Source organism: Thalassovita mediterranea, assembly GCF_001458435.1.
In the GTDB taxonomy this organism is placed as follows: Bacteria; Pseudomonadota; Alphaproteobacteria; order Rhodobacterales; family Rhodobacteraceae; genus Thalassobius; species Thalassobius mediterraneus.
Genome location: NZ_CYSF01000007.1, coordinates 171,977 through 396,957, shown reverse-complemented (window position 1 = coordinate 396,957; position 224,981 = coordinate 171,977). Strand labels below are relative to the sequence as shown.

The following is a 224,981-nucleotide window of genomic DNA, read 5'->3' as shown; positions in this document are numbered from 1 at the left end:
GGTGGATGCCATCGGGCTGAAACAATCCGCGCAACTTGGCCGGATCGTCATCAGGCAACCCAATGAAAAACGACGGCACATAGGCGGTGCCATATTGTGCGGATAGCTCTGGCCAGATCGCGTTGAACGCCGCCTCATACTCTGGCCCATAGTTCCCAGGCGCTGGCATGCCGATCAGCAGCACCTTCAGCCCCGCGCCCTGCACCGCCTGCAAAATCCCATCCATATTGGCGCGCGTCACCTCTGGGGCTGTGCCGCGCAACAGATCGTTGCCGCCGAGCGTCAGGATCATCGCATCGAACGGCTCGGCCAATGTCCAATCAATCCGCGACAGCCCGCCCGCTGTTGTGTCACCGGAAACGCCCGCGTTGGTCACCGCCACATCCAAACCTTCGGCCCGCAGCCATGCCTCCATCTGTGGCACGAACCCATCGCCCTGTGGCAGGCCATAGCCGTGGGTCAGACTGTCGCCGAATGCCAAAAGTTTCAGCGGTTCAGCAGACACAGGCGCGGCCAAGAGCAGCAGCAACAGCGCCAGCACCTTGCCCCGCATCACACCAACCCCATATGACAGAGCAGAGCGTAGTTTCAGATAATTTGACGTCGGGCAGACAAACATGACTTCTCCGGTTCTTTCCCTAACAGATGTGACCTTAACGCTGGATGGCAATGCCGGCCGTGTTGAAATCCTCCACGGCATTTCACTGGATGTCCAGAGCGGGCAGAGCGTGGGCCTGATCGGGCCGTCGGGGTCCGGCAAATCTTCGCTGCTGATGTTGATGGGCGGGCTGGAACAGGCCACCACTGGTCGGGTGCAGGCACTGGGGAAGGATCTGACCGCGATGGATGAGGATCAGCTGGCCCGTTTTCGCCGTGACAGCATGGGGATTGTGTTTCAGTCCTTTCACCTGATCCCGACGATGACCGCACTGGAAAATGTCGCCACGCCACTGGAGCTGGCCGGTCACCGCGATGCCTTTGAGCGCGCGCGGGAGGAGTTGGAGGCGGTGGGTCTGGCGGCGCGTGCCGATCACTACCCCGCCCAGATGTCGGGCGGTGAACAACAGCGTGTTGCACTGGCGCGGGCCGCGGCGCCACGGCCCAAGATCCTGCTGGCGGATGAACCCACTGGCAATCTGGATGGCACCAATGGCGCGGCGATTATGGATCTGTTGTTTGGGCTGCGGGATCGGCACGGATCAACCCTGATCCTAGTGACCCACGCCGATGATCTGGCGGCGCGCTGTGATCGGGTGATCGGGTTGCGCGATGGGCGCATTGTCAATGAGCGCGGCCCCGCCGCCGCAGATGCCGGAGAGGTTGCATGACCCTCGCCCTATCTGGACGCATCGCGCGGCGTGAATTGCGCGGGGGCCTACGCGGGTTCCGCATCTTTCTGGCCTGTCTGGCCTTGGGCGTTGCGGCGATCGCAGGTGTTGGATCGGTTAGGTCGGGGATCGAGGCGGGATTGGCCGCCGAAGGGGCCGCCATCCTAGGCGGCGACGCGGAGATGGAGTTTACCTATCGCTTCGCTGATCCAGAGGAACGGGCGTGGATGGAGGACACCGCGCTGGCGGTGTCGGAAATCGCCGATTTCCGGTCTATGGCGGTGCGGGGTGACACCCGCGCGTTGACGCAGGTGAAGGCTGTTGATGACGCCTATCCGCTGGTGGGCAATGTGGTCCTGGCGCCCGATATGCCACTGGCAGAGGCACTGGCGGGTCGCGACGATCTACCGGGCGCAGTTATGGCGCCGATCCTGATTGCGCAGATGGAGCTGGCGATGGGCGACACCTTTCGCCTTGGCACGCAGGACTTTGTGCTGATGGCGGCGCTGGAAAATGAACCGGACAGCGCAGGCGACAGCTTCGCCCTTGGCCCGCGTACATTGGTGTTGCGCGAGGCATTGGAAACCTCGGGCCTGTTGGCGTCGGGGACGCTGTTTTCGTCGAAATACCGGCTGGCCTTGCCAGAGGGCACAGCCCTCGCCCCATTGGAAACAGAGGCGAAAGAGCGATTTGAGAACAGCGGTCTGCGTTGGCGCGATGCGCGTAATGGCGCGCCGGGGATTGCCAGCTTTGTCGAACGGCTGGGCGCCTTTTTGATCCTTGTCGGCCTGTCCGGTCTGGCGGTGGGCGGCGTTGGGGTGTCTGCTGCCGTGCGCGCTTATCTGGCGGGCAAGACCGGCGTGATCGCCACCCTGCGCAGTCTGGGCGCGGATCGGCGCACGGTGTTTCAGGTCTATTTCATCCAGATCGGGGTTTTATCCGTGATTGGCATTGCGCTGGGGCTGCTATTGGGTGGGTTGATCCCCGTCCTCCTTGGCCCGGTGATTGCCGCGCAGCTGCCGGTTCCGGCGCAGTTTTCGATCTACCCCGAACCGCTGATCGAGGCGGCGATTTACGGCGCACTGACGGCGCTGATCTTTACCCTCTGGCCGCTGGCCCGCACCGGAGAGGTCCGCGCCGCCACCCTGTTTCGCGATGCAATGGCGGGGGCAAAACTGCTGCCGCCGCTGCCCTTTGTGGCAATCACGCTGGCATTGGCGGCGGCACTGGTGGGCGTTGCGGTGGCCTTTTCCGGCACGGTCACCCTAACACTCTGGACCGCTGGCGGCGTGATCATCTCGCTCGCGATCCTTGCCATTGCCGCGCTGATCCTGCGCTGGCTGGCACGCCGTGCGGCACCGTTTAGCCGCGGCCGCCCTGCCCTACGCTGGGCGCTGTCGGCCATCGGCAGCGTGCGGGATGAGGCAACGCCTGTTGTGCTATCGCTGGGCCTTGGCCTGGCAGTGCTGGCCGCGGTCGGTCAGATCGACGGCAACCTGCGCAACGCGATCCAGCAGGACCTGCCGGATAAGGCGCCTTCATTCTTCTTCGTCGATATCCAACGGGGCCAGATCGACGGTTTTCTTAATCGCCTAGACACCGACACCCAAGTCAGCCGTCATGAACACGCGCCGATGCTGCGCGGGGTGATCACCCAGATCAACGGCCGTCCGGCGGCGGAAACCGCAGGCGATCACTGGGTGCTAAGCGGTGATCGCGGTGTCACCTACGCTGGTGCCCTGCCCGAAACCACCACGATCACCGCAGGCGAATGGTGGGGGACGGATTACGCAGGCACACCACAGATCAGCTTTGCCGATGAAGAAGCCGAAGAGATGGGGCTGAAGCTGGGCGATGAGATGACGGTCAACATTCTAGGCCGCGACATCACCGGCACCGTCACCTCCTTCCGCGCGGTGGATTTTTCCACCGCAGGCATGGGCTTTGTGCTGGCAATGAATGAGGCCGCGCTAAAGGGCGCACCGCATAGTTTTATCGCCACCGTCTATGCAGACGAGGCGGCAGAACCTGCGATCCTGCGTGACCAGACCACCACCTACCCCAACATCACCGCGATCCGCGTGCGCGATGCCATCGACCGCGTGACGGCATTGATGGAGGGCATCGCCAACGCCACCCGCTGGGGCGCGGCGGCGACATTGCTGACTGGCTTCCTTGTGCTGATCGGCGCGGCGGCGGCGGGCGCACCCGCGCGGGCCTATGAGGCGGCGGTGCTGAAAACGCTGGGCGCCACGCGGGGGCGTATCCTGCTGAGTTTCGCCCTACGCTCCGCCCTCTTGGGCGGCGGCGCGGCGCTGGTGGCCTTGGGCGCAGGTGTACTTGGCGGCTGGGCCGTCATGACCTTTGTGATGGAGAGCGACTTTGTGGTGATCTGGTCCTCTGCCCTTGCCATTGTGGCGGGCGGGGTGCTGGCCACCTTGTTGGCGGGGATCGGGTTTGCCTGGCGCGCGCTGGCGATAAAGCCGGTTGCGACCCTGCGGGCCAAGGAATAACGCCAGATGTCTTGCGCCTGACATATGCCCGTGGCACCTCTACAGGCAAAGGATAGGGAACCCGATATGACACTGACCCAAGCGCAGCAGGATCTGTTGATCGAAACCGTTCGCAGCGCCGCAAAGGCCGAAATTCTGCCGCGATTTCGCAACCTTGCCGCCAGTGACATTCGGTCCAAGACCAAGCCCGATGATCTGGTTACAGAGGCCGATCTGGCTGCTGAGGCACGGATCACCGCCGCCCTGCGCGACGCCTTTCCGGATGCGATGATTTTGGGGGAGGAAGCCGCCAGCGCCGACCCCACCCTGCGCGCGCAAGCGGCAGAGGCGGAGCTGGCGCTGATCATTGATCCCGTCGACGGCACATGGAATTTCGCCAACGGTCTGGCGACCTTCGGCGTTATTCTGGCGGCGACCCGTTTTGGTGTTCCGATATTCGGGATGTTGTACGATGTGGTGATGGATGACTGGGTTCTGGCCGCAGGCGATGGAACGGTGATGGCCACGCCGGATCAGCCTGCCCGTGCGCTGGCCACCGCGCCAGTGAAACCGCTGGAACATCTCACCGGTTTCATCCACCTCTATCTGATGGAAAAATCCGTGCAGGGGCAAATGGCGGCGGCGCTGCCGCGGTTCAACCGCACCTTCATGCTGCGCTGTTCGTGTCACGAATACCGCCTGCTGGCCCAAGGCGCAGTGGATTTCTGCCTGTCCGGCATGCTGAACCCGTGGGATCATGCGGCGGGGGTGCATGCGGTGACACAGGCCGGCGGTGTGGCGCGGATGATTGACGGGCGTGACTATCACACCGGCATCACCACCGGCTATCTGCTGACAGCCGCCAGCGAAGAGGTTTGGCAAACCGTGGCGGCAGAGCTGCCGTTCCTGCGCCGCGCGTGAGCGCCGAACAGCGTCGGCGGTGCTGATTTTCAGGACAGATGCGCGCTGCTTGCACTCAGCAGTTGACGGAATCGCGCGCCCGCGCTGACGGTGCATTCCGCGTGGTTTGGCACCGTAACCACCTTGGGATCCAATGCCCGTTTGGCATTTTTGCTCATGCGGGCGACCAACTGTTTCTGTTGCTGACCTGCGGGGATTTTACGGGCCACGGCACCGGGGGTGCTGCGGATTGCCAGATCAGGGAACAATGTCAGCAGTTCCTGACGCGCGGCGTCGGGCAGACGCGCCAGTGCTTCGGGACCAGTGTAAAGGGTTTCACTGGGGCAGCCTTCGGCGAAAATCACCTGATGACGATCCAGGGCGACGTTGACGTATGTAACACTGTCCACGCCTTGATCCACGTAGATGCCCGGCAGTTCCGTCAAGCGAATGGCGGCGATGAGCACCTCACCCTCCCCAAACATGCGCGCCGCGACGGGGGAGGCAACCAGCATACGGTGATGCGGTGACACCAGAAGATCGCGTTTCGGCAATCCCTGCCCAAGGGCACCTGCGGTAATCCGCACTGGGCGCAATTCGGGATGACGGTCCAGATCGTCACGGCTGAGATAGCGTTTCAGCACCACGCGGACCTGCGCAACCTCACCAGACCACAGGCGCAAACGATGCCCCTTTTGCAGCTGTTCGACCCGCTCGTCGCCAGTTTCGGTGCGGATCAAGGTGCCATCGGTAAAACAGGCAATCAGCCCATCCTCATAGGCCAGCATACCTGCGGTTTCATCAATTTCGATCTGTGGCTGTGTCAGCCCCTGCGTCCGTTCCGATTGCGTCACAACCAGCCTTTCCCCTTTAGTTCACCTAAACAGGTGTATGTCCCGACGCTTAATATCCCCCTTCTCCGCGGCGGGAATATGGATCAAATAAGACATAACTTAGAACGAGTTGTGAGCGAGCGAGGGACGTAACCATAACAGGCAGACACCCCACATAGAAAACGCCCCCGCATGACACAGGGGCGTTTCAGGTTTTCAGTTATCCGCGATGGATGATCTGGCTCTTACTCCGCCGCTTCGGCGTAATCCTCCATCGGGGGGCAGATGCAGACCAGATTGCGGTCGCCGTGGGCGTTGTCTACGCGGTTGACCGGTGGCCAGTATTTGTCGACGCGGAAGGCACCCGCAGGGTAGCAGCCCTGTTCGCGGCTATAGGGCCGGTTCCAGTCACCCACCAGATCCTCGACCGTGTGCGGCGCGCGTTTCAACGGGTTATTTTCCGCGTCCATCTCGCCCTTTTCCACGGCCTCAATCTCTGCCCGAATGGACAGCATGGCGTCGCAGAAACGGTCCAGCTCTGCCTTGGTTTCCGACTCTGTCGGCTCTACCATCAGGGTGCCTGCGACGGGGAAACTCATGGTTGGGGCGTGGAAGCCGTTGTCGATCAGACGCTTGGCGATATCATCAACGCTGATGCCAGCACTGTCGGCAAAGGGGCGGGTATCAAGGATACATTCATGCGCCACGCGGCCTGTCGGCCCTTTGTAAAGCACGTCAAAGGCACCCTCTAACCGTTTGGCGATGTAGTTCGCCGACAGGATCGCCACACGGGTTGCCTGTGTCAGACCCGTATCCCCCATCATCAAGCAGTAGGCCCAAGAGATCGCCAAGATCGACGCCGACCCATAGGGCGCGGCCGACACCGGCCCCTCTTCACCGCCCACCTCTGGGTGGCCAGGCAGATGTGGGATCAGGTGCGATTTCACCCCGATGGGGCCCATGCCGGGGCCGCCGCCACCGTGCGGGATGGCGAAGGTTTTGTGCAGGTTCAGGTGGCTAACGTCGCCCCCCAGATCACCGGGGCGGCTGAGGCCCACCATGGCGTTCATATTCGCGCCGTCGATATAGACCTGACCGCCGTGATCATGGGTGATCTGGCAAACCTCTTTCACCGTTTCCTCAAACACGCCGTGGGTCGAGGGATAGGTGATCATACAACCGGCAAGGTTTTCGCCGTGCTTCTCTGCCTTGGCGCGGAAATCGTCCAGATCAATATCCCCGTTTTCCAGCGAGGCGACAGGCACCACTTTCCAGCCCACCATCTGTGCAGACGCTGGGTTGGTACCATGGGCCGACATCGGGATCAGGCAGACATTGCGGTGCCCCTGCCCCTTGGCGCGGTGATAGGCGGCGATGGTCAACAGACCCGCATATTCCCCCTGCGCGCCCGAGTTCGGCTGCATGGAGAATCCGTCATAGCCACAAATCTCGCACAGTTTGTCGGTGAGGTCCGACATCATCTCTGCATAGCCCGCCGCCTGATCCAGCGGCACATAGGGGTGCAGGTCCGACAGTTCCGGCCAGCTGATCGGCATCATTTCTGCCGCCGCGTTCAGTTTCATCGTACAAGATCCCAGCGGGATCATCGCCCGGTCCAGCGCCAGATCACGATCCGCCAGACGACGCATGTAGCGCATCATTTCCGTTTCGGCGCGGTTCATGTGGAAAATGGGATGGGTCAGGATATCCGACCCACGCAGCGCGTGATCGGGCAGACGCCATTCACCGGGCTGATCATCCTTGCGTGCAATGCCAAAGGCACGCCAGACCGCTTCGATCGTTTCGGGGACCACGGCTTCGTCAATGGTAATGCCCACCTTGGTGGTGCCAACGGGGCGCAGGTTAATGCCCTCATCCACCGCCGATTTCAGCACCGCCTGTTGCAACGGACCGACCTCAACCGTCACGGTGTCGAAGAAGTTTTCAGGCTCAACCGCGAACCCTGCTTCTTCCAGACCTTTGACCAGACGCACTGTTTTGCGATGGATTTTCTGCGCGATGGCTTTCAGCCCGTTGGGACCGTGGAACACCGCATACATCGACGCCATCACCGCCAGAAGCGCCTGCGCGGTGCAGACGTTCGACGTCGCCTTTTCGCGGCGGATGTGCTGTTCGCGGGTTTGCAGCGCCAGACGGTAGGCACGGTTGCCACGCGCATCAATCGACACGCCCACCAGACGGCCGGGCATGGAGCGTTTGAAATTGTCGCGACACGCCATATAGGCCGCGTGCGGACCACCATAGCCCAGCGGCACGCCGAAGCGTTGGGTCGAACCAACGGCGATATCTGCCCCCATTGCGCCCGGTTCTTTCAGCAGCACCAGCGCCATCGGGTCAGCAATCACAATGCCCACGCCCTTGTTTTCATGCAACGCGGTCATTTCCGCGGTGAAGTCGCGCACATGGCCATAGGTGCCGGGGTATTGGAAAATCGCGCCAAAGACGGCGGTGGCATCCAGATCATCGGGCGCGCCAACGATCACCTCAATCCCCAGAGGCGCTGCGCGGGTCTTCATCACAGCGATGTTCTGCGGGTGGCAGTTTTCGTCAACGAAGAAGGCCTTGGATTTCGATTTCGACACCCGTTCGGCCATGGTCATCGCCTCTGCCGCCGCCGTCGCCTCATCCAAGAGGGAGGCGTTGGCGATCTCCAGCCCTGTCAGGTCCGAGATCATCGTTTGGTAGTTCAACAGCGCCTCGAGGCGGCCCTGCGAAATCTCTGGCTGATAGGGGGTGTAGGCGGTGTACCATGCGGGGTTTTCCAGAATGTTGCGCTGGATTGCGGGCGGGGTCACGGTGCCATGATAGCCCATGCCGATGAGGCTGGTCAGAACCTTGTTCTTGCCCGCCACTTCTTTCATCCGCGCCAGCATTTGACGTTCAGACAGCGCCTTGCCGAAGCCCAGCGGTTCCGCCTGACGGATCAGGGCAGGCACGGTGTCATCAATCAGCGCCTCTAGGCTGTCGGCGCCCACGGTTTGCAGCATGTCGGCCATTTCATCCGGCGACGGGCCGATGTGGCGGCGGTTGGCAAAATCGTAGGGCAAATAGTCGGTTGGCTGGAAGGGCATATCAACCTCTCTTGAGTTTTGGACCGCTTGGCCTCGACCAAAAAAGACAGCCAGCGATACCGTATTTCAGTTCCCAGAGGGCAGCGCCCGAGCCTGGGAGGGTGCAAAGCGCCCTCCCGTGGGGAGGGTCGGGCGCTGCCCGGCTGCGCCGGGCCAACGCATCATTTAAAGGTCTTGCTAGACTCTGGCCTTACTCAACCAGCGCCTTGTAGGCGGCTTCGTCCATGTAGTCGTCAATCACCGACGCATCAGCGACCTTCACCTTGAAGAACCACGCCGCGCCCAGCGGGTCTTCGTTCACCTTGCCCGGCTCATCCTCTAGGGCGCTGTTTACTTCGACAATCTCGCCATCCACCGGTGCTTCGATGTCGGACGCCGCCTTGACGGATTCGATCACCACGACCTCATCGCCTTTTTCCACTTCGGTGCCCACCTCGGGCAGTTCAACGAACACAACATCGCCCAGCGAGGTCGAGGCGTGTTCGGTGATGCCAACGGTGATGATGTTGCCATCTGCGATCAGCCATTCGTGGTCTTCGGTAAATTTCATCTCTGGATCCTTCCCTGCGTCGATCTGGATTTTGTTGGTTAACGTTTGAAATTCGCGGCCACGAAGGGCAGCGCGACAACTTCGACGGCCAGACGCTTGCCGCGCACATCGCCGTAAAGAACTGTTCCGGGGGCGGCATGGGCGGTCGGCACATAGCCCATCGCTACGGGTCCACCGACCGTGGGGCCAAACCCGCCAGAGGTGACATGGCCGATCTGATCGCCCCCATCCTCACCGGCATCATCGCTGGCAAACAGCGCCACGCCATCGCGCATCGGGGCGCGGGTTTGCGGTTTCAGGCCGACGCGCACGCGGTCGGTGCCGCTGTCCAGCTCGGTCAAGATACGGTCAGCACCGGGGAAACCACCGGCGCGGGCACCGCCAGTGCGGCGCACCTTTTGAATGCCCCAGGTCAGCGCAGCCTCGACCGGGCTGGTGCCTGCATCAATGTCATTGCCGTATAGGCACAGCCCCGCCTCCAACCGCAGGCTGTCACGGGCGCCAAGACCGATGGGCAGCACGCGCTCATCCGCCAGAAGCGCCCGCGCAAAAGCATCCGCCGCCTCATTCGGGACAGAGATTTCATAGCCGTCCTCACCGGTGTAGCCCGAGCGGGAGATCCAGCATTCCGCGCCGTTCAGATCCAGAACCGCCACATCCATGAATGTCATATCTGCTACCGCAGGGTTGAGTGTGGCCAGCACCGCCTCTGCCTCTGGCCCCTGAAGCGCCAGCAAAGCGCGATCTTCGATCACCTCAACCGCAACGCCATCGGGCAGACCGTTTTGCAGCAGTGCGATGTCCTGATCCTTGCAGGCCGCGTTGACCACCACAAAGATGTGGTCGCCGCGGTTGGCAAACATCAGATCATCCAGAATGCCGCCCTGATCATTGGTGAAAAATCCATAGCGCTGACGCCCCTCTGCCAGACCGGCGACATTCACGGGGATCAGCGTTTCCAACGCCAGCGCCGCCTCTTCGTACGACTCGCCGCGCAGGATCACCTGCCCCATATGCGACACATCAAACAGACCGGCGGCGGCGCGGGTGTGCTGGTGTTCCTTCATCACGCCGGCGGGGTATTGCACCGGCATGTCATAGCCGGCAAAGGGCACCATCTTGCCGCCCAGTTCACGATGCAGCGCGTCCAGCGTCAGGGATTTCAGATCAGACATTACGCCTCCCGGTTTTGTTCATTTCCGGCAGGTATTTTGAAAAGTCCCCGTCCGGCATCATGACGGCGCAGGTGTCTGCGCCACGATGCCCCCTCTGTCACGGTGCCTGAGATCGTTATCCCTTCGGCGGGCGCATTTGGCGCCACTCTCCAGAGTTGTCAGTTCTGATCGGTCCTTTTGGCCTGAGAGATTCCGGGGCGGTTGCTCCTTCGGCACTGGTAAAACCAGTTCTCCCGATCAGGTGACTGAATCAGTATCCGACTGCATGCAACAGAACAAGACACTTAATGCGACTCTTTTCGATTTAAGAGCGACACATTGCCGGACTTAGGATCTCCAGCAGGCGATCATTGCCGCAGACCAGCGCATCCAACGTCACTTCATCAAGGTGTGCAAAAAACGCCTCTGCCGCATCCGCGAGTGCAAGCCGCAGACGGCACGCCTCTGTCAGCGGGCAGGTGTTATCAACGTCAGCAAAACACTCTGCCAGCGGCACGGATGCCTCTAGCGAACGGAACACATCACCGATGCGAATATCCGGCGCGGGGCGTCCCAGTTCGATGCCCCCATTGCGGCCACGCTGCGTGCGCAGATAGCCCAGTTGACCCAATTTATTGATCACCTGCGCCAGATGGTTTTCCGAGGCGTTGCACCTGTCGGCGATTTCCGCTTTGGTCACCAGACGGTCATCATTGGCCGCGCAAAACATCAGAATGCGGATGGCGATGTTGGTTCGTTTGGTCACGCGCATGGGGTCTATCCTCACAAGAATGTGCGCTCTACCTTGCCTGTCCGGCCCGCATGAGGGATTGATGTGGATCAAGAGTAGAGGTTTTCCTGCATGAAAGATGCATTTTTCTTTGGCTATGGGTCGCTGGTGAACCGAGAGACCCATATTTACGACAACGCCCACCGCGCCCGGGTGACGGGGTGGCGACGCCTATGGCGGCATACGGCGCTGCGGCCCGTGGCATTTCTAACGGCCGTGCCAGATGCGAGATCTGCGATTGACGGGCTGATCGCAGGCGTGCCGGGCAATGACTGGGCGGCACTGGATGAACGGGAATATGCCTATGACCGTGTGGCGCTGCGCGATCAGCTGGATCACCCACTGCCAGAGACGCCACAAACCGCCATTTATACCATCCCCGCAGATAAACACGCCCAGCCTGACCGCCTGCATCCTGTCTTGCTGAGTTATCTGGACGTGGTTGTACAGGGATACCTGAACGAGTTTGGAGAAGAGGGTGCGCAAGCGTTCTTTGCTACAACGGATGGGTGGGATAGCCCGATTTTGGATGATCGCGCGGCGCCTTACTATCCACGTCACCAAACCCTCAGCCTTGCGGAGCGCAATCTGGTAGGCCGCCTGCTGGATGACGTACGCGCCGAGCGCGTGCAACATAGCGCCGCTGAAAAAGCCCAATTTGAAGCATTGATGAACCAGCCGCTGAAATCATCCTGATATACCGATAGTGCACGGCACGTTTTGAGAGATAATAATAGGTCAGGCCTAAACGGGCCCGACCGATGCAGATCCCACCATCCGGTATCTGCAGAACAGATTGCCCACCTACCTGAAGCCCCAACCAATCACCCCGCGCGGGTAGAACTGGTTACTGCACACCAGCAGCGTCGAGAAAAATCGTTAAAATAAGATTAATTTTGGCGGCATCTTAGGCCGACCAAGCGATTTTTCCCCGAAGAATCGTAAACAATCCGGCGTTTTCGCCCTGATTATAGGGCCATTTCAGGCCAAACCCCTCCTAAAGAGAGTGCCAACCATCCCTTTTAACGGGATTAAACAGCGCAACTCCCCGCCGTTCTACATACTGAGTAAAACGATCCAACGCTGCCGCTCAGGATTGTTTGAGTTTGTAACGTTTCACGAGGGCTTTTGAATAATGACACAGATCGGACACATCGAGAAAGCTCTTGAAGGGGGAACTATGAATACCAAGCTGAAGACCGTATCGCAGATTATCCGCAAACGCCGCCTGTTCTGCGTATCGCCCGACGACATGGCGCGTCAGGCCTGTAAGGTAATGACAAACCGCAAAGTTGGTGCGCTGCCCGTCATTGATGACAACGGCACGCTGGTTGGCGTGATTTCCGAGCGTGACATCGTGCGCCGTTGCATCGGTGGCAAGCGCCGCACCGTTCGTACCCCGATCCGTGATGTGATGACCCCGGACCCCATCGTCGCAAAATCCGACGACACCATCGTCGTCGCAATTGCCGTGATGATGCAGAACAACATTCGCCACCTGCCCGTTGTAGAAAACGGCGTGGTCACCGGCATGATTTCCATCCGCGAAGTCATCACCGAGCTGTCGACCATGGCGATCAAAAACTTCGGCATGGGTGGTCTGGCCACAGACACCGAACTGCGCATCGCAGAACGCGTCTCGATCTAACGCGCGCCACAAGCGACCCCGGGGGCGGCATGTACCTGTCCCCCCTTTCCCGCTCCTGAGGCCGCCCCACAGCCCGCATCGAAAAAACCCCGCGATGTCACCATCGCGGGGGTTTTGCGTTTTCCAGATCAGGCGGGATGTTAGCCGCGTGCCTTGACCACCTGCAACAGCGGCATCACATCGCCCATATCGGGGCCATGGCCCTGACCAGTCAGCGCCTTGCGCAGCGGCATGAACAGACCTTTGCCCTTGCGGCCGGTGGCCTCTTTAACGGCAGTGGTCCAGGTTTTCCAAGTGGTGGTGTCAAAGGGACCTTCGGGCAGCATGGCCATGGCTTCTTTGATGAACTCTGCATCTTCGTCCGCGATCTCAGGCTCTGCGCCTTCGCTGAACAGGGTCCACCAACCGGCCAGATCGCCGCGCACGGTGATGTTGTCGCGGGTCACGGTCCAGAACTGTTCGGCCAGATCCGCCGGAACGCCCAGCGCTGCAATCTCTTCCTTGACCGCGTCAAACGGCAGGGTTTGCAGGTAGTGGCCGGTCAGCGGGAACAGGTCCTGCACGTCAAACTTGGTTGGGGCCGAACCGAAACGGTTGATGTCGAACCCTTCTGCCAGCTCCTCCATCGAGGCGCGCAGTTCCACCGGATCGGACGAGCCAAGGCGCGCCATCTGGCTCAGCAGTGCCAGCGGCTCAACCCCCTGTTCGCGCAGATCCTTGATCGCCAAGGTGCCCAGACGTTTGGACAACGCTTCGCCCTGCGGACCGGTCAGCAGCGAATGGTGGGCAAAGGCCGGTGCCTCATGGCCCAGCGCGTTGATCATCTGGATCTGGGTCGCGGTATTGGTCACGTGGTCAGAACCACGCACAACGTTTGTCACGCCCATGTCGGTGTCATCCACAACCGACGCAATGGTGTAGAGAACCTGGCCATCGGCACGGATCAGCACCGGATCAGACACAGATGCCGCATCAATCGAGATGTCGCCCAGAACGCCATCGGTCCATTCAATGCGCTGGTGGTCCAGTTTGAACCGCCACACACCATCGCCACGTTCCGCACGCAGCGCGTCTTTCTCGGCATCCGACAGCGCCAGCGCGGCGCGGTCATAGACCGGCGGCTTGCCCATGTTCAGCTGTTTCTTGCGCTTCAGGTCCAGTTCGGTCGGGGTTTCAAACGCCTCGTAGAAACGACCCATTTCGCGCAGTTTATCCGCGGCATCGGCATAGCGGTCCAGACGCAGCGACTGACGTTCCATCACGTCCCATTCCAGACCCAGCCATTCCAGATCGCGTTGGATCTGGTCGACGTATTCTTCTTTCGACCGCTCTGGATCGGTGTCGTCGATCCGCAGGATAAACTTGCCGCCCGCCTTTTTGGCGATCAGGTAGTTCATCAGCGCGGTGCGCAGGTTGCCAACGTGAATATAGCCTGTCGGCGAAGGGGCAAAACGGGTGGTGGTCATCTCGATCTCCTGTTGCAGGGGCTGATGTCACAGCTTGGCCCGTTTGTCCAGTTTCGCCCCAAGCGGGCGCATATTTGGGGCAAATATAACGTATTTTTCACGACTGTGTGAGATGACAGGACAACGTCGCTGATCCAACTACGTGCATGTCGGATGTACAGAGGAGGAAGAACAATGCAACGCAAGTCACCCCATACCGCCCCAATGATCTCTCGCCGTCACATTTTGGCGACTGCTGCGGCCATGCCGTTGGCGGGCGCCCTTGGTGGGCTAGGTGCAGGCAGCGCGCAGGCCGCCGCCCCGATGCTGGGCACTGCAGTGCCCAAGTTCAATCGTTTCAAACTGGGCGAGATGGAGGTCACAACACTGCTGGCCGGCACCCGCACCGCAGCTGAACCGCAGAAGATCTTTGGCATGAACGTCAGCGCCGAAGAATTCGCCGCCGCCTCGGCAGAGGCGAACATTCCCGTCGATATGGCGCAGTTCTTCTTTACCCCCACGATCGTCAACACCGGATCGGAACTGGTGCTGTTTGACACCGGCCTGAACGCCGAAGGCATCACCGCGGCCGTCACCGCCGCAGGCTACACCCCCGAACAGGTCGACGTCGTGGTGATCACCCATATGCACGGCGACCACATCGGCGGTTTGATGAATGGCGGCAGCGCCACCTTCCCCAACGCGCGATATGTGACAGGCGCAACTGAATTTGACCATTGGGCAGGCACGGACAACGAACGCTTTGCGGGCAATGTAAAACCGCTGGCCGAACAGATGACCATGCTGAACGATGGCGACAGTCCGGTGTCTGGTGTCACCGCGATGGCCGCATTCGGGCACACGCCCGGGCATATGACCTATCTGCTGGACAGCGGTGGCAAACAGCTGCTGATCGCATCGGATTTTGCCAACCACTACGTTTGGTCGCTGGCCTATCCCGATTGGGAAGTGCGTTTTGACATGGATAAATCCGCCGCCGCCGCCACGCGCCGCCGTCTGCTGAATATGCTGGCGGGCGACCGCGTGCCGTTTATCGGCTATCACATGCCCTTCCCCGGTGTGGGCTATGTGGAAACGCGCGGCGACGGGTTCCACTACACCGCAGCCAGCTATCAACTGCTGCTGTGATCCTGCAACGCGCGCCGCATGGGCGCACGTTCCCAAAACAAAAAGGGCGTCCCGATCAGGGACGCCCTATTTCGTGCAGCGCTGATTGATCAGGCACCGCTAGGATCGCGCCAGCGGTTTACGATCGGGTAGCGGCGATCCAGCCAGAAGGCTTTGCGCGACAGGCGGGTGCCGGGGGCGGATTGGAAGCGTTTGTATTCGCTGATGAACAGCAAATGCTCCACCCGCTTCACCGTCTCGCGCTCATACCCCGCCGCGACGCAGTCCGCGACCGATGCCTCTTCGTCCACCAGCATGGTCAGGATGCCGTCGAGGATGTCATAGGGTGGCAGGCTGTCTTCGTCTTTTTGATCAGGACGCAGTTCCGCACTTGGCGGTTTGTCGATGATCGACACGGGGATCACCGTGCCCGCTGGCCCCTGCATCCAGTCGCGATGGTTGGCATTGCGCCAGCGGCAGACGTCAAAGACGCGGGTTTTATACATGTCCTTGATCGGGTTGTAGCCGCCGTTCATATCGCCATAGATGGTGGCGTATCCCACCGCGACCTCGGATTTGTTGCCGGTGGTCAGCAGCATTTCCCCAAACTTGTTCGACAGCGCCATCAGCAACAGGCCGCGCAGGCGGGACTGAATATTTTCCTCGGTCAGGTCTTCATCACGGCCCTGAAACAGCGGCGCCAGCGTGTTGGTCACAGCAGCGCGGCTTTCGGCAATCGGCACATAGTCGTAATGACACCCAAGATTTTTCGCCAATGCCTCTGCATCATCGAGCGACCCTTGTGAGGTGTATTCAGACGGCAGCATCACGCAGCGCACATTTTCTGCGCCCAGCGCATCCGCCGCGATGGTGGCGACAATCGCGCTGTCGATCCCGCCCGAAAGGCCCAGCAAAACCTTGCCAAAGCCCGATTTGCCGCAATAGTCGCGCAGGGACTGCACCATGCAGCGGTAGTCCTGTTCCATTTCATCGGGCAGCGTCGCTTTTTCGCCCTCATCCGCGCGCCAGCCGTCATCGGTGCGGCGCAGGGTGACATGGGCCAGCGCCTCATCAAACAGCGGCAGTTGCAGCGCCAGCGATCCACTGGGATTGAGGATGAAAGAACCACCGTCAAAGACCTGATCGTCCTGACCGCCCACCATATTGAGGTAGATCAGCGGCAGACCGGTTTCGACCACACGGGCGACCATGTGGTTCATCCGGCGTTCAAACTTGCCGCGGTAGTAAGGCGATCCGTTGGGGACCAGCAGAAACTCTGCCCCGGTTTCCTCCAGCGTCTCAGCCACATCCTCAAACCACGCATCTTCGCAGATCGGTGATCCGATGCGCACGCCAGCCACGTCATAGGGGCCAGCCAGCGGACCGTGATCAAACAGCCGTTCCTCATCAAAGACGGTGTAATTGGGCAGGTGATGTTTGCGGCGGATATGGGCAATCTTGCCCCCCGCCAGAATGTAGTAGGCGTTGAACAATTGGCCGTTTTCGCCCAGCGGCCCACCGATGGCCAGCGCAGGGCCGTCCGCGCAGTCAGCGGCTAGCGCTTCCATCACCTGATAGGCGCGGGATTGCAGCGCGGGCTTCATCACCAGATCCTGCGCGTTGTAGCCCAAAAGGAACATCTCTGGCAGGGCGACCAGATCACTGCCCGCCTCTTTGGCTGCCGCCCAAGCCTCTTTGGCCTTAGCGGCGTTCCCGTCCAGATCCCCCATCGCGGGGTTCAATTGTGCCATCGTCAGTCGGAAAATATCGGCCAATTCCTGCGCTCCTCTTCGGCATCTTGCAGATGATGTAACAGATCATCCGGCAAGGGAAAGCCGATTTGAACGAAAGCCGTTGCCTGATCTGCGCCCCTCGCTTACTTTTTGTCTGTTTCGAGGCGAAACGAGAGGCAGGCAGATCAACTGGCCGCCCTCGGCAGAACAGGACAACACATGGCAGATAAGCACATGAAGCAGGCAGCAATGATTTCGATGATGGCCGCCACGGCCAGCTTTGCCGCCAGTGCGGGCCAGGCACAGGACGGCGACGTTCTGACCAAGCAGTATGATAACGGCGGCGAATACGTCGGCAATTTCAAAAACGGATTGCAGCACGGCACCGGCACCTATCGCCTGCCGAACGGATATGAATACTCTGGCACCTGGGTCGAAGGAGAGATCAAGGGTCAGGGCGTTGCCCGCTTCCCCAATGGGTCGGTCTATGAAGGGGCCTTCGACAAGGGCAAGCCGCACGGGCTGGGCAAGATCGTGTTCAGTGATGGTGGCACCTATGAGGGCGACTGGGCCGAGGGCGCTATTACCGGACAGGGCGTGGCCGTCTACGCCAACGGCGTGCGCTACGAGGGCGGGTTTGACAACGCCAAACACCACGGGCGTGGCCGCATGCAAAGCCCAGGCGGCTATGTCTATGCCGGTGACTGGGTGCAGGGCATCAAAGAAGGGTTTGGCAAGATCACCTACCCCGATGGCGCGGTCTATGAAGGCGCCGTCCTACGCGGCACCCGCGAAGGACAAGGCACGCTGACCATGCCCGATGGTCTGGTCTACACCGGCCTGTGGAAAGACGGCCAGATCAACGGCAAGGGCAAGCTGACCCAACCCAATGGCGATGTTTATGAGGGCATGTTGGTTGGCGGCCGCCGCGAGGGTGCGGGCAAGGTCGTTTACGCCAACGGCGACACCTACGAGGGTGATTTTGTCGAAGATCAACGCAACGGTCAGGGCACCTTTACCGGTGCGGATGGCTACCGCTACGTCGGCTCTTGGGTGGCTGGCGTGATCGAGGGTGAAGGCACTGTGACGTATCCCGACGGGTCGATCTACAGGGGCCAATTCCGCGCAGGTCTGGCAGATGGTGTGGGCGAAATCACCTACCCCGATGGCGCCACATACGCAGGCGACTGGAAGGCAGGCGTGATTGATGGACAGGGCAAAGCCACCTACCCCAACGGCCTGACCTACGAGGGCGGTTTTGCCAATGCGCAAAACCACGGCTTCGGCATCATGACCTACCCCGACGGCTACCGCTATGAGGGCGAATGGCAACAGGGCCAGCGTCAGGGCAAGGGTCAGGCGACCTATGCCGATGGCACGATCTACAAGGGCGATTTCACCGCTGGTCTGCGTGATGGTGTGGGCGAATTGATCATGCCCGACGGGTTCCGTTACATAGGCCAGTGGGATGCGGGCGACATCACCGGAAACGGGATCGCAACCTATGCCAACGGCGATGTCTATGAAGGCGCCTTTATCAAAGGCAAACGATCCGGCAAGGGCACCCTGCGCTACACCACCGGCCAAGAGGCCAGCGGCGTCTGGGAAAACGGGGCGCTCACCAATGTGCCCGGCGTGCAGCCCGCAGAGGCGGCTCCCGCCACGGAAACCACGCCTGCAACTGAATAAGGCACTGAATACAACAAAGCCCCCAGCCGCTACGCTGGGGGCTTTGATTTTGGGGGTAGGCACAGAAGGTCGCAACCGATTGTGTGGGCGCGACCTGCGGCAGCCGCAAATACGCGCGCCTGACGTTAAACAAGCTGACAAAAGGCAAGGCGGCTTACCAAACCACCCGTTCCCCCTGCCAGTCAAAGAACCCACCGCTGTCCTCTGGGCGCAGCCCCTCAACCACACGCAATAGGTTCGACGCCGCCTCTGCCGCTGGAACCGTTTTGTGCCGTGCGGCGTAGTTTTCAGTGAACGATGTGGCGACCGTGCCCGGATGCAGGGCGGCGCAGATGACGCCCTTGTGGCTGCGCCCCATTTCTATCGCGCCCGTGTGGATCACTTGGTTCAATGCTGCCTTGGCACTGCGGTAGCTGATCCATCCGCCCAGTGCATTGTCGCCGATGGATCCCACCCGCGCTGACAGGGCGACAAACACCGCCCGTCCCTGTCGTGGTAGCAGCGGCAGCGCGTGTTTCATCACCAGCGCTGGACCAATGCAATTCACCGCAAACTGATCCGCCATCGCCGCCGCGCTCAGCGCCTTGATCGACTTCTCCGGCGGCTGTCCGGCGCCGTGCAGCGCGCCGGTGGCGACGAAAATCAAATCAAACGGCCCAGCTAGCGCGCCTAGATGTGCCGCGACCGATGCCTCATCCGTGATGTCCAGCCCATGCTCGCGCCGCGACAGGCCGGCAACCGTAACGCCCTGTTCCCGCAGGGTTTCAACAATCGCGGCCCCGATGCCGCCCGAAGATCCAATAACCAATGCTTTTTCCATGGGGGATGACCTAGCGGTGCTTTCTGACCTGCCAAGATCAGATTCCTACTTTTCATTTCGATCCAGCCCGGTATAACTTCGCCTCATGATGATGATGGCCCATATCCTTTCGACCCAAGCCCGTGCGACCAGCGCGTCGGCTTCGGCTGGCCTCATCCTACTGCTAAGCCGCCTCTGAGCGTGCCGTTATGGCGCGACCGCTCAGAGGATGTGCCTGTTTCGCGCCAATACACCCCAAAACTGGCCCAATACCCGGCTTACGCACGTAATTTACCAAGAGACCTGACATGACCGATTCCGCCAACACCGCCCCCGCGCAAGACCACGTCTTGATTTTCGACACCACGCTTCGTGACGGGGAACAAAGCCCCGGCGCCACCATGACCCATGATGAGAAGCTGGAAATCGCTGAAATGCTCGACGATATGGGCGTCGACATTATCGAAGCAGGCTTTCCCATCGCCTCTGAGGGCGACTTCAACGCGGTGAAGGAAATCGCCGAGCGTTCGAAAAACTCGGTGATCTGCGGGTTGTCGCGCGCCAACTTCAAGGACATTGATCGCTGCTTTGAGGCGGTAAAACACGCCGCACAGCCGCGCATTCACACCTTTATCGGCACCTCACCGCTGCACCGCGCCATTCCCAACCTGTCCAAGGATGAGATGGCCGAGAAGATCCATGAAACCGTGACCCACGCGCGCAACCTGTGTGACAACGTGCAGTGGTCGCCGATGGACGCGCTGCGCACCGAACATGACTACCTGTTCCGCGTGATCGAAATTGCGATCAAGGCTGGCGCCACAACCATCAACATTCCCGACACCGTGGGCTACACCATCCCGCGCGAGAGCGCCGATCTGATTGCCAAGATCCGTGAAAACGTGCCCGGCGCGGATGAGGTGATCTTTGCCACCCACTGCCACAACGACCTGGGCATGGCGACGGCCAACTCGCTCGCCGCGGTTGAGGCAGGTGCGCGTCAGATCGAATGCACCATCAACGGTCTGGGCGAACGCGCTGGTAACACCGCGCTGGAAGAGGTCGTCATGGCGCTGAAGGTGCGCAACGACACCATGCCCTACCGCACTGGCATCGACACCACCAAGATCATGGGCCTGTCGCGCCGCGTGGCGGCTGTGTCTGGCTTTAACGTGCAGTTCAACAAGGCGATTGTTGGCAAGAACGCTTTCGCCCACGAAAGCGGCATCCACCAAGACGGCATGCTGAAAAACGCCGAGACGTTTGAGATTATGCGCCCCGAGGACGTGGGTATCGCAGGCACCTCGCTGCCGCTGGGCAAACATTCGGGCCGTGCAGCGCTGCGGTCAAAAATGACCGAGCTGGGCTTTGATCTGGCCGACAACCAGTTGAACGACCTGTTCGTGCGTTTCAAAGAGCTGGCCGACCGCAAGAAAGAGGTGTTTGACGACGACATCATCGCACTGGTGCAGGTTGAGGCAGGTCAGGCCGACGCCGACACCCTGCAGCTGAAACGCCTGCGCGTGATCTGTGGCACCGACGGCCCGCAAGAGGCAGAGCTGACGTTGAGCGTTGATGGCGAAGAAAAGAGCATTGATGCCACCGGCGACGGTCCTGTTGATGCGGCGTTCAATGCGGTCAAAATGGTCTATCCCCACAATGCGCGCCTGCAACTGTATCAGGTACATGCCGTGACCGAAGGCACCGACGCGCAGGCAACCGTATCGGTTCGTCTGGAAGAAGACGGGCGCATCGCCACGGGTTCGTCGGCAGACACAGACACTGTGGTCGCCAGCGTCAAGGCCTACATCAGCGCGCTGAACCGTCTGATCGTGCGCCGCGAAAAGGTTGCGCCGGGTGGGGACACCAAGGAAATCAACTATAAGGATGTGCATTAAGCTGCTTAGCTCGCACAAACCTAGACCTTTGACAGGCCCGGACCCATCCTCTGGGCCTGTTTTGCTTTATTTGGTCGGGGGCATAAGTTTGCCTTCACTCAACCTGCTATACCTGTTTCACTGGTAAAAAGTATGAGTCGCATCCCGCAACTGGCGGCAGCGGCGTAGGTTTAAAGAGCATACGATCGTGGCACAGGACGACAAAATCGACCTAGACAGCCTGTCCGTACCGCCTAGCCAATACAGGCGTTTGGTGGTGCAGACCACGGATCGCATTTTGCTTATCGTGCTGGCGCTGAGCGTCTATGCCATCACCTCGAACCTCTACTACGGCGCGATGCGCATGGTTGTCACCGCGCTGGTGACGTTCAGCTGTCTGTTGCTGGCATTGATCCTGCATCGCAGCGGATACCACACGCCCGCGCGGTTTATTCTGCTAACATCGCTTAATGTGGCGATTTTCATCGGCAGTTTTTTCCTACCCACAAACAGCAACCTGTCGATGTTCCTGCTGAGCTTTATCGGGTTGCCCTTTATGGTGATGAGTTGGTGGGACAACCGACCGATGATGATCTACTTCTGCACCTTGCCTTTGGTGTTGTGGACGACGTTGATGTTGACGAACTATGGCAACGGTCAATATTTCGAACTGTCGCCAGAAATCACACAGCTGTTTGGCTATAGCCACTCGATCATGGTTTTTGCGTCAATCACCCTGCAATTTGTTCACTATGACCGCGTGACCCGCAATTATTCTGTCGCGCTGCGCAGTTCGCTGGAGGCACAGAAGCGCGCCAATTCTGCCAAGACCGCTTTCTTGCGATCGATGAGCCATGAAATGCGCACCCCGCTGGGCGCCATTTTGGGGGCGGCAGATTTGCTGCAGAATAGTCCTGACGCCAAAGCGGACATTAACGAGCTGACAAAAATCATCACCTCGTCGGGCAATGACATGTTGTCACTGACAGAGAAGAGCACCTCTTTTGCGCGCGTGACCGCCGGGGATCTGGAACCGCATCCAGAACCCGTTTCACTCACCGCGCTATTGGGCCGCGTGCTGTCACGTTTTCAGGACAAAATCGCCGATAAAGAAATCCAGTTGAACCTGACCAACGCATCCGAGGGCGCGGCAACCAACATCGAAAACCTGCATGCCTTGGCGGATCCAGCAATGCTGAGTGAAGCCCTGTCGCAGGTGTTTGAAAACGCACTGACCTACACGCCGCATGGCGGGGCGGTTACGCTGACACTGTCCAGCACGGCCAGCGCAGAAACCCTGCGCCTGATAGTCACAGACACTGGCCCCGGCATCGCAGAACACCAGCGCGAAGCGGTTTTTGAACCCTATGAACGTCTAGATCAGGCCTATGGCAGTCAATCAGGTGGCGGCGTAGGCCTGACAATCGCGCGGGCCTACCTGACCGCTATGGGCGGCCAGATCTTGCTGGAAGAAGCACAAGAAGGCGGCACACGGGTGTTGATCGACCTGCCAACCGCGCGGGTCTGATCAGAAACGATCCAGCAAACGGTCCAGATATTGGCGTTCGTCAATCGGACGATCGGTTTCACCGCTGCGACGATTGATCTGATCCTGCAATTCCTGCGCACGTTGGTTCAGCCGTTCGCCATGCAGCGCATCCGTATCGCGCCCCTGTCCGGCCCCACGGCCCAAAGGATCATTGCCTTCGCCCGCGCGGCCCTGCTGCTGCCCCTGCTCTTCGTTTTGTGCCAGCGCCTCGCCCAGATTTCGCAGACCTTCGCGCATTTGTTCCAGTGCTTCGGCCTGTTGATCAATCGCCCCTGCCAGATCATCGCGGCGCAGGCTTTCTTCGGCGCCGTCCATGGCACGTTCGGCCTGTCGCAATGCATCGCGTGCGGCCTCACCCTCGGTGGTGCCTTGGCCCGGCAGACCATTGAGCTGACGGTTCAACTCATCGCGCAGTGCGCGTTGACGTTCCGCCAACGATCCGCGACCGGGCTGCGATCCATCTGCGCCCCCTTCACCAGCGCCTTCGCGGCCTGACTGGCCTTCGCCACCTTGGCCTTCGTGGCTTTGCCCACGGCCCTGCCCACCATTGCGGCCTTCGTTTTGCTGTGACTGCCCCGCGTTAGCGCCCGGGTTGAACTGTTCCTGCAACTGGCGGAACGTCTGATCCGACAGCCCCTGTTGTTCGCGCAGAGTGTCCCCCAATTGTTCCAGTGCCTGCTGGCCCTCACCTGACTGAGGCTGACCTTCGGCGACTTGCAGATTGTCGATCAATTCTTGCAATTCTTGCAGCGCTTGAGCGGCTTCGGCCATACGGCCCTGCTGCATCAATTCCTGAATGCGGTCCATCATTGCCTGCAGGTCAGCCATTTCCAACTGCATGGCCTCAGACTCATCATCACCGCTATTGCGATCTTCATCCGCGTCCGCGTCTCGTGCTGCCTGCTGACTTAGCTGGCGCATGTAGTCACGGGTGGCATCGCGCAATTCCTGCATCAATTCTGCGATTTCAGTATCGCTGGCACCGTTGCGCATCGCCTCTGACAGGCGTTCCTGTGCCTGCAACATGCGATCACGCGCGCTGTCCAGATCGCCATCCTCCAACTCGATCGCCAGATCCCAAAGCGCCCCTGCCAGTTCATCGCGGCGGTCATCAGTCAGACGCCGATCCACATTGTCCAATCCCGCCTCTAGCTGGCGCAGGATCGTCCGCAGCTGTAGGTATTGTCCTTCTTGCGGGAACAGCTTCGGTTCGGGCTGCCAAGTGATCGCCCGAATGATTTGCGCCACGCGCGGTGCGTTGGCGCGGTTCCACAGCAGGTCGCGACGCATTTCAATAAGTGAGGCCGCCAAGGGGTCAAAGAAACGGCGTGCAGGCAGGGCAACATGCAAGGCGTCTGCCTGCGTCTGCTGTCCCTGCGCATCACTGACACTAAGGATGATCTTTACCGGTAGATGTGCCCACGGATGCTGGGAAAAATCCTCGACCCAATCCTGTTCGAAATCCTGCCAGCCATCGCGCAGCGGCATCGGCAGATCACCGCGCCAGACGGTGTCCTGTTCTGGCGGCAGGGCCAAACCGTATCGGCGTTCTGGCGGGATCTGATCTAACGCCGCATGATCCAGCTGCACCTCAGCCATACCCGTTGTAACGCCGTAGTCATCCGTTGCCGCAAACGAAAGCGTCATCTGGCCATCGAAATCAGTTTCAACCGCCGCGTTACGGGTCAATGTCGGCGGCTGATCGACCAGGGCGGTGATTTGCCAGCGCCGTCCGTTTGCTGAAGGGGCGGCAATGGCCAGTGTTCCGCTGCGCGTGACCACCAGACGCTCTTCGCGCAGACCATCAGGCAAGGCGACATCGGAATCGCCGCTTCCTGCCCCCGGTGTAGCCAGATCCTGTGCCACGCTGATGCTGCCGTCGTCGTTATACACCCGCAAGATCAATGTGCTGTCTACGGGCACGGCCAAATCGCCATCCGGCTGATCAGACAGGTAAAGCGTCGGCAGGCGCGTGTAGGCAGGGGGTTCGATCCATCCTTCCCAACTGGTGCTGGCAATCGCCGCTGTTGCGGTTCCGGCTGCTGGCCCACGCACATCAGATGGGGCCGCGATAACCGTCATGGCCAGAAACAACAAAACATGTAAACGCAGTGCGTAAGGATCACGTTCCGCCAAGGAAGGCTTGGCCGCGACAGCGCGCGCGTCGACGATTTGTGTGCGCATCCGATCCTGATGCGCCTGCCACAGCGCGGCAGACGCCGCATCCTGCCCGCCAACGACAGGTGAGTCGATCAACGCCAACAGCGGCTGGCCGGACAGTGTCGCATCGATCCGTGCCACCACATCCGCGCGGCGTGGCATCACAAAGGCGCGCACGCCCACGCCAAAGGCCACCAGCGCGACAGCGGCAACCAGAAGAGTCATAAAAATCAGCGGTTTTGACCAGACCCCGCCCACGAAGTGCCAAACCGATACCAGCATCAGAAGGGCAGTTCCCAGTAGCCAAAAAGCCTGCGCCAGTCGTTCCCACCAAAGTCCCAACCAGGTCAGCCAGACCACTTCGCGTCTAAGACCAGCGGCCGTCAAAACCGACAGATCCGCACGTCTGTAGGGCGCGGTCTGCATATCCCGCGCCGCACCTTTGGACAGGGCAGCGCGCGGTCTTTTTTGGGTCTGGGTCTGCTGAATTGGCATAGCCTCTCCCTGCGGTGCGACCGCAGGGGATGCGGTTACAGCCAGTCTGGGATGGTATCGCGTTTCAGCATTTCGTCAAACGTCGGGCGCTGACGGATGACAGCAAATTGATCACCATGCACCAGCACCTCTGGGATCAGAGGGCGGGTGTTGTATTCGCTGGCCATCACCGCGCCATAGGCCCCAGCCGAGCGGAAGGCGACCAGATCCCCTGCCGACAGCGGCGCCATCATGCGTTCCTTGGCAAAGGTGTCACCGGTTTCGCAGACGGGCCCAACGATATCGTAGGGCTGCTGTTCCACGCCCGGTGCAGGCTCGACGACTGACACGATATCATGGTGCGCATCATACATGGCAGGGCGCAGCAGATCGTTCATCGCGCCATCCAGAATCAGGAAATCGCGACCTTCGCCGGATTTCACATAGATCACCTTGGACACCATGATGCCTGCGTTGCCTGCAATCAGGCGCCCTGGTTCAATCTCGATCTCGCAGCCCAGATGGCCCAGTTCTTCCTTGATCATGGCGCCGTATTCCACCGGCAGCGGCGGTGCTTCGTTCGAGCGGGTGTAGGGAATGCCAAGGCCGCCGCCCAGATCAAGGCGGATGATGTCGTGGCCATCTGCGCGCAGCTCTTCGGTCAGGGCCGCAACCTTGCGGTAGGCCAGACGGAAAGGCTCCAAATCAGTCAACTGGCTGCCGATATGCACATCAATGCCCACCACCCTCAACCCGGGCAGTGCGGCCGCGCGGGCATACACTTCACGCGCGCGGGCGATGGGGATGCCGAACTTGTTTTCCGATTTACCGGTGGCGATTTTGGCGTGGGTTTTCGCGTCGACATCTGGGTTCACCCGCACAGTGATCGGCGCCACGGTGCCCAGCGACAGCGCCACCTCGTTGATCACCTCCATCTCTGGCTCGGACTCAACGTTGAACTGACGAATGCCACCGGTCAGGGCCGCGCGAATTTCCTCATGGGTTTTGCCGACGCCGGAAAAGACGATCTTGTCCCCCGGCACACCGGCGGCAATCGCACGGGCGTATTCCCCCCCCGACACCACATCCATGCCCGCGCCAGCCTGCGCCAGCGTTTTCAGGATCGCCTGGTTCGATGCCGCCTTCATCGCGTAGCAAACCAGATGGTCCATGCCCGCCAGCGCCTCATCAAACAGGGTGAAGTGGCGCAACAGCGTTGCGGTGGAATAGCAGTAAAACGGCGTGCCAACAGCCGCTGCGATATCTGCAATCGCCACGTCTTCGGCGTGCAATGCGCCATCTTTGTAAAGGAAGTGATCCATGCGTCCGCCCCTTGTCCAATCTTGACCACTGCGCACAGGCTGCGGCCTGCATGCAGTATAGTTTCAAGCGGTCATAACAGATCAAGTGTTTGGATCAACGCGGCAATCGTACCAACACAATTGCCGCGATACTGTGCGCGGGCCGCGATCAGCTGATACGCGCCACCACGTAGTCGGCGATTTCCACCAGCAGTTGCCGCACCGGATGATCCGGCAGGGCATTCAGCGCATCCTTGGCCTTGGCCGCCCAGGCCAGTGCATCATCGCGGGTTTCCTCCAGTGCCTTGTGCTTGTGCAGCAGCTCCAAGGCGTGTTCCAGATCGCCCTCTTCCTGACGGCCCTTTTCGATGGTGCGCACCCAGAAGGCACGTTCTTCGTCATCCGCCTTGGCCACCGCTTTGATCACCGGCAGGGTCAGTTTGCGTTCGCGGAAATCGTCGCCAATGTTTTTACCGGTGGCAGAGCTGTCACCCTGATAATCCAACAGATCGTCCACGATCTGGAAGGAAATGCCCAAAGCATCGCCATAATCAAACAGCGCCTTCACCTGATCCTCTGGCGCGTCGGCGATCACGCCGCCCACCTCGGTCGCGGCGGAAAAAAGCGCCGCCGTCTTGCCGCGCACAACCTTCAGGTAAACACCCTCATCCGTGGCCAGATCCTGCGCCGCGCTCAGCTGCAGAACCTCACCCTCGGCAATGGTGGCCGAGGCGTTGGAAAGGATAGACAGAACCCGCAGGCTGCCCGGTTCCACCATCATCTGGAAGGCGCGAGAAAACAGGTAGTCGCCAACCAAAACCGACGATTTGTTGTCCCACATCAGGTTTGCAGTCGGGCGACCGCGGCGCTGTGCGCTTTCGTCGACCACATCGTCATGCAGCAGGGTCGCGGTATGGATAAATTCCACCGTTGTCGCCAGATGCACGTCATATTCGCCGCGATAGCCACACATATCTGCCGCCGCCAGCGTCAACATCGGGCGCAGACGTTTGCCGCCTGCATCAATCAAATGCGCAGTCACCTGCGGGATACGCGGCGCATTTTCAGACATCATGCGGGTGTGAATCATATCATTCACCTCGCGCAGCTTGTCCTCCAGATGGGCTGCCAGTCGCTCATGCGGTTTTGTGCTTGCGTGATCCAGGTTCATCTTGTCCGTCCATGGGTCGACAAATGCTATGCCGTGCCCCTATTTTCCCCGATATGAAACAACTGCTTCGCACCACCGACCCGACGTCGATCGCCTTTGCCAAAGCTCTGCTTCAGGGGGAGGGTATAGACTGCTTTGAAATGGACGTAAATATGAGCGTCCTTGAGGGTAGTATCGGCATTTTGCCACGTCGGCTGATGGTTCATCCCGATGATCACGCCGAGGCAGAGAAGGTGCTGACCGACAACGGCATCGCGCTGGAAGGCTGAGGCCGTGCAATCGCTGACCCATACGGATTTTCTGAACGGCCGCGTGCGCGCGTGGCAACCGGCACAGGGCTACCGTGCGGGCGTCGATCCCGTTTTGTTGGCCGCATCCCTGCCAGCACAGGCCGGACAAAGCGCGCTGGAACTGGGCTGTGGCGTTGGGGTGGCCTCACTGTGCCTGATGGCGCGGGTGCCGGGGATGACGGTCACAGGGGTTGAGCTGCAGGCCGATTACGCAGCGCTCGCGCAGCGCAACGCGGCTGAGGCGGGCGTTGATTTCACCGTCGAAATCGCCGACCTCAGCGCCCTGCCCGCCGACCTGCGCCAGCGTCAGTTTGATCACGTTTTCGCGAACCCACCCTATTTTCAGCGCGACCGATCGACAGCGGCAACGGATCCGGGGCGTGACATCGCCTTTGCCGGAGACACGCCGCTGGCGAAATGGGTCGAGGTGGCCGCAAAACGCTGCGCGCCCAAGGGGTACGTGACCTTCATCCAGCGGATCGAACGCCTGCCGGAACTGATCATGGCGATGCAGCCTCTGCTCGGGTCGCTAGAGGTACAACCGCTAACCCCACGCGCGGGCCGCGAAGCGCAGCTGGTGCTGATCCGTGGCCGCAAAAACGGACGCGCCGATTTTCGCCTGCATAATGGGATCGTGATGCACGAAGGCCCCGAACACCTGCACGATGGCGAGGATTACGCGCCCAAAGTGCGCGCCGTTTTGCGCGATGGCGCAGCATTGCCTTTCGGCGGTTAAGCTATTTTTAGCCGTCCGCCGCACTGCGGCGTGACAGAGGGCATTTTATGTGATGCAGTGGACGTCTATCACAATAAAGAGAGGAGATTTACATGGGTCTGACTTCGCACATCGAAGAGTTGAAGAAGAAACACAGTGACCTCTCGCATCGGGTTGAGGCAGCACAGCGTGCGCCCGGCACCTCGGATGCGGAAATTGCCGAAATGAAGAAACAGAAACTGCGCCTGAAAGAAGAGATCACCCGTCTCAGCGCAGAACCCGCATAAGGGTTATCCTTTGAGGCTGGCGCGTGCTGCCAATGCCGCGCCGCCCGTGATCAAACAGGCCGCTAGCCCCAGTGTCCAGCTGGGCGCGGCAATCCCCACCCCCACCAGAACCAATGTCGACAACAAAGGCGCCGCGTAAGAACTGACGCCCAACAACTGAATGTCGCCCTGTTTCACCCCAATATCCCAGACATAGAAAGCCAACCCGACAGGCCCCAATCCCAGCGCCAGTGTGCTGCCCCAGCCAATCACGCCCTGTGGCCAAACGGTTTGTTCCACCACCAGATGCAACGCGGCCGACAGAACAGCGGTGGCCAGACAAAAGACCGCCACAGCCTCCGTCGGGACATCCCCCAAACGGCGGGATAGGACGGAATACCCCGACCAGAACAGCGCGCATCCTAGCGCCAGCAGATACCCGGGCAAGGCCACGGTGTCGAAACCGCTGCCGCCACCCTGAATGATCAAGGCAGCACCGCCAAACCCAATCAGCCCGCCGATGAAATGGCCCGCCCGCAGTCGTTCACCCGGCAGTAGACCGGAAAACAGGACAATCAGCAGCGGCCAAAGATACGCGATCAGCCCCGCCTGTGCCGGAGGGGCCAACCGCAACGCGCTGAAATAGAGCGCGTGATAGCCAAACAGCCCGATGGTGCCGAATACATACACCTTCAGCGGCACCCGCCGCAGCATCCCCAAACCGCCCGTGCGTAGCGTCCAGATGACCCCCAGCGTGCCGCCGATGGCGAAACACAGCGCGTTCAGCAACAGCGGCGGGGTCGGCGCACTGCCCACCGTGAACAGCGCCAACAACGACCACAACAAAACCGCAACAAACCCAATGCCAGTGGCACGACTGCGAGTGAACGTCATGGTCATGCGGATGCAACCTCTTCTACGGGGACGACAGTTAAAGCCTGATGAACAGAAATGGTTTTCGCAATCTCTGCAAGCATCCAATCGCGAAAGGCCACGATCTGCGGTCGCTGTTCGGTCCCCAATCGGCAAATAAACCGGAAATGGGCCTTGGTTCCCAATGCAACGCCATAAGGTGCCACCAACCGACCATCAAAGATGTCTTTGATCACCATTGCGCGGCGACCCAGAACCACCCCGACACCAGCGAGCGCCGCATCAACTGCGTGATCCGCGCCAGAAAAATGCAAACCGTGACTGGGGTTGTGATCAACCCCGACCGCACGAAACCACGTCTGCCAATCACACTGAGGGCGCAGAAAACTGGTCGATTCGTCAAAAATCAACGGAGCGTTGATCAGGCTCTCTGGTGTTGGGAACTGTTCCGCCAATTCAGGTGTCATCACAGGTGTGAACCATTCGCTGCTCAGCGGTTCTGACCACAGACCATGATCCGGGCCATAGCCGAACCGAATAGCGACATCGACCTCATCACGGTCAAAATCCATGATTCTCAGCGCTGCGGAAAACCGCAAATCAATGTCGGGATGGGCCCGAGCAAATTCATATAGCCGCGGCGCCATCCATTTTGCCGTGAACGCAGGGCCTGCAGTGACATTGAGCGTCGTGTTGTCCTGCAACCGCTTGGTACTGCGCCACGCATTCGACAGGGTTTGAAACGCCTCGGACGTGCCCGGGGCAAGGGCACGGCCTGCCTCTGTCAACTCCACCGCGCGGTTCAGACGGATGAACAGCGGCGCGCCCAGATGCTCTTCAAGGGATTTGATCTGATAAGACAGCGCGGCAGGCGTCACATGCAATTCCGCCGCTGCTTGGGCAAAGGACATATGGCGCGCCGCAGCCTCAAAGGCGCGCAGGGCGGTTAGTGGGGGCAGACGATCCGACATGTCAGTTAAATACACCTTAACTGACACCTTGGAAACACTCGTTTGTCGAACGCACTAGGGATGCGCATATTGAAGTCAGTTCAGAATTCTTCAAACCCAAGACAAAGGAGACGCCAAATGATCGAAGTTTCGCACAACCGCCAGACCCAAGACGCCTACGCCGCCGCCCATGCCGCCCGCGCGGCCGCATTTACCGGTCTCTTTCGCAGCCTGTTTCGTTCCGCTGCGCCTGCCAAACCAGTGGCAGACACTTACGGAACCGTCCCGCTGACCTGATCCTTTCAGGACTTACGCGACGAAAAGGCCGCCCCGGGGAAACCCGTGGGCGGCCTTTCTGGTATGCGCGTGGCGTCAGATCAGACGAAGAACTGACCGCCGTTTGCGGAAATGGTCGAGCCGTTCAGGAACGCCGCTTCGTCAGAGGCCAGGAAGGCCACGCAGTTTGCGATCTCTTCCGGTTCGCCCAGACGACCGGTGGGGATCTGTGCGATGATCGATTCGCGAACCTTTTCCGGCACTGCCATCACCATGTCGGTGGCGATGTAGCCCGGGCAGATCGCGTTGGCGGTGATGCCTGCGCGCGCGCCTTCTTGGGCCAGCGATTTCACGATACCCAGATCGCCCGCTTTGGTCGCGGCGTAGTTCACCTGTGCGAACTGCCCCTTTTGACCGTTGATCGAGCTGATGACGATCACGCGGCCAAACTTGCGCTCGCGCATGCCCGGCCAGATCGGGTGAACAGTGTTGAACACACCGGTCAGGTTGGTGTCGACCACCTGATGCCACTGTTCCGGGGTCATCTTGTGGAAAGGTGCGTCACGGGTGATGCCAGCGTTGGCAACAACGGTGTCGATCGGGCCCAGATCAGCCTCAACCTTGGCGATGCCCTCGGCGCTTTCTTCGTAAGAGGCGACGTTCCATTTGTAGGTCTTGATACCGGTTTCTTCGGTGAACTTCGCCGCCGCCTCATCGTTGCCGGCATAGGTTGCCGCCACTTCGAAGCCCTGCGATTTCAGTTTCTTGGAAATAGCCGCGCCGATGCCGCGCGAGCCACCAGTTACGAGTGCGATACGAGCCATGTTTGATCTCCGTCCCAAAATTCAGCTGGCAATACTGTTACCCATTAAAAGTCATTTACGCAACATTGTTACGTGGTGAATTTTCTGCGCTGTAGCGTTTTTTTTCGCAAACGCAGCATTTTGGCGCAGAAAATATTAAAAAAGGGCGCCACAGGGGCGCCCTTTGATATGTCATCAACCTGTCACCGGCGCCCTCAGGGGCGTTCCAGACACATGGCAACGCCCATGCCGCCACCGATGCAGAGCGTGGCGAGACCTTTTTTGGCATCGCGACGTTTCATTTCGAACAACAGGGTGTTGAGGATTCGCGCACCAGAGGCGCCAATCGGGTGACCAATAGCGATGGCCCCGCCGTTGACGTTCACCTTTTCAGGATCCCAGTCCATATCCTTGTTCACGGCACAGGCCTGTGCGGCGAAAGCTTCGTTTGCTTCGACCAGATCCAGATCAGCCGCAGCCCAACCGGCCTTGTCCAGCGCTTTGCGCGACGCATAGATCGGACCCACGCCCATGATTTTCGGATCAAGGCCTGCGGTAGCATGTGATGCGATGCGGGCCAGCGGTTCCAGACCGCGCTTTTCCGCTTCTTCCGCGCTCATCAGCAGGACGCCTGCAGCGCCGTCGTTGAGGCCAGATGCGTTGGCTGCGGTGACGGTGCCACCGTCGCGCAGGAACGCGGGGCGCATTTTCTGCATCGCCTCAATCGTGGCGCCGTGACGAATGTACTCATCCTTGTCGACCACGATGTCGCCCTTACGGGTTTTGATGGTGAAGGGGATGATTTCATCCTCAAAGCGGCCGGCCTTTTGCGCGGCTTCAGCTTTGTTCTGCGAAGCAAGGGCAAATTCGTCCTGCATGTCGCGGCTGATCTGCCATTTCTCAGCGACATTTTCAGCAGTCTGACCCATGTGGTAGCCGTTGAACGCATCCCACAGGCCATCACGGATCATCGAATCGATGTATTTGACATCGCCCATTTTGGTGCCCGCGCGCAGGTGCGACACGTGGGGGCTGAGGGACATGTTTTCCTGACCACCCGCGGCTACGATCGACGCATCACCCAACTGGATGTGCTGCGCGGCCAGCGCAACGGCCCGCAGACCCGAACCACACACTTGGTTGATGCCCCAAGCAGCGCTTTCGATGGGCAGACCCGCGTTGATATGCGCCTGACGTGCAGGGTTTTGACCCTGACCGGCGGTCAACACTTGACCCAGAATGGTTTCAGACACGTCCGCCTTTTCGATGCCTGCACGCGCGACCAGCGCTTCCAGAACGGCAGAGCCCATGTCATGCGCGGGCGTATTTGCAAAAGATCCGTTGAATGAACCAACAGCGGTACGTGCTGCCGATACGATGACGACATTCGTCATGTGTTTTCCTCCACCAAAAGCATGGCGGTTTGGCATCGGGACAGGCCCCAACACTTGCCGCCTTACGCTAAGTGATAGTGTATTTGCTGCAATGCGGCAAGATTCGCGTTTCTTTGATTTTCCAAGCGGCGACAAACAAGCAACATTATTACCCTTAGGCCGTTTTCAGGCCGGGCAGTTCCCAGCTGGGTTGCAGCTGTGGCAAGGCAAAATGGTAGCCCTGCATGCAATGCAGTCCGGCACGCCGCAGCCATGCAGCGTCTGCGCTATCCTCCACCCCTTCGGCGACGGTCATCATATCAAATTGTTGTGCAATCAATGCCATAGCCCGAACCAACACCTGATCATCGCGGTTGCAATGGACCCGATGACAGAACTGACGGTCGATTTTCACAATGTCGAAGCGGAAATCACGCAGGTAGCGAAACGATGTTGCCCCTGCCCCGAAGTCATCCAGCGCAAAGGCGATCCCGTGGCGGCGCCAACGCTGCATAAACGCGATTACCAGTTCCGGTACTGTCATGGCAGATGCTTCGGTGATTTCCAGAATAAGGCGCGCGCCAACTGTCGGATCATCCGCCAATCCCCGTTCCAGCACCTGCGACCATCTCCCATACCCGATAGAGCGTGCCGACATGTTGATTGACAGGCGCAGACCTTCGGTCTGAGACAGGGCCTGCAGGCCAATTTCCAATGCGCGGCAATCAATATCACGGCCAATGTCGCTATCTTCGGCATAGGGCATAAAATCCCGTGCCGGGATAATCCGTCCATCGGCGTCCAGCACCCGAAACAGCCCCTCATAAAACGCGATGCGATCAGGGCGCCGCGCCTCCACAATGGGTTGATACGCCAGCCGCACCTCCCCATGTTTCAGCGCGGCGCGCACCATGGCCAAAATATCGCGACCACGCTGATGCACCGCGTATTTCACCGGCGTGGACAGTTCATCAGGAATTTCTAGCGTCGTCTTTTGGGGCACTGCTGGTCCTTTCACGCGTCACCCGCAGGAGAGTGGACCAGTTTCCTTAAAAGAAGGTTAAACGCGATATGCGCCAACGCCTACCGACAAGAAAAACGCCGCTGCGCTGGCAGCGGCGTTTTCAAATTTAAAGGCTAAGGCCTACCGACAGGGGGCCCTTGCGGACCCCGACCCCGGCAGAGGTCGATATACCACCGGTCCCGATCGAAACCCCGGCGTTTGCCGTCGGCTTCAGCGGTGCGCCATCCACCCCGCAGGCGGCCAGCGCCAAGAGGCTAAGGGTCATCAGAAGAGGTTTCATTCCAGCTCCTTCTTCCAGCGTTTGATCTGCACCAGAACCTGTGCCGGTGCGGTGCCCCCATAAGACATGCGCGACGCGACAGAGTTATCAACCCCCAATACGCCAAACACCTCTTCGGTAATCTGATCGTTAACGGATTTCATGTCTTCCAGCGTCAGATCGGGCAGGTCGCAGCCCTTTTCTTCGGCCAGTGCCACCAGCGAACCGGTGACGTGGTGGGCATCGCGGAACGGCATGTTCAGCGCGCGCACGCACCAATCCGCCAGATCCGTCGCGGTCGAGAAGCCGGAGCCAGCCGCGGCTGCCAGCGAGTCTTTGTGTCCGGTCATATCGCTGACCATGCCAGTCATCGCAGCCAGCGACAGCAGGAAGTTGTCGGCGGCGTCGAACACCTGCTCCTTATCTTCCTGCATGTCCTTGGAATAGGTCAGCGGCAGCCCCTTCATCACCGTCATCAGCGCGACGTTGGCGCCAAAGATGCGGCCCAGTTTCGCACGCAGCAGTTCGGCCGCGTCAGGGTTACGTTTCTGCGGCATGATCGACGATCCAGTGGACCATTTGTCGGACATGGTGACAAAACGGAACTGGGCCGAGGACCAGATCACCAGCTCTTCGGCAAAGCGGCTGAGGTGCATCGCACAGATCGAAGCGTTTGACAGAAACTCCAGCGCGAAGTCGCGATCTGCCACCGCATCCAGTGAGTTTGCCGCCGGACGGTCAAACCCCAGCGCGGCGGCGGTCATGTGGCGATCAATCGGGAAGGATGTGCCTGCAAGCGCCGCAGCGCCAAGTGGCGATTCGTTCATCCGGGCGCGCGCATCCTTGAAGCGGCTAAGGTCACGGCCCAGCATTTCCACATAGGCCATCATGTGGTGCCCCCAAGTGACCGGCTGAGCGGTTTGCAGGTGGGTGAAACCGGGCATGACCCAGTCATAGCCAACCTCTGCCTGACCGATCAGCGCCTTCATCAGCGCCTCAATCCCCTCAATGGACGCATCGATCTGATCGCGCACCCACAGTTTGAAATCGGTTGCTACCTGATCGTTACGCGACCGCGCGGTGTGCAGACGGCCCGCAGGTTCGCCAACGATTTCCTTCAAACGGGCCTCTACATTCATGTGAATGTCTTCCAGCGCGGTGGAAAACTGGAACGTGCCGCTGTCGATCTCTGACAAGACCGTGAGCAGGCCTTCCCGGATCACCTCGGCATCGTTATCTGTGATGATGCCTGTGGCGGCCAACATGGCGGCATGGGCCCTTGAACCTTCGATGTCCTGCTTGGCCATTCGCTGATCGTACCCGATCGAGGCGTTGATCGCCTCCATGATCGCGTCCGGTCCTGCGGCAAAGCGGCCGCCCCACATCTGGTTCGAGGATTTGTCACTCATGGTCTGCCCCTTGGGAGGAAAAATGCGAAAGTTTGTTGCCACAGTCCTTTATACGGCCTTTGTGCTTGGTGCAAATGGCGCCGCCGCTGCCGATCTGGGCGCCCTACGGGATTTGCGTCAGGGGGACATGAAAAAGCTGATTGTTCACACTGAACCCAAGGACCTGCGCGGCCATGATTTCGTCACCGTGGATGGTGAAGCCGCGTCGCTGAAAGACTATGAGGGCAAGTATGTTCTGGTGAACTTCTGGGCGACATGGTGTGCGCCGTGCCGCGCGGAAATGCCTGCGCTGGACGCGCTGAACGCCGAATTTGGCGGTGAAGAGTTTGAAGTCGTCACCATCGCCACGGGCCGCAACCCCGTGCCCGCGATGAAGAAGTTCTTTGACGAAGTGCAGGTCGAAACCCTGCCGCTGCACCGTGACCCTAAACAGGAACTGGCGCGGAAATCTGCGGTGATCGGCCTGCCCCTATCCGTCCTGATCGACCCCGAAGGTCGTGAGATTGGCCGTCTGATCGGTGACGCGGAATGGCATGACGATAACGCGCGCGCCGTGGTTCAGCATCTGATCGGTAGTGAAAAACCAGCCGAGGCAGCGACCAGCGCCTACGATTACTGAAAACGCAGCGCAGGTCTGTAATGGGTCAGCGCAACACCGTTGCGGCGACCCACCAACCCGAGTGTTGTAAGGATTGGGCGGCATCAGCCGCCCTTTTTGCGTCTGGATACAGGCCGAAACAGGTCGCCCCGGATCCCGACATTCGCGTCAACTGTGCGCCAGTCTGGCGCAATGCCGCCAGCACATCGGAAATCACCGGTTGCGCGGTGATCGCAGGCGGTTCCAGATCATTACGCTGCGCCGCGATCCACTGGATCAGATCCGCCGCAGGCAAACCATCAGGCAGGGGCGGCATCGCTGGATTTACCTTGCTTGCCAGACCGGAAAACACCGCGCTCGTGGGCACCGCCACGCGCGGATTGACCAACACTGCGTGCAATGGGGGCAGATCAACCGCGGTCACATCCTCGCCAATGCCGCGCATGAAGGCGGCGCGAGCGATCATGCAAACGGGCACATCTGCCCCTAGGCCAAGCCCCTGATCCGGAACCTCTTTGCCGGTCAGCTCCCGCAACATGCGCAGCGCGCAGGCCGCATCAGACGATCCGCCGCCAATGCCTGCTGCCGCAGGTAGATGCTTTTCCAGATGAATAGCAGCCTCAACACCCATCAGTGCTGCTGCACGGCGAACCAAGTTGTCCGGCCCCAACGGCACCCCCTGCCCCATGGGCCCATCGACTGTCAGCCGATCCTCGCCCAGTTTGCAGGTCAGGCGGTCGCCCATGTCAGCGAAAACCACCAGCGAATCCAGCAGATGATACCCATCATCCCGCTGCCCTGTCACATGCAGGGTCAGGTTGATTTTGGCCGGGGCGAGCCCCTGAAGTGCAGTCATGCGATAAGGTCAGTCCTTAGCGGCGCGCAACACGTCGCTGTCTTCCTGTTCCAGCACAGCGTCCAGACCGATGGCCAATTTCTGCCGTACCCGTTCAGGGGAGATATCGGTCGGAATGTCGTCGGGGTCAATAAAGGACAGAGCGCGCTTCCACTGGAACTCTGCCTCGCGCTGACGGCCTACCGCCCACAGGACATCGCCCAAGTGATCGTTCACGACAGGATCGACAGGCATCAGTTCAGCGGCACGTTCCATGTAAGGCACCGCTTCTTCGTAGCGCCCCAAACGGTAAAGGACCCAGCCCAGCGAATCGACGATGTAACCGCTGTCAGGCTGCGCAGCGACGGCCCGCTCAATCATCGCCAAGGCCTCGTCCAGGTTGGTACGCTTTTCGACCAGCGAATATCCCAGATAGTTCAACACCTGCGGCTGATCAGGGTTCAGCTCCAGCGCTTTGCGGAAATCTGCTTCGGCCTGCGTCCAGCGATCTAGACGTTCAAAACAGATGGCGCGGGCATAGTAGATAAACCATTGATTTGGCTGATCCGCCTCATAGAGCGCCAGCGCCGCATCATAAGACCGGATCGCTTCGTCATAGGATTTGGTCTGACGTCGCAGATCGCCCAGCGTCACATATACCATCGGCAAATCGCCATGCGTGGAAATGAGGCTGGTCAGAACCTCGGCCGCCTCATCCAGATGGCCGCCACGACGCAATGCGTCTGCACGCCCAAGCCCTGCCGCATGATAAGAAGGATCGCCGGTTTCAACACGAGCGTATGTTTCTACGGCCAAATCGTAAAGCTGCAGGGAATCAAGCAACCCACCAGACAACAGCACAGCCTCTGTGTGATCTGGGCGCAGGTATTCTGCGACACGGGAATACAGCAGGGTGTAATCGCTTTCGGCCTCATAGCGCAGAGCTGATGCAATGGTGTAAAACACCTCTGCCAAACCATCGCGCGCCGTTTGAATAGATGTGAAGGGCAGCGTTTTGCCCGCGCTCAGGCGGTCATGCAGCGCACTCAGCTCAGGATCAAGATCGGTGCCGAACTGAATCGCGAGCAGCTTCAGCGCATCATCGGTGCGTTCCAGCTGACTGAGGATTTCCAAACGCGCAATCACCGAGCGGCGCATAGTGTTCAATCCGTTGAGGGAAGGGTCAGACAGGATTTTGTCCGCGGCCTCATAATCCCCAACCAACGCCAACGCATGCGCTTTGTGGAAATCCGCAAAGCCGGTCATGCCCCGCTCTTTCGAGATGGCATCGAATTTTTCCATCGCGGCGGTCACATTCCCCGCTCCCATATGGGCCCAAGCCAAAATCAGGCCATCCAACAACGGGCCAATGCGGTGATGGTCTTCGGTACGGGCCAACAGCGTGGTGTAATCTTCCTTGGCTGCAGCATCCGCCATCAGAACCATATTCGCGATCTGGCTGCTCAGACCTTCGGCATCCAAGCGACGGGCAATCGGAACGCCCCGTTCGAGATGGCCCAACGCCAGCTGCGCATGGGTCGCTGATTCCAGTAGCTCAACATTATGTGGGTCGCGGGCCAACGCACGGGTGTAATAATCAGCAGCGGCCTCAAAATCGGCGGACATCCCAGCGTGTCGCGCAGCCAGATAGGCCCCGGCCAGCCCCTGAGCCTGAGCAGCAGGTGCCAAAGGTGCCAACCCCATAACTGCGGCCAGTACCAATCCCGAAAGCGTTTTGCGCATAGTCTCCATCCCCTTGGCTGTCCTTATCTGTTCAACGTCTGTTCAACGCCCGATCAGGCGCGGCCCTCCACGCTGCTCGAACCAGATTAACGTGCGTCCCGTCAAAGGCAATCGCAACAGGCGGATTCTGGCGCGCGCTGACATCTTGGTGAGAACCGCGTGAGTAATCGACGCGCAACTCCCTCGCATAAGCCCACGAAAAAGGGCGCTGAAAACCAGCGCCCTTTGAATGAAATGCAACAGGATCGCGTAGCGATCACATGTTGGGATAGTTCGGACCTTCACCACCCTGCGGACAGGCCCAGGTGATGTTTTGCGCCGGGTCTTTGATGTCGCAGGTTTTGCAGTGAACACAGTTCTGGAAATTGACCACGAACTCTTTCTTGCCTTCCTTTTCAACCACTTCGTAGACACCTGCAGGGCAGTAGCGCTGCGCCGGCTCGTCATACATAGGCAGGTTGTTCCCAATCGGCACAGAAGCGTCGGCCAGCTGCAGGTGCGGCGGCTGGCTCTCTTCGTGGTTGGTGAAGGAGAAGCTGACGTTGGTCAGACGGTCAAAGCTCAGCACGCCATCGGGTTTCGGGTAATCGATGGGTTTGTGCACCGATGCCGGTTCGGTCGCGGCGGCGTCAGTTTTACCGTGCTTCAGCGTGCCGAACAGCGAAAAACCGCCGGTCAGGGTCTGGAACCACATGTCGAATCCGCCCAGCGTCAACGAAGCGGTGAGGCCAAACTTGGACCACAGCGGCTTCACGTTGCGGACCTTCTTCAGGTCTTTGCCGATCTCGCCCTTGCGGACCTCTTCCTCATAGTCGTGCAACTCATCGCTGGCGCGGCCTGCTTTGATCGCGCGCTCTGCGGCCTCAGCCGCCGCGATGCCCGACAACATGGCGTTGTGGTTACCCTTGATGCGCGGCACGTTCACCATGCCAACCGAACAGCCCAGCAGCGCCACGCCGGGTGCCACCATCTGCGGCATCGACTGATAGCCACCTTCGGAAATCGCACGCGCACCGTAGGCCACGCGCTTACCACCTTTCAGCAGTTCGGCGATCATCGGGTGATGCTTGAAGCGCTGGAATTCCATGTAGGGGAACAGGTGCGGGTTCTTGTAGTTCAGGTGAACAACAAAGCCGACGTAAACCTGATTGTTGTCGAGGTGGTAGACAAACGAACCACCGCCCGCGTTGGAGCCCAGCGGCCACCCCATGGTGTGGGTGACGGTGCCCTCTTTGTGCTTGGCGGGCTCAATTTCCCAGATCTCTTTCATGCCCACGCCGAATTTCTGCGGCTCTTTGCCGTCAGACAAACCGTAGCGTTCGATCACTTCTTTCGACAGCGAACCACGTACACCTTCCGACAGGAAGACGTATTTACCGTGCAGTTCCATGCCTGGCTCGGTGCCCGGACCGTAAGAACCGTCTGCTTCCAGGCCGAAGACACCGGCAACAACGCCTTTGATCTCGCCCTTGTCACCGTAGACCAGTTCGGAACACGCCATACCGGGGAAAATCTCAACGCCCAGCTCTTCGGCTTGTTCGGCCATCCAGCGGCAGACGTTGCCCATCGACACGATGTAGTTGCCGTGGTTGTTCATCAGCGGCGGCATCGGTGCGTTGGGGATGCGTACTTCGCCCGCTTCACCCAGCATGTAGAAGTTGTCTTCGCGCACAGGCACGTTCAGCGGCGCGCCTTTTTCTTTCCAGTCAGGGATCAGCTTGTCCAGACCACAAGGGTCCAGAACCGCGCCGGACAGGATGTGCGCCCCAACTTCCGATCCTTTTTCCAGAACAACAACGTTCAGATCGGCATCCAGCTGTTTCAGACGGATCGCAGCCGACAGACCAGCAGGGCCTGCACCTACGATGACAACGTCATATTCCATTGCTTCCCGTTCGATTTCCGACATGGGTGGCCCTCCTTGGGTGCGCGCGTAACATTATTTCGCCCGTGATTAGCGCGCCGCAGCATTGTTCGTCAATCGCGACGATGCGTTAAAAGAACGGGTCAGGGCACTAAACCCTGATAAACCAATGATGCCACGCTATTTCCGGCTGTTTCGCGACATTTTGCGCCTTGCTGCGCCGCGGCGTCGATTGCCGCTTATTTGGCGTCACCATCCGGTGGCGTATCGCCCAACAGATAACGGGGGCCGGCACCGTTTTTCTGCGCCACATCGCCGTCATTATATAGTGCGCAAGCCTTCATCGACAGGCACCCACAGCCGATACAGCCGTCCAACTTGTCCCGCATCTGTTCCAAAGCTGCGATCTGCTGATCAAGGTCCGCGCGAAATCCGGTGGAAATCTTACGCCAATCGGCTGCGGTCGGCGTGCGTTGATCGGGCAGCGCCTGCATGACCTCGCGGATCCGCGCAATCGAAAAGCCGAACCGCTGCGCCACCATGACGAAGGACAGCCGCCGGATGTCGGCCCGTTCAAACCGCCTCTGGCCGCCTGCGTTGCGCCATGGATGAACAAGACCTTCAGATTCGTAATACCGGATAGCCGAAACCGCCAACCCCGTTCGCGCCGCCAAATCACCGATCGTCAAACCTGATCGAATCGCTAACCTTCTGTTTTTGCTCATAGCTTCGACCTTTACCTAAAGTATACTTTAGAAATTAAGCTGCAAGCATCTGAAAATCAAACACCTCAGGAGAAACAAAGATGCAGGCCATTCTGGAACACGCCAACGTCACCGTCGCCAACCCCGCAGCCACCGCGCAATGGATGGAGCAAGTGTTCGGCTGGCATATCCGCTGGCAGGGCGATGCGATATCGGGCGGGCATTCCATACACATAGGCGGCGCGGACAGCTATCTGGCGCTTTATGCACCTCGCGATGGCGCCGGGACCTCAGCGGATGACAGCTACCAAACCATCGGTGGCCTCAACCATCTGGCCGTGGTGGTCACAGATCTGGACACAACAGAGGCTGAGGTGCGCCGCGCAGGCTTCACCCCGCATCACCATGCGGATTATGAACCCGGTCGCCGGTTCTATTTCAACGATGACAACGGCATCGAATTTGAGGTTGTCAGCTACACCAACTGACGCAAATCGCGCACAGGCGCCGCAGCTTTCAGCGGAAATTCTGCCGTGCAGCCCCCTGCCCCTTGCAATCCGCCCCCGCTTTGGGTCAGGTAAATGACAAATAACAACCACAGGGCGGCGGGTGCCCCGCGCATCCGCCGCCCCTTCTCATGGAAAAGGGCCCATGGAAAAAATACCGATGACCCCGACCGGTTTCACCGCATTGGAAACCGAGCTAAAGCACCTCAAAACTGTTGAGCGCCCTACAATCATTCAGGCGATCGCAGAGGCACGCGAACTGGGTGACCTGTCGGAAAACGCCGAATACCACTCCGCCCGCGAAAAGCAGAGCTTTATCGAAGGCCGCATCAAAGAGCTGGAAGGCGTGATTTCACTGGCCGATGTGATCAACGCTGCGGGTCTGTCCGGCTCGATCAAGTTTGGCGCCACTGTCACGCTGGTCGATGAAGACACCGACGAAGAGAAGGTCTGGCAGATCGTTGGCGAATATGAAGCCAACATCGAAAAGGGTCTGTTGAACATCAAATCGCCCCTCGCCCGCGCCCTGATCGGCAAGGAAGACGGCGACAGCGTCGAGGTCCGCACCCCCGGTGGTCTGCGGTCCTACGAAGTGCTGAAGATCGAATATATCTAAGGCGAAAGAACGGGTCGCGGCCATGGCAGACAAACGCAGCAGTACCGCCACCCCGATGGGACTTTATAACAAGCCCAGCCAATCCCGAATCACCGGTTTTGAACTGGTCGCGGCAGGGTTGAGTATTGTGTGGATGGCCGGTTCTGGCTGGTTTTTCCTGTCCTTGCCACGCCCTGATCCCAATGTAGCTGCAAACGCAGGCCCTGACGGCCTGCGTTTTTTGATGACACTCTTGGTGATTTTCCTGCCTGTGGCGATGATCTGGGTCGGCGCCACCGCCGCCCGATCCAGCCGTGTGATGCGCGAAGAGAGCGCGCGCCTGCAATCGGCCATTGATGCGATCCGGCAGGCCTATGTGGCGCAATCTGCGCAGGCCAGCGGCCATCCGCAGGGCGGCGAAACTGTGGCCCGCAAACTGGACGAAATCGCCGCCGCACAGCGCAAGACCGAAACCGCGCTGGCCACCTTTTCCTCGAGCCGCGACCGCGAAACCCTGCGCCCCGCCGATCCGCAACCGGAAGACAACGCAGATCAGGCCGACCTGCCCCTAGGCACCCCAGCCGAAGAACTGCACCCGCCATTGCCGCGAGCGGTTTTTGTGCGCGCCCTGAATTTTCCCGATACAGCCGAGGACGAAGAAGGTTTTGCCGCGCTGCGCCGCGCCCTTCAGGACCGCGAGGCCGCCCGCCTGATACAGGCCAGTCAGGATGTGCTGACCCTGCTTAGCCAGGACGGCATTTACATGGATGACCTGCGCCCTGACCTGTGCAAACCCGAAATCTGGCGTCGTTTCGCCGCCGGTGAACGCGGCCGTACGGTGGCCAAGATCGGCGGCATTCATGATCGCAGTTCGCTGGCCTTGACCGCGGGACGAATGAAACAAGATCCGGTGTTCCGCGATGCTGCACACCATTTCCTGCGCAGCTATGACCGGATGATCCAGTCATTTGAACAAACCGCAACGGACACGGAAATCACTGCCCTGTCCGAAACGCGCACCGCGCGCGCCTTTATGTTGCTGGGCCGGGTTGCCGGCATTTTCGACTAAATACACAGTTCCTGAACCTGTGGGTCGCGCCACACCTTTGCGCAAGCTTCGGATTGCATCCCCGGTGCTGGCACCGTAAGCAGAGAAAAATACTTCACACAGGTTAACTATGTCTGCAAATCAAGCCTCACTGGCGCAAAGCCCGCTGCGGCAGGGGCTGACCGATGGTCTGCCCTTTGTGCTGGTCATTATTCCCTTCGGCATGCTGTTCGGCGTTCTGGCGGCAGAGGCGGGCCTCAACATGTTTGAGGCGCTGAGCTTTTCCGTCGTCGTCATCGCTGGGGCAGCGCAATTCACCGCGCTACAGCTATTGAATGAACATGTCCCGACCCTGCTGGTGCTGACATCCGCACTGGCGGTGAACTTGCGCATGATGATGTATTCTGCTTCCCTCACCCCGCATCTGGGCGCTGCACCGATGTGGCAGCGGGTGTTCATCGCCTATTTCACACTGGATCAAAGCTACGCCTGCGCCATCGCCGCCTATGAGCGGAACCCGCAATGGACCAGCCAGCAGAAAGTGACCTATTTCTTTGCCACCGTGGTGATGATCTGCCCGCTTTGGTACGCGGCCACCGCCTTTGGCGCATGGTTGGGCAATGGTGTGCCGGACGGTCTGGCGCTGGATTTTGCCGTGCCGATTACCTTTATCGCGATGATCGGCCCCATGCTGCGCACCGGTGCCCACCGCGCGGCGGCGCTGGCGTCGGTTGTGCTGTCGTTGGTGTTCAGCTTTCTGCCCTTCAATCTGGGGCTGATGGTTGCCGGTGTCGGCGCAATGATCATTGGCGCACAGGTAGAACTGTGGCTGGAACAACGTCAGGTTCCCCAAACAGGAGGCGCAGATGACTGAGATTTCTGATACCGCGCTATGGACCGTTATCATCGGGCTGGGCCTGGGCAGTTTCTGCCTGCGATTCACCTTTCTGGGGCTGATCGGGGATCGCCCGATGCCAGAATGGCTGCTGCGGCACCTGCGTTACACTGCGGTAGCGATCCTGCCCGGCCTTGTGGCTCCGCTGGTCGTTTGGCCCTCTGCCACAGATGGGCAATTTGACATCCCTCGCGTTACCGCGGCAGTGGCAGCATTGGCTGTGGGATACAAAACGAAAAACGTACTGTTTGCGATGCTGGCTGGGGCGGTAACGCTGTTCAGCCTATTGTATCTGCTGGGATGATCGCCGCCCCTTAGGGGACGGCGTTGAAACAACGGCGCGCCAACGGTTTAATGGCCGTTGGCTGCCATGTTTTCTTTGACCCGTGTGGCATCGAAAGCTTCCAGCGCTTTGAACCGGTCACCATCGTCGTATTCATACAATTCCGAGCGCGTCGCCCCCGGAATTTCACTGAACTGTTCAGACAGGTTCTTGGGGTACCAAGTTCGCGAAATACCTTCGAAGCCGGGCAATTTGCTAAGGATTTCCGAGGTCGAATTGGCACACATCGCATCTGCCACCTCGCCCCGTGCCATCACCAACTGCAATGCAGCCTCTGCCACTTCTGGGGTGACATCCACCTCTTGGACGACCACGTGGTAGGTCTTGCGGGCATGAAAGCGGGTGTAAACATCCGCCAAGCCCGGGGTCACGTCATAAACAACGTCATCCCGCGTCACGATCCCACCCTTACGGAACGACCCCGCCGGATCAAAAATCACCCGCTGGGATCCGTTCACCATCAACGAACTATGCGCACCACGACCGGTGCGATTGTTGATCATCGTAAACAACGTCAGGCGCGGCGGCCCATCATGACGATACACCGACGCGGCCAGCACCTCATCCGATACCGGAGGATCCTGTTTCACAACACAGCCAGACAGGCCCACGGCAGCAATCGCCGCCAGAATCAAAATGCGCATGACACACCAATTGTTAAAAGTGCCGAAAAAAAATGAGGCCGCCCTATCGCGGACGGCCAACTCTATTCAAAACGCCCTGCGATTGCCGTGAACGGCAGGGGCGACAGGCCAAAGGACCTGGCTGTGGATCAGCTGTTGAACAGCGCCAAGAAGACCAGCAGCGCCAGAATGACGATGACCGACCACTTGGTATAGTTGATGAAACCTACGTAGGTTTTTTCCTGCACATCGATGTTCATTTCACCGTGCTTATGTTCAGCCATGTTCGCGTCCTTTGCTGAGTTTTAGACATTGTCCTGTTGCGACGTTGAGTAGCCGATTTTTTCCGACCTGTCACGACGTCAGTTTGCAGCAGGCATCAGGCAGAGGTTTCCCCCTCAGCCGTTTCCAGATCTGCGGCCAGACGGAACCCGATGCGCTTGGCCTCTGGGGCTTCCGGCTGTTTGGGCAGAGCGCGCAACATCACGTTCAATTGGCTGACGTGCTGCACCAGCTGAGTACGAGCGCCAGTTTCGTCACTGCCATAATAGGTGATCAGGTCAGGGTCAAAATACCCCAAGCCCTCGATCCGCATGGCGCCCGCGCTGCTGCCGGCAAAACCCATTGCAACTTCATGGTCCTGATCCAGCGTCTGTTCAAAGTTCTGGATATAGAGAACCAACCGTTCATAGGCCCATTGAGCAGGGCTTTTCTTTTGAACAGGTGTCGCGGTTACCGATGCCGGCACAGAGGTATCAACCTTGGCCGCTGGGGCATCAGGATCAGAATGCACTTCATGGCGGCGCGGCAATGCGCTGGCCTCGAACGCCTCTGCCGAGGTCATGATTTCATCTTCCATTGGTGTCTCCTCCCGATTGGTGTGCCGCGTCAACGATCCGCGCGTTGCCATAGCCAGGCACCATCGCTGCGTTTTGTGCGGCTCACCTGTCCTGTGTGCAGCAGATGGTTCAGATGCGCAACCGCCTCTACCATCGCCAGCCCGTAGGTTCCGCCATCAATCGTACGCTTGAACAGGGGCGGAAAACACTCCACCGCCGTGCGTGGTTCAGACAGGTGATCCAGCAGACGACGCAGGCCGCCGTGGTGGTTTTCGATCAGCTGGTGCATCCGCAGCGGCAATCCGGTGAAGGGTCGTTTGTGCCCACCCAGCACCAAATGCTCCTCTCGGGCAAGCAATTGAAAGCGTTCACAGCTTTCCATCCATTCGCCCAGCGGGTCCGCGTCGGGTTCGGTAGGATGCACGCCGATGTTGGGGCTGATCGAGGGCAGGATCTGATCGCCGGAGATCACCAAATTATCATCTCGCGACCACAGCGTCAGGTGTTCGGGCGCATGCCCATTGCCGATATGCACATCCCAATCACGGCCCCCTGCACGGATCTGATCCCCCTGTTGCACACGGGTGTAACCGACCGGCAGCGGGTGGCTGATATCAGCAAAGTTGAAGGGACGCTCCGACAGCCGTTTTTCCATCACCTCGGGCGCCATACCAGCACTTTGCCAATAGGTGACCGCCTGCGGACTTGGGGCGTCTTCGACGTCCAACATCAGCATGCGCGCCATTAGAAAAGCTGTACGGGTGGTGACCAACTCGGCATCAAAACGGTCACGAAACCAGCCAACAGCGCCAACATGGTCAGGATGGTGATGGGTCAGGATCACCTTGCCCACAGGTTTGCCACCCAGGGCACCGGCCAGCAGCGCCTCCCACATGGCGATGGTGCGTTTGCTGTAAACGCCCGCATCCACGATGGTCCAATGGTCCCCCTCATCCAGCGCGTAGATATTCACGTGATCCAGCGCCATCGGCAGCGGCATACGGATCCACAACACGCCTTCGGCCACTTCGACTGCCTGACCATTTTCCGGCGTCTCAAACGGATAACGCAGCCCGTTAAGGGCTGCGCGATCTGTTTTCACCGATGTGGCTGTAAGGCTCACGCCTCGAGGTCCTCAAGAGTGAAGGCATAAAGGTCGTCTGCACCAGCGCGCGCATGTTCCAGATAGGACGCGTGCTGCGGCAGCAGGCGGCGGATGTAGAACCGCGCCAGCTTCGAACGTGGGCCTTCGCCACCTTCGGCCAATGCGGCCTTCAAGTGGTAGTAGCCACCCAGAACACGGCCAAAGGCCATCAGGAACGGCACCGAACCAGCGAAACGGGTGTTCATGTCTGTCTGGCTGACCAACCATTCCACTGTTTCACGGAGGGTTTCAGTCGCCTGCCAAACAGGTTCCGCCAATTCCGGCATCGCTGCGCGGGCTGCTTCGACGTCTGCCTCGATCTCATCCAGCAGAACATTGGCTGCTTCGCCGCCATCCATCATCTTGCGGCCAACAAGGTCCATCGCCTGAATGCCGTTGGTGCCTTCGTAAATCGCGGTGATGCGCACATCACGGCTATACTGCGCGGCGCCGGTTTCCTCGATGAAGCCCATACCGCCGTGGATCTGAACACCTTGTTCAGCCACATCAATACCCACCTCAGTGGCAAAGGATTTGGCAATTGGGGTCAGCAGTGCTGCGCGGGCTTTCCATTCTGCGGCACCGGTTGCGGTGGCCATGTCGATTGCAACTGCGCAGGACATAACGACCGAGCGCGCTGCAAAAGTGTCCGCTTTCATGCCAACCAGCATGCGGCGCACATCGGCGTGGTTGACGATCGGGCCGAACTGTTCACGTTCTTTGGCGTAGTCCAGCGCCTTCTGATAGGCACCTTCGGCAACGCCAACACCCTGCGCGCCCACACCAAGACGGGCGTTGTTCATCATGGTGAACATCGCGGCCATGCCTTTGTGCTCTTCGCCCACAAGCCAGCCTTTGGCGCCATCAAACTGCATCACTGCAGTGGGAGAGCCGTGGATACCCAGTTTATGCTCCAGGCTGACAACCTTCAGGTCGTTTGCCACACCGGGGTTGCCATCAGCGTCGGGCAGGTATTTCGGCACCATAAACAGGCTGATACCTTTGGTGCCGGATGCACCGCCAGGCAGACGTGCCAGAACCAGGTGGCAAACGTTGCCACCAAAGTCATGGTCGCCCCAAGTGATAAAGATCTTCTGGCCGGTCACTGCGTAGGTTCCATCGTCCAGCGGCTCTGCCTTGGATTTCAGTGCGCCCACATCCGAACCCGCGCCCGGTTCGGTCAGGTTCATCGTACCGGTCCATTCACCGCTGATCAGTTTGTCCAGATACAGATTTTTCAGCTCTTCGGAACCATGATGCTCCAAGGCTTCGATCTGGCCCTGCGTCAGCAGCGGGCACAGGCCCAGCGCCATGTTGGACGACGCCATCATTTCGTTAAACGCGGTGGTGTAAGCGATAGGCAAGCCCATGCCGCCGTGGTCCTGAGCGCCGGAAACAGCAACCCAGCCGCCTTCGGAAATTGCTTCGAATGCTTCTTTGAAGCCGGGCGAGGTGCGCACAACACCGTTTTCCAGAAACGCGCCTTGCAGGTCACCATTGCGCAGGGTCGGATAGACCACTTCCTCGGTGAGTTTGCCCATACCTTCCAGCACAGCGTCTGACAGGTCGTCGCTCACCTCGGCGAAACGCTCGGTGGCGCTCAGTTGTTCAACTGGGGCGATGTTATTGAAGATGAAACGGATATCTTCAACCTGGGCGCGATAACTCATGGTTTTCCTCCTGGCAGCGGCTTGGAATCGGCTCTAGCCGCATGTATGCAATTGTCCTGCAGGGGAACCTAGGCGGTGCCCCATGTCCACTCAATCAAAACGCGGCGTCATTGACTATGTCCACTCCATATTCCGCAATTTCCACAGAAAACCTGCTAGCCAGCCGTGACGGCGTGGCACGGGCAGCGGCAATTTTAGCGGATGGCGGATTGGTCGCGATGCCGACGGAAACGGTCTATGGATTGGCAGCAGACGCACGCAATGATCATGCGGTTGCGCGCATTTTCGACGCCAAGGGACGCCCGCGTTTCAATCCCTTGATCGTGCATGTTGCGGATGTTGAGGTGGCGAAACGCTATGTGGAATGGTCCGACGTGGCCGATCGTGTCGCGCAGGCGTTCTGGCCGGGTGCGTTGACACTGGTTTTACCGCTGCGCGCAGATAGCGGGTTGTCCCCACTGGTCACTGCAGATCTATCGACACTGGCAGTACGGGTTCCTGCGCATCCGCTGGCGCAGGATCTGCTACGGCACTTTGATGGCCCTGTGGCCGCACCGTCTGCAAACCCATCAGGTAAGATCAGCCCAACCACTGCCGCCCATGTTACGGCAGGCCTATCTGGCAGGATTGAGGGAATATTGGACGGCGGTTCCTGCCCAGTTGGGGTGGAATCAACCATTCTGGGGCTTGCTGGCACCCCAACCCTGCTACGCCCCGGCGGCATCCCGCAAGAGGCGCTGGAACAGTGTCTGGGGCACCCGCTGGAGGTCTATAAAAATGGCGATGCCCTGACCGCGCCGGGACAGATGACATCGCATTACGCGCCCGGCGCGTCTGTGCGCCTCAACGCCGAAGGGGTTGTCGAAGGCGAGGTCATGCTGGGATTTGGGGCGATGGACTGCACCCTGAACCTGTCGCCCGCTGGCGATCTGGTCGAGGCAGCAGCGAATCTGTTTGGACACCTGCACGCACTAGACGCGATGGGACCAGAGGGCATAGCCGTTGCCCCGATCCCCGAAACCGGCCTTGGGCGCGCGATCAACGATCGGCTGCGCCGCGCCGCTGCGCCGCGTTAAAAACGGATAGCCCCGCTAGAAGATCAGGCGTGCCCTGCCTCTGCCGAAAGCAACAGGGCATCCACCCCCATGCTTTTTAATGCGGCTTCCCACTTGGCCTCATCCTCGGTGTCAAAAACCAGTTCACGGTCCGCACTACAGGTCAGCCAGCCGTTCAGCGAAATCTCTTCTTCCAGTTGGCCGGGGCCCCAACCGGAATACCCCAAAGCCACGATCGCATTCTGCGGCCCCTCGCCCCGCGCCAGATCCTCCAACACGTCGATGGTTGCAGTCAGGCCAAATTCCGCCTCAGGGGTGCCGCCTGAAACCTCAAGCGTATTCAATTCCGAGCGGTAGCTTTTGCCATGCAGGACAAAGCCACGGGCCGTTTCCACAGGCCCGCCAAAATGCACCCCCATCTGCGGTGAGTCAGGCGATTTGGGGATTTTGATATGTTCCAAGAGGTCTTCGAGCGCGACATCTTCGGTCGGTTTGTTGACAATCAGCCCCATCGCCCCCTCGTCAGAGTGGGCACAGACCAAGACAACAGAGTGTTCGAACCGGGGATCCCCCATGCCAGGCATTGCGATCAGTAATTGTCCGGTCAAATTCATGCGTGTGAACGCTCCTCTCTATCTGTCAAGATAGGCACGGATCATGCCACGGTCCAGCAGACGCGACGAAAAAACCGCAGTCACATCTCAATCGCCGGAATGTGAGTTGGCAAATGCGAATGGATCGCCCAGATAAATAGGTATGATGACACACCGTTTGACAGCGACTGCCAGCGCCCTTGGGGCCAGCCTGCTCTTGTGCTTTGGCGCAGGGGCCACTGCCGCACAAAGTAGCACAGCGGCAAATTACTCCAGCACAGATAGCTGGAGTGCGGACATGGCACACTTGACGGTGTTGCCAGGATGGCCGCGTAAGGACGGCAGCCGGATGGCTGCGCTACAGATCCAGTTGGCTGATGGCTGGAAAACATATTGGCGCGCCCCCGGCGATGCCGGTATTCCGCCGGTGTTCGAACTGGACAACAGTGACAATCTGGCCGCAATTGATCCGCAATGGCCTACCCCGGGCGTGTTCATGGAAAACGGTATGCGCTCTGTTGGGTATGATCAGTCGCTGACCATTCCTGTTGTTTTGACACCCAACGCCCAAGGCGAAGCCATCAAACTGCGCGGGCAATTGCGTCTTGGCGTCTGCAAGGACGTCTGCGTTCCCGTGTCTTTGCCAGTTTCATTGGATTTGCCTGCTGACGTAAACGATCAGGACAGCCGCATTCGTGACGCATTGGCCGATCAACCAATGCCCAGCCAAAAGGCCGGTGTGCGCAAGGCACAGTGCCAGCTATCCCCCACCTACGAAGGCATTGCGCTGACCGCGACGCTTCATATGCCCAGCGCGGGAGGATCGGAATTCACGATTGTTGAAACCGGCAACCCGCTGATCTGGGTGGCAGAGGCCAAGACAGACCGCAAGGGCAGCACCCTGACCGTTACCACCGAATTGATCCATGTCGAGGGTGACCCGATTGCGATTGACCGATCCAGCCTGCGGTTCACGGTTTTGGGCCAACGTCACGCAGTCGATATTCAGGGCTGCAGTGCCAGCTAATTTAGAAATCAGATAACATCAAAAGGCGCGCAGGGTTCCTGACGCGCCTTTTTTGATGCCAAAGCTCGCGGTTAAGCGCGCCGCAAGAACGCCAAACGTGCCAACATCGCCAGATATGACAACACCGCAACCACCGCTGAACCGCCCAAGAATAGAACAAACGACAGGCTTAGCCCTGCATCCGCCAACGCAGGCCAGATCGCAACAATCCACGGTGCCAACGATCCAGTCAGCGCAACCGCGCCCAGCGTCGTCGCCAACCAACCACCCAAGACCGACAGCGCAACGCCAAGGGGCCAGCGCAACTCGGCCGCTTTCAGCCCAAACCGCAACGCCCGCAGCTGGCGGCCAATGTCAGCCTGCGCCGCAATCAAGGCAGGCACCACCAGCAGAACCAGCACCATTCCGAACCCCAGCCCATAGACCAGCGTGATCACTGTCGGCCGCAGGAACTGCGCTTGACTGGAGCTTTCATAAAGCAGCGGCGCCAACCCCAGAACCGTGGTCAGCGTCGTTAGCACCACAGGCCGCAACCGATCCGCCGCCCCGTCAATGATCGACGGCACCAGCCCCCGCTCTTTGGCGTATTGATCAATCGTTGTGACCAGCACGATAGAGTCGTTGATGATGATGCCCGTCATACCCAAAAGGCCTACGACCGAAAACATCGACAGCGGCACATCCCAGACATAATGCCCCCAGATCGCCCCGACGAGGCCAAAGGGAATAACCGCCATCACCACCAAAGGCCGCGTCCAGCTGGCAAAGACCCAAGCCAAGACCAGATAGATCCCCGTCAAACACAGGATCAGACCGGTGCGGGCATCGCGCAGGAAACTGTCTTCTTGCTCGGACAGGCCAGACAGACGGTATTCCACCTGATGCTCACTGGCGATACGCGGCAGGATCTCGGTCTCCAACGCCTGCGCAATCTCTTCGGCGCGGGCGGGGTCATCTTCGGAAATGTCACCGGTGACGGAAATCAGCCGCACGCCGTTTTCGCGCAACACGGTGGAAAAGCCACTGCGGCTTTGCACGGTGACCAGATCTGACAGCGGCGCATAGCTGCCGCTGGGGCTGCGCATCTGGGTGCGTTCCAGAAAATCCGCCGTCAACTCATCAGCAGGCAGTTCTACGCGGATCGCGGCAGAGCGGGGACCATCCGGGAAAGTCGCCGCCTCGATCCCGTTCAAACGGTGGCGCAGCACCTGCCCCAACCCATCAATACTGAACCCCAGCGCCTGCCCCTGCGGGGTCAGCTCTAGGATCAGCTCTTCCTTGTCGTAAGCCAGATTGTCCTCTAGCGCCGACACCTCAGGGTATTGCGCCAGGGCCGCTTGCAACGCTTCACTCGCGCCTTTCAAAACCTCGGCGCTGGCACCGGACAGTTGCACGTCCAGCGAATCCCCACCTGGGCCAGACCGCCATCCGCGAAAACTAACCGTCTCGGCCAGTGGATGTTGTTCCACCTCTTGTTGCACCTCCCGCACGAAGGCAAAGCTGGAATAGGGGCTGCCGTCCTGTTTCAGGCGCAGGTCGGCATCAATCAATTCGATCGAAATCGCACCCAGCAGGTCGGCATCCTTATTTTCTGACCCGTTCAGCGGACGACCCGCGTTGCCGCCAATTTCGGTAATCACGTAATCCACCGGCTGCCAACCGTACTGCTCTGCCAATCGAGCATTCACCGCCTCGGTTGCGCGCTGCATTTCCTGCATCATCGCCAGCGAATCCTCACGCGTGGCGCCCTCCAGCATGGCAAAGTTGCCGGTCACCGAACTACGCTCCGGCGCGTTGAAGAAACGCCAGTTCACGTCGCCACGGGCAAACAGTGCGATTTGTGACGCAAGCAGCACAACCGCCATCGCCAGCACCGGATAACGCGCCCAGACCACCAAACGCATCAGGGGGCGGAAGGCGCGTTCACGCACTTGGCGGAAGCCACGGTTCACCATGCGGCTGGGCCAGTCGTACCAATGCTCCTTGTACTGATGTTTCAGCGCGTGGGCCATGTGGTTGGGCAGGATCAGAAAGCATTCGACCAAGGACGCCGCCAATACTGCTATCACGGTGAAAGGAATGTCGGCAATCAGATCGCCAAAACGACCGGAAATCGCTGTCAGGCCAAAAAAGGCAATCACCGTGGTCAGCGTGGCGGAAAACACCGGCATCGCCATGCGCCGCGCGGCGTTTTCGGCCGCCACAACGGGGCTTTCCCCATACTTGCGCAGACGCGCGTCCGCGTGTTCACCCACCACAATCGCATCATCCACCACGATGCCCAAGGTGATGATCAGCGCAAAGAGCGAGATCATGTTGATCGTCAGCCCACCCAGATACATCAGTGTCACCGCCGCCAGCATCGCCACCGGAATGCCCGCCGCCACCCAGAACGCGGTGCGCGCGTTGAGGAAGAGGAACAAAAGCAACACCACCAGCCCCAGCCCCATCAACCCGTTGTCGAGGAGCAGCGCCAAACGGCCTGAAATCGCCTCTGCCCGGGTGCGGATCAGATCGACGGTCACCCCATCCGGCAGGGTCGATTGCAGCGCCTCGGCCACCTCTTCCACCCGATGCTGCATGTCAATCGCATCACCAGAGGCGGATCGGTCCACGCGGATCGACACCGCGGGGTTGGTGCCAACGAAATAACTGCGGGTGCCATCTGCGCCCAGTTCCATCACCTTGGCCACATCACCGACAGTCAGGCTGGACCCGTCGCCATTGCGGCGCAACACGATCTGTTCGACCTCACTGGCGCTGCGCTTGGCCACGCCGGTGCGCACCCGCGCATTGGCGCCAGTCACGTCGCCTGCGGGGGCGGCGTCCACCTCTTCGGCAATGGCGGCGGCGATCTGGGATAGGGTTACATCATGTTCGATCAGCTTGATCGACGGCACCTCCACCAGCACCTCACGCGCGGCAACGCCGCGAATGGTGGTGCGGGTGACACCGGCGGTGAACAAGCGCGCGACAAATTCATCCGCGTATAGACCCAGCTGACGGGTTTCCACCGGACCAGTGATCACCACATCCGTCACCCGATCCCGCCACGCCCCACGGCGCACGGTCGGCTCCTCTGCCTCTTCGGGCAAGGTGGTCAGGGCATCAACCGCCGCCTGCACATCATCGGCGGCGCGGCCCATGTCCCAACCCGGCTCAAACTCCAGATTGACGGCGGCACGGCCTTCGCGACTGCGCGTTTCAGAACTTTCCACGCCCTCAACTGCCAGCAGCGCAGGTTCCAACACCTGCACGATACCGGCATCCACATCTTCGGCCCCTGCCCCGTCCCAAACCACGGTGACAGACACATCATCGACAATCACATCAGGGAAAAACTGCGCCCGCATCTGTGGCGTGACGGCCAGACCGAGGACAAGGAGGACCACCAACAACAGGTTCGCCACCGTCGGGTGGCGGGTGAAGTAAGAGAGGAGTCCCCCGGCCACTGGGCTGATATCACGCACCATGCCTTAGCCCCCCGTCCGCGCCAGCCGCGCCTCTAGGCGGGTGACAACATCGCTGGGCACCGCGTCCTTTTGCAGTGTTTCGCGCATACGCTCTTTCACGTCTGCAGGCATCCGCTTGTTTGCATCGACAAAGGCGAGGAGCCGCGCGCGCCGTTCCTCGCTGAGGGTGATCATCTCAGGCTCTGCCGGCTCGTTCGCGGCGCCAAGTGCCCGCACCTTGATCCCCGGCCCAAGCAACGGCGTGCGCTGTGTCACGATCTGGCGCCCGCGCAGGCCCTGCCCGCGCACCAACACATCATCGCCCTGACGGCGCAACAGCGTGACCGGCAGCGCTTCAATCCGGCCCTCATCCCCCAGCGCCAGCACCCGACCGTCGCTGCCCAAACTGCGCGCAGGCAGGCGCACCACACGCTCCAGCGCCGGTTCTTCGACCGACACGGTGACAAAATCGCCGGGTTTCATGCCGCGCGGTGCCGCGAGGCTGGCAAAGATCAACCGCCCGCTCTGCCCTTCGGCCACAGCAGCGCTGTCACGGCTGATCTGACCAGAGGTCGACAGGTCAATGCCGCTGGTATCCAGTGACACGGTGACAGTGGCAGGGATCAACTCCCCATCCTGATCCAAAAGCCGCGCGTGCTGCGCGGTGGACACACGAAAGGCCACCTCCAACATGCGGCCATCGACCAGACGGGCCAATTGTTCATTGCTGCCCACCAGACCGCCCGCCACAACGGAGACATCCGACAAGGTGCCATCAAATTCGGCCCGCACCACAGTGTCCGCCAAACGGCGCGCTGCCTCTTCGCGGGCGATCTCCGCCCGTGACAGGGCGGTTGCGGCGCGGTCTACGCGCGCTTCTGCCTGTGCCAGTGACTGACGGCGTGCCACAACCGCCTGACGGGCAGAGGCCGCGGCCAGTTCCGCCACCTCAACCGCCGCTTCGGTCGCGACTCCGCGCTCCTGCAATCCCTGCTGACGGGCAAAGGCCCGCTGGCGCAGATCCGCCTGTGCATCAGCCGCAGCCAAATCCGCGTGGGCCAGTTCCAGCGACCGCGCCGCATCACGGGTTTCCGCCTGACTGTCCAGCAGGTTCGCCTCTGCCCGATCCAACGCCGATTGCGCGTCTGCCGGATCAATACGCAGCAAGACGTCACCTGCGCGCACCTCACCGCCCTCTTTCATCGCGTCAGACAGCTCCACAACCGTGCCCGCAGCAGCAGCGCGCAACACCAGCGACCGGCGGCTTTCGATCTGACCGAAGGCTTCCAGCCGCGGGATCACGGTTTCAGGCTGCGCCTCAACCACCGCAACGGCAAAGACCCGTTCCTGCGCGGGGCGTGACCGCCCCTCATCCGCCAGCCGATCCTGCACCGCGCCGCGCACCAGTGCGACCGCGTAAAACAACAGCGCCACAGTCACCGCCAGTAGAAACAGCCCGGTCAGGCTTTGTCGCAAAAAACGCATCTCTCTTCCTTAAACAAAAGCATTTGGGGGCCACTTCCATAGGTAAGGCCCAAGGCCGCAAAGCCAAGTCTTCCCCCCTTATACGAAGCAGAAAGCGTTTCCGTCGCTTTTTCTATCGCCGAAGTGATGCGCGCGTGACATCCGCGCAGCATCTGCGCCAAATCAGCCCTTGCTGCGGCGCTTGTGTTCCTCAAGGCGAGGGAAAATCTCGACGAAGTTGCAGGGCATGTGGCGGTAATCCAGCTGGTATTTCAGTATCTCATCCCAGGCGTCCTTGCAGGCCCCCGTGCTGCCCGGCAGGGCAAACAGATAGGTGCCGCCTGCAACACCGCCCGTTGCACGGCTCTGCACCGCAGAGGTGCCGATTTTCTGCATCGACACGATGGTAAATACGGTCCCGAAGGCTTCGATTTCTTTTTCATAGACATCGCGGTGCGCCTCGACGGTCACATCGCGCCCCGTCAGGCCGGTGCCGCCAGTGGAAATGACAACATCCACCTCGGGATCGGCGATCCATGTGCGCAGCTGATCGGCAATCGCGTCACGCTCATCACGGATAATCTGACGATCCGCCACCGAATGCCCCGCCGCCTCAATCCGGCCCACCAGCGTGTCACCGGACCGATCCTGCGACAGATCACGGGTGTCTGAGACTGTCAGCACCGCGATGCGAACGGGAATGAACTCTCTGCTTTCGTCAATGCGCGACATATGTGAACTCTCTGCTTATCCGCGTTCCAAAAGGGCAAGGCGCAGCGCCAGCCCGGCAAAAATAGTGGCACTGATGCGGCCCAGCCAGCGGGCAAACAGCGGGTTTTGCATCATCACGCGCCCCGCACTGCCGGCAAATATGCCGATCCCGCCGTTGATCAAGGCCCCGCCCGTCGCCAGCACCGCGCCGAAAATCATGAACTGCGCCAGGACCGCACCGCGTGTTGGGTCCACGAACTGCGGCACAAAAGCCAGCACAAACAGAATGAATTTCGGGTTCGTTAGGTTCACCATCAGCCCCTCGCGAAACGCGCGCAACGTCGGCGCGGCAGCTGCGTCGGTGCTGAGGTCAGGGAGTTTCAACGACATCCACGCCACGTAGAGGAGGTAGCACACCCCCAGCCAACGGATCACGTCAAAGGCCACGGGAAACGCGGCAACCAGCGCCGACAGGCCCAACCCCGCCAGCGCCGTATGGATCAACCCGCCCGCTGAAATCCCCAGACTGGCCGCCACCGCAGGCCGCGCACCGGATCGTAACCCCTGCCCCAGGCAGAACAGCATATCCGGTCCAGGCGTCAGGTTCAGCGCCAGCGCCGCAGGGACAAAGGCCAGCAGGGTGACAGGATCAACGATCATCCCTGCGTCACCCGTTCAGGTGCGCACGCAGCGCCAAAAGGTCGGCCCAAGTATCGCGCTTCGCCGCCGGATTGCGCAGCAGCCGTTGTGGTTCCAGCATCGGCAGCGCGGGGATACCCAGCGCCTCACCCCATTGGCCGCGCAGACGGGAAATGCCGCGCTTGGCCAGCAGCGCCTGACAGGGCAGGTTGCCCATCAGCACCAGCACGTCGGGTTTCGCCAGTTGAATGTGGCGTTCCAAAAACGGCTTCATCATCGCAATTTCCGCAGGCGAGGCATCGCGGTTCGTCGGCCCGCGCCACGGCAGGACGGTGGTGATATAGACACCGCTGTCGCGGTCCTGACTGCCGCGGTCCAGATCAATCGCGGCCAGCATTTTGTCCAAGAGCGTGCCTTGAGGCCCAACATAAGGCTTGCCTGCGCGGTCCTCTTCGCGGTTCGGCGCCTCGCCCACGATCATCACGCGGGCACCGGCCAGACCGTCGCCAAACACAAGGCTACGTGCGCCCTGTTTCAATTCGCAATGCGGAAAGGTTTCCAAAGCGGCGCGCAGGCTGGGCAGGTCATTGGCGGTTGCGGCGGCGGCGCGCGCCTCTGCCGGTGGATCAACTTTGGGCTTCGCCACAGGGGCAGGCGCACGACGTTTGCCGTCAGGGCCAGCGGCGGCAGCGGGCTTGGGCTGTGCCTGTTGCAGGTCATTGCGATTGATCGGCGCCTCGCAGAGCGTTTCATCAACGCCCAGCTCCAGCTGCCAATCCAGCATCGCAAGCGCGACGTGATAATCTAGGGCCGATTCCACCTGTTCCATAGGCCGAAGTTACCGCGCAGGCGCGACAGGCGAAAGGGTGGTTGCAAAACGGCTCACTTCTGACCGATGCGCGGCTCTTCGCCCTTGCGCAGGCGGGCGATGTTGGCGCGATGCGTCCAGAAGATCAGAAGCGTCAGCGCCGCGCCCATCACGATAATCTGGCCATAGCCCAAGACCACCATCCAAAAGGTCGAGGTGGCCGCCGCCACCAATGCAGACAGCGACGAAATCCGCGCGATCACGGCCGTGGCCAACCAAGTCAGACAGGCGGCAATACCCACCGGCCACGCCAGCGCCAGCAGCAGACCAAGGAAGGTGGCAACGCCCTTGCCGCCCTTGAACTTCAACCACACAGGGAAGCAATGGCCGAAAAACGCCATCAACCCCGCCAGCTGCGCGGCATCTTCGCCAGCAAAGGCGCGGGCCAGCAGGACAGCAACCGCCGCCTTGCCACCATCTAGGATCAGCGTCAGCGCGGCGGCCAGTTTATTGCCGGTGCGCAAAACATTGGTGGCACCGATGTTGCCCGATCCGATGCTGCGCAGATTGCCCAGCCCCATAACCGCCGCCAGCACCATGCCAAAGGGGATCGAGCCCAGCAGATAGCCAATCAAGGCCCAAAGGCCGAGGGTCGTAGGATCAGACAACAACTCAGGCATCACAGATCTCCGAATACGGGGGTGCCGTTTACATAGGTTGCCAGCACTTTGCCCTGCAGGCGCTGACCGTCAAAGGGGGTGTTTTTCGATTTCGACCGTAGCTTGAACCGATCCAGCACGAAAGGTGCATCAGGATCAAACAGCACCAGATCCGCCGGGGCACCCGCCGCCAGACGGCCCGTCGCCAGCCCCAGCCGCGCGGCAGGGTTCAGCGACATGGCGCGCCATAGCTGCGCCAGCGTCAGATCGCCCGAATGATACAGCCGCAGCACCGCTGGCAAGAAGGTTTCAAGGCCCACGGCACCACTCGCTGCCTCTTCGAACGGCAGGCGCTTGCTTTCCTCATCCTGCGGGGTGTGGAAGGACGAGATCACGTCAATCAACCCATCGCGCAGCGCCGCAACCAGCGCCAGACGGTCATCCTCGGCCCGCAGGGGCGGTTTGACCTTGAAGAAGGTGCGGTAGTCCGCAACGTCAAATTCGTTCAGCGTCAGATGGTGGATTGAGGTGCCAGCAGTCACATCCAGCCCGTTCGACTTTGCCCGTTCCAACGCAGGCAGCGCACGCGCGGTGGTGATCTGGTCGAAGTGGTACTTCGCCCCTGTCATTTCCAGCAGCGCAATATCGCGATCAATCCCCATGCGTTCGGCCATCGCCGACACGGCAGGCAGGCCACGCAGGGATGCAAACTTGCCCGAGGTGACGGCAGCGCCCTTCGACAGGATCGGTTCCTGCGGATGCCCCATAACCAAGGCGCCCAGCGATTTGGCATAAGACAGTGCGCGGGTCAGAACCTTGGTGTCGCTCACCACATGATCGCAATCGGTGAAGGCGACCGCGCCTGCATCCTGCAAAAACCCAATCTCGGTCATTTCACGCCCCGCGCGGTCCTTGGTCAGCGCGGCCATTGGCACGACGTTCACCGGTGCAGCCTCTTGGGCACGGCGGGTGACAAATTCCAGCGTTTCGGGATTGTCGATGGTGGGCGCGGTGTCGGGACGGGTGACGATGGTGGTCACGCCACCTGCTGCCGCCGCCTGCCCTGCGGTGCGGAAACTTTCCTTGTGCCGTTCACCCGGCTCACACACCTTGACGCCAATATCGACGATGCCGGGGGCCAGATATTTGCCGGTGCCATCAACCACCTCTGCGCCCTCGGGCACCGCGACCTCAGCCCCCAGCGCAGTGATCACGCCATCCTCAACCAGCAGGCTGCCCAGATCAGCCGTTCCGGCCTCTGGGTTGACGAGGTGCACATTGGTGAACAAGAGCGTGGTCATGGGCGGTCCTTTGGTCTGTGTTCTTGTAGCTGCGGCCTTGCTGGCGCTGTGTAGGCGTGAAAGGCCTGTGTGGAAAGGGCGAAGTGCGCTAGCGGTTGCCCGCCATCGCCTGTGCCCGTTCGATACGGGCAATGGTGTCTTCGCGGTCGGCCTGAAATTTCAACAGGTGTTTGTCACCTGCATGGGTGATCACCTGCACGGCAGAGCCAAGCTTGCGAATCTTGGCAATCTCGACCAGTCGCATGTTGCGCCCCTGCGGGCCCAGCAGACGGGTTTCGGTCATGTCCCAGCGCGCTTTTAGTTCATCCGATGCCAGATAGAAGGCACGCACCGCAATCGCGGCCAAGCCACCGATCGCGCCGGTCCAGACATGCGGGTTGCCTAGGATCATCAGGATCGCCATCCCGCATCCCATAGCGCCCGCCGCCAGCCACGCATGATCACGCCAATAGGCGGCGCGGTCGGGGTGGAAGCTGTGCTGCACGCTCTCCCCCTCCTGCAACGGGGTGGTCGGGGTCATTTGCGGCATAAATTCGGGTGTCATCACGCACCTCCTGCAATAGCGGCGTAAATGCCCAGACCGGCCAGCGCGACCATCAACGCGGTTAGCCAATAGACCCAGCGTGGTGTCGGTTGCGGCGCGGCAGGGGCAGTGCCCTGCGGCAATTGCCCGACTGCAGATCGCGACCTCAGCGGGGTAAACTCCAGATCGGGAATGTCCTCACTCCAGGCACCAACGGGGGTCAGCGCGGGTGCGGGGGCCAGCGTCACCGCCTGCCCCTTGAAGGCCTGCGAATAGAGGATCAGCACAACCCCTTCTAATGCCTCAAGGCGGGCGCGATCAGGTTCCAGCGCTTCCTCAGGCAGGCCATTGGCCTTGATCAGGTAATTCATCAGGCCGAAATCCGACAAGTCCGCCAGATCAAATGCCTCTACCCGTGTGGCATCAATCGCCTCGACCCCAAACAGATCGGCCAAATGCCCCTTGGCCAATCCCGGTTCGGCATTGGCCAGAATGGCATCCAAACGGTCCAGCTCCGCCTGATCCGCCGTCAGTGAAAACAGCCGCACCCCGCGCGGTTCCTGCGAACGAACGGAGAGCATATCAAGCATGGTCAGCCCCGATATGGCACGATCGCGTCATTCAGGCGATCCAGATCATCAGCGCGACCAGCGCAAACATCGCCAGCAGTGCGTAGGTGGCAACCTTGCCGGACATGCGGGGATCTTTGGGATCTTCCATGGTCTTATACCTCTACCGATTGGGCCGCGCGTGCCTCGGCCCGTGCAGCGCGCAGGTTGCGCGCCAGCAGGTCCATCGCTGCCATACGTACCGCAACACCCATTTCCACCTGTTCCTGAATGACCGAGCGGTTGATGTCGTCGGCAATGGTGCCGTCAATTTCCACGCCGCGGTTCATCGGGCCGGGGTGCATGACGATGGCATCATCCTTGGCGTGGGCCAGTTTGGCCGCGTCCAGACCGTAGCGGTGGTAATATTCCCGTTCAGACGGGATAAAACCGCCGTCCATCCGTTCCTTCTGCAGACGTAGCATCATCACCACGTCCACATCTTTCAGGCCTTCTTCCATATCATGGTAGACCTCAACGCCGAACTGGTCGATCTGCGATGGCATCAGGGTCGGCGGGCCGACCAGCCGCACGCGGTTCTCCATCTTGCCCAGCAGGATCAGGTTCGACCGCGCCACGCGGCTGTGGGCAATATCGCCGCAAATCGCGATGTTCAGACGGTGCAGCCGCCCCTTCGCCCGCCGAATGGTCAGCGCATCCAGCAGCGCCTGCGTCGGGTGTTCATGTTTGCCATCCCCAGCGTTCAGTACGGCGCAGTTCACCTTCTGCGCCAGCAGATCCACCGCACCGGAATGCGGGTGGCGCACCACCAAGAGGTCAGGGTGCATCGCGTTCAGGGTCAGCGCGGTATCAATCAGCGTCTCGCCCTTTTTGATCGACGAAGCCTGCATCGCCATGTTCATCACATCCGCGCCCAGACGCTTGCCCGCCAATTCAAAACTGGCCTGCGTGCGGGTGGAGTTTTCAAAGAACATGTTGATCTGCGTCAGCCCAGCCAGCGCATCCGCGTGCTTCTGCTCCTGACGGTTCAGGTCCACATACTGATCAGCCCGATCCAGAACAGCGGTAATCTCCATCGGATGCAGGGGTTCGATCCCCAGAAGGTGCTTCTGCGTGAATGTCATGGGCCCTCTCCAATGCGCTGTTCGCCTGCTTATAGAAAGGGCGTTGCCACGGGGCAAGCGGGCGCTATGTCCCATTTAGAATTAAGCAGGCACCGCGAGGCATTCCAGCACATCGCGCCGCATCCCCTTTCGTTGCTCACGGCCACCAAACGAAAACGTGAATGCGCACTTGCGCACAACTCCCCCGCGCTCGCTCACACTCAATTCTTGTTGTTTTGAACGTGATCGCCCCTGTGCCCATCTTTGCTACACCACGACGCAATTACGTCGTTGGTAGAAATTCATCGGCAGGTTCTGGAAATTACGCCGCCCCAGCCAAACACCAAGATAAGGACTATCATCATGAACCCGATCAAAACGCTCGTCGGCGGCCTGGCCGTAACCGTTGCACTGACCTCCACCGCACTGGCAGCCGGTGTTGACGTAAACGCAACCTCCACCGGTCTGGCGCTGCGCGGCTACGACCCGGTTGCTTACTTCACCCTGGGTGAGCCGACCGCCGGCTCGCTGGAGCACACCTCCACCTACGAAGGCGCAACCTACCGCTTCGTTTCCGCTGAGCACAAAGCACAGTTCGACGCCAGCCCCGAAGCCTTCGCGCCTCAGTACGGCGGCTACTGCGCATTCGGCACCGCCATGGGCTTCAAGTTCGACGGCGACCCCGAAGTGTGGAAAATCGTTGACGGTGAACTGTTCTTGAACCTGTCGACCGCCGTTCAGGCCCGTTGGGAAGAAGACGTTCCCGGCTTCATCAACACTGCCGACGTTCAGTGGGAAACCATCGAAGACAAATCGCCCGAAGAGCTGCAGGCGCAGTAATCTGCCTGACATCTCTCTCCATGTGTGGAAAGGCGGCCTCTTCGGAGGTCGCCTTTTCTTTTGCCTGCTACCTACCCAGCCTAACGGCCTGCACGGATCGCCTGCGAATAGCTAAGCCCCGGGTGCAACGCCTCTGCCCCTGCGGGCAGTAGCGCGGCGTCATAGCGATCCTGCAATGATCCCTCACCGCCCAAAACGCCGAGGTTTTCCAAATACTGCGGCAGGCGACCTGACAGGATCAGGCTGCTGTCGATCGGCAGATCCGATTGCAGATTGCGCGCCAGACCGTAGACCACCGTGGTACAATTGGCAGAAATCGTGTTGTAAAACTGCGGCTCTGCCTCCAGATCCTGCGCCAGTGCGACATAGGACATGAACATCTGACGGCGGTGTTCGGGCGACAGGTCCACAGGGAACATCCGCACATCTTCGCCGCGATGATCGGCACGCAGCTTGACGATGTCACGTTCCTTCGCCCCGATCAGCACCAGTTCAAACTGACGGAAGAACCCGCCCAGCTCGCTGAACACTTCATCCGCCTCACGTCGAATTTCGACCGAAAAGGCGACCTGTTCCCCATCGGCGAAGCCAAAGCTGACCAACAGATGCGCAATGTCAGGGTTCCCCCAGACCGAAGTGAACATGTCCACGCTGTCCAGCTGCGTCAGATCATAGGTCTGCGACACCCAAGCCTGCGTCGCGGTAGTGCGGTCCTGCCATTCAAAATCGCGCAGGTTCGACAGGGTGACCTGATCACCCGACACCCGCGCCGTCACACCATGCGCCACATCCGGTGCCCAATGACGATCCGCACGCGGCGTGATGGTCTGATACCAACCCAGAACCGCCAATGCCGTGATGGCCAACAGTGCCCAACCCAAACGGCGTTTGTGAAACTGCACCCGCAACGCCCCAAGGGTGAGCGCGACCAGAAGCGCCAGCGCAAAGGTACGCATGGCCCCATCGGTGTTCAGCCACAGCGCCGTCGCCGACCAAGCGGCACCAGCAAGGGTGATGAATGAAAAAAGAACATGCGGGAGGATATGAAAAAAGCGGGACATAATCCCGCTTTCTTAGCTGTCTCTCACCTACGGGTAAATCCTTCCCCTTAAGCAAAGCTCAGTAACTGTAATCCGCATAGATACGGGTCAGATCGCCGTCCCAGTCGCCATGATACCGCGCCAGCAGTTCATCCGCAGGCACCTGACCGCTATCGACCGATTCCTTCAATGCGTTGAGGAAGTGGGTTTCGTTCGGCACCAGACCACCTGCCCCTTCACGGGCGCGGGCGATCAGGCCTGCTTCGGAAATATCCAGCACTTCGCGGGCCAGATCGTGCATCTTGATGCCGCCGACCTCTGCCTGCAGACCGTCGATCGACGCCTGAACGCGCAGACCCTCGCGGGTTTCCGCATCCCAGCCTTTGACCAAATCCCAAGCCGCATCCAACGCGCCCTGATCATACATCAGACCGACCCAGAAACCGGGCAGCGCACACAGACGACGCCATGGGCCACCGTCCGCACCGCGCATTTCCATGTATTTCTTGATCCGCGCTTCGGGGAAGGCGGTGGTCAGGTGATCGGCCCAATCGCTCAGCGTCGGCACTTCACCCGGCAGCGCAGGCAGTTGCCCCTTCAGAAAATCGCGGAAGGATTGGCCCAGCGCGTTGATATATTGGCCGTCGCGGTAGACAAAATACATCGGCACATCGAGCGCATATTGCACATAACGCTCAAAGCCCATGCCCTCTTCGAACACGAACGGCAGCATGCCGGTGCGCGCATCATCAAGGTGACGCCAGATTTTCGAACGCCAGCTTTTGTGGCCGTTGACCTGCCCCTCAAAGAAGGGCGAGTTGGCGAACAGCGCGGTCGCCACCGGCTGCAACGCCAGCGCTACGCGCAGCTTCTGCACCATGTCCGCCTCTGACGCGAAATCAAGGTTCACCTGCACGGTGCAGGTCCGGCGCATCATCGCGCGGCCCATTGTGCCAACCTTTTCCATGTAGTCGTTCATCAGCGTATAACGACCCTTGGGCATCAGCGGCATTTCTTCATGCGACCACAGGGGCGCTGCCCCCAAACCGATGAAGCCAACGCCGATTTCATCCGCGATATCCTTCACCTCACGCAGGTGAACGTTCACCTCATCACAGGTCTGGTGAATGGTTTCCAGCGGCGCGCCCGACAGTTCCAGCGCCCCACCCGGTTCCAGCGACACGTTCGCGCCATCCTTGGTCAACCCGATCAGGTTGCCACCTTCCTCAACCGGGGCCCAACCGTGACGGTCGCGCAGCGCGTCCAGCACCGCTTTGATCGACCGCGTGCCTTCGTATGGCAGCGGCTTCAGCGTGTCCTTGCAATAGCCGAACTTCTCATGCTCAGTGCCGATACGCCAGTCGTCCTTGGGCTTGCAGCCAGAGGCAAGGTATTCCGCCAGTTGATCGTGATGTTCGATCGGCCCGCCGCCGGATTGAGGGATGGACATGGGCTTGCTCCGTTTTTGCTGCTGCACAGGCGTCGCTGCTGCGTGGAATCTGAGGTTAGATCAGAATATCAGAAGGCAAAGATTTGTGGTCCGTACCGGCAATTGTCAATGCAGCTTTCGCATGTCGACATGCCACAGCAGGATCTCTTCGTTAAGGGGTTCGTCAAGGGCAGCCTGAACCACCTTCATATCAAGGCCCGGCAGGTTCGAGAACACGTCAAACAGCTGATCCGCGCCCTCTGCGTTCACGGGAATGTCAAGCGGGGTGGTGTCTTGGGCCAATATGTACCAACTCTTGCGCCCCTTCTCATCCACCAGCATGCGGATCGACACCAGCGCCTCAACCGCCAAGGTGCCGCCGGTTTCGGGCCCGAAATAGCCCAGCCGTCCTTCGTCCAGCGTCACCACGCCAGCCCCGCCACCACCGCGATCAAACCGCGCACGGCGCACCGCCAGAATGACCCAGACCCCACCCAGAATGACAATCAAAGCGCCCATTGCGCGGAACAGACCGAAAGAGGTCAGGAACCAATGCGCCCCAAGGGCCGTCATCAGCGCCGAGATTAACACCTCGCGCCAACGGCGCAGGCCTGCGGCGGCTTCGGGGCGCATAAAACTCATTGTGGCGCTCCTATCTCGGTGGCCTCATGCAATACGGCGACACGGTAGCTGCCGACGCGCTGAAACCCAATAGCTTCGTAAGCGCGCGACGCCGCATCGTTGTTGGAAAAGAGGATTGCAGTTTTCGTGCCTTTTGCCCGCGCCTCTGCCAGATGGGCGGCGACAACGCGGCGTGCATAGCCCTGCCCGCGCTGATCCGGCGGGGTATAAACGCCACCGATCTGCACCATATCGTCGAACTGCGCGTTGAAGGCGGTCATCGCGACCGGCTTGCCATTCATTATCAACAGACGCGTCACGTCCCCCTGAATGGCATTCACCGCCCGCTCAATCGAACGGCTGGCGGCATCGGGTCCGGTGGCAAGGCCCGTGTCCCGTTCATAGCCCAGATACCAGAAGGTTAGCGTATCAACGTCCAATGTCTGCGGCGCACGAATATCGGCTGGCCCGTCAGGCAGTATCAAATCCGCCAAATGCAGGCGATAGAGCGGTTCCACCGTATCAAAACTGAACGCCGCATCAGGCAAGCCCAGCGCGGTGATCGCATGGCCGACCTGTTCATCAGGCCCAGTGATCCCCTTGACCATACGGCCCCGTACAGCATCGGCACATTCCGCCCATACGCCTGCGTCTGCCCTTGGTGCCTGACATAGGGCAAAGCCTTCGTTCGTCAGGCCAAAGACACCTGCGATCCCCTCCCCCGCCATCTGCAACAGAAAAAGGGTGCCGTGCGGATGATCCACGTTACCGATCCCCGCCTCCGCAAGGTTGGATCGTAGAAACATCGAACTGTTTGCATGACACGCCAGAAACGCCTCCAGCGCGGGACGGTCAGCGTCGGTGGCAACTCGGATCATCGCGGCGTCCTTGGGTCAGATGGGTAAAAGGGAATCAGTTACCAATCACCCAAGTGTTGCTGCCAGATCGTCATTGCCGCAACCGCCGCGGTATCGGCGCGCAGAATGCGTGGTCCCAGACTGATCACATGAGCAAAGGGCAGCGCGTGCAGGCGTTTACGCTCCACCTCGGAAAATCCGCCCTCAGGCCCGATCAAAATCGCCCATTTGTCACCCTTGTCGCGTGCCGCCTCTGACAGTGCCTTGCCTGCGCCCACCTCTGCCTCGTCACAGAAGACCAGCTGGCGATCCTCTGGCCAGTCGGCCAACAGACGATCAAGGCGTTGTAGATCACAAACCTCTGGCACATAGGTGCCACCGCATTGTTCGGCCGCCTCAACCGCATGGGCTTGCAGGCGGTCCTGGCGAATGCGTTCGGAATTGGTAAACTCGGTCTGCACTGGCAGGATACGTGCCGCGCCCATTTCGGCCGCCTTTTCGACGATGAAATCGGTGCGCGCCTTCTTGATCGGGGCAAACAGCAGCCACAGATCGGGCGGCATCTGCAACGGCCGTGTCTGTTCAACGCAGGTCAACTCGCCCCCCCGCTTGCCAGCCTGATCAACGCGGGCGCGCCATTCGCCGTCCACTCCGTTAAACAGCGCCAGTTCCGCACCGACCTTCTGGCGCATCACACCAAAAAGGTAATGCGCCTGATCGCGGTCCAAGGGAACCGATTGCCCCTGCCCCAAAGGATGCTCTACATAAAGGCGGATCTTAATGCTCATGAGGCCTTTCTATGTCTGACCAGCCCCATACGCCAGCCCAGAATGGCCCTGAAACAGATAGCGGCGCTGTCAACGGCACTGTTGCCGATGCGGTGAAAGGCAACTGGGTCGATCATCTGGCGCCTGCATGGTCACGCCCCTACCTGCGCCTCAGCCGGGCGGACCGTCCGATTGGCACGTGGCTGCTACTGATCCCCTGCTGGTGGGGTCTGGCGCTGGCAATGCTGCATGATGGGCAGGCCAGCCTGCATGATCTGTGGATCGCGATTGGCTGCGCAGGCGGTGCCTTCCTGATGCGCGGCGCGGGCTGCACATGGAATGACATCACCGATCGCAAATTTGACGGCGCGGTCGAACGCACCAAATCCCGCCCGATCCCGTCAGGCCAGGTCACGGTGAAACAGGCGCTGGTGTGGATGGCGCTGCAATGCCTGATTTCCCTCGGGTTTCTGCTGACGCTGAACACCGCCGCGATCATCGCGGGGTTTGTCGCCATCGTGCCGGTGGCGATCTACCCCTTTGCCAAACGGTTCACATGGTGGCCACAGGTTTTCCTTGGGGTGGCGTTCAACTGGGGCGCACTTCTGGCATGGGTCGCACACACTGGCAGCCTACATTGGGCGGCGGTGGTTCTGTATCTGTCGGGCATCGCATGGACGCTGTTCTATGACACCATCTATGCCCACCAGGACAAGGAGGACGACGCGCTGATCGGGGTTAAATCCACCGCGCGCCTGTTTGCCGAGGAAACCCCGAAATGGCTGAAACGCTTCCTCACCCTCGCTGTGCTGCTGATGGCGCTGGCGGTGGGGCTGGCCATGACCGGTGGAAGCACTGCATCGCCCTTCGCGCTACTGATCGCGCTGCTTGGCCCATGGGCCTTTGGGGCGCATATGATGTGGCAGATGCTGCGCCTTGATACCGACGATACCGGCATTTGCCTGCGCCTTTTCCGCTCAAACCGTGACACAGGCCTGCTGCCTTTGCTGTTTTTCGCCGTTGCGCTGCTGATTTGATTGCGCTGCACGCAGCAGGGGCCTAAACATCCCGAGACTATAATATAAAGACCGGACGACATGCGACTGTCTTCGTACCTCATCATCGCGGCAACCTTCGGGGGGGCAGCGGCCCTCAGCATCGCGGCCGCAGGTGGCATTGCGAATGTCATCGAAGACACATCGGAATTGGCCGTGCGCAACGGCTTGGATACTGCCGACCTGCCTTGGGCAGAGGTTCACGCCAATGGTCTACAGGTTTACCTGACCGGCACCGCCCCATCCGAAGCAGACCGTTTCAAAGCCGTGAGCGTCGCCGGTCGTCTAGTGGATGCCTCTCGGGTGATTGACCAAATGACGGTGACAGACACCGACGGTTTGGCCGCCCCCCGTTTTTCCATCGAGATCTTGCGCAACGATAATGGCCTGTCCCTGATCGGGCTGATCCCAACCGACAGCGACCGCGATGCATTGCTGACCGCTGTACGTGCAATTGCCGACGGTGGGAACGTGTCCGACCTGCTGCAAACCGCGGATTACGACGTGCCACAAGGTTGGCAACGATCTGTAGATTATGCGCTGGATGCACTGAAAATGTTGCCGCGTTCCAAAATCTCGATCGCGGCAGATCGCGTGGCGATCACTGCCATGACCGCCAGTGCCGAAGAACTGCGCCGCCTTGAGAGCGAGCTATCGCGCAAAGCAGAGATGGAACTGGTGCTGGACCTGTCCGCGCCGCGCCCTGTGCTGACACCGTTTACCCTGCGATTTGTCATCGAAAATGGTATCGGCCGCTTTGACGCCTGTTCCGCCGAGAGCGATGCCAGCGCCGAACGCATCCTTACCGCGGCCAAAGACGCTGGCCTTGATGGTGCGCAGATGAGCTGCACGGTTGGTCTTGGCGTGCCCTCGCCCCGCTGGGCCGAAGCCGCAGAACAGTCCATCAAGGCACTCGCGGAAATGGGTGCGGGATCCGTCACGTTCAATGATGCAGACGTGTCGCTGGTTGCAGAACTGGGCACCGAGCAGGCACTGTTTGACCGTGTGGTTGGGGAATTAGAAAATGCGTTGCCGCCGGTTTTCTCGTTGCATTCCGATCTGCCCAAACCCGCAGTCGAAAATGACGAAGAGGCCAGCGAATTTGTTGCGACATTGTCGCCCGAAGGTCAGGTGCAGCTGCGCGGCCGCCTGAACGATGACCTAAGCCGCACCGCCGCCGAAAGCTATGCCGTTGCCCGTTTCGGCAATGCCAATGTACACAATGCAGCCCGCCTGGATGAGGCTCTGCCCAGCAACTGGTCGCTGCGGGTTCTGGCCAGCCTTGAGGCGCTGTCGCTTTTGTCGAACGGTGTTGTGAATGTCACGCCGGAATTGATCAGCGTCAGCGGCAACACTGGCCGCCCAGACGCATCGGCCCAAATTGCAGGTTTTTTGGCTGAAACACTGGATGAAACCCAGCGGTTCGACATCAACGTGACCTATCTGGAAAAACTGGACCCGATCGCATCACTGCCAACGCCAGAAGAATGCGAAGCGCAGGTCAACGACATCCTGAAAACCCGCAAGATCACCTTTGAACCGGGGTCCGACACGCCGGACGCGTCTGCACAATCAGTGCTGGATGACATCGCCGAGGTGCTGAAAGGCTGTAGCGAAGACCTGAAGTTCGAGATTGGCGGCCACACCGACAGTCAAGGGCGCGAAAGCATGAACCAGGCACTCAGCCAGGCGCGCGCAGCCGCCGTGTTGTCCGGTCTACGCGAACGCCGACTGTTGACAGCGGCCTACCGCGCCGTCGGTTATGGCGAAAGCCAGCCCATCGCCGACAACAAAACCGAAGAAGGCCGCGAGGCCAACCGACGCATTGAATTCAAACTGATCCGCCCGGCCGCCACAAACACCAGCGCCGAAGATGAGAACGCTCTCGACGCGATGGCCGCTGACGCTGAACCAGCAGGCGCAGATCAAGCAGACAAAGACACGGCCGCACCCGAGGCCGCACAGACGAACGAAGGAAACTGATCCTTATGGAGCGCACGCAATTCATTCTGGCCACCGCGATCATTCTGTTCGTAGCTTTCTGTATGGGCTGGTTCGCCTACTGGCTGATCCACCGTTTCACCCAGATTTCCAAATCCGATATCGGTGAGCTGGATCGCATGGCCCAGGAACTGCACGAAGCAGAAGAAACCCGTGATCAGGCCATCACCTATCTGCAGCAACGCGAAGCGGAATTGACCACGCAGCTTAGTCAAACCGAAGCCGAGCTGGCCGCCACGATGGAAGGTCTGCGCGAAGCACGCCACGAAGCAGAAGAACTGCGGTCCTATCTGGAACGCGGCTCACAGGGCTAAACGCAACGGGCCTTTGCGCTGGTGCGCCGCTTTACTCGGGGTTTGCCTGCTCCATAGCGGGCACGGCATCTAGCTCCAGCAACAGCTGAACCAGCGTTGATAGACGGTGCGGCCCCATCTGATCCGCCAAATGTTTATGCAGGCGCTGCACCTCGATCAAATGCGCATCGATGGTGTCATGGCCCGCCCGTGAAATGCTGATCCTTTGCTTGCGCCGATCACGTGGATCCGGTTCGCGTCTGATCAATTCCTTGCTTTCCAGCGTATTCAGGATTCGCGTTAGTGAAGGCAACATCAGGCAGGCGCGCTCTGCGATTTCGGTCGCATCTAGCACGGTATCCTCTTCTAGCACCCGCAGGACCCGCCATTGCTGTTCCGTCAACCCGGAGTGCGCCAGCATACTGCGCAACGGCCCGATCACACGATCGCGCGCCCTGAGAAGTGCCATTTGAAGCGCATTGTCACAACTCTCACTTGGTACAACACTTTGAACTGTTTGCATGCCCCACAGGTCAGACAGATCGGAATTACGTTCCATAAACTACAGCCCCCAACGGATCATACTCTTGCGAACATGTCCCCTATGACAGGGACATGCCGCCAAAATGGCGGTCATAGAAACGACCGTCTTTGAGCTAGAACAAAGCCACCCTACGTCACCGGATTGCGTTTTCTGCGGACTGGTTCCGCAGACATATAGCGGCTATCCCTTTCCACAAGGAGGCGCTGATCTGGCGCAACACAGAAGGGGGTACAGAATGATCACTCAATTGGCCGCACTGGTCGGTGACAAATACGTTCTACACGGCGCTGATTTGGACCCCTGGCGGAGTGACTGGACGGGGGCGTATCGTTTCGAACCCCTCGCCGTTGTGCGCCCCGCCTCCACCGCCGAAATTGCCGCTGTGGTCCGTTGGGCCAATGACACAGGCACCACCGTGGTCCCGGTTTCGGGCAACACCGGCCTGTCGGGCGGCACCTATGCAGACGGTGCCCTATTGTTGTCGCTGGATCGCCTGAACAGCATCCGCGATCTGCGCCCAGACGCCCGCGTCGCGGTGGTCGAGGCTGGGGTGATCCTGTCCAGCCTGCATGACGCGGCGGACGCGGTGGATATGATTTTCCCCCTCACCTTCGGCGCGCGCGGATCGGCGATGATCGGCGGCTGCCTCTCGACCAACGCGGGCGGATCGAACGTCCTGCGCTATGGCAACACCCGCGATCTGGTGCTGGGGATTGAGGCGGTCCTGCCCACCGGCGAGGTGGTCGATCTGCTAAGCGAGCTGCACAAAAACAATTCGGGCTATGACCTGCGCCACCTGTTGATCGGCGCCGAAGGCACGCTGGGCATCATCACCGCCGCTGTGCTGAAGCTGCACCCGAAACCCCGCGCCTATGCCACCGCGATGGTCGCCCCCCAGTCGCTGGAGGATGCACTGACCCTGCTCAACCGTCTGCAAGAGGCGACAGGCGGCGCGGTAGAGGCGTTTGAATACATGCCCCGCCATCATATTGAGATCCATAAACAGATCCACGCGGGCGCGCGGGAACCCTTTGACACCCCGCAAGCGATCAACATTCTGGTCGAGGTCGCCGCCACCGCCCCGCGCGATTGCACCCCCGGCCCCGATGGTCGCCCCGCCATCGCTGCCCATCTGGAGGATACGCTGGCATCCATGTTCGAAGAGGGTCTACTGCTGGATGCAGTCGTGGCCCAGAACGAAGCCCAGCGCGCTGAGATGTGGGCACGGCGCGAAGCTGCGGCAGAAATCGCAATGTCGCGCAAACCCTTCATCTCTAACGACATTGCGGTGCCGCTGGATAAGGTTGCCGCCTTCCTCAACACCATGGAACGCCGTCTGCCCGACTGCGACCCAGAGGCACAGGAAAACATCGTCGCCCACCTAGGCGACGGCAATGTGCATTACACAGTCTGGCCCTCCAGCGATGACGCTGGCTTGCGCGATCAGATCATGGAACTGGTCGAGGATGTGGCGCTGTCCTTCGGCGGATCATTCTCAGCCGAACACGGCATTGGCCTGTCCAAACTGCCGTCCATGCGCAGGCGCAAGGATCCGCAGGCCATTTCAACAATGAAGGCGATCAAGGCCGCGCTGGACCCCAAGGGCATCCTCAACCCCGGCAAACTGCTGCCCTAAGCACCCTAAACGACAAAGCCCCGAAGGATACCTTCGGGGCTTCTCAAATTCTAAACCTACGTCGGCTCAGCCACGCCAGCTAAAGAAGTCCGGCCCCGCCTGCGCCAGCATGTCCTTGGCCATCGCACGGCCCAGTTCTGCACCATCCGACACCGCGCAGGTGCGTTCATCGCGGATCACCTCTGACCCGTCAGGGCGCAGCACCTCACCGCGCAGACGCAACTGTCCGCCCTCCAGCGTTGCCAGACCAGCAATCGGGGTTTCACACGACCCGTCCAGCGCTGCCAGAAACGCCCGTTCCGCCGCCAACCGCTGACCGGTTTCCACGTCATGCAACGCCGCCAGCATTTCACCGGCGCGATCGTCATTTTCGCGCCGCTCGATCCCGATGGTGCCTTGGGCAATTGCGGGCAGCATATCCTCCGGCGCGATGGCCGAACGTGCGGCATCCGCCATACCCAGACGGTTCAGGCCCGCCTTGGCAAGGAATGTCGCCTCTGCCACGCCCTCTTCCAGCTTCTTCAGGCGGGTCTGCACGTTGCCGCGAAACTCCACCACTTGCAGATGCGGGAACTTGTTCAGCAACTGCGCCCGACGCCGCAGCGAGGATGAGCCGACGACCGCCCCTTCGGGCAGATCCTGCAGGCTGGCGTATTTCAGTGACACAAAAGCATCGCGCACATCCTCGCGCGGCAGGAAGGTGTCCAGAACCAGACCCTCGGGCTGTGCCACAGGCATATCCTTGGTGGAATGCACCGCGATGTCGATGCCACCGTCCAGCATGGACTGTTCGATCTCTTTGGTGAACAACCCCTTGCCGCCCAGCGTTTTCAGCGGGGTATCGGTTTTGATCAGCGACATGTCATCGCCGGTGGTCTTGATCACCACCACCTCAAACGCCGCCTCTGGCAGATCAAAGGCCGCCATCAGACGTTCGCGCGTTTCATAGGCCTGCGCCAGCGCCAGGGGCGATCCACGGGTGCCAATTTTCAGGGGCGAAGCGGGGGTGGGCAAAGTCAGTGTCATGCGCCTAGCTCTAATCGGCGGTTAAGAAACAGGCAAGAGGCGCGAAAGCCCCACGCCTGCGGCGATTGATCCCGTTACGGATGCAACCCTTGACATCAGCGCCCCAGAAGGGGACGAACCCCACAAGCGAAAGGAAACCCGATGTCCGAGCCACAAAAACAGCAAAAGAAAATCCTGCGCGCCCTTGCGGGTGAAACCCTGCCCACGCCGCCCATTTGGATGATGCGTCAGGCGGGCCGCTACCTGCCCGAATACCGCGCCACCCGTGCGCAGGCAGGCGATTTCCTGTCGCTGTGCTACAACAGCGAACTGGCCGCGGAGGTGACGCTGCAACCGATCCGCCGCTACGGTTTTGACGCGGCGATCCTCTTTGCCGACATCCTGCTGTTGCCGCAGGCGCTGGGGGCGGACCTGTGGTTTGTCACCGGTGAGGGTCCGCGCCTGTCGACCACCACCACCGCCGATCAACTGGCCGCGCTGAAAGGCAAGGATGACATTCACGAGGTGCTGAACCCCGTGTATGACACCGTGTCGATCCTCAGCCGTGAACTGCCGTCGGAAACCACGCTGATCGGTTTCGCCGGTGCGCCGTGGACCGTCGCCACCTATATGATCGCTGGTCGCGGCACCAAGGATCAGGGTCCGGCCCACGCGCTGAAAGACGAAAACCGCGCGGTGTTCGAAGGTCTGCTGGATCTGCTGACCGAGGGCACAATTGAATATCTGTCCAAACAGATCGAAGCCGGCGCCGAAGTGGTGAAGCTGTTTGATAGCTGGGCCGGTTCGCTGAAAGGCGCCGATTTCCAGAAATACGCGCTGGAACCCGCCAAGCGTATCATTGCCGAGATCAAGAAACGCCACCCCGGCATCCCTGTCATCGCCTTCCCGCGTGAGGCAGGCAATGGCTACATCGGCTTTGCCAAGGCAACGGGTGCCGACTGCGTCGCCGTGGACAATTCGGTCAGCGCCGAATGGGTGGCAGAGCATGTGCAGGTCGATGGCTGTGTGCAGGGCAATCTGGCCTCGCGCCATATGGTGACCGGCGGCCAAGACCTAATCGACGACACCCGCCGCATCGTGCAGGCCCTGGGCAAGGGACCGCATATCTTCAACCTCGGCCACGGGATCACACCGGATGCGGATCCCGAAAACGTCCAGCTGATGATCGACACCGTGCGTAACGGCTAGTTGCCAAACCACTCCAGAATAAAGCCCCCGTTCGCCTACCGCGCACGGGGGTTTTTCTTTGCCGTTTAACATCTTGCATCCCCACAGCCCGCGCGACACACACGCCCTATGGTTAATCACGTTCTCCCCCACGATCCCACATGGGCCGATGCCTTCACCGCAGAGGCTGCAGCGCTGAACGCCGCCCTGCCCGATGTGGCGCTAACCCTGCATCATATCGGCAGCACCGCGATTCCCGGCATTCTGGCCAAACCGATCATCGATCTGATGGGCGTTGTGCCAGATCTGGCCCAGATGGACCGTCATGACGCGGCCATGCAGGCACTGGGCTATGAGGTGATGGGCGCCTTTGGCATCGAAGGGCGGCGGTATTACCGCAAGTTTGACGCATCGGGCCAACGCAGCCACCACCTGCATGTCTTTGCCACAGGGGCACCGGATATCACCCGCCACCTTGCCTTTCGCGACTACCTGCGCGCCCATACAGATGTGGCCTCAGACTATTCCGCGCTCAAGGAACAACTCACCGCCAGCCAAGCCGACTGGGAACGCTATGTAGAGGGCAAGGATCCCTTCATCAAACGTGTCGAACAACACGCCCTGCGCTGGTATCAGGCACGCCGCTGAACCCTTAGCGGCTAGCGCCTCAACCTCTTGGCCCCCGCCGCAACACCGCGCCGATCCACATCGACATCGCCGCTGGCACGCGCGACCGGTTGCGCAGAACCGGCATGTTTTCCGAATGCCCACCCCGCGCCTCACGGAACAGGATGTATAGGCCCGAGGCGATGATCACCCCAACGCCCAGCACGGTCGCGCGGTCCAGATGCTCGTCAAAAAACACCAGCCCATAAACAGTGGCCCACAGGATCTGTGAATACTGCATTGGCGCGACCACCGCCGCCTCTGACGCGCGATAGGCAAACACCAGCAGCAGCCCAGCCACAAACCCCAACAGCGCAATCGCCCCCATCCCTGCCAGATCCGGCAGCGCCACAGGGCGATAGTCAAACACCATGATCCCCCCCATCACCACAAAGTTCGCAGCCAACGGATAGAGCATCATCACCACCGGACGCTCCTCCTGCCCCACTTTGCGGGAAATCACGAACACCAGCGATCCCAAACAAGCCGAAGACAGCGCCGCCGCATGGCCCAGCCCCAGTTCCGCCGATCCGGGGCGCAGCACAATGATCACCCCGCACAAGCCCACCAGAATCGCCGCCCCACGGTGCAGCCCCACCTTTTCCCCCAGCATCGGAATCGCCAACAGCGTGATCAAGAGCGGCATGGCAAACAGAATCGCATAGACCTGCGCCAAGGGCAGCGCGGTGAAGGCATAGAACACACACAACGCATTCCCCGTCGCCGCCAGCGTGCGGATCAGGTTCCAACCGGGATAGACCGGCAACAGCGTCCCCGCCGTTTTGTCCCGCATCAGCATCAGACTGACCAGCGGGAAGGAAAACAGCGTCGCAAAGAACAGCACCTGCGCGGGCGCATAAGCACTGCCCAGATATTTGATCACCACATCATGGGTGGCAAAAAGGCCAAAGGCGACCAGAGCATAAAACGCGCCGGAAAGGTTCATCGGTATCGTCCTGTACGAGGGTGTGACGTCTGACAGCGCCCAGTTGCCTGAGCAAGCGCAACAGATGTTTGCGCCAACAGACACGGAATCACCGTCTTTGCGCAAGGGTTAACGAAATTTCTGTTTCAACAGTGTGACAGCGCCGACAGAAGAGTAGCGCCGGCGGATCAAACACATTTCAGGGGCTGCAAAGCCTACCCCCAAGACGCAAAAAAGCCCGCCGTTTGAGGCGGGCTTTTTATGGCGGACCGAGGAGGATTCGAACCCCCGACCCCTTGATTCGTAGTCAAGTACTCTATCCAGCTGAGCTATCGGTCCGTCTGTGGCGGTGTTTAGGCTTTGGCGCGGGGAGCTGCAAGCGGAAAAAGACAGAAAAACGAAATTCTTCCAAACTTTGTTTGAAAATTGTTATTTTTCAGCAGCTTAACAATTCACCTTTTGCCTGAAATTTAGACCATCCCCAAATCCGCATCGCCGCGTGGCAGGCAAATTTCGAACACAGTCCCCGACTCGCCCGTCTCTTTCAGGCGCAATTGGCCACCGTGACCACGGATCAGCTCCTGCGAGATGGCAAGGCCAAGGCCAGTGCCCCCTTTGCTGACCCCGCCCTGGAAGGGTCGGAACAGGTTTTCCTGCGCTTTGGGCGGCAGACCGGGGCCGGTATCGCGGACATGAATCAGCCAGTGGTCCGGCGATTCTTCGGCGGTGACGGTGATTTGGCCGGATTTACCGGATTGGATCATCGCAATGCGCGCATTGCGGATCAGGTTGGAAATAACGCGGAACAACTGTTCGCCATCCGCACGCATTTGCAGAGACGCAGGAATATCGGACGAAAACTGTACATCGTGCCCCTCGACCGACAACTGTTCGCTATCGAACACGTCACTGACCAGATCGGCGAGGACGAATCGTTCCAGACGCGGCGCCGGCTCCTCTGCCTTGCCAAAGGCCAGCGTCGCCTCACACAGATGCACCGCACGGGTGATGGAGTTCACCAGTTTCGGCGCCATGCGTTTCACACCAGGATCTTGCGACATCTCGATCCGGTCGGTGAACAACTGGGCCGAGGTCAGCATGTTACGCAGATCATGACTGATCTTGGCCACCGCGCCACCCAACTGGGCCAGACGTTCCTTTTGCTTCAGCGCGCTGGTCAGTTCCGTTTGCATTGTCTCCAGCGCTTCCTCCGCCTGTCGCAATTCGCGCAGACTGGATTCGGGGGTGATGATGCGGCGCGCATCTTCTGGATCGCGGGCATAGGCCTTCATGTGATGAACCACGCCCTTGATCGGTTTCACCAGGAACGCCCGCACGGCGAGGAACAACAACAGCGCCGTAACGACAGAAATCACTGCCGACAGAATCAGCACACGCAGACCATAATCGACCATCGCTGCGCGCAATGCCTTGGTTTCCATAGTGATTTCGATCAGCAAACCCGCCTCACGGACTGGGTTCCCGATCACGCGGATCACCTTGGGTTCGGGGTCGATCAGCCGTGCCACGGCATCACCGATCAGTTCCACCGCACTTGCATCGCGCAAATCAAAGCTATCCGAAATGGGACGCGGCATCGGCGCAGCTAGAATCAGCTGCCGTGCTTCGTCACGGCGCAGTACGACGTTGAAAACCTCTGCATTTCGCAGCAGCTCTTCCTCAAGATCAGGAGAGATCATGTCATCCGCCAGCAAGGCCAATGACGCGATCTGCGCCCGTTCCAGACGAGACAGCAGGTAATCCTCACGGAACCGCGCGATCGAAGGTACAAAAATCATCACCTCTGCCAGCATCACAAAGATGATGGTCAAAATCAGAAAGCGACCGGAGAGCGTGTTCAGCATAGGGTCTCCATTGCTGTGTGCCCCCCGAAATCACGGGGGGCTTTGGGGTCATGGAAGGAAGCGCTGGACCAGCCGCACAACCTTTTTAACCCGTAGGTTATCAAACAGTTTCGGTGAGAAATAGGCACCTGCGGCGCGCTTGTTAAGTTCTGCGATGGTTGGATAGGGTGCGACCATTGCGCTGACCCCCGACATCTTGATCTTGTTCGCGATGGCCAGTGACCATGTGGCGATCAGTTCGCCCGCCTGATGACCAACGATGGAGGCCCCGACAGGACGCCCCTTCACCACCATCACCTTGATCAGCCCCTTGGTCTGGCGGATCGCGATGGCGCGGTCGTTGTGGGAATATTCAAACCGTGCCACTTCCAGCGCATCGCCGTGGATCTGACGCGCCTGTTCTTCGGTCAGACCAACCTGCGCCATTTCGGGATCGGTATAGGTCGCCCACGGGATATGCGCAGTCACTTCTTTCGCAGGCAGACCAAACAGCGCCTGACGAATAATCAGACCCGCGTGATAGCCCGCCACATGGGTGAATTGCAGCCCACCGGCCACATCGCCAATGGCAAACACCTTCTTGTCAGAGGTACGCATGCTGGCGTCCACAGTGACACCTTTACCGGTGTAGGCGATGCCTGCCTTGTCCAGATCCAGACTGTCAATATTTGCTTTGCGCCCAACCGCCACCAACAGGTGCGTGCCCTGCACACGGCCTTTGGGGGTTTCGACAACGATATTGCCTGCGGTTCCTGCGATTTCCTCTGCCGGTGCTTCCTCAAGGATTTCGATCCCTTCGGCGCGCAGATTATCCAGCGCGATGGCGGCCAGTTCGGGGTCATCCTTGCCCAGCGCACGCGCGCCTTCGATCACCGTCACCTTGCAGCCCAAACGCACATGCGCCTGCGCCATTTCCAGACCGATGGGGCCACCGCCAATGATGATCAGGTGATCCGGCTTTTCGCGCAGATCAAAAAGGGTTTCGTTGGTGTAAAACGGCACATCCGCCAGACCTTTGATCGGCGGCACCAGTGGCGACGAACCGGTCGAAATCACAATCCGACGCGCAGTGATCGTATGCTCACACGCCTGCACGGTGCGCGGTGCGATGAAGCGGCCGTATTCACGGATCACCCGCACGCCGAAGCTTTCGAACCGTTCCTGACTGTCCACCGGCGCGATCTGGTCGATCACCCCCATGACGTGATCCTTGGCGGCGGCATAATCCACCTGTGGAACCACCGGTGTGATGCCCATTGCGGCCCCTGCACTCATCGCGTGCGCGGCGTGACCGGCTGCCAGCAGCGCCTTGGACGGAACACAGCCAAAGTTCAGGCAGTCACCGCCCATTTTGTGCCCTTCCAGCAGGGTCACATCGGCGCCCATCTGCGATGCGCCCGCCGCAACGGACAACCCGCCAGAGCCTGCGCCAATAACCAGAAGATCGGTTTTAATATCAGCCATTGTTACAGCCCTTTCTGGCCACGAACGGCCTTGATTACGATGGGCAGCGCCGCCAGTGCGCAGAGCCCCAGGATCGGCAACAGAATGGCCGGTTCAAAGATAATGCCCAGATTGGGTGTTTCGCCGCGGGCAAACACCTCCCCCAGACCGGCACCAACAGAGGTGTAGACAACACCGCCCGGAATAATGCCAAGGAAGGTCGAGATCACGAAGCGGCTGAGCGGCACACCTACGAGGGCAGGCACAAGGTTCGCCACAAAGAACGGCACCGCAGGCACCAGACGGATCAGGAACAGCATCGACCATTGGTTTTCATCAATGCCTTCCTTGATCTTCTTCACCGCGCCCTCGCCCGCGTCCATCTTGGCCGCCAGACGTTCACCCAGACCCCAGCGCGCCGCCATAAAGATGGCTGCCGCGCCGATGGTGGCGGCGGTGATATTGAAAAGCGCACCGGGGAAGGTACCAAAGAGGAAACCGCCGGTCAGCGTCGCAATAGTAGCGCCGGGCAGCGAAAAGCCGACGATCGCCACATACACCCCAATAAACAGCAGCACGCTGATCAGGTAGTTGGCGTCGCGGAATTCGATCAGGTCCTGACGATTCTCCGCCAGCGCCTGAAAGCTGAACACATCCTTCAGGAACACCGCGCCCAGCACGGCGGCCACCCCGATCACCGCCAGCGGCAGGTAACGCGCAAGGCCGGACTTGGGCGCATCCTTACCTTTAGAATCGCTGTTCGGAGGCTGGGAATCATGTGTCATAGTGTTGGGTCCATGCTGGTTAGGCTCGTCTCATTCAGGGCCAAGATGCAGATAACGGGCCATTTTTGACAGGGCGCGCGCAGCATCCTCACGGTGGGTTGATATCTGGTTACGATCTGGTGCAGAAAACGCCCCTATAGGCGGGGTTTGTTACACAAACGCCGTCCACCGTCCGAAATTGCAGCATTTTTGTTGCAAAACCGGATTTGGGCATTTGACTATTGCCGAAATCCCCCCTAAGGACGGGCCTCGGATTATATATCGGGCCGTAGCGATTCCGCTTGTCTGGCCCTCTAGACAAATGGAGTCGGAGCGATGAAACGCACCTACCAGCCCTCGAACCTGGTTCGTAAACGCCGCCACGGTTTCCGTGCGCGCATGGCCACCAAAGCAGGTCGTAAGATCCTGAACGCACGCCGCGCACGTGGCCGCAAGTCGCTGAGCGCATAAGCTTAGCCACTTATCGGACAGATGACACCGCCGGAGGCCCCCATGACAGGCGACAGTGCCGACATGGGGAATGCCCCTCCGGCGGTTTCTGTTTGTTTGACGGTTCTAAAGAACCGCAGCGATTTCCTGCGTGCTGCCAAGGCGCGTCGGCAAGGCACGGGCGGCATGATGGTGCAGGCCCGCAAGCGCCAACCAGAGGAAACCGCAACCGGCGTGCGCGTCGGATTTACCTGTTCCAAAAAGGTCGGCAATGCCGTGGCCCGCAACCGTGCGAAACGCCGGTTGCGTGAGGTCGCGCGTCTGGTGCTGCCCACCCACGGCCTGCCCGGCTATGACTACGTACTGATCGGCCGCGCCGAGGCAACCGCCCAGCGCCCCTTTGAACAGCTGCAGGGTGACCTTATCTATGCGTTGAAACGCCTGCACCAACCGCCCCGCCCTCGTGGTGAGGGGGACAAGGGTAAACGTCCTCAGCATCGAGGGCCGAATCAACACAAAGGGAAACCTCAGACGTCATGAGCCCACTTGCCCATATCGCTGCCCTACCAGTACATTTCTATCGTCTGGTGATCAGCCCATGGCTTGGCTCTAACTGTCGCTATCAACCCACCTGTTCCGCCTACGCGCTGGAGGCGCTGGAAAAGCACGGCGCCCTAAAGGGGGGCTGGCTTGCTCTGTGCCGTATCGGGCGGTGCCACCCCTTTGGCAGTTCCGGCTATGATCCGGTACCAGCGGCCAAGGCGCGCGGGTGTGGTTGTAGCGCGCCTGAGGACACTCGGGACGCCCCGGACGATGATGCGCCGGCCGAAAAGCGCAGCTAATCACGCCTCCTGATCGCGATCCGCAAAGTGATCCAAAAACCACAACCCCGCGCCGCAAAGCGTGGGGTTTTGCCATACTGGCTTTGTGAAACGGGAAAACAGGTTTACCCACGCTGCAGGTCCACAAGCAAAAGCAAGGAGGGTGACCATGTTTATCATTGCATATCGCTCTTATCTGGCTGGGACCGTTTCTGGCGCAGGACGTGGCAGCGCGGGCGACCGCATGGCACGACGCGGCGGGGCTTGCGCACTGCGCTAAGCACCCCGACCCTTCGCCAACGGGCGCCATGATGGCCCCCATCTTTTCCGACATCATCTGCTGATCTGCGATCAACGCAGCAATCGTGCATCTGCGCCATAGCGGCCCAGTCCCCTGATGTCGGTTCCCCTATCATCAACACTGAAGGAACGGTCCAACAGGACCGCATCGACATATGACACGTATTGAAACCACCCCAAGCGGGCTGCATCCCAGCCTGATCCTAGAAGAGCTGATCACCAAACACGGGCTGTTTAGCGTCCTGCGCGCGCTGATCCATGCCCAAAGCCGTCAGCGGACCCGCAAGCGTGCGGCGGCACGGATGACTGACCATCTACGTCGTGATCTGGGCCTGCCCATCCAGACCGCACCGCCAAGGCGGCAGCGGTGAGGCGGGGGCGCGCGCTGGGAGGTAGGCCTCCCTGCGCGCGCCCCTCCCCCAAACGTCAGTTTGTGACCAAAGCCGTCTCCACCGCAGGCAATACCTGTTCATGCAGGATGGTTTGATCCGCAATCGAAAGGGTAAACAGCGTCACCGTCTTGTCGCGGGTGGCGGCGATGGTCAGCGTTTCCGCCGTCTCACCAACCCGCTGATAGCTGTCGTGATCGGTTAGAACAGGCGTGCAGGCGGAAAACGCCGCATCTAGCAGGCACAGGTCCTTGCGGTCGCGATCTGACAGACGCTGATCACGGTTGGTATCTTTGCGCACCACCTCCAGCGTATAAGCGACGATCTCCGTGTCCTTGCCACCCAAAGGGCGTTTTATGCTCCATCTGTTCATTGCCAGTTGCCCGCGCCCCTCAAACAGCCATGCTTCTTGCCCCTGTGGCGACAATTTGAGGTAGTTAATCGTATTACTATCGGTCGTTTTGCTGAATCCGCTGGCGTTAAATTGTTGCCGCAACAACAGCGGGACCAGATAATCGCCACCGCTCAGTCGTTCTGCCATGCCATAGGCATAGTCCTCGACAATACTCGGATCATCATCCTGCGTGACATTCACCACCTCAACCGCATAGCGATCACGGGTGCGAGTCTGCCAGTATTCATAGAGCAACAGCGCCGCGCCCAACGTGCAGAGCATTGCAGCAAAAGCGATGGCAAAGGCGTTAAACCGCCAGAGCCATTTGAAGATACCAGTTTCCATACCTATTCCTTAAGCAATCCGTAGGTGCATAACGTGACCCGCGGCACCCTTACTTATCTTGTTGGCAAATGACGCAGCGCCGTCAAACACCACAGCAGGAAACGGCACAAAACCGCCTTTTTCGCACGCAAAACAGAGCGTTGCGTTTACTGTTTCTCAAAGAAAATCAGAACTTCACCCAGGTCCACGCCGAAACGGGACATATACGCGCGGTTGAGCAGGCGACCATCTTCCAACAGCCACATCCAGTCGTCGAAATCGACGCGCAGCGTGTCCCTATCAGGCACCGGCAGGTCGATCTGATAGCGCCAGTTGAAGGTATCGCCACGTTCCTCCCCCACAGCGATGCCCTGCACGCCCTCTGCTGTCCCCTCCCACGTCTGGTCCGCGCCGATAGGGCCGGTTTTGCGCAGACGCCAAATGCGTTCCTCTGTGCTGCCGTCGGCGTAGGTGAAATCCTCCACCAAGGTCAGGGTTTCCCCGTCCCATGTGCCGTCAATCACCACCTCAAACCGGCGTCGCACGGTGCCGAAACGATCGTTGAATTGGCCGTAGGCGAAGGTGCGCCCGTCAAAGTATTCCTCTAGGTTCAACTGTTTGTCGCTGAGCTTAGCATCCTCAAGGCTGGGCTTGCCGCAGGCGGTGAGGGTGATCAGGGCGCCGAGGCTAAGGATCAGGATGATGAATGCGCGCATGGGAACCTCCTTTAGGAAGGTATACGCAGCCCTGCGCTGATTGGATGAAACCGCGTTGCTGCAAAGGGCGGCGCGACTACCTGCAGGGCAAGATTTTACTTGGCAAAGCAGTCCTCAGCGTTTAGGCGGCGGCGCATGCTTGATGATGATCTGGACGATATCCACCCGCTCTTTGCTGGCGCACCTTCGACGACCGAGTTCAAGAAGCTGCGCAAACGAATCGTGCGTCAAACGCGCGAGGCGATTGAGCAATATGGCATGATCGAACGCGGCACCCGCTGGCTGGTCTGCCTGTCGGGCGGCAAGGACAGCTACACCCTGCTGGCCGTCCTGCATGAGCTGAAATGGCGCGGCCTGCTGCCGGTGGAACTGATGGCCTGCAATCTGGATCAGGGGCAGCCGGGGTTTCCGGCCACAGTCCTGCCGGAGTTTCTGGAACGCATGGGCGTTGAACACCGGATTGAATATCAAGACACCTATAGCGTGGTGATGGACAAGGTTCCGCAGGGCCGCACCTATTGCGCGCTGTGTTCCCGTCTGCGGCGCGGCAACCTCTACCGGATTGCCCGTGAAGAGGGCTGTTCAGCCGTGGTGCTGGGCCATCACCGTGATGACATTTTGGAAACCTTTTTCATGAACCTGTTCCACGGTGGCCGTCTGGCGACCATGCCGCCCAAACTGGTGAATGAAGAGGGCGATCTGTTTGTTTATCGTCCGCTGGCCCATGTAGCCGAGGCGGATTGTGAAAAATTTGCCGTGTCGATGAACTATCCGATCATTCCCTGTGACCTGTGTGGATCGCAGGACGGATTGCAGCGCCAGCAGGTGAAACAGATCCTGGATCAGTGGGAAAAGAACAGCCCCGGCCGTCGTCAGGTGATGTTCCGTGCGCTGACCAATGTGCGGCCTTCGCATATGCTGGACCCGAAACTGTTCGATTTTATGGGCCTTTCGCTGGGGAAAGATAAAATTGATCAGATTTCCGAGGATATTCCCAAGCTGCGTTAATTTTACCTTGAGCATTTCGTGACCAAGTTGTCCTGCCAGACAACAAAAGGACACGACTATGCGGTCATATTCCCAAATGGCAGCCCAGCTGCGGGCGCTCGTGTATGCGGGAACCTCAGGGCCACAGGCGTTGGCCTTTCTGCCGGCGATCATGCTGGCCGCATTCTGGCTGGGTGGTGAGGGCTGGTTGTTGGTCTCAGCGCTGGGACTGCCGTTGCTGATGGTCCTTTCGGGGCACAACGGTGGGGCACAGCAGCCAACGGTCACCGCCGATCTGGGATTGGAAGCAACGCTAGATCAGTTCTTGCTACAATGCGAAGTACGCAAAGAACGCACCGCCCTGCTATACCTAGCCATCGACTCCTTCGAAAAGCTGAACACTCATCATGGGTTTTCAGCCGCAGATCAGATTGAAAGCCATCTATGCGCCCATCTGCGTACAGGGCTGCGCCCGAAGGACCGGATGTTCAACCAAGGCGCGGGGCGATTTGCGATTGTACTGTCGCCCGTGCAAAATCTGGATCTGGAAGCGGCCCTGCAACTGGCCCGCCGCCTACAGCAGAAGATCGAAGAACCCGTGCCGCTGGATGGCGCAACGCTCTATCTAACCTGCTCGATCGGGTTTGTTATGGACCGCCAGATGCCACGCCCTTTTGGTCCACCAGTGCTCGACGCTGCGCAGGCCGCACTGGAAGAGGCACTGCACCACGCGCCAGGTGCAATCCGTGCCTATGCACCGGGGATGTCGACCCGCAAACACGCCAAAACCGAAAAGCTGAACGATCTTGTTGCAGCACTGGAAAGCGGCGCTATCCATCCTTGGTTTCAACCGCAAATTTCCACAGATACGGGAGAGGTCACTGGGGTAGAGGCATTGGCGCGCTGGAAACAGGGTAGCGAAACAGTCCCCCCGTCCGAATTTTTGCCGCTGATCGAACAGCATGGGCTGACCGAGCAGTTGGGCGATGTGATCCTGACACGTAGTTTGATGGCGCTGACGGAATGGGATCGCGCGGGCTTGCATGTACCGAAGGTCGGGGTCAACTTTTCCGATGCAGAGTTACGAAACCCGAAGCTGGTGGATAAAATCAGCTGGGCATTGGACAGGTTCGATCTGGCCCCCGGACGCCTGTCTGTCGAAATTCTGGAAAGCGTGGTCGCAGCCTCACCCGAAGATGTGGTGGTGCAAAACATCGCTAAACTTGCACACTTGGGCTGTGCGGTGGACTTGGACGATTTTGGCACTGGCCATGCTTCGCTTACCGCGCTCAGCCGGTTTAAAGTCAACCGGCTGAAAATCGACCGCTCTTTTGTCACCAATATTGACAGTGATCCCAAACAACAACGCCTTGTCGCAGCCGTTTTGTCGATGGCCGAACAGTTGAATTTAGACAGTCTGGCCGAAGGGGTCGAAACTGCCGAAGAACACACATTACTGGCACAGATGGGGTGCCGGCATGTGCAGGGTTTTGGGATCGCTCGCCCGATGCCACCGACCGCTGCACAGGACTGGTTGCAAAAATATCAATCCCGCGATCATCCCTTGCCTGAATTTGGGCCACGTTTTCGCCATCGCACAGGATAGGGGGATATCACGCACCGCAATGAACGGTGCCATCAGCGGCAGTGCCAGCTGGCGTCTTTCCCGCCGAAATCGACAAAACCCCAGCAAAACAGCGCCAATCGCCGCAATCCGGGGGAATCCCCTTGACCTTTGGGGCCGCACTCTGTTGAACCAGCGGCTAAGAATTCCAAGGACAGGCACGCACCCCCGATGGACGATCAAAACAAAAACCTTCTTTTGGCAACAGCGCTCAGCTTTGTCGTAATCCTGGTTTGGTTTGTCATGTTCCCCCCGCCGGAACAAACCGCAACCGACCCCAACGCCGCTGTCACGGCTGAGGCCAGCGCGCCCGTTGCCGCGGCCGCCGCCAACACCGCTGCCGCCGTTGCGACCGAGGTAGACACTAACGATGCCCCGCGTCTGGCGATTGAGACCGCGCGGGTCAATGGCTCCATCTCCCTCAAAGGGGGCCGCATCGACACGCTGGCGCTGAAAGACTACCGCAACACGCTGGACGAAGATTCGGACATCGTGACCATGCTGTCGCCCATCGACAGCGCGCAGCCCTACTACACCCTGTTCGGCTGGGCCCCCGGTCAAGGGCTGGCCATCGATCAGGTGCCCGGCGCCAACACCATCTGGTCCGTCAGCGGCAATGACACGCTGACCGCAGACGCACCCGTGACTCTGACCTGGGACAACGGCGCTGGCCTGACCTTCACCCGCGAAATGGCGATTGATGAGAACTACATGTTCCAGATCACCCAGAGCGTGACTAACAGCGGTGCAACCACCGTGTCGCTGGCGCCCTATGGTGTGATCGCCCGCCATGGTGTGCCGGAAGACATGAAAAACTTCTTCATCCTGCACGAAGGCCTGATTTCCATGGCCGATGGTGAGCTGGCAGAGGTGGATTATGACGACGTTGCCGATCTGGAATTTGACGCCCGCGAAGGCGCGCGCGCCGAAGTGACCCAAGTGGCCGAGGCTGGCTGGACCGGTTTCACCGATCACTACTGGATGTCGACCCTGATCCCCGAAGCTGGGTTCAAATCGGTGCGCAAATATGACGAACGCAGCGACGTTTACCAGACCGAGGCAGTTCAGCCGACCCAAACGCTGGCCCCCGGCGCAACCGTCACCGCATCGACCCGCCTGTTTGCAGGTGCCAAGGAATGGGAAGCGATCCGCGCCTATGAAAACAACGCTGGCGTTCCCGGTTTCCTTGATTCGATTGACTGGGGCTGGTTCTTCTTCTTCACCAAGCCGATCTTCTGGCTGCTGCACACACTAAACGCGATGATCGGCAACATGGGCTGGGCCATCATCGGTCTGACCGTGGTGATCAAAATCCTCGTCTTCCCGCTGGCGTATAAGTCCTACGCGTCGATGGCGAAGATGAAGGAACTGCAGCCGCAGATGGAAGAGCTGAAAGCAAAAGCTGGCGATGACCGTCAGAAGATGCAGCAAGCCATGATGGAGCTGTACAAGAAGGAAAAGGTCAATCCGGCGGCGGGCTGTCTGCCGATCCTGATCCAGATCCCGATCTTCTTCTCGCTCTACAAGGTGATTTTTGTAACGCTGGAACTGCGCCACGCACCTTGGGTCAGCTGGATCACCGACCTGTCGGCACCCGATCCCAGTTCGATCCTGAACCTGTTTGGTCTGCTGGCCTTCACCCCGCCGGAACCCGGTTCGCTGCTGGCGATCATCAGCCTGGGCATTCTGCCGATCCTTCTGGGTATCTCCATGTGGTTGCAGCAGAAACTGAACCCGGCGCCCACCGATCCGACGCAGCAGATGATCTTTGCATGGATGCCCTGGGTGTTTATGTTCATGCTCGGCGGCTTTGCCTCCGGTCTGGTCCTCTACTGGATCACCAACAACATGATCACCTTTACCCAGCAGTATCTGATCATGCGCAGCCACGGTTACAAACCGGACGTGTTCGGCAACATCAAGTCGAGCTTCAAGCGAAAGGAAAAGGCAAAAGAATGAGCGCAACAGTCGCAAATCTTTGGCGGCACCCGATCAAAGGCATCGGGGCCGAGCCTCTCTCCAAGGTCCGTCTCTCACGAGGCGGGCCTGTTCCGTTGGATCGGGCCTATGGCGTGCTGACGGGCGATGCGGTGGACACTGGTGAATGGCAAAGCTGCCGCTATTTCGCCCGTGGCTGCTTTGGCCCCGAACTGATGGCGGTGAATGCCCGCAGTGACGGCGATCTGATCACATTGAGCCATCCGAAGCTGGATGACCTGACGGTGAACCCTGATCTGGATGGTGCCAAAGTGGTGGACTGGATCAAGCCGATCTACCCAGCCGACCGTGCTGCGCCGCATACATTGATCAAGGCCCCTGCCGGTGGCATGGCGGATGCGGATTTTTCCGCAGTGTCGATCCTGTCCACCACATCGCTGGCCGATCTGGGTCAAACGCTAGGTGCCGATCTGGATCAACGCCGGTTTCGTGGCAACCTGTGGGTTGATGGGCTGACCGCGTGGTCGGAACTGGATCTGGTGGGCCGCGAACTGCAAATCGGCGACGTGCGGCTGAAGGTCATCGACCGCATCCAGCGCTGCCGCGCCACGGAAACAAACCCCGAAACTGGTGAACGCGATCAGACCACACTGAAGGCGATCCGTGACAGTCAGGGACACACTGATTTCGGCATCCGTGCCGAGGTTCTGAATGATGGCGAGATCGCGCTTGGCGACCGCTTTGAGGTACTTTGATGCAACTCCCCTTCCCACTGGCCGAAGAGCCGGATCAAATCACCCGCGAAAAGGGCCGCCTGCTGTTTGCGGGTGAAACCGACTTCCTCAAAGGGGTGGTCGCGATGAACGGCCTGCCAGAGGCGGACCGGATTGAGGTCTGCTTTGCCGGGCGTTCCAACGTCGGGAAATCCAGCCTGATCAACGCGCTGACGGGCCGTAAAGGCCTGGCGCGGGCGTCAAACACACCGGGCCGTACGCAAGAGATCAACTTCTTCACCGCGGGTGAGGAACACTATCTGGTCGACCTGCCCGGCTATGGTTTTGCCAATGCGCCGCTGGCGGTGGTGGAAAAATGGCAGCGGCTGCTGAAACAGTATCTGTCCGGTCGTCAGAACCTGCGCCGTGCCTTTGTGCTGGTGGATCATCGCCATGGGGTGAAACCCGTGGATGAGGAGATCATGAGCCTTTTGGACAGCTCCGCCGTGACCTTCCAGTGCGTGTTGACGAAGGAAGACAAGGTGAAGGCCAAGGACCGCGAGCGCATTCTGGATCAGGTGCGCGAAAAGCTGGCGAAACACCCCGCCGCATTTCCTGAGCTGATCGTGACGTCCTCCGAAAAGGGCGACGGTATCGAAACGCTGCGCAGCACCATTGCGACGCTGATTTAGTCAATCTTAACGGCGGCCTCAGACGTGTTGGCCGCCGTTTACCTCAATCTCTGTGCCCGTGATGTAGGACGACGCTTCGGTGCAGAGGAAATAGATGGTGTTTGCCACCTCTTCGGTCTGCCCCAAACGGCGCAGCGGAATATCCTCGATCAGTTTTTCAGTGCCCGGCGACAGAATCGCGGTCTCAATCTCACCCGGTGCGATGGCATTGACGCGCACGCCCAGCGGCCCGAAATCGTGCGCCATTTCGCGGGTCAGCGCGGTTAGCGCAGCCTTGGACGTGGCGTAGGCGGCACCGGCGAAAGGATGCACGCGATAGCCCGCGATGGAGGTCACGTTGACCACCGCGCCCTTCGCTGCGGCCAGCTCTTCGCGCAGGCCACGGGCCAAGACGACAGAGGCGAAGAAGTTCACATGGAACACCTGCCCCCATGTCATCAGGTCGGTATCAATGGTATTCAGCCGCCCGCCATCGGGTGTTTTCGGTGAGATACCCGCGTTATTCACCAGCGCGTCCAGTTTGCCGTCCAGACGATCGCGGATCTCTTCGACCTTGTTGATGGTATCAGCGGGGTCTGACAGGTCGATCTGAATGTGGTTCTCTTCGCCGCCCCCCCATGGGCATTCCGCCGGAAAGGGTGCGCGCGAACAGGTGATCACCCGCCAGCCTGCATTGTTAAAACGGCGCACGGTGGCGTGGCCGATGCCACGGCTGGCACCAGTCAGCAGCAGGGTTTTGCGTCTATCGCCTGTCTCACTCATCTCCGCCACTCCTTGATCAGCAATTGCCCAGACACTAGCACCGCCGCCGACAGGTGCAACCGGACCCCGCGCCGCATCGGCAAAGGATCGCGGGGTTGGCAGCAGCGGGCTGAACGGCTAACACCGTGTAGGTTAGAAAAAGACAAGACGTTCACAATGAAGAAGCAGAACATGGATCGCGATTGGATTGCCACGGCCCGGACATTGTCCGAGGCCCTCCCCTACCTGCAGCGCTTCACCGGCGCGGTGGTGGTCGTGAAATTTGGCGGCAACGCCATGGGTGATGATGAGGCGATGGCCGAATTTGCCCGTGACATGGTTCTGATGCGACAAGTGGGCGTGAACCCTGTGGTGGTCCATGGCGGCGGCCCGATGATCAACGAAATGCTGGCCAAGCTGAACATCGAAAGCGACTGGGTGCGCGGCAAGCGGGTCACCGATAAGGCCACGGTTGAAGTCGTCGAAATGGTGCTGGCCGGTATGGTCAACAAACGCATCGTGCAGGCGATCAACCACGAAGGTGGCCGTGCCATCGGCATTTCCGGCAAGGATGACGGGCTGATGATCTGCGATGCGGATGATCCGGAACTGGGTTTCGTTGGCCGCCCAAGCGAGATGAACGTTCAAGTGGTGCGCGATCTGTGCGACGCGGGGATGATCCCCGTGATCGCCCCCATCGGTGCGGGACGTGAAGGCAATGAAACCTATAACGTAAACGGCGACACCGCCGCCGGTGCCATCGCGGGTGCGCTGCAGGCCGATCGCCTGCTGCTGCTCACGGACGTTGAGGGTGTCAAAGGCGCGGATGGCGCGGTGGTCACCCAGCTAAGCACCACACAGGTGCGCGATATGATCGCCGATGGCACCATCGCGGGCGGCATGATCCCGAAAACCGAAACCGCGCTGAAGGCGGTAGAGGATGGCGTGCGCGCGGTAGTCATTCAGGATGGGCGTGTGCCCAATGCCTGCCTGCTGGAACTGTTCACCGAACACGGCGCGGGGTCGATGATCCGCGGCGATGAAGCCGGCGACGCTTGATCCGTTGGTCTGATATCGAAGATGCCGCCTCCGGGCGGCATCTTGCTATCATGGGGGCGCTTCACCCAAACGATCTGGACGGGGTGGAAACGCTGATCCTGCTGGGCCCGAAAGAGCCGGGGTTCTGGCCGCATTTCATCCATACGGCAGAGTATGTGGATGGCCTGCCTGATCCGATGGATCGCTGGTCCACCCGCGTGATTGACGATCTGGCGGCGCAGTTTGGCGGTCAGGCGTTTTATGCCTTCGGCGGGCCGCCCTATCAGCCGTTTTATCAATGGGCGCTGGCGACAGGACGCGCCTGGCCATCGCCGATCAATCTGTTGGTGCATGACAGCGCGGGCCTGCTGGTGTCCTATCGCGGCGCGTTGGGCCTGTCTGAACGGTTAGAGATCCCAGAGGCACCGCCGCCACCCTGTGACAGCTGCGCAGACCAACCCTGCCGCAGCGCCTGCCCTGTCGGTGCCTTTGACAGCGGTGTCTACGATGTGCCTGCCTGCAAGGCGCATATCACCCGCCCTGAGGGCGCAGAGTGTATGCGCGGCTGTCTGGCGCGCCGCGTCTGCCCGATCAGCGCCCGTTATCCGCGCAATGAGGACCACAGCGCCTTTCACATGGAGGCCTTTCTATGAGCCTGAAACTAATCCTGATGCGCCACGCCAAGTCCGATTGGGATGATCCGATGCTGAGCGATCATCAGCGCCCGCTGAACAAACGCGGACGCGCCTCGGCCAAGGCGATGGGGGATTGGCTGCGTGAACGGGGACATTTGCCGGACCTTGTTCTCAGCTCTGATTCTACCCGCACGCAGGAGACGTGGGAGCGGTTGGCCTTGACGTCAGAGGTGCGGCTGATGCGGTCCCTCTACCTCGCCCCCGCCATGCGGATGCTGGAGGTGTTGCGGCAGGCGGGTGAGGCGCAGACGGTGCTGATGCTGGGACATAATCCCGGCATCGGGGATCTGGCGCAGCAATTGGCGGCAACGGATCCGCGCGATGAGGGGTTTGACCACTACCCAACCTGCGCAACCACGGTGTTCAGGTTCGAGGCAAGTGCGTGGGAGTAGGTGCGGCCACAGACAGGCGCGGTACTGGATTTCACCATTCCGCGCCGGTTGCTGTAGCCGGAAATAGCAATACCCCAAAGCAAAACGGCGCCCCATGAGGGCGCCGTTTCTGTATCGCATCAGAGGCCTTCTTAGTGGCCCAAGATCTGGCTGAGGAACAGCTTGGTCCGCTCGCTCTTGGGGTTGTTGAAGAACTCTTCCGGTTCGTTCTGTTCCACGATCTGGCCCTGATCCATGAAGATCACGCGGTTCGCCACCTGACGGGCAAAGCCCATTTCGTGGGTCACGCAGAGCATGGTCATGCCTTCTTCGGCCAGTTCGATCATGGTGTCCAGCACCTCTTTGATCATCTCTGGGTCCAGCGCCGAAGTGGGTTCGTCGAACAGCATGATGCGGGGCTTCATGCACAACGAACGGGCAATCGCCACACGCTGCTGCTGACCACCGGACAGCTGGCCGGGATACTTGTTCGCTTGGTCAGGGATCTTCACCTTCTCAAGGAAGTGCATCGCGGTTTCAATCGCCTCTTTGCGCGGCGTTTTACGGACCCAGATCGGGGCCAGCGTGCAGTTTTCCAGAATGGTCAGGTGCGGGAACAGGTTGAAGTGCTGGAAGCACATGCCAACCTCGGACCGGATCTTGTCGATGTTTTTCAGATCTGAAGTCAGTTCGGTCCCATCCACGATGATGCGGCCCGCCTGATGTTCCTCAAGGCGGTTGATACAGCGGATCAGCGTCGATTTGCCGGACCCCGAGGGACCCGCGATAACGATACGTTCGCCCTGATTGACGGTCAGGTTGATGTCGCGCAGCACGTGAAACGCGCCGTACCACTTGTTCATGTTCGAGATTTCAATCGCCACCTCGTCCGAAACGGTCATTTTCGAACGGTCGATGGAGCGGTCTACAGCAAGATCAGACATTTCATGATCTCCTTAGTGATGATCGGTTCTGAGCTTGCGCTCAAGATACATGGAGTAACGGGACATGCCGTAACAGAAGACGAAGAACAAAAGGGCGATGAAGCCGTAGAGTTCCCAGACGATACCGTTCCAGTCAGAGTCCGCGCGGATGGCGTTGGTCAGGTTCAGCGGATCGAACAGGCCGATCACCGACACCAGCGTGGTGTCTTTGAACACCCCGATGAAGGTCGACACGATGCCCGGGATCGAGATCTTCAGTGCCTGCGGCATGATGATCAGGCGCTGTGCCTGCCAGTAGTTCAGGCCAAGCGAATCGGCGCCTTCGTACTGGCCCTTGGGCAGGGCCGCCAGACCACCGCGGATCACCTCGGCCATATAGGCCGATGCAAACAGCGTCACCATGATGAACACGCGCATGATGATGTCAAAATCGGTGCCCGGAGGCATAAAGATGTTGAGCAGCGTCGATGCGACGAACAGCAGGGTGATCAGCGGCACACCGCGGATGAACTCGATAAAGCCAACGCAGAGCGATTTGACGATCAACAGATCCGACTGACGCCCCAGTGCCAGCACGATGCCGATGGGCAGCGACAGACCGATGGCGACAACACCGATGGTGATCGACAGCATGAACCCACCGAACTTTCGGCTTTCGACCGGTTCCAGACCCAGCGCCGGTGTCAGGTCCGCCAGCATACCAGCGATGCCGCCAGCTGCGAACAGCCACCAAGCCACAGCCAGAACAACCGACAGGATCAGTGCAATCAGGCTACCTGCCAGTTGCGACAGGACGCGGTAGCCAATGTAGCCAATCACAAAACCTGCAGCGACCATGATCGGGCCCCAGATCGATCCGCCCCACAAGAGCCACGGCATGATGAAGGGATAGGCCATAGTCAGGTAGATCATCTTCGCGGGCACTTTTTCCGCATAGAGAACAGGTGCCAGTGCAAAGCCTAGCAGGACAAAGGCCAGAATCGGGCGCCAACGCATGTCGGCAACGCCTGCCTCTGTCCCATTGGGGTAGAAGCCGAACAACAGCTGTTCCCAGCGGTCGTTGATCACGCCCCAGCAAGCACCGGCCCAGTGACCTTCGCGGCCCAGATCGTGCAGGATCGCGCGGCATTCGTTCAGCGATTGCGCGTTCCATGTGGGCGACCACGCCCAGCCGATGATGAACCACAGCGTGTAGATAATGAACACGCCCGACACCACCGTCAGGATCGAGTTGGCCACGCCGGAAAACAGGTTTTCCCGCATCCAGCCGACAAACCCAACCGAGCTAGCAGGCGGCGACTGCTGTGGCAGCATTTCGGTGCGTACGAAAGAAACATCACTCATCTTAACGCTCCACCAGTTTGACGCTGTTGTTGTACCAGTTCATCGCCATCGAGATCAGCAGACTGATTGCCAGATAGATCGCCATGCCAGTCAGAACGGTTTCCAGTTCGCGGCCGGTCTGGTTCATGGTCACGCCCATCAGCGTGCCGGTCAGATCCATATAGCCCACTGCAATCGCCAGCGACGAGTTCTTGGTCAGGTTCAGGTAGTTGGAAATCAGCGGCGGAATGATCACCCGCAGCGCCTGCGGCAGGATCACCAGCGACATGGTGCGGTTGGGGCGCAGACCAAGGGCCGATGCGGCCTCTGTCTGGCCTTTGGAAATCGCAAGGATACCGGCGCGGACAATTTCAGCAATGAACGCCGCCGTGTAGAGCGACAGAGCCAGCCACAGTGCGATGAGCGAGTTACGCATATGCGTGCCGCCCTTGAAGTTGAAGCCCTTCAGCTCAGGGTAGCCGAGGTGGAAGCCCAGCGCGAACAGCACCAGACCCGTGGGCACAACAATCGCGGCAAGGTTCAGGTGCCATGTGCGCGGCCGGTCGCCGGTCGATTCCTGCAGCGCATTGGCGCGGGCGTTGATTTTCGACCGGATAAACAGGCCAAGGATCAGCGCGGCCAGAAAGGCCAGCAGGTCCAGCGAGATATCAAAGCGCAGGCTGTGTTCGCCAAAGAACGAGATGTTGCCAAGACTGTTGGAAAACAGCGGTTCGGGCACGTAAACACCACGGTTGGTGACCGCCACAGTGTCAAACAGCTTCATCGTCGCCTCAGGCTCCGCCCCGCGGAAGGCGCGCGGCGCAGGCAGGGTTTCGATCAGGATGGCCATGATCAAAACGATCCACAACAGCACAGGCACGTTACGGAACATTTCGACGTAGACGGACATCAGCCGCGACACCAGCCAGTTCTTGGACAGGCGCAGAACACCAATAATCACCCCCAATACGGTTGCGGTGATACAGCCCAGAACGGCCACGAGGAGCGTGTTCAGAATGCCGACAAAGGCAGCGCGCAGGTGCGTTGCCTGAGAATTATAATCAATGAGACGTTGGTTGATGTCATAGCCAGCCGGTTCGCTGAGGAAACGGAAGCTAGGTTCTTTGCCAAGCGCCTGAAGGTTCTGTGCCGTGTTGGAAATCAACCAGCCAAACAAAACCAGAAAGCCGATCATCGCGATAACCTGAATGGTCATCGAGCGATACCGGGTGTCGTAAATCAGCATAGATAGCCGAAACGACTCCTTCGGAGGGTCGGTGAGAGTTGTCATTTGGGAGTCCCCGTCTTTCGACCTTGTTTTTGTAATGGCCGTATTTTTTGGCCTTTTGGTCGAATTTAACCTGTCAGTAGGTCAAAGGGCGCAGCTTGCGCCGCGCCCTTCAACGTCAGATGTGTTTAGCGGAAGGGCGGTGCGTAGAGCAGGCCACCGTTGGTCCACTGTGCGTTCAGACCGCGCGACAGAGCAATCGGGGTTGCTTCGCCGATGTTGGTTTCGAACAGTTCGCCGTAGTTGCCGCCAGCCATGATGGCTTTCTTGGCCCAGTCAGCTTCCAGACCCAGCATTTCGCCCAGGGTACCTTCGGTGCCCAGCATACGGTTGATTTCCGGGTTGTTGGTGCCTGCACCCAGCTCGGCGATGTTGGCGGAGGTGATGCCCAGCTCTTCAGCTGCGATCAGTGCGTTCAGAGTCCAGCGAACAACATCGCCCCACTCGTTGTCGCCGTGACGGACCAGCGGGCCCAGCGGCTCTTTGGAGATGATTTCAGGCAGAACAACGTGATCCGCCGGTGCTTCGAAGCTGGCGCGGGTTGCTGCCAGACCGGATGCGTCGGTGGTGTAAACGTCGCAAGCACCGGACAGGTACTGCTGCTGCGATTCGGCGTTGGTTTCTACCGGCACCGGCTCATAGCTGATGTTGTTGGAACGGAAGAAGTCCGCCAGGTTCAGTTCGGTGGTGGTACCGGTTTGGATACAAACGGTCGCGCCATCCAGTTCTTTGGCCGAGGAAACGCCCAGCTCTTTGGGAACCATGAAGCCCTGACCGTCGTAGTAGTTGATGCCTACGAATTCGAACTTCAGGTCAACATCTCGCGAGAAGGTCCAGGTGGTGTTACGCGCCAGCATGTCGATTTCACCCGACGCCAGAGCGGTGAAGCGGGTTTTACCGGTGGTCGGTACGAATTCTACGGCGGCCGGATCACCCAGAACAGCAGCTGCTACAGCGCGGCACATGCCAACGTCGAAGCCTTCCCAGTTGCCGTTTGCGTCGGGGGCTGCGAAGCCTACCAGACCGGTGGTCACGCCGCAGTTCAGCTTGCCGCGCGCTTTAACATCGTCAAGCGTCCCAGCAGCCGCTGCACCAGCGGCCAGACCAGCAACGGTCAGCGCGCCAAGAAATACGGATTTTTTCATGTTTACCTCTTCCTGATTATCCACCCTGCTTTGGGCGGTTATGCTTAGGTTCGTAGACCTAGTATTGATAATACATAGATCAGAACCGTGGGCGATAAAGCTGGGACATTGCCCAGCAATGCCGAAACATTGGGCGGATTCATCGCAAAAGGTCAAGTCGCAGATCACAAAAACCGAAGCATTGTCGGTTGTTTCGCGGCGAAAGTCGGAATTTGCTTATTAATCAGCGCCTAGATCAAACGATTGACACAGATCGAAAAACGCTTTGGCGTGCAAAAACTCAGCGCGTTTTTTCGCAGCCTGTTCAGCGGCCTCTTCGTCGACGCCCCATTGTTCTTCCTGCCATGTTTCGTCAACACGCGACAAATCCCAAATCGCACCGATCTCCTGCTGGTTGAGCGCAGCCGCGAAAGCCAGCACAAGCGACCCAGAAATACCTACGAGATCGTGAAATGCAGCCAACTGGAAGTTGTCCATGCTATGAACCGGACGGGCCAATTTCGCCACGGCATCATCAGCTTGTGCGACGTGCATAATGCCGCCACCGGTGGCCAGACGGGCGCCGAATATCTCGTCCGCCCAATCCAGCATTGGATCCCACAGCGCCGCTTGGCGATCGATCAATTCCGCCGGAGAGGTGGCGCGATAACACAAAAGGTCGGTACCGCCATATTCGGCCAGCATCGCCGCCACTTCTTCATGCTGAACAGCAACTTTATCCAAAGCGGAGTTCGCAGTACGCGTAAAAGGCATCTTTGCCGGATCCACTTCACCCTCTTGGGCGTCCCATTCCTGCGCAATCGCCTCTGCCAAGGCGCGGGTGGGGAGAATCACCATTGTTTTTGCCGGGGTGCGCACGGGGCGGCCGTCCAGTTCGACGCGGAAACCGCCGTCAGCTTCGGCAACCTTGGCCTCTTTCCAGAACCGCTTGGGCTTCATGATGCTCATGTCTCAACTCTCCCAGATCTTGTGAATTGCGGCTGGCAGGTCGCGGAAATCGCTGACCACCTGATCCGCCAAGGGCGCCAGACGCGCCACGTCGTGATAGCCCCAATCAACCGCAATGGCGCGGGCGCCTGCGGCACGAGCCATTTCCATGTCAAACACTGTGTCGCCGATCATTACCGCGTTGTCGGCAGTCAGCCCCATGTCGCCCAGCGCCGCCTCGATCATCGCGGGATGGGGTTTTGATGGATGATGGTCTGCCACCTGTTGGGTCAGGAACATCCGTTCCAGCCCGTGACCCGCCAACAGCGCGTCCAAACCACGGCGCGATTTGCCGGTGGCAATGCCCAGCAGGTAATGATCCACCGCTGCCAGCTGATCCAACACCATGCGCGCATGTGGGTAAAAGGGCGAGGATTGCGCCGATCCCTGTTCCGCGCGGATCTGCATATAGGCCTGTTTATAGCCCTCAACGATGGCGGCCTGATCCTGCGCCGTCATATCCGGCGCCAGTTCGGCCACCGCGATGGGCAGCGACAGGCCCACAATCGACAGGGTTGCCGCGCGACTGGGGGCCTCTGCCCCCACGCCCTGAAAGGCGCGGGTCATAGAGGCGACGATATGCGCCTGACTGTCCACCAGCGTGCCATCCACATCAAAGAGGATCAGCCGCAGGTCAGCACTCATCGCAAGCCCTCAAACGGGTCGTGTTCGATCAGATCCTCGGACCAGCCCAGCGTGTCCCAGCTGTGCGCCATGTGATCGGGCAACGGCGCCTCGATCGAGGTGACTTTACCAGTGATCGGATGTTCAAACTGCATCTGACGGGCGTGCAGGTGCAGTTTCTTGGAAATCACCCCACCCAGTTGCGCGCCCCAACCATCGCCAAGGTTTTCCTGACCCGATCCGCCATATTTGCCGTCCCCAATGATGGGATGGCCAATTTCGGCCATATGGGCACGCAGTTGGTGGGTCCGGCCCGTGACCGGTTCCATCGCGACCCACGCGGCGCGGCTGGCTACACGGTAAAGCGTGGCGTAAAGCGTATGCGCGCGTTTGGCGCCTTCGGTGCGGTCAATTTCGCGGGGGTGGACGCAGATCATCTTCTCGCCCTCGCCGTGGCGGCCGTGACCCGGTGCTTTGACCAGACCGTATTTCACCTCGCCCAAGTAAGGCGTCGGCACGCCAGCGACCAAGGCCCAGTAAATCTTGCGCGTTTGTTTGTGACGAATCGCGGCTGTCAGCGCCTGTGCCACCTGACGGGTGCGTGCCAACAGCAGAACGCCGGAGGTGTCTTTATCAAGGCGGTGTACCAGTCGCGGCTTTTCCTCAAACCCGAACTTCAGCGCTTCGGCCAGGCCGTCCACATGGCGTTTCTGCTTGCTGCCACCCTGCGTGGGCAGACCGGCGGGTTTGTTGAGCGCGATGATATGGTCGTCACGGTAGATCACCGCCGATTGGATCAGCTTTTCATCCGCTGGGGAAACCTTGGGCTTTGCGGGCTCTTTGGGCTGCGCGGACGCATCGGGCAATGGCGGAATGCGCACGGTCTGGCCGACCTCTAGCCGCGTAGCGGGTTTTACGCGCGCGCTATCCACGCGCAGTTCACCCTTGCGGCACATCTTTTCGATGCGGATCTGCGACACATGCGGGAACATCCGCTTCAGCCAGCGGTCCAGTCGCTGATCGCCGTCACCCGGCCCCACTGTGATCATCTGTACACGGCTCATGCCAACACCCATCGCATTGCGTAAACGCCCAACACCAAGGCCGCCAGCGAACAGATCACCGACACCCCAACATAAAGCGCCGCCCACCCCATCTGCCCGCGTTCGAACAATGTGTAGGCTTCCAAAGAAAAGGCCGAAAACGTGGTAAAGCCGCCCAAAACGCCGGTCATCAACACCGGATTAAGGTGGCTCAGCCCGCGCTGACCCAAAAACACCACCGCCATGCCCATGAGGCCCGAGCCCAGCACGTTTACAAACAGGACGCCCAGCGGAAAGCCCGCGCCGACCAGTTTGAAAATCGCCACACCCGAGAGGTAGCGCAAAACAGCGCCCACTGCCCCGCCAAGGGCCACATGCAAAGCGGTGATAAACATGGCGCCCCTCCTGCGGGCTGGACGCCGCATTGTCAAGTTTTACAGCAGGCTGTGGCGCCATGCACGGGCTGCATAGCCCTATCCGCCACGCTTGCGGCGGAGGTTTTCAAAATACTCCATCCGCTTTTTCAGGTCGCGCTCAAAGCCGCGTTCCACCGGTTGATAGAACTGCTCCCGCTGCATCGTTTCGGGGAAGTAGTTCTGGCCGGAAAACCCATCCTCTGCATCATGGTCATAGGCGTAGCCTGCGCCGTAGCCCTGATCCTTCATCATCTGGGTCGGGGCGTTCAGGATGTGTTTCGGCGGCGGTTCCGACCCGTGCTGCTTGGCCGCGCGGCGGGCGGCCTTGTAGGCCATGTAGCCTGCATTGGTTTTCGGGGCCAGTGCCAGATAGATCACCGCCTGCGCCAGTGCCAGCTCGCCCTCCGGCGAGCCGAGGCGCTCATACGCCTCCCAGGCATGCATGCAGATCGCCTGCGCCTGCGGGTCGGCCAGCGCGATATCTTCGACCGACATGCGCAGCAGGCGACGGGCCAGATAGCGGGGATCTTCGCCACCTTCCAACATGCGGGCATACCAGTATAGCGCTGCATCAGGGTCTGATCCGCGCACGGATTTATGTAAGGCTGAGATGAGGTTATAGTGTTCTTCACCGGATTTGTCGTATTTCGCCGCGCGTTTCATCAAGCGATTGGCCAGCGCGTCACGGCCCAGTGGCTCTGCCACCTGCCACGCGGCCACCTGTTCGATCAGATTGAGTAGCGCACGGCCATCGCCATCGGCCATGTCCAGCAACGCCTCACGCGCACCTGCATCCAGCGGCAGGTCGCGGCCCAGCTCCGCCTCTGCCCGTGCGGTGAGGCTTTCAAGCTCCTCCACAGACAGGCGTTCCAGCACCAAGACCTGAGAGCGGGACAAAACCGCTGCATTCAGCTCAAAACTGGGGTTTTCGGTGGTCGCACCGACGAGGAGGATGGTGCCATCCTCCATATGCGGCAGGAAGCCGTCCTGCTGCGCTTTGTTGAAACGGTGAATCTCATCCACGAACAACAGCGTGCCCTGCCCGTTCTGGCGGCGGATTTTGGCGGCCTCGAACACTTTGCGCAGTTCTGGCACGCCGGTGAAAATCGCGCTGATCTGCACGAAATGCAGATCGGTTTCATCTGCCAACAGCCGCGCGATGGTGGTTTTGCCCACACCGGGCGGCCCCCAGAAGATCAGCGAGGACAGGCTGCCAGATCGTAGCATCACGCCCAGCGGTGCCTCGTCCCCCAGGACCTGCTGCTGGCCGATCACCTCTGCCAGCGTTTTGGGTCGCAGACGATCCGCCAGCGGGCGCGGTGCGGTTCCGGTGCCAGTTTCGGCAGAAGGGGTGTCAGATGCAAAGAGGTCAGCCATGCCTCAGGTTCTGAACCGGATCTGCACCCGCTGCAAGCCACGTTGCACGGTGATCGCCACCCTGCTGCCAAGTTGTGACAGGATTTCACGTGCCTCTGACGGTGTGGTCACCTGTTCGCCATTGATCCCCAACAAAATGTCGCCGCGTTGCAAGCCCACACGCGCAGCATAGGGACCGGTGCCTTCAACAATCACGCCCATTGCATCAAGCGGCAACGAAAACTCTGCGATAACCGCGGGGTTTACCTGCGACATCTGCAAACCGGGCAACACCTCTGCCTCGGTCAGCGTGACTGTATCGCGCGCTGGCGTCTCAGGGGGCAGGATCAGGCCCACATCCACCTCCTCCGCCACGCCGTCGCGATAGTAGGTCACCGCGACACGGCTGCCCATACCCGCGACAGACATGCGGTAGATCATTTCCTGCGGGCTGTTCACCTCACCACCAGATACCATCTGCACAACATCCCCCGGCTGCAGGCCTGCAGCGGCGAAAGGGCTAGCTGGATGCAGACCAGAGATCAGGACGCCACCCGGGCGGTCCAGCCCCAGCGTTTCAGCGATGTCATTGTCGATACTCTGCCCGCTCATCCCTGCCCATGGGCGCAGGAAGCTGTCGTAGCCCTGGCGCGCCTGCGCGACGAACTGTTCGACCAGATCGGCGGGAATGGCAAAGCCCACCCCATTGGACCCGCCCGATCGGGTAAGGATCGAGGTGTTCACCCCAATCAATTCCCCATTAATATCAATCAGCGCCCCGCCGGAATTGCCGGGGTTGATCGCCGCATCGGTCTGAATGAAATAGGCCCGCCCAGCCCCCGTGGCCGCGCCGGATCGCGCTAGGCCAGAGACGATGCCAGAGCTGACCGTTTGCCCGATCCCAAAGGGGTTACCGATGGCCAGCGCCAGCTCGCCCACCTCGACCCCGTCGCTGTCACGCAGGGTCAGAAAGGGCATGTCCGGCGCGTCCTCCAGCTTGAGGATCGCCAAATCGCTGGCTTGGTCCGCCAGCATCACCTTGGCCGCAAATTCGCGGCGGTCCTTCAGCACCACACGAATGTCGGTGGCACCGCCAACGACGTGGTAGTTCGACACCACATAGCCGTCCGCCGACAGGATCACGCCGGAACCTAGAGAATTCTGCACCTCTGGTCGCGTTTCGCCGAAATCACGGAAGAACTCGCGAAAGAAGGGATCATTGCTGAACGGGCTGCTGCGGGTTTGCACCACGCGTTTGGCGTAGATGTTGACCACCGCAGGCGCCGCCTGTTTCACCAATGGCGCAAACCCAAGGGCGATTTCCGCCTGCGAGGTGGGCACCTTGGTTTCCGCCGCAGCGGTGAGCGGCAGCGCCGCTAGGGTGAGGGCCGCAGCAAAGGGCACAGCGTAACGCAACATCAAACATCCTCCGTCAAGTTCCGTCAGATATGCGATCGGCCCGCCCTGAATGCAAGATGCAGACAAGACGGGCCGACCGACGGGGAGGAACACAGAAGCAGATTAGCCCGCTTTGCGCATTGGGCTGGCGCGGCGGGTTTCAACGGCCTGTGCCAAACGGCGCAGCATGAAGGCGGTATCGTCCCAGCCAAGGCAACCATCGGTGATCGACTGGCCGTAGGTCAGCGGTTCGTCGCCCAAATCCTGACGACCTGCGACGAGGTTACTTTCGATCATCACACCTGTGATGCGGGTGTCCCCTGCCTCCATCTGACCGGCGATATCTTCCAGCACCATCGGCTGTTTCATGGGATCCTTGCCGCTGTTGGCGTGGCTGGCGTCGATCATCACATGGGGGCGAATGCCATCCTGTTCCGCCATCCGGCAAGCCGCATCGACCGAGGTGGCATCGTAGTTCGTGCCGCCACCGCCGCGCAGGATGATGTGGCAATCAGGGTTACCGCTGGTCGCGGCAATCGCCGGACGGCCGTTTTTGGCCAGCGCCATGAAATGATGGGGATGCGCGGCAGAGCGGGCCGCATCAATGGCGATCTGCACATTGCCGCGGGTGCCGTTTTTGAATCCCACCGGACAGCTCAGACCCGACGCCATTTCGCGGTGAATCTGACTCTCAGTGGTGCGGGCACCAATCGCGGCCCAGCTGACCAGATCGGAAATGTACTGCGGCACCGAGGCGTCGAGGAATTCCGTCCCCACCGGCAGCCCCAACTGATTGATGTCCAAGAGCAGTTGGCGCGCCACCTCAAGGCCCGCGTCAATGCAGAAGGTGCCATCTAGGCCCGGATCGTTGATCAAACCCTTCCAGCCGGAAATGGTACGCGGTTTTTCAAAGTAGACGCGCATGACGATTTCCAGCTGATCGCCCAGTTCGGCGCGCAGCGGCGCCAGACGGCGGGCGTAGTCCATCGCCGCCTCTGGGTCATGGATCGAACAGGGGCCCACGACGACAATCAAACGATCATCATGGCCGTGCAGCACCTTTTGCATGGCGCTGCGGCCATCTAGCACGGTGCGAATGGCCTGTGCGGTGATCGGCAGTTTGGCGGTCAGCTCATCGGGGGTGCGCATTTCCATCATATCGGTGATGCGCAGGTTTGCGGTTTCAGTGGTCATGGTCAGGGCGTCCTAAGAGTTATGTCTGTGTCTGGGTTAGGCCCCCGTCGGCGGATACAAAAAAAACCGCCCGGTGGGGGGCGGTTCGTCTGGTATCTCTGGTGCGTTTGAATGTTTCCTCAGAACGCGCAGATCCCTCCGACCGCCGTGTGGCGCGGATAGAAGGAATACCAAAAGAAAACGGTCTGATGTGTCATGGCCAGAACGCTAGCGGCGATTCGGGATTCTGTAAAGGGTGGAAAGACAGCGCTACGATAAACGCTTAGCGCCCGAACCGAGGGGTGGGCGTGAAGCGCCCTCCCCATGGGGGAGGTTCGGGCGCTGCCAAATCGCAGATTTGGCAATGACATCAGAGCGCCCTGCGCTAGCTCCTCTCAGAGACAGGAGACCGAATGACCGACACACCCCAAACCCGCACACTCTACAACGCAGACTGCCCCGTTTGTAACGCCGAGATTTGTCATTACGCCGCCTACTCCGATGCGCGCGCCTTGCCCTTGGCATTTGAGGATCTGAATGCCGTTGATTTGGCCGATTGGGGCGTCACGCCGGATCAGGCTATGCGGCGGCTGCATGTGCTGCATCAAGGGCAGCTCTACGTCGGGTATGACGCCTTTCTGATCCTTTGGGATCAGATGCCGCGATACCGCTTTGCCGCGCGCATTGGCCGCCTGCCCATGATCCGCCCCCTCACCCGCTGGACGTATGAGACGATTGCGGCGCCATTGCTATACGGCGCGCACAAACGCCGGATGGCAAAGCGTGCTGCAAAACAAACGGCAGCAAAATAGAAAAACCCCCGCACCATTTCTGATGCGGGGGCAGGTCCGGTCATGAATGACCGTAGATCTTAATCGTCAGCGGCTGCTTCTTCAGCGGCAACGCGTGCTTTGTCAGCAGCGCCTTTGGCGTCGACGTCACGATCAACGAATTCGATGATCGCCATCGGTGCCATGTCACCGTAACGGAAGCCGGCCTTCAGGATGCGAACGTAGCCGCCCTGACGGTCCTTGTAGCGCGGGCCCAGAACGTCAAACAGTTTGGCGACGTACTGGTCCTGCTTCAGCTTGGAAGCTGCCTGACGGCGGGCGTGCAGATCGCCGCGTTTCGCCAGAGTGATCATCTTTTCGATGATCGGGCGCAGTTCTTTTGCTTTCGGCAGGGTGGTTTTGATCTGTTCATGTTCGATCAGCGAACCGGCCATGTTCGAGAACAGCGCTTTGCGGTGTTCATGAGTACGGTTCAGACGGCGGTAACCACGAGCGTGACGCATTTTATATCTCCTAAACTTGCGTTTTTGCTTTGTCAGGCCGGCGATGCGTGTCGCTGGCTCACCTTGGGGTCAATGACCCGAATAGTCCCCGGCAGGTCCGGGCATGTGTACACGGGGCGGCCCATTGGACCGCCCCGGTATTGAGAATGGCTTAGAAAGCGTCTTCGAACTTCTTCGCCAGATCTTCGATGTTGTCCGGCGGCCAGTCTTCGACGTCCATGCCCAGGTGCAGGCCCATGCCCGACAGCACTTCCTTGATTTCGTTCAAGGATTTGCGGCCGAAGTTCGGGGTGCGCAGCATTTCTGCTTCGGTTTTCTGGATCAGATCGCCGATGTAAACGATGTTGTCGTTTTTCAGGCAGTTGGCCGAACGTACGGACAGTTCCAGTTCATCAACCTTCTTCAGCAGAAGCGGGTTGAATTCCAGACCATCATCTTCGTCCTGACGGCCAGCCGATTCGGGCTCTTCGAAGTTGACGAAGATCGACAGCTGATCCTGCAGAATACGTGCGGCAAACGCGATCGCATCTTCAGGGGTGATCGAACCGTCGGTTTCAACCTTCATGGTCAGTTTGTCATAGTCCAGAACCTGACCTTCACGGGTCGGCTGAACGTCATACGAAACCTTTTTGACCGGCGAATAGATAGCGTCGATAGGCATCAGGCCGATGGGCGCATCTTCCGGCTTGTTACGGTCCGCAGGGACGTAGCCTTTGCCGGTGTTGACGGTCAGTTCCATGTACAGGTCTGCACCATCGTCGAGGTGGCAGATCACATGTTCCTTGTTCAGGATTTCGATGCCAGCACTGTCGGAGATGTCACCAGCGGTCACAACTGCCGGACCTTTGGCGTTGATCGACAGGCGCTTGGGGCCTTCGACTTCCATGCGCAGCGACACACCTTTGAGGTTCAGAACCACATCGGTCACGTCTTCGCGCACGCCAGCAACGCTGGAGAACTCGTGCAGGACGTTGTCGATCTGTACGCTGGTGATCGCTGCACCCTGCAGCGAGCTCATCAGCACGCGGCGCAGCGCGTTGCCCAAGGTCAGACCAAAACCGCGTTCCAGCGGTTCAGCAACCAGGGTTGCCTGACGAGTCGGGTCAACGCCCGGCTTTACGTCAAGCTGGGTAGGCTTGATCAATTCTGCCCAGTTCTTATGGATCATGCGTCCCTCCATTCCTGTTCTGTCCCCATGTCCCAAAGACAGAACGCCCGAGGCTTCAAAATGACATACTGGGGCCGTGTCGATGACACAGCCCCAGTCTTAAAAGCTGGATTAGACCCGGCGGCGTTTCGGCGGGCGGCAGCCGTTGTGTGCGATCGGGGTTACATCACGGATCGAGGTGATGTTGAAACCGATTGCAGCCAGTGCGCGCAGTGCCGATTCACGACCCGAACCGGGGCCCTGAACTTCAACTTCCAGAGTCTTAACACCGTGTTCCTGTGCTTTCTTGCCCGCGTCCTCTGCAGCCATCTGAGCGGCGTAAGGAGTCGATTTACGCGAACCTTTGAAGCCCATGGTACCGGCAGACGACCACGAGATCGCGTTGCCCTGTACGTCCGAGATCAGGATCTTGGTGTTGTTGAAGCTGGAGTTAACGTGTGCAACGCCAGCTGCGATGTTCTTGGAGACCTTTTTCTTGCCCCCACGACGGGTATCACGTGCCATTGGTAGCTACCTCCCTTACTTCTTCTTACCGGCGATCGGTTTTGCCGGGCCCTTACGGGTACGAGCGTTGGTGTGGGTACGCTGACCGCGAACCGGCAGGTTACGACGGTGGCGCAGGCCACGGTAGCAGCCCAGGTCCATCAGGCGTTTGATGTTCATGGTCACTTCACGACGCAGGTCACCTTCAACGGTGTAGTTCGCATCGATGTGCTCGCGGATGGCCAGCACTTCGGCGTCGGACAGTTCGTTGACGCGACGGGTGAAGTCGATTTGTACGGCTTCGCAGATTGCTTCGGCCGAGGTCTGGCCAATGCCAGTGATGTAGGTGAGGGCGATCGGGACCCGTTTAGAGGTCGGGATGTTAACGCCGGCGATACGTGCCACGTGTCACTTTCCTTTTCAGTTGCGGTTCCGTAGTTCCAGAACCTTTTTTCACAACGTAAGCCCGGCGGGATATCACCGGGCCTTTGCTGATCTAGGTGGTCTGCGCTGATGCCTAAAAGACGGCGCAAAAATTCGATTCCCTTTGAGGGATGTGCGTAGGTAGGAAGAAATAGCGCAAAGGTCAACCCAGCTTGTGCATTGGCGCGTTTTTCCCTGTCATAAAACCAACACCCCGCACAGTGCATCCCTACCAAATGCAAAAACCCCCGATGAAACGCCGGGGGCTTTGATAATACAGATCAACGTCTGATCAGGCGTCCAACACCTTGGCGATGTCAGCCGATACGGTGTCGATGTCGTTCAGACCATCTACCGTGGTCGACAGACCTTTGGCGTAGTAGTAGCCGATCAGCGGTGCGGTCTTTTTGTAGTATTCCGTCAGACGGAAACGCACGCTTTCCTCGTTGTCGTCCGCACGCGCCTCTTTGCCGGCAGCAACCGCTTCGGCAGCGCGGTTGACGATACGCTTAACCAGCGTTTCATCATCAACCTGCATTTCAACAACAGCAGCCAGGGTTTCGCCCTGCTCTTCCAACAGCTCAGCCAGTGCATCCGCCTGCGGCAGGGTGCGTGGGAAGCCGTCAAAGATGAAACCGCCCTTTTTGTCGCCCTGCAGCTTTTCGCGGATCAGGCCGATCACGATCTCGTCGGTCACCAGACCGCCGCGATCCATTACCTCGGCAACGACTTTACCCATTTCGGTGCCGCTGGAGCGCGCTTCACGCAGCATGTCGCCAGTAGACAGCTGGATCATGTTGCGATCTTCCACGAGTTTCGCGGCCTGAGTTCCTTTGCCCGCGCCGGGCGGTCCAAGCAGAATAATATTCATCGACGCGACGGTCCCTTCCTGTTGCGTTTTTTCCCTTTGCCACGCAGCTGGGATTTTTCAATGAGGCCTTCGTATTGGTGGGCCAACAGGTGGCTTTGCACTTGCTGAATGGTGTCCATGGTCACGGACACAACGATCAGCACCGAGGTGCCCCCGAAGTAGAACGGGATAGCCAGCTGGCTGCGCAGGATTTCCGGCAACAGACACACAGCTGCCAGATAGGCCGAACCCAGAACCAGCACGCGGGTGGTGACGTATTCCAGATATTCGGCGGTCTTCTTACCGGGGCGAATGCCTGGTACGAAACCGTTTTGGTTTTTCAGGTTGTCTGCAACTTCGTCCGGTTTGAACGACACGTTGAAGGTATAGAAGAAGGCAAAGAAAACGATCATCGCCACAAAGAACAACAGATAGAGCGGCTGACCGGGGCCGAAATAGGCCAAAATGGTCGACATGACCGGACCCGTCTGGTTCCCCGAGAAGGTCGAGATCGTGGTCGGCAGCAGCAACAGCGACGATGCAAAGATCGCCGGAATGACGCCAGCCGGGTTTACCTTGATTGGCAGGTGGGACGAACCACCGTCATAAACCTTCATACCCACCTGACGACGGGGGTACTGAATGTGGATCTTACGCAGGGCGCGTTCCATGAACACGACAAACGCGATAGTGGCGATCATCATGACCATCACACCGATGATCACACCGGGGCTGATGGCGCCCGAACGGCCTTGGCTCAGGAACTGGGCCATGGCGGCGGGAACTTCGGCGATGATGCCAACGAAGATGATCAGAGAGATACCGTTGCCGATGCCGCGCTGGGTGATCTGTTCGCCCAGCCACATCAGGAACATGGTGCCGCCCACCAGGGTGATCACGCAGGATGCAACGAAATACCAGTAGCCGATATCCGCCTGAACCAAATCACCGGAGTAGAGGCCAGTTGCCAGACCATAGGCCTGCACGGTGGCCAGAAACACGGTGCCGTAGCGGGTGTACTGGTTGATTTTCTTGCGGCCCTGCTCGCCCTCTTTCTTCAGCTGTTCCAGCGCCGGAACCATCGAGGTCAGAAGCTGCACAATGATCGAGGCAGAAATGTAGGGCATAATCCCAAGGGCAAAGATACCCATACGACCCAGCGCACCACCGGTGAACATCGACAGGATGCCCCCCAGACCAGCTGCCGCGCCTTCCATGAAGTCGCGCAGTGCGTTGCCGTCGATGCCGGGAACGGGAATGAAAGTGCCCAGGCGATAAACAATCAGAAGGCCCAGGGTGAACAGGATGCGGCTCCGCAGCTCGGTCGCCTTACCAAAAGCGGACCAGCTGGTGTTCGCAGCCATTTGTTCTACAGCAGATACCATGCGTTGGTCTCTCTTCATATGACAACGCCGCCCGGAGCGTTTTCCAGCTCAGGCGGCGTTCTTAGGAAAACTGGGGTCATATGTAAGCGGCGAAGCCGCCGCTCACAACCCGTTAACGCGTCGCTTACGCGCCTTTGACCTTCAGAGAGCCGCCTGCTTTTTCGACAGCTTCGATGGCCGACTTGGATGCACCGGTTACATCCAGCTCAACTTTGGCGTTGAAGTCGCCTTTGGCCAGGATGCGGATGCCGTCCAGTTTACGACGGATCAGGCCGCTTTCGACCAGAACGTCTTCGGTGATCGGTGCAGATGCGTCGATCTTGCCAGCTTCGATGAACTTGCCCAGCAGGCCCAGGTTCAGAACGGCGTATTTCTTGGGGTTCGGTACGTTGAAACCGCGCTTAGGCAGGCGCTGGTACAGCGGCATCTGGCCACCTTCGTAGCCGTTGATCGATACACCCGAACGCGACTTCTGACCTTTGATACCACGGCCACCCATTTTACCCTTGCCGGAGCCGGGACCACGGCCAACGCGCATGCGTTTTTTGGTTGCGCCAGGATTGTCGCGGAGTTCGTTAAGTTTCATTTCGCTTCTCCTTGCCGGAACTGACCCCTGAAGCGTAAGCGGGTCAAACACGGCGTTTTTTGCTTGTTGATTCTATGACCCACCTAGGGCCACTGGGCGCGTATACGCGGGTTGGCCGTATGGATCAAGGGGCTGGCCATGTCCGTGCCCTGAAAAGCCCCTGCCCTGAAAACGCAAAACGCCTCTGCAAGGGCAGAGGCGTCATGCAATCAAAGCGATGTGCGTTGATGCGCAGCTTAGAGGGTGTAGACGTGCTCATAAGCGATGCGCTGGATGTCGTGGCGATCTACGCCCAGATCGGTCAGTTCGCGGTTGCTCAGTGCGGACAGTTCGGTCACGGTTTCTTCGTAGGCGGCGCGACGTTTGCGGGCTGCTTTCACGGCAGCAAAGGCTGCGTTCAGACGTGCAACGATGTGAAGGCCACGGGGGGCGGTAGCTGCATAAGCCATATTGATTACTCCTAAATATCAGGTGGGGCCGATGCCCCTGGGGTCATGTTCTGCCGCTTCCTGCGACACGGCTTATATAGAAATGCCCCTAGGGAAAGAGTATCGCAGAGTCCGCCCGCCCGCTCTGCGTCTTGCGCATGGCTGGGTTATAAGGGGGGGTAAGCTGGCGTTATGGGTGGGCGAAAAGGCATACAGTTCAACGATATGCAGGCGCAAAGATGCCTCATCCGCACAGCGAACCCACAAAAGAAAACGCCCCGACCAGAGGATCGGGGCGTTTCCAATTTTCAAGAAGCGGACGGCTTAGCCGCGCTCTTCGATGATTTTCACCAGATGCGGGATCTTGTTGACCATGCCGCGAACCGAGGGAGTATCCTCCAGCTCACGGGTTTTGTGCATCTTGTTCAGACCGAGACCCACCAGAGTGGCGCGCTGATCTGCGGGGCGACGGATCGGGGAACCGATCTGTTTTACGACGATGGTTTTAGCCATGGGACGCTCTCCTTACGAGTCTGCGGCTGCAGGTGCTTCGTCCTTGCGCAGGATGTCAGCAACTTTTTTGCCACGACGTGCTGCAACCGAACGGGGGCTGGACTCTTTGGTCAGGCCGTTCAGGGTTGCGCGGATCATGTTGTAGGGGTTCTGCGAACCGATCGACTTGGACACAACGTCTTTGATGCCCAGCATTTCGAAAACGGCACGCATCGGACCACCTGCGATGATCCCGGTACCTTCCGGTGCGGTGCGCATCACGACCTTACCGGCACCGTGACGACCTTCCATGTCGTGGTGCAGGGTGCGGCCCTCTTTCAGAGGTACGCGGATCATTTGACGCTTGGCCTGCTCGGTGGCTTTACGAATGGCCTCGGGGACCTCTTTCGCTTTACCTTTACCGAAGCCTACACGGCCTTTCTGATCGCCGACAACCACCAGAGCGGCGAAGCCGAAGCGCTTACCACCTTTAACGGTTTTCGACACACGGTTGATCGCGACGAGACGATCTGCGAATTCCGGAGCTTCGTCGCGTTCGCGGCGATCCCGGCGGTTTTCACGTTCTGCCATTTCGGCATTCCTTTCTGAATGGCGCATTGCGGCGCCTGTTGTTTCAATCCTGGTGACCGCCCTATCAGGAAACCCCAAGAGGACAGCCCCGGATCATCGGGGGGGCGACAGGCGCCCCCCGCAGGTCATTAGACCTTCAGGCCACCTTCACGCGCAGCCTCGGCCAGAGCCTTGACTTTGCCGTGGAACAGGAAACCGCCACGGTCGAAGTACGCTTCGGTGTGGCCGGCCTTTACGGCGCGTTCCGCAACAGCTGCACCAACTTTTGCAGCTGCTTCGATGTTGTTTTTGCCAACAACGCCCAGGTCTTTTTCCAGCGACGAAGCCGATACCAGAGTTACACCGCTGACGTCGTCGATCAGCTGAGCGCTGATGTTCTTGTTCGAGCGGTGAACCGAAAGGCGCAGCTTGCCTGTGTTCACTTTGCGAAGTTTGTTCCGGACGCGCAGGCGGCGCTTCAGAAACAGGGTTCTTTTGCTGTTTGCCATTAGTCTGGTCCTTACTTCTTCTTGCCTTCCTTGCGGAAGATAAACTCGTCTTTGTATTTGATGCCTTTGCCTTTGTAGGGCTCGGGCTTACGCCATTCGCGGATGTTTGCCGCGACTTGGCCAACGAGTTGAGCGTCGTCACCTTCGATGATGATCTCGGTGGGCTTCGGTGCGGTCACGGTCACGCCGGCCGGCACTTCGAAGTTCACGTCGTGCGAGTAACCGAGGTTCAGCTTCAGGACGTTGCCCTGCATCTGAGCACGGTAACCAACACCGTTGATCTCAAGCTCTTTCTTGAAACCAACAGTCACACCTTTGACCATGTTGGCCACCATGGTGCGCGACATGCCCCACTGCTGACGAGCACGCTTGGACTTACCACGGGGGGTAACAACAACAGCGTTTTCTTCAACGGTGATGGTCACATCATCAGTTGCAGTGAAGCTCTGGGTCGCTTTCGCGCCTTTCACTTCGATGGTCTGGCCGGACACAGTGGCAGTAACGCCGCTGGGCAGTTCGACCGGTTTTTTACCAATACGAGACATTGCAGACCTCCTTAGAAGACGGTGCAGAGCACTTCGCCACCAACGTTGTTGGAGCGAGCGTTTGCATCCGACATCACACCTTTCGGAGTGCTGACAATCGACACGCCCAGGCCCTGACGGACAACGGGGATGTCATTGACGCCCATGTATACGCGACGACCGGGTTTGGAGACCCGCTTCAGTTCGCGAATGACGGGGGTGCCTTCGTAGTACTTCAGCTCGATTTCGAGGGTCGGATGACCATCAACACCGGTGCCTTTTTCGTAGCCGCGGATGTAGCCTTCGTCAGCCAGTACATCCAGAACCCAGCCGCGCAGCTTGGATGCGGGGGTCGACACGGAGGACTTACCACGCATTTGAGCGTTACGGATACGGGTGAGCATATCGCCGATAGGATCGTTCATTACTATCTCTCCCTTACCAGCTGGATTTCACCAGACCGGGGATCTGGCCAAACGAGCCCAGTTCCCGCAGCATGATACGGCTGACCTTGAGCTTACGGTAGTAAGCGTGAGGACGACCGGTCAGCTGACAGCGGTTGTGCAGACGGGTAGCCGAGCTGTTGCGCGGCAGTTTCGCAAGCGCGAGAGAAGCGCGGAAACGCTCTTCCATCGGCTTTTCTTTGTCATTGATGACCTCTTTGAGGGCAGCGCGCTTGGCAGCGTATTTTGCAACCAGCTTCTCGCGCTTAACCTCACGGGCGACCATGGATTTTTTAGCCATAACTCTAATCTCCCCGCGCTTAGCTGTTGAAGGGCATGTTGAGTGCTTTCAACAGGCTCTTCGCTTCCGCGTCGGTGTTCGCGGTGGTGGCAATCACGATGTCCATACCCCAGACTTCGTCAACTTTGTCGAAGTCGATTTCGGGGAACACGATGTGTTCTTTCAGACCGGTGGCGTAGTTGCCGCGGCCGTCGAACGACGTGCCCGAAACACCGCGGAAGTCGCGGATACGAGGCATTGCGATGGTGATCAGACGGTCCAGGAATTCATACATGCGGTCGCCGCGCAGGGTCACTTTCGCGCCCATCGGCATACCTTCACGTACGCGGAAGCCCGCGATCGAGTTCTTGGCAACGGTGGTCAGAGCTTTCTGACCAGCGATCTTGGTCAGATCTTCCTGAGCGGATTTGGCTTTCTTGCTGTCTTTGACAGCTTCTGCGCCGCAGCCGATGTTCAGGACGATTTTGTCCAGACGCGGGATCTGCATGTCGTTTTTGTAGCCGAACTCTTCTTTCAAAGCAGCGCGGATGGTTTCGACATACTGGGCCTTCAGACGCGGGGTGTAAGTTGCATCAGTCATTAGATCACGTCCCCCGTGGTCTTGGCGAAGCGTACTTTCTTGTCACCTTCCATGCGGAAGCCAACACGAGTTGCTTTGCCGTTTGCGTCCAGGATCGCCAGGTTCGACAGCTGGATCGGCATTGCCTTGGGCAGGCGGCCACCTTGGCTGGTCTGGGTCTGACGGGTGTGGCGGATGGCCATGTTGATGCCATCTACAACTGCTTTACCAGCTGCGGGGTCAACGGAAGCGATAACGCCTTCTTTGCCCTTGTCTTTGCCGGTCAGCACGACGACCTTGTCGCCTTTTTTCAACTTAGCAGCCATATTACAGCACCTCCGGAGCGAGCGACACGATCTTCATCATGCCTTTGCCGCGCAGCTCACGAACAACCGGGCCAAAGATACGGGTACCTACGGGCTCGTTGTTGTTGTTCAGGATAACAGCTGCGTTGCGATCGAAACGGATCGCGGTGCCGTCTTCACGACGTACTTCTTTGGCAGTGCGAACGACGACGGCTTTACGCACGTCACCTTTTTTCACACGACCACGCGGAATGGCTTCCTTGACGGAAACGACAATGATGTCGCCCACCGACGCATAACGACGGTGCGAGCCACCCAGAACCTTGATGCACTGAACTCGGCGTGCGCCGGAGTTGTCAGCTACATCCAGATTGGTCTGCATCTGGATCATTTGGTTTCTCCCGACCTGTGGGGGGACTTGCAGAGGTCCATTTCCCCAGGGTTTCGCTAATTAAAGCGTTGGGATCGGCTAAGTCAGACTTAGGCGATCACTTCCCAACGCTTCGTCTTCGACTTCGGTGCACATTCCTGGATACGGACGGCGTCACCGACGTTGAATTGGTTGTTCTCATCGTGAGCCCGGTACTTTTTGGACTTACGGATGGTCTTTTTCAGAACGGGGTGCGTAAAGCGGCGCTCAACCAGAACGGTAACGGTTTGCTCGTTTGCGTTCGAGGTTACGGTGCCTTGCAGAATACGTTTGGGCATCAATCAGGTCCTTATTCAGCAGCCGCTTGGGCTTTTTCGTTCAGCACAGTGGCAACGCGTGCGACGTCACGACGGACTTCACGCATACGAGCAGTGTTTTCGAGCTGATTGGTGGCCTGTTGAAAGCGCAGGTTAAACGCTTCTTTCTTAAGAGCCGCCAGGTCCTCACGGAGCTGATCCGGCGTCTTATCACGCAGTTCATTGGCGTTCATGTCGCCTTTTCCTTTCTACTACACCAGAAGGCCCCGCTATGTGTTTGGGTCACCTTGTTGCCTGGTGGGTTATGTCTGCACGGACGAATCCCTACAGCCTGCGAATCCGCAGGATGCCGCTACATAAGGGGGATCACGGGTGAGGGCAAGGGAAAGATGGGGGCGGCCTTATTTTATTACGTCAAACAACGCACCACGTCTGAACCGCAGGGGCGAAGCAAAGCGCCCGCCCCGTTGGGGGCGGTTCGGGCGCTGCCAAATCTGCGATTTGGCATTAGTGCTTCGCCAGCGCCCTAGCCCAATCGTCACACCCCCTACCCCTCATCCACGCGCGGGTGTATCACCACCCTATGTCACAGATTGAATCGCTCTTCGTCACGCGCATCTATCGCGCAGAACTCAACGAATTCGGCCCCGGCGTTGACCCGGATGAGCTGGAGGCCTCCTGCTACGGCATTGCCGAGGATGATGAGGCAGGCCAAGACTGGTGTGAGGAAAACGGCTATCCCGGCTACACCTCTTACGCCTCGCTCACCGACCTTGGCTGGCGCTCGCCGATCTTTGCCGATGTGATCAAAGCGCTCGACGCCCATGTCGCGGCCTTTGCCGAGGATCTGGAATTTGACCTCGCCGATCGCAAGCTGGAGCTGGAAGACCTCTGGATCAATATCCTGCCCGAAGGCGGCATGCACTCATCCCACCTGCACCCGCAGTCGGTGATCAGCGGCACCACCTATGTGTCGATGCCAGAAGGCACCTCGTCGCTGAAACTGGAAGATCCGCGCTCCGGCCGCCTGATGGCCGCCCCGCCGCGCAAGAAGGACGCGCGCCGCGATCTGCAAACCTTTGTCTATATGGAACCGAAGGTAGGTGATGTGCTGCTATGGGAAAGCTGGCTGCGCCATGAGGTGCCGATGAACATGGTCGAGGATGACCGTGTGTCCGTCAGCTTCAACTACAAATGGGCGGCAGAGTAAGCCCGATGACACAACGGCCCCAGACGGGGCCGTTTTTCGTTGCAGGGCGCGAAAATGGATCATTTTCGCAACCGCAATCTGGCGCCAGATTGCGCCCTACCCTCTCTCACGCAATGCCTGTTCGATCCGGTCCAGACGGGCGACAACATCATCACGGTATTCATCCGTGGCCGCCGCTGTCTCCTCGGCGTGCGCGTCCTGCATCGTGCTGACGATCAGACCAACCACAAGGTTCATGACCGCAAAGGCCGTGATCAGGATAAACGGCACAAAGAACAGCCACGCCATCGGATGCACCTCCATCACCGGACGCACAATGCCCATCGACCAGCTTTCCAGCGTCATCACCTGAAACAGCGAATAGAGCGAGGCACCCAGCGTGCCGAACCATTCCGGGAAGCTGGCGCCATAAAGTTTGGTCGCCATGACTGCACCGATGTAGAAGATAATGCCGGTCAGCAGGAAAACCGAGGCCATGCCCGGCAGCGCCAGAATAAACGCCTCCACCACACGGCGCAGGGACGGCACGACCGAGACGACGCGCAACAAACGCAGGATCCGCAGCGCCCGCAGCACCGATAGGCCTTCGCCGGCAGGCGACAGGGAAATCGCCACAATTGCTGCGTCAAACAGGTTCCAGCCAGAGCGGAAGAAGGCAGGCCCGCGGGCAAACAGTTTCGCCACCAGTTCGATCACAAAGATCGCCAGACAGACCTGATCCAGCGCAGTGATCACACCACCCGCCGCAGACATCACCGCCGGCGATGTTTCCAGCCCGAGGATCATCGCGTTGAACAAGATCACCGCCAAAATGGCATTGCCCACCCACGGGCGGTCCAAAAATTCAGCTACGGCTGCGCGCATGATTGTCCCCTCTGTTCGCTCATGCGGTATATGTGAGGTTCTAACGCGATAGACAAGACACCATAGTCGGATCTGGCATGTGGGCGGTTGCGACTGGGGCAGTCATCACGCTTAAACGCCTGCCCCCCGCGCAGCCAGCAGCGGACCAAAGCAGCAACAATTACTGCCAGAGACCCGCCACTTCGCGACGCGCAGACAGACGTTTAATTACATCGGTGTGCGCAATTGCCGACCCAATTATTTTACACAAGTCGCGCTGAATTTGATCGTGCCCTCAGAATCTTTCTCGACGACAAGATCCGTAACCTTTTCACCATCCCCGCTACACACAACACCAAATGCGTTGCTGCGGATCTCTGCCTCGGTCCAGTTGGCCCCCGCGGTACCCGTAACCTTAGCGCCATCACGGTAGTTGTTCAGGGCATCACCGCTTGGCGCGCCACCACAAGCACTCAGCGCCAAAGGTGCAGTTACCACAGCGGCAAGAAAGAATTTGCGTGTCATCTTAGTCTCCAAGTTCAAACGAAGCGAAACATAACCCAGGATAGATTTACCGCAAGACGATTAGCGTCATCACGACGCAGAAGATCCAAAAGCAAAACCCCCGCTGCGCAAACAGCGGGGGTTTCGAATTTTTTAAGAGTGGTAAGGCTTACCAGTCTTCGCGAACAACTACGCGGGTTTTCACCGGCAGTTTCATCGCGGCCAGACGCAGGGCCTCACGTGCGATATCTTCGTCGACGCCGTCGATTTCGAACATCACACGACCCGGCTTGACCTTGGCTACCCAACGGTCAACCGAACCTTTACCTTTACCCATACGAACTTCGATCGGCTTTGCAGTGACCGGTACGTCGGGGAAGATACGGATCCACACACGACCCTGACGCTTCATGTGACGGGTCATTGCACGACGGGCTGCTTCGATCTGACGGGCAGTTACACGCTCGGGCGTGGTTGCCTTCAGACCGTAGGTGCCGAAGTTCAGGTCGGAACCGCCTTTGGCCAGACCTTTGATCCGGCCCTTCTGCATCTTGCGGAATTTAGTACGCTTTGGCTGAAGCATTGTCAGATCTCCTTAACGACGGCCACGACCGCCGCCAGTGCGGGGCGCGGGACCATCCTGGGCTTCTGCAGCGCGACGATCACGAGCAGCAGGATCGTGCTCCATGATTTCGCCTTTGAAGATCCAGGTTTTGATGCCGATGATACCGTAGGGAGTCATCGCTTCGGCGTGAGCGTAATCGATGTCCGCACGCAGGGTGTGCAGCGGCACGCGGCCCTCACGGTACCATTCGGTACGCGCGATTTCTGCACCGCCCAGACGGCCAGCAACGTTTACACGGATGCCCAGGGCGCCCATGCGCATGGCGTTCTGAACCGAACGCTTCATCGCACGACGGAAGGACACACGGCGTTCCAGCTGCTGAGCGATCGACTCTGCAACCAGCTGAGCGTCCAGCTCGGGCTTGCGCACTTCAACGATGTTCAGGTGCAGTTCGCTGTCGGTCATGTTCGACAGTTTCTTGCGCAGAACTTCGATGTCAGCACCTTTCTTGCCGATGATCACGCCCGGACGCGCGGTGTGAATAGTCACACGGCACTTCTTGTGGGGGCGCTCGATGATCACGCGGGCAATACCGGCCTGCTTGCACTCTTCACCGATGAACTCACGGATTTTCAGGTCTTCCAGCAGAAGATCACCGTAGTCTTTGGTGTCGGCATACCAGCGGCTGTCCCAGGTGCGGTTCACCTGCAGGCGCATGCCAATCGGATTTACTTTCTGACCCATTAGGCTTGCTCCTCAACTTGACGCACCGTGATGGTGAGTTCCGAGAACGGCTTGACGATCTTGCCGAAACGGCCACGTGCACGAGGACGACCGCGCTTCATGGTCAGGTTCTTACCAACGTAAGCTTCTGCCACGATCAGCTCGTCCACATCCAGGTTGTGGTTGTTTTCGGCGTTCGCAATTGCGGACTGAAGGCATTTCTTCACGTCCTGCGCGATCCGCTTTTTCGAGAAGGTCAGATCGGTCAGAGCCTTTTCTACCTTCTTGCCGCGGATCATTGCGGCGACCAGATTCAGTTTCTGCGGCGAGGTACGAAGCATACGGGCCTTGGCCATTGCTTCGTTATCTGCCACGCGGCGGGGATTTTTTGCCTTGCCCATGACTTACTTCCGCTTCGCTTTTTTGTCAGCCGCGTGACCGTAATAGGTACGAGTCGGCGAGTATTCACCGAACTTCTGACCAATCATGTCTTCGGTGACGTTGACGGTGATGTGCTTCTGGCCGTTGTAAACGCCAAACGTCAGACCCACGAATTGGGGCAGGATCGTCGAGCGACGCGACCAGATTTTGATGACTTCGTTGCGACCCGATTCACGCGCTGCTTCGGCTTTTTTCAGCACATAAGCATCCACGAAGGGGCCTTTCCATACAGAACGTGCCATGTCTTAACGGCCCTTCTTCTTGGCGTGACGCGAGCGGATGATAAGCTTCTGCGACGCCTTGTTGGTGTTGCGGGTACGCTTGCCCTTGGTCGGCTTACCCCAAGGGGTTACCGGGTGACGACCACCAGAGGTACGACCTTCACCACCACCGTGGGGGTGGTCGATCGGGTTCATTACCACACCACGGACCGACGGACGGATGCCTTTGTGACGCATACGACCGGCTTTACCGAAGTTCTGGTTGGAGTTGTCGGGGTTGGAAACCGCACCAACAGTTGCCAGGCATTCCTGACGAACCATACGCAGTTCACCCGAGCTCAGACGGATCTGAGCGTAGCCGCCGTCACGACCAACGAACTGAGCGTAAGTACCGGCTGCACGAGCGATCTGGCCGCCTTTGCCCGGTTTCAGTTCGATGTTGTGAACGATGGTACCGATGGGCATACCCGAGAAGGGCATGGTGTTACCGGGTTTGATGTCGGCTTTTGCAGACGCGATAACCTGATCACCAACTGCCAGACGCTGCGGGGCCAGGATGTAGGCCTGCTCGCCGTCTTCGTACTTCACCAGTGCGATGAAGGCGGTACGGTTGGGGTCATATTCGATACGCTCAACGGTTGCTGCAACGTCGAATTTGTTACGCTTGAAGTCCACGATACGGTAGAGGCGTTTTGCCCCGCCGCCTTTGCGACGCATCGTGATCCGCCCGGTGTTGTTCCGGCCGCCCTTCTTGGTCAAACCCTGGGTGAGGGCTTTGACGGGGCGTCCTTTCCACAGCTCCGAACGGTCGATCAGTACCAGCCCACGCTGGCCTGGCGTAGTCGGTTTATACGACTTAAGTGCCATGCTTCTGTCTTCCGTTTTGTGAGGCAGGCGATTGCCTACCCTTAGGTTATAGCCCCCCGTCCGTTTGTTCCCTGAGAGAGGAAACGCCCTACTTGGGTGGCCGATCATAGGGCCCCGAAGGTCCCAAATTCCAAATATCATGGGCCCCGGAACGAATCCGAGGCCTCAAGATGCGCGGGAGGTATCAGAGATGTGAGGGCGAGTCTATAGCACAGGCAATAAATAAAGGGGCAAAGCGCATTTCACGCCTGCCCCTTTCATTTCGTGTCACTCACACCGCATGACTGCGGTCGGCAAGATCGGGTTTATCTTACCACTTACCGTAAACCGGGTTCTTGGTCTGCGGGCCATCACGCACCGGCAGCGGGCCGCTGCTACAGGCCGACAGGACCATCACACTTGCGATTACGGTGATCATGCTCAGTTTCTTAAACATCTTACCATTAACTCCTCAGACTCTGGCTGCCTTTATATAACGACGCCGGTGAACAATTGGTTAGCCGCCAAAGCGCAGGGCGCGCTTTAGCACGCGCTTACGCGCATTCCGTCGAATGGCCCCATTTAGCGCAGTCGCCAGTTCGCTCTGGCCGTTCTGACGCAGCGCCACGGCAATATCGCGCCAAAAATCCCATGTGTACTGGTTGCCGCGTTTCCACGGCAAGGACAGTTTCGACAGCGCCTCAGCATCCAGCGGCGCATCAAAGGTCGGCACCTTATCAAGGTGCCCCGCAACCAAGAGCTGCGCCTGCGTGCGCATACACTTTTCGCACCGGCCACAGTTATAGGCCTCACCCGGGTTTTCATAACAAACCCGCAACCCCTGCAGCAGATGCGGCGTCACTGCGCCGATGGTGTTGATCTTTTCTTGGCGATCCACCCGACAAGAGAAGTGCCGCACCAGCTGCTGATCGCAGGACCACATCGGATCGACCAACGGGGAACTCGCGTGTGGAATGATATCCTTGTATTTCGCATAGGATCCGATCAGTGCCGTTGGCACCTCCTCAGCGACACACTTGGCTATTGCCCCCAAAATGACGCTGAAGCCGGTTTTGGTCCAGTTGGCGTAGCGATCATGCAGGTCGCGCGCGTTGGTGCGCACATCCGCGTAGCGAAACTGATCCTCCGGAGCGAGCTGTTTGAAAATCCGCTCTTTGGTTTCCTGCCATAGCTCTTCTTGATCAAGAGCGATGTCCATTCCTTGGATCAGCCACAGATCGGTGACCTGCGAACACCCATGCACCTGATTCAGGCGGCGCATTTCCGCAATATTATAGAGCGAGTCGACCCCGCCGGAATAAAACGCCCCTACCCTCTCTTCGTCCGACCGGGTGCGAAATTCAGCCTGCCCTTCGATAGCGATCGAAGTGTGGCGTTTTGGAAAGTAGTCACAGTAGATCTCGATAGCTTCCATCATATTGATCAACAGTGACTGCGAAATCTCGTCGCGCAGTCGCAATGGTTCGCCCAGCCGCATCGCGACCGGCATGCACACCAAGGCAAAAGGGTCGGCCTTGGGGGTTTGCGGAACAAAATACGCCTCGGGCCAGTCAAACCAAAGGGTCTGCCGCGCGCTCTTGGTTTTACGGAACACCTTGCCCGGTGTTTCGATTTCGATTTCCGCGCTGATCCGACAGCGGCCGTCTTTGGTTTCGATTTGTGCTTGGTGGATGATCATCACGCGGCCCTCTGTCTGGTGCATCCTTATCAGGCGCAAAAGGGTTGCGTTCAAGGCTATACACAAGCCACGGCATCAACCCGCGCGTTATACCCCTGCAACGGGGGGCGTGCGTTCTTTTTTAAACGCCACACCAGCCGTTTCTGCTGTTTGCGATCTGGAATGAAATAGGCACTACGCTCTCCGAACTTTTCAGATTTGAAACGTGGAAAGATTTTGCAGACTTCTTCGATCGCCTCATCGCGCAGCGCCAGTCGCGCTTGCGGGCCCAGCAGCAAGCTTTCACTTGGACAGCCTTCGGCGAAGACAACCTCATGCGCATCAAACAGTAGGTGAACATAGTCGACATCCTGCGCATCCTCGTCGACGTCGATCCCCTCCAGGTCGCACAATCGTATCGCGGCAACCAACGATCCACCCTCACCAAACATCCGCTCACACACAGGCGAATGCACCAGCATCCGGTGTTGACGCGACACCCACAGATCACGTTCCGGCAAGCCCTGCCCCAACGCGCCCGCGGAAATCCGAACAGGTCGCAGCGTTGGGTCCGCAGTCAGCTCTGCCGGTGTCAGGTGACGCCTTCCGACCCACCGAACGGGTTTCAGCCCGTGTTCTGTTAGGACAAGATCCCCCACCGCAATGTCGCGCGCAGACTTAGGGCCGGTTGCTGTTTCGATCTGCGTTGCCCCGTGGAAACACACCATCAATTCGACATTGTCGATAATCGCACCAAGACTGTCATTTGGACCACGCTCGGTGAAACGCAGCGTGTAGGTCCCAGCATCCGGAAAACTAACAGGTAGGGTAAATTCTTGCAGCGAATTGTTTGTTGGCCGGACCTCCGCAAACGCGATCACCGCACCGCTGTCATCCAGTATTTCGACGCGGAACCCTTCAGCCCCGGCGTTGCCGTTGGAGGCGGTGCGCAAAGCCGTGTCGAACGTCAATTCGCGCGTGCTGGAGCCAGAGACGGTAAAGGTCTGCTCCATCACCGTGATCTGGTTTCTACGCCCGTCAACCTCCGCAACGCGGTTTAAGGATCCGTTCCCCAGATATGCCGTTTCGCGATACGTCGCCTCGATATCCGTGCCGGACCAGCCGGTTGCACCAGCATCAAAGGTTCCGTTTACGATCAGGTTAATCGGGGGCATTTCACAGGCTCACAAGTCAATCGAAGTGAGGATCCCGCACAGTTATGGATAGACCGTGAATGAAATAAGGTCTTTTCAGGATGGTTTGCGTCGAAATTCAGACACAAGGCCAAACCGCAAAGAAAAAGGCCCCCGCTTTCGCAGGGGCCTTTCTATGTTTAGCAGTCCAGCGACTTACAGACCGGTGGTCACGTCGATGGTGTTGCCCTCTTCCAGGGTAACATAAGCCTTTTTCACGTCTTTACGCTTGCCCAGCTGGCCGCGGAAACGCTTGGCTTTACCTTTGGTGATGGTGGTGTTCACAGCTTTGACCTTCACACCAAACAGCGCCTCAACGGCCTCTTTGATCTGGGGTTTGTTGCTGTCGATCGCCACTTCAAACACAACAGCACCGTTTTCCGACGCCATGGTCGCTTTTTCGGTGATGATCGGTTTGCGGATCACATCATACAGTGCAGCTTTGGTCATTTCAGGCGAGCCTCCAGAGCTTCGACACCTGCTTTGGTGATCACCAGGGTGTCACGCTTCAGGATGTCATAAACGTTGGCGCCCATCGTCGGCAGGATGTCCAGACCTTCGATGTTGCGTGCGGCAACGGCGAACGCTTCGTTAACGGCTGCGCCGTCGATGATCAGCGCGCGCTTCCAGCCCAGGTTCTTAACCTGTTTGGCCAGTGCAGCGGTTTTGCCTTCTGCCTCGGCAGCTTCGATCACAACCAGCTCACCTGCTGCGGCTTTCGCCGACAGAGCGTGCTTCAGACCAAGTTTACGGAACTTTTTGGTCAGGTCGTGGCCGTGCGAACGCGGGGTCGGGCCCTTGTAGATACCACCTTTACGGAAGATCGGCGCGTTGCGGTCGCCGTGACGAGCGCCACCGGTGCCCTTCTGGCGGTAGATCTTCTTGGTCGAGTAGGAGGTTTCCGAGCGGGTCTTCACCTTGTGGGTGCCGGCCTGCGCGTTGTTACGCTGCCAACGAACCACACGGTGCAGGATGTCCGCACGCGGCTCCAGACCGAACAGGTCTTCGGACAGTTCTACGGAACCAGCCTTGCCACCGTCGAGTTTGATCACATCAAGTTTCATGCTTCACCCCCTTCGGCAGGTGCTTCTTCAGCCACAGCTTCAGCAGCTGCGGTTTTCAGAGCGGCCGGGAACGGTACGTTTTCAGGCAGAGCCTTTTTCACGGCGTCCTTAACTGTGACCCAGCCACCTTTGGAACCGGGAACGGCACCTTTAACCATGATCAGGCCACGGTCGGCGTCGGTTTTGACGACTTCCAGGTTCTGAGTGGTCACACGGACGGCACCCATGTGGCCGGCCATTTTCTTGCCTTTGAAAACCTTACCGGGATCCTGACACTGACCGGTCGAACCGTGCGAACGGTGCGAGATCGATACACCGTGCGATGCACGCAGACCACCGAAGTTGTGACGCTTCATCGCACCGGCAAAACCTTTACCGATCGAAGTGCCCGCAACATCGACTTTCTGACCTGCAACGTAGTGCTCAGCCGAAATCTCGGCGCCCACTTCGATCAGGTTGTCAGCGGAAACGCGGAATTCAGCCAGTTTACGCTTGGGCGCAACGTTGGCTTTGGCGAAGTGACCGCGCATGGCCTGGCTGGTGCGTTTGGCTTTTGCCGAACCGGCGCCCAGCTGAACGGCGGTGTAACCGTCACGCTCTTCGGTGCGCTGGTCAACGACCTGCAGGTTTTCCAGTTGAAGAACGGTTACAGGGATCTGCTTGCCGTCTTCCATGAACAGGCGGGTCATGCCCACCTTTTTAGCGATAATACCAGAGCGCATAATTTATACCCCCCGATTACGCTTGCAGCTTGATCTCGACATCCACACCAGCGGCGAGGTCGAGCTTCATCAGCGCGTCAACGGTCTGGGGGGTCGGATCAACGATGTCGAGCATACGCTTGTGCGTACGGATCTCGAACTGGTCGCGGGATTTCTTGTCGATGTGAGGGCCACGCAGAACGGTGAACTTCTCAATCTTGTTCGGCAGCGGGATCGGGCCACGTACCTGAGCGCCGGTGCGCTTGGCAGTGTTTACGATTTCCTGAGTGCTGGCATCCAGCACACGGTAATCAAATGCCTTCAGCCGAATGCGAATGTTTTGACTTTGCATTTCGTCAGCCTTTTTTTAGGCGTTGGAGTTGAGAGGAGGGTCAGCGACCATCGCCGATCCTCATCGAACCCGAAAAGGCGGGAATCACCCCGCCTCTATCTGCAACAGCAGACTTGCGCCGTCTACAGTGCCAAAGCCCATGTGGCAAGGGGTTTTGCGGGGTTTGGCGGGAAATGAGACAGGAGCAGTGATCTACCCGCCCGGGCGCCCCGCGTTCGGGCCGCGCCCGACCGTCCGCTAGGGCGGGCACTGCCCTCTGGTGCATCTGATAGACACGCAAAAAGGGCGCCCCGAGGGACGCCCTTTTCTTAGATCAAATCGTCGAGATTACTCGATGATTTTGGATACAACACCGGAACCAACGGTGCGGCCGCCTTCACGGATGGCGAAGCGCAGGCCTTCTTCCATCGCGATCGGGGCGATCAGCTCGGCCGACAGTTTCAGGTTGTCGCCGGGCATTACCATCTCGGTGCCCTCGGGCAGGATGCAGGTACCGGTGACGTCGGTGGTACGGAAGTAGAACTGCGGACGGTAGTTCGCGAAGAACGGGGTGTGACGACCGCCTTCTTCTTTGGTCAGGATGTAGACCTCAGCTTCGAACTTGGTGTGCGGGTTAACCGAACCCGGGGCACACAGAACCTGGCCACGCTCAACCGAGTCACGGTCAACGCCACGCAGCAGCGCGCCGATGTTGTCGCCGGCTTCACCGCGGTCCAGCAGCTTGCGGAACATTTCAACACCGGTACAGGTGGTTTTCGAGGTGTCTTTGATGCCAACGATTTCGATCTCGTCACCAACGTTGATCACGCCACGCTCAACACGACCGGTTACAACGGTACCACGACCCGAGATCGAGAATACGTCTTCGATCGGCATCAGGAACGGCTGGTCAACGGCACGTGCGGGCTGCGGGATGTACTCATCAACAGCTGCCATCAGCTCTTTGATTTTCTCTTCGCCGATTTCAGGCTTGTTGCCTTCCATCGCCGCCAGAGCGGAACCTGCGATGATCGGAATATCGTCACCCGGGTAGTCGTACTCGGACAGCAGCTCGCGGACTTCCATTTCCACCAGCTCCAGCAGCTCTTCGTCGTCTACCTGGTCAACTTTGTTCAGGAATACAACCATCTTCGGGATGCCAACCTGGCGGCCCAGCAGGATGTGCTCACGGGTCTGCGGCATCGGGCCGTCAGCTGCGTTCACAACCAGGATCGCGCCGTCCATCTGCGCTGCACCGGTGATCATGTTTTTCACGTAGTCAGCGTGGCCGGGGCAGTCAACGTGTGCGTAGTGACGGCTCTCGGTTTCGTACTCAACGTGTGCGGTCGAGATGGTGATGCCGCGCGCTTTTTCTTCAGGTGCGCCGTCAATCTGGTCGTACGCTTTGAAGTCACCGAAGTATTTGGTGATTGCTGCGGTCAGCGTGGTTTTGCCGTGGTCAACGTGGCCGATGGTGCCGATGTTAACGTGCGGTTTGGAACGCTCAAACTTTTCCTTTGCCATTCTAAAGGCGCCTCGTGTTTAGGGGGCCAACGCCCCGATTGATCATCGCGGGCCGTTTATTGGGTTCGGGGGGGAAAATCAAGCGTCTGTTGCACCTTGAAGCGTATTAGCGGCAGGTTCCTGCGACGTTTCTGTCGCGGTTTCCGCTGCGTCTGCTTCAGATACCGGATTTTCCGCAGGTTCCGCAGGTGCTTCGCCTTCGATTGCGCCCTCACCTTCTAACGCCGATTCCACCGTTGCGGCGCCCTCTTCTGGCACCTCAACGTCGCCCGCCACCGCAGGTATAAACCAGCCTTCTTGGCTGTTCTGACGTTCCAAATAGTTCTTGATCAAACGCGCAGCATTTTCGGAAAGATTTTTCATCTGGGTTTCGCGCGACTGGGTCAGACCAGACCCCAAAAACGTCTCGCCCGAGGTGCGCTCCAAGACTGTAATTTGCTTGGGTTCGGCATTGAGTTTAACACCCTTAGCATCGTCCCAGACATCAATATTAACGATCAAAACCGATTTAGGGGAGGCCACGACCGGCACCCCTGGCTGGGCCAGAACATACCCCTGAACAGAGACGCCAAAATGATAAAGGCGCTCCCCCTCGTAACGCTCAAAACGGGTGCCAATTGCAGTTTCCAGCGCGGCAACCCATTCCTCAGGTTCGGCATTGCGCGACAACGGGCCTTTGACCATGTTGTTTGCCACAACAACATTATGCCCCAGCGAAAAATCACCCAGCGGTTCAGGTTTTTCGGCCAGATCAGCCGTAGAAGAACAGGCTGCCGCCCCCAAAAGCGCCACAACAGCCAGCATACGTTTGATCATTTTCGGCCTCTCCCCTGCCCCGCAAAGATATATTGCATCCCGCAATAGCCCAGCCACACGCATCTGGCAAACTTTGGCCACGGGCAAGCGCGGAATGCCGCGCGTTGCCGAGACAGCGCTGACGCTTATATCGTTAGTCATACAGCCGACAGCCATGATCGGAACGCATATGCCACACGTACCTGACACACCAAACAGCACCACGCTGCCCGCTCATATACCGCTGGTCCGCGAACCCTGGGGTATGCTCAAATCCCTGCGTGCGGCGCGTGAAAATCTGCTTTCGATACTGCCCGATATTGCAACCCGCCAACCGATGGTCAGCGGCAAAACGGGGCGACGTTGGCACATGGTGATGGACCCTGACGCGATCCGGCAGGTCCTGTTGGAACGGGTCGATGATTATCCGAAATCACTGGTGACCAAAAACCTGCTGCGCCCAGCAATCGGCGAATCAATGTTCATTGCAGAAGGCGCCCATTGGCGCTGGCAGCGGCGCGCCGCCGCGCCGGTTTTTTCACACCGCAATGTCACCAATCTGGCTCCGGTCATGTCCGCCGCAGCCGAAGCGGCCTGCGCACGCATAGATGCAGCCGGCGCGCGCGCCGTGAATATGGCAGACGAGATGGTGCGCGCGACATTTGATGTGATCAGCGATGTGACCTTTTCCGGCGACGACGGTTTTGATCGCCAGTCGATCCACCGCGCCATTGATGCCTACATTGCCGAGGCAGGCCGCGTGTCGCTGCTGGATATGCTGGGCATGCCAGACTGGGTCCCTCGCCCTGCCCGGCTGATGACTGGCCACGCCCTACGTGACATGAAACATGTCGCGGATGCCGCCATCGAGGGACGCCGCAAATCTGGACCACGTGCTACCGCAGATCTATTGGATCTGTTGTTGGCGGGAGAAGATCCAGAAACCAAGCGACAAATGAACACCGGAGAGTTGCGTGACAACCTACTGACCTTCATCGTCGCGGGACATGAAACCACCGCACTGACGCTCGGCTGGGCGCTCTATCTGATGGGATTTGATCCAGCAGCCCAAGAACGCGCCCATGCCGAAGCCCGCGCCGTAATTGGCACCGATGTGGCGAACGCGGATCATTTGCAGGACCTCCCGTTCGTCCGTCAGATTGTTGATGAAACGCTGCGACTATATCCACCCGCTGCGATCCTGTCGCGGACCGCTCAGACAGCCGATGAGCTTTGCGGGCGCGAGATACGGCGCGGGGATACGGTGATGCTGCCAATCTATGCGCTGCACCGCAATCACCTGCTGTGGGATGATCCCGACCAATTCCGCCCAGAACGTTTTGCCGATCGCAAGGCAATCCAGCGCTATGCCTATCTGCCCTTTGGCGACGGGCCCCGCATCTGCATTGGCGCCTCTTTCGCGGTGCAAGAGGCAGTGATCGTCCTTGCCACCCTACTGGCGCGCTATCGCTTCAGCGCGGTGCCGGGGCGCAGCCCCAAACCTGTGATGATCCTGACCTTGCGCCCCGAAGGCGGCGTTTGGCTACAGGCCGAGAAACGTCCCTGATCTGAGCAAACAAAAAGGCCCACGCAAATCTGCGCGGGCCTCTCTACATTCTATGCCGTGAGGAAGGATCAGACCTTCAGGTTCGGGATGATCTGTTTCTTGCGGCTCATGATGCCGGGCAGGACAACACTGTCGCCGTCCACAGTGGCGCCGAAGGATTTTTCAGCAACGCCTTTGACCAGATCGTTCGGGACCAGCAGGGTCGCTTCTTCTTTCAGGATGTCGACCACGAACAGCAGAACTTCGTCCACGCCGTCTTCGGCCTGAACGGTTTTGAAGGTTTCCATCAGGCTCTCTTTGCGGCCCAGCGGGATTTCCGGTGCAGTGGTTTCCAGAACGGAGACGCGGAATTTGGTGCCGTCCACTTCGTATTCTTTGGAGTCCATGCGGATCAGTTCCGCATCGGAGAACGCCGAAACGTCGGATTTCGCGGCGAACATTTCAGCCGCGTAGGCGGTGACGTCGATGCCCAGATCGGCGGCCAGCGCAGCAACCACTTCGCGGTCACGGTCGGTGGTGGTGGGCGAACGGAATTCCAGCGTGTCGGACAGGATGCAGGTCAGCGCAGCGCCTTTGATGGCCTCAGGCATCTTGGCGGCGGCGTCGCCCATCAGGTCATACATGATGGTCGCGGTGCAGGCCAGCGGACGGATGGTGATGTCGATCGGGCCTTTGGTTTCCAGACCGCCAACCAGTTTATGGTGGTCGATGATCGCAGTGATGTCCGCGTCATTGATGTTTTCGGGCAGTTCAGCAGGGTTGTTGGTGTCAACGATGACAACCGGCGCGCCAGCTTCGACCCCGTCGATGATTTCCGGCTTATCCAGGTTCCAGCGGTCCAGCATGAACAGCGCTTCGGTGTTAGGTTCGCCCAGCAGCTTTGGGGCGGCGGCAACGCCTTTCACTTCGTTCAGGTACCAGGCCCAAACGATGGGCGAGCCGGTGGAATCGGTGTCAGGGGATTTGTGGCCAAAAACCTGCGTGGTCATGGGAGCATCCTTCGTGAATCGTGGAAACATAAACTTGGGGCGGCTTATAGGCCGCCCCCATATGTTTGTCACGGTGACAAAGAGGCAGGGCGTTAGGGCTGTGACATGGACAACGCGGTGATGGTAAAACCGGCCTCTTCCAACAGACGCAAAACCCCTTCCTCGCCTGGCAAGTGCATTGCCCCAACAGCGACCAAGCTGGGGCGCACCGTCAACCCGTCGATCAACGTCGGCGCCCAAAGATGATTTCGCCCTGCGATCAAATCCCCCATCATTTCATCAAAGAGGCCGCGCAGACGGGCGGCATCCTGATCCGAAAGACCGACACTGATCCTGTCCAGTTCGACTTGGGCATTTTCCCAGATCAGTTGAATTTCTTCGCCAAAGTAGAAGTCCGACAAGCCGCCCATGCCATAGGCTGTTGGTAGATCCAGCATCAGCGACCAGCGCATGTCATCAACCTGCTGATCCAATGGGTCGCCTGCCAACCTGTCGAGCATGTCCTGTTCCCTGTCGAGCGAAGACACGGGTTTATCCGCTGCGTCCGCTGTCTCTTCGATCATCTTGTCGATCCCCACCCGTCCGGCCTGCAGATCATCTATCGCGCAGCGCGGCATCATCATGGTGAACCCAAGAAACCACGGCTGCATCTTGGCCGCCATGAAACCGGGGATCTGGTAAGGTTCCAGCGCCGTTTTCAATCGTTCCCATGCCACTGGCCCCAAACGATCCAGCAGGCTGGGCCCATCTGTAATAGTGATCAATGTCGCGTCGCTGGTTAGACGGCGCTCAAAGGCCGACATATCTGCCTTATCAAACTCGACGAAAACCTGTTCCACCTCTTCAATAAGAGGCTTCAACCGTTCAAGCGACCGGCCATGGCGTGGCGTATAAAGGTGCATGGTCCCAAAAACATACGAGGTGACTCCATCCTTTTCGACCTGCCATAATAGGCCCGAGTGATAGGGAACGGATGCAGCGCGCGCGCGTAGATCCATCAGTTGCGCATCGTCCAATGTTGCAGGCGCATCACAGTCCGCGTGGCCTTCATCCGGCGCAATGCCAACCGCCAAACCACACAGCAAAACCGTCGCCTGTAGCACCTGCTTCAATCGCATCACATTACACCCTTTTATGTCGGCAGAAATCCTAACAAATCCCGCAAGGATTGCAAATCAATGCCCCCATCTAACCCGACGCTAGGGGCTTGGCCGCCTGTGATGGGCACAGTACACCAATACTATGACCAAATTGTCTGAAACCGATCTTTACCCACCTGTGAAAGCGTTCTTTGAGGCGCTGGGATTTGAGGTGAAATCTGAAATTGGCGCAGCCGATGTTGTCGCCCTGCGTGACGGTGAACCTCCGGTGATTGTGGAACTGAAGACAGGCTTTTCCTTGACCCTGCTACAACAGGGGGTTGCCCGCCAGAAAGTGACCGATCAGGTCTATCTGGCCGTCCCACGTTGGAAAGGACGCGCCGGCTACAAGGCGTTCAAGGGCAACATAGGCCTATGCACACGCCTAGGCCTTGGGGTGATCAGTGTTTCACCGGCGGGTGAGGTGCAGGTCCATCATGACCCCGCCCCCTTTCAGCCGCGCAAGGTCAAGCGGCGCCAGACAACGCTGATGGCGGAATTTGAACGCCGCGAGGGCGACCCGAACCAAGGTGGCGCCACCCGCGTGGGCCTGATCACATCCTACCGCCAAGAGGCCCTGCGCTGCGCTGCCTATCTGGCCGAACACGGCCCCACCAAAGGCGCCGTGGTCGCCAAAGGCACCGAGGTGACCCGCGCCACACGGGTCATGGCGTCAAACCACTACGGCTGGTTCGAACGGGTGAACACGGGGATTTATGATTTGACGGCTCTCGGGAAGAAAGCTGTTAAAGAAACTTAAAAGAGACGATAGGCGCACAAACGCAAACCACGACAAAGACCTTTAGAAGCCGAATGATCGATTTTTTACTTAACCTATTTCTTAGAATTTTTCCCAAAACCTATGCTGATCCAGAAACATGCGACCACGACTGGGTTGTCATGGCCTGTGTGATCTCGGACGTTTCCATTGACGTCATCTGCTATGGATGCGGTTTAGTGGGCAATGTACCCGACCCCACCGAAGATGAATGGATAGCCAATGCCGATGCAATGGAGAACGACTATCGATGGCACGCCCCCGATCGGGTAATAACACACGGCAAGGTGTGGCGGCCCTGATCATTCTTTCCTGAACAGGTCAGGAGTGTCGTTGCAGCGAAGCGTGATTTGGTTGCCCCCCTCCAGCTGGGCATAGTCCCGCAGAGCTACGCCGCATTCGGGGGCGTGCTGATCTAAAAGCCGGACCCACTTTTGGGACAGCTGCAGGTCCTTTTCGCTCCAGGTTTCGGTTTCTTCGGCTATGGTTTCTGGATCATGCCCGTCACACCACATACCTAGAACATTGGCCGCCTTCTGCGCGCCTTCCACTGCCATTGGGCCAACCAACAAGTTGTAGATGCCATGTGGGTTCTGACAGTCCGGCAATGCAGCTTGGCAGCGTTCTGCTATAGTTGGGAAGTGGCTGTTGCACCATTGTTCTATCCCTAACAGCACAGTGGGATGCTGCTCAACAAGTGCCGTCCTTTCACACTGAAAGACTTCACTTGTGTCATATCTGAGAGATGACAATCCCGGAATTAAACTGCGCGGTGTGGCTAGATCCCGCAGGTCGTTTGGGTAAGTGGCACAATGCAGAATCCAAGATAGGAAACTCAGATTCGTAAGATCCTTCGGTGCTATTTCCCAAAGCCATGGCGACGCCGCGTAGGTCACCGGGTATAAGTCTTCTTGGTGATGAAGCATCTCCCAATAGAGAGTATCAGCCAGCGGTTGGTCCCACTGTTTAGCCAATTGTGCCAAAGCTCCGGACACATCCTGCACCCCGTAAGGGCCATATAGTAGGGACCATGCAGGATGTTCTAAGGCAAGCTTCATAGTGTAAATCTGCTGCGATGGATGGAGGTGGCATTTCAATTCAAAGTAAGTAGTTAGATGGTTGGCGGCAATGAGATTTCGGCGCCCTTGTAGCCTTGCAACACGTCGACAACGTGCGGGCAGGTGACAAGCAATCCGCCCGCCCACGGGCCGCGTTGATTAGGTCGAGCCGATGCGGCGCTTTGAAATAAGAGTGCTGGGCTGTCAAAAATATCCCCCCACAAACGGTTGACTCCCCCTAAGGCCATTCCTAACTATGCCTCCGTTAGCACTCGACCCTAGTGAGTGCTAACGGTCCTGCTTCATGAGAAGGGGACCGGACAAAAACTTTGAGCTGAGGAGCCTCAGAGATGGCATTTAAACCGCTTCATGACCGTGTGCTGGTTCGCCGCGTAGAGAGCGATGAAAAAACCGCAGGTGGGCTGATCATTCCCGACAGCGCCAAAGAAAAGCCGGCGGAAGGCCTGGTTGTAGCTGTTGGCGCAGGCGCCAAGGACGATGCGGGCAACCGCGTTGCCATGGACGTTGCAGAAGGCGACAAAATCCTGTTCGGCAAATGGTCCGGCACCGAAATCACCGTCGACGGTGAAGAGCTGCTGATCATGAAAGAATCCGACATCATGGGCATCATTGCCTGATTGTCGACGACAGAATTTAAGTAACAGGAGCAAGCACAATGGCTGCTAAGGACGTCAAATTTGACACCGATGCCCGCAACGCAATGCTGCGCGGCGTAAACATTCTGGCTGACGCCGTAAAAGTGACCCTGGGCCCCAAAGGCCGTAACGTGGTCCTCGACAAATCCTTCGGCGCACCGCGCATCACCAAAGACGGTGTATCGGTTGCCAAGGAAATCGAACTGGAAGACAAGTTCGAAAACATGGGCGCCCAGATGGTGAAGGAAGTTGCTTCCCGCACCAACGACGAAGCAGGCGACGGCACCACCACCGCAACCGTACTGGCACAAGCGATCGTTCGCGAAGGCCTGAAACAGGTTGCAGCCGGTCTGAACCCGATGGACCTGAAGCGCGGCATCGACATGGCAACCGCCAAAGTCGTTGAAGGCATCAAAGACATGGCCCGCGAAGTCAAAGACTCCGCTGAGGTTGCGCAGGTTGGCACCATCTCCGCCAACGGCGAAGCTGAGATCGGTCAGCAGATCGCAGGCGCGATGCAGAAAGTCGGCAACGAAGGTGTGATCACCGTCGAAGAAAACAAAGGTCTGGAAACCGAGACCGATGTTGTTGAAGGCATGCAGTTCGACCGCGGCTACCTGTCGCCTTACTTCGTGACCAACCCCGACAAGATGATCGCAGACCTCGACGACTGCATGATCCTCTTGCACGAAAAGAAACTGTCCTCGCTGCAGCCGATGGTTCCGCTGCTCGAGTCGGTGATCCAGTCGCAAAAGCCGCTGCTGATCATCGCAGAGGACGTAGAAGGCGAAGCACTGGCAACTCTGGTTGTGAACAAACTGCGCGGCGGCCTGAAAATTGCTGCTGTGAAAGCACCGGGCTTCGGCGATCGCCGCAAAGCCATGCTGCAGGACATCGCAATCCTCACCGGCGGTCAGGTCATCTCCGAAGATCTGGGCATGAAGCTGGAAAACGTCACCATGGACATGCTGGGCACCGCGAAGAAAGTGGCCATCACCAAGGACGAAACCACCATCGTTGACGGTGCCGGTGAGAAAGCCGAGATCGAAGCACGTGTTGCTCAGATCCGCACCCAGATCGAAGAAACCTCTTCGGACTACGACCGTGAAAAACTGCAAGAGCGCGTAGCCAAACTGGCCGGCGGTGTTGCTGTGATCAAGGTTGGCGGCATGACCGAGGTTGAAGTGAAAGAGCGTAAAGATCGTGTTGACGATGCTCTGAACGCAACCCGCGCAGCTGTACAGGAAGGCGTCATCGTTGGTGGTGGTGTTGCTCTGGTTCAGGCTGGTAAAGCGCTGGAAGGTCTGGAAGGTGCAAACGCTGACCAGAACGCCGGTATCACCATCGTTCGCAAAGCCATCGAAGCGCCTCTGCGCCAGATCGCTGAAAACGCCGGTGTTGACGGTGCCGTTGTTGCTGGCAAAGTGCGCGAGTCGGAAGAAACCTCCTTTGGTTTCAACGCTCAGACCGAAGAGTACGGCGACATGTTCGCATTCGGTGTGATCGACCCCGCCAAGGTAACCCGTACCGCTCTGGAAGATGCGGCATCGGTTGCTGGCCTGCTGATCACCACCGAAGCCATGGTTGCAGACAAACCGTCGAAAGACGGCGGCGCAGCCCCGGCAATGCCCGACATGGGCGGCATGGGCGGCATGATGTAATCCTATCGGGATTGATCAGCCACTGGCTGCAAGATTTGGGGTCGCCTTCGGGCGGCCCTTTTTCGTTTGTCTCCGCCGTATTGATCTACGCAAACGATTGGACCCCACATAGATGTGAGTTCGAATAAATTGCACCGTCGCTCTGGCCTGTTAATGCTGGGGCAAACCAGACCGGAGAAAGAGCATGGCATCGCTATACACAGCGCCCGATGGACACTGTCGCTGCGCATGGGTCGCAGGGGTCGAGGCGTTTTTACCCTACCATGACACCGAATGGGGCTATCCGGTCAGCGATGACATTCGCCTGTTTGAAAAGCTATGTTTGGAAAGTTTTCAGTCCGGCCTCAGCTGGCGCACCATTTTGGCAAAGCGCGAGAATTTTCGCGCGGCCTTCGACGGCTTCGATTTCAACAAAATAGCGGCCTATGGCGACGATGACGTGGCGCGCCTGCTCGCAGATGCGGGCATTGTCCGTCATCGGGGCAAAATCAACGCGGTGATCAACAACGCCGCCCGCGCGCAGGAACTGGTGGCAGAGGCAGGATCTATCGCGGCCTTTGTCTGGTCGTTTGAACCCGCGCCGGAGGAGCTGGCAGAGCCGCAGACGCAATCCACCTCCCCCGCCTCTATCGCGTTGTCAAAAGCGTTGAAAAAACGCGGCTGGAAGTTTGTTGGCCCCACCACTGTTTATGCCTTTATGCAGGCGATGGGGTTGATCAACGACCACGCCACAGGCTGCGTTATGCGCGCTCGGGCCGAAGAAATGCGGGCGGATTTCACCCGTCCCGCAATGAAAGAGTAACACCATGCGCCTGTTTCTACTGACCTTTGTGACCATGGTGGCCTTCGCGGCGAACTCTCTGCTGAACCGCGCAGGAATTGTTTTGGCGGGGGCGGAATCTGTGGCCTTTGCCTCCCTACGGCTTGCCTCGGGTGCGGTGATGCTGGGGGCGTTGTTGCTGTTACGGCGCGGTGCGGAACCGACCGCCGCACCGCCGCTTAAGCGCGGGTTCGCGGTGCTGTCGCTGCTGACCTACCTCTACGGCTTCTCACTGGCCTATCAGGCGCTTGATGCAGGCGCAGGGGCACTGGTCCTGTTTGCGATGGTCCAGATCACTATGTTCGCAGGCGCCGTGATGATGGCCGAAGCGGTCCCGCTGCCCCGCTGGTTGGGGGCCGCGCTGGCGCTGGCGGGATTGGCGTGGATCCTGTGGCCCGGTGCAGAGGCTGCAATGCCGCCACTTGCGTCGGCGCTGATGGCGCTGGCTGGGGTTGGCTGGGGCATCTATTCGCTGATGGGACGCGGGGCATCTGACCCGACGCGGGAAACCGCGCTGAATTTCATCTGGGCGGCGCCTGTGGGACTTGCTGCATGGGCACTGTTTGGCGCGTGGGAGATGAGCGCACGGGCGATCCTGCTGGCGGTTCTGTCGGGCGCTGTCACCTCCGGCCTTGGCTATGCGCTGTGGTACAGCGTTTTGCCCCGCCTTGGCGCCAGTCGAGCGGCGGTGGCGCAGTTGACGGTGCCGGTGATTGCGATCATCGGTGGCGCGCTGCTGCTGGGGGAATGGCCGGATCTGCAATTCGCCATCGCCACGCTGGTGATCCTGTCGGGCGTAGCCCTAGGTGCAATGCCCGCGCGCGACAAATAACGCGCAAAACAGACCCAAAGAAAAACGCCCCACCGAAAGGCGGGGCGTTTCTATTTCTACCGAACCGGGACTTAGCCCAGTTTTTCGGTCAGCTCAGGCACTGCGTCGAACAAGTCTGCCACCAGGCCGAAGTCTGCAACCTGGAAGATCGGTGCTTCTTCGTCTTTGTTGATGGCGACGATGATCTTCGAGTCTTTCATACCAGCAAGGTGCTGGATGGCGCCCGAGATACCGGCAGCGATGTAGAGGTCCGGTGCAACAACTTTACCGGTCTGACCAACCTGCAGGTCGTTCGGGGCATAGCCCGAGTCAACTGCGGCACGGGATGCGCCAACGGCACCGCCCAGTTTGTCGGCCAGTTTCTCGATCAGCTCAAAGCTCTCTTCGGAACCAACGCCACGGCCACCGGAGACTACGATACCAGCCGAAGTCAGCTCAGGACGGTCGCTTTCAGCAACCTTGTCCTCAACCCACTCGGACAGGCCGGGGTTACCGGCTGCTGCGGCGGCTTCAACGGCGGCGGAACCACCTTCGCCAGCGGCGTCGAAGGTCGAGGTACGAACGGTCAGAACCTTGGTCGCATCCGAGGATTTGACGGTCTGGATCGCGTTACCTGCGTAGATCGGACGCTCAAACGTGTCGGCGTCTACAACGGCGGTCACGTCGGACAGAACCATCACGTCCAGCAGAGCTGCAACGCGCGGTGCAACGTTTTTCGCAAATGCGGTCGACGGTGCAACGATGTGGCTGAAACCACCAGCCAGCGAAACAACCAGATCTGCGACCGGTTCGGCCAGACCGTTGCCATAGGCAGCGTCGTCTGCGCACAGAACTTTGGACACGCCGTCCAGCTTTGCAGCTTCTTCAGCTGCGCCACCGCAGGATGCGCCTGCGCAAAGGACGGTCACGTCGCCCAGCGCCTTGGCGGCGGTCAGGGCTTTGGCGGTGGCGTCAACAGCCAGCGCACCATTTGCAACTTCGGCAATCAGAAGAACAGCCATTATACAGCCCCCGCTTCTTTCAGTTTCGCAATCAGCTCATCAACCGAACCAACCTTGATGCCTGCGGCACGTTCCGCCGGTTCACCGGTTTTCACGATTTCCAGACGCGGGCTTACATCAACGCCGTAGTCAGCTGCGGTTTTTTCTTCCAGCGGCTTTTTCTTGGCTTTCATGATGTTGGGCAGCGACGCGTAGCGCGGCTCGTTCAGGCGCAGGTCGGCGGTGATGATCGCCGGCAGGTTCACCTTGATGGTCTGCAGACCGCCGTCAACTTCACGGGTCACGGTCGCTGCACCGCCGTCAATTTCAACTTCGGAAGCAAAGGTCGCCTGACCCCAGCCCAAGAGGGCCGCCAGCATCTGACCAGTTGCGTTCATGTCGTTGTCGATCGACTGTTTACCAGCGATGACCAGCTGCGGCTGCTCTTCGTCAACAACAGCTTTCAGCAGTTTGGCAACGGCCAGCGGTTCGATGTCCTGGTGAACGTCGTCAGCTGCGTTGATCAGGATCGCGCGATCGGCACCCATGGCCAGCGCGGTACGCAGGGTTTCCTGAGCCTGCTTAACACCGATCGAGACCACAACGACCTCTTCGGCTTTGCCTGCTTCTTTCAGGCGAATGGCCTCTTCGACGGCAATTTCGTCGAATGGGTTCATTGACATCTTAACGTTGGCGAGATCGACGCCGCTGCCGTCCGCTTTCACACGAACTTTCACGTTATAGTCGATCACACGTTTGACAGGTACGAGTACCTTCATTTCGCGGTCTCCCTTACAGTGTTATGGCGCCGCTTTCTGCAGTGCCAAAATTCTATATGCCACTTGTTATATTCTTGCGTGGCGCCGAAACAGGGCAAAATCGTCACGTTAGCGCCAAAGGACGCCGCGTTTTACTTTTTTTGCCCCCGAAACCTTGCGGAAACTTTTCAAAAGCTGAGCAAAAACTTTCAGGTCCATGCAGATTCTGCGCGTACGGCGGCCACCAAACTGATCATTTCCGTCCGCATATCGGCCAAGAATCACTCCACCCCATGGATTGAGGCAGATCAGGGCGCAGGTTTGCCTTTTGCCCCAGACTGCAAAGCAGGAGGAGAAACAATGCTTACAGTGACAAAACCGCAAGAGAACCGCATCGACATCACACTGAGCGGCAAAATTGACGCCACCACAATGCGCCAGGGGTTGGACGATCTACTGTCGCTATCAGAGGGCATAACCAACGGCGTGATGATGTACCGCATACCTGATTTCGCCATGCCCAGCTTTGCTGCGATCGGTGTCGAGATGACCAGACTCCCCGCATTATTTGGGCTGCTTACCAAATTTGATCGCTGCGCAGTGCTGACCGATGCCGCATGGCTGAAGTCTGCCGCGGAAATGAAGGGCAGTCTATTTGGCGGCATAGATATCAAGGCCTTTGACCTTGATCAGAATGAAGAAGCCGAAGCGTGGCTGAAGGCCTAAACCGGCCCCCAGCCCCAGCTTAATTCGATCAACGATTCGCGCCCGGAACCCACAGGACGTCATCGGCGCCATTATCGTTAGCCACACGCGCAGCGACAAAGAACCAGTCACTCAGGCGGTTCAGATATTTGACGGCTGCAGGGTTTACCAATTCCTCTGCCGCCAGTTCGACGGCCAGACGTTCGGCGCGACGTGCCACGGTGCGGCAGACGTGCAGATGCGCGGACAGCGCGGTGCCGCCCGGCAGGATGAAACTGCGCAGCGGGCTTAGGTCCCTGTTCATCGCATCAATCTCGGCCTCAAGGCGTTCGACCTGCGCATCAGACACGCGCAGCGGCGGGTATTCGGCCTCTGCATCCTTGTCCATGTCAGGGCGGCACATGTCGGCGCCCAGATCGAACAGATCGTTCTGCATCCGACCAAGGGCTGCGTCCATTTCACCATCAGCCTGCAGGCGCGCCACACCCAGCGTAGCGTTCAGCTCATCCACGGTGCCGTAGGCATTTACGCGCGCCGAATGTTTGGCAACACGGGTGCCATTGCCCAGCGCGGTATCGCCCTTGTCGCCAGTGCGTGTGTAAATTTTGTTCAGTACGACCATGGCTCAGCCTCCTCTGCGCAGCCAGACAAACAATAGGATCAGCACAACTGCACCAAGCTGCGCCCACAAACGCATGCGCATCAGCTTGTTGGCGTGTTTGCGATTGAATTCGCCACCTTTGGTGAAGCCGCCAATGCCCACCATCAGGATCACCAGCACGCCGATACAGGCGGCAGCGACTACAAAAAACAGTGGATCGTCAGCCATGTGTCATTCCCTCGTTTGGCCTTCTTTTGGTTCCCTCTGATGTAGAGGGGCAGCGGCGCGGCGCAAGCCCCAAAAACGTCGCGCCATACATTTCCTAGCCCTTCGCCAGCAGCCAATCGAGCGCACGGGTGGGCAACACACGGCGCAGCGTGCCCATAATGTAGGTTGGCGTGGTCACATAATAGCGTGCCTTCGGGCGATCCGAATTAAGCGCGCGCAGCAATTTCGCCGTCACTGCCGAAGGCGGCAGCTCAAAGGTATCGGGCGTGGTGTTGTCATCATATAGGCGCTTCACCAGCTTGGCGCGGTATTGATCAGCGCGGGCGCTGTTTTGCCAATCAATCCATTTCTCAAAATGCGGGACCGCGTTGCGGCGGATCTCCGATGTGACGGGTCCGGGTTCGATCAGCACCACATTGATATTGGTGTCCCGCATTTCGATCCGCAGCGTGTCGGTCAACGCCTCCAGCGCAAACTTGGTGCTATTGTAGGCCGACCGCCACGGCGCCACCACCAGACCCAGAACGGAGGAACAGTTAACGATGTGCCCATGCCCCTGCGCCCGCATTACTGGAATCACCTGACGGGTCAGGTCATGCCAGCCAAATACATTGGCCTCAAAAATCTCGCGCAGCGCACCACGCGGCAGGTCCTCATTTGCACCGGGACAGGCATAGGCACCATTGTTGAACAGCGCATCCAACGTGCCACCGGTCTGATCCAGCACATGGGTGAGGGCGGCGGTGATCGACCCCTCATCACTGTAATCCAGCTGTACTGTTTCCAAGCCTTCTGCTGCCAGACGATCACAATCCTTCTGCTGACGGCAGGCGGCAAAGACACGCCACCCTGCGGCCTTCAACCCATGCGCAGCGTCATAGCCGATGCCGGTTGAACAGCCGGTGATCAGGATGGATTTCTGGCTGGCCGGTGATGTCATGTCATGTGTTCCCATGTGGTTTCGCTCAGAGCTAGGACATGATGCAACGCAAAGCAAATGTCCCGGCCGCATCCTGACAGGCGAAATTAGCCCAACAGATGTTGCCTAGCCTTGTCGCCTATCAGCTAGGGGGTTACACAGCATATATGACTGATGACATCGAAGATCCCCATATCGACCAGATCGAAGTGGCAGAGCCGCTGCGCCGCGCGATTGGCGACCGTTACCTGACCTATGCGCTCAGCACGATTATGCACCGCGCGCTGCCGGATGCCCGTGATGGTCTGAAACCGGTTCACCGCCGCATCCTTTATGCGATGCGTGAGCTGAAGCTGTCGGCAACCGGCGGCTTCCGTAAATCGGCGAAAATCTCTGGCGACGTGATGGGCAACTATCACCCCCACGGCGATGCGGCGATCTATGATGCGATGGCGCGCTTGGCGCAGGACTTCAACGTCCGTTATCCGCTGGTCGACGGTCAGGGCAACTTCGGCAACATCGACGGCGATAACCCTGCGGCCAGCCGATACACAGAGGCGCGGATGACCGCCGCCGCTGAGGCACTGCTAGAGGGGCTGAACGAAAACGCCGTTGATTTCCGCGAAAACTACGACGGCACGCTCAGCGAACCTGTGGTGCTGCCAGCCGCTTTCCCGAACCTATTGGCCAATGGCGCCGCAGGGATCGCGGTGGGTATGGCGACCAATATTCCGCCGCACAACATTGAAGAGTTGATCGGTGCCTGTCTGCATCTGATCAAAACCCCCGATGCCCGCGATGAGACGCTGCTGAACTACGTCCCTGGACCAGATTTCCCCACCGGCGGCGTGATTGTCGAGCCGCGTGAAAACATCGCCAAGGCCTACGCCACCGGGCGCGGCAGCTTCCGTCTGCGCTGCAAGTGGGAGGTCGAGGACCTGGGCCGTGGCACCTGGCAGATCGTGATCACCGAGATCCCGTATCAGGTGCAGAAGTCCAAGCTGATCGAAAAGATCGCGGAGCTGATCCAGACCAAGAAAGTGCCAATTCTGGCCGATGTGCGCGATGAATCCGCCGATGACATCCGCCTGATTCTGGAACCGAAGTCGAAGAACGTCGATCCGCAGGTTCTGATGAACCTGATGTTCCGCAGCTCGGACCTAGAGATCAAGTTTTCGCTCAACATGAACGTGCTGATCGACGGCGTGACACCCAAGGTCTGTTCACTGAAGGACGTTTTGCGCGCCTTCCTCGATCACCGCCGTGACGTGTTGCAGCGCCGCTCCAAACACCGTCTGGACAAGATCGACCACCGCCTTGAGGTGCTGGAAGGCCTGATCATTGCCTTCCTCAACCTTGACCGCGTGATCGACATCATCCGCTATGATGATGCGCCGAAACAGGCGCTGATGGCGGAGGCATGGGGTGATAAGAAACCCCGTGCCACGGATGAAAGCGGCTATCGCTCGCCCCTGCCCGCGAAGGGTGATGGCGAACTTACAGAGGTTCAGGCCGAAGCGATCCTGAACATGCGCCTGCGCTCCTTGCGTCGTCTGGAAGAGATCGAACTGACCCGCGAACGCGACGCCCTGCTGGAAGAGCGCGCAGGCCTGTTGGAACTGCTGGGCAGCGAAGAGTTGCAGTGGAACCGCATCAGCGAAGAGCTGAAAGAAACCCGCAAGCAGTTCGGCCGCTCCTCCGAAGGGGGCAAGCGCCGCAGCGCCTTTGCCGAAGCGGTTGAGGCCGAAGAAGTGCCGCTGGAAGCGATGATCGACCGTGAACCGATCACCGTAGTCTGTTCGCAAATGGGCTGGATCCGCGCCATGACCGGCCATATCGACCTGAAGCGCGAGCTGAAATTCAAAGACGGCGATGGCCCGCGCTTCATCTTCCACGCGGAAACCACGGACCGCCTGCTGGTCTTTGCCAGCAATGGCCGTTTCTACACGGTGCAGTCGTCGAACCTGCCCGGTGGGCGGGGCATGGGCGAACCGCTGCGTCTGATGGTTGATCTGCCAAACGAGGCAGAGATCATCGATATCCTGATCCACAAACCGGGCCGCAAACTGCTGGTCGCCTCGTCAGAGGGCAACGGGTTTATGGTGGGCGAAGACGACGTTCTGGCCCAGACCCGTACCGGCAAACAGGTGCTGAACGTCAAAGACGACATCAAGGCCCAACTGGTCCGCCCGATTGACGGCGACCACGTTGCGATTGTCAGCCAGAACGGCAAATTCCTGGTCTTCCCGGTCAGCGAACTGCCGGAAATGACCCGCGGCAAGGGCGTGCGCCTGCAGAAATACAACATGGCGCGGGGCCGTCAGGGCACGCTGGAACTGGACGGCGGACTTGGCGATATCACCACCTTCAACTGGGACGATGGCCTTAGCTGGGAAATGGGCGGCGGCAAAACGCGGCACGAACCGGACATGTCCGACTGGCTGGGTAAACGTGCTGGTGTCGGCAAGAAGGCGCCCTACGGCTTCCCCCGTGATATGAAATTTACCTAAATCTACGGCGGGCCCTTCGGGGCCCGTTTTCTATTGCGCCTCCGGCGGGAGTATTTGAGGACCATTGAAAGGGCTTTGCCCAACGTTATGCTTCGCCATGGGACGAAAACGTCCCATTTTAGGTCCATGCCAATTGCCACTGACACCCTTGCCAAACTGTCCCTTGCCCCACTGTTGATCGCGCAAGCGCTTTATGTGCGGCAAAAGGCGTTGAACCTGCCCGAACCACCCGGTCCACGTCAGGGTCACACTGGGACAGGGCGTGCACTCAGATTACTGATCGCCGGTGACAGCTCAGGCGCGGGCGTTGGCGCCACGGCGCAGGCGCGCGCGCTGTCAGGATGTCTGGTGGATGCGTTGGCGTCTGATCATCAGGTCACATGGCAGCTAGAGGCGCGCACTGGCGACACGACCCGCGCCACGCTGGCGCGTCTGACCGCCCTGCCCGCCGCCCCCTTTGACATCGCCGTTCTGGCACTGGGGGTGAATGACGTGACCAAGGCCGCGCCGCTACCGCGATGGTCCACGGATCAACGCAACCTGCATCAATTGCTGCGGCAGAAATTCGGCGTTCGCCACATCCTGGCGTCGGGTATTCCGCCGATCGGTCAGTTTCCGCTGCTGCCGCAACCGCTGCGTGGGTTGTTGGGCCGCACGGCGGATCGATTTGATGCGGAGCTGGCGCGACTGGCCCACAATGATCCGTCACTACATCACCTGCCCTTTGACCTGCCGTTTCGTCCTGAATACATCGCGCGCGATGGCTTCCATCCGTCAGAGGTGGCATATCCTATTTGGGCGGCCCGCCTTGCGGCTGAAATCCGGCGGTTGGATCTGGGCTAAGGTGCCTTTCTTCTGGCCTTTGCACATGGGCTTTGCGATACCTCGGCAAACACTTGCGAAATAGGTTGCCCCATGACCCAGATCATCACCGCCCTCTCCGAGGTTTCCGCCCAGTATGACGCGCTGTTCGTCGATCTGTGGGGCTGCGTCCACAACGGCGTCACTGCCTATCCTGAGGCCGTCGCCGCGCTGCAAGCCTACCGCAACAACGGCGGCATCGTAGTGTTGGTCACCAACTCGCCCAAGCCCCGCGCAGGTGTGGCGGCGCAGCTGTCGCAGTTCGGCGTGCCGGATGATGCCTATGACACCATTGCCACCAGCGGTGACAGCGCCCGTTCGGCAATGTTCACTGGTGCGGTGGGCGAAAAGGTTTACTTCATGGGCGAATGGCAACGCGACGCGGGCTTCTTTGAACCGCTGAGTCTGCTGGAAAACCCCGTCAACATCACCCGCGTACCACTGGACGAGGCAGAGGGCATCGTCTGCTGCGGCCCCTTTGACACCATGGCGGATCCGGATGTGAACCGCGCCGATTTCCTTTATGCCAAGACCAAGGGCATGAAACTGCTCTGCGCCAACCCCGACATTGTAGTGGACCGTGGTGAGGTGCGCGAATGGTGTGCCGGTGCTTTGGCGAAACTGTACACAGAGATGGGCGGCGAAAGCCTGTACTTCGGCAAGCCGCATCCGCCAATCTATGATCTGGCACGTCGTCGCCTGAACGTGTTGGACCGCAACATCGAAGACAGCCAGATCCTCGCCATCGGTGATGGTCCCCACACTGATATTTCCGGCGGCATGGGCGAAGGTATCGACACCCTGTTCATCACCGGCGGTCTGGCGCGGGCAGAAACCAAAACCACCGACCAGCCCGAGGCAGAAGCACTGGCCGCCTACATCGAGCGTGAACAGGTGAACCCCACCTACAGCATTGGCCAGCTGCGCTAAGACGCGCAGAATAAGGCCTCCAGCGGAAAGATTACCCAAAGGTTAATGCAGAATCTCCTTGATTTTCTGCAGCTGCGAAGTAATAAAGTTGCAATCGAAGCGACCCACAGGTCCAAATCTTTCGCAACCGATTCCGCTGGAGGGACGAATGTTGGATAATATGCCGCGCGGCACCATCTTTATCGAAGACATTGAGGTCGGGATGACCCGTTCCCTGCGCAAGGTAGTAACGGACGAAGACATCGAAATGTTCGCGCAGGTCTCCACCGACCACAATCCTGTGCATCTGGATGAGGCTTACGCCAAAGACACAATCTTTGGTGGTCGCATCGCACACGGCATGCTGACCGCTGGCCTGATCTCGGCGGTGATTGGTGAACAGCTGCCCGGTCATGGGACCATCTATATGGGGCAGTCGCTGAAGTTCCTTGGCCCTGTGCGCCCGAACGACATGGTTTTTGCCGAAGTAGAGGTTCTGTCCATCGACCTGACCAAACGCCGTGTTGAACTGGACTGCCGCTGCATCGTAGATGGTAAGCCCGTTCTTAAGGGTCAGGCCACCGTTCTGGCCCCGTCCAAAAAACTGGACTAATCGCACCACACATCGGGCAAGGGTCACCTTGCCCACCGTGCTTTTACGGGGTCGCTTGCCCGCCCCCTTTCCTGCCGTCACATCACGCTTGATCCCGCGCCTCTGGGGCGATACCTCACAGTCATGCGTATCATCCGGGATTACAGCTTTGTCACCGATCAGGACCGCGGCGCTGCAGCGGCCATCGGCAATTTCGACGGGGTCCATCTGGGCCACCAGTCGGTGATCGACCTCACACGCGATATTGCGAGCGAAAAAGGCGTGCCACTGGGCATCATGTCCTTTGAACCGCACCCGCGCCAATTCTTTGCGCCGAAAGCACCCGCTTTCCGCCTGATGAGCGCCGAAGCACGCGCGCACCGGCTGGAAAAGCTGGGGGTGGAGCGGCTCTATGAACTGCCGTTCAACGCAACGCTCTCTGCTCTCAGCCCCGAAGATTTCGCCGCCAAAGTAATCCGCGACGGGCTGGCCCTGACCCATGTTGTTGTGGGTGCGGATTTCTGTTTCGGGCAGGGTCGCAAAGGCGATGTCGAGGATCTTAAACGCTTTGGTGCCGACATGGGCTTTGGCGTCACGGTGGCCGAGCTGCTGCATGGCGACAAAGGCGAAGTGTCATCGACCGCGATCCGCGAAGCGTTGGCAGAGGGCCGCCCGCGTGATGCGCAGGCGATGCTGGGCCACTGGCACCGCATGGATGGTGAGGTGATCGGCGGCGACCAGCGTGGCCGTGAATTGGGCTATCCGACCGCCAACATGTCGATCGACGGTCTGCACCAGCCCAAAATGGGCGTTTATGCGGTACTGATCGACGTGCTGGATGGCCCGCACAAGGGCAGCTACCACGGCGCAGCCTCGCTGGGCGTGCGGCCGATGTTTGGGGAAAACAAACCTAACCTTGAAACCTTCATCTTTGATTTCAAGGGCGATCTATATGGCACCCCGATTTCTGTCGGGTTGGTGGACTATCTGCGCCCAGAGGCCAAATTTGATAGCCTAGAGGCGCTGATCGCGCAGATGGATGCCGATTGCGCCAAAGCGCGTGACCTGCTGGCGGCGCTCTGATGCCCCAGCAATTGCGCCGCAAGTTCTGGGAAACCGTACCGCTCAAAGACATGTCGCGCCCTGAATGGGAAGCGCTGTGCGATGGTTGCGGCAAATGCTGCCTGAACAAGCTAGAGGACGAGGACACCGGCGAGGTGGCGTTGACCAATGTGGCCTGCCGCCTGCTGGATGATAGCACCTGCCAGTGCAGCCAATATCCGATCCGCCACAACTTTGTCCCGGAATGTATCGTGCTGGGGCCGGACAATCTGGATCAGAACCTCTACTGGATGCCGGAAACCTGCGCCTACAAACTCTTGTGGACTGGTCAGCCGTTGCCCGAATGGCATCCGCTAAAAACCGGCGATCCGAATTCTGTTCATGCGGCGGGCGTGTCCATGCGCGGCCGTACGGTGCCAGAATTTGAGGTCGCAGACGAAGACTGGGAAGATCACATCATCAAGGAGCCCGTGTAATGTTTTTCGCTTCTGACAACGGCGGGCCTGTTCACCCGCAGATTATGCAAGCGGTGACAGAGGCCAACGAAGGCTATCGCACCGGTTATGGTGTCGAGGCCGAGATGGACCGTGTACGCGACATGATCCGTGACGTGTTCGAAGCCCCCGAAGCGGCAGTCTATCTGGTTGCAACCGGCACTGCCGCCAATTCTCTGGCACTGGCGACGCTGTGTCAGCCGTGGGAAACCGTCTTCTGCTCGCCGGTTGCGCATATCCACGAGGATGAATGCAACGCACCGGAATTTTTCAGCGGTGGCGCCAAGCTGACACTGGTTGGTGACAGCGATAAAATGACCCCCGATGCCCTACGCCGTGCGATTGAAAATGAACACACCCGCGGCGTGCATGGCCCCCAACGAGGGCCGGTGTCGATCACGCAAGTCACCGAAAAGGGACATGTTTACACGCTGGAGGAACTGCGCGCACTGACCGCAGTCGCGCGCGACTACGGCCTAAAAACGCACCTGGACGGTGCGCGATTTACCAATGCACTGGTAAAACTGGGATGTACGCCCGCAGAAATGACCTGGAAAGCGGGCATTGATGCGGTCAGCTTTGGCGGCACCAAAAATGGCTGCATGGGGGTTGAGGCGGTGATCTTCTTTGATCCGGCCAAAGCGTGGGAGTTTGAACTGCGCCGCAAACGGGGCGCGCACCTGTTTTCCAAACACCGCTATCTATCCGCACAAATGCTGGGCTATCTGGCGGATGATCTGTGGCTGGATCTGGCCCGCCAAGCCAATGACACATCGGCCAAACTGGCGGATGGGCTGCGTCAGGTTGACGGTGTGGAGTTCACCACCACACCAGAGGCGAACCTGTTTTTTGCCAAATTGCCCCGCCGTCTTCACCAGAAGGCATTTGATGCTGGTGCTTACTACTACATCATGGAAGGCGAGCTGGGAGGCGATGATCCCGAAGAGATGTTGCTGGCACGATTTGTCTGCGATTGGTCCATCGGCGAAGCAGGTGTTGAGGCCTTGCTGAACGCTTACCGCGCGTAAAAATGGCGGGCATAATTGCCCGCCTGCCCCTTCTATTGGCATCCTAGCCCAGTTGACTGCTGGCTCAGGCCGCTTGGCCCTTTGCGTTGGCCACGCGTTCCATGAACGGGCGTATCACCGACAAAACTTCCTTGGGGTGGGAAATCGGCAGCATGTGACCGGCGTTTTCAACGACGGCACGCTCCGCCCCTTTAATCCGGGCCGCCAACGCCGCATTGACCTTGGCCACATAATGCGGGGAACGCCCGCCTTCCAACAGCAATGTCGGCACCGCCAAGTTTTCTAGCGCGCCAGCTGCCAACAGCCCTCCGACATCTTCGCCGACTTCATCATTGGCGGCGACAACCAGATAGATCTGTTTTTCAGCCCTTCGGCGCATTTGCTCTGGCAAGGCGTCCCAACTGCGCCCGCCCCCCCAATCGGTATAAAACAGGCGCGCTGCCTTCTCCGGCTCCCCAGCGTCAATCGCCGTTCCCAGAGCCGCCATCTCTGCCATATGGCTATCTTTCAAACCGGGGTGATCCGCATAGGCCGCGGCAAAGAAAACAGGTTCGATTAACGTCAGGGATTTCACCAGCTCCGGACGCTCACAGGCGAGGCGCAATGCGGACGCTCCACCAAAGGAATGACCAATGAGGTGAGTGGGTTCCGTCAGTAAATCCAGCGCCATATCCACGGTCTGACGCTGGATCGGCGTCACACCGTCCCAATCAGCACTCCCGCCATGTCCCGGCAGGTCGAAGGCTGTCATCGACAGCAGATCATTCAACCCGGTCGCCAACGGCATGAACGCCATCGAATGCCCCATGGTGCAATGCAACATCAGCGCCGGCTCATCCCCCGCACCAAAGCTATAAACCTGAGTATCAACGCCCGCGCAGGTCCTTACACCAGACACTTACAACTCACCCTTCAGATGCAGTTCCAGTTCGTCCAGGCGATCCTGCCCCCAGAACTTCTGTCCACTGTCGCAAATGAAAAACGGCGCACCAAAGACACCGTTGGCAACGGCCTCTTCCAGGTTGGCTGCATACTCCTCTGCGCCGGTCAACAGGCCGCTATCAGCCAGTGCGGGATCAAAGCCCGCTTCGCTAAGGCAGGCCTTGATCACCTCATCCTGCGCGATGTCCTTTTCTTCGACCCAGCAACAGGTCAGCAGTCGCCGGATCAGCAGAGGCAGATCGCCACCCCCTGCCTTTTGCGCGGCGATCACTGCATAGGACGACGGTGCCGCGTTCGTGGGCCAATGCGCGGGCTGAAACGTCAGCGGCATCCCCAGCTTGCGTGCCTGACGCGGCAATTCCTGCGCGCGGTATTCCTGTCGGGCAGGATGGCGCTGCGGCACAGGCTGACCACCAGTTCGAGAGAATGTGCCGATAATATCGATCGGTTTGTAGGTGACTGTCGTGCCCTGACGTTGCGCAATCTCTTCCAGACGGGTGCCAACCAGATAGGTGTAGGGCGAAATCGTCGAAAAATAGTAATCAATATGTGCCATCTCTGCACCCTTTCGTCGGCATAGCTTTGATTGAGCGTAGCTTAGTGCTAAGCGGTGTCAACGTTACGAATCTGTCATCTCGACCAAATCTTGGGGAACCGTCGACATGCCCACCACCACCGAACCTAAACTGATTTCTGGCAACGCCAACCTGCCACTTGCCAAATCGATCGCGCGACGCATGTCGCTGCATCGGGGGACCAGCCTGAACCTTGTTGAAGGGCGTGTTGAACGCTTCAACGACGGCGAGATCTTTGTAGAGGTCTATGAGAACGTCCGCGGTGAGGACATGTTCATCATCCAGCCGACGTCGAACCCGGCGAACGACAACCTGATGGAACTGCTGATCATGGCTGACGCGCTGCGCCGTTCGTCCGCCGCACGCATCACCGCAGTGATCCCCTACTTCGGCTACGCCCGTCAGGATCGCCGCACCAAGGCACGCACACCCATTTCGGCCAAGCTGGTGGCCAACATGCTGGTCGAAGCAGGCATCGAACGCATCCTGACGCTTGACCTGCACGCAGCGCAGATTCAGGGCTTCTTCGACATTCCTGTAGACAACCTCTATGCCTCGCCGATCTTTGCGCTGGACGTAAAAGAGAAGTTTGCAGGCCATCTGGATGAAGTCATGGTTGTATCGCCCGACGTGGGCGGCGTGGCCCGTGCCCGCGAACTGGCCAAGCGTATCAACGCGCCGCTGTCGATCGTTGATAAACGCCGTGAAAAGCCCGGTGAAGTAGCCGAAATGACCGTCATCGGTGACGTGACCGGCAAGCGTTGTATCATCGTAGACGACATGTGCGACACCGCTGGTACCCTGTGCAAGGCCGCTGAGGTGCTACTGGAGCATGGCGCAACCGAAGTACACGCCTACATCTCGCACGGTGTGATGTCCGGCCCAGCGGTCGAACGTGTCACCAACTCGGTGATGAAGTCGCTGGTGATCACCGACTCGATCCAGCCGACCGAAGCGGTTAAAAACTGCCCCAACATTCGCATCCTGCCGACCGCACCGATGTTTGCCCAGTCGATCATGAACATTTGGCACGGCACCTCTGTTTCGTCGCTGTTTGAAACCGAAACGCTGGAACCGATCTACGAAGGTCAGTTCCCCGGTTAATCGGGCGACCCCCAACAGCATTATAGAAACACAAAGGGCGCCATTTGGCGCCCTTTTGCTGTCCGACTGTCATCCACGGGGCAGCGTCAGGGTACGTCCCAGTGATCCTCATCCGCGACCGGACCGATCGCCATCCAGCCAGCACGGGCGCGGGCAACGCGCGTGTCGCCCCAGGTGCGGAACACAATATCGAATTGCTGCGGGGTGATATTTTCCGCCTCGAGGTCTGTACGCACATTTGTCGATTGATCCACATCCCACATCGACATGGACACCATCACATTCGGCGCGGCACGAAAGGGTTCGGAAAACTGAACGGTCACACGGCATTCGCGCGCCCCCTGGCCAGTCCACATCTCGCCACCGTCTTCGAAATCCGAAAACAGGTTCTGTTGGCCCTGTTCAACACCGACGTTATTGTTGCTGATCTTCCTCATAGGACCACTTTAGCGCATTTTCGCCGCAGCAGGTCAATTGAAACACGCAAAAAGGCCCCGCTCAGTGGAACGGGGCCTTTTGAATTTGTCTTCGCTCTTGCGATTACAGGTTCGTGTGGAAACCCATGTCTTCCGCAATGTGCATCAGGTCCGCCACCAGTTTGTGGGTTTCGTGATGGTTGTCCACGTCCGCGGCCTCGTGGGCTGCTTTCGCTTTCGACAGAAGATCGGTCACGATGTCCTGCGTCACTTCAGCCTTCGGCACAGCCATTTCGGCCAGAACCGAAATGGAGTCCGACGACAGCTCTGCAAAACCGCCGGTGACGAAATAGCTTTCTTCACCTGCGATCACCAAACCGGGACGCAGGGTAAGGATGGTCGGCTCGTGGCCGGCCATCGCTGTGAGGTCACCGCTTGCACCCGGGATCTGCACCTGCTCCGCAGCCAGAGACGCAAGTTTGCGCTCAGGAGAGACGAGATCAAATTGGACTGTATCAGCCATGAATGGCCTCCTTCCGGGTTACGATTAAGCTGCTTCCGCGGCCATTTTCTCGGCTTTTGCGATCACTTCGTCGATGCCGCCAACCATGTAGAAGGCTGCTTCGGGCAGGTGATCGTATTCGCCAGCCACAACGGCTTTGAACGATGCGATGGTGTCTTCCAGCTGAACCTGAACACCGTCGGAGCCGGTGAACACTTTCGCAACGTCGAACGGCTGCGACAGGAAACGCTGGATCTTACGGGCACGGGCAACGGTCAGTTTGTCTTCTTCCGACAGTTCGTCCATGCCGAGGATCGCGATGATGTCCTGCAGCGACTTGTAGCGCTGGAGGATACCCTGAACCTCGAAGGCCACCTTGTAGTGCTCTTCACCAACAACTGCCGGGTCCATCAGACGCGACGAGGAGTCCAGCGGGTCAACGGCGGGGTAGATGCTCAGCTCGGAGATCGCACGGTTCAGAACGGTGGTTGCGTCAAGGTGCGCAAAGGTGGTTGCAGGTGCCGGGTCGGTAAGGTCGTCCGCCGGTACGTATACAGCCTGGATCGAGGTGATCGAGCCGTTCTTGGTCGAGGTAATACGTTCCTGCATGGCGCCCATATCGGTTGCCAGGGTCGGCTGGTAGCCCACCGCCGAAGGAATACGGCCCAGAAGCGCCGACACCTCAGAACCCGCCTGAGTGAAGCGGAAGATGTTGTCGACGAAGAACAGAACGTCGGTACCGGACTGGTCACGGAACTGTTCTGCCAGGGTCAGACCAGTCAGAGCAACACGTGCACGTGCACCCGGAGGTTCGTTCATCTGACCGTAAACCAGCGCAACCTGCGACTCTTCGAGGTTGTCAGGCTTAATAACGTTGGATTCGATCATCTCGTGGTAGAGGTCGTTCCCTTCACGGGTACGCTCACCAACACCTGCAAACACCGAGAAGCCCGAGTGTACTTTTGCGATGTTGTTGATCAGTTCCATGATCAGAACGGTTTTGCCAACACCGGCGCCGCCGAACAGACCAATTTTACCACCCTTAGCGTAGGGGGCCAGCAGGTCGATAACCTTGATGCCGGTCACCAGAACTTCGGACTCGGTCGACTGTTCGTCGAACTCGGGTGCGGGCTGGTGGATGGCGCGGGTTTCGTCTGCGTTTACAGGACCCTGCTCGTCAACGGGCTCGCCCACAACGTTCAGAATACGGCCCAGGGTCGCGTTACCAACCGGAACCGAGATCGGGCCGTTGGTGTCTACAACTTCTTGACCGCGAACCAGACCTTCGGTCGCGTCCATCGCGATGGTACGTACGGTGTTTTCGCCCAGGTGCTGAGCAACTTCCAGCACCAGGTTTTTACCGTTGTTGTCGGTGTTCAGTGCGTTGAGGATCGGCGGCAGCGCGTCTTCAAACTGCACGTCCACAACGGCGCCGATCACCTGAGTGATTTTGCCTTTTGCGTTTGCCATTATTTCGTCTCCGTTCTCTTAGAGCGCCTCGGCGCCCGAGATAATTTCGATAAGTTCGCTGGTGATCACGGCCTGACGCGAGCGGTTGTACTCGATCGTCAGTTTGTCAATCATCTCACCCGCGTTACGGGTTGCGTTGTCCATTGCGGACATCCGCGCGCCCTGTTCGGATGCACCGTTTTCCAGCAGTGCCGAGAAGATCTGCGTGGCTACGCCGCGCGGCAGAAGGTCAGCCAAGATGGCCTCTTCGTCCGGCTCGTAGTCATACAGCGTGCTCTCGCCCGCGTCTTCCGCAGCCTCGAAAGAGGCAGGGATGATCTGCTGTTCGGTCGGAACCTGAGAGATTACCGACTGGAAACGGTTGTAGAAGATCGTGGCGACGTCAAATTCGCCAGCATCGAAACGCGACAGCAGGTCGCGCGCCAGATCCTGAGCATTGACGTAACCGACGTTTTTCACCTCGGACAGATCGACATGGCCGATGAAATAGTCGCCCAGGTCACGTTTCATTTGCTCACGGCCCTTTTTGCCAACGGTCAAGATTTTGACCGTCTTGCCTTGAGCGATCAGCTCTTCGGCTTTGGAACGTGCAAGTTTGGCGATCGAGCTGTTGAAGCCACCGCAGAGACCACGCTCTGCCGTCATGACCACCAAGAGCTGCACCTGGTCGGAACCAGTGCCTGCCAGCAGTTTGGGTGCATCGCCGGAGGTGCCAACAGATGCGGCCAACCCACCCAGAACGGCGTTAAACCGTTCTGCGTAGGGGCGTGCCGCCTCTGCAGCGTCCTGCGCACGACGAAGTTTCGCCGCGGCAACCATCTGCATGGCCTTGGTGATCTTCCGAGTGTTCTTCACACTCTCGATCCGAATTTTTAGGTCCTTGAGACTCGGCATTGCCTTATCTCCCCTTAAGCGAAGTCAGCTGCGAATTCGTCCAGCGCGGCTTTTACTTTGTCAGCCAGCTCACCTTTAACCTTACGGTCGTTGTCGGTGATGTCGGCCAGCAGGTCCGCGTGCTTGCCGCGCAGGTGCGCCAGCAGGCCAGCTTCGTAGCGGGCAACGTCGCTTACTTCGATTTTGTCCAGGTAGCCGTTGGTGCCCGCGAAGATCATGCAGACGATTTCGGCGTTGGTCAGCGGCGAGTACTGCGGCTGTTTCATCAGCTCGGTCAGACGGGCGCCACGGGCCAGCAGCTGCTGGGTGGAGGCGTCCAGATCGGAACCAAACTGCGCAAATGCAGCCATTTCGCGGTACTGGGCCAGCGACAGTTTAACCGGACCGGCAACCGACGACATCGCTTTGGTCTGAGCCGAGGAGCCCACACGCGATACCGACAGACCGGTGTTCACAGCAGGACGGATACCCTGGTAGAACAGTTCGGTTTCCAGGAAGATCTGACCGTCGGTGATCGAGATCACGTTGGTCGGAATAAACGCGGAAACGTCGCCGCCCTGGGTTTCAATGATCGGCAGTGCGGTCAGCGAGCCTGCGCCGTGATCTTCGTTCAGCTTTGCCGAACGCTCCAGCAGACGCGAGTGGAGGTAGAAAACGTCACCCGGGTACGCTTCACGGCCCGGCGGACGACGCAGCAGCAGCGACATCTGACGGTAGGACACAGCCTGTTTGGACAGGTCATCATAGATGATCAGCGCGTGCTTGCCGTTGTCACGGAAGTATTCAGCCATTGCGGTCGCGGCGTAGGGCGCCAGGAACTGCATCGGGGCCGGGTCGGACGCGGTAGCGGCCACAACGATCGAGTATTCGATCGCACCGGTTTCTTCCAGCTTCTTCACCAGCTGCGCAACGGTCGAGCGTTTCTGACCAACTGCAACGTATACGCAGTACAGCTTCTTGCTCTCATCGTCGCCGGCGGCGTCGTTGTAGGATTTCTGGTTCAGGATCGCGTCCAGAGCAACGGCAGTTTTACCGGTCTGACGGTCACCAATGATCAGCTCACGCTGGCCACGGCCAATCGGGATCATCGCGTCAACCGATTTCAGGCCGGTTGCCATCGGTTCGTGAACCGATTTACGCGGGATGATGCCCGGTGCTTTCTGGTCGGCGATGCGACGCTCAGCGGCTTCGATCGGACCTTTGCCGTCCAGCGGGTTGCCCAGACCGTCAACAACGCGACCCAGCAGACCTTCACCGGCAGGCACGTCCACGATGGAGTTGGTGCGCTTTACGGTGTCGCCTTCTTTAATGTCACGGTCGGTACCGAAGATAACGACACCTACGTTGTCGCTTTCCAGGTTCAGTGCCATCCCGCGGATGCCACCGGGGAATTCGACCATTTCACCAGCCTGGATGTTGTCAAGGCCGTGTACGCGGGCAATACCGTCACCGACGGAGAGCACGCGACCAACCTCAGCAACTTCGGCTTCCTGACCGAAGTTCTTGATCTGGTCCTTCAGGATCGCAGAAATCTCTGCAGCTTGGATACCCATTTATCCGACCTCTTTCATTGCATTCTGGAGGGAGTTGAGCTTGGAGCGGATCGACGTATCGATCATCTTCGAGCCCACTTTAACGACAAGACCGCCGATGAGAGATTCATCAACGGTCGCATTGATATTCACGGTTTTGCCCACACGCGCAGCCAGAGTCTTTGACAGTTTCTCAGACTGGGTTTTGGTCAGGGCTTTCGCGCTGGTCACGTCTGCAGTGACTTCACCCTTCTCTTCCGAGATCAGGGCGGACAGCTGCTCCAGCAGCTGCGGCAGCACGAACAGGCGGCGCTTTTGCGCCATCAACGCCAGACCGTCACGCAGGACAGCCTCCAGACCCATTTTCTGGGCCACGGCGGTGATTGCCTTTTCTTGTTCGTCACGCGACACCAGCGGCGAGCTGATCAGCCCGCGCAGCTCTTCGCTGGCCTCCAGGGCTGCTGAAAGATCGGTGACATTGGATTCAAGATTGCCGAGAGCATTGCTCTCGTTGGCAATCTCAAAGATTGCGGTGGCATAGCGCGCGGCAATGCCTGAGGAGATCGAAGCTGGTTCGGACACGTCCACCCTTCCGACTTTTCTGGCCCCGGCCCGGCGCATACGGAACCGTCCCGGGGGCGTTTAGATCCCAAGCCAGAGTGGTACTCGGACTTTTGTATCGAAATCGCTGGGGGTGTAGCAGAGCATCCGCATCCTATCAACCTGTTGTGAGTTTTCGGCATGCAAAAGAATACCACATCTTTTCATTACGTTAGCTGTGGTGCGACGCTTTGCTGCGGAAATCGGTCACAAAAAGCGACCAGTTAGACACATCTTTTTCGATTCCCTTGCGGTCCTCGGTGTATCAATTCCCAGACGCCACGTCAGAACGTCGATGCAAACATGCAACAGGTGATCGCTAACAGCAGGAACGAGAAAGGTCCACACGCCAAAATGCGCCAAAAGAGCGCGGTCAGATCGGTGCCACTTCTTTGGATGGATTAGGGGTCAGAATCTGCAACGGACGGCTGACTGTTTCGCGCAACCCGGGGCCACTCGGGGCTTGAATGCGCTTGGACACCTCAACCATGATCACCCCGCCAGCAGCGACTTTTGGTATTGAATGGCCCAGCTGTTCAATCATCTGCCCCGCCTTGCGCCAGAACCGTCGCTGCGATGGGGGTTGGAACAGCGCATATTCATGTCGTTCGATGCTGAAATGATGCTGGCGCAGTTGTGCCTCCAGCTGCCCCAGGGTGTAGGGGCGGCCATAGCCAAATGGCGTGCGATCGCTGCGCGACCATAGGCCCGCACGGTTGGGGACAATAAAGATGGCGCGTCCACCAGGCCCCAGAACGCGGAAACACTCGTCCAACAAAGCGGACGGCTGTTCGCTGGTTTCCAGCCCGTGCATCACCACCAACCGGTCCACATGACCGGTATCCACGGGCCAGCTGACCTCTTCGCACAGCACAGCCATATTGGGTAGGCCAGTGGGCCACGGCATCACCCCCTGCGGTGCGGGCATCAGGCCAGTGATCCGGCGCGCGTCATTCATGTATGGACGCAAGAGCGGTACGGCGAAGCCAAAGCCCACCATCGTTTCGCCGGTAGCGTTCGGCCACATCTGCACCAGATGATCGCGCACAGCTTTCTGCGCAGCACGGCCCAGCGTGCTGCGATAATAGAAATTGCGCAGGTCTTTCACATCAAGGTGCATTGCAGCCGGTCCTTTGATCCGCCACTCTGGGTCCCACCATAGCGATCACATAAGGAAACGCCATGCCTCTTGAGCTTGTGACCATTCCCTGTCTGGCAGACAACTATGCCTATCTGATCCACAACGCCGACACGGGGCAAACTGCGGTGATCGACGTCCCCGATGCTGCGCCAATCAGTGCCGCCCTGAAAGAGCGGGGCTGGATGCTGTCGGATGTCCTGCTAACCCATCATCATTGGGACCACGTGGACGGTTTGGCTGATCTACTGGCGGATTATCCCGCAAATGTGATCGGGGCGGAGGCGGACGCGCATCGACTGCCCACGCTGAATGCAACCGTTGCCGACGGGGATCGCCTGGCCATCTGCGGTGAAGAGATGCAGGTTTTAGACGTATCCGGCCATACGCTAGGCCACGTGGCGTTTTATTTTGCGGCGTCAAATATGGTTTTTACAGCTGACAGCCTCATGGCACTGGGCTGCGGACGCCTGTTTGAGGGCACACCAGATCAGATGTTTGACAGCCTGTCTAAACTAGCGGCCCTGCCCCCGCAGACGCTGGTGTGTTCGGGTCATGAATATACACAGTCCAATGCCAAATTCGCGATCACCATTGACCCTGAGAATGCAGCACTTATCTCTCGTGTACAGCAAGTCGAACAGGCCCGAGCCGCAGGTGAGGCAACGGTCCCCAGCCTATTGTCACTAGAATTGTCAACAAACCCATTCCTGCGCTGCACTGATCCGGCAGTACAGGCCACGGTTGGCATGATCGGTGCAGATCCTGCAGCAGTATTTGCAGAGATCAGAACACGCAAAGATAACTTCTAAGCACTTGCCCTGAGGATCAGCAAAGGAACGAATATAAAGGTTGACCGGAAGAAAAGACTTGAAGCCCCCGCCATATCGACCAAACTTTAACCTTATACAGGTACGGTCGTTATAGGTGAGGACACCGCACTTCACGGACTTTTCGACCCAAAGCAGGAAGGAGCGCTAACTGTGCCTTCATTCTCGAATACGCTGGAACAGGCGATTCACGCGGCCCTGGCCCTGGCCAATGCCCGCAAACACGAATTCGCAACGCTGGAGCATCTGCTGCTGGCGCTGATCGACGAACCCGATGCTATGCGTGTTCTCAAAGCGTGTTCTGTGGACACTGAGGACCTGCGCAGCACTCTGGTAGAGTTCATTGATGATGACCTCAGCAACCTGATTACCGACGTCGAAGGATCCGAAGCGGTTCCAACGGCGGCCTTCCAGCGGGTGATCCAACGTGCTGCGATCCACGTCCAAAGCTCTGGCCGCACTGAGGTGACCGGCGCCAACGTGCTGGTTGCGATCTTTGCAGAACGTGAATCCAACGCCGCCTACTTCCTGCAGGAACAGGATATGACCCGCTATGACGCCGTGAACTTCATCGCCCACGGCGTCGCCAAAGACCCATCTTATGGCGAAGCACGCCCCGTATCCGGCGCAGAAGACGAAGAAAGCCTGCACGGCGAAATGAGCGGTGGCCCCGAGGCCGTGGATCCCAAGGAATCCGCGCTTGGCAAGTATTGCGTAAGCCTCAACGAAAAGTCTCAGCAGGGTGACATCGACCCGCTGATTGGCCGCAACCACGAGGTAGAACGCTGCATTCAGGTACTGTGCCGCCGCCGCAAGAATAACCCGCTGTTGGTGGGCGACCCCGGTGTCGGCAAAACCGCCATCGCCGAAGGTCTGGCGCGCAAGGTTGTGGCAGGTGAAACCCCTGAGGTGCTGTCTGAAACCATCATCTATTCGCTGGATATGGGCGCACTGCTGGCAGGCACCCGCTACCGTGGTGATTTTGAAGAGCGCCTTAAGGCGGTGATGACCGAGCTGGAAGATCACCCAGACGCCGTTCTGTTCATCGACGAAATTCACACCGTAATTGGCGCTGGCGCCACATCCGGCGGTGCGATGGATGCGTCGAACTTGCTGAAACCTGCGTTGCAGGGCGGCAAACTGCGCTGCATGGGATCGACCACCTACAAGGAATTCCGTCAGCACTTCGAAAAAGATCGTGCGCTCAGCCGTCGTTTCCAGAAAATCGACGTGAATGAACCGTCGGTCGAAGATTCGGTGAAGATCCTGAAAGGGCTGAAGCCTTATTTTGAGGATCACCATGGCATCAAATTCACCAACGATGCGATCAAGACCGCGGTTGAACTGTCGGCCCGCTACATCAACGACCGCAAACTGCCGGACAAGGCAATCGACGTTATTGATGAAGCTGGCGCCGCCCAGCATCTGGTCCCCGAAAGCAAGCGCCGCAAAACCATCGGTGTGAAAGAGATCGAAGGCGTCGTCGCCAAAATCGCACGCATCCCACCGAAGAACGTGTCGAAAGACGACGCCGAGGTGCTGAAAGATCTGGAGAAATCGCTGAAACGCGTTGTCTTCGGTCAGGATCCTGCGATTGAGGCGCTGTCCAGCGCGATCAAACTGGCCCGCGCGGGTTTGCGCGAACCGGAAAAACCCATCGGCAACTACCTGTTTGCCGGTCCAACCGGTGTCGGCAAAACCGAGGTGGCGAAACAACTGGCCGATCAGCTGGGTGTGGAACTGCTGCGCTTTGACATGTCCGAATATATGGAGAAACACGCCGTGTCCCGTCTGATCGGCGCGCCTCCGGGCTATGTCGGATTTGATCAGGGTGGCATGCTGACCGACGGTGTAGACCAGCATCCGCATTGCGTACTGCTGCTGGATGAAATGGAAAAGGCGCACCCGGATGTCTACAACATCCTGTTGCAGGTGATGGACCACGGCAAACTGACCGACCACAACGGTCGCACGGTCGATTTCCGCAATGTGATCCTGATCATGACCTCGAACGCTGGGGCGTCGGAAATGTCCAAGGCTGCGGTTGGCTTCGGCCGTGACCGCCGCGAAGGTGAGGATACCGCCGCGATCGAACGCACCTTTACCCCTGAATTCCGCAACCGTCTGGATGCGGTGGTCAGCTTCGGCCCGCTGCCGAAAGAGGTGATCCTGCAAATCGTAGAGAAGTTTGTGCTGCAGCTTGAGGCGCAGCTGATGGACCGCAATGTCCACATCGAACTGACCCGTCCCGCCGCCGAATGGCTGGGCGACAAGGGTTACGACGACAAAATGGGCGCCCGCCCGCTGGGCCGTGTCATTCAGGAGCACCTGAAAAAACCGCTGGCCGAAGAACTGCTGTTCGGCAAACTGACCAAAGGCGGTGTGGTGAAAGTCGGCATCAAGGATGGCGCGCTAGACCTGCGCATCGAAGGCCCGAAAAAGCAACAGATCACTGGCGACAAGCCCCCACTGCTGACCGCAGAGTGATTTGAACCACATAAGAAACAGAAAACCGGCCCCAATCAGGGCCGGTTTTTCTTTGTCAGGTCATCGCTAAAATCACTAGGCGCGACCTGCGGCCTTTTCCCGTGCTGATAGGAAAATGTAGGTGATGATCCCGATATTGCCCAGATTCCAGACAATGCCATTCCAGAACGCCAACTGGTAGCTGCCGCTCAGATCATAGATCAATCCAGACACCCAGCCCCCAAGCGCCATGCCTACAATCGTGGACATCATCACAAACCCAACCCAGCGCCCGGCCTCTCGGGCTGGCATCAATTCGCGCACGATCACCGCGTAAGAAGGGACAATGCCACCCTGCGCCAGACCAAAAATGGTCGAAACCACATAGAGCGACACCAAGCCATCAAAGGGTAGATAGAGAAACAACGCCAGCATCTGCAAGGTTGACCCAATCAACAAGGTCAGCACCCCACCCAGAACATCCGCCAGCAGTCCCGAAATCAACCGCGATACCACACCACCCAACAGCATCAGCGATAGCATCTCGGCACCGACCGCTGGCCCAAATCCCAGATCAACACAGAGCGCAACAATATGCACCTGAGGCATCGACATCGCAACGCAGCACGCAACCCCAGCAAGCCCGAGGATCAACGCAATCTGTCGTGGACTAAGTCCGCCGATCCCACCCGCAGCGGCACCCTGCGCCAGCGCGTCTGGCATTTCGGACAATGGCAGCCGACGGCGCAACATCAGTGTCAGCGGCGGCACTGTGACGGCGATGATCAACGCCAATAGCAGATAGACACCGCGCCACCCCTCGCTGGCCAGATGACCTGACAACAGCAGCGGCCAGATTGCACCCGATAGGTAGTTGGCGCTGGCGATCACCGCGATGGCAATGCCACGGCGACGCTGGAACCACAGGGACACATCGGCAATCAACGGACCAAAACTGGCCGCAGTGCCAAGCCCAACCAACACATGCAGCAATGACACAACGCCAATGCCGGGGCTGATCGCCGCCAGCGCAAATCCCGCCGCCATCACCAGTGACATACCAGATAGCACGCGCACCACACCAAAGCGGTCCACCATCACCCCGATCAGAAAGTTTCCGGCAGCAAAGCCGACCATAGTCCAGACATAGGGGTAAGAGGCCTGCGCGCGATCAAGACCGAACTCTGCCTGAATCGCGGGCATAACCATGATCACGATCCACATCCCGACATTGCCGATCAAGCCAATCAACAGGGATAGGCCAAGGCGGCCCCAAGAATATCGGCTATCCAGAACAGTGCTTTGCATCCCGCACTATTGTCCGGCTGACACCATAGGGACAGACCGTAGAGTTACGTATCGGAAACCCGACCGCGCAGCGCTTTGACCTCGCCGCGTTGTTTTTTGGCATCCAAACGGCGCCGCTGGCTGCCTTTGGTGGGTTTGGTGGGAATGCGGCGCTTGGGGCGATGCGTTGCCTTTTCGATTAGTTCGACCAACCGTTCACGCACAATCTCGCGGTTGCGTGCCTGACTGCGGGTTTCGTCGCAAAACAGGATCAATGCCCCCTCTTTAGTCCAACGCCGCCCTGCCAACCGTTTCAGCCGCGCCTTCACCGGACCGGGCAAATTTGGGGAACGTTCCGCCTCAAACCGCAGTTCAACGGCGGTGGACACCTTATTGACGTTCTGCCCACCGGGGCCAGAGGCCCGGATGAACTGTTCGCTAATCTCCCAATCGGCGATGCTGATATCGTCAGTGACCCGTAACATGGCGCCAAGATCCCTGAAATCCGCGCAAAAGAAAAGGGCCGCACCCGATATGGGCCCGACCCTAGGGGTTAAAGGAGGTGGTCCGGTTAGGTTTGACCCAACTCCAGCGGTTTCTCAGCCAAGGGCTGCCTCAGCTTCGATCCTCCAGAATTGTCCCGACACCGTTCTCCATGATCCCATTAGACACTAGGCACCTCCTTTCTGAAGTTTAAGATAACCTCAGCGTGACACAGATTTGCCCAATGTCAAAACAAAATCATGTGGTCCGTGCCGTGAGCGACCCCACAATGATGCGGAATGGTACAAGAGCCAGCAGTGCCAGCGACAGTTTTACCATCCAATCTGCAACAGCCAACGACACCCACAGCGGCGCAACCGGCCCCGTACCCAAGAGCGGCAGCATTTCACCGGCCCAAGAGACGTCATTGCCTGGCTCAACAAAGGTCAACGCGCCCGAGAATGCGATGGTGAAGAAGATCGCAGTGTCCAGCGACGAACCGATCAGCGTCGACGCCAGCGGTGCACGCCACCATGCGCCTTCGCGCAGACGGTTGAACACAGCCACATCGGTCAGCTGGGCCACCAAGAAGGCAGTGCCAGACCCAATGGCGATACGCAGTGTAACAGCGGGATAGGAGAACCCATCGCCCTGCAACATGATCTGCGTGCCGATCAGCGAACAGATCACACCGACGATGAAACCAGCGATTACAACACGGCGGGCAGGGCCTACGCCATAAACGCGGTTCATCACATCAGTGACGAGGAAAGCGATAGGATAAGTGAAAGCGCCCCAGGTCAGCCAATCCCCGTAGAGGAACTGCACCAGGACGTTCGAGGCAACCACAACGGCTGCCATGGCAAAAATGCCAGGAAGATATTTGTTCATGTCAGTTTTCCGTTTTGACAAGGTAGCGGCGACTTGGCCCCTTTTTGCAAGGGACGGGCGGCGTTTAATCTCTCAAAACGCTATTGGCAAGGGGTTTGCGCAGGTAGGACAACCGCAGCCACGTCACCGATGAGCCGTATCTGATGCAGGCGCAATGATGTACTCAACGATTTCACTGGTCTGGAAGAACTTGAAATTGTCATCCGCAATCATCGTCAAACGGATCAATCCGGCATCATCGCGCCAGACCGACAGACCTTCCAGATTGTCATGCGTACCAATGCCCGTACGCAACAACACCTCTCCTGCGGCATCGAATGCGTTTAGATCAAAACGGCGGAGCCGGGTGCGAAACCCGATACCTGAGAAGCGACGTTCCAACAGGTAGAATAGTCCATCAGGCCCAAAGTCCGCACCAACCGGAGAGAAGCCATCGCTGGCTTCGATGTAGTAGAGGATCTGCCAGCCCTTTGAGTTCAAACGGTAAAGTGGCAATTGGCTGTGATTGTCTGGCACTTCCTCGGGCACGGCATAAACCCGGTTGCGACGGTCAATCGCCAAGGCCTCTATGCCGGCATTTTGCGCGAACCGATGAAAATCCGGGTGACTAGACATCACCGTTGGCGCCCCAAACGCGCGCGGGTAGCGCCAGACCTGATTGAGCCGTTCCAAACTGACATAAAACGCTCCATCTGCCTGTTGCGCCAATCCTTCGGAATCGCGTTTCCAATGCTTCAACGTGACGCCCTTGGGGCGCTGCAATCGTTTATGGCGCTGCACTGAAACGCCCGTGATACGCCCACCAGAACGCAGCAGTGTCCCCTCAATCAGGGTCATGCGATCGGTCAACGCCAGAAAGTCACGTCCGTTGGCGGCCACCTCAATCGCGGACAGACCACCGAATCCGTCAAACTCTTCGTTCCAGACATAGCGCGACTGGAATTGTATTTGCGATACGCTCTCTGCACGGCCCGAAACCGTCAGAAGCACTGCGCCCAGCGCAACTAGCGCGACTGTAAGACGTTTACGCATTGTGCGGGTAAGCCTGCTAGCGTGAGGGGACCTTTGGGTTTGGGCTTGGGCGCGTTGGGGTCGACGGGTTTCGGGGGCGGCGGGAACAGGATGTCCTGAACCCATTCCTCTGCCGCGTCGCATCCGTCACCGGCGGGCACTGGTGTTTGATCCACGCAGCCCTTCATGCCCTCGGGGCAATGCAGACGGACGTGGAAATGGTAGTGGTGCCCCCACCACGGACGGATTTTGCGCAGCCAGCTGCGGTCGCCCTTGGCATCCTTGCACATCTGCACCTTGGCACCGGGGAAGACAAAAATCCGTGCAACTCGCGGATCCGAAGCAGCCGCTTTCATCACTTCATGATGCTGTGGCGTCCAATCGGAATTCACATAGGCCCCATTGGCGCGGCGCATGGAGATCGACGACAGGTTTTCGCGTTCAGCGCGGCTGAGGTTCAGCCGCTTGGGCGGCAACATCCAGATATCCGCGTCCAACCCCATCTGATGACTGCGGTGACCGCTCAGCATCGGGCCGCCGCGCGGCTGGCTCAGGTCCCCGACATAGATACCTTCCCAGCCCGGTTGCTTGGCCGCAGCGCGCGACAAATCCTTTAGGAAATCAATGGTATCAGGATGGCCCCAATTGCGATTGCGGCTAAGGCGCATGGCCTGCCACGTTGGGCCAGTTTCAGGCAGCTCCACACCGCCGGCCAGACATCCCTTGGCGTAGCTGCCATAGGCATGAGGCGTCTGATCCGATCCGGACTGGGCAGCACCAAACAATTGTTTGGCAGGCACACCGCGCATATGCGTCGGAATATCATCCTGACTGGCCAACACAGGCGCTGCAGAAGAGGTATCAGGCGCATCGGACATACAGCCCGCGACCAGCATAAGCGCAGCCAGAAAGCCTACCGATTTCAAGAAGTGTGCTGCCATCCGTCGTTGTCCCCGTGCGGTTTAACCCACGCTAGCAAGATCAACCCCACAAGGAAAAGCCCGATAAGCGGCGATACGCCCATTTGCTGGCTGCCAGTGACCACGGTTGCGACTCCAATCAGCGTCGGCGCCAAGAATGACGTCGCTTTGCCCGCCAAGGCGTACAGACCAAAACTCTCTGCCATTTTGCCAGGATTGGCCTGGCGCACCATCATAGTCCGGCTGGCGGATTGGATCACCCCGCCCGCTGCGCCGATCAGTGCCCCAAACACATAAAACGCAATGTCCGGCAGGTTAGAGTCTGCATCCACGGCAATCCCGTAAACGCTTTCACGCGAGACGAACACGATCGACACGGCCACAAAGCTAAGGATGAGGATGCAAATGGTGATCACTGGTTTAGGGCCAAAACGCGCATCAGCGTGACCGCCCAGAACCGCAAACACCGCTCCGGCGATAATTGCAACAATGCCGAAAATACCGGTGTCGACGACGGTCCAATTCAGTGTTCCCGCGGCATAAATGCCACCAAAGGTGTACATGCCATTCAACGCATCACGGTAGAACATCGAACTGCCAAGATAGGCGAAAAGGGACGGCGTCTGCGGCAAACTCCGGATGGTCCCAACCAAACTGCGCAGCGCTGTTTTGATCGCACCTTTAGGGGCGCGCGGCGGTTTGGGGTCACGGACCCACAGGAAAAACGGCACCATAAACACCACGTACCACAGCGCAGTCAGCGGCCCGACAAATCGGGTGCCTTCGCGCATCTCGGGATCCAGTCCAAATGCTGGCGATAGCCCGATGAAGGTTTTGCCGGTTGCCGCACTTTCGGCAAAGAACAAGAGCATCACCACCAGCGCAATCAGGCCGCCTATATAGCCAAAGGCCCAGCCATTGCCTGAAATCTTGCCGATCTCTTCTTTGGTGCCCAGATCCGGCAGCATGGAGTTGGTGAAAATCGTCGCAAATTCCATCCCGATCATACCGATGGCAAAGAACATCAGCGTCGCAATCAGGTTAAAGTTGTCCGGGGCTGCCCACCAGACACCAGAGGCGCCGATGACATACATCGCTGAAAACAGCCAGATCCAACGCATCCGGTTGCCCGCTGCGTCGGCCAGCGCCCCAAGGATCGGGGCCAACACCGCAATCACGATCCCCGCCGCCGCAATGCCAAAGGCCCAAGCGGCCTGCGCCTGCGCGCCATCGCCAATCAGCTCTTTGATATAGGGCGCAAAAATAAAGGTGATCAGCAGCGTGTTGTACGGCTGCGATGCCCAATCAAAGAAAAACCAACCCCAGATGCGCTTGCGCATGTTGTGTCCTAACCTGCTCGTATCCCCCAGTCGTTATGACAGGGCAATCAGCGCCCTGACAAGAGCGCCCGGAGGTTCCAGCGCGCTTTGTGGTGGATCGCGCCCTTAGCGCTGCGGCGGCCAGGGGCGGTTATCCTCGGCTTCCAGCCAGTCCTGCACCCAGTCAGGCAAAGGTTTGTTTTCGGCGTTCGAATCAATTGCAGCGATCACTTTGGCTGTGGGTACAATTCCGTTGCGATCCGTGACAGCCGTGCGGAATACCGCGTGGTTGGCGCATTCGCCGTCCTGTTTCCAGATCTGCTGATCGATGTAGAAAAACCGCTCATCCCAACCGAGGCCACGGGTGCGCATCTCAAACTTTTCAAACGGACGTAGGCGACGACGGTAGCGCACACAGGCACCAGCAACGGCCATGCCCCAGCAATTGGCGCGCATCGCGCCGGACAAACCGACACGCAAACCCATCGGAACGCGCCCCAGATCGTACAGCATCAGGGTACGGCCATTGTTCAATTCGATGAATTGGTCGATGTCGGACAGCCACACCCGATGATGGGATACATGCACCTCATCAAAGGCCAAAGGCGGTGCTTTGCGGTTTTTGATGATTTCTTTCATCATGCGCAAATAAGGATACATGGCGGGCTCTCCTGCGGGTTTACGAACCGCTGAGTTGACCCGATCCACCCGAAGGTCAAGCGCAACCGAGCGTCAAGTCAAGGCAAGCCCTTGCTTCGGGGCGCTTGCGGGCTTACCTGTTGGGCATACGTCTACTTTGAGGTCCATTTATGCTGTCCCTGATCCAGATCCTGTTGTTGGTGCTTGATATCCTGTGGTTCTTCTTGATCGCCCATGTGATCATGTCCTGGCTGATCAACTTTCAGGTGCTGAATGTGCGCCAACAGTTGGTGGGGCAGATCTGGTACATGCTGAACCGCATTCTGGAACCGATCTATGGCCCCGTGCGCCGTGTCCTGCCCCCGATGAGCGGGATTGATCTGGCGCCGCTGGTGGTGCTGGTGGGCATTTACGCGGTACGCATCATCCTGATGAACAACATCTCGGCCTTCTACTAAGCTGCGCCAATTGGACCAGTGCGGGCATCCGCACTTGTCCCCCTAGCCGTGGTATGGGAAAACACCTGCAAGAGCAGATATAGACACTGTTGCAGGATCCCATGCCAAGCGCTGCCACGCTTCTGAGCGAATATTTTGGCTTTGACGCCTTCCGCCCCGGGCAGGAAGAGGTAGTCGAAGCTGTGGCCAATGGCCAGAACACCCTGGCGATCATGCCCACGGGTGGCGGTAAATCCCTGTGTTTCCAATTGCCTGCGCTGATGCGCGAGGGTGTTACGGTGGTGATATCGCCGCTCATCGCGCTGATGCGTGATCAGGTGCGCGGGTTGCGTGAGGCAGGGATTGAAGCGGGCGCGCTGACCTCTGGTAACACACAAGAGGAAACCGATGCCGTCTGGGACGCACTGGAAGAGGGGCGGCTGAAACTCCTCTACATCGCACCCGAACGTCTTAGCGCGGGATCGGCCTTGGGCATGCTGCGGCGGATCAACGTCAATCTGATCGCAGTGGATGAGGCGCATTGCGTCAGCCAGTGGGGCCATGACTTCCGCCCTGATTACCTGCGCATCGGTGAATTGCGCCGCGCCTTGGGCGTGCCGCTGGCGGCCTTTACCGCGACGGCGGACGCCGAAACGCAGGCGGAAATTGTCAACCGCCTGTTTGACGATGAACAGCCCGCCACCTTCCTGCGTGGCTTTGACCGGCCCAATATCCATCTAGCCTTTGCCGCCAAGAACAACCCGCGCACGCAGATCCTGAACTTCGCCGCCGCGCGCAAGGGACAGTCGGGCATCGTCTATTGCGGCACCCGTTCAAAAACCGAAAAACTGGCCGCCGCGCTGCGCGAAAACGGCCATGCTGCTGCGCATTATCACGGCGGCATGGATGCCGAAGATCGCCGCATCACCGAGGTTCGTTTTCAAAAAGAGGACGGGCTGATCGTCGTCGCCACCGTCGCCTTTGGCATGGGCGTCGATAAACCCGACATCCGCTGGGTTGCCCATGCGGACCTGCCCAAATCGATCGAGGCCTATTATCAGGAAATCGGTCGTGCGGGCCGTGATGGCGGCCCCGCCGAAACCCTGACGCTGTTTGGTCCCGACGACATCCGCCTGCGCCGCAACCAGATTGACGAAGGCCTTGCGCCCCCCGAACGCCGGATGGCGGATCATGCGCGGCTGAACTCCCTGCTGGGATTGGCAGAGGCGTTGGAATGTCGCCGCAAAACCCTGCTGGGCTATTTCGGCGAGGATGAGGTGACATGCGGCAAGTGTGACCTGTGCGACACCCCGCCCGAGGTGTTTGACGGCACCCAACCGGTGCGCATGGCCCTATCGGCGATCCTGCGGACCGAGGAATGGTATGGATCCGGTCATCTGATCGAAATCCTGTTGGGCAACACCAATGACCGGATTTCTGCCCGTGGTCATGATCAACTGCCCACTTTCGGCGTGGGCAAGGCTTATACCCGTCCCCAGTGGCAGGCGATTTTCCGGCAAATGATGGGGCATGATCTGATCCGCCCCGATCCCGAACGCCACGGTGCCCTGCGGATGACTGACACCGCCCTGCCGATCCTGCGCGATCAGGAAAAGATCATGCTGCGCAAGGACAGCATCACATCGGCCAAACGCCGCCCCGCTGTAAAGGCGCTGGTCAGCGAAGAAGACGCGCCGCTACTGTCCGCGCTGAAGGCCAAACGGCGCGCGCTGGCAGAGGCGGGCAATGTGCCGCCCTATGTGATCTTTAACGACCGCACGCTGATTGAAATGGCGGAAACCCGGCCCACCAATCTGGACGGCATGGCCCGCATCAACGGTGTCGGCGCCAAGAAGCTGGAACGCTACGGCGCTGATTTTCTGGCCATCATCACCGGCGCGACAGAGGATGTGCACCCCCAACGGCGCAAGCTGGCTGGTCGCGCCGCCGGATCGCTCTATGATCGGTTATTGGAGGTACAGGCAGATCTGGCGCGGGGGGCGGATGGCCTCGACAAACCGCTGAGCTGCTCGGCCTCCATGCTTGCGAAAGTGGCGCAGATGCGCCCGCAGGATGCCAGCGCGATGGAACGCCTGCTGGGCGACAAACGCGCAGAAAGATTTGGCGCGGCCTTTCTGGACGTGCTGCACGAGGTAAGTTAGAATTATTCTAAACAGTTTCTAGGAGTCGCCATGCTGATCACCGTTTCCCCCGCCAAGAAAATGGACATGACCCCGGTGGAGGGTGTGGAAACCACAAGCATGCGGTTCCCAGATCGCGCGGCGGAACTGGCGGGTGTGGCGCGCGATCTGTCGGTAGCGGATCTGATGAAGCTGATGAAAATCTCGGAATCCCTGGGCAAGCTGAACGCCGATCGCTTTGCCAACTACGGGTCGCAGGAAACAAAGGCCGCTGCGCTGGCCTTTGCGGGCGATACCTATCAGGGGCTGGAGGCGTCCACGCTCGACCCTGATGAAATGACATGGGCTCAGGACCACTTCCGCATTCTGTCTGGCCTTTATGGGTTGCTGCGTCCCTTGGATGCGATTGAGCCGTATCGTCTGGAAATGGGCAGCCGCCTGAAAAACCCGCGTGGCAAGAACCTGTACGAATATTGGGGCAGCGACATTGCCGAGGCCCTGAATGAAGAGGCGGCGGCACTGGGCACCGACACGCTGATCAACTGCGCAAGTCAGGAATATTTCGGCGCCGTAGACCTCAAGACGCTGAAACCGCAGGTGATCACACCGGTCTTCATGGAAGAGAAAGCAGGCGTGCCGAAAATCGTCAGCTTCTACGCCAAACGGGCACGCGGCGCGATGGCGCGGTTTATCATCCAGAACCGTCTGGTGGATCCCGAAGGGATCAAGGATTTCGACACCGGCGGCTATCAGTTCCAACCCGCGATGACCGAGGGCAACAATTGGGTCTTCCTACGGTCAGAGGCCGCGCAGGCTGCCGCTTGATCCTGCGGAGGTCAGCCATGTCCATACGGTCCCGCATTGCCCTCAGTTTTGCCCTGCTGCTGCCTACGCTCCCCGCTGTGGCGGATCCGGTGATGGTACAGCCGATTGATTGCACCCTAGGGATGGATTGCTACATCCAGTATTACGTGGATCGTGATAGTGGCCCCGCTGTGCGCGATTTCGGCTGTGGGGCGCTGAGTTACGATGGGCACAAAGGGACGGACTTTGCGCTGATCTCACTTGATCAGATGGAGGCTGGGGTAAACGTGCTTGCCGCCGCCCCCGGCGTAGTGCGCGGCATACGCGACGGTATGGCGGATGAATATTACAACGCCGAAACCTCGACCGAAGTGCAGGGCCGTGAATGCGGCAACGGCGTGGCGATTGATCATGGCGGCGGCTGGGTCAGCCAGTATTGCCATTTGAAACAGGGCAGCATCGCCGTGATCGAAGGCCAGCGTGTGGGGGCCAATGCGGTCCTCGGACAGGTCGGGCTATCTGGCAAAACACAGTTCCCACATCTGCATCTGTCGATCCGCCATCAGGGGCAGGTCACCGATCCCTTTCAGCCGCACAGTGATCAATGCAACGCGGATGCAGAAGTCAATGATCCCCTCTGGCAGGATCCGCCAGCGTATACGCCTGCCGGGATCATTGACCTGGGGTTTGCGGAGGCCGTGCCCAGTTATGACGCGGTGAAGGCAGGGCAGGCGCATGAAGAGGTGGTCACCACATCGCCCGCATTGGTCACATGGGCCTACGCCTACGGCAGCCGTCAGGGTGATGTTATGCATCTGCGCATTCAGGGGCCAGAATTGGGTCAGGGGAATGCAGGCCCAACGGTTGTGAACAAACGAATCCTGTTGCAAAAATCACAATCCATTTTCTTTCGCGCCATTGGTCGCAAACGCCCTACAACGGGCTGGCCCGCCGGACGCTACCATGCCGCGGTGGATCTGATCCGGGATGGCCGTGTTATAGACACCCGCCATTCGGTGATTGAGCTGCGCTAAAGCGCGTTTAGCGTTCGGTCAGTTTCAATTCAATCCGGCGGTTCTGCGCACGAGCGATGGGCGTATCCGCTGGGTTAACCGGCTGAAACTCACCAAATCCATTGGCACTGACGCGTGTCGGCGGAATGCCCAGACGTTCCACCATGAACCGCACCACCGACAATGCACGGGCCTGGCTCAATTCCCAGTTATCGGCAAAAGGCGCCCCTGCCCCCAGCGGCTGATCATCGGTGTGACCATCAACGCGGATAATCCAGTCTATTTCTGCGGGAATATCATCAATGACACTGCGCAGAATTGCGGCCACTTTGGCAATTTCGCGGGTTCCCTCATCCGAGAGATCCGCCCGCCCCGAGGCAAACAACACCTCTGAGGAAAAGACAAACCGGTCACCGACGATTCGCACACCTTCCTGCGTGCCCAGCAATTCACGCAAACGGCCGAAGAAATCGGAACGATAGTTTTCGAGGTCCAGGTTCTCTGCTTCTAGCCGCGCCTTCTCTGCCTCCAGGCGCAGGCGCTCTGCCTCTTCCAGCTGGCGGCGCTTGCGCTCTTCGGATGCGGCACGGGCCAGGGCGGCATTCAGGTTCGACCCCAGCGTTTCCAGTTGCACCTTGGCCGCAGCATCTCGTTCCTGAAAATCATCGATGATCGCCTGCAAGCTAGATAGCTGAGTGCGCAAAGCGGCCAATTGCTGATTAAGCAACGCCTGCTGTTTCTGCGCCTCGGATGCCAGCGCCTCTTGTTCCTGCAGCCGCGCTTGTGCCGTCGCCAATAGGGCCTGCTGGCGTTCAGCCTCTGTCAACTGCGCGGCAGCTTCTGCCTCTGCTGCCAGGCGGGCAGCAAGGGCTGCAGCCAAAGCTTCTTGGGCTTCGGCTTCGTTTTGTGTTTTCGCTTCTTGCGCGGCAAGAGCAGCGGTCAGTTTTTCCGCCAATTCCCCCTGTGCAGCTTCGGCAGCTGCCAAAAGTGTTAGCGTTTCTTCAGCCTCTTTACGCCGCTCTTCCAGCGCCAATGTCATGGCCGTCAGTTCCGCGTCAGCATTTTCCAGACGGGCACGCAGCGAATCGGCAGCAGCGGCTTCGGCCAGACGGGCGCGTTCTGCTTCGCTCAATGCGTCATTCAGTTCGGTCTGTTCGTTCAGCAGCGCGGCTTTTTCTGCGTTCAGCTCTGCGACCAGCGCCTCCAGCGCTTCGGCCTGAGCCGCAGCGAGGCGCGCGGCCTCCGCTTCGGCGTCTATCTCACTGCGGGCTTGGGCAAGAGCAAGGTTCAATGCCTCTTGCTGGGACAAAAGCTCAGCGCGCTCTCCTTCCAACGCAGCAATTGATGCCTGATTGCTGGCCTGCGTGGCCAAGAGTGCGGCGACCTGTGCCTCAAAATCGCTGATCTGCCCCTGCGCATTGGCCAGCTCGTTGTTCAAAGACGCAATCAACGCTTCTTGTGCTGCAGCAGTTGAACGGGCAACAGCCAGCGTTGCATCCAGCGCACCAACCTGTGCCGTAAGCTCCGCGGTCTTTCGCTGTTCCAGTCCCAACGCTTCTGCAAGGGCGGAAATTTCCAACGACAGTGTGTCCAGCTCTGCGCGCTGACCGGTGATGGTTTCACGTAGGACAAACTGCACCACCATAAAAATGGTGAGAACAAACATCAAAACCAACAGCAACCCGGTCATTGCATCCACGAAACCGGGCCAGATCGAGTTTTGAAAGCGTTGTCCGGTGCGCCGCGACAGGGCCATGATTAACCCTCCGGATCTCGCGTGCTGCGCAGGATGGGCTGACTATGTTCTGCGATACGGCCCTGGGCGATCAACCGGGTCAACGAAGCAATATCCATGCGCAATTCTGCCATCGTTTCCTGACGACCGGCGCTGATCTCTTCCAGAATGCGCAACAGCTGCACATCAATGGACCGCAGGCGCATCCGGCTTTCGGCATCCATACCTTCACCGCCGCCATCTGTCAGGGCTGCAACCATACGCTCCTGACTGTCTGCCAAGCGCTCAAGAGCAGAATTTACAGACCGGTCATCCGCCAAGCGATCGGTCAATCTCTCCAACGAAACCGCCAGCGCGCCAAGCTGCTGATCCACATGTGCGCGCCCTGCTTCGGATTGTTCAAACATCTGGCGCATCTGACCCATTTGGTCCTGCATATGATCAAGGATCTGTACGGCAGCGCCATATTCACCGGACGCGTCGCCCTCCCCGCTGGAAAAGCTGACGCGGGTGATGGTGGACAGCCATTCCTCCAATTCGCGGTAGAAACGGTTTTGGCCATGGCCGGCAAACAATTCCAGCAAGCCCACGACCAACGAACCGGCCAAACCCAGCAATGACGAGCCAAACGCCACACCCATGCCCGACAACTGCTGATCCAGACCACTCATCAAGCGGCCAAACACCTCAACACCACTTTCATTGTCGGACGGCGCAAGGCTGCGGATCGTGTCGACCAATGCGGGCACGGTGGTGGCAAGCCCGTAGAAGGTTCCTAAAAGGCCGAGGAAAATCAGCAGATTGACGATATATCGGGTAATTTCCCGCGCTTCATCAATCCGGGTCGCCACGGAATCAAGGATAGAACTGGTTGAGGATGTCGGGATTTCCATCCGCGCAGAATGGCGACGCAATAGCGATGCCAAAGGCGCCAGCAGACGTGGCGCGCGGCGATGCTCCATCTCGTCCCGACCAGAGACAAACGCTTCGATCCAGCGGACAGAGTTAAACAGCTGCGCCACCTGCCAAAAACAGGCCAGGACACCGATGCCAAATACAAACAGGATAAAACCGTTCAGGTACGGATTTGCCTCAAACACAGGCAAAATGCTGGGCAGCGCCAGAAACACCACAAAGGCCGATAGGCCAAGCACCAGAACCATCGACAGGATCTGACGAAATGGGGGGGAAAACTGCGGCGCGACCTCTTGGTCTGACTGTACCATATGGCCAGATCCCGACTTGTTGTTGTTGACAAAAACTCTACGGCGAAGCCGCTGTTAAGCCAAGCGTTTATGCTGTCAGTTCACGCACACGTTCGGTCAACCAATCCAGTTCTGCATCCTGAATGCCCAACTCGTGCAGATGCGCGGCAGTGTTGAACAGATATTCAGGGTTCGGCCCGCGCCCACCAACGGCATGAGCAATAATAGCCGCCTGCTTTTCCAACTCCATCCCGCCGCAATATTGGTCGTGATGCGGGTCGATCACATATGTCACCGCCTCTACCCGGCGGCCATCGCGCAGCTGCACCTCCAGCACCTTTTCCAGATAGGCGGAACTGACAAGCTCACGTTCACGCAGATAGGCCAGCACCTCATCCTCTTCGCCATCGCGCACCGACAGGGCGAGCCCGTGACAAGCAGCCCCAGAAAGTTCATCGAGCGCCAGAACGAGCCCCGGTTTTTCAACCGTACCTCGGTGGTGGATAGAGCTCATACAGAAACTGCGATGGTAATCAGGCAAGGTCGCAAGCGCCTGCTCAGCCGGAGAGAAGCCCGGATTCCACAAGAGTGATCCGTATCCGAACACCCACATCGTCATGCCTCTGATCCTTTCCGCTTGGCGGCTGCACGGGGCAGCGTTATTGCTTCCTCTAAACACCACCCATTGCCCAGAGGAAAGGCACTATCCTGTGAAACGTCTGCTGGTTGTCATTATTGTTGCTGCGCTGTTCTGGTCGACCTATTGGTTCATCGGCTCTCATGAGGTGCGCAATGGCGTTGAAAACTGGTTTGATGACCGACGCACGGATGGTTGGGTAGCAGAAACCACCGACATCAAAGTCGCGGGCTTTCCCAACCGGTTTGATCTGACAATCAGCGATCTGATGCTGGCGGATCCAGCCACCGGCTGGGCCTGGCAGGCACCGTTTTTCCAGGTTTTTGCCCTGTCCTATAAACCCAACCACGTGATTGCCACATGGCCCCACGAACAACAGCTGGCCACGCCTTTTGCCACCTATGACGTGAGCAGTGAACGGATGCAGGCATCGGTTGTCACCGCAGGCACTGATGTGACGCTGGAACGGGCCAATTTGGCTGCCGACCGGTTGCAGATCATTGGCCCATCCGGCGATGGCACCACCATGACCGCCTTTCGCGCGGCCCTGATGACCGAGGGTGAAAACCATTATCGGTTCGCCCTTGGCGCGGACGATCTGGCTCCAGCCAAAGCATTCCGCACACTGGTCGACACCACAGGCCGCCTGCCCCGCACCCTGTCGGCGTTCAGTGCGGATCTGAGCATGACATTTGACGCCCCGTGGGATCGTCACGCACTGGAACAGGGACGCCCACAACCAACCGCATTGGACCTGCATCTGGCCGAAGCCAAATGGGGCGAGTTGGAGCTGGCGCTGGCTGGGGATCTGGATATTGACGCGCAGGGCTGGGCAACGGGCAAGTTGGTGGTCAAAGCACGCAACTGGCGCGAAATCGTGCAAATGGCGGTTGCTGCGGGCGCGCTCACCCCTGACTGGGCACAAACCCTAAGCGGTGGATTGGAAATGGTGGCTGGATTGTCAGGGAACCCAAATACGTTGGACCTACCGCTGACCTTCGCCGGTGAAACCCTTTACTTCGGACCTCTTCCCCTTGGTCCAGCGCCAAATTTCACACTGCGGTAAATCCCGCAGGACGCCCCCATAACCCGTTATCGACAATAGGATCCGCTGCGGTGGCGGGCGGTGTCAAAATGGAAATGGTCCTTGTGGTACTTATCCGCATCCGGCCCCAGAACGGTCCCAAAAGGACCACAGGCCGCGCGATGGGCCTTCTTCAGAATGCGACCTTCGCGCCGTTTATTCCAATCCTTCAGAACGCTGAGGGATTGACCGTTTTGCAGCTTGATCGCGCCGATATCGATCGCCTTACCCTTTCCATGTTCCGAGATTTTGGCGCCTTTGCGATGATTGCGGGTACGGCACACGTAATGTCCGTAAATCGTCAACGACGACACGCCCCCACCGGTGCGGCCAACGGCAGGTTTCAGTCCGTTTTCCACCCATTTTTTTAAGGCCTTGGCCGTGCCGCATTCCATCACCGATGGCTGACTAAGGGTCACACCCGCAACTTCACGTAGGCGAATGGCATTTTTGACGCCGCACCCACGCAACTTGCCGGGCACTCGGCCCACCTCTTCGCCACGCAGACTGCGATCCCCACAGACAGACCCCCGCTTTGGCTGGCGACTGGCCTTATTGGCCAAAGTAGAAGGACGACTGTCCGGACGCCCATAGGGCGCAAACTACGCCCCAGACCATCTGAAACACGCGCCACCTGCACGCGGGCCGCTACATCGCGCAAAATCGCCTGTCCCAGATCCGGTGACACCAACCGCGCAGCGTTTTGAACAACAACAGAAGAAGATATCTGCGGTCGTTCAATTGGACGCAAACTGCGGCCTAGAGGATCTGCCGACACGGTGCCCACACCGCCCAGCGCAAGCCAAAGCCCAGCGAAGATCGCGGTCACAGCCCGCATCACTGGGGCTTGCCGCGCCCGAAGTCTGGTGCCTCGGTATCTTGGCCCGCCTCGATAATACCGCGGCGAATGGCGCGGGTTCGGGTGAAATAGTCAAACAATTGATCGCCATCCCCTGTGCGGATGGACCGCTGCAAGGCGAACAGCTCTTCGGTGAAACGGCCGAGGATCTCCAGGGTCGCCTCTTTGTTGGTCAGAAACACATCGCGCCACATGGTCGGATCGGACGCGGCAATACGGGTAAAATCACGGAAACCGGCGGCCGAAAACTTGATCACCTCGCGCTCAGAAACGCGGCGCAGGTCGTCGGCAACACCCACCATAGTGTAGGCAATAAGGTGCGGAATGTGGCTGACCACGGCACAAACCTGATCGTGGTGTTCCACGTCCATACGTTCGCAATTGGCACCCAACGCCTGCCAGAAGGTTTCCAATCGCTCAGTCGCCGCCTCATCCGCACCATTGGGCACGATCAGACACCAGCGGTTGTCAAACAGCGTGTCGAAACCGGATTCAGGGCCGGAATGCTCGGTGCCTGCCATCGGGTGCGCAGGCACAAAATGCACACCTTCGGGCAGATGCGGCGCGATTGCCTCGATCACCGATTTCTTGACCGACCCAACATCGCTAACGGTGCATCCATCTTTCAGATGTGGGGCAATATCGGCCGCAACCGCCCCCATGACACCAACCGGCACACACAGGACAACCAGATCGGCGTCCTTCACGGCCTCAACCGCGCTGTCGCAAACCACATCACACAACCCGATACGACGAGCAGTTTCGCGGGTTTGTTCAGATCGGGCGTAGCCTGTCACCTCTACCGCGACGCCTGCGCGCTTGATCGCCCAATACATCGACGAAGCGATCAACCCCAGGCCAATCAGCGCAACGCGGTTGTAAACGACACTCACGCCGCACCCTCCCGGTGTTGGGTGATAAACTGGCCAATCGCATGTGCCACACGACGGCAGGACGGTTCATCACCAACAGTGATCCGCAGCGCGTTCGGCAGGCCATATCCTGCAACTTTGCGCACGATCAGACCCTGCGATTTCAGATGCGCATCGGCCGCATTTGCCTCGGCCGCGTCCTGAAATCGTGCCAGGATAAAGTTGGTGTAGGATGGGTCACAGTCGACACCATGTCCTGCCAGCGCCTCAATCAACCAAGCGCGCATACGTGCATTCTCAGTACGGCACTTGTCCAGATAAGCGCGATCACGCAACGCCGCCTCTGCCGCCTGAAGCTGCAGATTGTTCAGATTAAACGGCTGACGCACACGGTTCAGCACGTCGATAATTTCCTTGGGTGCATAGCCCCACCCTACGCGCAAACCACCCAGACCGTAGATCTTGGAGAAAGTGCGCGTCATGATCACGTTGTCACGACTTTCGACCATGCCGGCCCCGCCGTCATAGTCATCAACAAATTCAGCATAGGCACCATCCAGAACCAAAATTGCCTTGGCTGGCAGACCTTCGGCCAAACGCTTGCAATCCTCCATCGGGATCATGGTGCCCGTGGGGTTCGCAGGGTTGGCGATAAACACGATCCGCGTTTTATCGGTGCAGGCGGCCAAGATCTTGTCCACATCCACGGTGCGGTCGGTTTCATCCACCTTCACCGGCGTTGCACCAACGGCGTGCGCCAAAATGGGATACATCGAAAACCCGTGTTCGGTATAAATCACCTCATCCCCTGGTCCGGCAAAGGACTGTGCGATGAACTGCAACACCTCATCGGATCCAACACCGCAGATGATGTTGTCCGCATCCAAACCATGCACATCCGCAATCGCCCGACGCAGCCCCGCGTGATCAGTGCCCGGATAACGATGCAGATCCACCCCCGCAATCCGCAGCGCGTCGGCCACTTTGGGGCTGGGCCCAAACGGGTTTTCGTTTGAGCTGAGCTTTACCACGTCGGTGACACCATCAACATGCGCCGCACCACCTTGGTAGAGGGCGATTTCCATGATGCCGGGTTGAGGCGTGATCTTGGTCATTATTCAGGGCTCCTTGACTGCCCCCCTAATACCCGCCCCCTGTGCAGAGGAAAAGCGACAAGATCACGCGGCGTGCTGAACCCGTGTCGGCTGTCCCGTTTGTGCATCAATCACATAATGCGCCATGTGCTGATCCAGCGTCTGCGTCAGGTCATTTACCGCCGCAATGATACGTTCAACCGTTATCTCATTCATCATGTAAGAGAAGTTCAGCCGCACCCAACCCGGCTTTTGCACTGTGATGCCCGCGCGAATGCTATCGCGCATCTGGTGGGATAACTCCTCGCTGATACCCAGCAGTCTATGACCATATGGCCCCGCGCATGAACAGCCGCCGCGCACCTGTACGCCATAAATGTCGCTGAGCATCATGGTAATCAACAACGGGCTAACAACCTGCCCTGCCCCATCTCGCACCAGAAAGGAAAAGATCGGCAAACGATGCGGCACCTGCCGCCCCAAGAGTTGGATCTGTTCATTATCCTGCCACCCATCCAGCCCCATCGCGGCATAACGTGCTTCACGGGCTGCGATTTCATCCGTGCCGATCACGTCTTTCACCATAAAGGCAAGTGCGGCGCGAATGTCACCGATGATGTTGGGCGTTCCTGCCTCTTCACGGGCTTCCAGGTTGTTGATGTAGTCGTGCGCGACGCTGGACACATAGGTCACCGTCCCACCCCCCGGCCAGCTAGGCCGATCTGCGACAACAGCCGCGCGGTTGACGATCAATACGCCGGATGCACCGGGGCCGCCGGGGAATTTGTGTGGACTGACCACGACCGCGTCCTTTTGCGCATCAGTCCCTGCGGCCATGTCAATCGGCAAATAGGGGCCGCCACCAGCATAATCCCAGACCGCCAGTGCGCCATGCGCCTTCAACAAGCGGGTCACTGCGTCAGTATCCGTCACAATCCCCGTGACGTTAGACGCGGCAGAGAAGCTGCCGATAATCAGATCGCTATCGCTGTTTTCTTGCAAAATGGCTGTCAGCTGCGTCATGCAGGGACCACCTTCTGGGGCTTCGTCAACTTCGATCAAGCGTGCTTTGGTTTCGCGCCAAGGCAAAATATTGGAGTGATGTTCGTAAGGGCCGATCAAAATCACCGGATCCTGCGCCTTTTCGACACCAAACAGGCTAACCAGACGGTTGATACCCGCCGTCGCACCAGAACCGGCAAACACCACTGCGTGATCCGGTCCAGTCCCGCACAGGCGTCCGATCTCTGAGCGCGCGGCGTTGCGCAGGGCAGTCATATGCGCACCGGTAAAGGAACTTTCGGTGTGGCTGTTGGCATAAAATGGTAGAACCTGCGTCTGCACAAACTCCTCGACCTGCCGCAATGCCCGCCCTGAGGCGACATAATCTGCATAGGTCAATTCAACCGGACCATAGAGACCGGGGATTTTCACCCCTTCGCCAATAACGCTGTCAAACAGGCTGCCATCGGTTTTTGCGGCGGTGATCAGTTGACGGAAATGGGACAGAGACATGAGTGAGGGCCTTTATTGTTCGCCCGCCCAATCTGAACGATGCAGCGTGAGATTTTTCACCCTTTCTTTTCGACTTATGCATCAATATTCTATCAATTGACCCACATAGGCGACAATCATGGATCAAATTGACAAACAACTCCTTGCCGCACTGCAAAAGGACGGATCGCTGTCGCAACGCGAATTGGCTGACCGCGTCGGCCTGTCCCAGAACGCCTGTTGGCGACGCCTAAAGGCACTGAGTGACAACGGAGTACTACAAGGATCCACCGCGCGGATTGACCGGCAGAAACTAGGGCTGGATCTGGTTGTCTTTGTACTGCTGCGTACGCGACACCATTCGGCCAAATGGCTGGATGAGTTTCGCCGCCATGTGCTGACCATCCCGGAAGTCGTCGATTTCCACCGGATCAGTGGCGATTATGACTATCAGTTGAAAGTGGTGACCGAGGATATGGCCAGCTACGACGCTGTTTATCGTCGCCTGATCGAAGGTGTCGATCTGGACTCTGTCACTTCCTACTTCGCCATGGAGGCCATCGCCGAAGGCCGCCCCTTACCGCTCTGACCACACTTTCTCTGTTCCGAAAATATCCCGGGTGAATTGGCCGTAGGCCAACGGGGCAGCGCCCCCTTTCCCGCATCAGGGCAAAAGAAAAACCCGCCACAATGGGCGGGTTTTCCAAAAACTTCCGAAGTGGTGCGGCGAAGATTAGTTCTTCGCGTAGAATTCAACCACCAAGTTCGGTTCCATAACAACCGGGTACGGCACGTCGGACAGGCCGGGGGTGCGTACGAAGGTTGCGGTCATTTTCGAGTGGTCTGCTTCGATGTAGTCAGGAACATCACGCTCGGGCAGAGCAACAGCTTCCAGCAGAGCAACCATTTGCTTGGAACGATCACGAACCTCGATCACGTCGCCTTCTTTGACGCGGTAGGAGGGGATGTTCACGCGCTTGCCGTTCACCAGAACGTGGCCGTGGTTTACGAACTGACGTGCGGCAAACACGGTCGGAACGAATTTGGCGCGGTATACAACGGCGTCCAGACGACGCTCCAGCAGACCGATCAGGTTTTCACCGGTATCGCCTTTTACACGCTCGGCTTCGCCGTAGATGCGACGGAACTGTTTTTCGGTCAGGTCGCCGTAGTAGCCTTTCAGCTTCTGCTTGGCGCGCAGCTGGATACCGAAGTCGGACAGTTTGCCCTTGCGGCGCTGGCCGTGCTGGCCGGGGCCGTATTCACGACGGTTTACCGGCGACTTGGGGCGACCCCAGATGTTTTCGCCCATGCGGCGGTCAATTTTATACTTGGCAGACGTACGTTTAGTCACGGCTGATCTCCTTCTTAGGGCGCTGCCCGGGGGCAGCTATGAAGGGCGTTGTCCTCTTGTCTTGCGACATGACAGGAATCCCCTTGCGGGGGCCACCAACACCAATGAAGTGGCGCTTATACTGTGATGTTTGGCAGAGTCAACGCGCTGAGGGCGGAAAACGCCTGTAAAACTGACGTTTTTCACCGGCTCAGCACAGTTTTATCGAAACGGCCCTATCAGGCCGCTTCGTGCATCAGAATCGCGGCCTCGGATTTTGACAGATTGCGGCGGGCATAGCCCCCATAACTCTGCGGATCGGCCTCAATTTCAGGGTACTGCGCCAACAGACGCATCCGGTCAGTGTCATCCAACGTCGACAGCGCCGCGCTGGAGGGATGGAAGCTTTCGGTTTCCACACCATTGGCCCAGAGGATCTGATGATCTGACAGCAGCAAGTGGATATAGGTCACTTCACGCACCTGCGTGTCTATGCGCACCTGTTTGTTGTCCACCAGATCGCTGGCGGCGACCAACACTTCAGGCGTATTGAACAGGGCCCGCGCCACAGCACCACGCACCAACATGCGATGGCTGGGTGACACCAGCAGTTCCTGATCAGGACGATGCACGCCTAGCGCACCGGCATTGATACGGATCGGGCGCAGCTTCGGCATTGCAAATAGACGCGCGCCCGTCATACGACGCGATCCGATCCACAGGATTTCCTGTGTGCCGTTATCCTTGGTCTGCACCTTGTCACCTTCGCGCAGTTCCTGCACCAGACGGGCGCCTTGCGGCGTTTCGATCCGCGTACCGGGGGTAAAGCAAATAACCCCACCGCTGCTGTCAGTGATGTGATTGTCCTGCATCGCATCAAGCGTGTGATGCACCACCCACAACTCACGCCCCTTGGGCGGCAGATTGCCGAGGAACATCAACAACGGCTGCGCGCCCTGCCCCACTTCGATCACAGTGAGCGTGTAAGTCGCGGTGCCGTCTGTCACCACGATGCTGCTGTCTGTCAAAGTTTCGTCAACCTCGATCCGATCGAGGTCTGTCCGTTTTTGCCGCGCCGCACCAACGAGTCGCCGCACCATACGTGCCGCACTCTTGCGGAGATTCGCCTCGCCATCAGCCTGCCCCAAACGCAACAGCTCCTGAGGGCCATCAACCCGCACCGCATCCCCGCTCCAGGACCAAGAGGCCCCAACGTCCAATGCATACAAGGGTGCGGCAGGAATGCCGTCTACTTGCGTCTGTGACCAGGAAATGACGAACGTGCCGTAAAAGCCCGTCCCCATGCTCGTGTCCTGCCTACTAGGTATTTTTGTTTTTTTGTTTGTTTCACTAGAGATAGCAGAAAATTGTCAAAACGCCTAGCCCCGTCGGTATTTTGACACATCATTTCGGAGGTATTCTGGCCGACCTGCAACACGATACACGTAAGGCGCGCACCCCCTGAGCAACGCGCCTATCAAACGAGCAGATTTTGCGTAAAACGCTTAGAAATCTAGGTTCAACCGCAAAGAGCCCACAACCTGTCCTTCTTGCTGGCCTTCGAATTCTTCGCCCAACCAGCTGACACCATAGAACACGCTGCTCTTTTCACCCTGCCAATGCAGACCCGCCCGTAGGCGACTACGGGTATCAGTGTGCGTCACACCGGACGATTCGGGCAGATAAGCCGAATCGTGAACGCGGGCAATGTCGCCGCCCAAGACAACGCTATAACCCGGCACCTTGTTCTGAACGGTACGATAGCGCTGACCACTGACCGGATCACGCACCAAGAGTTCACCGCGCCCGACGCCACCAATGGTCAGATCAGCACCTGCGCGCAGCATGGTTTCCACGCCAGCACGCGCTTCGACAAACGGGCGGATCGATATACCGTCGCCCAATTGCACGCTATGCCCCATTTCCAGCACCGCAGTCGGATGGACAGCGTTGTCAATCTGCGCATCCAAAACAGCATCTGATGCTTTCTGCACCCCCAGCAGATCGTGGAAAGCCCCCTGAAACTGATCAAGCAACGTGTTGTCACCAGTCAGCACCATGTCGAGACCCAGCGAATATTCAATTGCGCTGCGTTCGTAGTGGGTGTGCAAACCAAACGACAGGCTGCCCGCATAAGGACGATCACCGGCCGCCGGTGTTTCCAGATTATCCGGAGCAATGATTTCAGCGTTGATACGGAATTCCAGGACATCACCGGGATTGGACGGCAAAGCGCCCCCCCATGCGGAACGTCCCCAGACACGGCTGGACGCAACAGACCCAGTCCGCCAACGATCCTGCGTGTCACCGATAAAGTCGTTCTGGATCATGCGGCCATAGCCGATACGCTGCATGCCCTCAGCCACAGACTGGCTGGCAACAAGCGACACCCCGAGGGCAACAAGACCAATAGCGCGGATCATCCGATCACCTTTCCTTACGCCCCCCAGCGTTATCTGTTGATTAGACGACCCCTTGCGAGGGAACCAGCGAAATTCGCAAGTTTACCCATAAGAGAGCAGAGGCGTTGCCCTTATGCACATGTTGCCTGACCACTTAGGCCGTGCAACGAACAGGCACTGGCCTAAAAAAGAGGCAATTGCCGCATATGGGCGGGGCTGCTTGGGCCATGATCAGACGGTTACGTTGGACAAAAGCAAACTCGATTCGGAATTGGTCACGCCCTTGACCTCTCGGATGTCGCGCAGCACGCGATCGAATTGCGGCAGAGTTTCCGCCCGAATTTCGACCACCAGATCCCAAGCACCATTCGTGGAATAAATCATCGTCACCTCAGGGATCGCCCGCAGGGTACGGATCACTGTGCGTGACATAGACCCCTGCAATTCAACCATGGTAATCGCACGCACCTGTTCATGATGATCGCTGTCGGTTTCGATGGTAAAACGGGTGATCCGTCCCTCAGCCACCAGCGCATCAAGCCGGGTCTTCACAGTGGTGCGCGACACCCCGGCGATATGTGCCAGTTCAGTCACCGAAGCCCGCGCATTGTCACGCAGGGCCGCAATCAATTTTCGATCGGTTCTGGAAAGCGCGCTCATCGTCAAACTCCTGTCAAACTCATCAAGGTGAAGGCTTGACCTTATCAAAACGCCGAAAAGAATGACAATTAGAAAAGTCATTTGGTCAATTTGATCATTTTTGCAGGTGACCTAGCAGGATTAACCCCGCACCCTAAAGGACCACTTTGCACAGGATAGACAATGACCCCGCGCGATACTGCCCCCCGATGCCAGATTATCGGCGCCCCGGTTCAAACCGGCGCCGCCCAACCCGGCTGCCTTATGGGACCTGCCGCTTTTCGTACGGCCGGCCTGCCCGACGTTCTGACAGAACTTGGCTGGCACGTCGAAGATCTTGGTGACGTGACGCTTCCCCAGATTAAACCTGTAGCGCACGCGAACCCGGCATTGAAAAATCTGGCCGAGATGATCGAATGGACCCGCCTACTGGCGGCGGCCGCATATGACGCAGCGCGCACCTGTGATCGACCGATTTTCATTGGTGGCGACCATTCAATGGCCGCAGGCACAGTCAGTGGCGTTGCAAAACATGCCGCAGAGCAAGGTCGACCCCTGTTCATTCTGTGGTTGGACGCGCACCCTGATCTGCACACTCTGGACAGCACAACGTCCGGCAACTTGCACGGCACACCGGTGGCCTACTACACTGGCCAACCAGGGTTTGATCAGTTCCCGCCCCTGAGCGCACCGGTAGATCCGCGCAATATCTGCATGATGGGCATCCGGTCTGTTGATCCCGCAGAACGCCAGCGGATCAACGATCTGGGGCTGACCGTCCACGACATGCGCGCAATCGACGAACATGGCATTGTACGCCCCCTCAGCGCCTTTCTTGATCGGGTGCAGGCCGCCAATGGAATGCTACACGTTAGCCTAGATGTTGATTTCCTCGACCCGTCCATCGCGCCTGCAGTTGGCACAACAGTCCCCGGTGGCGCCACATTCCGCGAAGCGCACCTGATCATGGAAATGCTGCATGACAGCGATTTGGTGACGTCCCTCGATCTGGTGGAACTGAACCCCTTTCTGGATGAACGCGGCCGCACCGCCAAACTAATGACCGATCTAACCGCCAGCCTGTTTGGCCGCAGCGTGCTGGATCGCATGACCCGCAGCTACGCCTGAGCCCTCAATATTAGGAGTGCAAGACATGACACCTCCCTCTGACAAGGCCCTTGTGCCATTTGTATCCGTTGAAAACATGATGCGGCTTGTGAACGCGATGGGCGCGGAAACCGTGCTGCGTGAATTGGCCAGCTATATCGAGGCCGATTTCAAACGCTGGCCCGAATTTGACAAAACCCCGCGGGTGGCCAGCCACTCGACCGACGGCGTGATCGAATTGATGCCGACTGCCGATGCTGAAAACTACGGCTTCAAATACGTAAACGGCCACCCCAAGAACATGAAAGAGGGCTATCAGACCGTCACCGCCTTTGGTGTGCTATCGTCGGTCGCCAACGGCTACCCGATCCTGCTGTCGGAAATGACCGTGCTAACCGCGCTGCGCACCGCCGCGACCTCAGCATTGGTAGCAAAGTATTTGGCCCCCAAGGGTGCCAAGACCATGGCGATGATCGGAAACGGCGCACAGTGCGAATTTCAGGCGCTGGCGTTCAAGGCGATCTGCGGCATCACCACCGTGCGCCTTTATGACATCGACCCTGCCGCAACCGCCAAAGCCGCACGCAATCTTGCTGGCACAGGCCTGACCGTCGTGGCCTGCAAAACCGGCGAAGAGGCGATTGAAGGTGCCGAGGTGATCACCACCTGCACCGCAGACAAACAATATGCCACCATCCTGACCGACAACATGGTTGGCGCTGGCGTCCACATCAACGCCATCGGTGGCGATTGCCCCGGCAAAACAGAACTGCACCGCGATATCCTGCTGCGGTCAGACATCTTTGTGGAATACCCACCGCAAACCCGCATCGAAGGCGAAATTCAAGCCCTCGACGCAGACCATCCAGTGACCGAGCTTTGGCAGGTGATGCGGGGCCAAGCCGAAGGTCGCCGCGACCCACGTCAGATCACCCTGTTTGACAGCGTCGGCTTCGCCATCGAAGACTTCAGCGCCCTGCGCTACATCGCGGAAAAGGTCAAAGGAACCGAATTCTTCGACATGCTGGATATGCTCGCGGATCCCGACGATCCACGCGACCTGTTCGGCATGCTACAGCGCGCGGGCTGACCCCGTCACACCCCAAGCCCCAATGCCGTCGCAGCGCGTTGAACTGCGGCGGCCACCTGTTCCAATTCTTTGGTCAACGGGTTGGATTTGCGCCAGACCATCCCGATCTGCCGCTTCGGCGCTGGATCTGGGAAATGAGCGACCGCCACATTGGCAGACCGCGTTTCGACCGCAACCGCCATATCCGGTATCAACGTCACACCAATACCTGCGCCGACCATCTGTACCAATGTCGACAAAGAACTGCCGTCCAACAATTCACGCGGCGCACTGCGATTGATCGCGCAGAACGATAGCGCCTGATCGCGAAAGCAATGCCCTTCTTCCAACAACAACAGCCGCATTTCGCGTAGGCGGTCAGGCCCCGGCACCGGCTGGTCGGCATCACGTTGCGGGCGCACCAGGACAAATTCCTCTTCAAACAACGGCACTTCTTTGAATGCGGGTTCTGAAATGGGCAACGCCACGATTGCAATATCTAGTGACCCCTCTTTCAGTTCGTCGATCAGGCGTGGGGTGATGGTTTCCCGTAAACGCAGATCGATATCAGGATGATCGCGCGCCAACACCTCCACAACGCTTGGCAATAGATAGGGGGCGATTGTCGGGATCACCCCGATTCGAAGACGCCCCACCAAACGATCTCGGCCCGCCCGCGCCAAATCCCCCAACTCATCCACTGATCGCAGGATATGTTGCACCCGACCTGCGAACTCTTCGCCCATGCGAGTCAAGCGCACCTGACGGGCACCACGCTCAAACAGTTTGGCACCGATCGTTTCCTCCAACTCTTTGATCTGAACAGACAAAGCAGGCTGCGACACGGCGCATGCCTCAGCAGCCTGACCGAAATGAGATAGGCGCGCGACGGCCTCAAAATAGCGGAGCTGGCGGAGGGTAATATTGTTCATAGGTTTTTATTATCGCTGCAATCAGAAAATGCAATTTTTTTAAATCAATGTTTGCCGCTAACGTAAACGCAAGATTGGTACGGGCCCTTACGGGGGCCCTGCCGCAGGTCCCACCTGCCAGACAAGATTCGAATTACCAGCAAGGGAGTTTCCAAATGGACGGCGACAACATCAAACCTAGCGGCTGCCCCGTCATGCACGGCGCCGCCAGCCATTCCACCCGCTCGAACGCCGATTGGTGGCCGAACCAGCTGAACCTTTCCATCCTGCACCAGCATGGCGCTGAAACCAGCCCTATGGCTGCAGATTTCGATTATGCTGCAGCGTTCAAAGCGCTGGACCTGCAAGCAGTCAAAGATGACCTCACCACGCTGATGACCGACAGTCAGGACTGGTGGCCTGCAGACTACGGCCACTACGGTGGATTGTTCGTGCGTATGGCCTGGCACGCAGCTGGCACCTACCGTACCGCCGATGGTCGCGGTGGCGCATCAACCGGCAACCAGCGCTTTGCGCCGCTGAACTCTTGGCCCGACAACGGCAACCTTGATAAAGCACGCCGCCTGCTGTGGCCGATCAAACAGAAATACGGCAATGCCCTCAGCTGGGCGGACCTGTTCATCCTGACCGGCAACGTAGCGCTGGAATCCATGGGGTTCAAAACCTTCGGCTTTGCTGGAGGTCGTGAAGACATCTGGGCGCCCGAAGAAGACATCTATTGGGGTGCAGAAACCGAATGGCTGGCGACCTCTGACAAAGAGAACAGCCGTTATTCTGGTGAACGCGACCTCGACAACCCGCTGGCGGCTGTGCAGATGGGCCTGATCTACGTGAACCCCGAAGGCCCCGACGGCAATCCTGATCCCGTCGCCTCTGGTCTTGATGTGCGCGAAACCTTTGCCCGCATGGCGATGAACGACGAAGAAACCGTTGCCCTGATCGCAGGCGGCCACACCTTTGGTAAAGCGCACGGCGCAGGTGACCCGTCACTGGTTGGCCCCGAACCTGAGGCCGCTCCGGTGGAGGCAATGGGATTTGGCTGGATCAACGATTTCGAAAGCGGCAAGGGCATCCACACCACCACCTCCGGCATCGAAGGCGCGTGGAAACCGAACCCGACGCAGTGGGACAACGGTTATTTTGACGTGCTGTTTGGCTATGACTGGGAACTGACCACCAGCCCCGCCGGTGCGAAACAGTGGGTCGCCAAAGATGTCGCGCCGGAACATATGGTTGTGGACGCGCATGATCCGTCGATCAAACACGCCCCGATGATGACCACCGCCGATATGTCGCTGAAATTCGACCCGATCTATGAACCGATTTCGCGTCGCTTCCACGAAAACCCGGACGAATTTGCGGACGTCTTTGCCCGTGCTTGGTTCAAACTGACCCACCGCGACATGGGCCCCCGTGTCCGCTATTTGGGCAACGAGGTTCCGGCGGAAGAGCTGATCTGGCAGGATCCGATCCCCGCATCGGAAACCGACGTGTCGGACGCCGACGTTGCTGCCCTGAAAGAGCAGGTAATTGCCTCTGGGCTGAGTGTCGAAGATCTGGTGAAAACCGCTTGGGCCTCTGCCTCGACCTTCCGTGGATCGGACAAGCGCGGCGGGGCCAATGGCGCCCGTGTCCGTCTTGCACCGCAAAAGGACTGGGCGGTAAACGAACCTGACAACCTGTCCCGTGTGCTGGATGTGCTGGAAGGTATCCGCGCAGGCTTTGCCAAGCCGATCAGCATCGCAGACCTGATCGTTCTGGCTGGCAACGCTGGGGTTGAGGCCGCTGCGAAAGCCGCTGGTCATGATCTGTCCCTGCCCTTCACCCCCGGTCGTGGCGACGCCACACAGGAACAGACTGACGTAGACAGCTTTGACGTCTTGGAACCTGAGGCTGACGGTTTCCGCAACTACACCCGCGGCACCTATGCCAATCCGGCGGCGATGCTGATCGATAAGGCGCAACTCCTTGGCCTTAGCGCGCCAGAAATGTCGGTGCTGGTCGCGGGCCTGCGGGTTCTGGGTGCCAACCATGGCGGCAGCCAGCACGGGGTATTCACCGATCAGCCGGGCATCCTCAGCAATGACTTCTTCCGAAATGTGCTGGACATGTCGACCGCGTGGAACAAAACCGATGATGGCCATCTGGAAGGTCGTGACCGCAACACTGGCAAGATCAAACACACCGCCACCACGGTTGATCTGGTGTTCGGCTCCAACTCGCAGCTGCGGGCTATTGCCGAAGCCTACGCACAAGACGATGCCGCTGGCCGCTTTGTCGCCGACTTTGGCAAAGCCTGGACCAAGGTGATGATGGCAGACCGGTTCGACGTGGCTTCATAACGCGATCCGATCAATACATCACGAAAGGGCGCGCCTCACTCAGGCGCGCCCTTTTTGTTAGGATCACCACATCATTACCCGATTACCCGACATTAAAATCAGACTTGATTTTTCCGAGTGTTTTTATCAGATATATATGCAGCCGAGTCATCGTGGCCCCCAAGACCACCCAGCCAGGTTCCTGAAACGCATTTCAATAAGGACCCTTTGAAGATGACCGCGCCCCTAACCGATGTCCCCAATAATACGCCAACCACCCGCCGCGTTGACCTATGCGGTTTTGACGCCTTTGAGCTGGGGCTGCTGCCTGTGATACGGCACCTGCTGACCACCTTTGCAAACCCCGATAGCCAGGCGTGGGTTCGCGCGCAAACCATCGCGGTGGAACGCTGGGGCGAAACCGTAGGGCTTGCCACCTGCCATCGTTTGCAGGCCCTGCTACGCAGCCTGCGTGACTGCCGAAACGATCTGTGCGTCATTGATCCGCTGAACATCGACCAACGTGGTCGCGTCACAGCGGATGAAGAAACCTGTCTGTGGATGCTGCACTATATGCGCCGCGATAACACGCCCAACGCCCGCGATGCGGTGGAACGTCTGACCAACGGATACATGGACCCCCATCTGGTGCGCGAAGGCCTAAAATTCGCCGCCCGTTTCCCCGCCGCGGGCGTGCAAGCGGCGCCCCGCGTTGAAAAACCGCGCCTGACGCTGGTGCAGGGGGCTGCATGAATCCGACAGTAGCGTTTCATCCCCACCGCCGCATCCGCCCTGCGGTTCTGCAACTGCATGGCCAGCTGAACGGTGCGGGACAAGCAGGGCGGTTCCAGGCGATCACACAGGCACTGTCTGCGCAGACGCAGGTTCTGTCCCACGATCCATCGCATTTTTATGCTGAGACTGAATTCGGTACGATCGAGGCATGGCGCGCGCGCCAACAACTAAGAATACTTCTGCGCAGCCCACATCAATCGCGGCTGGAGTCCATGCGCAAACAGGTCGAAACCGCATGTGCCGGATCGACACCTGCGGAAACATTCGATTGGTCCGGCAAGCCCTAACCATCACGCCTGCAAATTAAGGTATCCAGAACCAAAAAAGGCGCCCTAAGGCGCCTTTTTGAATGGTCGGAGTGAGAGGATTCGAACCTCCGGCCCCTGCCTCCCGAAGACAGTGCTCTACCAGGCTGAGCTACACTCCGACACCGAAACGGGGCTTGTGAACGGCAGGTTTTCGGGACCCTGCCAAGCGGCGCTTCGTAAAGTGCAGGCTCTATCGGAGATTTGCTCTGCCTTGTCAAGCGCTCGCCATGAATTTCGTTGTGCCCGCACGCACCACAAAACCATCTGATGATGACCAACGCCCTGCTCCTCTGCGTGCCGCGCTGTCGCCTACAAACCGACAAAGCGCGGCCTCCGCCTGCACTTCATCGAAAAGACTGCGCTATGCTAACAAAACACAACCAGAAGGCCGTTAACAAAGAATGGAGCGCAAAGAATTGACACTCTGCCGCAGCGGGAACACACTAAACCTACCATAGAAACCGACAGGATCCTCAAATCACCCGCCAGCCCGTCCTCCCTTAAAGACCAGCAAAGAGAACGCCAGCACAGTGACTGCATCGGCCGATATACGCCTCGACCTCGCAACGCAGGATAAGAAAAGACGCACACGTCTGGCCCGCATGGTCGCGGCGCTTAGCAGTCTTGTGGGGGCGCTTTGGTGTTTTATTTTCCTGATCTACGGCGATAGCACAGCGATGGCCGCCGCAGCGATTGCCAGCTGGCCCAGCTGGATGGCGATGCTGATGTTCGCGCTGCGCTATGACCATGGGGCGCGGGTATTTTGGATGCTGGCATTCCCACCTGTACTGCTGGCGACAACCCTCTATTACAGCGCTGCCGTTGATCTGGAATTGATTTTCCTAGGCATCGTTGGACTGCCCTTCTTGTTCTTTTCTTCCAGCACGGAAAACCGCCAACAATGGCTGGCCTTGGGATATTTGGGGCTGATCACGGCCATCGCGCTGAGCTACGACCGGTTTGGGAATCTTGCCTGGGTTCCGGCTATGCCACCGCCATCTCCGTTGCGCGGCGATACTGTCGACTGGGGCATTCGGATGACCGTAGCCGCGGCATTGATGGTGGAACTCTATTACTTCGCATACCTCAATCGCAGCAGCGCCTTAGAAGCCCAAAAAGCACTGGCCGATGCTGATGCTGCAGCCCGATCTCGTGGGGCTTTCCTAGCGAATATGAGCCATGAAATCCGCACGCCAATGAATGGTATGATCGGCATGATCGAAGTGATGGAAGCCACCGACACAGATAAACAGCATGCGCGATCCATCGGGATGATCCGCAACTCTGCATTTTCGCTGCTACGCATCCTCAACGATATTCTGGATGCCAGCCAGATCGATTCCGGCAAACTAAAGGTAGAGCGCACCAAAGTGGAATTGCGCCCCCTTATCGAAGGGGCGACACAAACCATGCAAAGTATGGCGGACAATCACGATGTACGCTTGCGTGTCTTGGTGCATCCCACCATGCCAGAATGGATCTGGTCGGATTCTGGACGTTTGCGTCAGGTTCTGCTGAACCTGCTGAGCAACGCAGTAAAGTACTCTGCCAAACGACTAACCGGACGCCAAGGACATGTCACAATGTTGGTTCAGCGCGGCGAGGGTGACAGTTTTACCATCGAAATCTTGGATAACGGGACAGGCATCAGCGATGACGTACGTGCCACTTTGTTCCAGCCCTTTTCCGACGGTGACCTGACATCCCGACGCGTGGTCGGCGGCACCGGTCTGGGGCTATCAATTACACGATCCCTGATTGCGCTGATGGGCGGACATATCCGGTTCGAACGCCCCCCAAATGCCGAGGGCACGCGCGTGCGCGTCGATCTGCCACTGGAAACAGCTGATGGCCCGAAAAGAACACCGGATCTGAGTGGCCTACAGGTTGTGTGCTTTGACCTACTGGACCAGCAGGCGCGCGACGGCCTGACCACAATGGTGGAAAGCGCGGGCGCAAAAATGCACATGGTCAAAGACCTGTCTGACCTAGGTATGCTGCTACCCCTAAGCGGTGCTGACCCCATATTCCTACTGCCCAATCCGGATGAAACCGTCGCGGATCCCCTAGCCAAAGACCTCAAAACACTGTTGCCAACGGCACGGATCATCAGGTTCAGCGCGGCACGCGATGTGCGTTATGGTTTGCTGGATGATCATACATACCGGATCCAGATTTTCCCGATGATGGGCAGCGAACTGATGCGCGCAATCGCTGCATTGGGCGGAGCGCTGCCCACGTCCGAGGCCACTCCGCATCCGGGCTATGCCCTCTCGAGGCGCCAAGCGGATATCAATGCACCCTCCAAAAGTGCCGACGCTGAGGCAACCCAGACCGAAGCCCACAACACGCAACCAAAATCGAACGACAAGATCCTGCTGGTCGAAGACAACCAGATCAACCGCATGGTGCTGTGCAAACAGCTTGAGTTGATGGGCTATGATCACGATATGGCAGAACACGGCGAAGAGGGCTTCAAGGCCTGGCAGACCGGGGCGTTTTCCCTAATCCTCTCTGATTGTCAGATGCCAATCATGGATGGTTTCGAAATGACACAGCGCATCCGCGAAGTCGAAGAGGCCGAAAACAAACCCCGCACCCCTATCATCGCCATCACTGCCAACGCGCTAGAGGGAGAAGGAGAACGCTGTCAGGCACACGGCATGGATGACTATCTGGCGAAACCGGTGGAAATGGAGAAGCTCAAAAACATGCTACGCTACCATCTTGGACATGATCGCGCGGAAACAAAAACCGCCTCTACATCCTGACATCCCTCCGGTTCGCCTTACGTCTTTTCCTTAACACCAGTATCTCAAGTATTTGCGTCCCACCCGAATGAACACCAAACAACGTGAAATTGCCCGCCGGCTTAAGGCGACCTACGCGGCACTGGGATTGCTGATCACAGCGTGTCTACTGTGGTTGCCCTACTTCCTGTGGACAGGTCAGTATTTCGAGGTGCAAATGCTGATCATTGCGCTTGCACCGTATCTGGTAATCGCAGCGATATTCTGGCGTGGCTGGCACCTGCTTGGGCGCGCAGCTTGGCTGGGTTGGCTTACGCTTTTCATGTTGGTTGCCGCTTTCCTACCGTCCGGTGGCGAATATGCTGCGCTCTATTTCTTTGCCATCCTTGCATTCCCGTTCCTGCTCTTTTCCTGGAACTATGAACGCACAGCGATGATTGCGGCCACGTGTCTTGTCTCCATCGCCGCGGTAATCGCAATGGCCGCCGGGCCGCTACACCTGCGTGACGCGCTAGGTATCACATTGCCACCGTCTATGATCGCCCCCGCCGCGCTAAAACCGGAATTGCGGTCTTTCCTGAACCAGTTAACCGTTGCGACCATTTTGTTGCTGGAACTGGCCTACTTCGCGTATCTGACGCAACAAGCCAATCGGGATGCCGCAGAAGCACTGCATCGCGCCCAGCATTCTGCGCGCGCAAAAGGCGAATTTTTGGCCAACATGAGCCACGAAATCCGCACCCCGATGAACGGATTGATCGGCATGCTGGATGTACTGGAAAACATGGGTCTGGACGATCGCCAGGCGCCTGTAGCAGGCACCATGCGCAACTCCGCACTGTCACTGTTGCGGATCATCAACGACATTCTGGACGCCTCCAAGATCGAGGCTGGCAAGCTGGAGGTGGACCTGCACCGGACAGAGTTCCTGCCATTGATCGAAGGTGTTGCAGCGATGCTGCGACCTTTGGCCGATGAAGCAGATGTGCGCGTGCGGCTTTATATCGACCCAACACTGCCCGCGTACATCACCACAGATGGCGGTCGCATCCGGCAGATTTTGCTAAATCTTAGCAGCAACGCAATCAAGTTTTCAGCCCGCCGCCTCACCAAACGCCGCGGTGACGTCGCACTACGCGTGTCACGCTGTGCCGATGGGATGGTGCGGTTTCAGGTGACAGACAACGGCATCGGCATGGACGCAGAAATGCAGAAGGCGTTGTTCCAGCCCTTTACGCAGGGCGACGGCGTTTCCAAGATGCAAGTCTCGGGCACCGGACTGGGTTTGACCATTACCAAAAACCTGATCGAACTGCTGGAAGGCGAGATCACCGTCAACAGCACCTTTGGCGAAGGCACAGACATCACCGTTAGCTTGCCGCTGCCTGCGGCCCCCGGCGACAGTCGTTTGCATGACATTTCAGGCACTCAGATCCTCTGTATGCCATTCGATGATATCAATGTGTCTGCGGGCCTAAAGGACATGCTCAATCGCAGCGGTGCTGACGTGCATTTCATCCATTCTGTGGATGAGGTGCGCCAAGGCAACTACGCGTCTAATGCTGTCATTCTACTGCCTACCGAACAACAGGACCGCGCGCAAAAAGTGCAGGAGGAGCTATCCGCGCTGCTACCCAATTGCGGCATCGTACGTTTTTCTTCGGAACGGGCAGCGCGGTTCGGGCGGATAGGTCCCAATAGTGCATTGGTGCAGATCAAGCCGATGTTGCTGAGCGACATGATGAAGGCAATCGCAGAAACCTGCCGGCCCAATGGCGACCCCATGCCCACTATCTTCGAACAACGTACGCATTGGACCTCTGTTGACGAACCCGCGGCAGCCGCCGAAATCGCATCAGACACAGCCCCCCGCGTGCTGGTGGTAGAGGACAACGAAATTAACAGAACAGTGTTGGGCAAACAGCTGGATATTCTGGGCTATGCGCACAACATGGCCTCAGACGGGGCCGAAGGGTTGCAACTTTGGCAACAGGAACAATTCGATATTGTCCTGACCGACTGCCATATGCCGGTCATGGACGGCTTCGAACTCACACGGCAGATCCGCCACAACGAAGCCGCCGCCAAAACACCGCCGATCCCCATCATTGCGGTCACTGCAAACGCATTGGCAGGCGAAGAAGAGCGCTGCCTGAATGCGGGAATGGACGGTTATTTATCCAAGCCTTTGAAACTGGACAGCTTGCGTGAAAAGCTGGAACAGATGCTGTAGCCCATAAAAAACGCCCGCCCAGTTTCCCGGGCGGGCGTTCGCTACATCATGAAACGCAGCTTAGAGGCTTGCGTCTAGGGCCGCGATAACTGCGTCACCCATGCCAGAGGTCGACAGCGGGGTCACACCCTCTTCGCCCAGCAGATCTGCGGTGCGGCCACCTTCGGCCAGTACTTTTTCAACCGCTGCTTCCAGACGATCCGCCTCTGCACCCTGATCGAAGGAATACCGCAGCGCCATCGAGAAGCTGAGGATACAGGCGATCGGGTTTGCCTTGCCCTGACCCGCGATGTCGGGTGCGGAACCGTGTACGGGTTCGTACAGCGCTTTGGGGCGGCCGTTGGCCATTGGCGCACCGAGGCTGGCAGAGGGCAGCATGCCCAGCGAACCGGTCAGCATCGCCGCCGCGTCGGACAGGATGTCGCCGAACAGGTTGTCGGTGACGATCACGTCAAACTGTTTCGGGGCGCGTACCAACTGCATTGCGCCGTTGTCGGCGTACATGTGGGACAGCTCAACCTCGGGGTAGTCTTTGGCCACCTCGGTCACAACGTCGCGCCACAGGATGCCCGATTCCATCACGTTAGCTTTTTCCATCGAGCACAGTTTCTTGTCGCGGCGCATCGCCAGTTCGAACGCCGAGCGGGCCACACGGTCGATCTCGGACTCGGTGTAGCGCTGGGTGTTGATGCCCACACGTTCGTTGCCCTCTTCGATGATGCCGCGCGGCTCACCGAAATAGATGCCCGAGGTCAGTTCGCGCACGATCATGATGTCCAGACCGGCAACCACGTCTTTTTTCAGCGACGAGAAGTCGGCCAGCGCATCAAAGCACTGTGCCGGACGCAGGTTGGAGTAGAGGTCCATTTCCTTGCGCAGGCGCAAGAGGCCACGCTCGGGCTTCACCGAGAAGTCCAGATCGTCGTATTTCGGGCCGCCAACGGCGCCCAGCAGAACTGCATCAGCCTGCTGTGCCTGTTCCATGGTTTCGTCGGTCAGCGGGGTGCCGTGCGCGTCATAAGCTGCGCCACCAACCAGACCTTCGCTGACGTCAAACGCCAGATCACGCTTGGCACCGAACCAGTCGATGATCTTGCGCACTTCGGCCATAACTTCGGGGCCAATGCCATCACCGGGCAGGATAAGAAGCGAAGGGTTGGTCATAGTGTTTTCCTCGGTTTAATCTGTCGGCACACGCCTACCCTCTGGGGTGGAATTGGTCAAGAAATGAAGGGCAATTTGGCAATTTCACTATATTGGCGCTAACGGGTTTCGGGCAGGCGGATATCGACCCAGACTAGCCGATGTCGGCTGGCTGTCGGGTTGGGTGCGCTTTGGCCAGAACCACGCACAAACAGTGAGACATCGGGCAAAACATAATCGACCCGCATTGGCCCTGTCTGCTCCCAAACCACAGTCGCGCCATGCTGCGCCAAGGGATCTTGCAATCGGGGGTGGTTTAGCAACGCCCTGATCGGCTTTTTGTGACCTTCGCCGCGATAGGGATCGTTGTTGGCATCCCCCAGCAGAACGATGGGTCCGTCTGGCTGTGACCCCATCAAACCGTCCAACAGGGCCAGCCACAACTGCAGTTCATCAGCATTGCGATAGCCATTGCGATCCTCTGGGCCGTCAAATACCGGTGGACTGGCATGAAACGCCAACAGGGTCAGCCGCCCTTGTGGTATCATCACCGGCACCATCCAATGTCCCACATAACTGAGGCGCTGCACGTCCTGATGTATTTTCGGCAGTACATCCGGCTGCTCTGGCCCAAGTGCGCCAGGGACATCGCGCCATAATAAGCGGGAAAAATCCTGAACGCCGCCTGTGTCGATTGGGTGGCGTGACAGTAGCGCCATGCCACCCTGCCCCGAAAAGCGCCCAAACCCCTGCGCATCACGCGCACCGCCTATCCGACCATCGCCATCCAAATCCAACCCGGTTTGCCAGCCACTGTTTGGACGCAGCGCAAAATGGTACGGCAGCGATAGCCCTGATCGATCCAACGCCGCGGACAAAGCCCCAAGCGCTAGTGCGGAATAGTCATAGTCGAAATCCTGCAACAAAATCGCATCGGGGCGCGCCTCAACGATAGTGGCCACCACAGCCAAAACCTGAGGATCTTCACGCTCTATGTCGCGCAGCAAAAGCCCAGGCCCCTTGCGAGAGAGGGCCGTATTATAGCTGGCAATGCGTATGTCCTGCGCCCACGTCGGCACAGGAAGCGAGCAAAAGAAAAGGAGCGAGAGGGCAGCGGCCCAGACGATTAGGCCGAATCGACCAGTTTCGCCTCGGCATACGTGCGGCGGCGTTTTTCGTCGATCATGTCGGCCACGCGCCCGATCGCGATGCCGCGCAAAATCATGTTCGCAGGCAAGCAGGCCCAAATCATCATGCACCAAATCAGCACATGAGGGTTTGTCAGCACCTTGAGGTCCACCCATCCTGCCAGCCCTTTTAGAACAGCCGGCAACAAGAATGGCAGGATAAAGCCTAACATTACGTTAATACGCGCATCACGCTGCAGGCGCAGCAGTACGTCGCCTTTGGTGGGGTCAAACATCGGCAGGTTAACCCAGACGTTAAACGCACCACCGCGCACTGGCCACGCGCTGAAATGCAGGACCAACAAAAACAAGACCAAAACCGAACCTGCCAGTGCATAAGCCAACGCCGTGGCCATCCGCACCGCATCGATCAGCGATTGTGGGGCATCCGCAGGCAGCGCCAGAATGGCCAAGCGCACAGGAGAATAAGGAAAATCCAGCCAATTCCCCAGCATCTGCCCCAGTGCCTGCAACAAAAGACCCAATTGGGTCGGGCTGTGGTCTGCGCGCAGGATCAACGACAAGACAAGCACCACCAGAAAGGCAGCGGCAAACCGCATCCGGTTCAACGGGGGCGCATCTCGAAATTCCAGAACTGACGGATAATGGGTCGCGTATTCAAGAAAGGTCATCAGGCCCGCAAGGAAGGCCAACAAAACCACCAGCGCTGTTGCATCGCCCAGACCTGCAGGCAGCAGCAAATAGGGGATTGCCACCAGCAATGACACCCAAATAGCCCGCACTCCCGCGCCTGCCAGACGTTCGAACACAACCCGATCCCTTCATGTTGGCCAGATGTGATACGTTGCCCCATCCGTTGTCCAACTTGTTGCCGTCCTAAGACGGCCTGCCTCATTCTTGCCCCAATTCTGCCTTGTTTGTTCAGATCGCTCAACCCGCTGCGCCAAAAAGAACGGCAGTTTCATGGGTTTGGGCTGAAAACTGGTGCCAGATTGCATCAACTGGCTGCTCTCTGGGCACGCAATATTAACGCAAGACAGCTGCCATACGGCCGAAAATAGGCACCATAATTGGCAAACACCGCATGAAATAAGGGCCCGACCAATAGGCCGGACCCCGAAAAGTTTGAAAGCTTTCTGACACCAACTTATTGCCCTTGCCCAGGCAGCCGCTGATGCGGATCGGAAATACTCGAATATGAGATTCGCGCCATAATCGGCAACAAACCTCTCGAGGGAGCAGGACCTACCTATACGTATAGGCCCGCGTCTGACATATGGAGAAATCTCCATATGGAAATCACCCGTTTCGGCGATAAACCAGTGGCCCAATCGATGATGCGAATACTATGTCTGAACAAATAAAACTCCTGCAAGCCATTGAAAATGCAACAACCCTAGAGGCCAAATTCAGCCTTTTCACTGGGTTCATGCGTGACGAGTTTAAGTTCGATGGTGTGCATTACGGGATTTACCTGAACACCAGCTCCCATCGGGATATCTACAGCCACTTTGTGCCAAAGCGTACTGGTTTGTCTGATGAATGGCGCGACCGCTACCGCAAGGGTGGCTACGTACAGTTTGATCTCTCTCTGTTTCTAGCCGCCGTGCGCCAAGATCCCATGATGCAAAGCGCGTTCTACCAAGGTGCGCAATCCGGCGATCTGCCCGCGCCCTTTGCCCGCGTCGTGGCAGAGGTACAAGACTACGTCAAAGGCGGCGTCGTGATTCCAGTCAATCACAACGGTCAGCGCGGCGTTATCGGCCTATACAACCGAAACGGATGCAGGGCCAAAAACGACGCCCACTACGCGCGCCATCGCTTTGTGATCGAAACACTGGCCAGCCATTTCCACAAAAGCTGTCATTGGGCAGACGAGATTGTCGAACAAAAAGACCTGAGCGATATGAACCTGACAGTCCTGAGGCTGAAAGCGCAAGGATTGCGGGTGAAGGAAATTCTTTATCAGATTGATCGCGCCAATCCCAAAACTGTCGATATCCATATGGCGCGCGTACGCAAGGCACTGGGCACGCGCAACGATATGGAAACCATCGCCAAAGCTGGCCAACTGGGCCTGCTGAACACCGGTGATATGCCACCCCCAGCGGAGCTGCACACACTGCCCGAGGTGTGGCGCCACCTTTAACCCCACGCGACCAGCATCATCAGCGTCCCTTTCCAAAAGAGAAAACCCCCACCGTTTCCGGCGGGGGTTTTTGTTGTCTCACTCAACCCTGACAGGGCGATAGGATCACACCCAAGGACGCTGCGCGGTCAGCTTTTCCTCGTAGGATTTGATCGAATCGGCCTTTTCCATGGTCAGGCCGATGTCATCTAGACCGTTCAGCAGGCAGTGCTTTTTGAACGCATCTACCTCAAAGGCGATGCTGACACCGTCCGAGGTGGTGATTTCCTGCGCTTCCAGATCGACGGTCATACGGGCATTGGCGCCTTTTTCCGCGTCTGCCATCAGCACATCAACCTGTTCCTGCGGCAGCACGATCGGCAGGATGCCGTTCTTGAAGCAGTTGTTGAAGAAGATGTCTGCGAAAGAGGTCGACACGATGCACTTGATGCCAAAATCCGCGATGGCCCAAGGGGCGTGTTCACGCGACGAACCACAGCCGAAGTTGTCACCAGCGATCAGGATTTCTGCATCGCGGTACTGCGGTTTGTTCAGCACGAAATCAGGGATTTCGCTGCCGTCGCGGTTGTAACGCATTTCGTCAAACAGGTTCACACCAAAGCCGCTGCGCTGAATGGACTTCAGGAACACTTTGGGGATGATCATGTCGGTGTCGATGTTCACCAGCGGCATAGGCGCGGCGATACCTTGGAGTTTTTCGAATTTTTCCATAACTCAGTCTCCTGGGTTTTTAGGTTTCTTGCGGGTGCCACAACGCTGTTTCCAGCGGTGCGGGGCGGGGAATTGCGCCCTCGCGGTTCAGCACCCAATGATAGATGTCTTTGATTTGGCGGGCCTTGGCGGCCCATGTGTAATGCGTTTGTACCTTTGTGCGGGCGGCCTGTGCCATTGGGGCCAACTGCTGCGGCGCAGCCAGAACCGATGCCAATGCAGCGCGGAAACCCGCGACTACATCGCCCCGTGACCCCATCGCCACCTTAATGCCTGTCGTCTCATCGACCAATTCTGCCGGACCGGCATAATCGCAGATGACCGGAACCACGCCCAGCGCCATCGCTTCCAACACCACGCCGCCGCCGAATTCCCGCACAGACGGGAAGGTCAGCATGTCAGCGCGGCCCAGAATGGATTGCACATCTTCATGTGCGACCCAGCCGTGGAAGGTGATGGTGTCCGCCACGCCCAGATCCTCCGCCTGCGCCTTGAGCCCCGCCAGCATCGGCCCATCGCCAATGATGTCGAGGGTCAAAGACCCATCCAGCAGAAAGGGCGCTGCCGCTTCGATCAGCATATCCGGCCCCTTGTAAGGCACCAGACGACCAACGAAACAGCCCCGCAACGGGCGCGATGCACCGCGAGCAGGCAGCGTGGCAGAGAGGTCAAAACGGTCAGGATCAATGCCATTTTCCGGCACTAGGGTGATCTTATCCCGGTGCTGTTTTGGCATATCAGACGCGGTGAAGCGCGACCCGGCGATGATCGCCGTGGCAGCCTCCAGCATCCGCCGCCGCGCGGTGGACAGCTTGTACGCCCCCCGCACATAGGACAGCCATTCCCGTTCCGCGCGCCGTTCCTGATCAAAGCCCTGCGGCCATGGCACACCGCCGTTCAGCGGCCCCATGACAAAAGGAACCCCAACCGAATGACACTTGGGCGCCAGCGAACTGTTCGCCGTAGGCGTCAGCGGTGTCACCCGATGCACAATGTCATAGGCGCCAGTGCGGATCGCGGACCCGAACTGTTGCCAGACTTTGCGCTCGAACACCGGATAGGCCAAACGCGACGACAGGGCGGTCACAAGGGTCCAGCCCTTGCCCTGCCCCATGCGCAGCGCCTCACCCATGCGGTAGACCACACGCGCCACTGATTCCGTATCGATGGCGGTGAAATCCTGCCCTTCCACCAGACCTGCCCGCAGGAAAGCCTCACGGTTGCGCACCTGTGTGACGATATGCACGTCACATTCGTTGCGCAGGGCGTTCGCCAGTGACCAGCCGACCAAAGGTACACTCACCCATTCAGGATTGGCCGCTTCCGCGATGACAAGCACGCGGAGACGGTCCTTTGATCCAGAATGGGAGAGCGTTGCACACATGGGTTTACACCAGCTCGCGCACGTCGGTCAGTTTGCCGGTCAGCGCAGCAGCGGCTGCCATCGCGGGGCTGACGAGGTGAGTACGGCCCTTGTAGCCCTGACGACCCTCGAAGTTACGGTTCGAGGTGGACGCGCAGCGCTCATTCTCGGACAGCTGATCGGGGTTCATCGCCAGACACATGGAGCAGCCAGCCAGACGCCATTCGAAACCGGCAGCCTCAAAGATTTCGGCCAGACCTTCTTCTTCGGCTTGGGCGCGGACCAGACCAGACCCAGGAACGATCATCGCACGGATGCCTTCCTTGATCTTCTTGCCTTTGACCACTTCGGCCACAGCGCGCATGTCTTCGATACGACCGTTGGTGCAGGACCCGATGAAGACGGTGTCAATTTCGATGTCCGACAGTTTCTGACCGGGGGTCAGGCCCATGTATTCGATCGAACGACGGGCTGCTTCTACCTTGCCGCCTTCAAAATCCTCGGGCGACGGCACAACACCGGTGATCGGCAGTACGTCCTCAGGCGAGGTACCCCAGGTTACAACCGGCTCGATGTCTTCGCCGCGCAGGGTGACAACCTTGTCGAAATGCGCGCCTTCGTCGGTGAACAGGGTTTTCCAGTACTCAACCGCTTGCTCCCACGCAGCACCTTTCGGCGCATGAGCGCGGCCTTTGCAGTACTCGTAGGTGGTTTCGTCCGGCGCGATCAGGCCAGCGCGTGCGCCGCCTTCGATGGCCATGTTGCAGACGGTCATACGGCCTTCCATCGACAGATCGCGGATCGCTTCACCGCAGTATTCGATGACGTAGCCGGTGCCGCCGCCGGTGCCGGTTTCACCGATCACCGCCAGCGTGATGTCCTTGGCGGTTACGCCCGGCTTCAGCTTGCCAGTGATTTCCACCTTCATGTTCAACGATTTCTTCTGGATCAGGGTCTGGGTGGCCAGAACGTGTTCCACCTCGGAGGTACCGATGCCGTGGGCCAGCGAGCCAAACGCGCCGTGGGTCGCGGTGTGGCTGTCGCCGCACACAACGGTCATGCCCGGCAGGGTCCAGCCGTTTTCAGGGCCAACGATGTGTACAATGCCCTGACGCACGTCAGACACCGGATAGTAATGCACGCCGAATTCCTTGGCGTTTTTATCCAGTGCTTCAACCTGAATGCGGCTTTCTTCGGTCATCTGCGCGGGGTCTTCACGACCCGCGGTGGTGGGGACGTTGTGGTCTGGCACAGCGATGGTTTTGTCCGGCGCGTGTACCTTGCGGCCTGCCATGCGCAGACCTTCAAAGGCCTGCGGGCTGGTCACTTCGTGCACCAAGTGGCGGTCGATATAAAGCAGGCAGGTCCCATCTTCGGCTTCATGCGCGACGTGGGCGTCCCAGATTTTATCATAGAGTGTCTTCGGGGCGGTCATGGTCCTCTCCCGTGGATTGTCTTCGGATGTGGGGTGTTTGGTAGAAACGGCGAAAGCCCGCCAAATCGGCAGGCGCATCGCTTATAGACAGGCGAGCACGGCGCGCTTGGCGCCAAAGAACCGCCAGGGCAAAAAGCTGCGGTCGTCGATGTCGAAAATACGTTTCATTGCGCCCCTTCCCTACACCCGACAGGGGCATTTCGCAAGGCTGCGCAGGATCACATGGCGCCTACATTCGGGCGAAAAATACCGCCGACATGCCAAAACCGATCACGATGATCACTGTGCGCACCACTGACTTCGGCAGCATCTTGGCCAATCGCGCGCCCGCGAATCCCCCTGCAATCGCCGCCAGTGCCATCATCACCGCCTGCGGCCACACCACAATACCCGCCAACGCAAAGGTCGCCACCGATATGGCTGAGATCACGAAAGACAGCGCGTTTTTCAGCCCGTTCATCTGATTGAGACTCTCCATCCCCCAGAGCGCAAACAGCGCCAAGAGGACGATACCCAGACCACCGTTGAAGTAGCCGCCATAGATCGACACCAACAGCAACCCTACGGTACCGTATGGCGTAGCACTCAGCGCGGATCGCTGCATCCAGCCCTGTATTTGCGCCTGAAAGGCAAAGGCCAGCGTTGCCGCCAACAGTAGGAAGGGCACGATGACCGCGAACACCTCGTTCGAGGACACCAGCAACAACAGCCCACCGATCAATCCCCCAACGAGAGTGACCACGCAGGCCCGCCACAGGCTAAGGCGCGGCAAAGCTTCGATCTCACTGCGAAAGCCCAGCGCCGCCGACAGATAGCCCGGAAACACCGCCACCGCGCTGGTGGCATTCGCGGCCACCGGCGGAATGCCGATAAACACCAGCGCCGGAAAGGTCAGAAAGGTGCCACCACCGGCCAGCGCATTGATGATGCCAGCACCGAAGCCAGCGGCAAGGATCAGAAGAATGTCAAACATACCTGATGCCTAGCCGCCAGACAGCTTTGGCGCAAATAGATTGTCCGGCGACCCTGCCCATGCAACAGTACCAACATGGAGGAAATCGAAGCAGAAACCACCGCCGCCGCTGAGGCCGCCCAAGAGGCCGCGAATGGCAACATCCCGGACCAAAGCACCGAAGAGCTGGCATTGGGGCTGGCCGCAGATCTGGAACGGTTCCTGACCGGGCTGTTGCGACCGTGGAATGCCTATCAGGTGGCCATTGCGCTGGGATTGATTGCGGCCGCCTATCTGCTGACCCGACTGCTAGCGCCACGTCTACATGATTGGATGCGCACCCTGACAGGGATGCCAACATGGCGGATGCGCCTACTGGTGATCCTGCACAAGCGGTTGAACCTGATCCTCTTTGCTGCGCTGATCTGGCCCACGGTTTGGATCATGCGCGAGGTCACATGGCCCAGCCGTAGTTATATGTTGGGAATCATCGCGCAATTGTCGCTGGCGTGGCTGATCATCGCAGTCGCCACCCGTTTGATCACCAACAAATTCCTACGGTCCGGTGTCCGGTATCTGGGTTGGATTTGGGTCACCCTGTCGATCCTGAACCTGACCGATACTGCCCGCGCCATTCTGGAAAGCGCGGCGATTGATTTCGGCGATCTGCACCTGTCTCTCTGGACCGTTGTGCAGGCCGTCATCGTTTTGGGTGCCTTGATCACTGTTGCACGCTTCCTCAGCCGCACCAGTTCGGACCGGATCAGGCGCAACGATGAAATCTCGCCTTCAATGCAGGTGCTGTTGATCAAGCTCCTGCAACTCGCCCTTTACTGTGCGGCACTGTTCCTTGGACTGAAGGCTGTGGGCGTGGATCTGACCGGTCTAGCGTTTCTATCCGGTGCAATCGGTGTCGGCCTTGGCTTTGGCCTGCAAAAGGTGGTGTCGAACCTCGTCAGTGGGGTGATCATCCTACTGGATAAGTCGATCAAACCGGGCGACGTCATCTCGCTGGGGGCGACCTTTGGCTGGATTGAGGCCTTGGGCGCGCGCTATGTCAGCGTGGTCACACGGGACGGCAAGGAATACCTCATCCCGAATGAGGATCTGATCACCGGACAGGTGGTCAACTGGTCGCATTCCAACGACTTCGTGCGCCTCGATATCAACTTTGGCACCGCCTATCACGACGACCCGCATCTGGTGCGCCGCATCGCGATTGAGGCGGCGCAAAGCGTCGACCGCGTCCTCAGCAAGAAGCCCCCCGTCTGTCACATCATCGGGTTCGGCGACAGTTCGGTGGATTACGTCCTGCGCTTCTGGATCGAAGACCCCACCGGCGGGCTGACCAACATCCGTGGCAACGTCTATCTGGCGCTGTGGGATGCATTTCAGGCCCACAGCATCTCCATCCCATTCCCACAGCATGAGGTACGCATGCTGCCGCAAACAGAGCAGTGATTCACGCTCCGCCCCAGATTTCGGGCTCAAATACGCAACTTCGAGACCGATTTGGCCAAATTGCTGCGTTTTCCCGCTTGAAGCCCAGATTGAGATTCCACATATCCGGTGCTAATCTAAAAACAGTCCGGCGCCGGGGCTTATCGCGGCGTGTGCAAGAAGGAGGACATTGTCCTGTCTCTCAACGAAACTGCGGCTGGCCAGTCCGGCGCCGCCCCCAAAGATGTCACCAGCGAAGAACTGCTGGAAATCATCCTAGCCTCTCTCGAAGATGATAAGGCCGAGGATATCGAGCAGATTGATCTGCGCGGCAAAACCTCGATCGGCGACTACATGGTCGTCTGCTCTGGCCGTTCGTCGCGCCAGGTCTCTGCCATCTCGGAAAAACTGGTCGACAAGCTGAAGCAGGATCTGGGCCGTCTGAGCCGGATCGAAGGCAAAGCCACCGGCGACTGGGTGCTGATCGACACGGGCGATATCATCGTACATGTCTTCCGCCCCGAAGTGCGCGAATTCTACCAGATGGAAAAGATGTGGCAGGACGGCATTTCGCCGGACAAACCGCAGGGCTGATCCCATGCGGGTTCACATCTGCGCCGTGGGCCGGTTGCGTACCGGCCCGGAAAAGGCGCTTGTTGACGACTATACCCAACGTTTTGACCGCACTGGCCGGGCCCATGGCCTTGGCCCCCTCACCTTTCATGAGGTTGAGGACAAAAAGGGTGGCGGCATGGCAGCCGAGGCGGCGCTGTTGGATCGGGCGATCCCCAAGGGTGCGTTGCTGTGCGTGATGGATGAACGTGGCAAGCTGCTATCCTCGCCCCAGTTTTCCGACAAACTGGGCGAATGGCGTGACAATGGCCGTCAGGATCTGGCGATCATTATTGGCGGTGCCGACGGCATTGATCCCAGCCTACGCGCGCGGGCGGATTTCGCCATTTCGCTGGGCAAGATGGTTTGGCCCCACATGATGGTGCGGGTGATGCTGGCCGAACAGCTGTACCGCGCGGCGTCCATTCAGGCGGGTAGCCCCTATCACCGCGTTTAAATGCGCTTAAATCGCATAGATTTCGGCACAAACGCAGCGCTTTCCGCCTGATTTGCGCCAATTCCGGTAGAGTGCTTGCCCCCTCTCTCAGACCCCCTTAGATAGCGGGTAGGTATAAGAGGGCAGGCCATGACACAGCAAACGACACATCCGAAACCCGTTGTTTTGTGCATTCTCGATGGTTGGGGCAAACGCGCTGAAAACGGCGCCAACGCGCCTGCGCTGGCCAACACCCCGACCTTTGACCGGATCATGGAAACCTGCCCCTCGGCAGAGCTGATCACCCACGGACCCGACGTAGGCCTGCCCAGCGGTCAGATGGGCAATTCCGAAGTGGGCCACACCAACATCGGTGCCGGTCGTGTGGTAGCGATGGATCTGGGGCAGATTGACCTGTCGATTGAAGATGGCAGTTTCTACAGCGCCGAGGCGATTGTGGAGTTTGCCACCAAGCTGAAGGCATCCGGTGGCTCCGCGCATCTGATGGGGCTGATTTCCGATGGTGGCGTACACGGCCACCTGACCCATATCATTGCAGCAATCAAGGCGATCACCGATCAGGGTGTGCCCGTTGTGCTGCATGCCGTGACCGACGGGCGCGATGTGGCGCCCAAATCGGCCTTTACCTACGTTGAACAGCTGAACGAAGCGCTGCCCGAAGGGGCCAGCGTGGGCACCGTGACGGGCCGCTATTTCGCCATGGACCGCGACAACCGTTGGGAACGGGTGTCAGAGGCCTATGATGCAATGATCCACGCCAAAGGCGGCAGCGCGATCAACGCCCGCCGCGCGGTGGATGCCGCCTATCAGCGCGAGGAAAGCGATGAGTTCATCACCGCAACCGTCATCCAAGGGTATGAAGGCGCGAAGGATGGCGATGGGTTCTTCTGCCTGAACTTCCGCGCCGACCGTGCCCGTGAAATCCTGCGCGCCATTGGTGAGCCGGGTTTTGACGCCTTTGACATTGGCACCCGGCCTGACTGGGCTGCACTCTTGGGCATGGTGGAATATTCCGAAGGCCATAACGCCTACCTCAACACCGTCTTCCCGCCGCGTGACATCGTCAACACGCTGGGCGCATGGGTGGCCAAACAGGGCAAACGTCAGTTCCGTCTGGCCGAGACGGAGAAATATCCGCACGTGACCTTCTTCCTCAACGGCGGTCAGGAAGACCCCGAGGTGGGCGAAGACCGCTACATGGCCCCCTCGCCAAAGGTGGCGACCTATGACCTACAGCCAGAAATGAGCGCACCGGAAGTGACCGAAAACTTCGTCCGCGCGATTGAAGAAGGCTATGACCTGATCGTCACCAACTACGCCAACCCAGATATGGTCGGCCACACCGGCGATCTGGATGCGGCGATCAAGGCCTGCGAAGCCGTGGATCAAGGTCTGGGTGCCGTGGTTGAGGCGCTGGAGAAAGCGGGTGGCGCAATGATCGTCACCGCAGATCACGGCAACTGTGAAACAATGGTGGACCCTGAAACCGGCGGCCCGCATACGGCCCACACCATCAACCCCGTGCCTGTTGCACTGATCGGTGGCCCCGAAGGTGCGGTGTTGCGCAACGGCCGTCTCGCGGATCTGGCCCCGACGCTGTTGCAGCTGATGGAGCTGGACCAACCGGCAGAGATGACCGGTCAGAGCCTCCTGTCCGAATGATTCGCGCCGCGCTCCTCTCCCTCTGCCTGATGGGCCTCGCGCCCTTGGCGGCGGCCCAGACGACTGATCCCGCCGCCTTGGCAGAGGCTGCAGCAATCCGTCTGGATCAGGCGGGACAGGCATTGGCCCGCGCCGAAAAGGCCCGCGATCGAGTGAAAGCACTGTCTGAAACGCTGCGCGCCTATGAGGATGGGCTGGAAGCGATGCGCGAAGGTCTGCGCCGTGTCTCCCTGCGTGAGGCGCAGTTAACAGCAGAGCTGCAATCGCGCGAGGCAGAGGTGGCCCAGCTCCTCGGTGTGTTGCAATCCATCGCCGCGACCCCTGATCCGGTTCTGGCCCTGCACCCTGATGGGCCAACAGGCACTGCGCGATCCGGCATGCTGCTGGCCGATGTGACGCCCGCACTGACCGACCGTGCCAGCGCTCTGCGCGAAAAGCTGGAAGAGGTCGCCATGCTACGTGCCCTACAGGAAAACGCTGTCGACACTCTGTCGCGCGGATTGGACGGTGTGCAGCAGGCCCGTAGCAATCTTAGCCAAGCTATTTCAGATCGCACCAACCTGCCCCGCCGCTTTACCGAGGATCCGGTAAAAACCGCGATCCTTATCGCGTCGACTGAAACTCTGGCGGGTTTCGCCTCCGGCCTCAGCGAAATTGCCGAAGGCGAGGCGCCCGGATCGCTGCCCGATATGAGCCACCGCAAAGGCAAACTGCCTTTACCCGTTCAGGGCACCATCCTGCGCCGCGCAGGCGAAGCGGATGCAGCTGGCATCAAACGCCCCGGCCTGATCATGGCCACCCGCCCGCGCGCTTTGGTGACGACACCTACAGCGGCGACCATCCGTTACCTCGGCCCGTTGCTGGATTATGGCAACGTAGTGATTCTGGAACCACAGGCGGATCTGCTCTTTGTGCTGGCAGGACTGGATGTGGTCTATGGAGAGGCAGGGCAAGTCCTACCATCCGGCAGTCCGATCGGTCTGATGGGCGGACAGGATGCACAAATCGGCACGATTGTGTCACAGGCTAGTGAGGGGGGTAGAACTGCCGCCTCAGAAACGCTCTATATAGAGGTCAGAGAAAACAACGCCCCGGTCGACCCGGTCGCGTGGTTCGCAACCGGGAAGGACAACTAACCCATGAAGAGATTTGTGATGGCCGCATTGGGCGGCACTCTGGCTGGGGTGATCGCCACCACGCAGGTGGCAGGTCCCCTGCTGGCGCAAGAAAACAACACTCAGACCAATGTCTATGAACAGCTGGATCTGTTCGGTGACATCTTTGAGCGTATTCGCGCCCAGTATGTCGAAGAAGTTGATGAAAAAGATCTGATCGAGGCAGCCATCAACGGCATGCTGACATCGCTTGATCCACATTCCTCGTATCTGTCGCCGGATGATGCGGCTGACATGCGGGTGCAAACCCGTGGCGAGTTCGGCGGTCTGGGCATCGAGGTCACGCAAGAAGAAGGCTTTGTTAAAGTGGTTTCGCCCATCGACGGCACCCCAGCAAGCGAAGCGGGCGTCGAGGCAGGCGATTTCATTACCCATGTAGACGGCGAAACCCTGCTGGGCCTGACACTGGATGATGCAGTTGAACTGATGCGCGGTCCCGTGGGCAGTGAAACCCTGATCACCGTTGTACGCGAAGGCGAACCCGAACCCTTCGACATCTCGATCATTCGCGACACCATCAAGCTGACCGCTGTACGTACCCGTACCGAGGGCGACACCGTGGTGCTGCGCGTCACCACCTTCAACGACCAAACGTTCCCGAACCTGAAATCTGGTCTGGAGAAGGCGGCCGAGGATCTGGGCGGTCTGGACGCAGTGAACGGCATCGTGTTGGACCTGCGCAACAATCCCGGTGGTCTGCTGACACAAGCGATCCGCGTTTCCGACGCCTTCCTTGAAAGCGGCGAGATCGTTTCGACCCGTGGCCGCAACCCCGGTGAAGGAGAGCGTTACAACGCAAAAGAAGGCGATCTGGCCGACGGCAAACCGATTGTTGTACTGATCAACGGCGGCTCTGCCTCTGCCTCCGAAATTGTAGCCGGTGCGCTGCAGGATCACCGCCGTGCGATCGTAGTGGGCACCAAGAGTTTCGGCAAAGGATCGGTCCAAACCGTGATGCCGCTGCGTTCCAACGGCGCCATGCGCCTGACCACTGCGCGGTACTACACACCGTCGGGCCGTTCGATCCAGAACCTTGGCGTGTCGCCTGACATCGTCGTTGAACAACCCCGCCGCCGCCCCGACGCCGAGGAAGAGGAAGCCAACCGCAACAGCCGGTCCGAGGCGGACCTGCGCGGTTCGCTCTCCAACGACTCGCTGTCCGAGGATGAGATCCAGCAGATCGAAGAAGAGCGCGCCAAGGCCGAAGAGGCTGCGAAACTGCGCGAAGACGACTATCAGCTGGCCTATGCCATCGACCTGTTGAAAGGCCTGTCGGCCATCGCGGCGAAAGAGTAATCGCACACTCAATGCTATAGGCATTCAAAAGCCTCCGGTTCCAACCGGGGGCTTTTTCATTTAGTCAGAACCAAAGCCCTACGCTGCAACACAGGATCGACAGATGACACCCGAAGAGATTGCCAAATTGCCCTACCGCCCCTGTGTCGGGGTGATGCTGATAAACGCAGATGGCCATGTATTTGTTGGTCAGCGCCTGGATAACGAAACCCCAGCCTGGCAGATGCCCCAAGGCGGCGTGGACGAAGGCGAAGCCCCCCGCGATGCGGCCCTACGGGAGCTATGGGAAGAAACAGGCGTAACCGCTGACAAGGCAGAGATCATCGCAGAAACCGATGGCTGGCTGCCCTATGATCTGCCCCATGACATCGTGCCCCGCATCTGGAAAGGCCGCTACCGGGGGCAGGAACAGAAATGGTTCCTGTTGCGTTTCAACGGGCAAGACAGCGACGTAAACATTGCCACCGACCACCCCGAATTTTCCGAATGGCGCTGGTTGCCTGCCAACGAACTGGTGGCAAACATCGTTCCCTTCAAACGAGACGTCTACACCCGCGTCCTAAACGCCTTTGCAGATCATCTCTGACACTTCTCAATAAAATAGGCGCCCCAACAACGGTGGCGCCTATTTAGTGTTCCCGTAAATTCGTCCACCAACGGCGGATCAGGCGAATTGCAACGCCCGCGTCGGGCGGATTGCACCCGTTACCAGCCCATCCCAATTGCGAATCGCAGGCGTCATGAATTTGCGTGCGGCAGGATGCGCCGCATCCAAAATGCCAAGCCGCACCAAAATCGCAGCAATAGCCGCTTCGGCGCCGCGTGTCGTGCCATCCATAATCTTTAGCGCGACGCCCAGTTTCATCTCTGGGATGATTGCAATGAAGAACGCCTCGGCCCCCGTTTTCAATGCGACCCGCCCGCCGCAGGCGCGCATCAGTTCGGTGCAGGCGCGGCCTTCACCGGCGACCAGTTCGGGATAGGTCACCATCGCATTGCGCAGGCGCGCAGCCGCGCTTTGGCGGGCATCGCCGTCTTCCTCGGCGGCCGCGAAAAACGCCATCGCGCGGGCAATACCGTGCAAGGTCGCCGCATGGTTTGGTGCCGAACAGCCGTCGATACCAAAGCCTGGGCTGTTTTCACCAGTGACGTTCTCAAAGGCATCCAGGCAGGCTTGCTGAACCGGATGATCAATCTGGCAGTACTCCGCATCGCCACCCAAATGCTGTTTCAACGTAAGAAAGCCCGCGTGTTTACCCGAACAGTTGTTATGCACACGACAGGGCGACTGCCCGTCACGGATCATCTGGATGCGCAACGCGTCATCGCGGCTTTCTTGTGGGCCACAGCGGAAGTCATCATCCCCACACCCTAAGTCTGCCAACCAATTGTTGACCCGTTCGACATGGATCGGGGCACCATTGTGGGACGCGCAGGCCAATGCCAGATGGGCAGGAGTCAGACCACGGGCATCGGCGGCACCGCTTTCCACCAACGGCAGCGCCTGCAACATCTTGGACGAAGAGCGCGGCAGAACAACGGCGTGGGGATCGCCCCATGCCTCAACAATCTGGCCATCGGCGCCGCAGATCACCGCGTGGCCACAATGCAGGCTCTCCAGAAAATCGCCACGCCAGACTTCAACCAATGGCACTGCTGCTGTCATCTCTCGCTCTCCTCGATGTTTCGCGAAAATCCGCCAATCGGCCTTTCGTTGCTGGCGACTTTTGCGTTAATGTAGCACTGTCGCGACAGATGTGCCTGTTTCCACACTAAAACGCCAGCCCAAGCTGGGCGTGGATCAGGCCGGACACGATTTGAGGCAAGAACAGCTGGAGGCTGGATTAGATGGTATCGCGTATTGCGCATGGATTGATTGTGGCAGCAATGACCCTGGCAACCGCTGGCACTGCGGTAGCGCAGGCAAGCAGCACCAATGAGGTTGCAACCAAAACCGATTGGAGCGTGTTTGAAGACAGCAATCCAAAGGAATGCTGGGCTGTTGCCGCCCCCAAAGAAACCGTCAACACCCGCGAAGGCCGCATCGTTTCGGTCAAACGCAGTGATATCTTGCTGATGGCATTCTACCGCCCCGGTTCTGGGGTACAGGGCCAACTGGCCTTTACGGGTGGGTATAATTTTGCATCTGGTGTGCCTGTAACAATCAACATTGACGGCGCCGAATTCAATCTGTTCACCCAGGGCGAATGGGCTTGGACCAATAGCGCGGCCGATGACGCTAAAATCATCACCGCAATGAAACGCGGCCGCTCCGCCACAGTGACCGGTCTGTCCCAGCGCAGCCGCACCACGACCAAAGACACATTTTCCCTCTCGGGCTTCACCGCCGCGATCGAGGAAGCACAGGCGCGCTGCAAATAAACGCAGCCCATCCGGTGTGGAAACAGCAAACCCCGATCGCCAATGGCGCAATCGGGGTTTATTTTTGCCCCTACGTCACTATTTCCTTGCGAAATAGCACCACTGGTCTATGCGGGTTCGAACCACAAAAGACCGAAGGCCAATGGCAGCAGAGCGCACCCTCGACACCCCCGAGTCCCCCACCTCCACCACATCGCAGAAAGCAAAGGCAGATGCCCAGAAATGGGTCCGCATCATGGCCCGCTACCGCGATCCCAGCACCAGTCGCAGCCTGACTGAAGTGGCAATCACTTTGCTGCCGTTTCTGGCGATTTGGGCGCTAGCATGGTGGGTCAGCGGCTACAGTTATCTGCTGGCTTTCGCCCTAGGTGCGGTGAATGCACTGTTCCTTCTGCGTCTGTTTGCGATCCAGCACGATTGCGGCCACGGCGCCCTATTCGCCAACCGTCACCTCAGCGACTGGACCGGTCGGATCATCGGCGTTCTAACCCTGACACCTTATGACGTCTGGCGCCGCACCCACGCGGCCCACCATGGCACCGCAGGCAATCTAGATCGCCGCGGCATGGGCGATGTCCACACCAAAACCGTTGAAGAATATCAGGCGCTGTCGAAGTGGGGGCGTCTGCAATATCGCCTGTACCGCAACCCGTTTATTCTGTTCGGGTTTGGTCCCAGCTACCTGTTTTTCCTGCAAAACCGTCTGCCACTTGGCCTGATGAATCAGCGCCGCTACTGGATGTCGGCGATGACCACCAACCTGTCAATCGCCGTTTTGTTCGGTGTGATCTGGTATTTCGGCGGTCTGGCCCCGCTGCTGCTGATCGCGCTGCCTTCTATCCTGATTGCCGCCACCATCGGCATGTGGCTGTTCTATGTACAGCACCAGTTTGAATGCACCCAATGGGCGCCCGACAGTGACTGGCACATGCAGCATGCTGCGCTTTATGGATCGTCCTACTACGTCCTGCCCAAAGTGCTGCAATGGTTCAGCGCCAATATCGGCATTCACCATGTGCATCACGTCTATAGCCGTATCCCCTTCTACCGCCTGCCAGAGGTGCTGAAGGACCACGCAGAACTGGCCAAAATCAACCGGATGAACATCCGCGAAAGCCTGCGCAATGCCCGCCTGCACCTGTGGGACGACAAAACCCAGCGTTTGCTAAGCTTCGCACAGGCGCGTCAACTATACGGCTAAGGCACGCGCATAGCTGCCATGCAAGGCCAAAGCCTGCCCCACATAGGCTTTGGCAATTTGCCCCGAATCCTGTATGAGACGCGTTCATCCCATTTAGGAAGCGCGATATGACGGCCACTGCACCGATTACTCAGGATGTGAAAACCTTCCCCCGCAAACTGCCGGAGGGGCCGAAAAATATCGTCGGCCTGACCCGCGATGGTCTGCGCGAAGCGTTGATCGAAATTGGAACGCCTGAAAAACAGGCCAAAATGCGGGTCAACCAGATCTGGCAGTGGGTCTATCAGTGGGGCGTGCGCGATTTCGCCGAAATGACCAACCTGGCCAAAGCCTACCGCGCCAAACTGGCCGAAAATTTCGTCATCGAAGTGCCTGAGGTGGTCAGCAAGCTGGTATCGACCGATGGCACCCGCAAATATCTGGTGCGCATCGCCGGCGGCCATGAGGTTGAGGTAGTCTATATCCCCGAAGAAGGCCGCGGCACGCTGTGTGTGTCGTCGCAGGTGGGCTGCACACTGACCTGTTCCTTCTGCCACACCGGCACGCAGAAACTGGTGCGCAACCTGACTGCTGGCGAAATTGTCGGTCAGATCATGATGGCGCGCGACGATCTGGACGAATGGCCCGAACCCGGTGTTGGCACCGGCGATGCTGGCCCGCGTCTGTTGTCGAACATCGTTCTGATGGGCATGGGTGAGCCGCTTTACAACTTCGACAACGTGCGTGACGCGATGAAGATCGCCATGGATGGCGAAGGCATCAGCCTCAGCCGTCGCCGTATCACTCTGTCCACTTCTGGTGTGGTGTCGGAGATTGCGAAAACCGCGCAGGAAATTGGGTGCCTGCTGGCGATCAGCTTCCACGCGACGACAAATGAAACCCGCGACGTTCTGGTCCCGATCAACAAGAAGTGGAACATCCACGAACTGCTGACCGCGCTGGCCGAATACCCCAAGGCGTCGAATTCGGAACGGATCACCTTTGAATATGTGATGCTGGATGGTGTGAACGACAGCGATGAGGATGCCCATCGCCTGATCCAATACCTGAAGGATTACAACATCCCGGCCAAGATCAACCTGATCCCGTTCAACGAATGGCCCGGATCGCCCTACAAATGTTCGTCGAACAACCGCATCCGCGCCTTTGCCGACATCATCTACAAGGCAGGTTACGCCAGCCCAATTCGCAAAACCCGTGGTGATGACATCATGGCTGCCTGTGGTCAGCTGAAATCGGCCACCGAACGCGCCCGGAAATCGCGCAAGCAGATTGAGGCAGAGGCAGGTCTAAACGGGTAATTTGGGAATAGGGCCGCAAGGCAGCGACCGAAACCGGCGGCCTTGATAGGGTCTAGTATCCTGATTCTCTCGGCTTGAAACCAGCCGGGAATTCGTCATTTGCTACCGCCTTTTGGCGGTAGCTGCCGCCCTTTGCCGCGAACATTACCGTTTTGGCGGGCTGCGCAGGGGATCAAACATACGCTCTACTCAACATGTGAACCCATGTTGGAGATCGTTGTTATGTTTACCAGTGCTATTGAAAAGAACCCCCTTCAGTCCCTCGCCGTTATCGAGTTGCTGCGCGAAGAGCGTCGTAAATCCTTGTCCCTGCGTGAATTTAAACACCGCCTGATGGGCTACGGTTATAAAATCCGCCAAACCGCGCGCGGCGCGGTGGTGGAAAGCGTCAGCTCACAGAAAGAGATCTGCAAGCTGCCGCGTGAATTGATGCATTAAGCCAGATACATCTGGGGCTTACCGCCCCGGAATGGCCTCCCGCGTGGTGCCCGCGCCTTCCCAGGTTTCAATCGCCTCGACCGCCTCGGCGGCTGTTTCGACGAACCGGAACAGTTCCAGATCCTCAGCCGAAATGGTGCCTGCCTCGGACAGGGCTTCCCAGTTGATGATCGATCGCCAGAAGCTTTCGCCAAACAACAGGAACGGCACCCGCGCCATGCGGCCCGTCTGAATCAGCGTCAATGCTTCGAACAGCTCGTCCAGTGTGCCGAAACCGCCGGGGAACACGGTGATCGCCTTGGCACGCATGAGGAAGTGCATTTTGCGGATGGCGAAGTAGTGGAAGTTAAAGCACAGGTCCGGTGACACATATTCATTCGGCGCCTGTTCATGCGGCAGCACGATGTTCAGACCGATGGATTCACCGCCCGCATCCCGTGCGCCGAGGTTCCCCGCCTCCATCACGCCGGGGCCACCGCCGGTGCAGACCACATAGTCATGACGATCGGTTTCGCGATCTTTGAGCGTCATCAGACGGGCGAACTCTCGTGCCTCATCATAATACTTCGACAGATCAGCCAAGGTCTGGGTGCGCGCCTGATCCTTTGCCTCAGGACGTGGGATACGGGCGCCACCAAACAGCACCACCGTGCCCTCGACACCATATTCATCCATCAAGAGTTCCGGCTTCAGCAATTCCAGCTGCAACCGCACAGGGCGCAGATCTTCGCGGCACAGGAAGTCATTGTCGTTGAACGCCAGCTTATAGGACGGCGCCCGCGTTTGCGGGGTATCGGGCACCTCATGGCTGGTTTCAATGTCGGTATGCGCATCGCGCAGCGGGTTGCGGCGGTCGTCTGTCATGCTCGGAAATCCTTATTGTCTATAGGGTTAGCCTAGCGCGCGCCCTACCTTCTGACCAGTGAGCCTCACACAGGTTTGAGGCGGCGCAAAGGGGGAAATTACGCAGCAACACGCCATTTCGAGACTTGCCCGATTAGGGCTGAAAAATTATAGATAATTCATGTCAAACGCCACCATCGCCGACCGCATTTACGCCGACCTGTCCGAACAAATCATCCGGGGCACCCTGCCGCCGGGGGAAAAACTGCGTCAGGATCACATCGCGCGGGCCTTTGACACCAGCCATGTGCCTGTGCGTGAAGCACTGCTGAAACTAGAAGCGCACGGGCTGGCGATCAGCCAACCGCGCCGGGGCACGCGGGTCAGCGAACTGGATCCGGCAGAGCTGCGTGAAATCACCGATATGCGCGCATCGCTGGAGGTTCTGGCGCTGCAACACGCGGGTATGGTGATGACCAGCGCCGATCTGCATAAGGCTGAAGAGGCGCGCAAGGCCTGCGATGCGGCAGAAGATCTGCCCAGTTGGGAAGCAAAAAACCGCGCCTTTCACCGCACAATCCTCGCGCCCTGCCGTATGCCACGTCTGCTGGCGACCATTGACGATCTGCACATCGCATCCGCCCGTCACCTGCTGGCTAACTGGAAAAGCGGCTGGATCCAGCGCGAGGATAAGGACCATGCGGCGATTCTATCGCTGCTGCGGCGACGTGATGTCAGCGCCGCCTGCGAGTTACTGCGTCGCCATCTGCGCAAAACGGATCGCATCACCCTGCGCTAAAATCCCGATTTTATAGACAAAATCACCGTATTAAAAATTCGTCTTGAAAAATTATCTATTATGTAAATGATGCACCGCAGCAAATGGTAATTTTTATCTATAAAAAGGAATCCCCGCGATGACCACTACCGCAAACACCACTGCAGGCAGCCTCAGCCTGCCCGCACAGATCCTGCGTGTCGCCACCGGCGTTGCGCTGTTGACCGTCAGCGCCAAGGTACAGGTGCCGTTCTGGCCCGTACCGATGACCCTGCAGGTTGCCGCCCTGATGATGATCGCCGCGACCTACGGCCTGCGCCTCGGCACGTCGACGATGATGGGCTATCTGGTGGCCGGGGCCGCTGGCCTACCTGTTTTCGCTGGCACCCCGGAAAAAGGCATCGGTCTGGCCTATATGATGGGCACCTCGGGCGGCTATCTGGTGGGTTTCCTCGTGGCGACGGCCATTGTCGGCTACGCGGCGGACAAACTGCCGAAACTGGCGCTGTGGCCTGCGATGTTCGCCGGTCTGGCCGCAATCTACGCCTTCGGTCTGGCGTGGCTGGCACAATTTGCGCCTGAGGGCAAACTGCTGGCGTGGGGCTTCACCCCGTTTATCGCGGGCGATCTGGTGAAAATCACCCTTGCCGCTGTTGTGGTGTTGGGCGCGCCTGCCGCATTGATCGCGAAAATCCGCGGGACTGCATCGGATGCTTGATCAAGATCCCCAGAAGGCATCCCTGACCGCGTCGGAGTTCCGCTCTGACTGGACCGTGGATGAGGTGGAGGCGCTTTTGCGCTTCCCCTTGCTAGACCTGGTTGGCCGTGCAAATGAAATTCACCGCCGCCACCACGACGCCGAGGACATCCAGAAGGCCAGCCTTCTGTCGATTAAAACCGGCGGCTGTCCCGAAGATTGCGCCTATTGCCCGCAATCCGCCCACCACAAAGAGGTGGATCTGGACAAAGAAAAACTGATGAACCCCAAACATGTTGTGTCGCTGGCCAAACGCGCGCAGCAGGCAGGCGCCGAACGGTTCTGCATGGGGGCCGCGTGGCGCCGCGTGCGCGATGGGCAGGAATTTGACAACGTGCTGGAAATGGTGCGCGGCGTGAATGATCTGGGGATGGAGGCCTGTGTCACCCTTGGCATGCTGGAACCCCATCAGGCGCAGGCTTTGGCCGAGGCGGGGTTGAAAGCGTACAACCACAACCTCGACACCAGCCCTGAATTTTATGGCGAAATTATCGGCACCCGCACCTATCAGGACCGTCTGGAAACGCTGGCGCACTGCCGCGATGCGGGTCTGGATCTGTGCTGCGGTGGCATCATCGGCATGGGCGAAAGCTGGCGTGATCGTGCATCGATGCTGCAGGTGCTGGCAGGCTTTGATCCCCACCCCGAAAGCGTGCCGATCAACGCATTGATCGCCACCAAAGGCACGCCGCTGGAACACCGCGAAAAGGTGCAGGCGTTTGATCTGCTGCGCATGGTCGCCACCGCGCGGATCCTGATGCCGAAAACCCGCGTGCGTCTGTCGGCGGGGCGCTCTGACTTCTCGGCGGCGGAGCAGGCGCTGTGTTTCCTTGCGGGGGCAAACTCTGTCTTTTACGGCGATGTGCTGCTGACCGCGCCAAACGCGGGCACCGGTGATGACCGCGATATGTTTGCCGCCCTTGGGTCGCTAAGCGCCACGTAAGTGACGCCCAAGATTGCGCAAAGGCCCTTGCTCACCTATAGCAAGGGCGAAACGCAGCCCAAAAGACCCACAGGATACAGAGGACAGCCCATGTCGAACGCTCAACTGGAACAGGCAATCGAAGCCGCCTGGGACGCCCGCGACACCATCACCCCCGCCACCACCGGCGAAACCCGCGACGCTATCGAGGACACGCTGCAAGCGCTGGATTCGGGCAAGCTGCGCGTGGCTGAGAAGCTGGAAAGCGGTGACTGGCATGTGAACCAGTGGGCCAAAAAGGCCGTTCTGCTGGGTTTCCGCATCAAGGACATGGAACTGCAATCCGGCGGCCCGCAGGGGTCCAGCTGGTGGGACAAAGTGGACAGCAAGTTCGCCGGTTGGGGCGAAGCGGAATACAAAGCCGCTGGTTTCCGTTCCGTGCCCAACGCCATCGTTCGTAAATCCGCCTTCGTCGCACCCGGCGTAGTGCTGATGCCGTCGTTTGTGAACCTCGGCGCCTATGTGGATGAAGGCACCATGGTAGACACCTGGGCCACCGTTGGTTCCTGCGCGCAGATCGGTAAAAACGTGCACCTGTCGGGTGGCGTAGGCATTGGCGGCGTTCTGGAGCCGATGCAAGCTGGCCCGACCATCATCGAAGACAACTGCTTCATCGGTGCCCGCTCCGAAGTGGTCGAAGGCTGCATCGTGCGCGAAGGCTCGGTTCTGGGCATGGGCGTTTACATCGGCCAGTCGACCAAGATCGTTGACCGCGAAACCGGCGAAGTGATGTATGGCGAAGTGCCGCCCTATTCGGTTGTTGTGTCGGGCTCCATGCCGTCGAAAAACGGCATCAACCTCTACTGCGCGGTGATCGTGAAACGTGTGGACGAAAAAACCCGTTCGAAAACCGGCATCAACGAGCTGCTGCGCGATTGATCCGATCCGGTTACGGAAATGAAAACGGCGCCTCTCGGGACGCCGTTTTTTTGTGGTCCTGAATTTCCGAACAGTTCAGCCGGCGCGTAGCGCCTGAGCTTCATAACCCCGCAAAGACATCCGCGCCGCCGGGCCATAACCGCGTCCAGTTGCCAGATCCAATTGCGGAAACAGCGCCAAAATCTCAGCCTGCGCGCCGCGATCGAAACCTGCGGCAGCTTCGGGTCCGGGCAGGTAGCTCTCGCTCCAGATTCCGTTGGTGTGCAACACTTCGTGGCGATCAAACAAAAGATGCACGTAGGTCACTTCG

234 protein-coding genes, 2 tRNA genes and 2 riboswitches (2 of these 238 running past the window's edge) are annotated in these 224,981 nt (G+C 58.9%); of the genes, 89 read left to right on the top strand and 147 right to left on the bottom strand.

Going from position 1 to position 224,981, the window contains the following annotated elements; translation table 11 throughout:
* Positions 1–553 carry the 5' portion of an arylesterase gene (locus tag TM5383_RS09375; protein ID WP_058318873.1) on the bottom strand. 71 nt of this gene lie to the left of the window's left edge, so only the first 553 of its 624 coding nucleotides appear in the window; it begins with the start codon at positions 551–553; the stop codon falls past the left edge of the window.
* A 64-nt stretch (positions 554–617) separates the two neighbouring features.
* Here TM5383_RS09375 and TM5383_RS09370 point away from each other — a divergent pair, with 64 nt between their 5' ends.
* The 3 genes from TM5383_RS09370 (at position 618) to TM5383_RS09360 (ending at position 4,741) form a co-directional block, all read left to right on the top strand.
* Positions 618–1,328, top strand: coding sequence for an ABC transporter ATP-binding protein (locus tag TM5383_RS09370; protein ID WP_058318757.1), 711 nt, complete (start codon positions 618–620; stop codon positions 1,326–1,328).
* Positions 1,325–3,841 (top strand): ABC transporter permease, encoded by a 2,517-nt coding sequence (locus TM5383_RS09365; RefSeq protein ID WP_058318756.1) that lies wholly within the window; start codon positions 1,325–1,327, stop codon positions 3,839–3,841. Before TM5383_RS09370 ends, TM5383_RS09365 begins: the two co-directional genes overlap by 4 nt.
* Positions 3,842–3,907: 66 nt before the next feature.
* Positions 3,908–4,741, top strand: coding sequence for an inositol monophosphatase family protein (locus TM5383_RS09360; protein WP_058318755.1), 834 nt, complete (start codon positions 3,908–3,910; stop codon positions 4,739–4,741).
* Positions 4,742–4,770: 29 nt separating this feature from the next.
* Here the strand turns inward: TM5383_RS09360 and TM5383_RS09355 are convergent, their stop codons facing one another.
* The 5 genes from TM5383_RS09355 to TM5383_RS09335 form a co-directional block, all read right to left on the bottom strand.
* Positions 4,771–5,574, bottom strand: coding sequence for a Hint domain-containing protein (locus tag TM5383_RS09355; RefSeq protein ID WP_058318754.1), 804 nt, complete (start codon positions 5,572–5,574; stop codon positions 4,771–4,773).
* 224 nt (positions 5,575–5,798) lie between these two features.
* Complete coding sequence (gcvP, locus tag TM5383_RS09350) at positions 5,799–8,645, bottom strand: aminomethyl-transferring glycine dehydrogenase (protein WP_058318753.1); 2,847 nt, start codon at positions 8,643–8,645, stop codon at positions 5,799–5,801.
* Between the two features lie 190 nt (positions 8,646–8,835).
* Positions 8,836–9,195, bottom strand: a complete 360-nt coding sequence (gcvH, locus tag TM5383_RS09345; protein WP_058318752.1) for a glycine cleavage system protein GcvH — start codon at positions 9,193–9,195, stop codon at positions 8,836–8,838.
* A 38-nt stretch (positions 9,196–9,233) separates the two neighbouring features.
* Entirely contained in the window at positions 9,234–10,370 is a 1,137-nt protein-coding gene (gcvT, locus tag TM5383_RS09340) for a glycine cleavage system aminomethyltransferase GcvT (protein ID WP_058318751.1), read from the bottom strand.
* Between the two features lie 84 nt (positions 10,371–10,454).
* A riboswitch (glycine riboswitch) is annotated at positions 10,455–10,529 on the bottom strand.
* Positions 10,530–10,616: riboswitch (glycine riboswitch) on the bottom strand.
* A 58-nt stretch (positions 10,617–10,674) separates the two neighbouring features.
* Complete coding sequence (locus tag TM5383_RS09335; protein ID WP_058318750.1) at positions 10,675–11,121, bottom strand: RrF2 family transcriptional regulator; 447 nt, start codon at positions 11,119–11,121, stop codon at positions 10,675–10,677.
* A 90-nt stretch (positions 11,122–11,211) separates the two neighbouring features.
* Between TM5383_RS09335 and TM5383_RS09330 the strand changes: the two genes are divergently transcribed.
* Positions 11,212–11,835: a gamma-glutamylcyclotransferase family protein gene (locus tag TM5383_RS09330; protein ID WP_058318749.1), complete on the top strand. Its 624-nt coding sequence runs from the start codon at positions 11,212–11,214 to the stop codon at positions 11,833–11,835.
* A 484-nt stretch (positions 11,836–12,319) separates the two neighbouring features.
* The gene (locus TM5383_RS09325) at positions 12,320–12,787 is read left to right on the top strand and encodes a CBS domain-containing protein (protein ID WP_058318748.1); all 468 of its coding nucleotides are present in this window, start codon (positions 12,320–12,322) and stop codon (positions 12,785–12,787) included.
* Positions 12,788–12,927: 140 nt separating this feature from the next.
* Here the strand turns inward: TM5383_RS09325 and gltX are convergent, their stop codons facing one another.
* The gene (gltX, locus tag TM5383_RS09320) at positions 12,928–14,253 is read right to left on the bottom strand and encodes a glutamate--tRNA ligase (protein WP_058318747.1); all 1,326 of its coding nucleotides are present in this window, start codon (positions 14,251–14,253) and stop codon (positions 12,928–12,930) included.
* Positions 14,254–14,427: 174 nt separating this feature from the next.
* Here gltX and TM5383_RS09315 point away from each other — a divergent pair, with 174 nt between their 5' ends.
* Positions 14,428–15,381 carry an MBL fold metallo-hydrolase gene (locus tag TM5383_RS09315; RefSeq protein WP_231725091.1) on the top strand — a complete coding sequence of 318 codons (954 nt, stop codon included), beginning with the start codon at positions 14,428–14,430 and terminating at the stop codon, positions 15,379–15,381.
* Positions 15,382–15,470: 89 nt separating this feature from the next.
* Here TM5383_RS09315 and TM5383_RS09310 read toward each other — a convergent pair whose 3' ends face one another.
* Positions 15,471–17,135, bottom strand: coding sequence for an NAD+ synthase (locus TM5383_RS09310; protein ID WP_076400165.1), 1,665 nt, complete (start codon positions 17,133–17,135; stop codon positions 15,471–15,473).
* A gap of 207 nt (positions 17,136–17,342) precedes the next feature.
* Here TM5383_RS09310 and TM5383_RS09305 point away from each other — a divergent pair, with 207 nt between their 5' ends.
* Positions 17,343–18,782, top strand: coding sequence for a 2-isopropylmalate synthase (locus TM5383_RS09305; RefSeq protein WP_231725109.1), 1,440 nt, complete (start codon positions 17,343–17,345; stop codon positions 18,780–18,782).
* Positions 18,783–18,936: 154 nt separating this feature from the next.
* Here the strand turns inward: TM5383_RS09305 and TM5383_RS09300 are convergent, their stop codons facing one another.
* The gene (locus tag TM5383_RS09300; protein ID WP_058318746.1) at positions 18,937–19,602 is read right to left on the bottom strand and encodes an SDR family NAD(P)-dependent oxidoreductase; all 666 of its coding nucleotides are present in this window, start codon (positions 19,600–19,602) and stop codon (positions 18,937–18,939) included.
* Positions 19,603–19,889: 287 nt separating this feature from the next.
* Here TM5383_RS09300 and TM5383_RS09295 point away from each other — a divergent pair, with 287 nt between their 5' ends.
* Both TM5383_RS09295 and TM5383_RS09290 read left to right on the top strand, forming a co-directional pair.
* Complete coding sequence (locus TM5383_RS09295) at positions 19,890–21,479, top strand: 2-isopropylmalate synthase (RefSeq protein WP_058318745.1); 1,590 nt, start codon at positions 19,890–19,892, stop codon at positions 21,477–21,479.
* Positions 21,480–21,666: 187 nt separating this feature from the next.
* Positions 21,667–22,986: a sensor histidine kinase gene (locus tag TM5383_RS09290; protein WP_058318744.1), complete on the top strand. Its 1,320-nt coding sequence runs from the start codon at positions 21,667–21,669 to the stop codon at positions 22,984–22,986.
* Here the strand turns inward: TM5383_RS09290 and TM5383_RS09285 are convergent, their stop codons facing one another.
* From TM5383_RS09285 to TM5383_RS09275, 3 genes are all read right to left on the bottom strand, one after another.
* Positions 22,987–25,662 carry a DUF4175 domain-containing protein gene (locus TM5383_RS09285; RefSeq protein WP_231725089.1) on the bottom strand — a complete coding sequence of 892 codons (2,676 nt, stop codon included), beginning with the start codon at positions 25,660–25,662 and terminating at the stop codon, positions 22,987–22,989. It lies immediately after the preceding gene.
* Positions 25,663–25,697: 35 nt separating this feature from the next.
* Positions 25,698–26,963, bottom strand: coding sequence for a diaminopimelate decarboxylase (gene lysA, locus TM5383_RS09280; RefSeq protein WP_058318743.1), 1,266 nt, complete (start codon positions 26,961–26,963; stop codon positions 25,698–25,700).
* 148 nt (positions 26,964–27,111) lie between these two features.
* Positions 27,112–28,113 carry a polyprenyl synthetase family protein gene (locus tag TM5383_RS09275; protein ID WP_058318742.1) on the bottom strand — a complete coding sequence of 334 codons (1,002 nt, stop codon included), beginning with the start codon at positions 28,111–28,113 and terminating at the stop codon, positions 27,112–27,114.
* 53 nt (positions 28,114–28,166) lie between these two features.
* Here TM5383_RS09275 and TM5383_RS09270 point away from each other — a divergent pair, with 53 nt between their 5' ends.
* From TM5383_RS09270 to TM5383_RS16560, 3 genes are all read left to right on the top strand, one after another.
* Positions 28,167–28,382, top strand: coding sequence for a putative signal transducing protein (locus tag TM5383_RS09270; protein WP_058318741.1), 216 nt, complete (start codon positions 28,167–28,169; stop codon positions 28,380–28,382).
* A 4-nt stretch (positions 28,383–28,386) separates the two neighbouring features.
* Complete coding sequence (locus tag TM5383_RS09265) at positions 28,387–29,139, top strand: tRNA1(Val) (adenine(37)-N6)-methyltransferase (protein WP_058318740.1); 753 nt, start codon at positions 28,387–28,389, stop codon at positions 29,137–29,139.
* A 92-nt stretch (positions 29,140–29,231) separates the two neighbouring features.
* Entirely contained in the window at positions 29,232–29,405 is a 174-nt protein-coding gene (locus tag TM5383_RS16560; protein WP_076400163.1) for a YdcH family protein, read from the top strand.
* 3 nt (positions 29,406–29,408) lie between these two features.
* On the opposite strand, the gene yddG is transcribed toward TM5383_RS16560, so the two are convergent.
* Both yddG and TM5383_RS09255 read right to left on the bottom strand, forming a co-directional pair.
* Complete coding sequence (yddG, locus tag TM5383_RS09260; protein WP_231725088.1) at positions 29,409–30,284, bottom strand: aromatic amino acid exporter YddG; 876 nt, start codon at positions 30,282–30,284, stop codon at positions 29,409–29,411.
* Complete coding sequence (locus tag TM5383_RS09255; protein WP_058318739.1) at positions 30,281–31,228, bottom strand: transcriptional regulator GcvA; 948 nt, start codon at positions 31,226–31,228, stop codon at positions 30,281–30,283. The genes yddG and TM5383_RS09255 overlap by 4 nt, the downstream gene beginning before the upstream one ends.
* A 117-nt stretch (positions 31,229–31,345) precedes the next feature.
* On the opposite strand from TM5383_RS09255, the gene TM5383_RS16725 reads away from it, so the two are divergent.
* Entirely contained in the window at positions 31,346–31,504 is a 159-nt protein-coding gene (locus TM5383_RS16725; RefSeq protein ID WP_156415725.1) for a hypothetical protein, read from the top strand.
* 80 nt (positions 31,505–31,584) lie between these two features.
* Here the strand turns inward: TM5383_RS16725 and phbB are convergent, their stop codons facing one another.
* From phbB to argH, 5 genes are all read right to left on the bottom strand, one after another.
* Positions 31,585–32,307 carry an acetoacetyl-CoA reductase gene (gene phbB, locus TM5383_RS09250; protein ID WP_058318738.1) on the bottom strand — a complete coding sequence of 241 codons (723 nt, stop codon included), beginning with the start codon at positions 32,305–32,307 and terminating at the stop codon, positions 31,585–31,587.
* Between the two features lie 194 nt (positions 32,308–32,501).
* Positions 32,502–33,680, bottom strand: a complete 1,179-nt coding sequence (locus TM5383_RS09245; RefSeq protein WP_058318737.1) for an acetyl-CoA C-acetyltransferase — start codon at positions 33,678–33,680, stop codon at positions 32,502–32,504.
* Between the two features lie 154 nt (positions 33,681–33,834).
* Complete coding sequence (locus TM5383_RS09240) at positions 33,835–34,662, bottom strand: EAL domain-containing protein (protein ID WP_231725087.1); 828 nt, start codon at positions 34,660–34,662, stop codon at positions 33,835–33,837.
* A gap of 127 nt (positions 34,663–34,789) precedes the next feature.
* Entirely contained in the window at positions 34,790–34,963 is a 174-nt protein-coding gene (locus TM5383_RS16875) for a hypothetical protein (RefSeq protein ID WP_197407387.1), read from the bottom strand.
* Positions 34,960–36,351 carry an argininosuccinate lyase gene (gene argH / locus TM5383_RS09235; RefSeq protein ID WP_058318736.1) on the bottom strand — a complete coding sequence of 464 codons (1,392 nt, stop codon included), beginning with the start codon at positions 36,349–36,351 and terminating at the stop codon, positions 34,960–34,962. Before argH ends, TM5383_RS16875 begins: the two co-directional genes overlap by 4 nt.
* A 22-nt stretch (positions 36,352–36,373) precedes the next feature.
* On the opposite strand from argH, the gene TM5383_RS09230 reads away from it, so the two are divergent.
* Positions 36,374–36,970, top strand: coding sequence for a TlpA family protein disulfide reductase (locus tag TM5383_RS09230; protein ID WP_143570269.1), 597 nt, complete (start codon positions 36,374–36,376; stop codon positions 36,968–36,970).
* A gap of 25 nt (positions 36,971–36,995) precedes the next feature.
* Here TM5383_RS09230 and TM5383_RS09225 read toward each other — a convergent pair whose 3' ends face one another.
* The 4 genes from TM5383_RS09225 to soxR all read right to left on the bottom strand — a co-directional run bounded on the left by TM5383_RS09225 (position 36,996) and on the right by soxR (position 42,116).
* Positions 36,996–37,805 carry a 4-(cytidine 5'-diphospho)-2-C-methyl-D-erythritol kinase gene (locus tag TM5383_RS09225; protein ID WP_058318734.1) on the bottom strand — a complete coding sequence of 270 codons (810 nt, stop codon included), beginning with the start codon at positions 37,803–37,805 and terminating at the stop codon, positions 36,996–36,998.
* Between the two features lie 9 nt (positions 37,806–37,814).
* Positions 37,815–39,527 (bottom strand): tetratricopeptide repeat protein, encoded by a 1,713-nt coding sequence (locus TM5383_RS09220; protein WP_058318867.1) that lies wholly within the window; start codon positions 39,525–39,527, stop codon positions 37,815–37,817.
* Positions 39,528–39,783: 256 nt separating this feature from the next.
* A complete protein-coding gene (locus tag TM5383_RS09215) occupies positions 39,784–41,436 on the bottom strand; it encodes an electron transfer flavoprotein-ubiquinone oxidoreductase (RefSeq protein ID WP_058318733.1) in 1,653 nt (550 codons plus the stop codon).
* 194 nt (positions 41,437–41,630) lie between these two features.
* A complete protein-coding gene (gene soxR / locus TM5383_RS09210; RefSeq protein ID WP_058318732.1) occupies positions 41,631–42,116 on the bottom strand; it encodes a redox-sensitive transcriptional activator SoxR in 486 nt (161 codons plus the stop codon).
* An 80-nt stretch (positions 42,117–42,196) separates the two neighbouring features.
* Here soxR and TM5383_RS09205 point away from each other — a divergent pair, with 80 nt between their 5' ends.
* From TM5383_RS09205 to TM5383_RS09185, 5 genes are all read left to right on the top strand, one after another.
* A complete protein-coding gene (locus tag TM5383_RS09205) occupies positions 42,197–42,583 on the top strand; it encodes a VOC family protein (protein WP_058318731.1) in 387 nt (128 codons plus the stop codon).
* Between the two features lie 163 nt (positions 42,584–42,746).
* Positions 42,747–43,217 carry a transcription elongation factor GreA gene (greA, locus tag TM5383_RS09200; RefSeq protein WP_058318730.1) on the top strand — a complete coding sequence of 157 codons (471 nt, stop codon included), beginning with the start codon at positions 42,747–42,749 and terminating at the stop codon, positions 43,215–43,217.
* 22 nt (positions 43,218–43,239) lie between these two features.
* The gene (locus TM5383_RS09195; RefSeq protein WP_058318729.1) at positions 43,240–44,265 is read left to right on the top strand and encodes a hypothetical protein; all 1,026 of its coding nucleotides are present in this window, start codon (positions 43,240–43,242) and stop codon (positions 44,263–44,265) included.
* A 109-nt stretch (positions 44,266–44,374) separates the two neighbouring features.
* A complete protein-coding gene (locus tag TM5383_RS09190) occupies positions 44,375–45,118 on the top strand; it encodes an AzlC family ABC transporter permease (protein ID WP_058318728.1) in 744 nt (247 codons plus the stop codon).
* Positions 45,111–45,443, top strand: coding sequence for an AzlD domain-containing protein (locus TM5383_RS09185; protein ID WP_058318727.1), 333 nt, complete (start codon positions 45,111–45,113; stop codon positions 45,441–45,443). The genes TM5383_RS09190 and TM5383_RS09185 overlap by 8 nt, the downstream gene beginning before the upstream one ends.
* Positions 45,444–45,490: 47 nt before the next feature.
* Here TM5383_RS09185 and TM5383_RS09180 read toward each other — a convergent pair whose 3' ends face one another.
* The 5 genes from TM5383_RS09180 to TM5383_RS09160 all read right to left on the bottom strand — a co-directional run bounded on the left by TM5383_RS09180 (position 45,491) and on the right by TM5383_RS09160 (position 49,758).
* On the bottom strand, positions 45,491–46,126 hold the full coding sequence (locus TM5383_RS09180; protein ID WP_143570268.1) for a hypothetical protein: 636 nt from the start codon (positions 46,124–46,126) through the stop codon (positions 45,491–45,493).
* 128 nt (positions 46,127–46,254) lie between these two features.
* Positions 46,255–46,389, bottom strand: coding sequence for an aa3-type cytochrome c oxidase subunit IV (locus TM5383_RS09175; protein ID WP_058318726.1), 135 nt, complete (start codon positions 46,387–46,389; stop codon positions 46,255–46,257).
* 95 nt (positions 46,390–46,484) lie between these two features.
* Positions 46,485–46,964 (bottom strand): DUF6173 family protein, encoded by a 480-nt coding sequence (locus tag TM5383_RS09170; protein WP_058318725.1) that lies wholly within the window; start codon positions 46,962–46,964, stop codon positions 46,485–46,487.
* A gap of 29 nt (positions 46,965–46,993) precedes the next feature.
* Positions 46,994–48,046 (bottom strand): MBL fold metallo-hydrolase, encoded by a 1,053-nt coding sequence (locus tag TM5383_RS09165; RefSeq protein ID WP_076400170.1) that lies wholly within the window; start codon positions 48,044–48,046, stop codon positions 46,994–46,996.
* A 17-nt stretch (positions 48,047–48,063) separates the two neighbouring features.
* Positions 48,064–49,758: an acyl-CoA dehydrogenase gene (locus TM5383_RS09160; RefSeq protein WP_058318724.1), complete on the bottom strand. Its 1,695-nt coding sequence runs from the start codon at positions 49,756–49,758 to the stop codon at positions 48,064–48,066.
* Between the two features lie 116 nt (positions 49,759–49,874).
* On the opposite strand from TM5383_RS09160, the gene TM5383_RS09155 reads away from it, so the two are divergent.
* Positions 49,875–50,834: an L-threonylcarbamoyladenylate synthase gene (locus TM5383_RS09155; RefSeq protein WP_058318864.1), complete on the top strand. Its 960-nt coding sequence runs from the start codon at positions 49,875–49,877 to the stop codon at positions 50,832–50,834.
* A gap of 23 nt (positions 50,835–50,857) precedes the next feature.
* Here the strand turns inward: TM5383_RS09155 and TM5383_RS09150 are convergent, their stop codons facing one another.
* Positions 50,858–51,427, bottom strand: coding sequence for a YqgE/AlgH family protein (locus TM5383_RS09150; RefSeq protein WP_058318723.1), 570 nt, complete (start codon positions 51,425–51,427; stop codon positions 50,858–50,860).
* 142 nt (positions 51,428–51,569) lie between these two features.
* On the opposite strand from TM5383_RS09150, the gene TM5383_RS09145 reads away from it, so the two are divergent.
* Positions 51,570–52,433 (top strand): protein-disulfide reductase DsbD domain-containing protein, encoded by an 864-nt coding sequence (locus tag TM5383_RS09145; protein WP_076400161.1) that lies wholly within the window; start codon positions 51,570–51,572, stop codon positions 52,431–52,433.
* A gap of 71 nt (positions 52,434–52,504) precedes the next feature.
* On the opposite strand, the gene TM5383_RS09140 is transcribed toward TM5383_RS09145, so the two are convergent.
* The 10 genes from TM5383_RS09140 to TM5383_RS09095 form a co-directional block, all read right to left on the bottom strand.
* Positions 52,505–55,906, bottom strand: a complete 3,402-nt coding sequence (locus TM5383_RS09140; RefSeq protein WP_058318721.1) for an efflux RND transporter permease subunit — start codon at positions 55,904–55,906, stop codon at positions 52,505–52,507.
* Positions 55,907–55,909: 3 nt separating this feature from the next.
* Positions 55,910–57,370, bottom strand: a complete 1,461-nt coding sequence (locus TM5383_RS09135) for an efflux RND transporter periplasmic adaptor subunit (RefSeq protein WP_058318720.1) — start codon at positions 57,368–57,370, stop codon at positions 55,910–55,912.
* A 162-nt stretch (positions 57,371–57,532) separates the two neighbouring features.
* Positions 57,533–58,081, bottom strand: a complete 549-nt coding sequence (moaB, locus tag TM5383_RS09130; RefSeq protein WP_058318719.1) for a molybdenum cofactor biosynthesis protein B — start codon at positions 58,079–58,081, stop codon at positions 57,533–57,535.
* A 15-nt stretch (positions 58,082–58,096) separates the two neighbouring features.
* Positions 58,097–58,717, bottom strand: a complete 621-nt coding sequence (locus TM5383_RS09125; RefSeq protein ID WP_197407391.1) for a LysE family translocator — start codon at positions 58,715–58,717, stop codon at positions 58,097–58,099.
* Between the two features lie 10 nt (positions 58,718–58,727).
* On the bottom strand, positions 58,728–59,519 hold the full coding sequence (locus TM5383_RS09120) for a uracil-DNA glycosylase (protein WP_082645444.1): 792 nt from the start codon (positions 59,517–59,519) through the stop codon (positions 58,728–58,730).
* 62 nt (positions 59,520–59,581) lie between these two features.
* Complete coding sequence (plsY, locus tag TM5383_RS09115) at positions 59,582–60,187, bottom strand: glycerol-3-phosphate 1-O-acyltransferase PlsY (protein ID WP_058318716.1); 606 nt, start codon at positions 60,185–60,187, stop codon at positions 59,582–59,584.
* Positions 60,187–61,467, bottom strand: coding sequence for a dihydroorotase (pyrC, locus tag TM5383_RS09110; RefSeq protein ID WP_058318715.1), 1,281 nt, complete (start codon positions 61,465–61,467; stop codon positions 60,187–60,189). The genes plsY and pyrC overlap by 1 nt, the downstream gene beginning before the upstream one ends.
* An 88-nt stretch (positions 61,468–61,555) precedes the next feature.
* The gene (locus TM5383_RS09105) at positions 61,556–62,011 is read right to left on the bottom strand and encodes a hypothetical protein (RefSeq protein ID WP_082645439.1); all 456 of its coding nucleotides are present in this window, start codon (positions 62,009–62,011) and stop codon (positions 61,556–61,558) included.
* Positions 62,011–62,580 carry a hypothetical protein gene (locus TM5383_RS09100; protein ID WP_058318714.1) on the bottom strand — a complete coding sequence of 190 codons (570 nt, stop codon included), beginning with the start codon at positions 62,578–62,580 and terminating at the stop codon, positions 62,011–62,013. The genes TM5383_RS09105 and TM5383_RS09100 overlap by 1 nt, the downstream gene beginning before the upstream one ends.
* Positions 62,581–62,714: 134 nt before the next feature.
* Complete coding sequence (locus TM5383_RS09095) at positions 62,715–63,683, bottom strand: aspartate carbamoyltransferase catalytic subunit (RefSeq protein WP_058318713.1); 969 nt, start codon at positions 63,681–63,683, stop codon at positions 62,715–62,717.
* Between the two features lie 342 nt (positions 63,684–64,025).
* Between TM5383_RS09095 and TM5383_RS09090 the strand changes: the two genes are divergently transcribed.
* Positions 64,026–64,502 carry a YHS domain-containing (seleno)protein gene (locus TM5383_RS09090; protein ID WP_058318712.1) on the top strand — a complete coding sequence of 159 codons (477 nt, stop codon included), beginning with the start codon at positions 64,026–64,028 and terminating at the stop codon, positions 64,500–64,502.
* Positions 64,503–64,582: 80 nt separating this feature from the next.
* On the opposite strand, the gene TM5383_RS09085 is transcribed toward TM5383_RS09090, so the two are convergent.
* The 5 genes from TM5383_RS09085 to TM5383_RS09065 all read right to left on the bottom strand — a co-directional run bounded on the left by TM5383_RS09085 (position 64,583) and on the right by TM5383_RS09065 (position 69,237).
* On the bottom strand, positions 64,583–65,563 hold the full coding sequence (locus TM5383_RS09085; RefSeq protein WP_058318711.1) for an Lnb N-terminal periplasmic domain-containing protein: 981 nt from the start codon (positions 65,561–65,563) through the stop codon (positions 64,583–64,585).
* Positions 65,564–65,621: 58 nt separating this feature from the next.
* On the bottom strand, positions 65,622–66,992 hold the full coding sequence (locus tag TM5383_RS09080) for a glutamate--cysteine ligase (protein ID WP_058318710.1): 1,371 nt from the start codon (positions 66,990–66,992) through the stop codon (positions 65,622–65,624).
* Between the two features lie 105 nt (positions 66,993–67,097).
* Entirely contained in the window at positions 67,098–67,613 is a 516-nt protein-coding gene (locus TM5383_RS09075) for a hypothetical protein (RefSeq protein WP_058318709.1), read from the bottom strand.
* Positions 67,610–68,470: a GNAT family N-acetyltransferase gene (locus TM5383_RS09070; RefSeq protein ID WP_058318708.1), complete on the bottom strand. Its 861-nt coding sequence runs from the start codon at positions 68,468–68,470 to the stop codon at positions 67,610–67,612. Before TM5383_RS09070 ends, TM5383_RS09075 begins: the two co-directional genes overlap by 4 nt.
* A gap of 38 nt (positions 68,471–68,508) precedes the next feature.
* Complete coding sequence (locus TM5383_RS09065; protein ID WP_058318707.1) at positions 68,509–69,237, bottom strand: 16S rRNA (uracil(1498)-N(3))-methyltransferase; 729 nt, start codon at positions 69,235–69,237, stop codon at positions 68,509–68,511.
* A gap of 11 nt (positions 69,238–69,248) precedes the next feature.
* Between TM5383_RS09065 and ubiA the strand changes: the two genes are divergently transcribed.
* From ubiA to TM5383_RS09050, 3 genes are read left to right on the top strand one after another with little or no spacing between them, the layout of a single operon-like run.
* Positions 69,249–70,253 carry a 4-hydroxybenzoate octaprenyltransferase gene (ubiA, locus tag TM5383_RS09060; protein ID WP_076400155.1) on the top strand — a complete coding sequence of 335 codons (1,005 nt, stop codon included), beginning with the start codon at positions 69,249–69,251 and terminating at the stop codon, positions 70,251–70,253.
* Positions 70,254–70,313: 60 nt separating this feature from the next.
* Positions 70,314–72,254, top strand: coding sequence for an OmpA family protein (locus tag TM5383_RS09055; RefSeq protein WP_058318706.1), 1,941 nt, complete (start codon positions 70,314–70,316; stop codon positions 72,252–72,254).
* A gap of 5 nt (positions 72,255–72,259) precedes the next feature.
* On the top strand, positions 72,260–72,586 hold the full coding sequence (locus tag TM5383_RS09050; RefSeq protein WP_058318705.1) for a hypothetical protein: 327 nt from the start codon (positions 72,260–72,262) through the stop codon (positions 72,584–72,586).
* Positions 72,587–72,617: 31 nt separating this feature from the next.
* Here the strand turns inward: TM5383_RS09050 and TM5383_RS09045 are convergent, their stop codons facing one another.
* Positions 72,618–73,034, bottom strand: coding sequence for a MarR family transcriptional regulator (locus TM5383_RS09045; protein WP_231725085.1), 417 nt, complete (start codon positions 73,032–73,034; stop codon positions 72,618–72,620).
* A gap of 310 nt (positions 73,035–73,344) precedes the next feature.
* On the opposite strand from TM5383_RS09045, the gene TM5383_RS09040 reads away from it, so the two are divergent.
* Positions 73,345–74,745 (top strand): FAD-binding oxidoreductase, encoded by a 1,401-nt coding sequence (locus TM5383_RS09040; protein ID WP_058318704.1) that lies wholly within the window; start codon positions 73,345–73,347, stop codon positions 74,743–74,745.
* A gap of 66 nt (positions 74,746–74,811) precedes the next feature.
* Here TM5383_RS09040 and hemC read toward each other — a convergent pair whose 3' ends face one another.
* Positions 74,812–75,771, bottom strand: a complete 960-nt coding sequence (gene hemC / locus TM5383_RS09035) for a hydroxymethylbilane synthase (protein ID WP_058318703.1) — start codon at positions 75,769–75,771, stop codon at positions 74,812–74,814.
* A gap of 141 nt (positions 75,772–75,912) precedes the next feature.
* Here hemC and hemE point away from each other — a divergent pair, with 141 nt between their 5' ends.
* Both hemE and TM5383_RS09025 read left to right on the top strand, forming a co-directional pair.
* Entirely contained in the window at positions 75,913–76,959 is a 1,047-nt protein-coding gene (gene hemE, locus TM5383_RS09030; RefSeq protein WP_058318702.1) for a uroporphyrinogen decarboxylase, read from the top strand.
* Between the two features lie 108 nt (positions 76,960–77,067).
* The gene (locus tag TM5383_RS09025; RefSeq protein WP_058318701.1) at positions 77,068–77,586 is read left to right on the top strand and encodes a GrpB family protein; all 519 of its coding nucleotides are present in this window, start codon (positions 77,068–77,070) and stop codon (positions 77,584–77,586) included.
* Positions 77,587–77,605: 19 nt separating this feature from the next.
* Here the strand turns inward: TM5383_RS09025 and TM5383_RS09020 are convergent, their stop codons facing one another.
* The 5 genes from TM5383_RS09020 to TM5383_RS09000 all read right to left on the bottom strand — a co-directional run bounded on the left by TM5383_RS09020 (position 77,606) and on the right by TM5383_RS09000 (position 82,622).
* Positions 77,606–78,550, bottom strand: a complete 945-nt coding sequence (locus TM5383_RS09020) for a DMT family transporter (RefSeq protein WP_058318700.1) — start codon at positions 78,548–78,550, stop codon at positions 77,606–77,608.
* A 241-nt stretch (positions 78,551–78,791) separates the two neighbouring features.
* Positions 78,792–78,868: transfer RNA gene (locus tag TM5383_RS09015), tRNA-Arg, on the bottom strand.
* A 131-nt stretch (positions 78,869–78,999) separates the two neighbouring features.
* Positions 79,000–80,394, bottom strand: a complete 1,395-nt coding sequence (locus tag TM5383_RS09010) for a sensor histidine kinase (RefSeq protein ID WP_058318699.1) — start codon at positions 80,392–80,394, stop codon at positions 79,000–79,002.
* A 48-nt stretch (positions 80,395–80,442) separates the two neighbouring features.
* Positions 80,443–81,858 (bottom strand): dihydrolipoyl dehydrogenase family protein, encoded by a 1,416-nt coding sequence (locus tag TM5383_RS09005; protein WP_058318698.1) that lies wholly within the window; start codon positions 81,856–81,858, stop codon positions 80,443–80,445.
* Positions 81,859–81,860: 2 nt separating this feature from the next.
* Entirely contained in the window at positions 81,861–82,622 is a 762-nt protein-coding gene (locus tag TM5383_RS09000) for a TVP38/TMEM64 family protein (RefSeq protein ID WP_058318697.1), read from the bottom strand.
* Positions 82,623–82,937: 315 nt separating this feature from the next.
* Here TM5383_RS09000 and rpmH point away from each other — a divergent pair, with 315 nt between their 5' ends.
* The 4 genes from rpmH (at position 82,938) to TM5383_RS08980 (ending at position 84,543) form a co-directional block, all read left to right on the top strand.
* Positions 82,938–83,072 carry a 50S ribosomal protein L34 gene (gene rpmH, locus TM5383_RS08995; RefSeq protein WP_005980833.1) on the top strand — a complete coding sequence of 45 codons (135 nt, stop codon included), beginning with the start codon at positions 82,938–82,940 and terminating at the stop codon, positions 83,070–83,072.
* 21 nt (positions 83,073–83,093) lie between these two features.
* Positions 83,094–83,591: a ribonuclease P protein component gene (gene rnpA / locus TM5383_RS08990; protein ID WP_058318696.1), complete on the top strand. Its 498-nt coding sequence runs from the start codon at positions 83,094–83,096 to the stop codon at positions 83,589–83,591.
* A complete protein-coding gene (gene yidD / locus TM5383_RS08985) occupies positions 83,588–83,893 on the top strand; it encodes a membrane protein insertion efficiency factor YidD (protein ID WP_058318695.1) in 306 nt (101 codons plus the stop codon). The genes rnpA and yidD overlap by 4 nt, the downstream gene beginning before the upstream one ends.
* A gap of 434 nt (positions 83,894–84,327) precedes the next feature.
* Positions 84,328–84,543, top strand: coding sequence for a hypothetical protein (locus TM5383_RS08980; protein WP_058318694.1), 216 nt, complete (start codon positions 84,328–84,330; stop codon positions 84,541–84,543).
* Between the two features lie 55 nt (positions 84,544–84,598).
* Here the strand turns inward: TM5383_RS08980 and TM5383_RS08975 are convergent, their stop codons facing one another.
* A complete protein-coding gene (locus TM5383_RS08975) occupies positions 84,599–85,300 on the bottom strand; it encodes a hypothetical protein (protein WP_058318693.1) in 702 nt (233 codons plus the stop codon).
* A gap of 146 nt (positions 85,301–85,446) precedes the next feature.
* Entirely contained in the window at positions 85,447–85,995 is a 549-nt protein-coding gene (locus tag TM5383_RS08970) for a DUF3833 domain-containing protein (protein WP_058318692.1), read from the bottom strand.
* Positions 85,996–86,130: 135 nt separating this feature from the next.
* On the opposite strand from TM5383_RS08970, the gene ttcA reads away from it, so the two are divergent.
* The 5 genes from ttcA to yihA all read left to right on the top strand — a co-directional run bounded on the left by ttcA (position 86,131) and on the right by yihA (position 91,949).
* Positions 86,131–87,003, top strand: coding sequence for a tRNA 2-thiocytidine(32) synthetase TtcA (gene ttcA, locus TM5383_RS08965; protein ID WP_058318691.1), 873 nt, complete (start codon positions 86,131–86,133; stop codon positions 87,001–87,003).
* 58 nt (positions 87,004–87,061) lie between these two features.
* Positions 87,062–88,588, top strand: coding sequence for a putative bifunctional diguanylate cyclase/phosphodiesterase (locus TM5383_RS08960; protein ID WP_076400153.1), 1,527 nt, complete (start codon positions 87,062–87,064; stop codon positions 88,586–88,588).
* Between the two features lie 189 nt (positions 88,589–88,777).
* Positions 88,778–90,565: a membrane protein insertase YidC gene (gene yidC, locus TM5383_RS08955; protein ID WP_058318690.1), complete on the top strand. Its 1,788-nt coding sequence runs from the start codon at positions 88,778–88,780 to the stop codon at positions 90,563–90,565.
* Entirely contained in the window at positions 90,562–91,299 is a 738-nt protein-coding gene (locus tag TM5383_RS08950; protein ID WP_058318689.1) for an MOSC domain-containing protein, read from the top strand. Before yidC ends, TM5383_RS08950 begins: the two co-directional genes overlap by 4 nt.
* Positions 91,299–91,949, top strand: coding sequence for a ribosome biogenesis GTP-binding protein YihA/YsxC (gene yihA, locus TM5383_RS08945; protein ID WP_058318688.1), 651 nt, complete (start codon positions 91,299–91,301; stop codon positions 91,947–91,949). The genes TM5383_RS08950 and yihA overlap by 1 nt, the downstream gene beginning before the upstream one ends.
* A gap of 18 nt (positions 91,950–91,967) precedes the next feature.
* Here the strand turns inward: yihA and TM5383_RS08940 are convergent, their stop codons facing one another.
* Entirely contained in the window at positions 91,968–92,711 is a 744-nt protein-coding gene (locus TM5383_RS08940) for an SDR family NAD(P)-dependent oxidoreductase (protein WP_058318687.1), read from the bottom strand.
* Between the two features lie 156 nt (positions 92,712–92,867).
* Between TM5383_RS08940 and argB the strand changes: the two genes are divergently transcribed.
* Genes argB through TM5383_RS08925 form a run of 3 tightly spaced genes read left to right on the top strand, consistent with a single transcriptional unit; the run spans position 92,868 to position 94,815 of the window.
* On the top strand, positions 92,868–93,749 hold the full coding sequence (gene argB, locus TM5383_RS08935) for an acetylglutamate kinase (protein WP_058318686.1): 882 nt from the start codon (positions 92,868–92,870) through the stop codon (positions 93,747–93,749).
* Positions 93,750–93,799: 50 nt separating this feature from the next.
* The gene (locus tag TM5383_RS08930; protein ID WP_197407386.1) at positions 93,800–94,381 is read left to right on the top strand and encodes a ferredoxin; all 582 of its coding nucleotides are present in this window, start codon (positions 93,800–93,802) and stop codon (positions 94,379–94,381) included.
* The gene (locus TM5383_RS08925; protein WP_058318685.1) at positions 94,378–94,815 is read left to right on the top strand and encodes a SixA phosphatase family protein; all 438 of its coding nucleotides are present in this window, start codon (positions 94,378–94,380) and stop codon (positions 94,813–94,815) included. Before TM5383_RS08930 ends, TM5383_RS08925 begins: the two co-directional genes overlap by 4 nt.
* A 131-nt stretch (positions 94,816–94,946) precedes the next feature.
* On the opposite strand, the gene TM5383_RS08920 is transcribed toward TM5383_RS08925, so the two are convergent.
* From TM5383_RS08920 to TM5383_RS08870, 11 genes are all read right to left on the bottom strand, one after another.
* Entirely contained in the window at positions 94,947–95,738 is a 792-nt protein-coding gene (locus tag TM5383_RS08920; protein ID WP_058318684.1) for an amino acid ABC transporter ATP-binding protein, read from the bottom strand.
* Positions 95,739–95,750: 12 nt separating this feature from the next.
* On the bottom strand, positions 95,751–97,082 hold the full coding sequence (locus TM5383_RS08915; protein ID WP_058318683.1) for an amino acid ABC transporter permease: 1,332 nt from the start codon (positions 97,080–97,082) through the stop codon (positions 95,751–95,753).
* A gap of 1 nt (position 97,083) precedes the next feature.
* Positions 97,084–98,352, bottom strand: a complete 1,269-nt coding sequence (locus tag TM5383_RS08910; RefSeq protein ID WP_058318682.1) for an amino acid ABC transporter permease — start codon at positions 98,350–98,352, stop codon at positions 97,084–97,086.
* A 125-nt stretch (positions 98,353–98,477) separates the two neighbouring features.
* Positions 98,478–99,494: an amino acid ABC transporter substrate-binding protein gene (locus TM5383_RS08905; RefSeq protein ID WP_058318681.1), complete on the bottom strand. Its 1,017-nt coding sequence runs from the start codon at positions 99,492–99,494 to the stop codon at positions 98,478–98,480.
* A 219-nt stretch (positions 99,495–99,713) separates the two neighbouring features.
* Positions 99,714–100,442: an ATP12 family chaperone protein gene (locus TM5383_RS08900; RefSeq protein WP_058318680.1), complete on the bottom strand. Its 729-nt coding sequence runs from the start codon at positions 100,440–100,442 to the stop codon at positions 99,714–99,716.
* 3 nt (positions 100,443–100,445) lie between these two features.
* Positions 100,446–101,126, bottom strand: a complete 681-nt coding sequence (locus tag TM5383_RS08895) for an HAD-IA family hydrolase (RefSeq protein WP_058318679.1) — start codon at positions 101,124–101,126, stop codon at positions 100,446–100,448.
* Positions 101,123–102,169, bottom strand: a complete 1,047-nt coding sequence (locus TM5383_RS08890) for an RluA family pseudouridine synthase (RefSeq protein WP_058318678.1) — start codon at positions 102,167–102,169, stop codon at positions 101,123–101,125. Before TM5383_RS08890 ends, TM5383_RS08895 begins: the two co-directional genes overlap by 4 nt.
* Entirely contained in the window at positions 102,166–102,543 is a 378-nt protein-coding gene (gene crcB, locus TM5383_RS08885; protein ID WP_058318677.1) for a fluoride efflux transporter CrcB, read from the bottom strand. Before crcB ends, TM5383_RS08890 begins: the two co-directional genes overlap by 4 nt.
* Before the next feature lie 78 nt (positions 102,544–102,621).
* Entirely contained in the window at positions 102,622–103,941 is a 1,320-nt protein-coding gene (locus tag TM5383_RS08880; RefSeq protein ID WP_058318676.1) for a replication-associated recombination protein A, read from the bottom strand.
* 3 nt (positions 103,942–103,944) lie between these two features.
* Entirely contained in the window at positions 103,945–105,339 is a 1,395-nt protein-coding gene (locus TM5383_RS08875; RefSeq protein WP_058318675.1) for a trypsin-like peptidase domain-containing protein, read from the bottom strand.
* 102 nt (positions 105,340–105,441) lie between these two features.
* Positions 105,442–106,512 (bottom strand): 3-deoxy-7-phosphoheptulonate synthase, encoded by a 1,071-nt coding sequence (locus TM5383_RS08870; protein WP_058318674.1) that lies wholly within the window; start codon positions 106,510–106,512, stop codon positions 105,442–105,444.
* 392 nt (positions 106,513–106,904) lie between these two features.
* Here TM5383_RS08870 and TM5383_RS08865 point away from each other — a divergent pair, with 392 nt between their 5' ends.
* Positions 106,905–107,303, top strand: a complete 399-nt coding sequence (locus TM5383_RS08865) for a thiol-disulfide oxidoreductase DCC family protein (RefSeq protein ID WP_058318673.1) — start codon at positions 106,905–106,907, stop codon at positions 107,301–107,303.
* Positions 107,304–107,362: 59 nt separating this feature from the next.
* On the opposite strand, the gene rplQ is transcribed toward TM5383_RS08865, so the two are convergent.
* The 19 genes from rplQ to rpmC form a co-directional block, all read right to left on the bottom strand.
* A complete protein-coding gene (gene rplQ, locus TM5383_RS08860; protein WP_058318672.1) occupies positions 107,363–107,785 on the bottom strand; it encodes a 50S ribosomal protein L17 in 423 nt (140 codons plus the stop codon).
* A gap of 151 nt (positions 107,786–107,936) precedes the next feature.
* Positions 107,937–108,953: a DNA-directed RNA polymerase subunit alpha gene (locus tag TM5383_RS08855; RefSeq protein ID WP_058318671.1), complete on the bottom strand. Its 1,017-nt coding sequence runs from the start codon at positions 108,951–108,953 to the stop codon at positions 107,937–107,939.
* Between the two features lie 111 nt (positions 108,954–109,064).
* Entirely contained in the window at positions 109,065–109,457 is a 393-nt protein-coding gene (gene rpsK, locus TM5383_RS08850) for a 30S ribosomal protein S11 (RefSeq protein ID WP_058245136.1), read from the bottom strand.
* A 15-nt stretch (positions 109,458–109,472) separates the two neighbouring features.
* Positions 109,473–109,841 (bottom strand): 30S ribosomal protein S13, encoded by a 369-nt coding sequence (rpsM, locus tag TM5383_RS08845; protein ID WP_058318670.1) that lies wholly within the window; start codon positions 109,839–109,841, stop codon positions 109,473–109,475.
* A 310-nt stretch (positions 109,842–110,151) separates the two neighbouring features.
* Positions 110,152–110,730: an adenylate kinase gene (locus TM5383_RS08840; RefSeq protein ID WP_058318669.1), complete on the bottom strand. Its 579-nt coding sequence runs from the start codon at positions 110,728–110,730 to the stop codon at positions 110,152–110,154.
* Complete coding sequence (gene secY / locus TM5383_RS08835; protein WP_058318668.1) at positions 110,727–112,094, bottom strand: preprotein translocase subunit SecY; 1,368 nt, start codon at positions 112,092–112,094, stop codon at positions 110,727–110,729. Before secY ends, TM5383_RS08840 begins: the two co-directional genes overlap by 4 nt.
* Positions 112,095–112,218: 124 nt before the next feature.
* Positions 112,219–112,680 carry a 50S ribosomal protein L15 gene (gene rplO, locus TM5383_RS08830; protein ID WP_058318667.1) on the bottom strand — a complete coding sequence of 154 codons (462 nt, stop codon included), beginning with the start codon at positions 112,678–112,680 and terminating at the stop codon, positions 112,219–112,221.
* Positions 112,681–112,916: 236 nt separating this feature from the next.
* Positions 112,917–113,129 (bottom strand): DUF1127 domain-containing protein, encoded by a 213-nt coding sequence (locus TM5383_RS08825; protein ID WP_058318666.1) that lies wholly within the window; start codon positions 113,127–113,129, stop codon positions 112,917–112,919.
* A 303-nt stretch (positions 113,130–113,432) separates the two neighbouring features.
* Positions 113,433–113,621, bottom strand: a complete 189-nt coding sequence (gene rpmD, locus TM5383_RS08820) for a 50S ribosomal protein L30 (RefSeq protein ID WP_058318665.1) — start codon at positions 113,619–113,621, stop codon at positions 113,433–113,435.
* A 12-nt stretch (positions 113,622–113,633) separates the two neighbouring features.
* Positions 113,634–114,191, bottom strand: a complete 558-nt coding sequence (gene rpsE / locus TM5383_RS08815) for a 30S ribosomal protein S5 (protein ID WP_058318664.1) — start codon at positions 114,189–114,191, stop codon at positions 113,634–113,636.
* Positions 114,192–114,319: 128 nt separating this feature from the next.
* Positions 114,320–114,679, bottom strand: coding sequence for a 50S ribosomal protein L18 (gene rplR / locus TM5383_RS08810; RefSeq protein ID WP_058318663.1), 360 nt, complete (start codon positions 114,677–114,679; stop codon positions 114,320–114,322).
* 11 nt (positions 114,680–114,690) lie between these two features.
* A complete protein-coding gene (gene rplF, locus TM5383_RS08805) occupies positions 114,691–115,224 on the bottom strand; it encodes a 50S ribosomal protein L6 (protein WP_058318662.1) in 534 nt (177 codons plus the stop codon).
* Between the two features lie 11 nt (positions 115,225–115,235).
* Positions 115,236–115,628, bottom strand: a complete 393-nt coding sequence (rpsH, locus tag TM5383_RS08800; RefSeq protein WP_058318661.1) for a 30S ribosomal protein S8 — start codon at positions 115,626–115,628, stop codon at positions 115,236–115,238.
* Positions 115,629–115,641: 13 nt separating this feature from the next.
* Positions 115,642–115,947 carry a 30S ribosomal protein S14 gene (gene rpsN / locus TM5383_RS08795; protein ID WP_058245148.1) on the bottom strand — a complete coding sequence of 102 codons (306 nt, stop codon included), beginning with the start codon at positions 115,945–115,947 and terminating at the stop codon, positions 115,642–115,644.
* Positions 115,948–115,966: 19 nt separating this feature from the next.
* Positions 115,967–116,527 (bottom strand): 50S ribosomal protein L5, encoded by a 561-nt coding sequence (rplE, locus tag TM5383_RS08790; RefSeq protein ID WP_058318660.1) that lies wholly within the window; start codon positions 116,525–116,527, stop codon positions 115,967–115,969.
* Positions 116,527–116,832 (bottom strand): 50S ribosomal protein L24, encoded by a 306-nt coding sequence (gene rplX / locus TM5383_RS08785; protein ID WP_058318659.1) that lies wholly within the window; start codon positions 116,830–116,832, stop codon positions 116,527–116,529. Before rplX ends, rplE begins: the two co-directional genes overlap by 1 nt.
* A 1-nt stretch (position 116,833) precedes the next feature.
* Complete coding sequence (gene rplN / locus TM5383_RS08780; protein WP_058245151.1) at positions 116,834–117,202, bottom strand: 50S ribosomal protein L14; 369 nt, start codon at positions 117,200–117,202, stop codon at positions 116,834–116,836.
* Positions 117,203–117,291: 89 nt separating this feature from the next.
* Positions 117,292–117,519: a 30S ribosomal protein S17 gene (gene rpsQ / locus TM5383_RS08775; RefSeq protein ID WP_058245152.1), complete on the bottom strand. Its 228-nt coding sequence runs from the start codon at positions 117,517–117,519 to the stop codon at positions 117,292–117,294.
* A gap of 11 nt (positions 117,520–117,530) precedes the next feature.
* Complete coding sequence (gene rpmC, locus TM5383_RS08770) at positions 117,531–117,731, bottom strand: 50S ribosomal protein L29 (RefSeq protein WP_058318658.1); 201 nt, start codon at positions 117,729–117,731, stop codon at positions 117,531–117,533.
* 350 nt (positions 117,732–118,081) lie between these two features.
* Here rpmC and TM5383_RS08765 point away from each other — a divergent pair, with 350 nt between their 5' ends.
* A complete protein-coding gene (locus TM5383_RS08765) occupies positions 118,082–118,708 on the top strand; it encodes a TIGR02466 family protein (RefSeq protein ID WP_058318657.1) in 627 nt (208 codons plus the stop codon).
* A 96-nt stretch (positions 118,709–118,804) separates the two neighbouring features.
* Here TM5383_RS08765 and TM5383_RS08760 read toward each other — a convergent pair whose 3' ends face one another.
* The 16 genes from TM5383_RS08760 to TM5383_RS08690 form a co-directional block, all read right to left on the bottom strand.
* Positions 118,805–119,572: an ion transporter gene (locus tag TM5383_RS08760; RefSeq protein ID WP_058318656.1), complete on the bottom strand. Its 768-nt coding sequence runs from the start codon at positions 119,570–119,572 to the stop codon at positions 118,805–118,807.
* A gap of 237 nt (positions 119,573–119,809) precedes the next feature.
* The gene (locus tag TM5383_RS08755; RefSeq protein WP_058318655.1) at positions 119,810–120,076 is read right to left on the bottom strand and encodes a hypothetical protein; all 267 of its coding nucleotides are present in this window, start codon (positions 120,074–120,076) and stop codon (positions 119,810–119,812) included.
* 148 nt (positions 120,077–120,224) lie between these two features.
* Positions 120,225–120,638 (bottom strand): 50S ribosomal protein L16, encoded by a 414-nt coding sequence (rplP, locus tag TM5383_RS08750; protein ID WP_058245156.1) that lies wholly within the window; start codon positions 120,636–120,638, stop codon positions 120,225–120,227.
* Positions 120,639–120,650: 12 nt separating this feature from the next.
* Positions 120,651–121,364 carry a 30S ribosomal protein S3 gene (gene rpsC / locus TM5383_RS08745; protein ID WP_058318654.1) on the bottom strand — a complete coding sequence of 238 codons (714 nt, stop codon included), beginning with the start codon at positions 121,362–121,364 and terminating at the stop codon, positions 120,651–120,653.
* On the bottom strand, positions 121,364–121,744 hold the full coding sequence (gene rplV, locus TM5383_RS08740; protein ID WP_058245158.1) for a 50S ribosomal protein L22: 381 nt from the start codon (positions 121,742–121,744) through the stop codon (positions 121,364–121,366). The genes rpsC and rplV overlap by 1 nt, the downstream gene beginning before the upstream one ends.
* Before the next feature lie 3 nt (positions 121,745–121,747).
* Positions 121,748–122,026: a 30S ribosomal protein S19 gene (gene rpsS / locus TM5383_RS08735; RefSeq protein WP_058318653.1), complete on the bottom strand. Its 279-nt coding sequence runs from the start codon at positions 122,024–122,026 to the stop codon at positions 121,748–121,750.
* Positions 122,027–122,029: 3 nt separating this feature from the next.
* Positions 122,030–122,872 carry a 50S ribosomal protein L2 gene (rplB, locus tag TM5383_RS08730; protein WP_058318652.1) on the bottom strand — a complete coding sequence of 281 codons (843 nt, stop codon included), beginning with the start codon at positions 122,870–122,872 and terminating at the stop codon, positions 122,030–122,032.
* 310 nt (positions 122,873–123,182) lie between these two features.
* Positions 123,183–123,308: a hypothetical protein gene (locus tag TM5383_RS17080; protein ID WP_268807773.1), complete on the bottom strand. Its 126-nt coding sequence runs from the start codon at positions 123,306–123,308 to the stop codon at positions 123,183–123,185.
* A gap of 60 nt (positions 123,309–123,368) precedes the next feature.
* Positions 123,369–124,550, bottom strand: coding sequence for a hypothetical protein (locus TM5383_RS08725; RefSeq protein ID WP_058318651.1), 1,182 nt, complete (start codon positions 124,548–124,550; stop codon positions 123,369–123,371).
* Between the two features lie 56 nt (positions 124,551–124,606).
* On the bottom strand, positions 124,607–125,704 hold the full coding sequence (locus TM5383_RS08720) for a Hint domain-containing protein (protein ID WP_058318650.1): 1,098 nt from the start codon (positions 125,702–125,704) through the stop codon (positions 124,607–124,609).
* A gap of 174 nt (positions 125,705–125,878) precedes the next feature.
* On the bottom strand, positions 125,879–126,172 hold the full coding sequence (locus tag TM5383_RS08715; RefSeq protein ID WP_058318649.1) for a 50S ribosomal protein L23: 294 nt from the start codon (positions 126,170–126,172) through the stop codon (positions 125,879–125,881).
* Positions 126,169–126,786 (bottom strand): 50S ribosomal protein L4, encoded by a 618-nt coding sequence (gene rplD, locus TM5383_RS08710; RefSeq protein WP_058318648.1) that lies wholly within the window; start codon positions 126,784–126,786, stop codon positions 126,169–126,171. Before rplD ends, TM5383_RS08715 begins: the two co-directional genes overlap by 4 nt.
* Entirely contained in the window at positions 126,783–127,508 is a 726-nt protein-coding gene (rplC, locus tag TM5383_RS08705; protein ID WP_058318647.1) for a 50S ribosomal protein L3, read from the bottom strand. The genes rplD and rplC overlap by 4 nt, the downstream gene beginning before the upstream one ends.
* Before the next feature lie 16 nt (positions 127,509–127,524).
* Positions 127,525–127,839, bottom strand: a complete 315-nt coding sequence (gene rpsJ / locus TM5383_RS08700) for a 30S ribosomal protein S10 (protein ID WP_058245166.1) — start codon at positions 127,837–127,839, stop codon at positions 127,525–127,527.
* Positions 127,840–128,166: 327 nt separating this feature from the next.
* On the bottom strand, positions 128,167–129,342 hold the full coding sequence (gene tuf, locus TM5383_RS08695; protein WP_058317645.1) for an elongation factor Tu: 1,176 nt from the start codon (positions 129,340–129,342) through the stop codon (positions 128,167–128,169).
* Positions 129,343–129,420: 78 nt separating this feature from the next.
* Positions 129,421–130,158: a hypothetical protein gene (locus TM5383_RS08690; RefSeq protein WP_058318646.1), complete on the bottom strand. Its 738-nt coding sequence runs from the start codon at positions 130,156–130,158 to the stop codon at positions 129,421–129,423.
* A 169-nt stretch (positions 130,159–130,327) separates the two neighbouring features.
* Between TM5383_RS08690 and TM5383_RS08685 the strand changes: the two genes are divergently transcribed.
* Entirely contained in the window at positions 130,328–131,704 is a 1,377-nt protein-coding gene (locus TM5383_RS08685; RefSeq protein ID WP_058318645.1) for a cytochrome P450, read from the top strand.
* 68 nt (positions 131,705–131,772) lie between these two features.
* On the opposite strand, the gene TM5383_RS08680 is transcribed toward TM5383_RS08685, so the two are convergent.
* Positions 131,773–132,693: a manganese-dependent inorganic pyrophosphatase gene (locus TM5383_RS08680; RefSeq protein WP_058318644.1), complete on the bottom strand. Its 921-nt coding sequence runs from the start codon at positions 132,691–132,693 to the stop codon at positions 131,773–131,775.
* Between the two features lie 92 nt (positions 132,694–132,785).
* The gene (locus tag TM5383_RS08675; RefSeq protein ID WP_058318643.1) at positions 132,786–133,811 is read right to left on the bottom strand and encodes a TraB/GumN family protein; all 1,026 of its coding nucleotides are present in this window, start codon (positions 133,809–133,811) and stop codon (positions 132,786–132,788) included.
* A 124-nt stretch (positions 133,812–133,935) separates the two neighbouring features.
* Here TM5383_RS08675 and TM5383_RS08670 point away from each other — a divergent pair, with 124 nt between their 5' ends.
* Together TM5383_RS08670 and TM5383_RS08665 are read left to right on the top strand one after the other, a co-directional pair.
* Positions 133,936–134,592, top strand: a complete 657-nt coding sequence (locus TM5383_RS08670) for a DUF2161 domain-containing phosphodiesterase (protein WP_058318642.1) — start codon at positions 133,936–133,938, stop codon at positions 134,590–134,592.
* Positions 134,593–134,645: 53 nt separating this feature from the next.
* Positions 134,646–134,912, top strand: coding sequence for a hypothetical protein (locus tag TM5383_RS08665; RefSeq protein WP_058318641.1), 267 nt, complete (start codon positions 134,646–134,648; stop codon positions 134,910–134,912).
* On the opposite strand, the gene TM5383_RS08660 is transcribed toward TM5383_RS08665, so the two are convergent.
* Positions 134,913–135,668, bottom strand: coding sequence for a hypothetical protein (locus TM5383_RS08660; protein WP_058318640.1), 756 nt, complete (start codon positions 135,666–135,668; stop codon positions 134,913–134,915).
* Between the two features lie 350 nt (positions 135,669–136,018).
* On the opposite strand from TM5383_RS08660, the gene TM5383_RS08655 reads away from it, so the two are divergent.
* The 4 genes from TM5383_RS08655 to TM5383_RS08640 all read left to right on the top strand — a co-directional run bounded on the left by TM5383_RS08655 (position 136,019) and on the right by TM5383_RS08640 (position 139,637).
* Positions 136,019–136,306, top strand: a complete 288-nt coding sequence (locus tag TM5383_RS08655) for a co-chaperone GroES (protein WP_058318639.1) — start codon at positions 136,019–136,021, stop codon at positions 136,304–136,306.
* Between the two features lie 38 nt (positions 136,307–136,344).
* Positions 136,345–137,985 (top strand): chaperonin GroEL, encoded by a 1,641-nt coding sequence (gene groL, locus TM5383_RS08650; RefSeq protein ID WP_058318638.1) that lies wholly within the window; start codon positions 136,345–136,347, stop codon positions 137,983–137,985.
* 184 nt (positions 137,986–138,169) lie between these two features.
* The gene (locus tag TM5383_RS08645) at positions 138,170–138,787 is read left to right on the top strand and encodes a DNA-3-methyladenine glycosylase I (RefSeq protein ID WP_058318637.1); all 618 of its coding nucleotides are present in this window, start codon (positions 138,170–138,172) and stop codon (positions 138,785–138,787) included.
* A 4-nt stretch (positions 138,788–138,791) separates the two neighbouring features.
* On the top strand, positions 138,792–139,637 hold the full coding sequence (locus TM5383_RS08640; protein WP_058318636.1) for a DMT family transporter: 846 nt from the start codon (positions 138,792–138,794) through the stop codon (positions 139,635–139,637).
* A gap of 71 nt (positions 139,638–139,708) precedes the next feature.
* On the opposite strand, the gene TM5383_RS08635 is transcribed toward TM5383_RS08640, so the two are convergent.
* Complete coding sequence (locus TM5383_RS08635) at positions 139,709–140,638, bottom strand: electron transfer flavoprotein subunit alpha/FixB family protein (RefSeq protein ID WP_058318635.1); 930 nt, start codon at positions 140,636–140,638, stop codon at positions 139,709–139,711.
* Entirely contained in the window at positions 140,638–141,396 is a 759-nt protein-coding gene (locus TM5383_RS08630) for an electron transfer flavoprotein subunit beta/FixA family protein (protein WP_058318634.1), read from the bottom strand. The genes TM5383_RS08635 and TM5383_RS08630 overlap by 1 nt, the downstream gene beginning before the upstream one ends.
* Before the next feature lie 78 nt (positions 141,397–141,474).
* Here TM5383_RS08630 and TM5383_RS16960 point away from each other — a divergent pair, with 78 nt between their 5' ends.
* Positions 141,475–142,101 carry a SpoIIAA family protein gene (locus TM5383_RS16960; RefSeq protein ID WP_231725084.1) on the top strand — a complete coding sequence of 209 codons (627 nt, stop codon included), beginning with the start codon at positions 141,475–141,477 and terminating at the stop codon, positions 142,099–142,101.
* Between the two features lie 28 nt (positions 142,102–142,129).
* Here TM5383_RS16960 and TM5383_RS08620 read toward each other — a convergent pair whose 3' ends face one another.
* The 3 genes from TM5383_RS08620 to TM5383_RS08610 form a co-directional block, all read right to left on the bottom strand.
* The gene (locus TM5383_RS08620; RefSeq protein WP_058318633.1) at positions 142,130–142,702 is read right to left on the bottom strand and encodes a cob(I)yrinic acid a,c-diamide adenosyltransferase; all 573 of its coding nucleotides are present in this window, start codon (positions 142,700–142,702) and stop codon (positions 142,130–142,132) included.
* Between the two features lie 3 nt (positions 142,703–142,705).
* Positions 142,706–142,909 carry a twin transmembrane helix small protein gene (locus TM5383_RS08615; protein ID WP_058318632.1) on the bottom strand — a complete coding sequence of 68 codons (204 nt, stop codon included), beginning with the start codon at positions 142,907–142,909 and terminating at the stop codon, positions 142,706–142,708.
* A gap of 94 nt (positions 142,910–143,003) precedes the next feature.
* Positions 143,004–143,849 carry an SDR family NAD(P)-dependent oxidoreductase gene (locus tag TM5383_RS08610; protein ID WP_058318631.1) on the bottom strand — a complete coding sequence of 282 codons (846 nt, stop codon included), beginning with the start codon at positions 143,847–143,849 and terminating at the stop codon, positions 143,004–143,006.
* Between the two features lie 146 nt (positions 143,850–143,995).
* On the opposite strand from TM5383_RS08610, the gene TM5383_RS08605 reads away from it, so the two are divergent.
* From TM5383_RS08605 to TM5383_RS08575, 7 genes are all read left to right on the top strand, one after another.
* On the top strand, positions 143,996–146,338 hold the full coding sequence (locus tag TM5383_RS08605) for a DNA topoisomerase IV subunit A (protein WP_058318858.1): 2,343 nt from the start codon (positions 143,996–143,998) through the stop codon (positions 146,336–146,338).
* Positions 146,339–146,464: 126 nt separating this feature from the next.
* The gene (locus TM5383_RS08600; protein ID WP_058318630.1) at positions 146,465–147,181 is read left to right on the top strand and encodes an SGNH/GDSL hydrolase family protein; all 717 of its coding nucleotides are present in this window, start codon (positions 146,465–146,467) and stop codon (positions 147,179–147,181) included.
* A gap of 72 nt (positions 147,182–147,253) precedes the next feature.
* The gene (locus TM5383_RS08595) at positions 147,254–148,129 is read left to right on the top strand and encodes a TIGR01459 family HAD-type hydrolase (protein WP_058318629.1); all 876 of its coding nucleotides are present in this window, start codon (positions 147,254–147,256) and stop codon (positions 148,127–148,129) included.
* 148 nt (positions 148,130–148,277) lie between these two features.
* Positions 148,278–148,721 (top strand): MaoC family dehydratase, encoded by a 444-nt coding sequence (locus TM5383_RS08590; protein WP_058318628.1) that lies wholly within the window; start codon positions 148,278–148,280, stop codon positions 148,719–148,721.
* Positions 148,722–148,844: 123 nt separating this feature from the next.
* Entirely contained in the window at positions 148,845–149,783 is a 939-nt protein-coding gene (locus TM5383_RS08585; protein ID WP_058318627.1) for a bifunctional riboflavin kinase/FAD synthetase, read from the top strand.
* Positions 149,783–150,238, top strand: coding sequence for a YcgN family cysteine cluster protein (locus tag TM5383_RS08580; RefSeq protein ID WP_058318626.1), 456 nt, complete (start codon positions 149,783–149,785; stop codon positions 150,236–150,238). The genes TM5383_RS08585 and TM5383_RS08580 overlap by 1 nt, the downstream gene beginning before the upstream one ends.
* Positions 150,238–151,284 carry a threonine aldolase family protein gene (locus TM5383_RS08575; RefSeq protein WP_058318625.1) on the top strand — a complete coding sequence of 349 codons (1,047 nt, stop codon included), beginning with the start codon at positions 150,238–150,240 and terminating at the stop codon, positions 151,282–151,284. Before TM5383_RS08580 ends, TM5383_RS08575 begins: the two co-directional genes overlap by 1 nt.
* Positions 151,285–151,348: 64 nt before the next feature.
* Here the strand turns inward: TM5383_RS08575 and TM5383_RS08570 are convergent, their stop codons facing one another.
* Both TM5383_RS08570 and TM5383_RS08565 read right to left on the bottom strand, forming a co-directional pair.
* Positions 151,349–152,182 (bottom strand): alpha/beta fold hydrolase, encoded by an 834-nt coding sequence (locus TM5383_RS08570; RefSeq protein WP_058318624.1) that lies wholly within the window; start codon positions 152,180–152,182, stop codon positions 151,349–151,351.
* Positions 152,183–152,782: a 2-hydroxychromene-2-carboxylate isomerase gene (locus TM5383_RS08565; RefSeq protein ID WP_058318623.1), complete on the bottom strand. Its 600-nt coding sequence runs from the start codon at positions 152,780–152,782 to the stop codon at positions 152,183–152,185.
* A 106-nt stretch (positions 152,783–152,888) separates the two neighbouring features.
* On the opposite strand from TM5383_RS08565, the gene TM5383_RS08560 reads away from it, so the two are divergent.
* Positions 152,889–153,905, top strand: a complete 1,017-nt coding sequence (locus tag TM5383_RS08560) for a ribose-phosphate pyrophosphokinase (RefSeq protein ID WP_058318622.1) — start codon at positions 152,889–152,891, stop codon at positions 153,903–153,905.
* Between the two features lie 86 nt (positions 153,906–153,991).
* Here the strand turns inward: TM5383_RS08560 and TM5383_RS08555 are convergent, their stop codons facing one another.
* The 7 genes from TM5383_RS08555 to TM5383_RS08525 all read right to left on the bottom strand — a co-directional run bounded on the left by TM5383_RS08555 (position 153,992) and on the right by TM5383_RS08525 (position 160,439).
* Positions 153,992–154,342, bottom strand: a complete 351-nt coding sequence (locus TM5383_RS08555) for an H-type lectin domain-containing protein (protein ID WP_058318621.1) — start codon at positions 154,340–154,342, stop codon at positions 153,992–153,994.
* Positions 154,343–154,445: 103 nt separating this feature from the next.
* Complete coding sequence (locus tag TM5383_RS08550) at positions 154,446–154,844, bottom strand: F0F1 ATP synthase subunit epsilon (RefSeq protein ID WP_058318620.1); 399 nt, start codon at positions 154,842–154,844, stop codon at positions 154,446–154,448.
* Positions 154,845–154,868: 24 nt separating this feature from the next.
* Entirely contained in the window at positions 154,869–156,293 is a 1,425-nt protein-coding gene (gene atpD, locus TM5383_RS08545; protein WP_058318619.1) for a F0F1 ATP synthase subunit beta, read from the bottom strand.
* 18 nt (positions 156,294–156,311) lie between these two features.
* A complete protein-coding gene (locus tag TM5383_RS08540; protein ID WP_058318618.1) occupies positions 156,312–157,187 on the bottom strand; it encodes a F0F1 ATP synthase subunit gamma in 876 nt (291 codons plus the stop codon).
* A gap of 14 nt (positions 157,188–157,201) precedes the next feature.
* On the bottom strand, positions 157,202–158,740 hold the full coding sequence (atpA, locus tag TM5383_RS08535) for a F0F1 ATP synthase subunit alpha (RefSeq protein ID WP_058318617.1): 1,539 nt from the start codon (positions 158,738–158,740) through the stop codon (positions 157,202–157,204).
* Positions 158,741–159,301, bottom strand: coding sequence for a F0F1 ATP synthase subunit delta (locus tag TM5383_RS08530; protein WP_058318616.1), 561 nt, complete (start codon positions 159,299–159,301; stop codon positions 158,741–158,743).
* 391 nt (positions 159,302–159,692) lie between these two features.
* Positions 159,693–160,439, bottom strand: a complete 747-nt coding sequence (locus TM5383_RS08525; protein WP_058318615.1) for a methyltransferase domain-containing protein — start codon at positions 160,437–160,439, stop codon at positions 159,693–159,695.
* Between the two features lie 62 nt (positions 160,440–160,501).
* Between TM5383_RS08525 and gloB the strand changes: the two genes are divergently transcribed.
* Positions 160,502–161,269, top strand: a complete 768-nt coding sequence (gloB, locus tag TM5383_RS08520) for a hydroxyacylglutathione hydrolase (RefSeq protein WP_058318614.1) — start codon at positions 160,502–160,504, stop codon at positions 161,267–161,269.
* A 171-nt stretch (positions 161,270–161,440) separates the two neighbouring features.
* Positions 161,441–163,774, top strand: coding sequence for an ATP-dependent Clp protease ATP-binding subunit ClpA (clpA, locus tag TM5383_RS08515; protein ID WP_058318613.1), 2,334 nt, complete (start codon positions 161,441–161,443; stop codon positions 163,772–163,774).
* Between the two features lie 75 nt (positions 163,775–163,849).
* Here the strand turns inward: clpA and TM5383_RS08510 are convergent, their stop codons facing one another.
* From TM5383_RS08510 to TM5383_RS08480, 7 genes are all read right to left on the bottom strand, one after another.
* On the bottom strand, positions 163,850–165,061 hold the full coding sequence (locus TM5383_RS08510; RefSeq protein ID WP_143570305.1) for an MFS transporter: 1,212 nt from the start codon (positions 165,059–165,061) through the stop codon (positions 163,850–163,852).
* Between the two features lie 44 nt (positions 165,062–165,105).
* Positions 165,106–165,525 (bottom strand): alternative ribosome rescue aminoacyl-tRNA hydrolase ArfB, encoded by a 420-nt coding sequence (arfB, locus tag TM5383_RS08505; protein ID WP_058318612.1) that lies wholly within the window; start codon positions 165,523–165,525, stop codon positions 165,106–165,108.
* A 256-nt stretch (positions 165,526–165,781) separates the two neighbouring features.
* Positions 165,782–166,414, bottom strand: coding sequence for a queuosine precursor transporter (locus tag TM5383_RS08500; RefSeq protein WP_058318611.1), 633 nt, complete (start codon positions 166,412–166,414; stop codon positions 165,782–165,784).
* A 123-nt stretch (positions 166,415–166,537) separates the two neighbouring features.
* A complete protein-coding gene (locus tag TM5383_RS08495) occupies positions 166,538–167,446 on the bottom strand; it encodes an esterase-like activity of phytase family protein (RefSeq protein WP_058318610.1) in 909 nt (302 codons plus the stop codon).
* Positions 167,419–168,234, bottom strand: coding sequence for a penicillin-insensitive murein endopeptidase (gene mepA, locus TM5383_RS08490; protein WP_231725108.1), 816 nt, complete (start codon positions 168,232–168,234; stop codon positions 167,419–167,421). The genes TM5383_RS08495 and mepA overlap by 28 nt, the downstream gene beginning before the upstream one ends.
* Positions 168,235–168,347: 113 nt before the next feature.
* Positions 168,348–169,685: an MFS transporter gene (locus TM5383_RS08485; protein WP_058318608.1), complete on the bottom strand. Its 1,338-nt coding sequence runs from the start codon at positions 169,683–169,685 to the stop codon at positions 168,348–168,350.
* A gap of 105 nt (positions 169,686–169,790) precedes the next feature.
* Complete coding sequence (locus tag TM5383_RS08480; RefSeq protein ID WP_058318607.1) at positions 169,791–170,324, bottom strand: acyl-CoA thioesterase; 534 nt, start codon at positions 170,322–170,324, stop codon at positions 169,791–169,793.
* A gap of 149 nt (positions 170,325–170,473) precedes the next feature.
* Between TM5383_RS08480 and TM5383_RS08475 the strand changes: the two genes are divergently transcribed.
* The 4 genes from TM5383_RS08475 to TM5383_RS08460 all read left to right on the top strand — a co-directional run bounded on the left by TM5383_RS08475 (position 170,474) and on the right by TM5383_RS08460 (position 174,719).
* Positions 170,474–170,761, top strand: a complete 288-nt coding sequence (locus TM5383_RS08475; protein ID WP_058318606.1) for a YggT family protein — start codon at positions 170,474–170,476, stop codon at positions 170,759–170,761.
* 101 nt (positions 170,762–170,862) lie between these two features.
* Complete coding sequence (gene recQ, locus TM5383_RS08470; protein ID WP_058318605.1) at positions 170,863–172,902, top strand: DNA helicase RecQ; 2,040 nt, start codon at positions 170,863–170,865, stop codon at positions 172,900–172,902.
* Between the two features lie 30 nt (positions 172,903–172,932).
* On the top strand, positions 172,933–173,706 hold the full coding sequence (gene yaaA / locus TM5383_RS08465) for a peroxide stress protein YaaA (protein WP_058318604.1): 774 nt from the start codon (positions 172,933–172,935) through the stop codon (positions 173,704–173,706).
* Positions 173,707–173,723: 17 nt separating this feature from the next.
* Positions 173,724–174,719 (top strand): M23 family metallopeptidase, encoded by a 996-nt coding sequence (locus tag TM5383_RS08460; RefSeq protein ID WP_058318603.1) that lies wholly within the window; start codon positions 173,724–173,726, stop codon positions 174,717–174,719.
* 7 nt (positions 174,720–174,726) lie between these two features.
* On the opposite strand, the gene TM5383_RS08455 is transcribed toward TM5383_RS08460, so the two are convergent.
* From TM5383_RS08455 to TM5383_RS08445, 3 genes are all read right to left on the bottom strand, one after another.
* Complete coding sequence (locus TM5383_RS08455; RefSeq protein ID WP_058318602.1) at positions 174,727–176,454, bottom strand: peptidoglycan -binding protein; 1,728 nt, start codon at positions 176,452–176,454, stop codon at positions 174,727–174,729.
* Positions 176,455–176,456: 2 nt separating this feature from the next.
* Entirely contained in the window at positions 176,457–177,659 is a 1,203-nt protein-coding gene (locus TM5383_RS08450) for a hypothetical protein (RefSeq protein ID WP_058318601.1), read from the bottom strand.
* A 67-nt stretch (positions 177,660–177,726) separates the two neighbouring features.
* A complete protein-coding gene (locus TM5383_RS08445) occupies positions 177,727–178,257 on the bottom strand; it encodes a gamma-glutamylcyclotransferase (protein ID WP_058318600.1) in 531 nt (176 codons plus the stop codon).
* A gap of 91 nt (positions 178,258–178,348) precedes the next feature.
* Here TM5383_RS08445 and TM5383_RS08440 point away from each other — a divergent pair, with 91 nt between their 5' ends.
* A complete protein-coding gene (locus TM5383_RS08440) occupies positions 178,349–179,341 on the top strand; it encodes a DUF2125 domain-containing protein (RefSeq protein WP_058318599.1) in 993 nt (330 codons plus the stop codon).
* Between the two features lie 26 nt (positions 179,342–179,367).
* Here TM5383_RS08440 and TM5383_RS08435 read toward each other — a convergent pair whose 3' ends face one another.
* The 4 genes from TM5383_RS08435 to TM5383_RS08420 form a co-directional block, all read right to left on the bottom strand.
* A complete protein-coding gene (locus TM5383_RS08435; protein WP_076400251.1) occupies positions 179,368–179,841 on the bottom strand; it encodes an extensin-like domain-containing protein in 474 nt (157 codons plus the stop codon).
* Positions 179,842–180,196: 355 nt separating this feature from the next.
* The gene (locus TM5383_RS08430) at positions 180,197–181,111 is read right to left on the bottom strand and encodes a prephenate/arogenate dehydrogenase family protein (RefSeq protein ID WP_058318597.1); all 915 of its coding nucleotides are present in this window, start codon (positions 181,109–181,111) and stop codon (positions 180,197–180,199) included.
* Positions 181,108–182,205: a histidinol-phosphate transaminase gene (hisC, locus tag TM5383_RS08425; RefSeq protein WP_058318596.1), complete on the bottom strand. Its 1,098-nt coding sequence runs from the start codon at positions 182,203–182,205 to the stop codon at positions 181,108–181,110. The genes TM5383_RS08430 and hisC overlap by 4 nt, the downstream gene beginning before the upstream one ends.
* Positions 182,206–182,268: 63 nt before the next feature.
* Positions 182,269–183,699 carry an aminotransferase class V-fold PLP-dependent enzyme gene (locus tag TM5383_RS08420; protein WP_058318595.1) on the bottom strand — a complete coding sequence of 477 codons (1,431 nt, stop codon included), beginning with the start codon at positions 183,697–183,699 and terminating at the stop codon, positions 182,269–182,271.
* A gap of 118 nt (positions 183,700–183,817) precedes the next feature.
* On the opposite strand from TM5383_RS08420, the gene TM5383_RS08415 reads away from it, so the two are divergent.
* Positions 183,818–184,267, top strand: a complete 450-nt coding sequence (locus TM5383_RS08415) for an Lrp/AsnC family transcriptional regulator (protein WP_058318594.1) — start codon at positions 183,818–183,820, stop codon at positions 184,265–184,267.
* 144 nt (positions 184,268–184,411) lie between these two features.
* Here TM5383_RS08415 and rpsD read toward each other — a convergent pair whose 3' ends face one another.
* From rpsD to TM5383_RS08395, 4 genes are all read right to left on the bottom strand, one after another.
* On the bottom strand, positions 184,412–185,032 hold the full coding sequence (gene rpsD / locus TM5383_RS08410; protein WP_058245355.1) for a 30S ribosomal protein S4: 621 nt from the start codon (positions 185,030–185,032) through the stop codon (positions 184,412–184,414).
* 218 nt (positions 185,033–185,250) lie between these two features.
* Complete coding sequence (locus TM5383_RS08405; protein WP_058318593.1) at positions 185,251–186,315, bottom strand: Hint domain-containing protein; 1,065 nt, start codon at positions 186,313–186,315, stop codon at positions 185,251–185,253.
* Positions 186,316–186,516: 201 nt separating this feature from the next.
* Positions 186,517–187,434 carry a lipid A-modifier LpxR family protein gene (locus TM5383_RS08400; RefSeq protein WP_058318592.1) on the bottom strand — a complete coding sequence of 306 codons (918 nt, stop codon included), beginning with the start codon at positions 187,432–187,434 and terminating at the stop codon, positions 186,517–186,519.
* 210 nt (positions 187,435–187,644) lie between these two features.
* Positions 187,645–188,073, bottom strand: coding sequence for an Lrp/AsnC family transcriptional regulator (locus tag TM5383_RS08395; protein WP_058318591.1), 429 nt, complete (start codon positions 188,071–188,073; stop codon positions 187,645–187,647).
* Between the two features lie 162 nt (positions 188,074–188,235).
* On the opposite strand from TM5383_RS08395, the gene rocF reads away from it, so the two are divergent.
* Both rocF and ocd read left to right on the top strand, forming a co-directional pair.
* Positions 188,236–189,180 carry an arginase gene (gene rocF, locus TM5383_RS08390; RefSeq protein ID WP_058318590.1) on the top strand — a complete coding sequence of 315 codons (945 nt, stop codon included), beginning with the start codon at positions 188,236–188,238 and terminating at the stop codon, positions 189,178–189,180.
* A 25-nt stretch (positions 189,181–189,205) separates the two neighbouring features.
* On the top strand, positions 189,206–190,249 hold the full coding sequence (gene ocd / locus TM5383_RS08385; RefSeq protein ID WP_058318589.1) for an ornithine cyclodeaminase: 1,044 nt from the start codon (positions 189,206–189,208) through the stop codon (positions 190,247–190,249).
* A gap of 5 nt (positions 190,250–190,254) precedes the next feature.
* Here ocd and TM5383_RS08380 read toward each other — a convergent pair whose 3' ends face one another.
* Positions 190,255–191,160, bottom strand: coding sequence for a hydrogen peroxide-inducible genes activator (locus TM5383_RS08380; protein ID WP_058318588.1), 906 nt, complete (start codon positions 191,158–191,160; stop codon positions 190,255–190,257).
* A 155-nt stretch (positions 191,161–191,315) separates the two neighbouring features.
* Here TM5383_RS08380 and katG point away from each other — a divergent pair, with 155 nt between their 5' ends.
* The 3 genes from katG (at position 191,316) to TM5383_RS08365 (ending at position 194,563) form a co-directional block, all read left to right on the top strand.
* Positions 191,316–193,502: a catalase/peroxidase HPI gene (katG, locus tag TM5383_RS08375; protein WP_058318587.1), complete on the top strand. Its 2,187-nt coding sequence runs from the start codon at positions 191,316–191,318 to the stop codon at positions 193,500–193,502.
* A 213-nt stretch (positions 193,503–193,715) separates the two neighbouring features.
* Positions 193,716–194,234 (top strand): hypothetical protein, encoded by a 519-nt coding sequence (locus TM5383_RS08370; protein WP_231725083.1) that lies wholly within the window; start codon positions 193,716–193,718, stop codon positions 194,232–194,234.
* The gene (locus TM5383_RS08365) at positions 194,231–194,563 is read left to right on the top strand and encodes a hypothetical protein (RefSeq protein ID WP_058318586.1); all 333 of its coding nucleotides are present in this window, start codon (positions 194,231–194,233) and stop codon (positions 194,561–194,563) included. Before TM5383_RS08370 ends, TM5383_RS08365 begins: the two co-directional genes overlap by 4 nt.
* Before the next feature lie 63 nt (positions 194,564–194,626).
* Here the strand turns inward: TM5383_RS08365 and TM5383_RS08360 are convergent.
* Positions 194,627–194,703, bottom strand: a tRNA-Pro gene (locus tag TM5383_RS08360).
* Between the two features lie 411 nt (positions 194,704–195,114).
* Between TM5383_RS08360 and TM5383_RS08355 the strand changes: the two genes are divergently transcribed.
* Together TM5383_RS08355 and TM5383_RS08350 are read left to right on the top strand one after the other, a co-directional pair.
* Positions 195,115–197,355 (top strand): hybrid sensor histidine kinase/response regulator, encoded by a 2,241-nt coding sequence (locus TM5383_RS08355; protein WP_143570303.1) that lies wholly within the window; start codon positions 195,115–195,117, stop codon positions 197,353–197,355.
* A 67-nt stretch (positions 197,356–197,422) separates the two neighbouring features.
* Positions 197,423–199,567, top strand: coding sequence for an ATP-binding protein (locus TM5383_RS08350; RefSeq protein ID WP_058318584.1), 2,145 nt, complete (start codon positions 197,423–197,425; stop codon positions 199,565–199,567).
* Positions 199,568–199,627: 60 nt separating this feature from the next.
* Here TM5383_RS08350 and leuB read toward each other — a convergent pair whose 3' ends face one another.
* The 3 genes from leuB to TM5383_RS08335 all read right to left on the bottom strand — a co-directional run bounded on the left by leuB (position 199,628) and on the right by TM5383_RS08335 (position 202,667).
* Positions 199,628–200,731: a 3-isopropylmalate dehydrogenase gene (gene leuB, locus TM5383_RS08345; RefSeq protein ID WP_058318583.1), complete on the bottom strand. Its 1,104-nt coding sequence runs from the start codon at positions 200,729–200,731 to the stop codon at positions 199,628–199,630.
* Between the two features lie 98 nt (positions 200,732–200,829).
* The gene (locus tag TM5383_RS08340; protein ID WP_143570301.1) at positions 200,830–201,789 is read right to left on the bottom strand and encodes an endonuclease/exonuclease/phosphatase family protein; all 960 of its coding nucleotides are present in this window, start codon (positions 201,787–201,789) and stop codon (positions 200,830–200,832) included.
* A gap of 47 nt (positions 201,790–201,836) precedes the next feature.
* Positions 201,837–202,667 (bottom strand): hypothetical protein, encoded by an 831-nt coding sequence (locus tag TM5383_RS08335; protein WP_058318582.1) that lies wholly within the window; start codon positions 202,665–202,667, stop codon positions 201,837–201,839.
* Positions 202,668–203,206: 539 nt separating this feature from the next.
* On the opposite strand from TM5383_RS08335, the gene TM5383_RS08330 reads away from it, so the two are divergent.
* A complete protein-coding gene (locus TM5383_RS08330; RefSeq protein WP_058318581.1) occupies positions 203,207–204,007 on the top strand; it encodes a LuxR C-terminal-related transcriptional regulator in 801 nt (266 codons plus the stop codon).
* 105 nt (positions 204,008–204,112) lie between these two features.
* Here TM5383_RS08330 and leuD read toward each other — a convergent pair whose 3' ends face one another.
* The 4 genes from leuD to TM5383_RS08310 form a co-directional block, all read right to left on the bottom strand.
* Positions 204,113–204,718: a 3-isopropylmalate dehydratase small subunit gene (gene leuD, locus TM5383_RS08325; protein WP_058318580.1), complete on the bottom strand. Its 606-nt coding sequence runs from the start codon at positions 204,716–204,718 to the stop codon at positions 204,113–204,115.
* 19 nt (positions 204,719–204,737) lie between these two features.
* A complete protein-coding gene (locus tag TM5383_RS08320) occupies positions 204,738–206,102 on the bottom strand; it encodes a glycosyltransferase family 4 protein (protein WP_058318579.1) in 1,365 nt (454 codons plus the stop codon).
* 4 nt (positions 206,103–206,106) lie between these two features.
* Positions 206,107–207,516: a 3-isopropylmalate dehydratase large subunit gene (leuC, locus tag TM5383_RS08315; protein WP_058318578.1), complete on the bottom strand. Its 1,410-nt coding sequence runs from the start codon at positions 207,514–207,516 to the stop codon at positions 206,107–206,109.
* A gap of 229 nt (positions 207,517–207,745) precedes the next feature.
* Complete coding sequence (locus TM5383_RS08310; RefSeq protein WP_058318577.1) at positions 207,746–208,489, bottom strand: sulfite exporter TauE/SafE family protein; 744 nt, start codon at positions 208,487–208,489, stop codon at positions 207,746–207,748.
* 75 nt (positions 208,490–208,564) lie between these two features.
* On the opposite strand from TM5383_RS08310, the gene TM5383_RS08305 reads away from it, so the two are divergent.
* The 7 genes from TM5383_RS08305 (at position 208,565) to TM5383_RS08275 (ending at position 215,696) form a co-directional block, all read left to right on the top strand.
* Entirely contained in the window at positions 208,565–209,929 is a 1,365-nt protein-coding gene (locus tag TM5383_RS08305; protein ID WP_082645436.1) for a mechanosensitive ion channel family protein, read from the top strand.
* A 150-nt stretch (positions 209,930–210,079) separates the two neighbouring features.
* A complete protein-coding gene (gene rsfS / locus TM5383_RS08300) occupies positions 210,080–210,502 on the top strand; it encodes a ribosome silencing factor (RefSeq protein ID WP_076400249.1) in 423 nt (140 codons plus the stop codon).
* A 4-nt stretch (positions 210,503–210,506) separates the two neighbouring features.
* Positions 210,507–210,977: a 23S rRNA (pseudouridine(1915)-N(3))-methyltransferase RlmH gene (gene rlmH, locus TM5383_RS08295; protein ID WP_058318576.1), complete on the top strand. Its 471-nt coding sequence runs from the start codon at positions 210,507–210,509 to the stop codon at positions 210,975–210,977.
* 129 nt (positions 210,978–211,106) lie between these two features.
* Positions 211,107–212,639 (top strand): 2,3-bisphosphoglycerate-independent phosphoglycerate mutase, encoded by a 1,533-nt coding sequence (gene gpmI / locus TM5383_RS08290; protein ID WP_058318575.1) that lies wholly within the window; start codon positions 211,107–211,109, stop codon positions 212,637–212,639.
* Positions 212,636–213,775 carry a murein hydrolase activator EnvC family protein gene (locus TM5383_RS08285; protein ID WP_058318574.1) on the top strand — a complete coding sequence of 380 codons (1,140 nt, stop codon included), beginning with the start codon at positions 212,636–212,638 and terminating at the stop codon, positions 213,773–213,775. Before gpmI ends, TM5383_RS08285 begins: the two co-directional genes overlap by 4 nt.
* Before the next feature lie 3 nt (positions 213,776–213,778).
* Positions 213,779–215,110: a S41 family peptidase gene (locus tag TM5383_RS08280; protein ID WP_058318573.1), complete on the top strand. Its 1,332-nt coding sequence runs from the start codon at positions 213,779–213,781 to the stop codon at positions 215,108–215,110.
* Positions 215,111–215,213: 103 nt separating this feature from the next.
* Positions 215,214–215,696 carry an RNA pyrophosphohydrolase gene (locus TM5383_RS08275; protein ID WP_058318572.1) on the top strand — a complete coding sequence of 161 codons (483 nt, stop codon included), beginning with the start codon at positions 215,214–215,216 and terminating at the stop codon, positions 215,694–215,696.
* A 78-nt stretch (positions 215,697–215,774) separates the two neighbouring features.
* Here the strand turns inward: TM5383_RS08275 and TM5383_RS08270 are convergent, their stop codons facing one another.
* Positions 215,775–216,776: an asparaginase gene (locus TM5383_RS08270; RefSeq protein ID WP_058318571.1), complete on the bottom strand. Its 1,002-nt coding sequence runs from the start codon at positions 216,774–216,776 to the stop codon at positions 215,775–215,777.
* Between the two features lie 182 nt (positions 216,777–216,958).
* Here TM5383_RS08270 and TM5383_RS08265 point away from each other — a divergent pair, with 182 nt between their 5' ends.
* From TM5383_RS08265 to TM5383_RS08250, 4 genes are all read left to right on the top strand, one after another.
* The gene (locus TM5383_RS08265; RefSeq protein ID WP_231725081.1) at positions 216,959–217,492 is read left to right on the top strand and encodes an invasion associated locus B family protein; all 534 of its coding nucleotides are present in this window, start codon (positions 216,959–216,961) and stop codon (positions 217,490–217,492) included.
* A 142-nt stretch (positions 217,493–217,634) separates the two neighbouring features.
* Positions 217,635–218,693: a fatty acid desaturase gene (locus TM5383_RS08260; RefSeq protein WP_058318570.1), complete on the top strand. Its 1,059-nt coding sequence runs from the start codon at positions 217,635–217,637 to the stop codon at positions 218,691–218,693.
* Between the two features lie 107 nt (positions 218,694–218,800).
* Positions 218,801–219,994 (top strand): dual-specificity RNA methyltransferase RlmN, encoded by a 1,194-nt coding sequence (gene rlmN / locus TM5383_RS08255; protein WP_058318569.1) that lies wholly within the window; start codon positions 218,801–218,803, stop codon positions 219,992–219,994.
* 222 nt (positions 219,995–220,216) lie between these two features.
* Complete coding sequence (locus tag TM5383_RS08250) at positions 220,217–220,432, top strand: hypothetical protein (RefSeq protein WP_076400254.1); 216 nt, start codon at positions 220,217–220,219, stop codon at positions 220,430–220,432.
* A gap of 18 nt (positions 220,433–220,450) precedes the next feature.
* Here the strand turns inward: TM5383_RS08250 and TM5383_RS08245 are convergent, their stop codons facing one another.
* Positions 220,451–221,296, bottom strand: coding sequence for an LOG family protein (locus tag TM5383_RS08245; RefSeq protein WP_058318567.1), 846 nt, complete (start codon positions 221,294–221,296; stop codon positions 220,451–220,453).
* A 160-nt stretch (positions 221,297–221,456) separates the two neighbouring features.
* Between TM5383_RS08245 and TM5383_RS08240 the strand changes: the two genes are divergently transcribed.
* The 4 genes from TM5383_RS08240 to dapD all read left to right on the top strand — a co-directional run bounded on the left by TM5383_RS08240 (position 221,457) and on the right by dapD (position 224,671).
* The gene (locus tag TM5383_RS08240; protein ID WP_058318566.1) at positions 221,457–222,074 is read left to right on the top strand and encodes a GntR family transcriptional regulator; all 618 of its coding nucleotides are present in this window, start codon (positions 221,457–221,459) and stop codon (positions 222,072–222,074) included.
* Positions 222,075–222,192: 118 nt separating this feature from the next.
* Complete coding sequence (locus TM5383_RS08235; protein WP_058318565.1) at positions 222,193–222,771, top strand: biotin transporter BioY; 579 nt, start codon at positions 222,193–222,195, stop codon at positions 222,769–222,771.
* Positions 222,764–223,753 carry a biotin synthase BioB gene (gene bioB / locus TM5383_RS08230; protein WP_058318564.1) on the top strand — a complete coding sequence of 330 codons (990 nt, stop codon included), beginning with the start codon at positions 222,764–222,766 and terminating at the stop codon, positions 223,751–223,753. Before TM5383_RS08235 ends, bioB begins: the two co-directional genes overlap by 8 nt.
* Before the next feature lie 90 nt (positions 223,754–223,843).
* Positions 223,844–224,671 carry a 2,3,4,5-tetrahydropyridine-2,6-dicarboxylate N-succinyltransferase gene (gene dapD, locus TM5383_RS08225; protein WP_058318563.1) on the top strand — a complete coding sequence of 276 codons (828 nt, stop codon included), beginning with the start codon at positions 223,844–223,846 and terminating at the stop codon, positions 224,669–224,671.
* A gap of 75 nt (positions 224,672–224,746) precedes the next feature.
* On the opposite strand, the gene TM5383_RS08220 is transcribed toward dapD, so the two are convergent.
* Positions 224,747–224,981, bottom strand: the 3' portion of a protein-coding gene (locus TM5383_RS08220) for a choice-of-anchor L domain-containing protein (RefSeq protein WP_058318562.1). Its footprint extends 1,334 nt past the window's final position; only the last 235 of its 1,569 coding nucleotides appear in the window; its start codon lies off the right edge, out of view; the stop codon is at positions 224,747–224,749.

Coding starts and splice junctions, on each gene's coding strand:
- TM5383_RS09230 (WP_143570269.1), top strand. CDS start 36,374: ATGCGAAAGTTTGTTGCCACAGTCCTTTATACGGCCTTTGTGCTTGGT.
- TM5383_RS09195 (WP_058318729.1), top strand. CDS start 43,240: ATGGCAGACAAACGCAGCAGTACCGCCACCCCGATGGGACTTTATAAC.
- TM5383_RS09285 (WP_231725089.1), bottom strand. CDS start 25,662: ATGCCAATTCAGCAGACCCAGACCCAAAAAAGACCGCGCGCTGCCCTG.
- TM5383_RS09190 (WP_058318728.1), top strand. CDS start 44,375: ATGTCTGCAAATCAAGCCTCACTGGCGCAAAGCCCGCTGCGGCAGGGG.
- rpsQ (WP_058245152.1), bottom strand. CDS start 117,519: ATGCCCAAACGTATTCTGCAAGGCACCGTAACCTCGAACGCAAACGAG.
- TM5383_RS08875 (WP_058318675.1), bottom strand. CDS start 105,339: ATGTTGCGTTACGCTGTGCCCTTTGCTGCGGCCCTCACCCTAGCGGCG.
- TM5383_RS08715 (WP_058318649.1), bottom strand. CDS start 126,172: ATGACCAAAGCTGCACTGTATGATGTGATCCGCAAACCGATCATCACC.
- secY (WP_058318668.1), bottom strand. CDS start 112,094: ATGGTATCTGCTGTAGAACAAATGGCTGCGAACACCAGCTGGTCCGCT.
- TM5383_RS09065 (WP_058318707.1), bottom strand. CDS start 69,237: ATGAGCATTAAGATCCGCCTTTATGTAGAGCATCCTTTGGGGCAGGGG.
- TM5383_RS09255 (WP_058318739.1), bottom strand. CDS start 31,228: ATGTCGGATCGTCTGCCCCCACTAACCGCCCTGCGCGCCTTTGAGGCT.
- TM5383_RS09315 (WP_231725091.1), top strand. CDS start 14,428: ATGCAACGCAAGTCACCCCATACCGCCCCAATGATCTCTCGCCGTCAC.
- ocd (WP_058318589.1), top strand. CDS start 189,206: ATGACACCTCCCTCTGACAAGGCCCTTGTGCCATTTGTATCCGTTGAA.
- TM5383_RS08720 (WP_058318650.1), bottom strand. CDS start 125,704: ATGCCCCCGATTAACCTGATCGTAAACGGAACCTTTGATGCTGGTGCA.
- rlmH (WP_058318576.1), top strand. CDS start 210,507: ATGCGGGTTCACATCTGCGCCGTGGGCCGGTTGCGTACCGGCCCGGAA.
- TM5383_RS09170 (WP_058318725.1), bottom strand. CDS start 46,964: ATGGAAGATGAAATCATGACCTCGGCAGAGGCGTTCGAGGCCAGCGCA.
- lysA (WP_058318743.1), bottom strand. CDS start 26,963: ATGGATCACTTCCTTTACAAAGATGGCGCATTGCACGCCGAAGACGTG.
- TM5383_RS09295 (WP_058318745.1), top strand. CDS start 19,890: ATGACCGATTCCGCCAACACCGCCCCCGCGCAAGACCACGTCTTGATT.
- groL (WP_058318638.1), top strand. CDS start 136,345: ATGGCTGCTAAGGACGTCAAATTTGACACCGATGCCCGCAACGCAATG.
- TM5383_RS09055 (WP_058318706.1), top strand. CDS start 70,314: ATGCGACTGTCTTCGTACCTCATCATCGCGGCAACCTTCGGGGGGGCA.
- argH (WP_058318736.1), bottom strand. CDS start 36,351: ATGAGTGACAAATCCTCGAACCAGATGTGGGGCGGCCGCTTTGCCGCA.
- TM5383_RS08350 (WP_058318584.1), top strand. CDS start 197,423: ATGAACACCAAACAACGTGAAATTGCCCGCCGGCTTAAGGCGACCTAC.
- TM5383_RS08500 (WP_058318611.1), bottom strand. CDS start 166,414: ATGAACAAATATCTTCCTGGCATTTTTGCCATGGCAGCCGTTGTGGTT.
- rpsJ (WP_058245166.1), bottom strand. CDS start 127,839: ATGCAAAGTCAAAACATTCGCATTCGGCTGAAGGCATTTGATTACCGT.
- TM5383_RS08610 (WP_058318631.1), bottom strand. CDS start 143,849: ATGACATCACCGGCCAGCCAGAAATCCATCCTGATCACCGGCTGTTCA.
- TM5383_RS16875 (WP_197407387.1), bottom strand. CDS start 34,963: ATGAAACCTCTTCTGATGACCCTTAGCCTCTTGGCGCTGGCCGCCTGC.
- TM5383_RS08285 (WP_058318574.1), top strand. CDS start 212,636: ATGATTCGCGCCGCGCTCCTCTCCCTCTGCCTGATGGGCCTCGCGCCC.
- TM5383_RS08670 (WP_058318642.1), top strand. CDS start 133,936: ATGACCAAATTGTCTGAAACCGATCTTTACCCACCTGTGAAAGCGTTC.
- TM5383_RS08640 (WP_058318636.1), top strand. CDS start 138,792: ATGCGCCTGTTTCTACTGACCTTTGTGACCATGGTGGCCTTCGCGGCG.
- TM5383_RS08645 (WP_058318637.1), top strand. CDS start 138,170: ATGGCATCGCTATACACAGCGCCCGATGGACACTGTCGCTGCGCATGG.
- TM5383_RS08725 (WP_058318651.1), bottom strand. CDS start 124,550: ATGATCATCCACCAAGCACAAATCGAAACCAAAGACGGCCGCTGTCGG.
- rpsC (WP_058318654.1), bottom strand. CDS start 121,364: ATGGGTCAGAAAGTAAATCCGATTGGCATGCGCCTGCAGGTGAACCGC.
- TM5383_RS08915 (WP_058318683.1), bottom strand. CDS start 97,082: ATGAGTGATGTTTCTTTCGTACGCACCGAAATGCTGCCACAGCAGTCG.
- rpmH (WP_005980833.1), top strand. CDS start 82,938: ATGAAACGCACCTACCAGCCCTCGAACCTGGTTCGTAAACGCCGCCAC.
- TM5383_RS09140 (WP_058318721.1), bottom strand. CDS start 55,906: ATGGTGCGTGATATCAGCCCAGTGGCCGGGGGACTCCTCTCTTACTTC.
- moaB (WP_058318719.1), bottom strand. CDS start 58,081: ATGTCGCGCATTGACGAAAGCAGAGAGTTCATTCCCGTTCGCATCGCG.
- katG (WP_058318587.1), top strand. CDS start 191,316: ATGGACGGCGACAACATCAAACCTAGCGGCTGCCCCGTCATGCACGGC.
- TM5383_RS09105 (WP_082645439.1), bottom strand. CDS start 62,011: ATGACACCCGAATTTATGCCGCAAATGACCCCGACCACCCCGTTGCAG.
- ubiA (WP_076400155.1), top strand. CDS start 69,249: ATGTCTGACCAGCCCCATACGCCAGCCCAGAATGGCCCTGAAACAGAT.
- TM5383_RS08960 (WP_076400153.1), top strand. CDS start 87,062: ATGCGGTCATATTCCCAAATGGCAGCCCAGCTGCGGGCGCTCGTGTAT.
- rplB (WP_058318652.1), bottom strand. CDS start 122,872: ATGGCACTTAAGTCGTATAAACCGACTACGCCAGGCCAGCGTGGGCTG.
- TM5383_RS09360 (WP_058318755.1), top strand. CDS start 3,908: ATGACACTGACCCAAGCGCAGCAGGATCTGTTGATCGAAACCGTTCGC.
- TM5383_RS08245 (WP_058318567.1), bottom strand. CDS start 221,296: ATGACAGACGACCGCCGCAACCCGCTGCGCGATGCGCATACCGACATT.
- bioB (WP_058318564.1), top strand. CDS start 222,764: ATGCTTGATCAAGATCCCCAGAAGGCATCCCTGACCGCGTCGGAGTTC.
- gpmI (WP_058318575.1), top strand. CDS start 211,107: ATGACACAGCAAACGACACATCCGAAACCCGTTGTTTTGTGCATTCTC.
- TM5383_RS08475 (WP_058318606.1), top strand. CDS start 170,474: ATGCTGTCCCTGATCCAGATCCTGTTGTTGGTGCTTGATATCCTGTGG.
- TM5383_RS08275 (WP_058318572.1), top strand. CDS start 215,214: ATGACACCCGAAGAGATTGCCAAATTGCCCTACCGCCCCTGTGTCGGG.
- TM5383_RS09090 (WP_058318712.1), top strand. CDS start 64,026: ATGAACCCGATCAAAACGCTCGTCGGCGGCCTGGCCGTAACCGTTGCA.
- TM5383_RS09365 (WP_058318756.1), top strand. CDS start 1,325: ATGACCCTCGCCCTATCTGGACGCATCGCGCGGCGTGAATTGCGCGGG.
- arfB (WP_058318612.1), bottom strand. CDS start 165,525: ATGTTACGGGTCACTGACGATATCAGCATCGCCGATTGGGAGATTAGC.
- TM5383_RS08600 (WP_058318630.1), top strand. CDS start 146,465: ATGCCAATTGCCACTGACACCCTTGCCAAACTGTCCCTTGCCCCACTG.
- TM5383_RS08580 (WP_058318626.1), top strand. CDS start 149,783: ATGCCCCAGCAATTGCGCCGCAAGTTCTGGGAAACCGTACCGCTCAAA.
- hemC (WP_058318703.1), bottom strand. CDS start 75,771: ATGACACTGACTTTGCCCACCCCCGCTTCGCCCCTGAAAATTGGCACC.
- plsY (WP_058318716.1), bottom strand. CDS start 60,187: ATGCCTGAGTTGTTGTCTGATCCTACGACCCTCGGCCTTTGGGCCTTG.
- TM5383_RS08380 (WP_058318588.1), bottom strand. CDS start 191,160: ATGAACAATATTACCCTCCGCCAGCTCCGCTATTTTGAGGCCGTCGCG.
- TM5383_RS09245 (WP_058318737.1), bottom strand. CDS start 33,680: ATGACGAATGTCGTCATCGTATCGGCAGCACGTACCGCTGTTGGTTCA.
- TM5383_RS08590 (WP_058318628.1), top strand. CDS start 148,278: ATGTTGGATAATATGCCGCGCGGCACCATCTTTATCGAAGACATTGAG.
- TM5383_RS08415 (WP_058318594.1), top strand. CDS start 183,818: ATGGATCAAATTGACAAACAACTCCTTGCCGCACTGCAAAAGGACGGA.
- TM5383_RS08855 (WP_058318671.1), bottom strand. CDS start 108,953: ATGATCCATAAGAACTGGGCAGAATTGATCAAGCCTACCCAGCTTGAC.
- rocF (WP_058318590.1), top strand. CDS start 188,236: ATGACCCCGCGCGATACTGCCCCCCGATGCCAGATTATCGGCGCCCCG.
- TM5383_RS09325 (WP_058318748.1), top strand. CDS start 12,320: ATGAATACCAAGCTGAAGACCGTATCGCAGATTATCCGCAAACGCCGC.
- TM5383_RS09070 (WP_058318708.1), bottom strand. CDS start 68,470: ATGATCCGAGTTGCCACCGACGCTGACCGTCCCGCGCTGGAGGCGTTT.
- ttcA (WP_058318691.1), top strand. CDS start 86,131: ATGCTTGATGATGATCTGGACGATATCCACCCGCTCTTTGCTGGCGCA.
- TM5383_RS08665 (WP_058318641.1), top strand. CDS start 134,646: ATGATCGATTTTTTACTTAACCTATTTCTTAGAATTTTTCCCAAAACC.
- TM5383_RS09205 (WP_058318731.1), top strand. CDS start 42,197: ATGCAGGCCATTCTGGAACACGCCAACGTCACCGTCGCCAACCCCGCA.
- TM5383_RS08450 (WP_058318601.1), bottom strand. CDS start 177,659: ATGGTACAGTCAGACCAAGAGGTCGCGCCGCAGTTTTCCCCCCCATTT.
- TM5383_RS08305 (WP_082645436.1), top strand. CDS start 208,565: ATGGAGGAAATCGAAGCAGAAACCACCGCCGCCGCTGAGGCCGCCCAA.
- yddG (WP_231725088.1), bottom strand. CDS start 30,284: ATGACCATGACGTTCACTCGCAGTCGTGCCACTGGCATTGGGTTTGTT.
- TM5383_RS08690 (WP_058318646.1), bottom strand. CDS start 130,158: ATGATCAAACGTATGCTGGCTGTTGTGGCGCTTTTGGGGGCGGCAGCC.
- recQ (WP_058318605.1), top strand. CDS start 170,863: ATGCCAAGCGCTGCCACGCTTCTGAGCGAATATTTTGGCTTTGACGCC.
- TM5383_RS08565 (WP_058318623.1), bottom strand. CDS start 152,782: ATGGCACATATTGATTACTATTTTTCGACGATTTCGCCCTACACCTAT.
- TM5383_RS09270 (WP_058318741.1), top strand. CDS start 28,167: ATGAAACAACTGCTTCGCACCACCGACCCGACGTCGATCGCCTTTGCC.
- yaaA (WP_058318604.1), top strand. CDS start 172,933: ATGCTGATCACCGTTTCCCCCGCCAAGAAAATGGACATGACCCCGGTG.
- rpmD (WP_058318665.1), bottom strand. CDS start 113,621: ATGGCTAAAACCATCGTCGTAAAACAGATCGGTTCCCCGATCCGTCGC.
- gloB (WP_058318614.1), top strand. CDS start 160,502: ATGCCTCTTGAGCTTGTGACCATTCCCTGTCTGGCAGACAACTATGCC.
- mepA (WP_231725108.1), bottom strand. CDS start 168,234: ATGCGCGGTGTGCCTGCCAAACAATTGTTTGGTGCTGCCCAGTCCGGA.
- TM5383_RS08870 (WP_058318674.1), bottom strand. CDS start 106,512: ATGACCACTGAAACCGCAAACCTGCGCATCACCGATATGATGGAAATG.
- TM5383_RS08240 (WP_058318566.1), top strand. CDS start 221,457: ATGTCAAACGCCACCATCGCCGACCGCATTTACGCCGACCTGTCCGAA.
- TM5383_RS09095 (WP_058318713.1), bottom strand. CDS start 63,683: ATGACATTCACGCAGAAGCACCTTCTGGGGATCGAACCCCTGCATCCG.
- rplP (WP_058245156.1), bottom strand. CDS start 120,638: ATGCTTCAGCCAAAGCGTACTAAATTCCGCAAGATGCAGAAGGGCCGG.
- TM5383_RS08865 (WP_058318673.1), top strand. CDS start 106,905: ATGACCGACACACCCCAAACCCGCACACTCTACAACGCAGACTGCCCC.
- TM5383_RS09220 (WP_058318867.1), bottom strand. CDS start 39,527: ATGCGCAAAACGCTTTCGGGATTGGTACTGGCCGCAGTTATGGGGTTG.
- TM5383_RS08585 (WP_058318627.1), top strand. CDS start 148,845: ATGCGTATCATCCGGGATTACAGCTTTGTCACCGATCAGGACCGCGGC.
- TM5383_RS09040 (WP_058318704.1), top strand. CDS start 73,345: ATGATCACTCAATTGGCCGCACTGGTCGGTGACAAATACGTTCTACAC.
- TM5383_RS08975 (WP_058318693.1), bottom strand. CDS start 85,300: ATGGAAACTGGTATCTTCAAATGGCTCTGGCGGTTTAACGCCTTTGCC.
- TM5383_RS09370 (WP_058318757.1), top strand. CDS start 618: ATGACTTCTCCGGTTCTTTCCCTAACAGATGTGACCTTAACGCTGGAT.
- rplX (WP_058318659.1), bottom strand. CDS start 116,832: ATGGCTGCTAAGTTGAAAAAAGGCGACAAGGTCGTCGTGCTGACCGGC.
- TM5383_RS08900 (WP_058318680.1), bottom strand. CDS start 100,442: ATGAGCATCATGAAGCCCAAGCGGTTCTGGAAAGAGGCCAAGGTTGCC.
- TM5383_RS08615 (WP_058318632.1), bottom strand. CDS start 142,909: ATGGCTGACGATCCACTGTTTTTTGTAGTCGCTGCCGCCTGTATCGGC.
- rplN (WP_058245151.1), bottom strand. CDS start 117,202: ATGATCCAGATGCAGACCAATCTGGATGTAGCTGACAACTCCGGCGCA.
- TM5383_RS09155 (WP_058318864.1), top strand. CDS start 49,875: ATGTCCACTCCATATTCCGCAATTTCCACAGAAAACCTGCTAGCCAGC.
- rplO (WP_058318667.1), bottom strand. CDS start 112,680: ATGAAACTTAACGAACTCCGCGACAATCCTGGCGCAACCAAAAAACGC.
- TM5383_RS08525 (WP_058318615.1), bottom strand. CDS start 160,439: ATGCACCTTGATGTGAAAGACCTGCGCAATTTCTATTATCGCAGCACG.
- TM5383_RS09085 (WP_058318711.1), bottom strand. CDS start 65,563: ATGTCCCGCTTTTTTCATATCCTCCCGCATGTTCTTTTTTCATTCATC.
- leuB (WP_058318583.1), bottom strand. CDS start 200,731: ATGACCAACCCTTCGCTTCTTATCCTGCCCGGTGATGGCATTGGCCCC.
- TM5383_RS09275 (WP_058318742.1), bottom strand. CDS start 28,113: ATGAACCTGGATCACGCAAGCACAAAACCGCATGAGCGACTGGCAGCC.
- TM5383_RS08250 (WP_076400254.1), top strand. CDS start 220,217: ATGTTTACCAGTGCTATTGAAAAGAACCCCCTTCAGTCCCTCGCCGTT.
- TM5383_RS08760 (WP_058318656.1), bottom strand. CDS start 119,572: ATGCGCGCAGCCGTAGCTGAATTTTTGGACCGCCCGTGGGTGGGCAAT.
- TM5383_RS08675 (WP_058318643.1), bottom strand. CDS start 133,811: ATGCGATTGAAGCAGGTGCTACAGGCGACGGTTTTGCTGTGTGGTTTG.
- TM5383_RS09020 (WP_058318700.1), bottom strand. CDS start 78,550: ATGAACCTTTCCGGCGCGTTTTATGCTCTGGTCGCCTTTGGCCTTTTT.
- rplC (WP_058318647.1), bottom strand. CDS start 127,508: ATGCGCTCTGGTATTATCGCTAAAAAGGTGGGCATGACCCGCCTGTTC.
- TM5383_RS08680 (WP_058318644.1), bottom strand. CDS start 132,693: ATGACCACGCAGGTTTTTGGCCACAAATCCCCTGACACCGATTCCACC.
- TM5383_RS08980 (WP_058318694.1), top strand. CDS start 84,328: ATGACACGTATTGAAACCACCCCAAGCGGGCTGCATCCCAGCCTGATC.
- rnpA (WP_058318696.1), top strand. CDS start 83,094: ATGACACCGCCGGAGGCCCCCATGACAGGCGACAGTGCCGACATGGGG.
- TM5383_RS08270 (WP_058318571.1), bottom strand. CDS start 216,776: ATGACAGCAGCAGTGCCATTGGTTGAAGTCTGGCGTGGCGATTTTCTG.
- rpsS (WP_058318653.1), bottom strand. CDS start 122,026: ATGGCACGTTCTGTATGGAAAGGCCCCTTCGTGGATGCTTATGTGCTG.
- TM5383_RS09185 (WP_058318727.1), top strand. CDS start 45,111: ATGACTGAGATTTCTGATACCGCGCTATGGACCGTTATCATCGGGCTG.
- TM5383_RS08895 (WP_058318679.1), bottom strand. CDS start 101,126: ATGAGTGCTGACCTGCGGCTGATCCTCTTTGATGTGGATGGCACGCTG.
- TM5383_RS08365 (WP_058318586.1), top strand. CDS start 194,231: ATGAATCCGACAGTAGCGTTTCATCCCCACCGCCGCATCCGCCCTGCG.
- TM5383_RS08920 (WP_058318684.1), bottom strand. CDS start 95,738: ATGTCTGATCTTGCTGTAGACCGCTCCATCGACCGTTCGAAAATGACC.
- pyrC (WP_058318715.1), bottom strand. CDS start 61,467: ATGACCACGCTCTTGTTCACCAATGTGCACCTCGTCAACCCAGAGGCC.
- TM5383_RS09300 (WP_058318746.1), bottom strand. CDS start 19,602: ATGGAAAAAGCATTGGTTATTGGATCTTCGGGCGGCATCGGGGCCGCG.
- TM5383_RS09330 (WP_058318749.1), top strand. CDS start 11,212: ATGAAAGATGCATTTTTCTTTGGCTATGGGTCGCTGGTGAACCGAGAG.
- TM5383_RS08460 (WP_058318603.1), top strand. CDS start 173,724: ATGTCCATACGGTCCCGCATTGCCCTCAGTTTTGCCCTGCTGCTGCCT.
- TM5383_RS08455 (WP_058318602.1), bottom strand. CDS start 176,454: ATGGCCCTGTCGCGGCGCACCGGACAACGCTTTCAAAACTCGATCTGG.
- tuf (WP_058317645.1), bottom strand. CDS start 129,342: ATGGCAAAGGAAAAGTTTGAGCGTTCCAAACCGCACGTTAACATCGGC.
- TM5383_RS09005 (WP_058318698.1), bottom strand. CDS start 81,858: ATGGCTGATATTAAAACCGATCTTCTGGTTATTGGCGCAGGCTCTGGC.
- TM5383_RS08825 (WP_058318666.1), bottom strand. CDS start 113,129: ATGGCTTATGCAGCTACCGCCCCCCGTGGCCTTCACATCGTTGCACGT.
- TM5383_RS09050 (WP_058318705.1), top strand. CDS start 72,260: ATGGAGCGCACGCAATTCATTCTGGCCACCGCGATCATTCTGTTCGTA.
- TM5383_RS08655 (WP_058318639.1), top strand. CDS start 136,019: ATGGCATTTAAACCGCTTCATGACCGTGTGCTGGTTCGCCGCGTAGAG.
- rplR (WP_058318663.1), bottom strand. CDS start 114,679: ATGGCAAACAGCAAAAGAACCCTGTTTCTGAAGCGCCGCCTGCGCGTC.
- TM5383_RS09010 (WP_058318699.1), bottom strand. CDS start 80,394: ATGCTGAACACGCTCTCCGGTCGCTTTCTGATTTTGACCATCATCTTT.
- TM5383_RS08320 (WP_058318579.1), bottom strand. CDS start 206,102: ATGTGTGCAACGCTCTCCCATTCTGGATCAAAGGACCGTCTCCGCGTG.
- rplV (WP_058245158.1), bottom strand. CDS start 121,744: ATGGGCAAGGCAAAAAATCCCCGCCGCGTGGCAGATAACGAAGCAATG.
- TM5383_RS16560 (WP_076400163.1), top strand. CDS start 29,232: ATGGGTCTGACTTCGCACATCGAAGAGTTGAAGAAGAAACACAGTGAC.
- TM5383_RS08765 (WP_058318657.1), top strand. CDS start 118,082: ATGTCACAGATTGAATCGCTCTTCGTCACGCGCATCTATCGCGCAGAA.
- TM5383_RS08540 (WP_058318618.1), bottom strand. CDS start 157,187: ATGCCGAGTCTCAAGGACCTAAAAATTCGGATCGAGAGTGTGAAGAAC.
- TM5383_RS09160 (WP_058318724.1), bottom strand. CDS start 49,758: ATGAGTTATCGCGCCCAGGTTGAAGATATCCGTTTCATCTTCAATAAC.
- yidD (WP_058318695.1), top strand. CDS start 83,588: ATGAGCCCACTTGCCCATATCGCTGCCCTACCAGTACATTTCTATCGT.
- TM5383_RS08280 (WP_058318573.1), top strand. CDS start 213,779: ATGAAGAGATTTGTGATGGCCGCATTGGGCGGCACTCTGGCTGGGGTG.
- TM5383_RS08395 (WP_058318591.1), bottom strand. CDS start 188,073: ATGAGCGCGCTTTCCAGAACCGATCGAAAATTGATTGCGGCCCTGCGT.
- dapD (WP_058318563.1), top strand. CDS start 223,844: ATGTCGAACGCTCAACTGGAACAGGCAATCGAAGCCGCCTGGGACGCC.
- atpD (WP_058318619.1), bottom strand. CDS start 156,293: ATGGCAAACGCAAAAGGCAAAATCACTCAGGTGATCGGCGCCGTTGTG.
- rplD (WP_058318648.1), bottom strand. CDS start 126,786: ATGAAACTTGATGTGATCAAACTCGACGGTGGCAAGGCTGGTTCCGTA.
- TM5383_RS08970 (WP_058318692.1), bottom strand. CDS start 85,995: ATGCGCGCATTCATCATCCTGATCCTTAGCCTCGGCGCCCTGATCACC.
- leuC (WP_058318578.1), bottom strand. CDS start 207,516: ATGACCGCCCCGAAGACACTCTATGATAAAATCTGGGACGCCCACGTC.
- TM5383_RS08260 (WP_058318570.1), top strand. CDS start 217,635: ATGGCAGCAGAGCGCACCCTCGACACCCCCGAGTCCCCCACCTCCACC.
- TM5383_RS08660 (WP_058318640.1), bottom strand. CDS start 135,668: ATGAAGCTTGCCTTAGAACATCCTGCATGGTCCCTACTATATGGCCCT.
- gcvP (WP_058318753.1), bottom strand. CDS start 8,645: ATGCCCTTCCAGCCAACCGACTATTTGCCCTACGATTTTGCCAACCGC.
- TM5383_RS08370 (WP_231725083.1), top strand. CDS start 193,716: ATGACCGCGCCCCTAACCGATGTCCCCAATAATACGCCAACCACCCGC.
- gltX (WP_058318747.1), bottom strand. CDS start 14,253: ATGACCACCACCCGTTTTGCCCCTTCGCCGACAGGCTATATTCACGTT.
- TM5383_RS08620 (WP_058318633.1), bottom strand. CDS start 142,702: ATGGTCGTACTGAACAAAATTTACACACGCACTGGCGACAAGGGCGAT.
- rpsN (WP_058245148.1), bottom strand. CDS start 115,947: ATGGCTAAAAAATCCATGGTCGCCCGTGAGGTTAAGCGCGAGAAGCTG.
- TM5383_RS08595 (WP_058318629.1), top strand. CDS start 147,254: ATGACCCAGATCATCACCGCCCTCTCCGAGGTTTCCGCCCAGTATGAC.
- TM5383_RS09335 (WP_058318750.1), bottom strand. CDS start 11,121: ATGCGCGTGACCAAACGAACCAACATCGCCATCCGCATTCTGATGTTT.
- TM5383_RS08495 (WP_058318610.1), bottom strand. CDS start 167,446: ATGCGTAAACGTCTTACAGTCGCGCTAGTTGCGCTGGGCGCAGTGCTT.
- argB (WP_058318686.1), top strand. CDS start 92,868: ATGAAGAAGCAGAACATGGATCGCGATTGGATTGCCACGGCCCGGACA.
- TM5383_RS08880 (WP_058318676.1), bottom strand. CDS start 103,941: ATGGCTGACCTCTTTGCATCTGACACCCCTTCTGCCGAAACTGGCACC.
- TM5383_RS08940 (WP_058318687.1), bottom strand. CDS start 92,711: ATGAGTGAGACAGGCGATAGACGCAAAACCCTGCTGCTGACTGGTGCC.
- hemE (WP_058318702.1), top strand. CDS start 75,913: ATGTCCGAGCCACAAAAACAGCAAAAGAAAATCCTGCGCGCCCTTGCG.
- atpA (WP_058318617.1), bottom strand. CDS start 158,740: ATGGGTATCCAAGCTGCAGAGATTTCTGCGATCCTGAAGGACCAGATC.
- TM5383_RS09215 (WP_058318733.1), bottom strand. CDS start 41,436: ATGTCGGAAATCGAACGGGAAGCAATGGAATATGACGTTGTCATCGTA.
- TM5383_RS08420 (WP_058318595.1), bottom strand. CDS start 183,699: ATGTCTCTGTCCCATTTCCGTCAACTGATCACCGCCGCAAAAACCGAT.
- yidC (WP_058318690.1), top strand. CDS start 88,778: ATGGACGATCAAAACAAAAACCTTCTTTTGGCAACAGCGCTCAGCTTT.
- rplF (WP_058318662.1), bottom strand. CDS start 115,224: ATGTCTCGTATTGGTAAAAAACCGGTCGAACTGCCCAGCGGCGTTACT.
- TM5383_RS08685 (WP_058318645.1), top strand. CDS start 130,328: ATGCCACACGTACCTGACACACCAAACAGCACCACGCTGCCCGCTCAT.
- rpsH (WP_058318661.1), bottom strand. CDS start 115,628: ATGAACGATCCTATCGGCGATATGCTCACCCGTATCCGTAACGCTCAA.
- TM5383_RS08605 (WP_058318858.1), top strand. CDS start 143,996: ATGACTGATGACATCGAAGATCCCCATATCGACCAGATCGAAGTGGCA.
- rpmC (WP_058318658.1), bottom strand. CDS start 117,731: ATGAACGCCAATGAACTGCGTGATAAGACGCCGGATCAGCTCCGTGAG.
- TM5383_RS08310 (WP_058318577.1), bottom strand. CDS start 208,489: ATGTTTGACATTCTTCTGATCCTTGCCGCTGGCTTCGGTGCTGGCATC.
- TM5383_RS09000 (WP_058318697.1), bottom strand. CDS start 82,622: ATGACACATGATTCCCAGCCTCCGAACAGCGATTCTAAAGGTAAGGAT.
- hisC (WP_058318596.1), bottom strand. CDS start 182,205: ATGACCAAGATCACGCCTCAACCCGGCATCATGGAAATCGCCCTCTAC.
- rplE (WP_058318660.1), bottom strand. CDS start 116,527: ATGACTGATGCAACTTACACCCCGCGTCTGAAGGCCCAGTATGTCGAA.
- TM5383_RS08755 (WP_058318655.1), bottom strand. CDS start 120,076: ATGACACGCAAATTCTTTCTTGCCGCTGTGGTAACTGCACCTTTGGCG.
- TM5383_RS08630 (WP_058318634.1), bottom strand. CDS start 141,396: ATGAAGGTACTCGTACCTGTCAAACGTGTGATCGACTATAACGTGAAA.
- TM5383_RS08950 (WP_058318689.1), top strand. CDS start 90,562: ATGAGCGCAACAGTCGCAAATCTTTGGCGGCACCCGATCAAAGGCATC.
- TM5383_RS09180 (WP_143570268.1), bottom strand. CDS start 46,126: ATGCGCATTTTGATTCTGGCGGCGATTGCTGCCGTGGGCCTGTCTGGC.
- TM5383_RS08235 (WP_058318565.1), top strand. CDS start 222,193: ATGACCACTACCGCAAACACCACTGCAGGCAGCCTCAGCCTGCCCGCA.
- phbB (WP_058318738.1), bottom strand. CDS start 32,307: ATGGCTCGTATCGCACTCGTAACTGGTGGCTCGCGCGGCATCGGCGCG.
- rlmN (WP_058318569.1), top strand. CDS start 218,801: ATGACGGCCACTGCACCGATTACTCAGGATGTGAAAACCTTCCCCCGC.
- TM5383_RS09100 (WP_058318714.1), bottom strand. CDS start 62,580: ATGCTTGATATGCTCTCCGTTCGTTCGCAGGAACCGCGCGGGGTGCGG.
- leuD (WP_058318580.1), bottom strand. CDS start 204,718: ATGGAAAAATTCGAAAAACTCCAAGGTATCGCCGCGCCTATGCCGCTG.
- TM5383_RS17080 (WP_268807773.1), bottom strand. CDS start 123,308: ATGTTTAAGAAACTGAGCATGATCACCGTAATCGCAAGTGTGATGGTC.
- TM5383_RS08405 (WP_058318593.1), bottom strand. CDS start 186,315: ATGGGGACGGGCTTTTACGGCACGTTCGTCATTTCCTGGTCACAGACG.
- TM5383_RS08635 (WP_058318635.1), bottom strand. CDS start 140,638: ATGGCTGTTCTTCTGATTGCCGAAGTTGCAAATGGTGCGCTGGCTGTT.
- TM5383_RS08890 (WP_058318678.1), bottom strand. CDS start 102,169: ATGAGCCGTGTACAGATGATCACAGTGGGGCCGGGTGACGGCGATCAG.
- rpsE (WP_058318664.1), bottom strand. CDS start 114,191: ATGGCAGAACGTGAAAACCGCCGGGATCGCCGCGAACGCGACGAAGCT.
- greA (WP_058318730.1), top strand. CDS start 42,747: ATGGAAAAAATACCGATGACCCCGACCGGTTTCACCGCATTGGAAACC.
- TM5383_RS08840 (WP_058318669.1), bottom strand. CDS start 110,730: ATGAATATTATTCTGCTTGGACCGCCCGGCGCGGGCAAAGGAACTCAG.
- TM5383_RS08555 (WP_058318621.1), bottom strand. CDS start 154,342: ATGAGGAAGATCAGCAACAATAACGTCGGTGTTGAACAGGGCCAACAG.
- TM5383_RS08560 (WP_058318622.1), top strand. CDS start 152,889: ATGCCCACCACCACCGAACCTAAACTGATTTCTGGCAACGCCAACCTG.
- TM5383_RS08485 (WP_058318608.1), bottom strand. CDS start 169,685: ATGCGCAAGCGCATCTGGGGTTGGTTTTTCTTTGATTGGGCATCGCAG.
- TM5383_RS08510 (WP_143570305.1), bottom strand. CDS start 165,061: ATGCAAAGCACTGTTCTGGATAGCCGATATTCTTGGGGCCGCCTTGGC.
- TM5383_RS08905 (WP_058318681.1), bottom strand. CDS start 99,494: ATGAAAAAATCCGTATTTCTTGGCGCGCTGACCGTTGCTGGTCTGGCC.
- TM5383_RS09175 (WP_058318726.1), bottom strand. CDS start 46,389: ATGGCTGAACATAAGCACGGTGAAATGAACATCGATGTGCAGGAAAAA.
- TM5383_RS08550 (WP_058318620.1), bottom strand. CDS start 154,844: ATGGCTGATACAGTCCAATTTGATCTCGTCTCTCCTGAGCGCAAACTT.
- TM5383_RS08575 (WP_058318625.1), top strand. CDS start 150,238: ATGTTTTTCGCTTCTGACAACGGCGGGCCTGTTCACCCGCAGATTATG.
- TM5383_RS08910 (WP_058318682.1), bottom strand. CDS start 98,352: ATGACAACTCTCACCGACCCTCCGAAGGAGTCGTTTCGGCTATCTATG.
- TM5383_RS08330 (WP_058318581.1), top strand. CDS start 203,207: ATGTCTGAACAAATAAAACTCCTGCAAGCCATTGAAAATGCAACAACC.
- TM5383_RS09225 (WP_058318734.1), bottom strand. CDS start 37,805: ATGACTGCACTTCAGGGGCTCGCCCCGGCCAAAATCAACCTGACCCTG.
- TM5383_RS08265 (WP_231725081.1), top strand. CDS start 216,959: ATGGTATCGCGTATTGCGCATGGATTGATTGTGGCAGCAATGACCCTG.
- TM5383_RS09150 (WP_058318723.1), bottom strand. CDS start 51,427: ATGAATTTGACCGGACAATTACTGATCGCAATGCCTGGCATGGGGGAT.
- soxR (WP_058318732.1), bottom strand. CDS start 42,116: ATGAGCAAAAACAGAAGGTTAGCGATTCGATCAGGTTTGACGATCGGT.
- TM5383_RS09145 (WP_076400161.1), top strand. CDS start 51,570: ATGATGACACACCGTTTGACAGCGACTGCCAGCGCCCTTGGGGCCAGC.
- TM5383_RS16725 (WP_156415725.1), top strand. CDS start 31,346: ATGATCGAAGTTTCGCACAACCGCCAGACCCAAGACGCCTACGCCGCC.
- TM5383_RS09045 (WP_231725085.1), bottom strand. CDS start 73,034: ATGGCACTTCTCAGGGCGCGCGATCGTGTGATCGGGCCGTTGCGCAGT.
- TM5383_RS09075 (WP_058318709.1), bottom strand. CDS start 67,613: ATGAGTTTTATGCGCCCCGAAGCCGCCGCAGGCCTGCGCCGTTGGCGC.
- gcvH (WP_058318752.1), bottom strand. CDS start 9,195: ATGAAATTTACCGAAGACCACGAATGGCTGATCGCAGATGGCAACATC.
- TM5383_RS08400 (WP_058318592.1), bottom strand. CDS start 187,434: ATGATCCGCGCTATTGGTCTTGTTGCCCTCGGGGTGTCGCTTGTTGCC.
- yihA (WP_058318688.1), top strand. CDS start 91,299: ATGCAACTCCCCTTCCCACTGGCCGAAGAGCCGGATCAAATCACCCGC.
- TM5383_RS09305 (WP_231725109.1), top strand. CDS start 17,343: ATGATTTCGATGATGGCCGCCACGGCCAGCTTTGCCGCCAGTGCGGGC.
- TM5383_RS09135 (WP_058318720.1), bottom strand. CDS start 57,370: ATGCGTTTTTTGCGACAAAGCCTGACCGGGCTGTTTCTACTGGCGGTG.
- TM5383_RS09080 (WP_058318710.1), bottom strand. CDS start 66,992: ATGTCCATCCCTCAATCCGGCGGCGGGCCGATCGAACATCACGATCAA.
- rpsK (WP_058245136.1), bottom strand. CDS start 109,457: ATGGCACGTGATACCCGTCGTGGGGGCAAGAAAAAGGTCTCCAAGAAC.
- TM5383_RS08445 (WP_058318600.1), bottom strand. CDS start 178,257: ATGACGATGTGGGTGTTCGGATACGGATCACTCTTGTGGAATCCGGGC.
- TM5383_RS09025 (WP_058318701.1), top strand. CDS start 77,068: ATGGTTAATCACGTTCTCCCCCACGATCCCACATGGGCCGATGCCTTC.
- crcB (WP_058318677.1), bottom strand. CDS start 102,543: ATGTTTATCACCGCTTTGCATGTGGCCCTTGGCGGGGCAGTGGGCGCT.
- TM5383_RS08480 (WP_058318607.1), bottom strand. CDS start 170,324: ATGTATCCTTATTTGCGCATGATGAAAGAAATCATCAAAAACCGCAAA.
- TM5383_RS08925 (WP_058318685.1), top strand. CDS start 94,378: ATGAGCCTGAAACTAATCCTGATGCGCCACGCCAAGTCCGATTGGGAT.
- rplQ (WP_058318672.1), bottom strand. CDS start 107,785: ATGCGTCACGCTCGTGGTTACCGCCGTCTGAACCGTACTCATGAACAC.
- TM5383_RS08930 (WP_197407386.1), top strand. CDS start 93,800: ATGGGGGCGCTTCACCCAAACGATCTGGACGGGGTGGAAACGCTGATC.
- gcvT (WP_058318751.1), bottom strand. CDS start 10,370: ATGTCTGATCTGAAATCCCTGACGCTGGACGCGCTGCATCGTGAACTG.